General features: G+C 48.2%; 199 protein-coding genes and 1 riboswitch (2 of these 200 cut by a window edge). Of the genes, 54 read left to right on the top strand and 145 right to left on the bottom strand.

Features of this window, described 5'->3' with window-relative positions; all coding sequences use genetic code 11:
• Positions 1 to 31, top strand: the end of a protein-coding gene (locus GCE9029_RS14560; RefSeq protein WP_062664170.1) for a nucleobase:cation symporter-2 family protein. It extends 1,394 nt beyond the left edge of the window; the window shows 31 of its 1,425 coding nt (coding positions 1,395-1,425); its start codon lies beyond the left edge, outside the window; it ends in the stop codon at positions 29 to 31.
• 70 nt (positions 32 to 101) lie between these two features.
• Positions 102 to 1,469, top strand: a complete 1,368-nt coding sequence (locus GCE9029_RS14555; RefSeq protein ID WP_062664168.1) for an 8-oxoguanine deaminase — start codon at positions 102 to 104, stop codon at positions 1,467 to 1,469.
• Between the two features lie 28 nt (positions 1,470 to 1,497).
• Here GCE9029_RS14555 and GCE9029_RS14550 read toward each other — a convergent pair whose 3' ends face one another.
• Both GCE9029_RS14550 and GCE9029_RS14545 read right to left on the bottom strand, forming a co-directional pair.
• Positions 1,498 to 2,085 (bottom strand): luciferase domain-containing protein, encoded by a 588-nt coding sequence (locus GCE9029_RS14550; protein WP_062664166.1) that lies wholly within the window; start codon positions 2,083 to 2,085, stop codon positions 1,498 to 1,500.
• A gap of 21 nt (positions 2,086 to 2,106) precedes the next feature.
• Positions 2,107 to 2,829 carry an outer membrane protein gene (locus GCE9029_RS14545; RefSeq protein WP_062664164.1) on the bottom strand — a complete coding sequence of 241 codons (723 nt, stop codon included), beginning with the start codon at positions 2,827 to 2,829 and terminating at the stop codon, positions 2,107 to 2,109.
• Between the two features lie 113 nt (positions 2,830 to 2,942).
• Here GCE9029_RS14545 and GCE9029_RS14540 point away from each other — a divergent pair, with 113 nt between their 5' ends.
• Positions 2,943 to 3,827 carry a LysR family transcriptional regulator gene (locus tag GCE9029_RS14540; protein ID WP_062664162.1) on the top strand — a complete coding sequence of 295 codons (885 nt, stop codon included), beginning with the start codon at positions 2,943 to 2,945 and terminating at the stop codon, positions 3,825 to 3,827.
• A 75-nt stretch (positions 3,828 to 3,902) separates the two neighbouring features.
• On the opposite strand, the gene GCE9029_RS14535 is transcribed toward GCE9029_RS14540, so the two are convergent.
• The 3 genes from GCE9029_RS14535 to GCE9029_RS14525 form a co-directional block, all read right to left on the bottom strand.
• Positions 3,903 to 4,883 carry a hypothetical protein gene (locus GCE9029_RS14535; protein ID WP_062664160.1) on the bottom strand — a complete coding sequence of 327 codons (981 nt, stop codon included), beginning with the start codon at positions 4,881 to 4,883 and terminating at the stop codon, positions 3,903 to 3,905.
• A 228-nt stretch (positions 4,884 to 5,111) separates the two neighbouring features.
• On the bottom strand, positions 5,112 to 5,654 hold the full coding sequence (locus tag GCE9029_RS14530) for an NADPH-dependent FMN reductase (RefSeq protein WP_062664158.1): 543 nt from the start codon (positions 5,652 to 5,654) through the stop codon (positions 5,112 to 5,114).
• A gap of 52 nt (positions 5,655 to 5,706) precedes the next feature.
• Positions 5,707 to 6,576 carry a pirin family protein gene (locus GCE9029_RS14525; protein ID WP_062664156.1) on the bottom strand — a complete coding sequence of 290 codons (870 nt, stop codon included), beginning with the start codon at positions 6,574 to 6,576 and terminating at the stop codon, positions 5,707 to 5,709.
• Between the two features lie 106 nt (positions 6,577 to 6,682).
• Here GCE9029_RS14525 and GCE9029_RS14520 point away from each other — a divergent pair, with 106 nt between their 5' ends.
• The gene (locus GCE9029_RS14520) at positions 6,683 to 7,594 is read left to right on the top strand and encodes a LysR substrate-binding domain-containing protein (RefSeq protein WP_062664154.1); all 912 of its coding nucleotides are present in this window, start codon (positions 6,683 to 6,685) and stop codon (positions 7,592 to 7,594) included.
• A 2-nt stretch (positions 7,595 to 7,596) separates the two neighbouring features.
• On the opposite strand, the gene GCE9029_RS14515 is transcribed toward GCE9029_RS14520, so the two are convergent.
• The 5 genes from GCE9029_RS14515 to gcl all read right to left on the bottom strand — a co-directional run bounded on the left by GCE9029_RS14515 (position 7,597) and on the right by gcl (position 12,740).
• Positions 7,597 to 8,079 (bottom strand): GNAT family N-acetyltransferase, encoded by a 483-nt coding sequence (locus tag GCE9029_RS14515; protein ID WP_062664152.1) that lies wholly within the window; start codon positions 8,077 to 8,079, stop codon positions 7,597 to 7,599.
• A 388-nt stretch (positions 8,080 to 8,467) separates the two neighbouring features.
• Positions 8,468 to 9,082: a TetR/AcrR family transcriptional regulator gene (locus GCE9029_RS14510; RefSeq protein ID WP_062664150.1), complete on the bottom strand. Its 615-nt coding sequence runs from the start codon at positions 9,080 to 9,082 to the stop codon at positions 8,468 to 8,470.
• Positions 9,083 to 9,255: 173 nt separating this feature from the next.
• Complete coding sequence (locus GCE9029_RS14505) at positions 9,256 to 10,146, bottom strand: 2-hydroxy-3-oxopropionate reductase (protein WP_062664148.1); 891 nt, start codon at positions 10,144 to 10,146, stop codon at positions 9,256 to 9,258.
• A 4-nt stretch (positions 10,147 to 10,150) separates the two neighbouring features.
• A complete protein-coding gene (gene hyi, locus GCE9029_RS14500) occupies positions 10,151 to 10,939 on the bottom strand; it encodes a hydroxypyruvate isomerase (protein WP_062664146.1) in 789 nt (262 codons plus the stop codon).
• Between the two features lie 25 nt (positions 10,940 to 10,964).
• Complete coding sequence (gcl, locus tag GCE9029_RS14495; RefSeq protein ID WP_062664145.1) at positions 10,965 to 12,740, bottom strand: glyoxylate carboligase; 1,776 nt, start codon at positions 12,738 to 12,740, stop codon at positions 10,965 to 10,967.
• 293 nt (positions 12,741 to 13,033) lie between these two features.
• On the opposite strand from gcl, the gene aceB reads away from it, so the two are divergent.
• The 7 genes from aceB (at position 13,034) to guaD (ending at position 22,475) form a co-directional block, all read left to right on the top strand.
• Positions 13,034 to 14,659 carry a malate synthase A gene (aceB, locus tag GCE9029_RS14490; protein WP_062664143.1) on the top strand — a complete coding sequence of 542 codons (1,626 nt, stop codon included), beginning with the start codon at positions 13,034 to 13,036 and terminating at the stop codon, positions 14,657 to 14,659.
• Positions 14,660 to 14,687: 28 nt separating this feature from the next.
• On the top strand, positions 14,688 to 15,128 hold the full coding sequence (locus GCE9029_RS14485) for a GlcG/HbpS family heme-binding protein (protein WP_062664141.1): 441 nt from the start codon (positions 14,688 to 14,690) through the stop codon (positions 15,126 to 15,128).
• A 249-nt stretch (positions 15,129 to 15,377) separates the two neighbouring features.
• Positions 15,378 to 16,112, top strand: coding sequence for a GntR family transcriptional regulator (locus tag GCE9029_RS14480; protein WP_062664139.1), 735 nt, complete (start codon positions 15,378 to 15,380; stop codon positions 16,110 to 16,112).
• A 299-nt stretch (positions 16,113 to 16,411) separates the two neighbouring features.
• Positions 16,412 to 17,866, top strand: coding sequence for a xanthine dehydrogenase small subunit (gene xdhA, locus GCE9029_RS14475; protein WP_062664137.1), 1,455 nt, complete (start codon positions 16,412 to 16,414; stop codon positions 17,864 to 17,866).
• Positions 17,856 to 20,234: a xanthine dehydrogenase molybdopterin binding subunit gene (xdhB, locus tag GCE9029_RS14470; protein WP_062664135.1), complete on the top strand. Its 2,379-nt coding sequence runs from the start codon at positions 17,856 to 17,858 to the stop codon at positions 20,232 to 20,234. Before xdhA ends, xdhB begins: the two co-directional genes overlap by 11 nt.
• 23 nt (positions 20,235 to 20,257) lie before the next feature.
• Positions 20,258 to 21,154 (top strand): xanthine dehydrogenase accessory protein XdhC, encoded by an 897-nt coding sequence (xdhC, locus tag GCE9029_RS14465; protein WP_062664129.1) that lies wholly within the window; start codon positions 20,258 to 20,260, stop codon positions 21,152 to 21,154.
• A gap of 4 nt (positions 21,155 to 21,158) precedes the next feature.
• Positions 21,159 to 22,475 carry a guanine deaminase gene (gene guaD, locus GCE9029_RS14460; RefSeq protein ID WP_062664126.1) on the top strand — a complete coding sequence of 439 codons (1,317 nt, stop codon included), beginning with the start codon at positions 21,159 to 21,161 and terminating at the stop codon, positions 22,473 to 22,475.
• Positions 22,476 to 22,560: 85 nt separating this feature from the next.
• Here guaD and GCE9029_RS14455 read toward each other — a convergent pair whose 3' ends face one another.
• Positions 22,561 to 22,995, bottom strand: a complete 435-nt coding sequence (locus GCE9029_RS14455) for a VOC family protein (RefSeq protein WP_062664125.1) — start codon at positions 22,993 to 22,995, stop codon at positions 22,561 to 22,563.
• Positions 22,996 to 23,179: 184 nt separating this feature from the next.
• Between GCE9029_RS14455 and GCE9029_RS14450 the strand changes: the two genes are divergently transcribed.
• The 3 genes from GCE9029_RS14450 (at position 23,180) to GCE9029_RS14440 (ending at position 25,443) form a co-directional block, all read left to right on the top strand.
• Entirely contained in the window at positions 23,180 to 23,605 is a 426-nt protein-coding gene (locus tag GCE9029_RS14450; protein ID WP_062664123.1) for a cupredoxin domain-containing protein, read from the top strand.
• Positions 23,606 to 24,124: 519 nt separating this feature from the next.
• Positions 24,125 to 25,063 (top strand): hypothetical protein, encoded by a 939-nt coding sequence (locus GCE9029_RS14445; protein WP_062664120.1) that lies wholly within the window; start codon positions 24,125 to 24,127, stop codon positions 25,061 to 25,063.
• Positions 25,064 to 25,254: 191 nt separating this feature from the next.
• Positions 25,255 to 25,443, top strand: a complete 189-nt coding sequence (locus tag GCE9029_RS14440) for a hypothetical protein (protein WP_062664118.1) — start codon at positions 25,255 to 25,257, stop codon at positions 25,441 to 25,443.
• 61 nt (positions 25,444 to 25,504) lie between these two features.
• On the opposite strand, the gene GCE9029_RS14435 is transcribed toward GCE9029_RS14440, so the two are convergent.
• The 7 genes from GCE9029_RS14435 to mdeB form a co-directional block, all read right to left on the bottom strand.
• Positions 25,505 to 26,077 carry a glutaredoxin family protein gene (locus GCE9029_RS14435; RefSeq protein WP_062664114.1) on the bottom strand — a complete coding sequence of 191 codons (573 nt, stop codon included), beginning with the start codon at positions 26,075 to 26,077 and terminating at the stop codon, positions 25,505 to 25,507.
• A 179-nt stretch (positions 26,078 to 26,256) separates the two neighbouring features.
• Entirely contained in the window at positions 26,257 to 26,682 is a 426-nt protein-coding gene (locus GCE9029_RS14430) for a hypothetical protein (protein ID WP_062664111.1), read from the bottom strand.
• Between the two features lie 124 nt (positions 26,683 to 26,806).
• Complete coding sequence (locus GCE9029_RS14425; RefSeq protein ID WP_062664109.1) at positions 26,807 to 27,169, bottom strand: DoxX family protein; 363 nt, start codon at positions 27,167 to 27,169, stop codon at positions 26,807 to 26,809.
• Positions 27,170 to 27,265: 96 nt separating this feature from the next.
• Positions 27,266 to 27,781, bottom strand: coding sequence for a GNAT family N-acetyltransferase (locus tag GCE9029_RS14420; protein ID WP_062664108.1), 516 nt, complete (start codon positions 27,779 to 27,781; stop codon positions 27,266 to 27,268).
• Positions 27,778 to 28,296: a GNAT family N-acetyltransferase gene (locus tag GCE9029_RS14415; protein WP_062664106.1), complete on the bottom strand. Its 519-nt coding sequence runs from the start codon at positions 28,294 to 28,296 to the stop codon at positions 27,778 to 27,780. Before GCE9029_RS14415 ends, GCE9029_RS14420 begins: the two co-directional genes overlap by 4 nt.
• Positions 28,297 to 28,317: 21 nt before the next feature.
• Positions 28,318 to 28,692 carry a SpoIIAA family protein gene (locus tag GCE9029_RS14410; protein ID WP_062664104.1) on the bottom strand — a complete coding sequence of 125 codons (375 nt, stop codon included), beginning with the start codon at positions 28,690 to 28,692 and terminating at the stop codon, positions 28,318 to 28,320.
• 284 nt (positions 28,693 to 28,976) lie between these two features.
• Positions 28,977 to 31,652 (bottom strand): alpha-ketoglutarate dehydrogenase, encoded by a 2,676-nt coding sequence (mdeB, locus tag GCE9029_RS14405; protein ID WP_062664102.1) that lies wholly within the window; start codon positions 31,650 to 31,652, stop codon positions 28,977 to 28,979.
• A 164-nt stretch (positions 31,653 to 31,816) separates the two neighbouring features.
• Between mdeB and GCE9029_RS14400 the strand changes: the two genes are divergently transcribed.
• Entirely contained in the window at positions 31,817 to 32,293 is a 477-nt protein-coding gene (locus GCE9029_RS14400) for an Lrp/AsnC family transcriptional regulator (protein ID WP_062664100.1), read from the top strand.
• Positions 32,294 to 32,340: 47 nt separating this feature from the next.
• On the opposite strand, the gene GCE9029_RS14395 is transcribed toward GCE9029_RS14400, so the two are convergent.
• From GCE9029_RS14395 to GCE9029_RS14380, 4 genes are all read right to left on the bottom strand, one after another.
• Positions 32,341 to 32,790 carry a DUF302 domain-containing protein gene (locus GCE9029_RS14395; RefSeq protein WP_062664098.1) on the bottom strand — a complete coding sequence of 150 codons (450 nt, stop codon included), beginning with the start codon at positions 32,788 to 32,790 and terminating at the stop codon, positions 32,341 to 32,343.
• 258 nt (positions 32,791 to 33,048) lie between these two features.
• A complete protein-coding gene (locus GCE9029_RS14390; protein WP_062664096.1) occupies positions 33,049 to 36,354 on the bottom strand; it encodes a glycosyl hydrolase in 3,306 nt (1,101 codons plus the stop codon).
• 216 nt (positions 36,355 to 36,570) lie between these two features.
• Positions 36,571 to 37,383 carry an alpha/beta fold hydrolase gene (locus tag GCE9029_RS14385; RefSeq protein ID WP_062664094.1) on the bottom strand — a complete coding sequence of 271 codons (813 nt, stop codon included), beginning with the start codon at positions 37,381 to 37,383 and terminating at the stop codon, positions 36,571 to 36,573.
• Between the two features lie 147 nt (positions 37,384 to 37,530).
• Positions 37,531 to 38,856, bottom strand: a complete 1,326-nt coding sequence (locus GCE9029_RS14380; protein ID WP_062664093.1) for a DEAD/DEAH box helicase — start codon at positions 38,854 to 38,856, stop codon at positions 37,531 to 37,533.
• Between the two features lie 218 nt (positions 38,857 to 39,074).
• Between GCE9029_RS14380 and GCE9029_RS14375 the strand changes: the two genes are divergently transcribed.
• The 3 genes from GCE9029_RS14375 (at position 39,075) to nhaA (ending at position 41,503) form a co-directional block, all read left to right on the top strand.
• On the top strand, positions 39,075 to 39,596 hold the full coding sequence (locus GCE9029_RS14375) for an NUDIX hydrolase (RefSeq protein ID WP_062664091.1): 522 nt from the start codon (positions 39,075 to 39,077) through the stop codon (positions 39,594 to 39,596).
• 84 nt (positions 39,597 to 39,680) lie between these two features.
• Positions 39,681 to 40,157 (top strand): PaaI family thioesterase, encoded by a 477-nt coding sequence (locus tag GCE9029_RS14370; protein WP_062664089.1) that lies wholly within the window; start codon positions 39,681 to 39,683, stop codon positions 40,155 to 40,157.
• Positions 40,158 to 40,300: 143 nt separating this feature from the next.
• A complete protein-coding gene (nhaA, locus tag GCE9029_RS14365) occupies positions 40,301 to 41,503 on the top strand; it encodes a Na+/H+ antiporter NhaA (protein WP_062664087.1) in 1,203 nt (400 codons plus the stop codon).
• Positions 41,504 to 41,908: 405 nt separating this feature from the next.
• Here the strand turns inward: nhaA and GCE9029_RS14360 are convergent, their stop codons facing one another.
• The 6 genes from GCE9029_RS14360 to GCE9029_RS14335 all read right to left on the bottom strand — a co-directional run bounded on the left by GCE9029_RS14360 (position 41,909) and on the right by GCE9029_RS14335 (position 52,901).
• Complete coding sequence (locus GCE9029_RS14360) at positions 41,909 to 44,977, bottom strand: efflux RND transporter permease subunit (protein WP_062664085.1); 3,069 nt, start codon at positions 44,975 to 44,977, stop codon at positions 41,909 to 41,911.
• Positions 44,977 to 46,074: an efflux RND transporter periplasmic adaptor subunit gene (locus GCE9029_RS14355; protein WP_062664083.1), complete on the bottom strand. Its 1,098-nt coding sequence runs from the start codon at positions 46,072 to 46,074 to the stop codon at positions 44,977 to 44,979. Before GCE9029_RS14355 ends, GCE9029_RS14360 begins: the two co-directional genes overlap by 1 nt.
• Before the next feature lies 1 nt (position 46,075).
• The gene (locus tag GCE9029_RS14350) at positions 46,076 to 47,113 is read right to left on the bottom strand and encodes an efflux RND transporter periplasmic adaptor subunit (protein ID WP_062664081.1); all 1,038 of its coding nucleotides are present in this window, start codon (positions 47,111 to 47,113) and stop codon (positions 46,076 to 46,078) included.
• Between the two features lie 221 nt (positions 47,114 to 47,334).
• The gene (locus GCE9029_RS14345; RefSeq protein ID WP_062664079.1) at positions 47,335 to 50,649 is read right to left on the bottom strand and encodes an ATP-binding protein; all 3,315 of its coding nucleotides are present in this window, start codon (positions 50,647 to 50,649) and stop codon (positions 47,335 to 47,337) included.
• Between the two features lie 4 nt (positions 50,650 to 50,653).
• On the bottom strand, positions 50,654 to 51,862 hold the full coding sequence (locus tag GCE9029_RS14340) for an EAL and HDOD domain-containing protein (protein ID WP_062664077.1): 1,209 nt from the start codon (positions 51,860 to 51,862) through the stop codon (positions 50,654 to 50,656).
• 154 nt (positions 51,863 to 52,016) lie between these two features.
• Positions 52,017 to 52,901 (bottom strand): PhzF family phenazine biosynthesis protein, encoded by an 885-nt coding sequence (locus GCE9029_RS14335; RefSeq protein WP_062664075.1) that lies wholly within the window; start codon positions 52,899 to 52,901, stop codon positions 52,017 to 52,019.
• A gap of 309 nt (positions 52,902 to 53,210) precedes the next feature.
• Here GCE9029_RS14335 and GCE9029_RS14330 point away from each other — a divergent pair, with 309 nt between their 5' ends.
• Complete coding sequence (locus tag GCE9029_RS14330) at positions 53,211 to 53,384, top strand: ATPase (RefSeq protein WP_062664073.1); 174 nt, start codon at positions 53,211 to 53,213, stop codon at positions 53,382 to 53,384.
• A gap of 73 nt (positions 53,385 to 53,457) precedes the next feature.
• Here the strand turns inward: GCE9029_RS14330 and GCE9029_RS14325 are convergent, their stop codons facing one another.
• The 3 genes from GCE9029_RS14325 to GCE9029_RS14315 form a co-directional block, all read right to left on the bottom strand.
• Positions 53,458 to 56,211 (bottom strand): M16 family metallopeptidase, encoded by a 2,754-nt coding sequence (locus tag GCE9029_RS14325; RefSeq protein WP_062664071.1) that lies wholly within the window; start codon positions 56,209 to 56,211, stop codon positions 53,458 to 53,460.
• Positions 56,212 to 56,403: 192 nt separating this feature from the next.
• Positions 56,404 to 58,578 (bottom strand): catalase/peroxidase HPI, encoded by a 2,175-nt coding sequence (gene katG / locus GCE9029_RS14320; protein WP_062664069.1) that lies wholly within the window; start codon positions 58,576 to 58,578, stop codon positions 56,404 to 56,406.
• Positions 58,579 to 58,949: 371 nt separating this feature from the next.
• The gene (locus GCE9029_RS14315; RefSeq protein WP_062664067.1) at positions 58,950 to 61,292 is read right to left on the bottom strand and encodes a glycosyl hydrolase family 18 protein; all 2,343 of its coding nucleotides are present in this window, start codon (positions 61,290 to 61,292) and stop codon (positions 58,950 to 58,952) included.
• Between the two features lie 630 nt (positions 61,293 to 61,922).
• On the opposite strand from GCE9029_RS14315, the gene bamJ reads away from it, so the two are divergent.
• Entirely contained in the window at positions 61,923 to 62,393 is a 471-nt protein-coding gene (gene bamJ / locus GCE9029_RS14310; RefSeq protein ID WP_062664065.1) for a BamJ family beta-barrel-assembly machinery protein, read from the top strand.
• 52 nt (positions 62,394 to 62,445) lie between these two features.
• On the opposite strand, the gene GCE9029_RS14305 is transcribed toward bamJ, so the two are convergent.
• Positions 62,446 to 64,488 carry an EAL domain-containing protein gene (locus tag GCE9029_RS14305; RefSeq protein ID WP_062664064.1) on the bottom strand — a complete coding sequence of 681 codons (2,043 nt, stop codon included), beginning with the start codon at positions 64,486 to 64,488 and terminating at the stop codon, positions 62,446 to 62,448.
• Positions 64,489 to 64,711: 223 nt separating this feature from the next.
• On the bottom strand, positions 64,712 to 65,479 hold the full coding sequence (locus GCE9029_RS14300; RefSeq protein ID WP_062664061.1) for a phosphotransferase enzyme family protein: 768 nt from the start codon (positions 65,477 to 65,479) through the stop codon (positions 64,712 to 64,714).
• Positions 65,480 to 66,126: 647 nt separating this feature from the next.
• On the opposite strand from GCE9029_RS14300, the gene doeA reads away from it, so the two are divergent.
• The 5 genes from doeA (at position 66,127) to GCE9029_RS14275 (ending at position 72,031) form a co-directional block, all read left to right on the top strand.
• On the top strand, positions 66,127 to 67,314 hold the full coding sequence (gene doeA / locus GCE9029_RS14295; RefSeq protein ID WP_062664060.1) for an ectoine hydrolase DoeA: 1,188 nt from the start codon (positions 66,127 to 66,129) through the stop codon (positions 67,312 to 67,314).
• Positions 67,315 to 67,339: 25 nt separating this feature from the next.
• On the top strand, positions 67,340 to 68,347 hold the full coding sequence (gene doeB / locus GCE9029_RS14290) for a N(2)-acetyl-L-2,4-diaminobutanoate deacetylase DoeB (RefSeq protein ID WP_062664058.1): 1,008 nt from the start codon (positions 67,340 to 67,342) through the stop codon (positions 68,345 to 68,347).
• Positions 68,348 to 68,418: 71 nt separating this feature from the next.
• Positions 68,419 to 68,898, top strand: a complete 480-nt coding sequence (locus GCE9029_RS14285; RefSeq protein ID WP_062664056.1) for an Lrp/AsnC family transcriptional regulator — start codon at positions 68,419 to 68,421, stop codon at positions 68,896 to 68,898.
• Between the two features lie 176 nt (positions 68,899 to 69,074).
• Positions 69,075 to 70,589, top strand: a complete 1,515-nt coding sequence (locus GCE9029_RS14280) for an NAD-dependent succinate-semialdehyde dehydrogenase (RefSeq protein ID WP_062664054.1) — start codon at positions 69,075 to 69,077, stop codon at positions 70,587 to 70,589.
• Between the two features lie 29 nt (positions 70,590 to 70,618).
• Entirely contained in the window at positions 70,619 to 72,031 is a 1,413-nt protein-coding gene (locus GCE9029_RS14275; protein ID WP_062664052.1) for an aspartate aminotransferase family protein, read from the top strand.
• Positions 72,032 to 72,078: 47 nt separating this feature from the next.
• Here GCE9029_RS14275 and GCE9029_RS14270 read toward each other — a convergent pair whose 3' ends face one another.
• Genes GCE9029_RS14270 through GCE9029_RS14260 form a run of 3 tightly spaced genes read right to left on the bottom strand, consistent with a single transcriptional unit; the run spans position 72,079 to position 77,299 of the window.
• Entirely contained in the window at positions 72,079 to 75,162 is a 3,084-nt protein-coding gene (locus GCE9029_RS14270; protein ID WP_062664050.1) for an efflux RND transporter permease subunit, read from the bottom strand.
• Positions 75,159 to 76,223, bottom strand: a complete 1,065-nt coding sequence (locus GCE9029_RS14265) for an efflux RND transporter periplasmic adaptor subunit (protein ID WP_062664048.1) — start codon at positions 76,221 to 76,223, stop codon at positions 75,159 to 75,161. Before GCE9029_RS14265 ends, GCE9029_RS14270 begins: the two co-directional genes overlap by 4 nt.
• Positions 76,223 to 77,299, bottom strand: coding sequence for an efflux RND transporter periplasmic adaptor subunit (locus GCE9029_RS14260; RefSeq protein ID WP_062664046.1), 1,077 nt, complete (start codon positions 77,297 to 77,299; stop codon positions 76,223 to 76,225). Before GCE9029_RS14260 ends, GCE9029_RS14265 begins: the two co-directional genes overlap by 1 nt.
• Positions 77,300 to 77,456: 157 nt before the next feature.
• Here GCE9029_RS14260 and GCE9029_RS14255 point away from each other — a divergent pair, with 157 nt between their 5' ends.
• Positions 77,457 to 78,167 (top strand): TetR/AcrR family transcriptional regulator, encoded by a 711-nt coding sequence (locus tag GCE9029_RS14255; RefSeq protein WP_062664044.1) that lies wholly within the window; start codon positions 77,457 to 77,459, stop codon positions 78,165 to 78,167.
• A gap of 384 nt (positions 78,168 to 78,551) precedes the next feature.
• On the opposite strand, the gene GCE9029_RS14250 is transcribed toward GCE9029_RS14255, so the two are convergent.
• On the bottom strand, positions 78,552 to 80,639 hold the full coding sequence (locus GCE9029_RS14250; RefSeq protein ID WP_082804357.1) for an EAL domain-containing protein: 2,088 nt from the start codon (positions 80,637 to 80,639) through the stop codon (positions 78,552 to 78,554).
• Between the two features lie 412 nt (positions 80,640 to 81,051).
• Here GCE9029_RS14250 and GCE9029_RS14245 point away from each other — a divergent pair, with 412 nt between their 5' ends.
• Positions 81,052 to 81,660, top strand: coding sequence for a DUF6198 family protein (locus tag GCE9029_RS14245; protein WP_062664040.1), 609 nt, complete (start codon positions 81,052 to 81,054; stop codon positions 81,658 to 81,660).
• Between the two features lie 60 nt (positions 81,661 to 81,720).
• Here GCE9029_RS14245 and GCE9029_RS14240 read toward each other — a convergent pair whose 3' ends face one another.
• Positions 81,721 to 82,590, bottom strand: coding sequence for an AraC family transcriptional regulator (locus tag GCE9029_RS14240; RefSeq protein WP_157487835.1), 870 nt, complete (start codon positions 82,588 to 82,590; stop codon positions 81,721 to 81,723).
• A gap of 127 nt (positions 82,591 to 82,717) precedes the next feature.
• Between GCE9029_RS14240 and GCE9029_RS14235 the strand changes: the two genes are divergently transcribed.
• Positions 82,718 to 83,869: an aminotransferase-like domain-containing protein gene (locus GCE9029_RS14235; RefSeq protein ID WP_062664036.1), complete on the top strand. Its 1,152-nt coding sequence runs from the start codon at positions 82,718 to 82,720 to the stop codon at positions 83,867 to 83,869.
• Between the two features lie 89 nt (positions 83,870 to 83,958).
• Here GCE9029_RS14235 and ykgO read toward each other — a convergent pair whose 3' ends face one another.
• The 18 genes from ykgO to GCE9029_RS14145 all read right to left on the bottom strand — a co-directional run bounded on the left by ykgO (position 83,959) and on the right by GCE9029_RS14145 (position 101,675).
• Positions 83,959 to 84,102, bottom strand: a complete 144-nt coding sequence (gene ykgO, locus GCE9029_RS14230; protein ID WP_002542461.1) for a type B 50S ribosomal protein L36 — start codon at positions 84,100 to 84,102, stop codon at positions 83,959 to 83,961.
• Positions 84,103 to 84,105: 3 nt separating this feature from the next.
• Complete coding sequence (locus GCE9029_RS14225; protein ID WP_002542462.1) at positions 84,106 to 84,366, bottom strand: type B 50S ribosomal protein L31; 261 nt, start codon at positions 84,364 to 84,366, stop codon at positions 84,106 to 84,108.
• A gap of 191 nt (positions 84,367 to 84,557) precedes the next feature.
• Positions 84,558 to 84,974 (bottom strand): DUF4156 domain-containing protein, encoded by a 417-nt coding sequence (locus GCE9029_RS14220; RefSeq protein ID WP_062664034.1) that lies wholly within the window; start codon positions 84,972 to 84,974, stop codon positions 84,558 to 84,560.
• A gap of 108 nt (positions 84,975 to 85,082) precedes the next feature.
• Positions 85,083 to 86,837: an allophanate hydrolase gene (gene atzF, locus GCE9029_RS14215; protein ID WP_062664032.1), complete on the bottom strand. Its 1,755-nt coding sequence runs from the start codon at positions 86,835 to 86,837 to the stop codon at positions 85,083 to 85,085.
• Positions 86,837 to 90,469, bottom strand: a complete 3,633-nt coding sequence (gene uca / locus GCE9029_RS14210) for an urea carboxylase (protein ID WP_062665680.1) — start codon at positions 90,467 to 90,469, stop codon at positions 86,837 to 86,839. The genes atzF and uca overlap by 1 nt, the downstream gene beginning before the upstream one ends.
• A gap of 124 nt (positions 90,470 to 90,593) precedes the next feature.
• A complete protein-coding gene (locus GCE9029_RS14205) occupies positions 90,594 to 91,238 on the bottom strand; it encodes an urea amidolyase associated protein UAAP2 (RefSeq protein WP_062664031.1) in 645 nt (214 codons plus the stop codon).
• A 10-nt stretch (positions 91,239 to 91,248) separates the two neighbouring features.
• Complete coding sequence (locus tag GCE9029_RS14200) at positions 91,249 to 91,974, bottom strand: urea amidolyase associated protein UAAP1 (protein ID WP_062664029.1); 726 nt, start codon at positions 91,972 to 91,974, stop codon at positions 91,249 to 91,251.
• 38 nt (positions 91,975 to 92,012) lie between these two features.
• Positions 92,013 to 92,804, bottom strand: coding sequence for an ABC transporter ATP-binding protein (locus tag GCE9029_RS14195; protein WP_157487816.1), 792 nt, complete (start codon positions 92,802 to 92,804; stop codon positions 92,013 to 92,015).
• Between the two features lie 2 nt (positions 92,805 to 92,806).
• The gene (locus GCE9029_RS14190; protein WP_002542470.1) at positions 92,807 to 93,631 is read right to left on the bottom strand and encodes an ABC transporter permease; all 825 of its coding nucleotides are present in this window, start codon (positions 93,629 to 93,631) and stop codon (positions 92,807 to 92,809) included.
• A gap of 9 nt (positions 93,632 to 93,640) precedes the next feature.
• Positions 93,641 to 94,726: a putative urea ABC transporter substrate-binding protein gene (locus GCE9029_RS14185; protein WP_062664025.1), complete on the bottom strand. Its 1,086-nt coding sequence runs from the start codon at positions 94,724 to 94,726 to the stop codon at positions 93,641 to 93,643.
• Positions 94,727 to 94,782: 56 nt separating this feature from the next.
• Positions 94,783 to 94,908: riboswitch (guanidine-I (ykkC/yxkD leader) on the bottom strand.
• Positions 94,909 to 95,119: 211 nt separating this feature from the next.
• Positions 95,120 to 96,499, bottom strand: coding sequence for an MATE family efflux transporter (locus GCE9029_RS14180; RefSeq protein ID WP_062664022.1), 1,380 nt, complete (start codon positions 96,497 to 96,499; stop codon positions 95,120 to 95,122).
• 12 nt (positions 96,500 to 96,511) lie between these two features.
• On the bottom strand, positions 96,512 to 96,796 hold the full coding sequence (locus tag GCE9029_RS14175) for a hypothetical protein (RefSeq protein ID WP_062664020.1): 285 nt from the start codon (positions 96,794 to 96,796) through the stop codon (positions 96,512 to 96,514).
• 542 nt (positions 96,797 to 97,338) lie between these two features.
• Positions 97,339 to 97,617, bottom strand: coding sequence for a hypothetical protein (locus tag GCE9029_RS14170; protein ID WP_062664018.1), 279 nt, complete (start codon positions 97,615 to 97,617; stop codon positions 97,339 to 97,341).
• A 125-nt stretch (positions 97,618 to 97,742) separates the two neighbouring features.
• Positions 97,743 to 98,159 (bottom strand): GNAT family N-acetyltransferase, encoded by a 417-nt coding sequence (locus GCE9029_RS14165; protein WP_062664016.1) that lies wholly within the window; start codon positions 98,157 to 98,159, stop codon positions 97,743 to 97,745.
• 58 nt (positions 98,160 to 98,217) lie between these two features.
• Entirely contained in the window at positions 98,218 to 99,522 is a 1,305-nt protein-coding gene (locus GCE9029_RS14160) for a mechanosensitive ion channel family protein (protein ID WP_062664014.1), read from the bottom strand.
• Positions 99,523 to 99,598: 76 nt separating this feature from the next.
• Complete coding sequence (locus GCE9029_RS14155; protein ID WP_046307129.1) at positions 99,599 to 99,904, bottom strand: DUF6482 family protein; 306 nt, start codon at positions 99,902 to 99,904, stop codon at positions 99,599 to 99,601.
• A 96-nt stretch (positions 99,905 to 100,000) separates the two neighbouring features.
• Complete coding sequence (gene yiaY / locus GCE9029_RS14150) at positions 100,001 to 101,149, bottom strand: L-threonine dehydrogenase (protein ID WP_062664012.1); 1,149 nt, start codon at positions 101,147 to 101,149, stop codon at positions 100,001 to 100,003.
• 334 nt (positions 101,150 to 101,483) lie between these two features.
• On the bottom strand, positions 101,484 to 101,675 hold the full coding sequence (locus GCE9029_RS14145) for a hypothetical protein (protein WP_062664009.1): 192 nt from the start codon (positions 101,673 to 101,675) through the stop codon (positions 101,484 to 101,486).
• A 340-nt stretch (positions 101,676 to 102,015) separates the two neighbouring features.
• Between GCE9029_RS14145 and GCE9029_RS14140 the strand changes: the two genes are divergently transcribed.
• On the top strand, positions 102,016 to 103,146 hold the full coding sequence (locus GCE9029_RS14140) for a DUF5666 domain-containing protein (RefSeq protein WP_062664007.1): 1,131 nt from the start codon (positions 102,016 to 102,018) through the stop codon (positions 103,144 to 103,146).
• Between the two features lie 96 nt (positions 103,147 to 103,242).
• Here GCE9029_RS14140 and GCE9029_RS14135 read toward each other — a convergent pair whose 3' ends face one another.
• The 6 genes from GCE9029_RS14135 to GCE9029_RS14115 all read right to left on the bottom strand — a co-directional run bounded on the left by GCE9029_RS14135 (position 103,243) and on the right by GCE9029_RS14115 (position 106,014).
• Positions 103,243 to 103,536, bottom strand: a complete 294-nt coding sequence (locus GCE9029_RS14135; RefSeq protein ID WP_062664005.1) for a YciI family protein — start codon at positions 103,534 to 103,536, stop codon at positions 103,243 to 103,245.
• Positions 103,537 to 103,653: 117 nt separating this feature from the next.
• Positions 103,654 to 103,953 carry a hypothetical protein gene (locus tag GCE9029_RS14130; RefSeq protein WP_062664003.1) on the bottom strand — a complete coding sequence of 100 codons (300 nt, stop codon included), beginning with the start codon at positions 103,951 to 103,953 and terminating at the stop codon, positions 103,654 to 103,656.
• Positions 103,954 to 104,033: 80 nt separating this feature from the next.
• On the bottom strand, positions 104,034 to 104,309 hold the full coding sequence (locus GCE9029_RS14125) for a hypothetical protein (protein WP_062664001.1): 276 nt from the start codon (positions 104,307 to 104,309) through the stop codon (positions 104,034 to 104,036).
• A 16-nt stretch (positions 104,310 to 104,325) separates the two neighbouring features.
• Positions 104,326 to 104,616: a hypothetical protein gene (locus GCE9029_RS26345; RefSeq protein WP_157487815.1), complete on the bottom strand. Its 291-nt coding sequence runs from the start codon at positions 104,614 to 104,616 to the stop codon at positions 104,326 to 104,328.
• Between the two features lie 381 nt (positions 104,617 to 104,997).
• Positions 104,998 to 105,537: an AAA family ATPase gene (locus tag GCE9029_RS14120; protein WP_062663999.1), complete on the bottom strand. Its 540-nt coding sequence runs from the start codon at positions 105,535 to 105,537 to the stop codon at positions 104,998 to 105,000.
• Between the two features lie 18 nt (positions 105,538 to 105,555).
• Positions 105,556 to 106,014 carry a GNAT family N-acetyltransferase gene (locus GCE9029_RS14115; protein ID WP_062663997.1) on the bottom strand — a complete coding sequence of 153 codons (459 nt, stop codon included), beginning with the start codon at positions 106,012 to 106,014 and terminating at the stop codon, positions 105,556 to 105,558.
• A 156-nt stretch (positions 106,015 to 106,170) separates the two neighbouring features.
• On the opposite strand from GCE9029_RS14115, the gene GCE9029_RS14110 reads away from it, so the two are divergent.
• Positions 106,171 to 106,692, top strand: a complete 522-nt coding sequence (locus GCE9029_RS14110; RefSeq protein WP_062663995.1) for a GlcG/HbpS family heme-binding protein — start codon at positions 106,171 to 106,173, stop codon at positions 106,690 to 106,692.
• A gap of 63 nt (positions 106,693 to 106,755) precedes the next feature.
• Here GCE9029_RS14110 and GCE9029_RS14105 read toward each other — a convergent pair whose 3' ends face one another.
• The 4 genes from GCE9029_RS14105 to GCE9029_RS14090 all read right to left on the bottom strand — a co-directional run bounded on the left by GCE9029_RS14105 (position 106,756) and on the right by GCE9029_RS14090 (position 111,017).
• Positions 106,756 to 107,373 carry an HAD family hydrolase gene (locus tag GCE9029_RS14105; protein ID WP_062663993.1) on the bottom strand — a complete coding sequence of 206 codons (618 nt, stop codon included), beginning with the start codon at positions 107,371 to 107,373 and terminating at the stop codon, positions 106,756 to 106,758.
• A 155-nt stretch (positions 107,374 to 107,528) separates the two neighbouring features.
• Entirely contained in the window at positions 107,529 to 108,458 is a 930-nt protein-coding gene (gene rocF, locus GCE9029_RS14100; protein WP_062663991.1) for an arginase, read from the bottom strand.
• 224 nt (positions 108,459 to 108,682) lie between these two features.
• Positions 108,683 to 109,282, bottom strand: a complete 600-nt coding sequence (locus GCE9029_RS14095; protein ID WP_062663989.1) for a histidine phosphatase family protein — start codon at positions 109,280 to 109,282, stop codon at positions 108,683 to 108,685.
• Positions 109,283 to 109,313: 31 nt separating this feature from the next.
• Positions 109,314 to 111,017 (bottom strand): Na/Pi cotransporter family protein, encoded by a 1,704-nt coding sequence (locus GCE9029_RS14090; RefSeq protein ID WP_062663987.1) that lies wholly within the window; start codon positions 111,015 to 111,017, stop codon positions 109,314 to 109,316.
• Between the two features lie 210 nt (positions 111,018 to 111,227).
• On the opposite strand from GCE9029_RS14090, the gene GCE9029_RS14085 reads away from it, so the two are divergent.
• From GCE9029_RS14085 to ompV, 9 genes are all read left to right on the top strand, one after another.
• Positions 111,228 to 112,025 (top strand): DeoR/GlpR family DNA-binding transcription regulator, encoded by a 798-nt coding sequence (locus tag GCE9029_RS14085; RefSeq protein WP_062663984.1) that lies wholly within the window; start codon positions 111,228 to 111,230, stop codon positions 112,023 to 112,025.
• A complete protein-coding gene (locus GCE9029_RS14080; protein ID WP_062663981.1) occupies positions 112,022 to 113,038 on the top strand; it encodes an ABC transporter ATP-binding protein in 1,017 nt (338 codons plus the stop codon). Before GCE9029_RS14085 ends, GCE9029_RS14080 begins: the two co-directional genes overlap by 4 nt.
• Positions 113,039 to 113,115: 77 nt before the next feature.
• Complete coding sequence (locus GCE9029_RS14075; RefSeq protein WP_062663979.1) at positions 113,116 to 114,381, top strand: ABC transporter substrate-binding protein; 1,266 nt, start codon at positions 113,116 to 113,118, stop codon at positions 114,379 to 114,381.
• 55 nt (positions 114,382 to 114,436) lie between these two features.
• A complete protein-coding gene (locus GCE9029_RS14070; RefSeq protein ID WP_002538861.1) occupies positions 114,437 to 115,330 on the top strand; it encodes a carbohydrate ABC transporter permease in 894 nt (297 codons plus the stop codon).
• The gene (locus GCE9029_RS14065) at positions 115,327 to 116,136 is read left to right on the top strand and encodes a carbohydrate ABC transporter permease (protein ID WP_062663977.1); all 810 of its coding nucleotides are present in this window, start codon (positions 115,327 to 115,329) and stop codon (positions 116,134 to 116,136) included. Before GCE9029_RS14070 ends, GCE9029_RS14065 begins: the two co-directional genes overlap by 4 nt.
• 10 nt (positions 116,137 to 116,146) lie before the next feature.
• Positions 116,147 to 116,941 (top strand): phosphodiesterase, encoded by a 795-nt coding sequence (locus tag GCE9029_RS14060; protein WP_062663975.1) that lies wholly within the window; start codon positions 116,147 to 116,149, stop codon positions 116,939 to 116,941.
• 268 nt (positions 116,942 to 117,209) lie between these two features.
• Positions 117,210 to 117,935, top strand: coding sequence for a response regulator (locus tag GCE9029_RS14055; RefSeq protein ID WP_062663973.1), 726 nt, complete (start codon positions 117,210 to 117,212; stop codon positions 117,933 to 117,935).
• 16 nt (positions 117,936 to 117,951) lie between these two features.
• Entirely contained in the window at positions 117,952 to 119,247 is a 1,296-nt protein-coding gene (locus tag GCE9029_RS14050; protein ID WP_062663971.1) for an ATP-binding protein, read from the top strand.
• A gap of 92 nt (positions 119,248 to 119,339) precedes the next feature.
• Positions 119,340 to 120,116, top strand: coding sequence for an outer membrane protein OmpV (ompV, locus tag GCE9029_RS14045; protein ID WP_062663969.1), 777 nt, complete (start codon positions 119,340 to 119,342; stop codon positions 120,114 to 120,116).
• A gap of 65 nt (positions 120,117 to 120,181) precedes the next feature.
• On the opposite strand, the gene GCE9029_RS14040 is transcribed toward ompV, so the two are convergent.
• Entirely contained in the window at positions 120,182 to 120,532 is a 351-nt protein-coding gene (locus tag GCE9029_RS14040; RefSeq protein WP_062663967.1) for a GFA family protein, read from the bottom strand.
• 152 nt (positions 120,533 to 120,684) lie between these two features.
• Here GCE9029_RS14040 and GCE9029_RS14035 point away from each other — a divergent pair, with 152 nt between their 5' ends.
• Positions 120,685 to 120,951, top strand: coding sequence for a hypothetical protein (locus GCE9029_RS14035; RefSeq protein WP_062663965.1), 267 nt, complete (start codon positions 120,685 to 120,687; stop codon positions 120,949 to 120,951).
• Here GCE9029_RS14035 and GCE9029_RS14030 read toward each other — a convergent pair.
• Entirely contained in the window at positions 120,948 to 121,301 is a 354-nt protein-coding gene (locus GCE9029_RS14030) for a DUF5329 family protein (protein ID WP_197475366.1), read from the bottom strand. The two genes, GCE9029_RS14035 and GCE9029_RS14030, sit on opposite strands and share 4 nt — an antisense overlap.
• Positions 121,298 to 122,311 carry an MBL fold metallo-hydrolase gene (locus GCE9029_RS14025; RefSeq protein WP_062663961.1) on the bottom strand — a complete coding sequence of 338 codons (1,014 nt, stop codon included), beginning with the start codon at positions 122,309 to 122,311 and terminating at the stop codon, positions 121,298 to 121,300. The genes GCE9029_RS14030 and GCE9029_RS14025 overlap by 4 nt, the downstream gene beginning before the upstream one ends.
• 179 nt (positions 122,312 to 122,490) lie before the next feature.
• Between GCE9029_RS14025 and GCE9029_RS14020 the strand changes: the two genes are divergently transcribed.
• Both GCE9029_RS14020 and GCE9029_RS14015 read left to right on the top strand, forming a co-directional pair.
• Entirely contained in the window at positions 122,491 to 123,102 is a 612-nt protein-coding gene (locus GCE9029_RS14020) for a TetR/AcrR family transcriptional regulator (protein WP_062663959.1), read from the top strand.
• A 319-nt stretch (positions 123,103 to 123,421) separates the two neighbouring features.
• Positions 123,422 to 124,045 (top strand): heme-binding beta-barrel domain-containing protein, encoded by a 624-nt coding sequence (locus tag GCE9029_RS14015; RefSeq protein ID WP_062663956.1) that lies wholly within the window; start codon positions 123,422 to 123,424, stop codon positions 124,043 to 124,045.
• A gap of 15 nt (positions 124,046 to 124,060) precedes the next feature.
• Here the strand turns inward: GCE9029_RS14015 and GCE9029_RS14010 are convergent, their stop codons facing one another.
• The 10 genes from GCE9029_RS14010 to cuyA all read right to left on the bottom strand — a co-directional run bounded on the left by GCE9029_RS14010 (position 124,061) and on the right by cuyA (position 133,495).
• Positions 124,061 to 124,303 carry a hypothetical protein gene (locus tag GCE9029_RS14010; RefSeq protein ID WP_002538849.1) on the bottom strand — a complete coding sequence of 81 codons (243 nt, stop codon included), beginning with the start codon at positions 124,301 to 124,303 and terminating at the stop codon, positions 124,061 to 124,063.
• Between the two features lie 98 nt (positions 124,304 to 124,401).
• The gene (locus GCE9029_RS14005) at positions 124,402 to 124,824 is read right to left on the bottom strand and encodes a TraR/DksA family transcriptional regulator (RefSeq protein ID WP_062663954.1); all 423 of its coding nucleotides are present in this window, start codon (positions 124,822 to 124,824) and stop codon (positions 124,402 to 124,404) included.
• 28 nt (positions 124,825 to 124,852) lie between these two features.
• Positions 124,853 to 126,052 carry a zinc metallochaperone GTPase ZigA gene (gene zigA, locus GCE9029_RS14000; protein ID WP_062663952.1) on the bottom strand — a complete coding sequence of 400 codons (1,200 nt, stop codon included), beginning with the start codon at positions 126,050 to 126,052 and terminating at the stop codon, positions 124,853 to 124,855.
• Between the two features lie 175 nt (positions 126,053 to 126,227).
• Positions 126,228 to 126,932 (bottom strand): cysteate racemase, encoded by a 705-nt coding sequence (gene cuyB, locus GCE9029_RS13995; protein ID WP_062663951.1) that lies wholly within the window; start codon positions 126,930 to 126,932, stop codon positions 126,228 to 126,230.
• A 3-nt stretch (positions 126,933 to 126,935) separates the two neighbouring features.
• Positions 126,936 to 128,216 carry a TRAP transporter large permease gene (locus GCE9029_RS13990; protein ID WP_062663949.1) on the bottom strand — a complete coding sequence of 427 codons (1,281 nt, stop codon included), beginning with the start codon at positions 128,214 to 128,216 and terminating at the stop codon, positions 126,936 to 126,938.
• 39 nt (positions 128,217 to 128,255) lie between these two features.
• Positions 128,256 to 128,774: a TRAP transporter small permease gene (locus tag GCE9029_RS13985; protein ID WP_062663947.1), complete on the bottom strand. Its 519-nt coding sequence runs from the start codon at positions 128,772 to 128,774 to the stop codon at positions 128,256 to 128,258.
• A 93-nt stretch (positions 128,775 to 128,867) separates the two neighbouring features.
• On the bottom strand, positions 128,868 to 129,851 hold the full coding sequence (locus tag GCE9029_RS13980; RefSeq protein WP_062663945.1) for a TRAP transporter substrate-binding protein: 984 nt from the start codon (positions 129,849 to 129,851) through the stop codon (positions 128,868 to 128,870).
• Positions 129,852 to 129,896: 45 nt separating this feature from the next.
• Positions 129,897 to 131,105, bottom strand: coding sequence for a DegT/DnrJ/EryC1/StrS family aminotransferase (locus tag GCE9029_RS13975; protein WP_062663942.1), 1,209 nt, complete (start codon positions 131,103 to 131,105; stop codon positions 129,897 to 129,899).
• 37 nt (positions 131,106 to 131,142) lie between these two features.
• Entirely contained in the window at positions 131,143 to 132,456 is a 1,314-nt protein-coding gene (gene hisD / locus GCE9029_RS13970; RefSeq protein ID WP_062663940.1) for a histidinol dehydrogenase, read from the bottom strand.
• A 28-nt stretch (positions 132,457 to 132,484) separates the two neighbouring features.
• Positions 132,485 to 133,495 (bottom strand): D-cysteate sulfo-lyase, encoded by a 1,011-nt coding sequence (cuyA, locus tag GCE9029_RS13965; RefSeq protein WP_062663938.1) that lies wholly within the window; start codon positions 133,493 to 133,495, stop codon positions 132,485 to 132,487.
• Positions 133,496 to 133,645: 150 nt separating this feature from the next.
• Between cuyA and GCE9029_RS13960 the strand changes: the two genes are divergently transcribed.
• Positions 133,646 to 134,548, top strand: coding sequence for a LysR family transcriptional regulator (locus GCE9029_RS13960; RefSeq protein ID WP_062663935.1), 903 nt, complete (start codon positions 133,646 to 133,648; stop codon positions 134,546 to 134,548).
• 15 nt (positions 134,549 to 134,563) lie between these two features.
• On the opposite strand, the gene GCE9029_RS13955 is transcribed toward GCE9029_RS13960, so the two are convergent.
• Positions 134,564 to 135,007: an Lrp/AsnC family transcriptional regulator gene (locus GCE9029_RS13955; protein WP_062663933.1), complete on the bottom strand. Its 444-nt coding sequence runs from the start codon at positions 135,005 to 135,007 to the stop codon at positions 134,564 to 134,566.
• 193 nt (positions 135,008 to 135,200) lie between these two features.
• On the opposite strand from GCE9029_RS13955, the gene yjeH reads away from it, so the two are divergent.
• Together yjeH and GCE9029_RS13945 are read left to right on the top strand one after the other, a co-directional pair.
• The gene (gene yjeH, locus GCE9029_RS13950; protein ID WP_062665677.1) at positions 135,201 to 136,451 is read left to right on the top strand and encodes an L-methionine/branched-chain amino acid transporter; all 1,251 of its coding nucleotides are present in this window, start codon (positions 135,201 to 135,203) and stop codon (positions 136,449 to 136,451) included.
• A gap of 95 nt (positions 136,452 to 136,546) precedes the next feature.
• Positions 136,547 to 137,437 carry a homocysteine S-methyltransferase family protein gene (locus GCE9029_RS13945; protein WP_046303106.1) on the top strand — a complete coding sequence of 297 codons (891 nt, stop codon included), beginning with the start codon at positions 136,547 to 136,549 and terminating at the stop codon, positions 137,435 to 137,437.
• Here the strand turns inward: GCE9029_RS13945 and GCE9029_RS13940 are convergent.
• The 4 genes from GCE9029_RS13940 to dctP are packed head-to-tail and all read right to left on the bottom strand — an operon-like array spanning position 137,434 to position 141,094.
• Positions 137,434 to 138,216, bottom strand: coding sequence for an alpha/beta fold hydrolase (locus tag GCE9029_RS13940; protein ID WP_062663931.1), 783 nt, complete (start codon positions 138,214 to 138,216; stop codon positions 137,434 to 137,436). The two genes, GCE9029_RS13945 and GCE9029_RS13940, sit on opposite strands and share 4 nt — an antisense overlap.
• 5 nt (positions 138,217 to 138,221) lie before the next feature.
• Positions 138,222 to 139,523, bottom strand: coding sequence for a TRAP transporter large permease (locus GCE9029_RS13935; RefSeq protein WP_062663929.1), 1,302 nt, complete (start codon positions 139,521 to 139,523; stop codon positions 138,222 to 138,224).
• Between the two features lie 12 nt (positions 139,524 to 139,535).
• On the bottom strand, positions 139,536 to 140,072 hold the full coding sequence (locus GCE9029_RS13930; protein ID WP_062663927.1) for a TRAP transporter small permease: 537 nt from the start codon (positions 140,070 to 140,072) through the stop codon (positions 139,536 to 139,538).
• A 17-nt stretch (positions 140,073 to 140,089) separates the two neighbouring features.
• On the bottom strand, positions 140,090 to 141,094 hold the full coding sequence (gene dctP, locus GCE9029_RS13925; RefSeq protein ID WP_002538840.1) for a TRAP transporter substrate-binding protein DctP: 1,005 nt from the start codon (positions 141,092 to 141,094) through the stop codon (positions 140,090 to 140,092).
• A gap of 405 nt (positions 141,095 to 141,499) precedes the next feature.
• Between dctP and GCE9029_RS13920 the strand changes: the two genes are divergently transcribed.
• Positions 141,500 to 142,408, top strand: a complete 909-nt coding sequence (locus GCE9029_RS13920) for a LysR family transcriptional regulator (protein WP_062663925.1) — start codon at positions 141,500 to 141,502, stop codon at positions 142,406 to 142,408.
• A gap of 30 nt (positions 142,409 to 142,438) precedes the next feature.
• Here GCE9029_RS13920 and GCE9029_RS13915 read toward each other — a convergent pair whose 3' ends face one another.
• The 28 genes from GCE9029_RS13915 to GCE9029_RS13780 form a co-directional block, all read right to left on the bottom strand.
• Entirely contained in the window at positions 142,439 to 142,996 is a 558-nt protein-coding gene (locus tag GCE9029_RS13915) for a hypothetical protein (protein WP_062663917.1), read from the bottom strand.
• The gene (locus GCE9029_RS13910; protein WP_062663915.1) at positions 142,996 to 143,514 is read right to left on the bottom strand and encodes an RNA polymerase sigma factor; all 519 of its coding nucleotides are present in this window, start codon (positions 143,512 to 143,514) and stop codon (positions 142,996 to 142,998) included. The genes GCE9029_RS13915 and GCE9029_RS13910 overlap by 1 nt, the downstream gene beginning before the upstream one ends.
• 65 nt (positions 143,515 to 143,579) lie before the next feature.
• Entirely contained in the window at positions 143,580 to 144,473 is an 894-nt protein-coding gene (locus tag GCE9029_RS13905; RefSeq protein ID WP_062663913.1) for a DoxX family membrane protein, read from the bottom strand.
• A gap of 135 nt (positions 144,474 to 144,608) precedes the next feature.
• The gene (locus GCE9029_RS13900; RefSeq protein ID WP_062663910.1) at positions 144,609 to 146,759 is read right to left on the bottom strand and encodes an eCIS core domain-containing protein; all 2,151 of its coding nucleotides are present in this window, start codon (positions 146,757 to 146,759) and stop codon (positions 144,609 to 144,611) included.
• Positions 146,760 to 146,860: 101 nt separating this feature from the next.
• Positions 146,861 to 147,430, bottom strand: coding sequence for a hypothetical protein (locus GCE9029_RS13895; RefSeq protein ID WP_062663908.1), 570 nt, complete (start codon positions 147,428 to 147,430; stop codon positions 146,861 to 146,863).
• A gap of 56 nt (positions 147,431 to 147,486) precedes the next feature.
• Positions 147,487 to 147,897 carry a hypothetical protein gene (locus GCE9029_RS13890; RefSeq protein WP_062663906.1) on the bottom strand — a complete coding sequence of 137 codons (411 nt, stop codon included), beginning with the start codon at positions 147,895 to 147,897 and terminating at the stop codon, positions 147,487 to 147,489.
• Positions 147,898 to 147,912: 15 nt separating this feature from the next.
• Positions 147,913 to 151,248 (bottom strand): DUF6519 domain-containing protein, encoded by a 3,336-nt coding sequence (locus GCE9029_RS13885; protein ID WP_062663904.1) that lies wholly within the window; start codon positions 151,246 to 151,248, stop codon positions 147,913 to 147,915.
• 10 nt (positions 151,249 to 151,258) lie between these two features.
• Entirely contained in the window at positions 151,259 to 153,343 is a 2,085-nt protein-coding gene (locus tag GCE9029_RS13880; RefSeq protein ID WP_062663902.1) for a hypothetical protein, read from the bottom strand.
• Positions 153,340 to 156,021, bottom strand: a complete 2,682-nt coding sequence (locus GCE9029_RS13875; protein ID WP_062663900.1) for a baseplate J/gp47 family protein — start codon at positions 156,019 to 156,021, stop codon at positions 153,340 to 153,342. The genes GCE9029_RS13880 and GCE9029_RS13875 overlap by 4 nt, the downstream gene beginning before the upstream one ends.
• Before the next feature lies 1 nt (position 156,022).
• Positions 156,023 to 158,542: a baseplate J/gp47 family protein gene (locus GCE9029_RS13870; protein ID WP_062663898.1), complete on the bottom strand. Its 2,520-nt coding sequence runs from the start codon at positions 158,540 to 158,542 to the stop codon at positions 156,023 to 156,025.
• The gene (locus tag GCE9029_RS13865; RefSeq protein ID WP_062663896.1) at positions 158,539 to 158,904 is read right to left on the bottom strand and encodes a GPW/gp25 family protein; all 366 of its coding nucleotides are present in this window, start codon (positions 158,902 to 158,904) and stop codon (positions 158,539 to 158,541) included. Before GCE9029_RS13865 ends, GCE9029_RS13870 begins: the two co-directional genes overlap by 4 nt.
• A gap of 14 nt (positions 158,905 to 158,918) precedes the next feature.
• On the bottom strand, positions 158,919 to 159,242 hold the full coding sequence (locus GCE9029_RS13860) for a hypothetical protein (protein ID WP_062663893.1): 324 nt from the start codon (positions 159,240 to 159,242) through the stop codon (positions 158,919 to 158,921).
• A gap of 13 nt (positions 159,243 to 159,255) precedes the next feature.
• Positions 159,256 to 159,771: a phage baseplate assembly protein V gene (locus tag GCE9029_RS13855; RefSeq protein ID WP_046303122.1), complete on the bottom strand. Its 516-nt coding sequence runs from the start codon at positions 159,769 to 159,771 to the stop codon at positions 159,256 to 159,258.
• Positions 159,768 to 160,895: a hypothetical protein gene (locus tag GCE9029_RS13850; protein WP_062663891.1), complete on the bottom strand. Its 1,128-nt coding sequence runs from the start codon at positions 160,893 to 160,895 to the stop codon at positions 159,768 to 159,770. The genes GCE9029_RS13855 and GCE9029_RS13850 overlap by 4 nt, the downstream gene beginning before the upstream one ends.
• On the bottom strand, positions 160,895 to 161,239 hold the full coding sequence (locus tag GCE9029_RS13845; protein ID WP_062663882.1) for a hypothetical protein: 345 nt from the start codon (positions 161,237 to 161,239) through the stop codon (positions 160,895 to 160,897). Before GCE9029_RS13845 ends, GCE9029_RS13850 begins: the two co-directional genes overlap by 1 nt.
• A gap of 15 nt (positions 161,240 to 161,254) precedes the next feature.
• Complete coding sequence (locus GCE9029_RS13840) at positions 161,255 to 161,878, bottom strand: CIS tube protein (protein ID WP_062663879.1); 624 nt, start codon at positions 161,876 to 161,878, stop codon at positions 161,255 to 161,257.
• Complete coding sequence (locus tag GCE9029_RS13835) at positions 161,879 to 162,088, bottom strand: hypothetical protein (RefSeq protein ID WP_062663877.1); 210 nt, start codon at positions 162,086 to 162,088, stop codon at positions 161,879 to 161,881.
• 8 nt (positions 162,089 to 162,096) lie between these two features.
• A complete protein-coding gene (locus tag GCE9029_RS13830) occupies positions 162,097 to 163,740 on the bottom strand; it encodes an eCIS core domain-containing protein (RefSeq protein WP_062663874.1) in 1,644 nt (547 codons plus the stop codon).
• A complete protein-coding gene (locus GCE9029_RS13825; RefSeq protein WP_062663871.1) occupies positions 163,733 to 165,742 on the bottom strand; it encodes an ATP-binding protein in 2,010 nt (669 codons plus the stop codon). The genes GCE9029_RS13830 and GCE9029_RS13825 overlap by 8 nt, the downstream gene beginning before the upstream one ends.
• Positions 165,742 to 167,049, bottom strand: coding sequence for a Pvc16 family protein (locus GCE9029_RS13820; RefSeq protein WP_062663869.1), 1,308 nt, complete (start codon positions 167,047 to 167,049; stop codon positions 165,742 to 165,744). Before GCE9029_RS13820 ends, GCE9029_RS13825 begins: the two co-directional genes overlap by 1 nt.
• Positions 167,046 to 167,897 (bottom strand): hypothetical protein, encoded by an 852-nt coding sequence (locus GCE9029_RS13815; protein WP_062663867.1) that lies wholly within the window; start codon positions 167,895 to 167,897, stop codon positions 167,046 to 167,048. The genes GCE9029_RS13820 and GCE9029_RS13815 overlap by 4 nt, the downstream gene beginning before the upstream one ends.
• Before the next feature lie 13 nt (positions 167,898 to 167,910).
• Complete coding sequence (locus GCE9029_RS13810; protein ID WP_062663865.1) at positions 167,911 to 168,717, bottom strand: T4 family baseplate hub assembly chaperone; 807 nt, start codon at positions 168,715 to 168,717, stop codon at positions 167,911 to 167,913.
• 10 nt (positions 168,718 to 168,727) lie between these two features.
• Positions 168,728 to 169,255 carry a phage tail protein gene (locus tag GCE9029_RS13805; protein WP_002538811.1) on the bottom strand — a complete coding sequence of 176 codons (528 nt, stop codon included), beginning with the start codon at positions 169,253 to 169,255 and terminating at the stop codon, positions 168,728 to 168,730.
• A gap of 70 nt (positions 169,256 to 169,325) precedes the next feature.
• Complete coding sequence (locus GCE9029_RS13800; RefSeq protein WP_062663863.1) at positions 169,326 to 171,293, bottom strand: phage tail sheath family protein; 1,968 nt, start codon at positions 171,291 to 171,293, stop codon at positions 169,326 to 169,328.
• Positions 171,294 to 171,765: 472 nt separating this feature from the next.
• Positions 171,766 to 172,257, bottom strand: a complete 492-nt coding sequence (locus GCE9029_RS13795; protein ID WP_062663861.1) for a cyclin-dependent kinase inhibitor 3 family protein — start codon at positions 172,255 to 172,257, stop codon at positions 171,766 to 171,768.
• 84 nt (positions 172,258 to 172,341) lie between these two features.
• The gene (locus GCE9029_RS13790) at positions 172,342 to 172,929 is read right to left on the bottom strand and encodes a PqiC family protein (protein WP_062663859.1); all 588 of its coding nucleotides are present in this window, start codon (positions 172,927 to 172,929) and stop codon (positions 172,342 to 172,344) included.
• A complete protein-coding gene (gene pqiB / locus GCE9029_RS13785) occupies positions 172,929 to 174,599 on the bottom strand; it encodes an intermembrane transport protein PqiB (protein WP_062663857.1) in 1,671 nt (556 codons plus the stop codon). Before pqiB ends, GCE9029_RS13790 begins: the two co-directional genes overlap by 1 nt.
• 26 nt (positions 174,600 to 174,625) lie before the next feature.
• On the bottom strand, positions 174,626 to 175,930 hold the full coding sequence (locus GCE9029_RS13780; RefSeq protein ID WP_062663854.1) for a paraquat-inducible protein A: 1,305 nt from the start codon (positions 175,928 to 175,930) through the stop codon (positions 174,626 to 174,628).
• Positions 175,931 to 176,449: 519 nt separating this feature from the next.
• Between GCE9029_RS13780 and GCE9029_RS13775 the strand changes: the two genes are divergently transcribed.
• The 3 genes from GCE9029_RS13775 (at position 176,450) to GCE9029_RS13765 (ending at position 183,926) form a co-directional block, all read left to right on the top strand.
• A complete protein-coding gene (locus tag GCE9029_RS13775; RefSeq protein WP_062663852.1) occupies positions 176,450 to 177,976 on the top strand; it encodes a DEAD/DEAH box helicase in 1,527 nt (508 codons plus the stop codon).
• Positions 177,977 to 178,434: 458 nt separating this feature from the next.
• On the top strand, positions 178,435 to 179,103 hold the full coding sequence (locus GCE9029_RS13770; protein WP_062663848.1) for an oligogalacturonate-specific porin KdgM family protein: 669 nt from the start codon (positions 178,435 to 178,437) through the stop codon (positions 179,101 to 179,103).
• A 284-nt stretch (positions 179,104 to 179,387) separates the two neighbouring features.
• Complete coding sequence (locus GCE9029_RS13765) at positions 179,388 to 183,926, top strand: SslE/AcfD family lipoprotein zinc metalloprotease (protein WP_062663846.1); 4,539 nt, start codon at positions 179,388 to 179,390, stop codon at positions 183,924 to 183,926.
• 39 nt (positions 183,927 to 183,965) lie between these two features.
• On the opposite strand, the gene GCE9029_RS13760 is transcribed toward GCE9029_RS13765, so the two are convergent.
• The 25 genes from GCE9029_RS13760 to xsc all read right to left on the bottom strand — a co-directional run bounded on the left by GCE9029_RS13760 (position 183,966) and on the right by xsc (position 216,694).
• The gene (locus GCE9029_RS13760) at positions 183,966 to 185,237 is read right to left on the bottom strand and encodes a type VI secretion system ImpA family N-terminal domain-containing protein (protein WP_062663844.1); all 1,272 of its coding nucleotides are present in this window, start codon (positions 185,235 to 185,237) and stop codon (positions 183,966 to 183,968) included.
• A gap of 87 nt (positions 185,238 to 185,324) precedes the next feature.
• Positions 185,325 to 188,870: a type VI secretion system membrane subunit TssM gene (gene tssM / locus GCE9029_RS13755; RefSeq protein WP_062663842.1), complete on the bottom strand. Its 3,546-nt coding sequence runs from the start codon at positions 188,868 to 188,870 to the stop codon at positions 185,325 to 185,327.
• Positions 188,871 to 188,891: 21 nt separating this feature from the next.
• Entirely contained in the window at positions 188,892 to 190,292 is a 1,401-nt protein-coding gene (gene tssA, locus GCE9029_RS13750) for a type VI secretion system protein TssA (RefSeq protein WP_062663840.1), read from the bottom strand.
• A gap of 11 nt (positions 190,293 to 190,303) precedes the next feature.
• A complete protein-coding gene (gene vasI / locus GCE9029_RS13745; RefSeq protein WP_231870104.1) occupies positions 190,304 to 190,984 on the bottom strand; it encodes a type VI secretion system-associated protein VasI in 681 nt (226 codons plus the stop codon).
• A 1-nt stretch (position 190,985) separates the two neighbouring features.
• Positions 190,986 to 192,536, bottom strand: coding sequence for a sigma-54 interaction domain-containing protein (locus GCE9029_RS13740; protein WP_062663838.1), 1,551 nt, complete (start codon positions 192,534 to 192,536; stop codon positions 190,986 to 190,988).
• Positions 192,537 to 192,539: 3 nt separating this feature from the next.
• Positions 192,540 to 195,155, bottom strand: a complete 2,616-nt coding sequence (gene tssH, locus GCE9029_RS13735) for a type VI secretion system ATPase TssH (protein WP_062663836.1) — start codon at positions 195,153 to 195,155, stop codon at positions 192,540 to 192,542.
• Between the two features lie 11 nt (positions 195,156 to 195,166).
• Positions 195,167 to 195,958 carry a type IVB secretion system protein IcmH/DotU gene (icmH, locus tag GCE9029_RS13730; RefSeq protein WP_002538789.1) on the bottom strand — a complete coding sequence of 264 codons (792 nt, stop codon included), beginning with the start codon at positions 195,956 to 195,958 and terminating at the stop codon, positions 195,167 to 195,169.
• 3 nt (positions 195,959 to 195,961) lie between these two features.
• Positions 195,962 to 197,296: a type VI secretion system baseplate subunit TssK gene (gene tssK / locus GCE9029_RS13725; protein WP_002538788.1), complete on the bottom strand. Its 1,335-nt coding sequence runs from the start codon at positions 197,294 to 197,296 to the stop codon at positions 195,962 to 195,964.
• 2 nt (positions 197,297 to 197,298) lie between these two features.
• Complete coding sequence (gene tssJ / locus GCE9029_RS13720) at positions 197,299 to 197,772, bottom strand: type VI secretion system lipoprotein TssJ (RefSeq protein ID WP_062663834.1); 474 nt, start codon at positions 197,770 to 197,772, stop codon at positions 197,299 to 197,301.
• Between the two features lie 4 nt (positions 197,773 to 197,776).
• Positions 197,777 to 199,228 carry a type VI secretion system-associated FHA domain protein TagH gene (gene tagH, locus GCE9029_RS13715; RefSeq protein WP_062663832.1) on the bottom strand — a complete coding sequence of 484 codons (1,452 nt, stop codon included), beginning with the start codon at positions 199,226 to 199,228 and terminating at the stop codon, positions 197,777 to 197,779.
• Between the two features lie 8 nt (positions 199,229 to 199,236).
• A complete protein-coding gene (tssG, locus tag GCE9029_RS13710) occupies positions 199,237 to 200,280 on the bottom strand; it encodes a type VI secretion system baseplate subunit TssG (RefSeq protein WP_062663830.1) in 1,044 nt (347 codons plus the stop codon).
• Positions 200,244 to 202,010 (bottom strand): type VI secretion system baseplate subunit TssF, encoded by a 1,767-nt coding sequence (tssF, locus tag GCE9029_RS13705; RefSeq protein WP_062663827.1) that lies wholly within the window; start codon positions 202,008 to 202,010, stop codon positions 200,244 to 200,246. Before tssF ends, tssG begins: the two co-directional genes overlap by 37 nt.
• Entirely contained in the window at positions 202,011 to 202,448 is a 438-nt protein-coding gene (gene tssE / locus GCE9029_RS13700; RefSeq protein WP_046303148.1) for a type VI secretion system baseplate subunit TssE, read from the bottom strand. It lies immediately after the preceding gene.
• Between the two features lie 3 nt (positions 202,449 to 202,451).
• Positions 202,452 to 203,924 carry a type VI secretion system contractile sheath large subunit gene (gene tssC / locus GCE9029_RS13695; RefSeq protein ID WP_002538781.1) on the bottom strand — a complete coding sequence of 491 codons (1,473 nt, stop codon included), beginning with the start codon at positions 203,922 to 203,924 and terminating at the stop codon, positions 202,452 to 202,454.
• Positions 203,925 to 203,953: 29 nt separating this feature from the next.
• On the bottom strand, positions 203,954 to 204,466 hold the full coding sequence (gene tssB, locus GCE9029_RS13690) for a type VI secretion system contractile sheath small subunit (protein ID WP_002538780.1): 513 nt from the start codon (positions 204,464 to 204,466) through the stop codon (positions 203,954 to 203,956).
• A gap of 1,386 nt (positions 204,467 to 205,852) precedes the next feature.
• Positions 205,853 to 206,629: a phospholipase A gene (locus GCE9029_RS13685; protein WP_062663825.1), complete on the bottom strand. Its 777-nt coding sequence runs from the start codon at positions 206,627 to 206,629 to the stop codon at positions 205,853 to 205,855.
• A 484-nt stretch (positions 206,630 to 207,113) separates the two neighbouring features.
• Positions 207,114 to 207,461, bottom strand: coding sequence for a hypothetical protein (locus GCE9029_RS13680; RefSeq protein ID WP_062663823.1), 348 nt, complete (start codon positions 207,459 to 207,461; stop codon positions 207,114 to 207,116).
• 199 nt (positions 207,462 to 207,660) lie between these two features.
• Positions 207,661 to 208,458: an FRG domain-containing protein gene (locus GCE9029_RS13675; protein ID WP_062663821.1), complete on the bottom strand. Its 798-nt coding sequence runs from the start codon at positions 208,456 to 208,458 to the stop codon at positions 207,661 to 207,663.
• A complete protein-coding gene (gene pta, locus GCE9029_RS13670; RefSeq protein WP_062663819.1) occupies positions 208,455 to 209,486 on the bottom strand; it encodes a phosphate acetyltransferase in 1,032 nt (343 codons plus the stop codon). Before pta ends, GCE9029_RS13675 begins: the two co-directional genes overlap by 4 nt.
• 98 nt (positions 209,487 to 209,584) lie before the next feature.
• Complete coding sequence (locus GCE9029_RS13665) at positions 209,585 to 210,925, bottom strand: TRAP transporter large permease (RefSeq protein WP_046303199.1); 1,341 nt, start codon at positions 210,923 to 210,925, stop codon at positions 209,585 to 209,587.
• A 39-nt stretch (positions 210,926 to 210,964) separates the two neighbouring features.
• On the bottom strand, positions 210,965 to 211,516 hold the full coding sequence (locus GCE9029_RS13660; protein ID WP_062663817.1) for a TRAP transporter small permease: 552 nt from the start codon (positions 211,514 to 211,516) through the stop codon (positions 210,965 to 210,967).
• Between the two features lie 84 nt (positions 211,517 to 211,600).
• Positions 211,601 to 212,569, bottom strand: a complete 969-nt coding sequence (locus tag GCE9029_RS13655; RefSeq protein ID WP_438356873.1) for a TRAP transporter substrate-binding protein — start codon at positions 212,567 to 212,569, stop codon at positions 211,601 to 211,603.
• Between the two features lie 248 nt (positions 212,570 to 212,817).
• Positions 212,818 to 214,269: an FAD-dependent oxidoreductase gene (locus GCE9029_RS13650; RefSeq protein ID WP_062663813.1), complete on the bottom strand. Its 1,452-nt coding sequence runs from the start codon at positions 214,267 to 214,269 to the stop codon at positions 212,818 to 212,820.
• Positions 214,270 to 214,298: 29 nt separating this feature from the next.
• The gene (locus GCE9029_RS13645; protein ID WP_197475365.1) at positions 214,299 to 214,730 is read right to left on the bottom strand and encodes a nuclear transport factor 2 family protein; all 432 of its coding nucleotides are present in this window, start codon (positions 214,728 to 214,730) and stop codon (positions 214,299 to 214,301) included.
• Between the two features lie 152 nt (positions 214,731 to 214,882).
• Positions 214,883 to 216,694: a sulfoacetaldehyde acetyltransferase gene (gene xsc, locus GCE9029_RS13640; RefSeq protein WP_062663809.1), complete on the bottom strand. Its 1,812-nt coding sequence runs from the start codon at positions 216,692 to 216,694 to the stop codon at positions 214,883 to 214,885.
• Positions 216,695 to 216,902: 208 nt separating this feature from the next.
• On the opposite strand from xsc, the gene GCE9029_RS13635 reads away from it, so the two are divergent.
• From GCE9029_RS13635 to GCE9029_RS13625, 3 genes are all read left to right on the top strand, one after another.
• Positions 216,903 to 217,886 (top strand): AAA family ATPase, encoded by a 984-nt coding sequence (locus tag GCE9029_RS13635; protein ID WP_062663807.1) that lies wholly within the window; start codon positions 216,903 to 216,905, stop codon positions 217,884 to 217,886.
• On the top strand, positions 217,883 to 219,631 hold the full coding sequence (locus GCE9029_RS13630) for a cobaltochelatase CobT-related protein (protein ID WP_062663805.1): 1,749 nt from the start codon (positions 217,883 to 217,885) through the stop codon (positions 219,629 to 219,631). The genes GCE9029_RS13635 and GCE9029_RS13630 overlap by 4 nt, the downstream gene beginning before the upstream one ends.
• 124 nt (positions 219,632 to 219,755) lie before the next feature.
• Positions 219,756 to 220,559: an IclR family transcriptional regulator gene (locus GCE9029_RS13625; RefSeq protein ID WP_062663803.1), complete on the top strand. Its 804-nt coding sequence runs from the start codon at positions 219,756 to 219,758 to the stop codon at positions 220,557 to 220,559.
• Positions 220,560 to 220,608: 49 nt separating this feature from the next.
• Here GCE9029_RS13625 and GCE9029_RS13620 read toward each other — a convergent pair whose 3' ends face one another.
• From GCE9029_RS13620 to GCE9029_RS13600, 5 genes are read right to left on the bottom strand one after another with little or no spacing between them, the layout of a single operon-like run.
• Positions 220,609 to 221,340, bottom strand: coding sequence for a DUF599 domain-containing protein (locus tag GCE9029_RS13620; protein ID WP_062663801.1), 732 nt, complete (start codon positions 221,338 to 221,340; stop codon positions 220,609 to 220,611).
• Positions 221,341 to 221,362: 22 nt separating this feature from the next.
• Complete coding sequence (locus GCE9029_RS13615) at positions 221,363 to 222,943, bottom strand: gamma-glutamyltransferase family protein (RefSeq protein ID WP_062663799.1); 1,581 nt, start codon at positions 222,941 to 222,943, stop codon at positions 221,363 to 221,365.
• Between the two features lie 2 nt (positions 222,944 to 222,945).
• Positions 222,946 to 224,430 carry a tripartite tricarboxylate transporter permease gene (locus tag GCE9029_RS13610; protein WP_062663797.1) on the bottom strand — a complete coding sequence of 495 codons (1,485 nt, stop codon included), beginning with the start codon at positions 224,428 to 224,430 and terminating at the stop codon, positions 222,946 to 222,948.
• 15 nt (positions 224,431 to 224,445) lie between these two features.
• Entirely contained in the window at positions 224,446 to 224,901 is a 456-nt protein-coding gene (locus GCE9029_RS13605) for a tripartite tricarboxylate transporter TctB family protein (protein WP_231870103.1), read from the bottom strand.
• 45 nt (positions 224,902 to 224,946) lie between these two features.
• Positions 224,947 to 225,900, bottom strand: a complete 954-nt coding sequence (locus GCE9029_RS13600) for a tripartite tricarboxylate transporter substrate binding protein (RefSeq protein ID WP_062663793.1) — start codon at positions 225,898 to 225,900, stop codon at positions 224,947 to 224,949.
• Between the two features lie 139 nt (positions 225,901 to 226,039).
• Between GCE9029_RS13600 and GCE9029_RS13595 the strand changes: the two genes are divergently transcribed.
• On the top strand, positions 226,040 to 226,801 hold the full coding sequence (locus GCE9029_RS13595; RefSeq protein ID WP_062663791.1) for an IclR family transcriptional regulator: 762 nt from the start codon (positions 226,040 to 226,042) through the stop codon (positions 226,799 to 226,801).
• A gap of 155 nt (positions 226,802 to 226,956) precedes the next feature.
• On the opposite strand, the gene GCE9029_RS13590 is transcribed toward GCE9029_RS13595, so the two are convergent.
• From GCE9029_RS13590 to GCE9029_RS13580, 3 genes are all read right to left on the bottom strand, one after another.
• The gene (locus tag GCE9029_RS13590) at positions 226,957 to 228,246 is read right to left on the bottom strand and encodes a TRAP transporter large permease (protein WP_062663789.1); all 1,290 of its coding nucleotides are present in this window, start codon (positions 228,244 to 228,246) and stop codon (positions 226,957 to 226,959) included.
• 9 nt (positions 228,247 to 228,255) lie between these two features.
• On the bottom strand, positions 228,256 to 228,783 hold the full coding sequence (locus GCE9029_RS13585; RefSeq protein ID WP_062663787.1) for a TRAP transporter small permease: 528 nt from the start codon (positions 228,781 to 228,783) through the stop codon (positions 228,256 to 228,258).
• 90 nt (positions 228,784 to 228,873) lie between these two features.
• Positions 228,874 to 230,037 (bottom strand): TRAP transporter substrate-binding protein, encoded by a 1,164-nt coding sequence (locus tag GCE9029_RS13580; RefSeq protein WP_062665673.1) that lies wholly within the window; start codon positions 230,035 to 230,037, stop codon positions 228,874 to 228,876.
• Positions 230,038 to 230,467: 430 nt separating this feature from the next.
• On the opposite strand from GCE9029_RS13580, the gene GCE9029_RS13575 reads away from it, so the two are divergent.
• A protein-coding gene (locus tag GCE9029_RS13575) for a GMC family oxidoreductase (RefSeq protein ID WP_062663785.1) crosses the window boundary here: on the top strand, positions 230,468 to 230,686 show its start. 1,395 nt of this gene lie beyond the right edge of the window; 219 of the gene's 1,614 nt are visible here — the first part of the coding sequence; the start codon lies at positions 230,468 to 230,470; the stop codon falls past the right edge of the window.

Below are 230,686 nucleotides of genomic sequence, written 5' to 3'. Positions count from 1 at the left end.
GACAGATCAACCTTCTAAACCAACTCAATAAACACTCCGCGTCAGCCCCGATTTTCTCAGAAACTCGGGGCTGTTCATTTTCCAGCAAAGGATACAAATACATGGCGATTACCTGGATTAAAAATCCTCTCGCGATTTGGACTGGAACGAATGATGACGCGGCCGGCGGCATTGTTGTTCAAGGAAACACCATAGTAGAAATAGTAGCCAAAGGCACTGCTCCCACCCAACCTTTCGACCATACCCTAGATGCTTCAGAGCATGTCGTGTTACCCGGTCTGGTTAACGCCCATCACCATTTCTACCAGACGCTCACCCGTGCTTATCCCGATGCATTGGACAAAGAGCTATTCCATTGGCTTAAAGCGTTATATCCCGTGTGGGCTGGCCTTGATGAAGAAATGATGCAGCTTGGTACAGAACTCGCCAGCGCTGAACTTTTGCTCTCCGGTTGTACCACGGCTTCCGATCACCATTACTTAATCCCCGTTGGTTTGGAACACGCCATTGATATTCAGGTAGAAGCAACGAGAAAACTCGGTTTGCGCACTGTTCTGACCCGGGGCTCAATGAGTCTTGGTGAAGATCAGGGCGGTTTGCCCCCAAGACACACCATTCAAACTGAACAAAACATCATTGATGATAGCGTTCGTCTAATCCGCGAATATCATCAACCTGAATTTGGCGGCATGACCCAAATTGCCCTCGCCCCCTGCTCTCCTTTTTCAGTCACCACAGAGCTCATGAAAGAAACGGCTCACGTTGCCAAACAAAACAATGTGATGCTTCATACCCATCTTTGCGAGACCATCGACGAAGAGAACTTCTGTCTGGAACGTTTCGGTTATCGTCCCGTCGATTACCTGGAAGAAGTAGGATGGCTGCATGACAGAACCTGGCTGGCACACGGCATACATTTCAACGATGAAGAGATTCGCAGGCTTGGGCAATCTGGCATTGGAATTTGTCATTGCCCAAGTTCTAACATGATGCTCGCTTCGGGTATTTGCCGAAATCTGGAACTAGAAGAAGCTGGCGCTTCTGTTGGTCTTGGCGTTGATGGATCCGCGTCCAATGATGGTTCCAATTTGGTGAATGAACTACGAATGGCGACCTACATTCAACGCCTGAGATACGGTTCTGCCAAAGTCAGTCACTTTGATGCCTTCCGGTGGGCGACGCAGGGCTCGGCGAGAAATATCGGCCGAAAAGACATCGGCACGCTGGATAAAGGTATGTTGGCCGATATTGCCATGTTCAAGCTAGACGAAATTCAGTTCTCTGGCAGCCACGAGCCTCTCGCTGCATTGGTGCTTTGCGGCCACCATCGTGCAGATCGCGTCATGGTTAATGGTGATTGGCGTGTGGTTGATGGCGATTTGGTTGATGTCGACAAGCAAGAACTAATGGCAAAACACCGTGCGGCAGCACAAAGGCTGGCGGATAAAGCTCAGCAACTAAGGCGCTAAAAAGCGCCTTCATTTTTTCTTTGCCATATTAATTAGGGGAACACTTAACCGATTTCTTTCCGCTCAAGCTTTGCGCGTTGATCTCTTTACCGGTGACATAGTTGAACGATGAAACCACCAGCGCATAAACAACATCAACTTCGGCTTGAGTCGAAGGCGTATAGATCATGACGAAGCCTTCCCAACCCAAACGCTGAGACGACCAGGGATGAAAGGTTGCCCAGTTGTTTTTAACCGCTTCTTTGGCTAATTCTGGAGGTAGTGAAGCATGAAGACTGCCGTCTGGATGCAAATGCGCGAATTCTCTGCCACCAACGATGGCCTGAGGATTCGCAAGCGGAACACCGTCGCGAATCCAGAAGCCTTCAGCACCAGGAAGAGAAAGCATTGAGCTTTGCAATGATACATCTGGGATCTTTGCTACCTTTTTTCTGAGTGCAGCAATCAATTCCGCATCCGTTTCCACGTTCAACTGCACATGAGGAACGCTATCCGTCGTATCCGGAATTGCCGTTTCTCTTGGAGAAAGGTCGCCAGCGACTTTGGCATGTGCATCTAATGTTGCAGCAAGCAAAACTGTTGAAAGCCAACTCACACTCTTCACTCTGAACTTCATAACCTTTCTCTCCCAGTCGTATTAGAAACGATAACGCAACCCAAGAGACACTTCGTGGGCAGTGGCGCCGTCTATTTGGAAGCCATCGGTGAAGGAGTCCTGATAAGTTTGAGCATCACCCAGCGAGACGTACTGATACTCCCCGACGACTGCAAAACTTTCATTGAAGGAATAGCTTGCCCCCACGCCAACATTCCAGGTGAATTCCGTTTCCGTTTTATCTGGATATCCATCGTAAAAGCCATCTGACACACCATCAAATGGGTCAAAGGCGGAAACACCCTGACCACCTAGTTTGGCACTGTACTTGTTACGGGCAATACCCAAGCCACCTTTGATATAGGGCGAAAAGCCAGTGCCTGTATCGATATCATAAAAGCCTTCCACCGTTAGCGTCGTGCTCTCAAGTTTCCCGACCAGAGCATACTCCTCGCCATTCCTCGCTCCGGTGCCAAAACGTGTGCTGTTAAAATCGCTTTCGCGGTAACCCAATCGCCCTTCGATTCGGAATGACTCATTGACGAGATAGCCCAAGCCAATCGTACCTACCTCACCATCACCGGAATCAAAGTCATTCGGAAAATCCGCATCAACAGCGATGTTGTTGCCATAGGCTTCACTGTCAGTCGCTTGATAGCTTTTACCGGCCAGCACAGTGACATACACACCTTCTGCAAAAGTCGAAGTAGAGAATACAGTCGCGGCCAATACTGCCAGCGAGAGCTTGGTTTTCTTTGAAATCATCTTCATATCCCTTTGTTTTCCCGTACGCCATATCGCACACGAACAATGTACTAGAAGATGTTTAGTTGTATTATCGTGTATTAACGGACTTCATAATTCGCTCAGGAAGAACAATGATTGAATACCTCAAACATATGGCTATTTTTGTCCGTGTTGTCGACGGTGGATCATTCCGCGCTGCCGCCAAACAGTTAAATCTTGCACCTTCCCGAGTGAGTCAAACCGTTTCAGATCTTGAAGATTACCTTGGGAAGACTCTGCTCTACCGCACTACACGAAAACTCTCCCTGACTAATGAGGGACGCATGTTTTACCCTCGAGTGGTAGAAATGCTCAAACAGGCAGAGTTAGGTTTAAACGAGCTCAATGCTATCTCAGTTGAACCAATCGGAGAATTGCGGATCTCGCTTCCCGCATTTCTTGCTTCCTCTGACGTATCCACTGCACTTGCGGCATTTACCCGACAATACCCACGAGTTTCTCTCTCGATTTCTTACACAGATAAACCTGTCAGTCTGATCGACGATGGGTATGATTTGAACGTACGGATTGGTTGGCTAGACGACAGTTCCATGCTTTCGAGAAAGCTCGGTGAATACCAGCGCGTTCTGGTTGCTGGTGCCGACTACGCTGCTTCAAACCCTGCGCCAAAACACCCTGAGGATCTTGTTAACCTTGAATGGATAAGCTTCAAGCACCGCAAGGACAGAATGGAGTTTATGTCTGCCAATGAATCAGTGAATGTCGTGTTCACTCACTATCAATTGAGAGTCGACACGATAGAGGCACTCTGTCATCTCGCCCACCAAAATGCAGGGATTGCGATCTTGCCTCAGCACATCGCTGAACCAGGATTGAAGTCAGGCGCACTTGTTCAACTTCTTCCAGATTGGTCCTTACGGAAGCTTGGGCGATATGCGGTTTGGCCTGATAAAGCAAGAAGGGAAAACTTAACGCTATTGCTGGCACGGTTTTTGGCGGAGCAGCTCGCAGATTAATGACTATACAAATAACAAAACGCCCCTATTTACGGGGCGTTTTGTTATTTGTATAGTCATTGATGTCTCTATTGCTTAACGAGGCAATTTTCCTAAAGCTTCTGCGACCATATCCACATTGCCAATACCACCAGATGGCAGATAGCCACTCCCGGAGAATCCTGTGAATGCAGAAGGTGCTTCACCGATAAGCTCACTCATGGTCGTGCCCGGCTTTGCGACAACAAATACATTTGGACCCGCTGTTTCTGTGAACGTCTGATCCGTCACTAAGTTGCTTAGTGCTGAAACGCGTTTCTTGCGATCAACGCTCCACCAGTTCGCCACAAAATTTGCGCCGCCAGGGTGACATTCGGCCGTGGCTTCAACGACCTCGCCGAAAATGCTAAATGAATAGTCATGACTACCCGGCACACTCACACTGAGTTGTGCAACATCACAGGTACCCGGAGTGGTATCAACCTGCGCGTTAATAATGTTTTCGTTGAACATTGCGGCTTCCATGCCCATCCTTTTCATGGCGCCGTAATACGCTGGAGAGGAAGTTTGATAGCTCAGTGCATATATGTTGAAGTCAGCACCATTGGTACCATCATTGTTGAAGGTCGTCGCAGGTAAATTTGAGGTGTTAATTGGTGTCCCTACATGAGCAAAAGCGACATTCTCATCAGTGAATACTCTGCCCTTTGCATCTGTCACTTGAATGACTTCGCACTGTAATGATCGAATAATCAGCATGCCGAGGTTGTCTGAACCCTCAAACACAAACCCCATATCTGAAAGGCTGTTTACTTTGATGTCTGCCGGCACCAGCGAAGTCAGTGCATCTTTCTGCACAGCTATGCCACCAGCAATTTCCCGGCAGTTCGAGAAATCCACATCTGAATTACTCACTCGCTTGCCTTTGTGGTGCTGGTATTGGCCATTACCCTTTCCATGTTTTTGTGATTTTGCTGAATCAGCACCCTGTAAATAACCTTCTTTCGCCATAACCGTAGGTGTAACAGCCATTGAAGTGATTAGCGCCATTGCTAAAGTGACGTGATTGAATTTCATCCTTACTCCTTATCCGTAGCGTCGTACTGTTTAATGAACAGAAACCAATCTACATCAGCGTTATTAGCAACATAATCCAGCATTAAGTGAACTAATAGTTCTGAATTTAAGCACTAATCCATATCGATATATTCGACTAAGCCACCGTCTTAGGCTCTGCGTATTCACAAACAAAATAACCCGCATTGGGCTGCGGGTTTTATCGGAGTAAATAAGAGAGTTAACTTGCTAAGCTAGGGAACCAACACCCTCCAAGTGGCGCAATATTTCATCTAATTCTGCAGTAAGGCTTGTATCTCTTATGGCTTTGTTTTCCTGATCAAAGTTGTCATAGAAACTCGGTAAACTAAATGTTCCGATGACATTGCCACCAAAGTGTGGAGCCCCCTCTTTAGCCAGCTTCAGTACTGTTTTTGCGCCACCTGGACCAGGGGATGTAGCGACTAAGACAATCGACTTATCTTGATAAACATTTCTATCGATACGACTTAGCCAATCAAACAGGTTCTTAAATGCCACCGTAAAATTGCCATTGTGCTCAGCAAAGGACACTAAAATTGCGTCAGCATTTTCTATCCGCTTCTGGAAAGCGTAAGCACACCTTGGAATACCATAATCCTCTTCTAAGTCGCTATTGTAGATAGGCAAATCAAAATCATTGATTTCTACATAGTCGACATCAGCGTTCTTAATTCTTCCCGCCGCATATTGGACGAGTTGCTTGTTAATTGACTTACGGCTGTTAGTTGCAGCAAATGCGAGTATTTTCATCGTCTAATCTCGTTCAATATTGATACTTGGCCCAATCGATATCAGCCTGAGCTTAAAGCTGGCCCAACTCTCCGGATTGATAGCGGGCAACAACCTCATCGATTTCTTGTTGTGAGCTCATTGCAAACGGTCCTTGTTGGACAAAGCTCTCATTAATAGTTTCTCCCGAAAGCAAAGCAAAATGGCTCTGTGTTTTGTCATCACCCCGGACTTTTAATACGGAAACTTCTTTGGGGACGATTGAGACAGACTCGCCTTGCTTTATAGCATGCCATTCATCGGCGATTTGGTATTCGATGTTTCCTTCCACTGCATAAAGCCAAGCATTGAAGTCATCTGAAATCTGGTGTTCAAAACCCGAACGCTCATCAGCAAAACCATCAAGAATGGTAAACGGCCATACCGAAGATGCCTGTGTTTTAGCGCCGTTACTTTCTCCTAGTACTAGCCTGACACGATAGCCTTCTCCCACCAGCGTCGGCATATCCTCACGCTTTACATGAAGAGAGCTAGGCGATTCGTGTTTTAACTTTGCCGGCAGGTTGACGAAGATCTGCAAACCATGAATTTTCGCACCAGGTCTCGGTGCTTCGTCATGAATCGCGCCATGACCAGCATTTAACCAATAGAGATCACCCGCTTGAATATCGAAGTCGTTGCCTAGCGAATCACGGTTGTTGAATTTGCCTTCGGTGTCTTCAAACAGCACGGAAACCGCCGAGATACCGGCATGTGGATGGGCGCCGAATGTAGGTACTGTCATGGTGTAATGATCAACCATGATGATTGGGTCCATCGCCCCTTCGAATTGCGTATGGCGAAAACCAAGACCTGTGAATCCTTCACCAATATTCAATGGGCTGCCAGTCACATGCTTATCCGAGGCAGTACTCTGGTTTAATTGGGCTGCTGAATGTGTCATTGCTCTACTCCGTTCTATTTGTTGGCCTAAAAACAATGTAACCAGTTGTATTCTGGATAAAAACCGTTAGAATTCGAACTCTACGTTCCATAAATAGGACGATAAAATGAAAGTCGACTTGAATGACTACTTTTACTTTGTGCATGTCGTTGAGAAAAAGGGATACACAGCCGCCGCAAGAGCGTTAGATATGCCAAAGTCACGGTTGAGCCGACATGTTGTGCAGTTGGAAGAACGATTAGGCGTCAGGTTATTGCAGCGAACATCCCGCAATGTTGCGGTGACAGATGAAGGTAAGAGCTTCTACCAGCATGCACGAAAGTTGGTAGATACCTTAGAACTTGCAGAAGCCGCCATGGATAACCGCGGTGGGAAACTTACGGGGAAAGTGGTCATTAGTTGCTCAACAGGTGTTGCTCAATTTGCCTTACTAAGCATTGTGACCGAGTTTGCCAAGCTACATCCCAAAGTACATATCGAGCAACGTGTCACGAACGCAATGGAAGATCTTGTCGCCGAAGGAATTGATATTGCTATCCGCGGACATAGCGCAGAGCTGCCTGACTCCAGCCTCATCCAACGATTTATCACTAATGTGGAATGGCAGTTCTACTGCTCGCCCCGTTACCTTGATACGCTTCAACAGTTAAACACGCCCTACGACCTTGCTGATTGTCAGTTTTTAAAAGTTGGCAGAAGCGGCTCCAAAGACGCGATTCCACTGATGAACCGTGATGGTCTCCGTACCCACCAAACATCCAATATCGCTTTATGCTCAGAAGATATGTCCACCATAAGACAAGCCGCGATTGAAGGGTTAGGTGTAACTGCACTACCTGACTACGTATGCCGCACTGCATTGCAAACAGGAGAGTTAGTGCGGGTACTGCCCGATTGGCTTTCACAGTCGGCAAGTTTAAGTTTGTTGATGCCTTCAAGGCTGGGCGTACCACCACATACCAAAGCATTGGCGGATTTTATTCGGGAGAAACTCCCGTTGGTGGTTAGGGGCAGTTGACCTTAGAGCAGCCACTTATACATCACAAAGCTATCGACATAGCCAATGCGCGGATGTTTGTAGGCTTTGGGAATGGTCCCGATGATATCAAAACCCAGTTTCTGCCAGAGTTTGACTGCCACTTCGTTGGTAGAAACTACGCTGTTAAATTGCATTGCCTTAAAACCAAGTTCTACCGCAACTTGCTGAGAGTGTTCACACATCTGACGGGCAATGCCTTTACCTCTTGCCTGGTCGGAAACCATATAGCCGCAATTGCAAATATGACGGCTCGGCCCCATCGCATTGGGCTTGATGTAGTAAGTGCCGAGAACAACGTCATCCTCAACGAAAACAAATGTCTTCAGAGGCGCTTCACACCAAAGCTGATAAGACTGTTCGAAAGTCATATCAGCATCAAAGGCATAGGCTTCCTCTGCAAGAATGACACTGGAGAATGTCGGCCAGAAGGATTGGAAGTCTTGAGGGGTTATTTTGCGGATCATGGAATTCACTACTCAGACTATTCAATTGCGATGGGAAATATTTGTTATCAGTATTAATGGTCACCAGTCTCCCCCGCCGAAGTCTCCTCCGAAATCTCCTCCGGAGTCATTTCTGTCTGAACTGTAGCGAGACTTTGGGGAATCGTCGCGTGGGCGATTGGGGTCAGTTATATATATGAAGAGGGCGGTAGCGAAAGCAACAAAAAATACAACAACGGACCAAGGCATAAGAAACCCCGAAATCGCACAGAAGAGTATGCCTATTCCACTTAGAAATACTATTAATAAAGTCATGAACAACCTATCTTACTTTTCAACATCACAATACATTCACAGAGGTTTGGAAATGCGTTTGGGAGATACCTAACACCATATTTACCCCCAACTTTCAATCCGCATGCTTTACGCCACAACCTCTGAGCACCAAATTCACCAAAAATTCTGCCGCATCTTCGAAGTCTTGATCTTCTAATTCAAACTGACCGCTGACCTGACATATCTGCCAGTTAAAGTCAGCGTAGGTTTGGGTTGATGACCAGAGCATGAACATCAGATGCTTGGGAGGCACAGGCTCCATCCAACCCTGCTCAATCCAGTATTCGAACTTGTTCAGAATCATTCGAGATTGATCCATCAAGGATTCTGCGATGTCACTTGGGAGGTGTGGTGCGCCAGCCATTACTTCAGCAGCAAAAGTCTTAGAAGCGGCTGCGTATTCTTTAGATATGCGCAGTTTGGTACGAATATATTGGGTAAGCGCATCTCGCGGATCGTTGAGCTGCTCGATAGGGTAAGACGCCTCGAGCAATGGCTGGGTGACACTTTCCAGCACTGCACGATAAAGATTGTCTTTGGTATTGAAATAATAATAGAGGTTGGGCTTAGGAATTTCGGCGCGTTGGGCAATTTCGGCGGTCGTCGTTGCAGCATAACCTTTTTCTGCGAACAGCTGGCTAGCGACTTCGATGATCTTTTCCTGATTTTTCGTCCTGATGCGTGACATTACCCGTCCGTGGATTCTTTAAGCGCTTGAACATAACTGTAATGAATCCCTTTAAGATCATCCAGTCACGGCGCCAGAATCTAGGGGTTATCAAACAAAAAAAGCCCGCTGTGAACCGCGGGCAAAATACCAAGGACCGATAAAACGAAATTGGAATAGAATTTTAATTCGCGCTATTCGCCACGAATATTGTGGTTTGAGAGTGATTCAATGGCCTTCACCAAAGCGGAATGATCCCAATCTTCCCCGCCTTGTTCAGCACACAAACCAAATAGCTTCTGGGCTGACTCAGTATTAGGTAATGACACGCCTAAAGCTTTCGCCCCTGTCAGCGCAAGATTCAGATCTTTCTGATGCAGGCGGATTCTAAAGCCTGGGTCGAAGGTGCCTTTCACCATGCGTTCACCATGAACTTCCAACACTTTTGAATTGGCAAAGCCACCCATCAATGCCGTTCTGATTCTCTCTGGGTCAGCTCCCGCTTTCGAAGCAAACACCAAGGCTTCTGATACCGCTTCGATGTTGAGTGCAACGATGATTTGGTTAGCGACCTTACATACCTGCCCTGCGCCATTGTCCCCAACCAGATTGATATTTTTGCCCATGGCACCGAATAGCGGCAGCGCCTTTTCGAAGGTGGCCTCATCGCCACCCACCATGATGGTCAATGCCGCGTTAATCGCACCCACTTCACCGCCAGAGACAGGCGCATCTAAATAAGCTGCACCGCTTTCATTGACACGGCTTGCAAATTTCTTGGTTTCAATCGGCGAAATAGAACTCATGTCTATGACGATTTTCCCTTCATCCAATACCGCATCAATACCGTCTGTACCAAACAGTACATCTTCAACCTGCGGCGTATCAGGAACCATGATGATGATAAAGTCCGCATCTTTAGCTGCTTCTTGATTGCTTGAGAAGGTTGTTGCTCCTCCTTCCAACAAGGAAGAAGGCGCAGTGGTACGGCTTTCAGAAAGATGAAGTGAATACCCGGCCTTTTGTAAATTTTCAGCCATGGGTTTACCCATGATGCCTGTGCCGATAAATGCAATTGTCGTCATTCTATTACTCCTTATTCTGGTTGTAATTCTGAAGCCAGCTCAGGCCTTCCTCTGTGGTGGTAGCAGGCTTGTATTCGCAGCCAACCCAGCCTTCGTAGCCAATGCTATCGATGTAATCAAACAGGAAGTGGTAGTTGAGCTCACCCGTACCTGGTTCATGGCGACCTGGGTTATCGGCAATTTGGATATGTCCAATCCGGTTGACCGTGGAGGACAAAGTAGCCGCAATGTCCCCTTCCATGATTTGCATGTGATAGATGTCGTATTGCAGTGAAATGTTGTCACTGCCTACGGCATTGCAAATCCGAAGTGCCTGCTTCGTATTGGTAAGCGCAAAGCCCGGAATATCTCGGGTATTGATGGCTTCAACCACCAATCGAATACCGGCTTCCTCCAGCGCTTTGTTTGCGTATTTGAGGTTCTCAATCAGGGTTTCCTCCGCATGTTCGTGACTGACGCCCTCGGGGACGATGCCAGCGAGACAGTTCACTTGCTGACAATCCAGCACACGAGCATATTCAATGGCTTTTGCGACACCAGCACGAAACTCTTCAACTCTTGAAGGGTCAGCCGCGATGCCACGATCACCATTATCCCAATCACCCGCGGGTAGATTGAACAGCACTTGTTGAAGTTGATTTCTGTCCAGTTCAGCTTTCAGCTCATGAGCATCAAACGCATAAGGGAATAAGTACTCCACACCTTTAAATCCGAACTTTGTCGCGGCACTGAAACGTTCAATAAACGGCAACTCGGTAAATAACATGGATAAGTTGGCAGCAAGTTTTGGCATTTCAATATCCTTATTTTCGTTTTGTTTAACGTTCCGCAGCGAGTGCCGTTGGCGCATCAGCAATGGTCTCAGCTAAAGATTCAAATTCATTCACAGAGTCAATCTCTACACCCATGGAGATGTTGGTGACCTTCTCTAAAATGATTTCTACAACAACTGGCACACGATGCTTAGCCATCAAGGCCTTTGCCTCTTGAAACGCCGACGCAATTTGTTCTGGGTCGGTAACACGCAGCGCCTTACAACCCAACCCTTCCACCACGGTCACATGATCGACACCATAATCGGCAAGTTCAGGTGCATTCTGGTTTTCAAAAGCCAACTGCACGCAGTAATCGATATCGAATTGACGCTGCGCCTGACGGATAAGCCCCAGATAAGAGTTGTTCACCAACACATGGATGTAAGGGAGGTTGAACTGGGCACCAACAGCGAGTTCTTCAATCATGAACTGGAAGTCGTAGTCACCTGAAATAGCCACGATTTGGCGCTCAGGATCCGCAGCGCGAACACCTAACGCTGCGGGTACCGTCCAGCCTAAAGGTCCGGCTTGACCGCAATTAATCCAGTGGCGCGGTTTATATACATGCAGGAATTGCGCAGCAGCAATTTGAGACAAACCAATGGTACTGACGTAACAGGTTTCACGGTCAAACGCGCGGTTCATCTCTTCATAGACACGCATCGGTTTGACTGGCTGTTCCGTATAGTGCGTTTTGCGCAGCATGGTAGCTTTGCGCTGCTGACAATCGCTAACCCATGAAGAGTGATCGTTCAGTTTGCCTTGTGCTTTCCATTCTTTTGCTACTTCGATCAGCACAGTAAGCGCTTGGTAGGCATCAGACACTATGCCCAAATCCGGACAGAACACGCGTCCGATTTGGGTTGGCTCAATGTCGATGTGAACGAACTTACGACCTTCGGTGTAAACCTCTACTGAACCTGTGTGACGGTTGGCCCAACGGTTACCGATACCAAACACCACATCAGACGCCAACAAAGATGCATTACCATATCGGTGGGATGTTTGAAGCCCAACCATACCCGCCATCAACTCGTGGTCATCTGCAATAGTACCCCAGCCCATCAAAGTTGGAATAACCGGTACACCTACGATTTCGGCAAACTCCTGTAAAAGTTCAGAAGCATTCGCATTGATCACGCCGCCGCCAGAAACGATCAGTGGTCGCTCAGCTGCATTTAGCATCCCCATCGCTTTTTCTGCTTGATGGCGCGAAATCGAAGGCTTGTAAGGCTCAAGAGGTTCATAACTGTCGATATCAAATTCGATTTCAGCCAGTTGAACGTCTAAAGGTAAGTCAATCAGTACAGGGCCAGGGCGACCCGATCGCATCACCTGAAAAGCGTGTTGAATTGCGCGTGGCACCTGCGCGGGTTCTAAAACCGTTGAACACCACTTGGTCACAGGACGGGCAATAGATTCAATATCTACCGCCTGGAAGTCTTCTTTGTGCAATCTCGCGCGCGGCGCCTGCCCGGTAATGCAAAGAATGGGGATGGAATCAGCCTGTGCCGAATAAAGACCGGTAATCATATCGGTACCTGCGGGACCTGACGTTCCAATACAAACACCGATGTTCCTAGGGTTTGCCCGGGTGTAGCCCTCAGCCATATGAGACGCACCCTCTACATGGCGGGCTAGAATGTGGTCGATACCTCCCGCTTTCTTTAACGCGGAGTAAAAAGGGTTTATCGCCGCGCCGGGTACACCAAAGGCTTTCACCACACCTTCTTTCTTCAGCACTTCAATCGCTGCATCAATCGCTCTCATCTTTCCCATACAAAACTCCTTTTGTATACAATTTGAGTATTAATTGTATTCTTAGATCGATTATTTTTTAATCGCAAGGAATTTTTTACAGTTCTAAAACAATTGAACGAAGCACAAAGGCGGCAAAATCATGGCTGGCAGTGCATTAGAAAGAGGTCAGACAAGATACTGAGTAAATAGAATTTTGGCACCACCCTATTCACAATGCATTAACATTGTGCTTTTATTGTTCTCCATAAAAACACCAATAAAGAAACATTATTAGACTTTTATTGTATACATTAACCTTAAGGACCCTGCCGATGTATGAACTAGAAAGTACTTCAGAAAATCGTTCCAGCTCAGCAGCTTGCTCCAGCGTAAAGGTCACTGGGCCTTTGTTCAGTGAAGACGCTAAAAGCATTCTGAGTAAGGACGCATTGAACTTTATATCTGCACTTTGCCAACAGTTCACGGGACCATTGGCTTCGCTACTGATTGATCGAAAGCGTCAACAGGAGAAATTTGATAGCGGTGCCCTACCTGATTTCAGGAGCGATACTACAGCCATCCGAGACGATCGAGATTGGAAAGTGGCTGATATTCCGGAGATATTGCTCGACAGGCGCGTTGAGATAACAGGCCCCATTGACCGGAAAATGGTGATCAATGCGCTCAACTCTGGCGCGAATGTATTTATGTGTTGCTTTGAGGATGCCACTTCACCGACCTGGGAAAACATGGTCAATGGCCAAGTCAACATGCGTGATGCCAATGCGGGCAGCATCTCTTATAGCGACCCGAAAAATGGCAAGCATTATCAGTTAGCCGATAACCCGGCGACATTGATCCATCGTCCAAGAGGTTTGCACCTTCAGGAATCTCATATTCTTTTCGACGGTAAACCCATGCCAGCCAGCCTAATGGATTTCGGGTTGTACTTTTTCCACAATTACCAATCCCGCAAAGCGAATGGTCAAGGCGTTTACTTCTACTTGCCAAAGCTTGAGTCCATGGAAGAAGCTGCATGGTGGGAATCCGTGTTTGATTTCACCGAAGAGTACTTTTCTGTCGAAACAGGCACGATTCGCGCTACTGTGCTCATTGAAACCCTTCCAGCTGTATTCCAGATGGAAGAAATCCTCCACGCAATGCGTAAGCACATCGTGGGTATGAACTGTGGCCGGTGGGACTATATTTTCAGCTATATCAAAACGCTGAAGAACCACACCGATCGCATCTTGCCTGATCGTCATGCCATCGGCATGGATCAGCCTTTCTTAGAGGCGTACAGCAAACGTCTTATTCAGACCTGCCATCGCCGCGGGGCATTAGCGATTGGCGGTATGTCTGCCTTCATTCCATCCAAAGACCCTGACGAGATGGCTCGCGTAACACAGAAAGTGATTGAAGATAAACGCCGTGAAGCGACGAATGGTCATGATGGAACCTGGGTCGCACATCCCCACTTGGTATCACTAGCCCGCGAAATATTTGATGAATACCTGAATGGCGCGATAAACCAACGCCACTTTATTCCTGATGGAAGCTTTAACAGCGAACTCCTTCTTCGACCAAGCCAAGGACCAAAAGATGAGCACGGTGTAAGAAAGAATATCCAAATCGCCGTGCTTTATATGGAAGCCTGGCTGCGCGGTATTGGTTGCGTACCTATTTACGGGTTGATGGAAGATGCCGCTACAGCTGAAATTTCCCGCGCCAACATTTGGCAATGGCTCAAGCATCAGGTGTCTCTGGACGATAATCGTCCATTTACCACTGAGCTATTTAGAGCGTGGCTTGATCAGGAAGTGAAAGACATGAAAGCGTCAGCAGGCGATGACGAATTCAGGAAATTTGATGAAGCATCGGAGTTGTTTTTCTCCCTCTCAACCGATTCTCACTTTGCGGATTTCCTCACCATTCCTTGCTACGCCCAGCTCGAATGATTTGTATTGCCTCATAAGGAGAGCTCAAATGGAAAATCTGACGATGATAAAAGCACTGGAAATCACCACTAAGGTGTTCCATGCGGCGCAAGAACGGAAAACCCAACCGCTAACGGTGGCCATTTTGGACAAAGGTGGCGCACTCATTTCGCTGCAGAGGCAAGATGGTTCCAGTATGATGCGACCAGAAATAGCGATTGCCAAAGCCTGGGGGGCATTAGCTCTGGGTTGCTCCTCCAGGAAGATTGCGGATGATGCTCAAACCCGCCCTTGCTTTATCTCGTCAGTCGCCACGCTTGCTCAGGGAAACCTTGTTCCCGTTCCCGGTGGAGTTCTTATCCGAGATGCGGCATCTGAATTACTCGGTGCCGTCGGCGTTTCCGGCGATATCTCTGATACGGATGAAGCCGTCGCGATTGCCGGCATTGTCGCTTCCAATCTAAAAACTGATGCCTTTCTGGCAAGCTGACCCCACCTTCAAACGGCCGGGATTCTCCGGCCGTTAAATCTCTATCCTCAATTCTCTACCTTGGAACAGTACCCGCCCCGCAAACCGATAACAGTACCAATACAATAATTGCACCAATGTTGTACAATCGAGTTAGCTATCCTTATACAAAACAAAGTACATAAACTCTTTGATTTTTTTACGTTCATTTTCAGAACGTTATTTGACAGCCGCTCGTTAGAGACGACGAGTTGGGAAAGGAACGACTGTATGACAGGGCTTCTTAAAGCAACGAATAAAAAAACCAAACAGACAAACCCTAAAATGACGCAGGATGACATCGTATACGGTCATATCTTTGATGCGATCCTAGAACAACGCCTGCCACCTGGTACCAAACTCAGCGAAGAAGCATTGGGCGAAATCTTCGGCGTCAGCCGTACCATCATTCGCCGAGCCTTACTGCGACTCTCTGTAGAGCAGGTTGTCAGTACACGTCCAAACCGCGGCTCTATTGTGGCGTCACCAACCGTTGAGGAAGCGATGCAAATCCTCAAAGCGCGTGAAGTAATGGAGCTGGCCATTGTCGAACTGGCAGCAGAGAACGCGACACCGGAACAGATCGCCAAATGCCGCGCCATGGTTGCAGAGGAAAATGAAGCCATTGCGAAAAACGATACGGGACGCAGCATCCGCCTTTCCGGCGAATTTCATATCGAACTTGCTGCAATGGCAAATAATCTGCCTTTGATGAGCTTCCAACGTAGCTTAGTGTCCCAATGTTCACTGATCATTGCTCTCTATGAGTCATCGAAGAAGACGCACTGCTCTTGTGACGAGCACACTCAGCTATTAGATGTGATTGAGGCGGGAGATAAGCAAGCGGCTATTGCGCTAATGAAGACGCATCTTGACCATATCAATTCTAAACTGAACCTGCACGATGACTCTGGCACACAGGATCTTCATGCTGTGTTTTCGAATGTCTTGAAGAAAAAAGCCTAATACCTCACTCAATCAGCTTAAAAACGGCCTGAATGTTGAAACATTCAGGCCGTTTTTTCTTTCTGTCATCGTCATCTCAGTTATCAAAACCGAGAATCAGGAACGATCAAACTCACAGATTGTATACAATCCATGCTTGCTATTTTTGTAGTCGCTCCTTGGAAATATTCATTACTCTCTGTTTTTATTAAATATTTTATTGTTAATTTCAAAGTAATCACTTGTTAACAGAAAGTTGACCGAACGGTCAGAAATGACTAGCTTGTAATCAATGGATACGAAAACGTCATGGAGGCCGTGTGATCCGTTTCCTTTTAAATCAGACTTTGCAGGAAGAGAAAGACATTTCTCCTAACCTGACTGTGTTGAATTACCTGCGTGAACATTTACGCAAAACAGGAACCAAGGAAGGTTGTGGCTCAGGTGATTGTGGAGCTTGTACCGTTGTTTTGGGTGAAGTAGTTAATGGCAAGCTGGAATACCGAAGTGTTAACTCTTGTTTGACCTTTGTTTCCGCCCTTCATGGCAAACAACTCATCACAGTAGAAGACTTGCGCACAAAAGATTCGCTTCACCCCGTTCAACAGGCCATGGTTGATTTTCACGGTAGCCAGTGCGGCTACTGTACACCTGGCTTTATCATGTCGATGTTCGCACTCTCCAAAAATCATCCCAATGCAGACAAAGAAGACACTTATGAAGCCCTGGCAGGTAACTTGTGTCGTTGCACAGGCTATCGCCCTATTGTAGAAGCTGCATTGTCGCTGAGTCAGGAAACGCCGATTCGCGACCAGTTTGCTGAATACGAGCGTGAAACGATTGAAAAGCTGAATGCGATTGGTAAGCCTGAACTGGAATATCACGCAGACGGCAAAACGGCATTCACACCGACTAACAGCGATGAACTGGCAAAAACGCTGATGGCGCACCCCACCGCTAAACTGCTGGCAGGCGGTACTGACCTCGCACTGGAAGTGACTCAGTTTCATCGCGATATCGACAAACTGATCTATCTTGGCCGCGTTGACGATATTAAAACCGTTAACGAGACCGATACCCACATCGAAATCGGTGCCAATGTGCCTTTCACTGATGTGTATCGTGCATTAGAGCCACACTACCCAGATTTCGGCGCACTGTTACAACGCTTTGCATCCCTACAGATCCGTAACCAAGGCACGATCGGTGGCAATATTGCCAACGCTTCTCCCATTGGTGACGGACCACCTCTGCTGATTGCCTTGGGATCAACGGTGATTCTTCGCCGCGGTGAAACAGCACGGGAAATCCTGCTTGAAGACTTCTTCAAAGATTACAAAGTGACGGCGCTACAACCCTCTGAGTTTGTGCAAACCATTCGTGTGCCGAAACCGCAACCTAATCAGCCATTCAAAGCCTACAAAATTTCGAAGCGTTTTGATGATGATATCTCAGCAGTCTGCGGAGCATTCAGACTGACATTTGAAGGTGACACTGTCACTGAAGCTCGTATTGCTTTCGGTGGCATGGCGGCCATTCCAGCGCGTGCTACCCATTGTGAACAGGAACTTGTTGGAAAACCGCTAAGTGCCGCCACTATTAATGCCGCAATGTCGGCATTGGAGAATGACTTCTCGCCCATTTCCGACTTCAGAGCGACAAAGGAATATCGCGCTGAAACCGCAGCGAACCTGCTTTACCGTCTGTTCACAGAGCTCAGTTATACGGCTGATGGAAAGAAAATTGAAACGAGGGTGATTCATTATGTCTCGTAAAACAACTCCAGCGATGACCATGGAAGAAATGACCGCGCAAGCGAAAGCTGGATTAGCCACTGGCGTCGGAAAATCGGTAAAACATGAAAGTGCTGAAAAGCAGGTATCAGGCGAAGCGCTCTACATTGACGATCGCGGTGAATTCCCTAATCAGCTTCATGTGTACGCGCTGATGAGCCCACATGCTCACGCAAATATTACCAAGTTGGATGTATCACCTTGCTACAAAGTGCCCGGTGTTCGCACTGTGATCACCGCTGAAGATGTGCCGGGTGAACTCGATATTGGCCCTACCCTTCCCGGCGATCCTATGCTCGCTGACGGCAAGGTTGTTTATGTCGGTCAGCCTGTGATTGCTGTTGCCGCGGACAGCCTCGACAATGCCCGAAAAGGTGCAGAGGCCGCCATCGTTGAATACGAATTGTTGCCTGCCGCTCTTGATGTAGAAGAAGCCTTGGCGCAGGAGCTGTTTGTTACTGACAGTCATACCCAAAAACGAGGAGATTCAGCGGCAGCCATCGCCAATGCAGAACACGTATTGGAAGGCTCGCTTCATGTCGGCGGTCAGGAGCATTTCTATCTGGAAACCCAGGTTTCAAGTGTTGTCCCCACTGAAGATGGTGGCGTGATTGTTTACTGCTCCACTCAAAACCCGACCGAAGTGCAAAAGCTGGTTTCGTCCGTATTGGGTGTTTCGATGCACAAGGTATTGATCGATATGCGCCGTATGGGGGGTGGCTTTGGTGGTAAAGAAACACAAGCCGCCGCTCCAGCCTGTATCGCAGCCGTGATTGCAAACCAAACAGGCCAACCGGTGAAATTCCGTTTGCCTCGTCGCGAAGACATGATGATGACGGGTAAACGCCACCCCTTCTTTAATCAATACAAAGTGGGTTTTGACGACAATGGCGTGATTCAAGGGATTGAAATCGTGGTGTCAGGTAACGCCGGACACTCACCGGACTTATCTCGCTCAATTGTCGACCGCGCCATGTTTCACTCTGATAACGCATATTACCTCGGCAATGCCACGGTAACCGGGCATTGTGTGAAAACCAATACGGCGTCGAATACTGCGTACCGTGGGTTTGGTGGCCCACAGGGCATGATGACTATTGAACATGTGATGGACACCATTGCCTGCCACCTCAAGAAAGATCCTCTCGAGGTTCGTAAGGCAAATTACTATTCAGAAGGTCGTGATGAAACGCACTACTACCAGAAGGTCGAGGACAATTTCATTCACGAAATGACCGCCGATTTGGAAATGTCGTGCGAGTATGAAAAGCGCCGAAAAGCCATTGCGGAATTCAACGCCAACAGCCCTATCCTGAAGAAAGGCATTTCTATCACGCCTGTGAAATTCGGTATCTCTTTTACCGCCACATTCCTTAATCAAGCCGGCGCGTTAGTCACGGTTTATACCGATGGCAGCATCTCGCTGAACCATGGTGGCACAGAAATGGGTCAGGGCTTGAACACCAAAGTCGCGCAGATTGTTGCTGAAACCTTTAGTGTGGATATCGGCGCGATTCAGGTAACCGCAACCAACACAGAAAAAGTACCGAACACATCGCCGACTGCAGCATCATCCGGTACTGATCTGAATGGCAAAGCTGCGCAGAATGCCGCGCTCACCATCAAAGAGCGAATGGTTAACTTTGCGTCCTCGCACTTCGATGTTTCACCTAAAGATGTGGCATTCAGCAACGGCATCGTGTCCATTGGCGACAAGCAAACCATGACCTTTGCTGACTTCACCGAACTGTGTTGGTTTAACCAAATTTCTTTGGCGGCATCCGGTTTCTATCGCACACCAAAGATCTTCTATGATCACGAAAAAGCACGCGGTCGTCCTTTCTATTACTTCGCTTACGGCGTCTCATGTTCAGAAGTGATCGTCGATACCCTCACTGGCGAATACAAAGTCCTGCGCGCTGACATTCTGCACGATGTAGGCGCATCGCTTAACCCAGCCATTGATATTGGTCAGGTCGAAGGCGGCTTTATCCAAGGCATGGGTTGGCTGACCACCGAGGAACTGGTTTGGAATGACAAAGGCCAGTTGATGACCTCAGGCCCTGCCAGCTACAAGATCCCTGCTGTCGCTGATACGCCGGAAATATTCAACACTCGATTGGTAGAAAACCGAGCCAACCCAGAAGACACCGTCTTCCATTCGAAAGCGGTCGGCGAGCCACCATTTATGTTGGCCATATCGGTGTGGAGCGCTATTCGTGATGCTGTCGTGAGCGTGGCAGATGAAGGCGAAATCCCTCACCTGCCTGCACCAGCGACACCTGAGCAGGTTTACAACGCCATCAAACAAGCGCGAAAAGGCAAATCGCCTTTGCCATTCGAGATGTAAGCGTCGAAAAGTGGAGGTCAGTGATGTTTAAAGACAATTGGATCCAGGCGCTGGCAGGGCTCGAAGCCAAAGGCACGCCCTGTGTGATAGTCACGGTGCTTGAAGACAAAGGCTCGGTGCCGCGCGGCGCTGGCACAAAAATGCTGGTGACTGAGAATGAGGTTATCGCCACTATCGGTGGTGGTCACCTTGAACATGTCGCGATGAAAGCCGCACAAGAAATGCTGGCGCATGGTGAAAGTGACATGAAAATCGAACGCTTTAATCTAGGCGCTCGTCTTGGCCAATGTTGTGGAGGTATGGTCACACTGAGCTTTGAACCTATTGGCCAACAACGTCATGTTCTTGCGCTGTTCGGTGCAGGACACGTCGCCAAAGCCATGGTTCATATTCTGGCTACTTTACCGTTCAAGGTGATTTGGATTGATGAGCGTGAAGATCAATTTCCTGATGTCATTCCTGACAACGTGGAAATGCGCTTAACAGACGACCCTGTTGGCGAAGTGTTCACGCTTCCAACTAACAGTATGTATCTGGTGCTCACCCATAATCATCAGCTTGATTTCGATCTTTCGCGCGCCATCTTAAAGCGCGGAGACGCCAAATACTTTGGCCTGATCGGTTCCCTATCAAAACGCAAACGCTTCGACTACCGCTTAAAAGAACGTGGCTTCGATGATGAAACCATTAACACTATGATTTGCCCCATCGGCATCGACGCGGTGAAAGGAAAACACCCGGCGGAGATCGCCGTATCTGTAACAGGTGAGCTTATAGCTTGTTATCAGGGTGAACAGATTGCCAATAAACGCGAATCCTCTACCCATTCAGCATCACAGAAACAGGCTGAGAAACTCTCTATTCTTAAACGAGAGCCTGAAGAAAACGATAATAAAAATAACGAGAAAATAAGGGCATAAAGGAATGACAGAACCAAAAGCTCATCCGGCAAAAGCCTTTCGCGCTGCCATACTACATAGCCTTGCCAACCCAACGGACGTGGGTTTGGAAGACTCTTATCAGTACTTTGATGATGGCGTGCTGCTGGTTGCCGATGGTCACGTTGTGAAAGTCGGTCACGCTGACGATATCCTTCCATCGCTCGACCCCAGCGTTGAAGTGGTTGTACTCGAAAACAAACTGATCACACCGGGCTTTATTGATACTCATATCCACTACCCTCAAACCGGCATGATTGCCGCCTATGGTGAACAGCTCCTGGACTGGCTGAATAACTACACCTTCCCAGAAGAAAAGCGCTTTGCTGATGTAAATTACGCCCGTGAAGTCGCCGTACAGTTTCTTGATGAACTCGCACGAAATGGCACCACAACGGCGTTAGTTTTCGGCACAGTACATAAAGAATCCGTCGATGTCTTTTTCCAGGAATCGGAGAAGCGAAATCTTCGGATGATTGCCGGTAAGGTACTGATGGACAGAAATGCACCTGAAGATCTGACCGACACCCCTGAGTCTGGCTATGAAGATAGCAAAGCGCTGATCGAAAAGTGGCATAACAAGGGCCGTTTGCATTACGCCGTGACACCACGATTCGCGCCCACCAGCACGTCTGAGCAATTACGTTTAGCAGGCAAACTGCTTGAAGAGTATCCCGACGTTTATATGCACACACACCTCTCAGAAAACCAGAAAGAGATCGAGTGGGTGCAGGAGCTGTTCCCGGAAAGTAAAAACTACCTGGATGTCTACGACCAACACGGATTGCTTTCCAGCCGCTCGGTGTTTGCCCATGGTATTCACTTGTGTGATGGCGAATGCAAGAGGCTCTCAGAAAGCGATTCAGCGATAGCCTTTTGCCCTACCTCTAATCTATTTTTAGGATCCGGCTTGTTCCCGCTTTCCGAAATGGAAGCCAAGGGTATTAAGGTAGGAATGGGAACAGATGTCGGCGCTGGCACCAGCTTTTCACTGCTTCAAACCATGAGTGAAGCATACAAAGTGATGCAACTTCAGGGCAAAAAGCTGCACCCTTTGAAATCGCTGTATCAGGCCACACTAGGTGGTGCAAAAGCGCTCTCTTTGGATCATCTGATTGGTAATTTCGAATCAGGCAAAGAAGCTGATTTTGTTGTACTGGATTTACATGCGACCCAATTAATGAAGTTCAGGATGGAACACGCTCAATCATTAGAAGACAAACTCTTTGTGCTAATGACGTTGGGTGATGACAGAACTGTATGTGACACCTATTCCTATGGCCAATCCGTTTACAACCGCTGAACAAACAACCTGATAATAAAAGGCCTCTGTCAGCAGCGCTCTGCCAGCATGCAGCAAGAGGCCTTCTTTCTCTTCACCATCTACTTCATCTTGAACACAGAGCAGCACGAAGGGCCATTGGATGGTCATCGTTCATTTGTAGTAAATCCCAGAGATTGCCATACAAATCTTCAAACACAGCGACCGTGCCGTAATCTGCCTCTTTCGGTTCACGGACGAACTTGATTCCCAGCGACACCATTTGATGGTAATCACGCCAAAAGTCATCAGTATTCAGAAACAGGAATACCCTGCCACCAGCTTGGTTCCCGATGAAATCCAGTTGTTCAGGTTTCGACGCCTTTGCCAACAACAAGGTTACGCCGTTTGATCCTGGTGGTGACACTACAACCCAACGTTTATCCTGCTCTGGCTGATAAGTATCTTCAACCAATTCAAACTTCAGCTTGTTCACGTAAAAATCAATCGCTTCGTCATAGTCTTTCACGACCAAGGCTATGTGGATGATCGATTGCTTCATGCTTTCTTATTCCATCTAAACGGTACTTCTCCAAAGCACTATTAGAACACGCCTTGAAAAACACTTTCCTCAATTAGTCCAAATAAAACCTCCCAAAGGAGGATTTATCGAAGCAAAGGACTTAACTAGTATCAAACTCACTACTCATAAAAATCTTAAATTCAAAGGGTTAAGGATGAATGCAATGAAGATGGGTTTATCTCTGGTGCTTGCACTTTCAACAGTTCTGTCGTTTCAAGCGACAGCAAAAGGCAATCTCTCCCAACGCGCAACAGACTTACCTGAGCTCGTGCTCGGAACTGATGATGCAGGATTTGCCATTTCCCAAAAAGAGTTCCAGATGGAGACAGGCAAAGCCTATGCGCTGACGATAACCAGTACTGGCGCAAAAGAATGCGCGTTCGAAGCCCATAGCTTCTTTGATAATGTCTGGATGCGAAAAGTGGAAGCTGGCGGTATCGAAATTAAAGCGAATGGATTTTACGAGATCGAATTTGAAGATGAAGGCGAAATAGAGCTTTTCTTTGTCCCAATCAAGCCTGGCAAATACGCCTTTGAATGTGCTGGATTTGCCAGTAAAGGAATGGCGGGAACATTTATCGTTGAGTAATTCTCGATAACACTGCCTTAAAGCACTTGGTGACCAGCCCACGAAGTGCTTTTTTATTTTGATTGGCTCATTTTTTGAGCAATCAAACTTTAACTCAATGTTAAAGCTCAGATCTCATTTACACAGCGTTAAGATAACTATTTAGTACATCTTTAAGGCGAAGTATTCATTTAGTTGTCTATACAATCTTAAACAACGTGACAGTTGGCAAGGTGTTGTCGCTGGTTCGCAAACGATTGCCCAACGCAGCCACCCCCTGCATTGTTAACGGTTTGTGTCTATTTATTTTCTCCCCTGAACACTCATCACCTCATCCATCAGTAAAAGCCAATATAAACCCATATATTTTACATGTGATTTTATCTTGAGAATTAAAAACACTGTTCATATAATGCCGCCGAATTGATTGCCCGGACGATGATTCGCAAAACAAATGCATTGAGCTTGGATGCTCTATAAGGATTAACAAAGCGCCTTACTGGGATGTTTTGGTGTTTTCGTATATTTAGGATTAAAAAGATGCGAGCAGGAAGTATCAGCCTTGCACTGGCTTTGGGGTTAGCCATCACAGGTTGTGGCGAGGACAAGTCAAATTCAGGTAACACAGCAACAACAGTGAATATCTATCAGTCCATTGATAATTGTGAATTCACTTCAGCACAGGACGTGAATAACTGTCCTTTCAACAAAGGGATTTACGTTCTTAACTTCGACCCTTCCAATATTTCTGCTTCCGAACATCAAGCCGTTGTAACACGGGTCACCAATATGATGACTTGGGCGAGCCGTGATGTTCAAAATGCCTTTAACGCCAAAACACTGGTATTGGGCGTCATTCCCTCTCAGAACGACGTTGACCCTTCTTCACCAACACCAGCAGGAGAGTTTGTTGTTAACCTCGCCTTGAATGGTAAAAGTGTGGTCAATGGCGTTGAGTTACTGTTCACCCAAGATGGCGGTATCAACGAGACGAACGGCCCAACGACTTACCAGAAAATGATGCAGCTTTTTGATTACTACATTGACGATCAAACGCTGGCAGGTGATGAGCTGGATACAGCCTATGTCGCCTTTAATATCGCTATCCCTTTTGTTGCGGCGCAGGCAAATGCTCAATCTGTAGTGCTGCCGCACATCTCTTCTTATGACTATTGCCCATACTCCAATGGTCAAATCCCATCATGTACCAATGACCCTGACCCAATTCACGAAGCCTCTGGTGTAGACATGAACCCTGGGGCAGTAGCCGGCACGGTCTACGAGTATATGGTTGAGGGTTCAAAAACCTCACCGCTTGGAGAGCTTCAAATCAATGACGGCAGCAAGTTCATCAACAAGGGAGCTGTTGGCACTGATGATCCAACTCTGTTGCCGCATGAAGTTCTTAGAAGCTGGGAGAACCCTGCTTTCATTCCAATGGTTGAATACCTGAACAAACACTTCTTTGTGAATCGTTAAAACAGCTCACGCTGGATTTGGCACCCATTTTTACTGGTCGAGATTCATTCGTCCTTTTTTGCAAGTAGGGAAATAACATAAAAAAACTCGTATGCGCTATCGCATTATCAGCCACTCTGACTGGCTGTTCCACGCCTTTTGATGAAAGCGCGAAGTTCAATGCTTTCAACGCTCAAACCAATGTCACCACAATGGATAGCGTTGTTTCTTATCATGGTGAACCTGATGAGATCATTGAAGCCGCTGATACCACGGTTTACGTTTATGAGTACCGCGAAACGGTCGATATTGTTCCCTATTTCATGTCGACCATGGCTTTCCGATCGCGCGCTTTCACCTTCGATAACGAGAGCAAAACACTGTTGAAGGTCACTGACTAAAATGAAAAAGCATCCGCTGATTTACTCAAGCGGATGCTTTCAAATACTGTACCGATTCGATTTAAGCGTTAGATTTCGAAGCCAGCCATTGCTCTAGGTTATCTGCCCCACCGATGTATTTTCCGTCCATCCAGATTTGAGGAACAGTAACCGGCGTTTTCTCACCAATGATAGCTTTTACTTCCGGGATCATGCGATATAAAGCGGCGCTTTCAACCACCACATCGTGGTAGTTATATTCAATCCCGGCTTCCGCCAACATCTCTTTGGCTTTCACGCAATACGGACACGTTGCTTTGCCATAAACAATGTTGCCTTGCAGTGTGTCGCGTTTCGCCCACTCTTTGATAACAGATTGAACAAGTACACCTCGGTTAAGTGCTTCACCCTGGCTAATGAGCTTGCCTTCTACCATCAGGATTGGCGCATGCCATGCTCCCACTTTCAGAGGTTCCCACCAATGGGAAAGCCAATCTTTCACTTCCAGTTCGATAGGCACATCACCGAGCTCTTTTTCAAAAGTATCTTTCAGAATGTCTTTGGTAAGTGTGCATTCCCCGCATGGGATTTTCACACTGAAAGGTCCCCAACTGCCACCCCAGCGATAAAGCGTTACTTTGATTGGCTTAGTCACTTCTATCATTCCTTACTGATTAAAGTTCAACTCTTTAGATTAAGACCTGCCTTCCTTTAGGTTTATTTCCAGTCATTAAGTGCAAAATTGATGATTTTAAATATGAATCTATATGCATTTATTATTAAAAAAGGCTGACGCAAAGTCAGCCTTAGTTGTCTCGTGCAACGCCATTGCGGTTACATCACACACTCTTTTGCCGCTTTGGCTTTCTCAACACCTTTCTCAATCAAAGATTGGGTGTCTTCACTACCAATCGCTGACATGAACTTGTTGAGCAATTTATCTGCTGTACTTTCAGAAGTGGCATCAACCAAACACGCGTAGGAGTTCGCCACTTTTTCCTGAACGTCCGCTACGACATCCGCGTTCGTCAAATCAGCGGTGAGCGCTTCTTCCATCGACTCAGTAAACTCTTTGGCGTACGCGGTCGCGTTTTCCAGCGAATCCAGATTCAGTTCGCTCAAATCAACGGCGTCGACTTTATCTTGAATGCTATCTACTGCGCTGTTTGCCGCTTCCTGAGCTTTATCAATCGCCTCGTTGGCCTCTTCACAACCTGCCAGCGCGAAAACAATAGCCGCTGAAACAATCATCTTTTTCATATTAATCCGCCTACGTTGGGATAGTTTGCATTAGCATCTTAGTGCAAACAGTTTCACTAGATAAAGGGAATTTCGTAACGAGACATTGAAGAGTATTGCCAAACAAGCACTCGAATAGCACTGACTAGAATCCAATCACGATGGCTTTACTATAAATAACGACCCCGGAAAGCGTTAGAGTAACCATGGCTGGTATCCCATCTTTCCATGTATCAAACCAAAGGTGGCACGCAATCGCCCCTGCAGATGTACCAAACAAAGCCAGAGCACCCGCAACACCAACATAGTCTGGCCCCCAAAGGGCAATTGCACCAAACAGCTCAACAATACCCATCAATAACATGATGGTTCGGTTAAGCCCGTACTTCTCAAAGAAAGCCAGTTGGGTTTCAAAGATCATCTTCTGCCAACCCAGGATCTTTATCGAACTGGCAAACAGAAAAAACGCGGTGAGTAAGCCTGATATGACCGTAATACTTGTATTCATAAGTTTTAGCTATCTGATTTTTCACCAAGCATAACATCGCTGGATTGCGAATCCCCTTAACTCAAAAAGGATTCTGTTTTTCGTCTTATTTCCGGCTCAAGTTTCTTGTATTTCCATGACTCCCGGATAGGTAAAATGAATGAAATACATTTCTAAATCGATGTCCACTTCCAAGCCTAGCGAATAGTCCCCTTCCACCAGCGCTTCGACCGCTGACTGCCAGAAGCCAAGCACCGCAACATTTTCCTTTAGAATGCGGATTTGCCAATCCCCAAGTCGCTTATTCAACACCGCTGATAACGCCTTTTTACCTACTCCTTTGCCTGCAAACTTGTGTAAGACAAAGAACTGGTCAATGTCCCACACAGCAATGTTGGGTGGATAACGACGAACCAGCACAAAGCCAGCTAGTTCACCATCAGACAGAATGAAATACGGATGGTGATCATCACGAAGCCAATACGGATTAAGGGTTTCGGACTTGAAGGCGTATTTACCGTCACTATCAAGGCTTAGTCCTAGAGGTTTCGAAAACTCATACACATAGTAAGCAAACAGATTCTCCAGAACATGCCGCTCTCTGATATCAATAGGCTTAAGCGAAACTGTCATTCGCATTCCACCCAATAGCGAGCAATTGGCCAGTTGTTCACTTTCCCAACAATTGTATTCTCATACTTGCCACCATTGGCTTGAATGACTTTTTGAGACGCCAGATTATCTTCATCAGCCGTAATCAGGACTTTGGATATGCCGAGTGATTTTGCCCGTGGCAAGGCAAGCTTTAACATGGTGGTGCCATGGCCCTTCCGGCGATGTGACGGCGCGATATCATACCCAATGTGGCCACATTCCAACGCAAGGAAATCATTGTCTATGTGATGTCGAACGCGGATAGCACCAAGGATATTTTGCTCGCTATCCATTAGCCAAAAATGGCTACAAGGAACATAACCATTCTGGAGGTTGAGACCCTCGGATTCATCAAGCAGCCTCTGAACATAGCGCTTGAATTGCGTTTTACCTTCCTGGTAATACGCCGAATTCTCCACGTCATTGTGGGCGAAATCGTCGAAAAACGTATTAAACGCTTTTTCAAACTCAAGCGCGGGTACCACTAGTTCCATGTATCTCTCATCTGTTTGTTATTAGTCCAGCAACCATGCCATTGCTTCATCATATTCTGTGAAAGTTTTCACTTCTCCACTGATAAACCAGCTTCCTACTTTTGCAGCCCACTCTTGCCATTCATGCGTGCCATAAAGTGCGACTTTGGCAAAGCTCGAACCATGGCGAAGCCCAAGCTTAAAATCGTCCCATGCTGCGCGAAGTTCCCAACCTTTAAATTCTGTCGCATCAAAGAAAACATTCACCGTTGGGTGTTCGACTTGCTCTAGGGCTGCATTCAGCATCGGCACCAATTGCTGATAATCTTCATGCGTCAATTTTCCCATCGCTTTGATGGAGAGATACACATCGCTTTCGACCCTTTCCAGGCCGATTGAAATTCCATGTTGGCTCATCACTTCATCTCCAGTTCACTTTGAGTGAAACCAGTATAGTGATGAATTTTCAGACACCTCTTTCTAATAAAGTCAGGATTATGCGGTTTGTTAACGCGAGTCCAAAATCATTGCTTATCAATTCATCAAAAGACGTCTTACAGAATGGCATATTGCGGATAGGAATACTGCGGTTTTACTGACTAATCAGGTTATTGCAGGAGATGTGGTTCACACCTCAGCACTCACCGATTGAATTGTGGGCAAATGCTGAGATGGATTTGGTTGTGGGAGATGTCAGACTGTCATTCAAGCCAAGGCGCGGGCTTGTCTTTATCAAATTCAAACGCCCGTATCGCCACTTCTTGAGCGCTGACTTCCAGTACTCCTTGTTGAACCAAAACGTCAATGGTTGCAAGAATAATGTTGTAGCGATCAACTTCGAAAAATGCACGCAGATCTTTGCGTTGATCACTTCGGCCAAAACCATCAGTCCCCAGTGCCACACAATGTTGAGGAAGATACTGAATCACCATCTGAGGAACTGCACGAACATAGTCAGTTGCAAAGATTGTGGGTTGCACTGTACCCAGCATCTTTTGTAGGTGAGATTTTTCTTGAGGCGAACTCGGGTTCCTTCTTCTGTTTCTCTCTTTGGATTCCGCCTCTCTTGCCAGTTCAGAAAAGCTCGTGGCGCTAAACACAGCAGCCTTAATACCAAACTCCTCCTTCAAAAACTCGGAAGCATAAATCACTTCCATCATGATGGTTCCTGCGCCAACAAGATTAATCACCGCATCAATTTCAGAATAGGTTTCGAGTCGATGAAGACCTTTGATGATGTCAGTTTGATACTCCGTTTGTAAGGAAGGATGAGGATAGTTTTCGTTCATCAAGGTGATGTAATAGAACTCGTCGTGCTGTTGCTCCATCATTCGCTTGGCACCATGATCAATAATTACCGCCAGTTCGCAGGCAAATGCCGGATCAAAACTTTTGCAGTTAGGAATGGTGGAGGCTATCAGTTGGCTAGACCCATCCTGATGCTGCAACCCCTCTCCTGATAGGGTCGTCCGCCCTGCCGTTGCACCAAATAAAAAACCTCTGGCGCGCTGGTCGGCAGCAGCCCAAATCAAATCACCCACACGCTGAAAGCCAAACATTGAGTAATAGATATAGATCGGCAACATCGGCAAACCGTGAATCGAATATGACGTAGCGACGGCGGCCCAGGAAGAGATCGCACCAGCTTCTGTTATTCCCTCTTCAAGTAATTGACCATTTTTCGATTCGTTGTAGTAAAGCATAGAGCCAGCATCTTCAGGCTCGTACTGTTGGCCATCAGGAGAATAAATCCCGATTTGCCGAAACAAACCATTCATGCCAAAAGTTCTCGCCTCATCCGCGACAATAGGAACAACACGGGGCCCGAATTCCGGCACTTTCAACAATCCACTCATCATGCGGACGGCTGCCATTATCGTCGACATCTCTTTGCCGTCAGCTTCCATAGCAAATTTGGCATAGCTGGTTATATCAGGAACAGAGACTAAGGTTTTCTGCGGCGCAGTTCTGACTCGCTTTGGCATATAGCCACCTAGCGCTCTCCGTCGTGCATGAAGATATTGGATTTCTTCACTGTCGGAAGCTGGGGTGAAGATATTCAGGGACTCAATATCCTGATCAGGTATAGGCAGCTTAAAACGCTCACGGAACTGAAATAGCCCTTCGAGGTCGAGAGACTTAGCTTGGTGCGCTATCATCCTTGATTCCCCAGCGCTTCCCATACCAAATCCTTTTTTGGTTTTAGCAAGAATTACCGTGGGTTGGCCTTTGTGTTTTCTGGCTGCATGAAAAGCCGCGTATAGCTTTCTAAAATCATGGCCTCCTCGCTTGAGATTATTGATTTCAGCATCTGACCAATGCGCGACTAACGCCGCACTCCGCGGATCGGTGTTGAAGAAGCTTTCTCGATTGTAGTCTCCGTCTTTTGCGCCAAGATTTTGGTACTCACCATCCGTTGTGTTAGCGAAGCGTTGAAGCAAAATGTTTTCTTTGTCCCGAGCGAAGATATCATCCCATTCCGATCCCCAAAGCACCTTAATGACATTCCAGCCAGCACCGATAAATAGAGACTCTAACTCTTGAATAACTTGCCCATTCCCCCTTACCGGCCCATCAAGCCGCTGCAAATTGCAGTTAACGATAAAGGTTAAATTATCCAATCCTTCTCGCGCTGCTAATGTAAGTCCCGCTATGGATTCAGGTTCATCCATCTCACCATCACCGAAGACTCCCCATACATGTCGATCTTCTGTATTCAACAGGTTTCTTGCTCGCGCATAGCGCATATAGCGCGCTTGATAAACCGCATTAAGTGGGCCAATTCCCATCGAGCCAGTTGGAAATTGCCAGAAGTCTGGCATCAGCCACGGGTGCGGATAAGAGCTGAGGCCACCACCAGCAACTTCCTGACGATATTTACTCAACTGCGCTTTGGTTAACCTACCTTCTAGATAGGCACGGGCATAAATCCCCGGCGCGGAATGAGGCTGGTAGTAAACGAGATCGCCCCCAAAATCATCAGTACGTGAGCGAAAGAAATGATTAAATCCCAGTTCAAAAATCTCTGCGGCCGAAGCATAACTGGCTATATGCCCGCCCAACCCGCCATAGGCTTCATTCGCTTTAGCAACCATCGCCAGAGCATTCCAGCGCATGATTGCAGTGAGTCGATTTTCAATCTCTAAGTCACCGGGATAAACGCCTTGTCGCTCGACAGGTATAGTATTTCGATAGGCGGAGAACGGTTTTTCGCTCGTTCCCATCCCTTCCATTCTTGCTTGCTCTTCGAGCTTCTTGATAAGAAACGAGGCTCGCTCATTCCCTTGTGATGATTGGACGCTTAGCAATGAATCGATCCACTCCTGTGTTTCGATAGGATCGGCATCAGTTAAACCTTGCGTTTGATTTCCTTGCATACAATTCATCCTTCAAAGAAAACGAGAAGCAACCGCTTTGCCCTCTATCTGAAAATCGTAACAACAAGAATTTGAAATGTGCTTTCTAATTGAAGGTCTATATTCCAATCAACACTAATTTTTAGCGATTTTTATGAATTTATAATTCATTGACAGAGAGTTTTATGAAAGATATTTCCAGCGACATGCTCGATCGCATTGACTTAAAAATCCTGCGAATGCTGCAAGAGAACGGACGCTTTACTAACGCTGAAATCGCCCAACAGGTCAATGTTAGCGCTGCCACCTGCCATCGCCGCACGCAGCGACTGTTTGATGAAGGCTATATCAAAGATGTCAGAGCGATGGTGGACCCAAAACGTTTGGGCTTTGGAACATTGGTGATTGTTGGGATAGTACTGGACCGCTCTACGCCAGAGGCTATTGCTGAATTTGAACACGCAGTGGAAGGCATAGAAGCGATCCTAGACTGCGACTTGGTTGCCGGTGATTTCGATTATTTGCTAAGGATCCGCGTGAAGGATATGGAAGACTATCACCATCTACTTGCCAAGAATCTCATTGCACTACCTGGCGTCAGGCAGGCAAGGACTTTCTTCGTTGTGAGGGAAGTTAAAACCAATGCGAGGTTAAAGATATAGGTTAAACACAGGCGGGATGCAGGCACCCCGACTGCTTGAGCCTTGGGTTATTTCGTCGCGGTTTTGCTGATTGCACCAAGTACTTTAGACACTTTCTCCAGCACCTTTTCACAACCTTCCATGTTATGGCGCTCTTTCAAATACATTGGATCGTTGTAGGTTAGCCAAACATTGTTTTCCGCGTCTTGGCTTATCAGCATTTTTTGTGGCAAATCAATTGCCACGCTTTGCGCACATTGCATCAGAGGAGTGCCAACCTTTGGATTACCAAAGATGATCACTTCTGTAGGGCGTAGTTCCAAACCCACTTTCTCGGCGTTAGCAGCATGATTAATGCGTGCAAACTGGGTGAGTCCTTTTTCCTTCAAAAAACCTTCAATATTATCCGCCGTTTGAGCAACAGAATGCGCACTTTGTATTTTTATCAATCCGTTATCAGCATGTACTGAAAATGCCACCATCATTGAAGCCACCGCAGCCACTGCGTATTTTTTCATTGTCGTTTTCCTTTCTCTGTTTCTGTTCTAAGTTTTCCGTTCGTACACAGATATGAAAACTCGCTTAAAAATTACAACCGGCTTTCTGTTTTGTAGGCCCTGCCACAAATAAAAAAACTCAACGAGGTCTCCCCCGTTGAGCGCGTATCAATCGTATCGCTAATAACCAGTGGCAGTGGTCAACGACACATTGGTAAATACCCAAACATCCTGAAGGTGCTTGGATATGATAATTCTGCTAACTACTTAATCGCGTCTTTACTTCACCAAGGTGCCAAAACTGTTTGCTTGTACGTTCAGCGTTGTTCCATCACTGAATCGCACGGTCTTGGCTACATCATCATAGTTGTAGACAAGATATGTCATTGTATTACCGTTCTTAAAGGCAACAGCCGCTGGGTAATCTGCTGTCAATTCGCCCGTTCCGGTTTCTAGTTGTCCCAACGCCTGCCAGTTGTATATCCAATGGTAGGTATGGGCTTTTGATTCCCCCTCTTCCGGAATGTAGTTGGAGCCTACGGTTTCATAATCTGCGATAGATGCGTCAGCATCTGTCATCGCCCAAAGGTTCCACCAAATATCTCGCCAGTGGCCATCCAGCAAACCAGAAGGTTTACGGTTTGAAGATTCTGTCAAACCCAACTCGACATAATCTTTCATGTAGTCAGCATGTAATCCAATATGAAATACCAGCGGATTTAGAGGTAATCCTTGAATTCCTAAAATATGTGCGTATGCCGGACTAAACCAAGTGGAGAATGAAGCACCGCGCCCCCAAATAATGGAAGTGGTGATATAGTTGTAGTTATCCGGGAAGTTATCATAGCTGTCGCCTAGATCTGGGTAAGACGGCGAGGCATTTCGGTAACCATCAAGGTTGTTCCAATATTCCCAATACGTCGCGGCTGACGAAGCGTGTAGATAGATGCCTTTGTCTACCAGCTCTTGGTCACCTTTAATCAACCCATAAAGGATGATGGCACCGTAAGAGTTTGCGGCTTCCGACGTTGACTCATTGTTGTTACCCAATGCAAAGTTCGCTTGCCCGGACGCCCATGAGAAACCATTGGCTGGGTCGAAGTTGCGCAAATAAGGGAACATGTCATCGCCTTTACTCGCTGCGTAGTCGCGGATAAGAAGGTCAACCATCGGTCCGTATTTATCCTCGCCACACCATGATTTGTCTGTACGGCATATTTCAGCTGCCGCTCGGACAAAATAACCATAATGAAAATGGTGGTCGTTGAGCTCTGTATGAGCAAAAAAGGACTCTTCTACACCCAGCAAAGTTGTCCAATTTTCGTCGTAGACGAAATACTTTTTCGTATCAAGATCGCCGGTCGTATCTGCTTTAAACCAATCCTCCAACTCACCCTTCAACCAAGCGGTTAAGCTGGCGGCTTCTGATGTCATACCGATATCTCGGGCGATGGCAATAATTTCCGCAGCTTTACCATAACTCTTACCAGACCAGTAGGTATCTGTGTAAGGGTTCCATGCCGATTTACCACCACTCATATATTCATTGACTAAAGACCGTAAAGTGTTTAGGTCAAGATCAGAAACGTTCGGTAAATAGGGCAACACACCTACAAACGGCAGTGTGTAACTAAAGCCATTAGTTTGAGCGAACTTTGTAATACCACGAGTACTTCGCACGCTGTATTGAGTTGGCATTTCATTACTGTTTTTCCAATGCAGAGGCTGCATACCTGCAAGGGTCTCGATTGGACTGCCACTGGCATCAAGATAAGTGTGTGAAACTGTCACTTCATTGCTTGTGTGATTCACTGAGTAACTAATTTCTACGTCCTTGACCACTTGGCGAGCAAGACTTTCAAAATAAGATGATTCAGCACTGCTCGGTATGCCCGTTGAAGGTAACAAAGCCACTGTCAATTCTTTTGATGCGTTGCTAACTGTAATGAGATTACCGGAGGTGTTACTGAAAGTGGTATTACCCTCTCCAACAATCAAGAAGCTGTTTCTGCTTTCAGAAACATCAGTCCAAACACCCAGTGATTGTTCACTCTGGAAGAATACGCCTTTTTCAGAGCCATCTGGTGCGTGGGTTTTAATTAGAAAGTCGCCATCATAAGATTTGAAATACACATAAGGGGAACCATGGACAAAAGTGGCCTCCATGACTGGCGTTGAACCTGACCACCACTCAGCAGACATAGCACCGTCACTATGACTCTTCAGATAAGCCTGCATGTTCGAATGTTTACTGTTAGCGATTGCAATGCCATCATGTACCTCAGCAAGTGGATCTGCGATTTTGGATTCAAAGACCTTATCATCTACCCTAAGAGCATTTGGAATACCCATAATACGAACACCTCGCTCTGACAGGCGCGCCGCAATTGGGTCTGGTGTAATGTGTCCGGGATCTGATGAATCGCCAATTCTCATCTCTCCCAAGAAAGAGACGGAGCCCCACCATTTGTGTGTAGGAATTGGTTTTGACTTTAAGTCAGGGACAACTTGGGGAGAAAGATGTTTCAGTGAGCTCAAATCGTTACAAAACGCGACATTTGGATCAACTACGCCTGCATTCTTGACTTTGTTGTTAATACATATGTATCCGTTTGGATTAAAGGTGTTAGCGATGTTTCCTGCACCATACTGAGTGACAAGTACTTCTCTTGGTGCTCCCTCAAGATATACATCGGCAATTTCAATAGAGCCATCACCAGCAAACATCAAACCGATCCAAGTCAGGTCGTCAAACCCAGGGAATGGCACTTCCATTTCATGCCAATCGTTATCCAAAGCGACCGCAGTACCAAGCGAGTAAACCACTTTTGACTCAGTGTGATTTACACCCTGAATAGACACTTCAACCTGTGTTGCAAAGTTTGATTTATATTTAAATTTCAATAGATTAAAATTTGATGCATCAACTGAGTTAACGTCCTCATTTCCCCATGCAGCCACTGCAAATGGTCCCCAGTTGTAACCACTTGTCACCTTCACGCTTCGACTATAGACGCTATCTGGTGGATTTAGTTCGATCGTCGCGTGCGATTCCCAAGGACTAGCTTTGTGTTCAAATTCGAATGACGCATCAAACTCAGAATGGAATACATAACCAATAGCATTGCCTTGAGATTCGTTTCCACTCCCTTCAGAGCCACCAGAACCATTTCCTTCACCAGCGCCTGTTTCTGTGCCACCTGCCTCGGTGTTGTCAGTGCTATTACCGCTATTTCCTGGTTCCGTCACTGTCTGGGTTGATGCCATGCTGACATCCAACGTTTGGGCAACACTCCCTATCGTCGCTGTTAACTGAGAGGTTTCGAAGCCACTTTTTTGAACAGACACACTGTAAGTGCCGCTGGCGAGTGAGAACTCTGCAACACCAGAAGCATTCGTTTGAGCGCTTTTGCTATCGACACTCACTGTCGCATCGCTCAATGGAGCACGGGAGTTGTCTGTGACATTCACAGTCAGGGTATAAAGTTGCGTGCCGGAGTCGGTATCTCCTCCACCTCCGCCCCCACAGGCAGCAAGAACTAGAGTTGCTAACGTCACAAACAGCAAACGGCAGTACTTCTTCAAACCCAAACTCCTTATGGTGTATGCACTAATAATTCAAAGAAAGCGCTTTCTTTTGGTGCAGTATAAGGATTCACATTTCCTTAACAATGAGGGTTTGCCGTTGAATCAAACGATCGTTCGATCTGTCTCACTACCTAAACAGATCCGATGAGTTTTGATAGAAAAGCATCATAAAAAAAGCCGCAAACTGCGGCTTTATCATTGCTTTAATCAGGGTTAAAGCTGGCTTGAAAGAAATTTGCTCAATGCTTCGGTAACAAATACGTCTTGCTCAAGATTGCTAATGTGGCCAGCCTTTGGAATGACGGTGTATTCGCTGCCATCAATCGCATCATGCATCAACATAGATTCAAGCGGCGGACGCGGTTTGTCTTCGGCACCGACCATGATAAGTGTCGGCAAAGTCAGTTTTTCGATATCGTCAAAGGTATCTCTGCGGTCAAAGACCATACGGCCTACCCTAACAACGTTTCTCGCCTCTTCATCTTTCAGATTTGCTAGCTTTTCCCTGAAATCGGCGACCAATTTTGGATTGGCCGTTTCCGCATCATTGGCGAAAAACAAAGGCGTAATCGCATCAATCATTGGTGGCGGAATGAAGCCCATTTGCTCAATGGTATCGAACATACCGAAGTATTTAGCTTTCGCTACTTCAGGCTCATAACCAATGAATGTGTCCATCAATACCAATGCACTTACACGTGCTGGTACTTTTAGCGCTAACTCAGCGCCCCACATACCGCCAACAGATAGACCCACTATCGCAAACTGCTCAATATCCAACTTGTCCATCAATACCAAAATGTCATCAGCATAGTGAATCAGCGAAGTGGTACTTTCCGGCGCTGCATCCGACTGACCATGAGCCCAAAGATCAGGAACAATACAACGATAATTTTGGCTTAACGCATCAATCTGTGGGCGCCACATTTCGCTGTCCCACAAATAACTGTGGCCAAACAGTACAACTGGACCTTCACCAACATCCAAGTACGACATATTTTTGCCGTTTATCTGAATCGAATTCATTTAATTTCCCTGTATTTATACTGTTACTTAACTATCCAAACATCCCGTTAAAACAGAATCCGTGACATCTGGATATACGAAATTTAATAGACCGAGAATATAGAAAAAAAGCGCCAATGAAAGGCGCTTTTTTGAAGCAGAATCTGATTATTCTTCCGCAGGTTTTTTCTTCTTAACAGCAAATACTTGTTCACCAACAGCCACACCTTGATAGAAGCTCTTGTTGCGCTTCTTAGGTGACGCCGCTTTCTTCTCTGAAGGCTTATTGGTTTTCTTCTTGTGCTGTGGCTTCTTGCTAAAGGTTTTCTTTTTCTTCGGTGCCAGGCCTTTGAACTTGCCTTCCAGACCTTCGAAAGTCACGAAGCTCATGCGCTTGTCAAGGAAACCTTCAATGCTCTTGAAGCTGTTCCAGTCTTTAGGACCTACGAAAGAAATCGCAATGCCTTTGTTACCTGCTCGACCGGTACGGCCGATACGGTGAACATATTCTTCAGCATGTTTTGGCATGTCAAAGTTCACGACGTGAGATACGTTTGAAATATCCAAACCACGGGAAGCGACATCAGTGGTCACCATTACTTTATGAAGACCGCGCTCGAATTCATTCATGATACGATTACGCGCACTTTGGCTCAGATCACCGCTCAGAGCAACGGCTTTAATACCACGGTCAGCGAACACTTTAGCCAAACGATCTGTATCCGCTCGGGTCGCGGTGAAGATCATCATCTGCTGGTATTGCTCTTCTTCCATGACTCTGTCAAGCAAAGCTTGTTTGTGGTCAAGATGGTCACAAAGGAAAAGACGTTGTTCGATGTCTTTGTGCTCTTCATTCACAAAGCCAATTGCAACGCGCTTTGGCTCTTTGAGCATGTCAGCAGCAATCTCGTTAACTTGCTGGTGATCCAGAGTTGCAGAGAACATCAGCGTTTGGCGGCGGCGATGGTTGGCCGCGTTATTCATCGCTTCGAGTTGCGGAGCAAAACCCAGGTCTAACATACGGTCTGCTTCATCCAGAATGAGCAATTCCAGACCTTCAAGCGTCAAATGACGGTGCTCCAAGTGGTCTGCAAGGCGGCCCGGTGTAGCAACGATGAACGCAGGATCTTTGCGGAATTCTTTCGCCTGGTCATTAAAGTTTTCGCCGCCCAGGATCAACATGCACTTGTATTGGGTGCCAGCCAGAAGCTTACGCAGTTCGCCGTAAACCTGTTTTGCCAATTCACGGGTTGGTGCAAGAACGACAACACGTGGGCCAGAACGGCTAAATGCTTTGCTGCGCATAACGCGTTGCAGTGCAGGCAGGAGAAAAGCCAGGGTTTTACCTGATCCGGTTTTAGACGACGCCAGCAGATCTTTGCCTGCGCAAACGACAGGAATGGCAGAAGCCTGCACATCAGTCGGGGTGCTAAATCCCCATAGTTCCATCGTTTTAAGTAGGCGTTTATCTAAACCCAGGTCTTCAAATTGCAAGGTAATACTCCAGAATTATCATCTATACAGAGAGTTACTGAGCCCACTTGGCTTTCTCAACTCCCACAAAATTGGCGCGGATTCTACCATACTTCTGTAAATTGCCGCAGTTTTTATTGTGGTGGATCACATTTTTAAGCTGCCTAATCAACCAATCGTCTGCCTTTCACGGTATTGCAGTTAGCGTAGTCGACAGCACTTCAATGGAATTTTCACCTATGAACCAACCGAAACAACTCTTTGCCTGGAAAAGATTCTCTCTTGAAGAGAGCGAACACACGCTGCCAAATGGTCTTGTTACCAATCACATAACCCTTGAGCATCCAGGTGCCGTGCTAATCCTGCCTGTTGCCAATGACGGCAAACTGGTCATGATTCATCAGTATCGCCCTTCAATACGTCGCTGGATCTATGAATTTCCTGCTGGCACTCTCGAATCTTCGGAATCCCCACAATATTGCGCCCAACGAGAACTAGCCGAAGAAGCTCAGCTAAAAGCCGAAGAGTGGCATGCTATAGGCGAATCCTTGCCCGCCCCTGGCTTTTGCAATGAAACCCAGTACCTGTTCGTTGCCAAGCAGTTGTCTGATTGTGAGGCGCAGATGGATGAAGATGAAGTCATTGAGGTAGTGCATTTTTCAGTCGATGAAGTGAAACGACTCATCGCTGAAAATGAAATTCAGGACAGCAAAACCATCGTTGCGTTTTGCCGTGCACAATTACTGGGACTGATCACATAGAGCACTCATTAACAGTGGCTTAACATTGACATCCGACCAGTTGAAAATTAGGGTGATTGCATCTTTCCTCTTCAAGGACGAAGCATGAAACAGACTCTCGCCCACGCCAACCGCATGCTTAAGCTGTTTGGCTTCTTCAAAGTTCCTCTGATTTGGTACTGCCGGCCCAAAATCTTGGTATTGAACGAAGAGCAAGTTCAAATCCGTATTCCGCTCAAGCGAAAAACCAAGAATCATCTCAACAGCATGTATTTCGGCACACTTGCGGTGGGTGCTGACGTCGCCGGTGGCTTCATGGCGATGAGCAAAGCAGAATCTCGTGGAAAGAAAATTTCACTGGCTTTCAAAGCTGTGACGGGGGAATTTCTGAAACGCCCGGAAGCAGATGTGATTTTCACCTGCAATGATGGCCAATTAATCGACGACATGCTGGATCAAACCTTGGAGACCGGCGAGCGCGTCAACCAACCCGTTCGCATCACCGCAACATGTCCTTCATTGCATGGTGACGAACCCATGGCAATCTTTGATCTAACACTTTCTGTAAAAGCAGTTGGGTAATCAAATAAGCAATCTTTTGCATTAAAGGTCGATCTGTCTAGCTTCCATCACAATTTTCCTACGTTTCCCAAGGGCAGTTTTTGCCCTTTTCTCTTTTTACTCATTAGACTTAAGTAGTATTAAAAGATATCGGGAGAAGCGTTTTGAATAAAAAGCTAGTCGATTTTTTTCAGCTCGATACAGCGCCCGGTATCATCCTGATTGCCTCCGCATTTTTGGCGTTAATCATCGCAAACTCACCCCTCGCTCCTTTCTACCTCGCACTTCTTGATACACCGATACATTTCAAAGTGGGATCGTTGGATATCGAAAAGAATCTTCTGCTTTGGATTAATGATGGCCTGATGGCCATTTTTTTCCTTTTAATCGGTTTGGAAGTGAAACGGGAACTGATTCAAGGTGCACTCAGAACCCGGTCCCGAGCTATGTTTCCCGTGGCGGCAGCCATAGGAGGTATGATTGTACCTATTTTATTTTTTGCCGTTTTTAACTACGAAGATTCACAAGCCATGCAAGGTTGGGCAATTCCAGCCGCAACGGACATCGCATTTACGCTCGGTGTATTGGCATTATTCGGAAAGCAATCTCCTGTCAGTTTGAAGGTATTCCTCTTAGCACTGGCGGTAATCGATGACTTGGGGGCGGTGATTATTATTGCCCTTTTCTTTAGTAGCGATTTGTCTGTTATTGCCCTATCCATTGCCGTGCTTGCCAGCGCAACCCTCTTTTACATGAATGCAAAAGGCGTCGCCCGCTTAACAGGATATTTGCTGGTCGGTGCAGTGTTATGGGTAGCGGTGTTGAAATCAGGCGTTCACGCTACAGTTGCCGGTGTCATACTGGGTTTTGCTATTCCACTTCGTATTAAGCACCATCGCGTCCGCAGCCCTCTCCGTTATCTTGAACACGGTATACATCCTTGGAGTAGTTATTTGATACTACCAGCCTTCGCTTTTGCTAATTCGGGTGTTCCGCTGGATAACTTTAGCCTTGGTCTTTTGCTAGAACCCTTACCGCTGGGTATTACCCTTGGCTTATTGCTCGGCAAACCCATCGGTATCTCGTTGGCCTGCTTTATCTCGATTAGGATAGGTATTGCCAGCCTGCCCAAAGGGCTTCATTTTGCCCACATCATGGCGGCTTCGATTCTTTGCGGTATCGGCTTTACGATGTCCATATTCATCACTACTCTGGCGTTCCCGGGGACAGACAATCATGCGCTGGTTGATTTGTCACGTATTGCCATATTTATCGGCTCGTTTCTGGCCTCTGTATTGGGCTACATGGCGCTCAAGCAAACCTTCGAGCGGATTCCTCGTCACTCCACAGAAGCAGAGCAGACTTAGCCCTGACACATCATTGATATATCAATCAGTTAAACCCCGCCAGAAGATCATTTGGCGGGCTTTTTCTGTTCTACATAATCATGAGATGCACTTAGTAAAAGGTTGAAATTCTGCAACCCAGAATTATCCATTTCGTCATTGAAACAGATGAGGTATTGACTTTCCCAGAGGCCGCTTTTAGTAAGGTTTTGGAAGAGAAATCTACCGACTTATCAACTGTTTTTGTGGATAAAAATTCCGTTATCCACAAGCGAAATATAACCGTAACACATTGTTTTTATATAATTATTTATATGACAAGTAATTACAAACAAATGAAATAAATTTTTTCTGTGTGATTTTTAGCACTATTTTCAAATGAAAAATGCCTGCGTTACGCAGGCATTTTTTCGGTAAAATTCAGGGTTAAGCAGGATGATATTTTATCTTGTAGAAGATCCGGTACAGCACCGGCACCACAATCAAGGTCAACACCGTTGCAAACCCCAAACCGAACATGATGGTAACAGCCATCGGTTTGAAGAAAACATCAGGCAACAGAGGCAGCATGCCAAGTACCGTAGTGATTGCCGCCATACACACTGGACGAACACGGCTCACCGCGGCATCAACAATCGCATTGTAATGGTCTTTCCCGCTCTCCATTTCAATATTGATTTGGTCAATCAAGACGATACCGTTTTTGATCAACATGCCGGATAGACTCAAGAAACCCAGCAATGCCATAAAGCCGAATGGCGTATCCAGCAATAACAAACCTGTGGTAACACCAATGACCGCCAACGGCACTGTCAGCCAGACAATCAACGAATCTTTCACCGAGTTAAACAGCACCACAGTGACCAAGAACATGAACAGGTAACCCATTGGCATAGTGGTGAACAGACTTTCCTGCGCTTCGCCGGAAGATTCATATTCACCGCCCCACTCGATGTAATAACCTTTTGGCAGTTCAATGGCTTCAACCAGAGGCTGAATACGTTTTTGCAGTGTCGCCGCTGTCACCTCATCCTGAAGCGGATCTGGATCTGCCAATACCGTCAGAGTACGTTTACGGTTTTCACGCATGATGAGTGGATCTTCCCAAATCAGGTCATACCCCAAAATCACTTGCTGCAACGGAATGTAATCTTTCAGCACTGGGCTCCAAATCTTCATTCCTTCAATGGTCTTCACATCAACGCGCTCTTGCTCTGGCAAACGTGTCACGATCGGCATCAATGTCGTGCCATCACGATAAACGCCGACATTCAGACCCGAGAACGTCATCATCAGCAGTTCATCAACGTCTCTTTTGGTAATGCCGTAGCGACGCGCCTGACTTTCGTTGAATTGTGGCTCGAGAATCTTGGTCCGTTCACGCCAGTCATGACGCACATTTACTGCATCCGGATCTGCATTCAGGATGTCAGTAACCTGAGCCGCAATCGTACGAAGAATCGTTGGATCCGCACCTACAATACGGGCTTCAATTTTCGACCCGGATGATGGCCCCAACTCAATACGCTTCAGCTTGTATTGGATATTCGGGAAGTCCGCATCAATATGCTCCCGAATCGACGCCATGGTTGGCACCACTGATTCGTAATCTTTCACTCGAATAATCACTTCACCATAAGCCGAGTAACTTTTCTCCGGCGCATAGGTCAACATAAAACGTTGAACACCCTTACCAGAACTGGTGTTTACATATTCGACATTGGGTTGTTCAAGAATCCATGACTCCAACTCAATCAGTGTTTCTTCTGTCGCGCGGATATCGGTTCCTTCCGGCATCCAAACATCGACCATAAACATTGGCGTGGTAGAAGATGGGAAGAAAGACTGCTTCAACAGAGTGAAGCCATATAGCGCTGCCACCAGGGCTCCCACCAGAATGATCATGGTTAGGTAAGCGCGCTTCATGCAGATATCCAAGAACTTTTTGTAAACCACAAACAACATTCCGTTGTAGGGGTCTTCCACGGCTTTACCGTCTTCCACGTTCTCTTCTTTAAAGAACAAGCTGGCAAAAAATGGCGTCAAAGTAATTGCGGTAAACCAACTCAGCATCAATGAGATCAACAGCACAGTGAACAAGGTGCCACAGTACTCACCAGTAGAGTCATCTGACAAACCAATTGGCGCGAACGCTGTTACTGCAATCACTGTCGCGCCCAATAGCGGCCACTTTGTTTGTGTGACGATATCAGACGCCGCCTCTATCCTCGTTCGCCCTTTTTTCAAGCCTATGAGTATCCCTTCCACCACCACTATGGCGTTGTCGACCAACATACCTAGAGCGATAACCAAAGCACCAAGAGAGATACGCTGAAGGTCGATAGCGAAGTACTTCATGAAAATGAACGTACCGAGCACGGTAAGCAGCAGAATCAAACCAATCAGCAGACCTGAGCGCAAACCCATGAAGAAAAGAAGGACGATGATAACAATCGCCACAGCCTGGCCCAACGACACCACAAAGCCCTTAACTGATGTATCGACTTCCACTGGCTGCGCGTAAACCACCCCTATATCTATGCCGATGGGTTGGTTCTCTTTTAATTCGGCCAATCGTCGTTCCAGACGTTCGCCCACTTCCACAACGTTAACGCCGTCGGCAAACGACACGCCAAGGTGCAGTGCCTGTTGACCGTTGTACATTAAGACATTGGTGGGTACTTCCTGATAACCGCGCTTAATGTCCGCCACGTCTTTCAGGTAGATAAGTTCCTGGGAACCCGCTTCATTGAGGATAAGGTTACCGAGTTCTTCAACACTTTCGAACTCACCCGTGGGGTGAATGCGAAGGTATTCGTCCCCGTGACGCAAAGCGCCAGCACTGGAGACGATGTTCTGCGTCGCCAGCAAACTATCAAGGGTATCGGGTGAAATACCCAGATTTGAAAGCCTTCTCATCGACATCTCAATGAACACTTGCTCTTGCTGGGTACCTGTTACCTGAACCTTGCCGACGCCATCCACCAGTTCCAAATCCCGGCGAAGAAAATCGACATAGTCAGAGAGTTCCTTGTAGGAATATCCCTCCCCTGTAATGGCGAGCAATACGCCAAATACATCACCGAAATCATCAATGACCTGAGGGTCACCAACGCCAGGTGGCAGGCTGCTTCTAACGTCATTGACCTTACGGCGCAATTCATCCCATATCTGTGGTAAGTCGTCCGGACCGTAGTTATTCTTCATGGTCACGGTGATCTGCGATAAACCACGGCTAGAAATCGACGTTACTTCGTCGACATACACCAATTGTTGAACGGCTTTCTCGAGCGGGTAAGTCACTTCCTCTTCTACCTGCTGAGGCGTCGCTCCCGGGTAGCTGGTAATGACAAGAGCATCTTTCAGTGTAAAAGCGGGATCTTCCAGTCGTCCAAGACCAAAAAATGAAGTGGTGCCGCCAATAAGGAATATCAGCGTCAGCATCCAACTGATGATCTTGTTGTTGATAAAGTAGCTGGCTACGGTCTGTTTCATCAGTTGATTTCCTTATTCGCAACGATATTGACTGACTGTCCGGCACGAAGGCGGTTCACACCTTCAGAGACAACTTTGTCTCCCCGTTTTAAGCCATTGGTGACCAAGACGCCTGTCGGCGTTAGTTCACCCACTTTCACTTTGCGTTTTTCAACTGTGTTATCAGCACCAACGACCCACACAAACTTGTTGGAAGGATCGAGCGCATCACCATCTTCGTTGAAGACCGTTTCCATCGGGATTTCAACCTGGCTCGCCCTATCGTTGTATAGACCAAGCTCTTCAACCACCACTTCAACTGTCATGCCATCCAAAATGAACTTGTCTTCCGGCATTGGCATGGTCAGTGTCACCATGAAAGAGCCTGTTTCAGGATCCGGCTGTGCCGTAAATTCTTTCACTGAAGCACGGTACTCTTTGCCATCTTCTGTTCTGACATGGGGACGAATGGTCGCGTTGTTTTCCTCACGGGTTTTACCACCATGTTTGGAGAACAGCACATCCGGCACCTGAATGCGGATATCAACCTGGGTAGCATCATGAATATTCAAAATACTCTGCCCGATACCCACGTTTTCGAATTGCTGAACCGGAACACGGCTGATAACGCCGTCAACAGGAGCTTTGAGCTCGGTGTAAGAAAGCTTAAGTCTTGCCAATTCGAGTTCAGCTTTAGCAATCGCTCGCTGTGCGCCTATTTCGTCAAACTGGGATTTCGCCAGCAAGCCTTTGTCTACCAACGGCTTTGAGCGTCGATATTGGCTATCCACCACATCGAATCTCGCTTTGGCATTGTCGACCTGCAGTTTGTAGTCTGTCGGATCCAAGGTCGCCAGTACGGTATCTTTTTTAACGATATCCCCTGCTTTTACGTTGATCTTATTGATCTCGCCAGCGACAAGAAATGAAAGTTCAGCTCTGTCTGCTGCAGCGGCAATAGCTGGGAAATGCAGCTCACTTCCCAGAGAGTCGTCACCAATTTCCACCACATCAACATTCAGGAGTGCTTTTTCTTTGGACTGCGGCGCTTTGCCACACCCCGAGAGAGACAACGCCAACGCAGTCATTGCCACGGTAAGGCCGATTGGATTTTTCATATTACAGTCCTCGCTCCTTAACCCACGGGAACACCACCATGCCCTCTTCAAGACTGGATAGACCGTTCACCACAATGACATCACCATTATTTAACCCGGCTTCGAGTTTGTTATCTTCACCCAATTCAACCAGAACGCGCGAAACCTCTCCATTGTCCGCAACACGCCAGACATGGGTGCCTGCATCACTGGCTTCTACAGCCGTTTCTGGCAATTTGTTGTGGCTGGACGCTGGGATAGAAGTAAAGACTTGTGCCGCCATACCCGGCAAAACATTCACATTCTCAGGCCGAGGCAAAGAAACTGTTATGCGATAAGAGGCAGATGTCGCATCTGCTTCGGTATCGACTTCCTTGAAGTCAGCCTCAAACTCCTGATTTGGGTAAGCGTCAAAACGAATACGGGGCTTGGAATGAGTAGAATCATTTTCTTGGTCAAAGAAGCTAATCAGTCTTTCCGGCAGTTGGAAGCTCACATTAATCACATCCTTAGTTTGGATATGCATGACTGGCTCCATGGCATTGGCAAACTCGTTCCTCTCTTTCATTCGCAGAGAAATCGTACCGGTGTAAGGCGCTTTGAGGGTGGTGTAATTAAAGTTTGATTGCGCCAAATCTAATCCGGCCTGAGCTTCATTGAGACTGGATTTTGCTTTATCAAAATCCTGCGCGGAGATGACGTTGGTTTTCTTCAATTTGACTGCACGGTCATATTGCACCTTGGCGAGTTGGTAACTTGCCTTGGCCTTCTGCAACAGAAGGCTATATTCGTCTTTATCCAACTCAGCAAGAACATCGCCTGTAGCCACATCCTGTCCCGCTACGACAGGAATATCGACAATCTCCCCCGCAACACGGAACGCGAGTACGGCTTCATCATCGGCTTCTACAGTACCTGGGAACTCACGAACAACATCACTATCACCAATGGCGACAGTCATAAGTTTCGCGGGGCGAGCTTCAGGTTCGGGGATTGGGGGCTCTTCACTACAACCAGTTAAGTAAAGGGAGACCAACGCCATTGATAGCGTTTTCTTCATGGTCGCGCTCCTTGCTTTGTGTCGCCAAAGGAATCATTGGCAGCATTGATGATATGACTAGAAATTTATGTATTTAAAAAATAGTAGCAATTTCTAAACTATCTGGGATGTGTGTGAAGGTGAATGAGATGAAATTTTGTTTAAATTCTGAGGATTGAGATGACTGAAGGCAGCCATGAATGCAACTTGGTGCTTTCATAACTGCCTATACGTGATTTGACTTAGGTTCCTGACAAGCTCTCAACTTCTCGCTTTATCGCGGCCGTTTTCATATTAAGTTGCTCGTATTTCTCCTTGATAATATCGAGTCCTTCTTCATGTTCTTTTTCGATAGAAAGGCACAGCTCAGCCAAATCTTTCGCCCCGATCATCGAAGCAGCCCCTTTCATTCTGTGTGCAATTTTTCTGACTCCTGAAAGGTCTGAAGAGGTCATTGCATTCTGCAGTGCTTCCATATCCGCCTGTTGCGTGGTGAGATACTTAGTAAGTATGTGAAGAAGCATCTCTTCACTGTCTCCCACTTGATCTTTAAGCTGGTCTAAATCGAAGGTAGTGCAGTCTTCCAAACCCGCAGCTGGCACAGGAGCCTCAACGATGGCATCTAGCTCTTCTTCTTTAAGTGGGATTTGAGGCTCCCACCCTTTCGAGACAGGAAACGCTTTATCAGCCGAAACGTAGAGCAACATCAGATTAACCAGTTGCTCCTTAGTGAAGGGTTTTGCCAAGTGAGCATTCATGCCCGACTCAAGGCAACGCTCTGCGTCACCGGAAAGTGCATTGGCCGTAACCGCGATAATCGGCACTTTCTCATCGAAGTCCCGGATATTGCGTGTTGCCTCAAAGCCATCCATTTCTGGCATTTGGCAATCCATTAGAATCAGGTCGAACGGGTCAGCACGATGTTTCTCTAGCGCTTCTAGACCATTGTCAGCCAGTGTGGACTGACAACCAAGGCTGTTGAGAACCAACACCATCAGATCTTGATTGACCAAATGGTCTTCGGCAATAAGCACATTAAGGCCATCAAATCTTACAGCATCAGCTTTTACTTCCGGTACATCAGCATTAATCGGTGTATCAGCAGAAAGTGCGTGGATTAAGGCATCGGGATTAATCGGATTAATTAAGCACGGCATGCCAAATTCATCAACGACGCCACTGTGGCTGATGAGGATGGTGTGACCTGCTGGATTAATCGCCGGTCGCATTTCACTCATCATATTGTCGTCAATGAACAGAAGCGTTGACTCCGAGACCACCTCCTCCGGTGGTACCTCACCCGACCACTGCGAAACGTCAATCCCGACGTTCGACAGATAGGCATTCAACACGGAATAAAGCTGTCCATCCTGCGTGGCGACCAATGCGGACATCTTCTCTATTTCTGGTTTAAGCGTCAGTTTGGCCAACAAGGTATCTGTATGTCCATCGACTACTGTAAGCGGCACATCAACCGTGAACGTTGTGCCAACCTCCTCTTTGCTGACCACATTGATGGTGCCACCCATTAGCTCAGTCAACTTGAGACAAACCGGCAATCCTAGCCCAGTTCCCTGATAAGAGCGCGAATAGGAGTTGTCCACTTGTGTGAAGTTTTCAAAGATATTACCCAGTTTTTCTTCAGGTATACCTATGCCGGAATCTTTGACTTCCAGGCGAATATGTTCATGCCCATTAACAAAGACCAAGCTGACGTGAACCATCACCGAGCCATGCTTGGTGAACTTGAGCGCGTTCCCAACCAAATTAAGGATGATTTGTGTGTAGCGCACCGGATCAAGCATTAACCAGCGCGGCAGGTCTGGTTCAATCAAACAGTGCAGTCGCAAACTCTTCTCGACTGCTTTTGCATGGAAAACCACCAGTGAGTCATGAACTAAATCTGTTAGCTCACACTCTTGTTCAAGCAGACGCATCTTACCCGCCTCGATTTTCGTCAAATCGAGAACGTCATTGATGATGTTAAGTAAGGCATTGGACGAATGAACCAAGGTATCGACGAAGTAAGTCTGCTGCTGGCTAAGGTCTGTTTCTTTAAGAAGGTTCGACATCCCCACAATACCATTCATCGGTGTGCGTATCTCATGGCTCATCATGGCAAGGAAATTGGTTTTAGCCTCGTTAGCGCGCTCCGCGTCTTCTTTGGCGCGCACCATTTCTTCGGAGATAAGGTCATTGAGTTTCTTCTGGCGAACGAAGTTCACCATGGCGCTCAAGCTCGACAACACAGGTTCAAGCCAGGACACCAAATCCTCATCATAGTTGGTGGATTCATCAAATAGACAAACCACACCTACCAGTTGATTAGAAAGGAACAGCGGCATACTCAGAGAATTGATAATTAACTTGCCATTGTTAGCTGACAGCCCTGCAAGTTGCAGGCTTCTGTCGCCTTTTTGTGTATCGATGACACGGGTGACAACATTGCGTACAAAATCCTCCGACACATAGCCATTGGCGATCAAACGTGTTTGAGCGAGCACGCGATAGTTGTTTTGTGCTTCGTAATCGAGCTCTACGATAATCCCGTGATTACTTTCGCCGATCTTTAGCAGGATTTTTAACACTTCACGGAAGCTGTTGTGGAAGTCATCGCTGATAAGGAACTTATCCTGCAAGGTCTTCACTGCGGAGAACAATTCAGCACCTTTGGAGACTTTGATTTTATCCAGATGTTGTTCGGTGATGTCTCGAATGATAGCCACTTGGAGCGGCTTTTCGTTCACTTCGATTTTGTTTGAACGTACCTGAACAATCTGTCGATCGTTACTTCTGATTAACTCGTAATTCAGGCTCTTGGTGTTAAAACCATACAAAGCTTGTGAAAAGTACGCCCTTGAATCAGGTACTACTTTGGCGATAATTTTTGATAGTGTCACTTTCTCCAGCGGCACATCGTCAAGCTCAAACATCCGTCTTGCTGCTTCATTCAGCGTAGAGATTTCATGATCTTCACCAAGGACTAAAAGACCATCTTTGTAGCTGTGAATAATAGTATTGAGGTAGTTCTTACTGGACTCTATCTCTTTAATCGCACGGGCATATTTCCAGATCAGGAACATGATCATCAGGTCTAACAAGAAAACCTGCGCAATACCGGAGACAATTTCCGATGTCAGCGTGCTTTCAATCGGCCTTGGATCTTCGTAGATAATAAGGTCGCCCACTTTGGTCTCTTCATTCAGCTCATCATAGATAAGCGGAATACTGCGAAGGCGGAACTCATTACTGAACTCCCCACTCTTGGGCTTTGTGATATGTCGGAAATTGTCGTCTTTCGATACCACCTCAATGCGGTAAACAAAACGGGAGAGAGATTCACTCTCTAAATCTTTGGCCACCGAATCAAAGTCGTAATTCCACATCTGGGCGGGAAGCCGATAAGACAATCGCGCGATGATTGACTGGAGTTCGTAGTCCATTTCGCCATAAAGGCGATCGTGGGTTTTGTAGTAGTTAAAAATACCGAACACACTGAGGATCAGTGTGCCGCTAACAACCAGGATTACCGCGAGTTTCGTTCGCATCATCAGCATAGGGTCATACCTGCATGCTGGAAGTCATGTCCGCGGTACTGCTGCGAGCCTGTTCGTATTCTTTCAACACCGCTTTGTCATTGAGCTTGAGCTGGTTGCACCAATGCACCAAACCATTCCAATTGGCATGTTCAATGTCATGACAAAGTGACAGGAAGTGTCCGTAAACACCCTCTTTGGAAATCAAAGCACGCTTCACTTCGCTCGATAAGTCCAGCTCCCCGACAATATCTTCCATCGGCTTACTCAACATCACATCCAACATGGAAAACGCGCCCACAATAAAGGCCTCATCTCTGTCAAAGCCCCGAACGTTGGTGTCCAACATCGACAGGAATGTTGCACGCGTTAACGAAGCACTTTGCAACTGGTGCGCATGTTGGTGATTCAAGTTCGTCATGATCAGCAGTGAGACCAAGCGGCGCAGCGCTTGCACACCGAGATAAACCACAGCCTGACGAGGGTTGGAAATTTTATTGGTTTTTGTCTTCGCTAGAATGTTGGCACTGGCAACCACTTTGTAAAGCAGCGAAACATCTTTGGAAATGATTTTGGTCAGTGTGTCGATATCATCCGGGTTACGGTTGATGATGATGCACACATCCAGCAATGACATCACAGACGGAGCGATATCTTCAGAACGTTTAATTTGGGGTTTCTCAAAGAAGTATCCCTGAAAGAGCGCAAAGCCGCACCCTTGAGCGGCTGCCAATTCATCTTGCTTTTCCACTTTCCTAGCGAGAAAAACCTGCTGCGAAAACTGAGAAATCACGTCTTCCCACTCGGAAGGCTTAGAGCGCTCCATACTGATGCTGAATATATCCACTAGCTCAAGGTGGTTGCGCCATTCGTTGGTCATCGCTTTGCCGTCCATCAAAATACGATAGCCTTCCGTACGATAGGTACGCAGCTTGCTGACAATCTCTTGTGTCGGTAAACATTCGTCGGTTACTGCGATGATTAAGTGCTGAGGTGGCATGGATAGCGGGATTTCATCCATCAAAGACGATTCGCCGAAACTGACAATGTAACGGGTGTTTTCTGCTTTACCGCCGCACGCTAGAAAGTTGGCACTGAGAATACGGGAAGTGGCGGTGTCTTCATCAATGGAGGGGAATTTGTTTTCCAGCCCTTCGCGAAACAACAGTTCGCTCCCCCAGTGCTGGAGGTCTTTGTCGAAAATCGGCTGACATGAGAAAAATACTTCGGCCACGCGGAGAGAGTCCTATATTTAAGATCACTCTTTAAAAACTAGACCAATCGCCGTATTTTTCCTTCTTTTTCCGCTAAATAAGTCACATACCTAACAAGTTCAGAATGCAGCTAGGTGTATGAAAAAAGGAAGCCTTTCAGCTTCCTTTTCCTCGTTAAACCGCTTCTGCTTCCAAACGGTAAGGAATGCGTATTGGTTTGTCACTGGAACCACCAACGAATACTGCGCTTATTTCGTCATTATCTGACTCTACGCTGGCCCACAACAGTGAACGCTTGTTCAGTACCTCGCCCTGCTCGAATAGGTAGCGGTATTTTCCACCCTGATAAACGTGAAGGTACGAAGCCAAAGCACCTGCCGCGCTTCCCGTTGCAGACTCTTCATCAATCCCCAATGCTGGAGCAAAGTTCCTGCATCGTGCAGAAATATCAGATTCTGTCGGAGTCATGGCAAACGCATGAATCGCCCCGGTGTTGGTTTTACGGTTGAAGGCAGCAATCGCTTTTTGGTCAGGCTCAATGGCAAGCAGTTTTGCTTCGTCATCAACAGGTACAATGATATCCCACAGCCCTGTTGAAACCGCTTTAATTGGCATACCTGTCGCCAAGATATCTTCTGCTAACAGACCGAGCAATGGTGCTATGTCTTCCTCGCTGAAGGTTTGGCCAAATTCAGGGAGGACTTGCTCCATATTGATACGGCCTTCCGACGTTACGGACACACCAAGCACGCCAGCGCCTGTTTCCTGCTTGTATTCGCCCGGTTCGATTTTGCCTGTTTTCAAAAGCGTAGAAAACGTGCCCACCGTAGCATGACCACAGAAATCAACCTCTTCGGTCGGTGTGAAGAAGCGAACACGGTAGTCCGCTTTTTTGGAAGGTGAGATAAACGCGGTTTCAGAGTAGCCAAGCTCCGCCGCGATGGATTGCATCTGTTCGACGGTTAGCCCGTCACCGTTTATTACTACCCCTGCTGGGTTGCCGCCTTGGTTGTCTGCTACAAAAGCGTTGGTTACGTAGACTTCAAGAATATCTGACATAGTTACCTTTCCTTAGTTCTTATTATTGTCAGTTGGCTTTCCATCATAAGATGTCGAGTCAATTCAGCCTGAACACGCCAAAATGTTCAGCACCTACACCAAGATCCTCTATCCCGTTCTATCTGTTGAAGAAGTTAATGCAAAAGGGAATCAATTCACTCGGGTATCTTTGTTACAGTGTTACAAAATGCCATAAAACACAAGAAATTGATTGATATTAAGGGATGCGACGATAGACGTGCTGCGGCCTTGATAGCTTCGTCACTTTTTCATTAAAATACGACCAAATGCAATTTGGGTATTAACCGTATGATCGATTTAGAAAACCTGATGAAAGACGCGCCAGAGCGTGAAGCCGACATTCCATTGCCTTCAATGGAAGAACAAAAGCGTATCGTTGCTGAGCTGAAAGCGCTGGAAGAGAAAGGCGAACTGACACCAGAAATCCTTGAAAAATACTTCGGTGGCAAGAAATCACACTAATAGATTTAAACTATCTGTTAGCAAGAACAATAAAAAACGCGCCCTTCGGGGCGCGTTTTTTTGGTGCTATGGGCTATTTGGCTTTGATCGGTCTCAGGATGCTTTCAAAAAATGCTGCATCTTCAAACAGCACTGATGCCATCTCGGATAAGGTCTTGGTATCAATTCTCTCAATCACCTGCTCAGGGAAAATCAACCCTTCAAGGTCATAGCCCCAGAGATCGTATCGCGCGATACTTCCCACCAGAAATTGTGGATCGGTCTGGGATTCATACAAATCTTTTATCAACTGGCGCGCAGCATTATCACGTTCTGTTTTCGTCACAGGTTTAGTCAATGACGTTCTGATTTTCGGCCACAGCAATGTGAGTTCTTTTTCCTTGTCCGGGGAAACCAATGCAGTCATTGTCGTTGTAACAACATCCTCACCATCCCAGGTCCAGGATGAAAAATATGGGTCATACGATAGTGAATACTCTTCTCTAACAATTTGGTTATAACGCGTCTGCAATACGCGATTGAGTAAATCCTCTGCAAACACCGAATCCACTGTACGAGGTGTCGAACTGCGAATGTAGACTTGCTCTACATATGTTCGATTTTCGGGCGAGAGATGTTTAATCACCCTTCCCCCCCTTTGGTTGTAGCTTAACGGTCTCGCTTCTGTTTTCTCCCGGGTAGTTTTCATATTGCCTAAAAACGCAGTGACTACCCCCTGAACAGCCAGCAATGGCTCGTCTGACACGACATACACACTGAAATGTCCCATGTCACCAAACAGCTTGTCGAACAACGCTGTAACATCTTCAAATGTCACCGATTCATAGTCCTCAGTCGTCAACGCTGATTCATAGGACGGCGCAGGATAAATCAAGTCAATAGACGCACGTCCAAAGACTTCATAAGGGGAGGTCTGTGCGAGATTCATTCGTTCAATCAACCGCACTTTTTCCCGCTCAAACGCCACTCTATTTGGCGTGGCATTTTCGACGAGATAACGCATTGCATTGAGGCCATCGAGCAAGGCTTCAGTCGGCACATACATAGAAAAGTTATGGCTGTTTCCATAAACCTGCGGCTCGATATTGACGCCTAACGACTCAAGGTAGTGGGAAAAATCATTCGATGACACATCACCCACTGACCCATTGCGATATGTCTCGAACAGAAAATCAAGTGCCGCCCTTTCTTTCGTCGACATAGCGGCTACACCACCTTTGGCCTGAAGCACGACTTGGGTCTCGTAATAGCTGTCGTCCATTTTGTAATAGAGCGTAGGCAGGCCATTCGGCAACTTCCAACGAAACACGTTCTCAGCCATTTCAATCGCATCTTCTGACACAGACAAAAATGATTCAGGCTGAGGAATCTGTACCTCTGCATAAGAGACTCTGATTACGTCGCCTTGTTTGGCGACCGTATTCATATAGCGATCACGCTGTTTTTCAGCGTTGGCGATAGACTCTCCTTTGCCGTATACCAATGATAGTGACTGGTTTGAAGGTTTTAGCAGACGCGCCAACTCGTGGTTTAGATCGTCAAGTTCAATCTCTTCAAGGAATTTGTTGAAGTTGGCGTTTTGCTCTGAGCGACTCTGAGGCAAGCGATTGTAGTAAAGATCGTTGTAGACATTTTCCGCGACTTCGATAGGAAGTTGGTCTTCATGGAAGAAAATACTGGATTCGTATTGTTCAAGAAGGGATAGGAACTCATCAAAGGTCACACCATGATCTCTAAGTGATGCAATGTTCCGCGCAACAGAGTCCAGCACAAAAGGGCGGTCGATGTCGTTGAACTCTACGCTCAGTTCATACACAGTCCAACCCGGCAGGAATCCGAAGTTAAAATACAGACCATTATGAGCGAGATTTTCCCGTTCAAACTGTTCTTCCAGACGAAGCTGAACAGCATCCAAGATCATCCAGTGAAGCCACAACTCCCTTTGCTCGGCCAAGGTTTGCGGGTATTTGTCCTCACCATCCTTGAAGCTCACCACCAAGGCAGGCGATTCCCCCTGAGAAGCATAAAGCGTGAGTGGATATTGAGTGTCTCTATCTACAGGAATAATACTGTGTGGCTCTGGGTTTGGGCTTTCTGAACGGAGTGAGGCAAATTCCTCTTCTATTTCGACCTGCACATCCTCGGCATCAAAGCCCCCAATAACAACCAATTGAATGCGGTTCGCCTGATACCACTTGTCGTAAAACGCTCTCAGACGTTCTGGTGTCACCCTGTTTAATGTGAATTCTGTACCAATAGGATCTCTATCGATGTAAAGGGAGTCATCAATCAAATCCTCATAGAGCTTCAAAGGCCAGGATGTATCTTCTCGATTGTCCCGCCGCCACTCCGCAAAGATGACCCCCACTTCACCTGCCACTTCATTGCGATCGAGTGTCATACCGTCTGATATATCGCGGAACCAGTCCAATGCTTCTGGCAGGCGTTTATTGTCGGGCAAGGAAAGTTGATACACAGTGCGTCCGTAGTCAGTCACCGCATTGATGTCGGGACCAAATTCCACCCCAACCTGCGCGAACTCCGTAAAGACAGAATTGTTTGGGAAACGTTGGGTGCCGTTGAAAGCCATATGCTCTATGAAATGCGCATAGCCCCGCTCTTTATCTTCTTCGTTCAAACTGCCTACATTCACCACTAAGCGCAGTTCAATCTGCTCGCCATCAATGGGATACAGATGATAACGCATGCCGTTTGGTAGCGTTTCAGATACCCAATTGGGGTCGGTCGTTAGGGATGGCGATTTCGATAATGAAGCGCAGCCGGAAATGAATGCAAGTAAAAGAGCGACCGCATAGCGAGCGAGCATATGAGCACCAGACAAAGTGATTAAAAATGAATGCGATGCTTCCAATCAAGCACAAGATAGGTATATCAGTAAAGGCAAGTATCCCTAAACCCTATGAAGATTCTCAGTTTCTACCATTTACTGGAAATTTAGGCTGAACATACAGAGCAATAAAGGAAAAAGCCGCTGACTATGCAGCGGCTTTGTTTTTGATTATGCAGATAAATCAAAACGGTCAAGATTCATCACTTTCACCCAAGCTGAAACGAAATCACTGACGAATTTCTTTTCAGCATCCTGCGTGGCGTAAACTTCTGCCAACGCGCGGAGTTGAGAATTAGAACCAAACACCAGATCCACCCGGGTGCCCGTCCAGCGAAGTTCACCTGATTGGCGGTCACGGCCTTCAAAAACATCATCACCGTTTTGCGGCTTCCACTCGACACTCATGTCGAGCAAGTTTTTGAAGAAGTCGTTGCTCAGCGCTTCCGGACGTTCGGTGAACACGCCATGGCAATCTCCACCTGCATTGGTGTTCAGCACACGAAGGCCACCAACCAATACTGTCATCTCCGGCGCGGTCAGCGTCAGGAGTTGAGCGCGGTCAACCAACAACTCTTCTGCCGAAACGGCATACTTGGTTTTCTGGAAATTACGGAAGCCATCAGCCTGCGGCTCAAGCACGGCGAACGATTCTACATCTGTCTGCGCTTGGGATGCATCGGAGCGGCCAGCGGTGAAAGGCACTGATACAGTATGACCTGCATTCTGCGCGGCTTTTTCAACACCAACGCTGCCCGCCAACACAATCAGATCTGCCAAAGAGACACGTTTGCTGCCAGACTGCGAGCTATTAAAATCAAGCTGAATACCTTCGAGCTTGCCAACAACGTTTGCCAGTTTCTGGGGTTGGTTAACCTGCCAATCTTTCTGCGGTGCCAGAGCAACACGGGCACCATTTGCGCCACCACGTTTATCTGAGCCACGGAAGGTTGACGCTGACGCCCAGGCGGTTGTCACCAAATCAGATACTGACAGCCCTGCTTCGGCAATTTTCCCTTTCAACAGTGCCACATCCGCATCATCAATCAGGTCATAATCACGCGAAGGGATTGGGTCTTGCCAAATCAACTCTTCAGCAGGTACTTCTGAACCGAGATAACGGGCACGTGGACCCAAGTCACGATGCGTCAATTTGAACCATGCGCGGGCAAATGCATCTGCAAACTCGTCCGGATTGTTCATAAAGCGACGGGAAATCGCTTCATATGCCGGGTCATAACGCAGTGACAGATCCGTGGTCAACATGGTAGGCAGACGTTTTACACTGTCATCAAACGCGTCTGGGATAACACCATCAGCATTTTTCGCGATCCACTGGTGTGCGCCAGCTGGGCTTTTGTCTAACTCCCACTCGTAGCCGAACAGGTTTTCGAAGAAATAGTTACTCCACTGGGTTGGTGTCTGTGTCCAGGTCACTTCCAAACCGCTTGTAATAGCATCACCCGCTTTACCAGAGCCATAGCTACTTGCCCAACCAAAACCCTGCGCTTCAAGTGGTGCCATTTCCGGATCAGCTCCCACCAAGGCGGCATCTCCAGCGCCGTGGGTTTTGCCGAAAGTATGCCCCCCAGCAATCAGCGCGACAGTTTCTTCGTCATCCATCGCCATGCGGGCAAAGGTTTCACGAATGTCTTTTGCTGCAGCAAGAGGATCAGGATTGCCATTCGGGCCTTCTGGGTTAACGTAGATCAGGCCCATTTGCACAGCAGCCAATGGATTTTCCAGATCGCGCTCACCTGAATAGCGTTTATCGTCAAGCCACGTGTTTTCCGGACCCCAATAAATATCTTCTTCTGGCGCCCAAATATCTTCACGGCCACCTGCGAAACCGAAAGTTTTGAAACCCATAGACTCAAGCGCCACGTTACCGGTGAGGATCAGTAAGTCAGCCCATGAAATACTTTGTCCGTACTTTTGCTTGATTGGCCAAAGCAGGCGACGCGCTTTATCAAGGTTGCCATTGTCCGGCCAGCTATTCACTGGAGCGAACCGTTGGTTACCTGTACCTGCACCACCACGCCCATCAGCGGTGCGATAAGTACCCGCACTGTGCCAAGCCATACGGATGAATAAAGGACCATAGTGGCCAAAGTCAGCTGGCCACCACTCCTGTGAGTCCGTCATAAGAGCATGTAAATCTTGTTTTACCGCTTCGAGGTCAAGTTTGCTGAAGGCTTCGCGGTAATTGAAATCTGGATCGAGTGGATTTGATTCTGAGGTGTGTTGATGAAGAATATCGAGACGCAGTTGATTAGGCCACCAATCTCGGTTTGTTGTGCCGCCACCAGCAGCATTGTGAAAAGGGCATTGGCTTGCGTTAGACATGGTTGCTCTCCATTGTGATTCCTTGTTGTCAGTTTTTAGGGCGTGTTAACGTCCTTATATCAAGCCACTTCGAATGCTCTCTCTGAGCATATTCAGCGGGTTTAGTATGGTTCAAGCCCGCTTTGTGAGGTGGATTGATTATAGGTATAGGAGCAATCTGATTTAGATACCAATGGGTTATTTCTACGCCAGCGATAGATAAAAACTATCTCGGAATGAAAGTAAATTTATGTGCTATTTTTCATTCGGTTAGGAAGCTGCCTGAATGTGTTATCCCAAAAACACCAAAGATAGGCGTTAAAGCTAGGGAATAAAAAAAGCGGCCCCATCTTACTGGAGCCGCTTGATGCATTCAGTGTTATTCCATCGGATTATTGAAGTTCCCAAGGACCCCAAGCAGATCCAGGTACATCACCTTTCGTCCACCACTTCGCTTTGTAAGTGTTGCCTTCATAGATAGCAACATCGCCACCGTTGTAGACTTTGTCAGCACTCCAGCCTTTCGCTGAACCGTCATCGAACGCTTCCCAAACCGAAGACGTTCCTGGTTCTTCACCTTTCGTCCACCATTTTGCAGTGTACTCAACACCGTTGTGAACGACTTTATCGCCAGTGTTGTAAACCTTGTTTCGATCCCAGTTGCTGTCTACTGGCGTATTTCCTTCAACGTTCACAACCACAGTTGCTTCAACAGTTTCTACACCATCAGTCACAGTAACAACGACGTTAACCACGCTGTTTTCCGTTGAGTCAACTGTCGCCACAGATACCGTCGCACTGTTACCTGTTTGAACCAGCTCTCCTGAAGACGCTGTAAATGTCAGAGAATCACCTTCGGCATCAGTTGCTGAAAGGTCAATCACTGCGGTTTCACCTGCTTTCACAGAAACAGATGCTGGTGCAGTCAGTACTGGTGCAGTGTTAACCACATCACCTGAACCTTTCACATTCACCGTCACTGAACCACTGTCAGACTTACGTCCGTCAGAGACTTTCACGCTCACCGTTTCAGTCAGGTCTACCGCAGTGTTTGGCGCTTTATACGTCACCGTTGCGGTACCATCACCGTTATCCGTTACGTCGGCACCTTGAGCTGAAAACGACAACGCGTCGCCGTCTGCATCAGTCGCTGACACGGTAAAGCTAATCACCGCCCCGCTATCGACATTTTGAGCGCCTGGCAAGGCCAGAACTGGCGCTTCGTTTGGAATGATATTCGCGCTGAACACCTGATCAATTTGCTCAGCCAACGGCGAGCGGAGATTGGTACATTGCTTCAGCTTGGTGCCATAGTTAACGAACGAGCCTTCACACTGAATGTCACCATGCACCTGCCATACAATGATGCCGCCCAAATCGTTATTTACGATGTACTCCGCTTTCTTACGAATTGAATCTGGATCGTCATAGCTCAGGAAGTATTTCCCTTTCACTGCATACGGTACTTCCGCGTTTGCATCCCACTTGTGTGCCCAACCTGGCTGTTTGATCAGATAGTTGTAGTTTGGTTGGCCTTCAAACACTTTCCAGTTAGTCAGGTCTACTGCAGAAACACTTGGACCATCAACTGAGAAGTTAACATTACGTTTGTCTGTCGGCGCACCAAGGTAAGCTTCCGCTTCTGTTGTCTGAACACCACGGCCATAGAACGCGGCACCAAAGTTGATTTGTTTCGGGTTGATGCCCTTAACGTTCACCATCCAGTTTTTCAGTGTATCCAGGTTTAACCCTTCAAACTCTTCTTCTGGATATGGATAGAGTGGAGAGTTATGACCGGTTACATTAGACCAACCACCATTCAGGTCGTAAGTCATCATGTTGAAGTAGTCCATTGAACGTTGCAGGCGCGCCCAATCGTAACCTTCCAATGCCGCTGGCACAGCTTTAAATGCCGCTGTCAGAAGGCGGTCTGGACCGATGCGCTCGCGGATATCATCCATCAGCTGTTCGAAGTTTGCGTAGTCTGCATCCGTACCGGTAAAGTTCATACCACCTGAGCCCGGGTATTCCCAATCGATATCTATACCGTGGAAACCCAGGGCGATCAGCTTGTCGATGTCTTGTAGGAAGCGTTCTTTCTTGACTGGATCTGCTGCCATTTCTGGGAAGTGCTTGGACATACTCCAACCACCGATAGACGCCATTACCTGAACGCCTTTTTCATTCGCCAAGTCGATCAAACCCGGTGCGCCACCCGCTTTTTTCAAAGGGATTGGCATTTGGCCAGTGATACCGGTTGGTGCATGTTTCCAACCACGACCATCTTTTACAAAACCTTGAGCCTGAACTTTTGCCAGTGCTTCTGCTTGCCAAGGCTCGTTTCCTGGATACTCGTGAATGTACTCCAGTTCACCCCAAAGGATGTGGAAATCCCAGCTTGAGTATACATCTGGGTGAAGCAAAGGACCCGGCTCCTGAACCGAGCCTGGCTGGTAAATACTCTTATTGCGAAGGTCGCCACTGTGCAGTGAGCCGTCTTTCGCTACGCCAAAGAATGAAAAGTTGAGGATGTTGTAGATATCCATATCTACGTTCAGATGTGTTGCTTCACCTTTTACGCTAAAGCCCGCATCAGTGCCCTTCCACGCTTCCCATTGTGTTAGGTAACCAATAACGGCTTTATCGTGCGATGGTGCAGCGGTAGCAGTCGCGGTAACGCCAAGCGCTCCGGCCACACATGCAGCAATCGCGGTGAACTTAAGTCCTTTATTCATATTATTTTTCTCCACGTCTTGGGTGTTGGTGTTTTCCTTCAGATTTACTCTTTCACCACTTAATTTCTGACGCGAATGAAAATCGCAAAGTTTGGTATCGTGCTTCGGAATGAATTTAATTAATTACATTTTTTGCGGGAATTTTTTGCATGAAGACATCATGGTTCACAAGTTTTGGGCGGTAGGTTTCCGCACGGCAAACTGTATGCAAAGTCTTTATAATTCAATGAGATTGAACAAAGATCACAATAGAGTGTGACAAGCGAATTAAGTTTGAAGTAAAAAAATCTCCGCCAGTGCAAAACGTAGCGGAGACAAGCAACAAGGAGAATGCGCTAACTAATTCATCTCCTTTCGGAGATAGTGAGTGTAAGCCGTGCTGTGGAGCACAAATTCTATAAAGCAAACACCGTACCAATTATGAATTTACCGAAAATCCAGGGAAATCTATTATTTTCAGTTGGTTACAATCACGAAGATGACTACATTTGGGGCAAGCGTTGCACCAAAGCAATGCACCGTAGCCAAACAGGAAGAGGATGTAATTCCATGTATTCCAATTCGTTACTGAGTTCTGGATAATGAACGCTATCCACTGGCGCAGCCAGGTCACCAACTGAGAGAGTTACAATGGATTTCGCTTTACCCCTCGTCATCCTCGTGATGGTTGTTTTCATCATCCTTATCCGCCAAAAATCGAAAAAAGCGGCTGAAGAAAACAAGAAAATCGGTGCTGAGTTCCTCGCCAAAAACGCCAAGGAAGAAGGTGTTATCACCACTGATTCTGGATTGCAGTATCTGGTGTTGGAAGAAGGTGAAGGAGATACGCAACCTACTGCCACATCTCGTGTAAAAGTGCATTACCACGGAACCTTGCTAGACGGCTCAGTTTTTGACAGTTCAGTCCAACGTGGTGAACCCATCGAGTTCGGTTTAAATCAAGTCATCAAAGGCTGGACCGAAGGCGTTCAATTGATGAAGAAAGGTGGCAAAACACGCTTCTTCATTCCTGCTGAGCTTGCGTACGGCAACATGTCTACAGGTCCTATCAAGCCGGGTTCGACACTGATTTTCGAAGTTGAGCTTCTCGACTTCAACTAATCGATATCTCAAACACAAAAAGGCCGCGTTTGTCGCGGCCTTCTTTTATTTGTCACTCTGCTGGTTGTGATTCGTTGCCTTCAGTCGTCTCTGTTTGTTTCTTTGACCAAGCAATGGCTTCATCAAGCGGCAACGGTCGGGAAAAGTAAAATCCCTGGCAAATATCAATACCACAGCTTTCCACAAAGGTTTTCTCTGTTTCGGTTTCTACCCCTTCAGCAACCAGCGCACATCCAGTTACCTCACTGATTTTTGCCAACAGTTGGTAGAGGTTTTGCCCTCTTTCTTCTTTCACGTTCAACAACAGAGAGCGGTCCAGTTTCACCTTGTCGAAGTTGTATTTCAGCAAGTGCGGGAAAGACGCATAACCAGAGCCAAAATCATCAATGGCCACCTTCACACCAAGACGTTGCAGCGCATTGATATTGCGGCTGATTTGCTCATGGTCTTCAAGAAGTGCCTCTTCCGTGATTTCAATTTCCAGCGATGTCGCCGGTATTTTGTAGTAATGCAGCCGTTCCGCAATGCTGTCTACGATATCTCTGTCAGAAATCGTTTCAGCCGAAATGTTTATGCCCACCTTACAGCCTTGTAGCAGTGGCAACGCATTCATGTCCGCAAGCACAAGGTCGATCACCATTTCATCGAGCTGTTTAATCGCTCCTAGCATCTGAAAATCGCTGATGAATGAAGGAGGAATCATATTTCCGCTATCATCGCGGTAACGTATCAAAGACTCGAACGCTAGATGGGTGTTGTCTTTTAGATTTACCTGAGGCTGATAGAACATCACAAACTCACCACGATTCATCATCTTGCTGATGCGTTGGCTGACTTCATGTTTGCTGATATAGCTACCCATTGACTCATTTACATCCCCCAAAAAGGATTTAAGGGTACTGCGTTCAATCTCCATTTTTCGCAACATGCTTTTGCTATCCGTGCTGTTTTTACCTGCATAGTGCAGATAGAAAGGACGATAAATCAGCACACCCATCCCGATAACAACGATCTGCAATGCAGTACCCGCAAAACTGTTCTGAGTGGCAAGATAGCCGCTCAAGAATGGCGGTGTCATCCAGTCAACAATGGTGCTTACCGGATTGACCAGTCCCAATGCCATGACACTGTATACCAGAATAAAGCTTGCCATTGGCACCAACACAAATGGGACGATCAGCGTTGGGTTGAAGATGATAGGTAAACCAAATAGTAACAGCTCGTTGATGTTAAACATCACCAACGGCAGCGCGGAAAGTGCCAGCGCAATGTGTCTTTTCTCACGGGAAAACAGGAGCACACACAAAAGCAAACTCAGAGAATTGCCGGATCCCCCTATCGCCAAAAAAGCGTCGTAAAAACCCTGGCTCAGAATATTCAATGGTTCTTCACCAAACTGCCACGCTGAGATGTTCTGCTGTGTATCTTCGAATAGCCGTTGTTTAACGCGGAACAGAAAGTTGTGGCCATTAATACCTACAGCCCCCAGAAGGCCAAGCACGAACTGATACGCCAACCCACCTGCAAATGTCAGAGGGTCCAAACTGAGGTGATCTTTAAATACCGCTGAGCTCTGCATGATGCTCCCGGTGATTCGGGTAAAGACGATCGTCAACAACAAAAAGCCGAAGAAATGTGCTGCTTGTTTATAAAGCGCACTGACAAAGTCCAATCTGGAAGGGTCTAATGGATAAAGTCGGGCAGAAACACAGCAAATTGCGGCAACAATAGCCGTTAATAACGCCACCAATGGATTATTCGGTAAGCCATTACTTGCCACCAGTCCATTAGATAAAGAAATAGCAATAAACATAACCAGCGAATAAGGCACCACAACCATTGGGTTGACGTTATGCTTTGTCGACAAGTAATAAGTTGTAATAATACAAAGTGCTATTGGATAAATACCAATTAACAAATTTGAAAAATAGAAAAACTTTTGCGCAATGTCAGGAAGTGCAGCAAAGTTTAAAAAATGGCCAACAAAAATCGAAATCGCATTACAAATAGTCAAAGGAAGCAAAAGCAAGAAGACGATCGAGATGTCACGAACATAGGTATCGTAACAGGACCTTAAAGAAGGCATTTTCCACATGTTGATGAGTTGGTTCTCGGGGCAAGGCCAAAAAAGTTGGCGGATTATATATGCGGCGTCAAATGCTCTCAATTAAAAATAAATGGAAACTTAATATTAATTCAACGAATAGCATTCCTATTGTTGTTAAAAATTTTAGTTAATCATCACTACCTAAAAATATCGACAGTGATTCCATTTAAATGGGCAGCACTGCCGATTTTTTTATATATGATTAGTTAAATCATTTAAACAACATAGTTAAAATGTCTTTCTTGTTTTGCAAAATATATTGAATATCTTCCTCATATGCTAAATCGTGTCCATCTTCTAAGTTCTGCTGAAATGCTTCATTTCCTTCTTCAGCTTCTTTTCGCATAAACGAAACCAAAGCTTCCAACCTTTCGATCATGACATCGGGCAGGCCGCTTATCTCCTCTTTGGTCATGCCATACGCTTTACAGAAGATCACAGCACGAGCGATTTGTTCATCTAACGTCCCCATTTTATCGAATTCATGAGTTTTAAAGGGCGCCCAGCAATACACTGCATAGGCCAAATCCCACATCCTTGGTGCAGGATGAGCAGTATCAAAATCAATGATGCCAACAGCTTCTTCACCATCGAGAACTAGGTTGTATGGCGCATAATCACCATGGCAAATCACTTCAGTTGGTTTGCGTACTGGGAGCATCCAATTTTCATTCCCCTTCAAACTATCGACATAAGAAGCTGAAGCATCATGCATTTGTCTCAGTAGCTTTGCCGCGCTTTTTAATGTTTGTTTGGATGCAATATTGCCTTGAAGCGGATAGTTATAAACCTGACCCTCAACAAAGCTCACTGTTTCACGTTCATGGTCTAGGGCAATCGGTATGGGGCACTGATGAAAACCTTGCAGATGAAGGTGGTTCAAGAGGCCATGAATCGTCTGGGTCGTTTTATTAGCAGGTCGGATTACTTGATTGCGAACCCGATATATACCATCTCGACCACCGGGGAGTTTTTCCATATTAGGCTCCGTGTTGGCGTTCAACGACATATCAGAGGGTAAGCGTGGGAATAAACAGAACAACAACAAAGCTCACCATGATGGATCGCGTCATCACCAGATAAAATTAAGCGTAAAAACAAAGGCATAAATTTAAGGTGATTAGCAATTCAACATTGGCATTCGCTCCATTTGTTCAGAAAGATGCAAGAGCAAGGATAGTATCGAATTTTATCTGCTATATCTTTGAACCGTATCGAGTTCGATAAAAATTCGGTCTGATTTATGCTGGTTGATTGCAAAGATCAGAAATTTTCGCAACTACGTATCAATAATGAGAAATCGAGATTTTTAGCCGTCTCGAGCCATCATTGATGCTCGTCAGCCCAAACTATTGAGTATTTTATTATTGACTGTTTTTTGAACAGTGGTGTAAGTGTAAGTAATGAGATGCAAATTACTTGCGTTACATAGCAATAGAGAAAGGTGACAAAACTAGCAGCGCACCCGCACAGCAAAAATGAAAACGGGTAGCACAAAGCTGAGAGGCAAAACAGTTATCTGGTCTGAGCGATAAGTCGCCCCAACAAGACCCATAGCGATAACTGGCGATGACTCTGTATGTCAACGTTCGTCCTGTATGGGCGGTACCAAAAGGAGCATGGGGCATGAGTGACGTTGTGCTTAATTTTACGCTTGATGAGTTCAGCGTCCGGCTGGCGAAAGTTCGTGCGGCCATGGAAAACCGTGAATTGGATTTACTCATCATTCACGACCCTTCAAATATGGCATGGCTAACCGGTTATGACGGCTGGTCTTTTTACGTTCCGCAGTGTGTCGTCATTGGGTATACAGGTGATCCACTGTGGTTTGGTAGGAATCAAGATGCCAATGGCGCTCGCCGCACTGTTTACATGAACCATGATAACGTTGTCGGCTATCCCGACCACTATGTGATGAACCCTCCCCTTCATCCTATGGAATACCTCGCTAACTCTGTGTTGTACGAAAAGCTTTGGGACAGAGGCCGTATCGGGGTGGAAAAAGACAACTATTACTTCAGCGCCACGGCCTATGAATCGCTTCAGGAAAATCTTCCCAACGCCTCCTTTGCGGATGCAACCGGGCTGGTGAATTGGTGCCGCGCTGAAAAGTCGGACCAAGAACTTTACTACATGCGCGCTGCAGCAAGAATTGTGGAAAACATGCATCGCGTCGCTTACGAGCTAATTGAGCCAGGGCTACCAAAACACATTCTTGTCGCTGAAATAAATAAACATGCGGTGATGGGACATGATGGCCACTTTGGCGATTACTCTGCCATTGTGCCGCTTTTACCGTCTGGTGTAGACGCTTCAGCGCCACATTTGACCTGGGATGACAGGCCTTTTAAATCCGGTGAAGGCACCTTTATCGAAATGGCTGGTGTTCATCGCAGATACCACTGCCCGCTTTCGCGTACCATCTATCTCGGTGAGCCAGAAGACCATTTCAAGCGTGCCAATGATGCGCTCAATGAAGGCTTGGAAGCTGGCATGGCAGTCGCCAGACCCGGAAATACTTGCGGTGATATTGCAGCGGCACTCAATGCGACAATGGAAAAATACGGCTTTGACCGTGGAGGTTCACGCTGTGGTTACCCTATTGGACTCAGTTATCCACCTGATTGGGGCGAAAGAACCATGAGCCTGCGTCCAACCGACAGCACTGTATTGAAAGAAGGCATGACGTTCCATTTTATGCCGGGGTTGTGGATGGATGATTGGGGAATGGAGACAACAGAGAGCATCGTGATCACAAGGCGTGGCGCTGAGACACTATGCGAATTCCCTCGTCAGCTATTTGTTAAACATTGAGTGAACAGAAACGGATTATTTTGTCATGCCTAAATTACCGCCAAGTTCAGTTTCAGCCACTGTCGATTTTGATGCTGACGGGATTCAGCACGGATATCTAAAACTACCCTACTCACACAATGATTCAGCGTGGGGCGCGATCATGACGCCCATCACCGTCATTAAAAACGGAGATGGACAAACTGCGCTGCTGACCGGCGGTAATCATGGAGATGAATACGAGGGAATCACTTCGCTGTTAAAGCTCACCAGTAAGCTCAAACCGAAACAAATTCGGGGAAGAGTCATCATCATCCCAATGATGAATGCGCCAGCGGTTCAAGCATCGGCACGGGTTTCACCGATTGATAATGGTAATATGAACCGCGCCTTTCCTGGTCACCCCTATGGTGGAATGACTGAACGCATGGCGGATTATTTCACCCGTTATCTGATCCCGATGTGTGATACAGCATTAGATATTCATTCTGGCGGTAAAACGCTGGATATCATTCCTTTTGCTGCTGCTCACCGTTTAAAGAACAAAGCGCAGGAATTTCGTTGTATTGAAGGAGCGCGTTTGTTTGGCGCACCTTACACCTTCTTTATGGAAGAAATGGATGCGACCAAGCTTTACGATACCGCTGTTGAATCCAAAGGTAAGGTGTTCGTTACCACCGAACTTCGTGGCGGTGGCACCACCACACCCGACACCATTGCGATAGCAGATCGTGGCATCCACAACTTTCTGGTTTACAGCGGTATCTTGCAGAAAAATTATATTGATCCGCCAAGTGAGCCCATCTCGCTGGAAATTCCCGACACAGACGCTTATCTACAAAGTGAACACAACGGTATTCTGGAAATGTGTGTAAGCCTGGGTGATGAGATCAAAGAAGGCGACCTGATTGCACGTATTTATTCCACCGAGCGAACAGGACAAACACCTGCTTATTATCGCGCTACCACTCAAGGCATTCTGGCGGCCAGACGGCACGTCTCGAACATCAGTATCGGCGATACTTTTGCGGTTATCGCCAAAACTGTCGAATAAAACTCGCTTCCACCCCTGTCTATATGCCACGCTTATAAGCGTGGTTTTCTTTATTTTTCTGGGAGTAATGGATGAAGCTTGACCGATATGACATCAAAATTCTGCAAATATTATCCAGAGACGGAAGGATCACTAAATCCAATCTCGCAGAATCCATTAACTTGTCGGTCAGCCCTTGTTGGGAGCGAGTAAAGCGCCTTGAAGAAGCGGGCATCATTGAAGGCTATGGTGCCAAAATCAATGCTGACCTCTTTGCCAAAAAAACACCTGTGATGGTCGAGGTGACACTCGGCAAGCACCACGCAACCAGTTTCCAGCGTTTCGAACAAATCATGCAAGATTGCCCAGAAGTGGCAGATTGTTTCGCCACAGGCGGCGGAGTAGATTACATCATCCGTGTCATGGCAAAAGACATCGACCAGTACCAACGCCTGATTGATAGTTGGCTGATGTCAGATTTAGGCATAGAGCGCTACTACACCTACATCGTTACCAAAACTATCAAACAGACACCACAATCACTCGATACCGACGAAAGCCTCGCTGAATAACGGCGAATATATTCGCTATTTTTCAGCTAATTAAACGTGAAACAGAAAAAACACTAAGTTTTCGGCTGAAAATCCGAAAAATCACCAACCATAATCACCCTCATACAGAAAACCCATTCCCAGATGCTGGCTTAAAGTTCTACTGAGAACATCATTTTGCTTTGGGAGGTCAACGTATGGCCGCATTGAATTTGCCCCATGATGGGAAAGCGACGGATGCCGTGCTCAACCACTTGCGTGATGCACGCCTGTTTCGCCAACTCGCCTACATCAATGGTAAGTGGGTCGCAGGTAACAAAGACATCGCTGTAACCAATCCAGCCGATGATGACGTGATTGGTTACGTCACAGCACTTCGAAAATCGCAGATAGATAGCGCTATTAATGCCGCAGACAAAGCGTTCAAAAAATGGCGCGCGCTGTCCGCTGAACACCGTGCCACTAAGTTGATGGCTTGGCATGACTTGTTACTCGATAACCGAGAAGATCTCGCTCATTTGATGGTGCTTGAGCAAGGCAAAACCCTCGATGAGGCTCGCGGAGAAATCGACTACGGCGCTTCTTTTGTGAGTTGGTTTGCTGAGGAGGCCAAACGGGCATATGGCGAAACCATGCCTAGCCATATTCCTAACGCGCAACTAGCAACACTGCGTGAACCTATTGGTGTCGCCGTCCTCATCACACCCTGGAATTTCCCCAACGCGATGATCACGCGAAAGGCTGCGGCGGCACTCGCGATTGGTTGTACCGTGGTGGTGAAACCCGCAAACGAAACCCCTTTCTCTGCCCTCGCTTTGGCTGAATTAGCCGAGCGCGCAGGCATTCCCGCCGGCGTATTCAATGTCGTCACTGGCGATGCCCCAATGATCTCTGAAGTGCTGTGCGCGTCAGATAAGGTCAAAGCGCTCTCTTTTACCGGCTCAACAAGAGTCGGAAAATTGCTGCTTCAACAAAGCGCACACACAGTGAAAAAGTGTTCGATGGAATTGGGCGGTAATGCCCCTTTCATTGTGCTACCTGACATGGACATCAAGCAGGCTGCTAAGGCAGCGATTGATGCCAAGTTCCAAACCTCCGGGCAGGATTGTCTGGCGGCGAATCGCATCTATGTACCTCGCCAACATTACGATGCATTTATCGATGCTTTCGCCACCGAGATGCAAAAGCTCCGCGTGGGTAACGGCATGCAGAAGACCACGGACATTGGCCCTCTCATCAATGCTCAGGCAGCTGCAAAAGCGCAAACGCTAGTTGACGACGCACTCACGAAAGGTGCGACTTTGATTGCCACGAGTCATAAGAAAGTGCCTGGAGACAATTTCTTTCATCCAGTGCTACTCACCAACGTCACACCTGAGATGGCGGTATTCCGGGAGGAAAACTTCTGTCCTGTAGCGGGTGTGCTCGCCTATGACGATTTGGACGCCTTAATTGAGTCCGCGAATGACACTGAATACGGCCTGGCGGCTTATATCTATGGCCACGATATTCGCGACATCTGGAAGCTAATGCGAGGCCTTGAGTTCGGCATGGTCAGCGTCAATAGCGTCAAGATGACGGGACACCCTATTCCCTTCGGCGGGATGAAGCAATCCGGTCTTGGGCGCGAAGGTAGCCGTCACGGCTTCGATGAATACAGCGAAATCAAATACTACTGTCTGGGCGGTCTCGACACGGCCAGCGGATGCTAGGGGCTGTTGACCTCAAGAGGAACTTCACTATGAACAATAAAATTGATACCAAAGCGCTGCTTGAGATTGACCGTCAGAACGTCTTTCATGCATCGACGCACCTCAAACAATATGCGCACGGCGAAATGGCCGGCCGAATTATCACCAATGCAAAAGGCATTCGCATTCAGGATTCTGAAGGCGTTGAACTGATTGATGGTTTTGCTGGCCTGTATTGCGTCAACATTGGTTACGGACGCGAGGAAATGGCCGAGGCGATTTATGAGCAGGCTAAAAAGCTCGCTTACTATCACACCTATGTCGGTCACACTAACGAAGCGTTGATTACCCTTTCTGAGCGCATTCTGAAAATGGCAGGCCAAGGCATGAGTAAAGTGTATTACGGCATGTCTGGTAGCGATGCGAACGAAACTCAGCTCAAACTGGTTTGGTACTACAACAACGCACGTGGGCTGCCAGAGAAGAAGAAAATCATCTCCCGTGACCGTGGTTATCATGGTTCGAGTATCGCATCGGGTTCGATGACTGGTCTTCCCCTGTTCCATGCACATTTTGATCTGCCGCTCGAGCGTATCAAACACACCCTCGCGCCCTATTACTATCGCCGCGAAGACGATGGAATGACAGAGCGCGAATTCTCGAAGCATTGCGCTGACGAGCTTGAAAAGATGATCCTCTCAGAAGGCCCAGAAACAGTGGCAGCCATGATTGGTGAGCCTGTGTTAGGAACGGGTGGTATAGTTCCACCACCAGAAGGCTACTGGCAGGAAATCCGTAAAGTGCTGGATAAGTACGACATTCTGCTAATTTCGGACGAAGTGGTATGTGGCTTTGGTCGTCTGGGCGCAGATTTCGGTTCGATCATATACGATATGAAACCGGATTTAATCACCGTTGCTAAAGGCCTGACATCCGCTTATCAACCACTTTCTGGTGTGATGGTTGGTGAACGTGTGTGGAAAGTGCTGGAAGATGGCACTGACCAATGGGGCGCGATTGGCCATGGTTACACCTATTCCGGTCATCCACTCGGCGCAGCGTCGGCACTGTGTAATCTCGATATTATCGAGCGCGAGAATCTGACCGCCAATGCACGGGATACGGGTGCGTACTTCCAGCAGCAAATGCAGGCAACATTTGCTAACCATCCATTGGTGGGTGACAGCCGCGGAATTGGCTTGCTGCATGCGCTGGAATTTTCCAGCAACAAATACAAGCGCGAGCACTTTGACCCTAACCTCAAAGTTGGGCCACAAATCGCGGCGGCCTGCATGGAGCAAGGGCTGATTGCACGGGCAATGCCACATGGCGATATTCTGGGATTCGCGCCACCTTTGGTAGTTGATCGTGGAGACATTGACGAAATCGTTGCCCGCGCCAAGAAAGCCATTGATAAAGTCACCGACAACTTGGTGAATAATGGCAGTTGGAAAGCCGCATAAACGAAAAAAGCCCCTTTCGGGGCTTTTTCTTTACTACTTGCTAACCATTAAACAGCAGGAGCGAGCTCCGCCTCTTTCACTTTCTTCGGCGGCTTAATGCCGAACAGGATAGAGAACATCACGGGAACCACAATCAGCGTCAGAATGGTGGCGAAACCAAGACCTGCCATGATGGTGATCGCCATCGAGCCGAAGAAGGCATCAAACATCAATGGGATCAAACCCAGAATGGTTGTCAGCGCCGCCATGCTTACTGGACGAACACGGCTTACCGCACTGTCTACAATCGCCTGATAGGGCTCTTTGCCCGAATCCAGCTCGAGGTTAATTTGGTCAAGCAATACGATGCCGTTCTTCAGGATCATTCCGCTCAAGCTCAACAAGCCAAGGAACGCGGTAAAGCTAAATGGCATATTCCACAGCAGCAGGCCAAACGCTACACCGATGATCGACAGCGGCACCGTGAACCAGATGACCAATGGCTTTTTCAGTGAATTGAATAGCAGCATGGTGATGACAAACATCAGCAAGTAACCCATCGGCAACGAGCCAAATAGCGAGTCCTGCGCATCTTTGGAAGATTCGTACTCACCACCCCAGCTAATCTCATATCCTGCTGGCAATTCCAGAGCCATCACCTGCGGTTGGATACGGCTCAACAGTGCTGCCGGCGTGTCCTCACTCAGAATGTCATGGTCTGCCAATACCGTCAGTGTGCGTTTGCGGTCACGACGCTTGATCAGTGGCTCTTCCCACGTCAGCTCAACACCATCAATAATTTGATCGATGGGCACATAAGCTTGCAGAGATGGACTCCAAATCGTCGCGTTCTGAATCGATTCGAAATCGACACGCTCATTCTCTGGTAGACGGCCAACAATCGGCAGAATGTCTGTACCATCGCGAAGCTGACCAATCGCCGCACCACCAAATGTCATTTGAAGGGTATTCGACAAATCTTCTTTCGAGATACCTAAACGGCGTGCCTTGGACTCGTTAAACACGGGCACCAACTCTTTGGTGCGCTCACGCCAGTCATGGCGAATGTTTCTCGCGCCCGGATCGGTATGAAGAATGTCTTCCACCTGTACTGCGATTTCACGCAATACTTGCGGATCTGCACCCGTGATACGGGCTTCTATTTTGGAAGCCGGAGACGGTCCAAACTCAATCAACTTGAACTGGAATGTTGGTGTATCAAATTCCCGTGGAAGCTCTGTGTTGAGTTGGCGCAATACCACAAACATGTTTTCCCGGTCTGTCGCACGGATCTGGATTTGTGCATAGGCTTCATAGCTCTGTTCTGGCTGATAAGTCAGCGCAAAACGCTGCAAACCCTGGCCTACAGAAGACGACACAAAATCAATGTGGTCTTGTTGGCGAACGTAATCCTCAACCTTCTTGGTTTCTTCAATTGTCTTGCGGATATCTGTGCCTTCCGGCATCCAAAGATCGACGTAGAACATTGGCGTATTTGACGGCGGGAAGAACTGTTGTTTTACCATGCCGAACGCCATCACCGCGGCGACCAACAAGGCGATCATGCCTGCTACTGTCAGCCAGCGGAAGCGCATCGCCAGCTTCAGAGACCAGCCAAACAGGGTAAACAACCAACCTTTGTACGGGTCGACATCTTCACTTGCGGCATCTTCTTCTTTGAGTAACAGGTTCGCCAGGAAAGGGGTAATAGTCAGTGCCGTTACCCAGCTCAGGAACAGTGAATAACACAGTACCCAGAATAGCGATCCCATGAATTCACCAGTCGCGTCTTCCGAAAGACCAATCGGTGCAAAAGCAGTAATCGCAATCACAGTTGCGCCAAGCAGAGGCCATTGGGTCTGCTTAACAATATCTGCCGCCGCCTGCACGCGGGTGCGCCCTTTTTTCAGGCCAACCAATATGCCTTCGACCACCACGATGGCGTTATCCACCAGCATACCGAGAGCAATGATCAACGCGCCCAGTGAGATTCGGTGAAGTTCAATTTCGTTGTAATCCATCAGGATGAAGGTACCGAACACAGTCAACAGCAGCACAAGGCCGATGATGATCCCGCTTCGCATCCCCATGGCGAACAGCAGCACGATGATAACAATCGCCACCGCCTGCCCCAGACTCACTACAAAGTCCTGAACCGAGGCATCAACTTCTGCCGCTTGGTTATAGAAGTGGTTCAATTCGATACCAACGGGTTTGAGCGACTCCAAACGTTCAAGTTCTGCATCCAGTCTTTGCCCTACTTCCACCACGTTCACACCAGAGGCAAAAGAAATACCGATGTTAATTGCTGGCTTACCGTTGAAGCTGATGACATTGCCCGGCTTTTCTTGAATGCCACGCGAAACTGTCGCTACATCTTTCAGGCGAATCAAGTTGCCGGTGTCACGGCCGTGAATAATCAGGTTTTCCAGTGCTTCTACTGAGGTCAAAGTACCACTTGGTCGAATCACCAGACTCTCACCATTCACCATGACTTCACCGGAAGAGACGACATTGTTCTGGCGATTGAGCAGAGACGAAACCGTGGTCATATCCAGATCAAGCGCTGCCAGTCGGTCGAGGGAAATCTCAACAAACAACATTTCTTGCTGGTCACCAGCGATTGACACCTTGCCCACACCTTCGACCAGTTCGAGGTCTCGGGCCAGGTAATCAGCATAGCGCTTTAGCTCAACATAATCGTACCCATCACCGGTGAGCATCAGCATCACGCCGAACACATCACCAAAGTCATCGATGATAGAGAGTGAGTTCACGCCGCTCGGAAGAGAGGGTTGAAGATCGTTAATCTTACGGCGCATTTCATCCCAAATTTGCGGGAGTTCATCCGGGCCGTAATCCATCTTCATCGACACCATCAACTGCGACATACCACTTGACGAAGTGGACGTGATCTTATCGATATAAGGCAAACGACGGATCTCTTTTTCCAGCGGATAAGTCAGTTCTTCTTCGACTTCTTTTGGTGTCGCACCCGGATAAGTAGCCACTACCATGGCATCTTTAATCGTAAACGCAGGGTCTTCGAGTCGTCCCAAATCAAGGAAAGAGAACACACCACCGACCGCGAGGATGACGATAAAAAGCCAGCTGATGACTTTATTTTTTATTGAATATTCAGCGATGTTCATCCGTTACTATTCTCCGTCGCCTCAACCTTTCTTCCCTCACGCAGTTTGCGCAGGTTTGAGTTCACCAGAATGTCTCCCTCAGAAATGCCAGACGCGACAATGGCGCCGTCGCCCGTGACTTCTGTGACGGCCACTTCAATGCGATTAACCTGATCGTCTTTGAGCTTCCACACGAAAAAACGACCTTTTTCATCACCAGCCTGGAGCACTGTCATCGGTACTTTGTAGCCATCAACCGCTGAGATACCAGCCTGCACCATGTCAACAGAAACAGTTGCTGTGGTACCCGGTAAAATTTCAGGTGAAACCTGTGCCATGGAAAGCCACATTTCGTAGCTGCCCGTTTGTGCGTTCGGCTCGCTGGTGTGTTCGAGGTAACCCATTTGATAATCACCATCGATGCCGGAAAAGGTCACCTGCGGTGTGTAAGGAATGCGTTCACCCGTTGGGTTGATCATCGATAGCAGGTTGTCAGAAAGTTCAATCTGCACATAGACCTTGTCGTCCTGATACAGGTTTACCACTGGCTCACCTGCCTGAACACGCTCAAAACGCTCTTTAGGCACATCAGAAACCGTGCCTGTGAATGGCGCTTTGAGTTCGGTGTATTTCAACTGATTTTGCGCTAAAGCAAACTGGGCGCGTGCTAACTGCGCATTGGCTTGTAGCTCATCGAGTTCCGCTTCGGAAATCATTTCGTTTGAACGTAGACCGCGCCCGCGTTCAAGCTGTCGGGAAGCCAGGGTGTATCGCGCTTTCGCATCGTTGTATGTTTGGCGGACGGCGTTGTCGTCGAGACGTGCAATCACCTGACCCGCTTCTACATGGTCGCCGGCTTTCACATAAACTTCGCGAAGTTCGCCTGTGCTTCGAAACGCGATAGGCGTTTTTTCCGCAGGCACTACTTCCCCTTTAAAGGTGCGGAATTGGTTCTTCACGGGAGCATCAACCTGTACGGTCGATACATATAGAGGTGACGCCGTCACGTTCTGTTCTTCTGTCTGACAGCCAGTCAGCATTAACGCGCCAATCACTGCGGCAGTGAGTGTCTTTACTTTCATTAAATCCCTTCCTCACGTTCCCATGCTTTCACTTCCTGACCTTCATGAAGCGTTTCTACACCGGCGACAACCACCAGGTCTTTTTCATCCAGACCAGAGAGAATCTTGCCTTGTGGCGTCAGAGACACTGCCGCTTTTGCGACGCGATGGGTAGATGAGTCCATTACCCAAACCGTCCCTTCGCTGTCATTTCGGCTGACCCATGCACTTTCAGGCAACGAAAGCTGCAAACCTGCCTCTGAACGCGCGATGTGCACCTGCCCTGTCATACCGCTAAGCAAGTTACGGTGTTCTGGACGAACGACAGTCATGGTCGCTTGATAGGTGTTGGTATCGGTGTTTGGCTGAGTCGAGATCTCTTTAAATACGCCCGGAATTTTTGCGTTGGGTTCGCTATCCAAAGAGAGCCACATGGTTTGAGCTGGCAGATTGGCAATTCCCATTTTCTCCACAAAGCTAACTGGCATAGTGAAAGACACATCCAACTTTGCATTGTCGATAATGTTCAGGATTTGCTGTTTTGCTGCGACCACTTGGTTCGGTTTGACAAAGGTGTAGGAAACAACACCATCAAACGGAGCCACCAGTTGGGTGTACCCCAACTCTGTTCTGGCTTGCTCGTAACGGGCGCGTTCAGCTTTGTAGTTGGTTTCAGACTGCTCATAAACATCAGTGCTCACCAGCTTCTTTGCATAAAGACGCTGCGATCGCTCCCATTGGGTGCGCGCCAGTGAATAGCTGGCTTTCGCTGAATCCAGAGATAACGTCAGATCACTGTCATCCAGCGTCGCAAGCACATCGCCTTTGGCAACACGTTGCCCCATTCGCACATTCAGGTGCTGGACTTCACCACCCACCTGAAAAGAAAGCTGCGCACGGTTTGTCGCATCAATTTCAGCCAGGAAACTATCTGTGCTTGAAAGTACATAATCTTCCACTGCTAGAAGTTTTACTGGCTTCACTGGCATTGGTTCCGACGTTTCAGAGACGGCTTCATTACATCCTGACAACAATCCCACCATGACAAACAGGGCGAGGACATTTCCGAGGGTGCGTTTCATTCTTTGATATCGCACAACACTCACTCCATAGGTTTATATTACACACCTGTGCAGTATAAGACCGAATGAGAACAGATCAATATATTTTCCACGTGTATAATAAAAAAGTTGGAGTGCTGGCGCTGAATCTGATAAATATGCACTTGGTTAACTGAGGGTAAGACAGGCAGTTATGCAGGAAAGAAAGCAAGGCCGTCGTAGTGCGGAAGCAGCAGAACAGACGAAATGTGATATTCTCCATGCGGCAGCAGACATGTTTGCTGAGCAGGGTTTTGAGCGTGTATCGCTGAGGAATATCAGCGATAAAGCGGGTGTTTCTCATAGTCTGATCCGCCACCACTTCGGCAGCAAAGAGCAGATCTGGCAAGCGATTAGTGATGGCATGGACGACTTCATGCAGCGCTACATTGCCGCTATCCTTGAATACCTTCCTGAGTCATACACCAGCGCTCAACGCGTCTATCATTTCCTGTCTTACATGAGTGCATTTACGCTGGTTCACCCTCGCCCAATCCAATTTATTGCTGACGCTGTCCGACAGGATGATGATGCTTTATTGCGTTACTTCCTTCGTTCCAAAGATGAGTTTTCTGCGGCTTTCTCTTCGCTGTTTGACGAATACAACCGTGACAATCCCGAAAAGCCTGTCGATATGTGGGAAATGAAATGGCAGATGCTGCAAACCGTCCATGCCGCGACCAGTTTGCGACCAATGATGGCGGAAACCTGGCCAGAGTGTGAAGGTGACCATGACAAGCTATTGCTGAAACACTGGTCTCTCTACAACCGGATAATCGCGATACAGCTTGATATTAGTGCCGATGAGATGATCAAAGTCGATTCCCTCGACTCACTGCTTTTCGACGTACCTTGCCACGTTTAAACTTCAATCGCGTTGGTCATCCATAGGACAAGAACCTGTTCGAGGTTGAACCAGCAGCCAAACAAAAACCCGGCTTCAGCCGGGTTTTTGTTTGCAGTTCATCTTAGAGCACATAGAGTTTAGAACAATCAAAATCTAAACCGTACTTTGTACTTAGCCCCAGCTAACACTTTTGCTCTAGAACTTCCTGATAGCGGGTTCAAAAACCTACCATTTTTCCCCGTCAGCGTATTCGTAAGCTGCAGCAAGTGGTAAAACAGGCGGCTATTAATCCATCATGATAATTTCTGCAGGGCGATGGCTTATGCAAAATATTCATCTCAATGGATTTAACGCATTAAAATTTTGATCTCTGTATCCAGCCCCTCTAACCCGGGGCTTTTTTTACGCCCGGGCATATCGCTCCGAGTAATCAAAGAAGTCACTCGCACCCATTGATCGCGCGAAGTACCAGCCTTGTACTTTGACGTCATGCTTCTTGGCGACATAATTGTACTGCTCTTGGGTCTCCACTCCTTCAACAATGATCTTCATGCCCAGCTCATGGGCAATCGCTATCAGTCCGTTGAACACTTTTTTGCCCTTTTCGTCTGCTAGTGCGCGGACAAAACTCTGGTCAATTTTCAGCGCATCAATGTCAAAGCGGTTCAGGTAACTCAACGAGCTATAACCCGTGCCAAAGTCATCTATATGCACAGAAGCACCAACTTTATGTAAACGTCGGATAGAATCACCCACCGTTTTTTCGTTCCCTAACAAAGCGCCTTCGGTGATCTCAATGTGAATCAAGCCCGGTATGCTACTTATGGTGGTCACGATCCTATCCATACGATGCTTGTCACTCAGAGTATCGGCAGTGATGTTCACGCTGATAGGAATTTCCAATCCTTGAGCCATCCACTGCTGACACTGCTCAACACACTTATCGACCACCCACATGTCGATATCACTCATCATCTGGGCTTTTTCAAACACAGGCAGAAAATCTCCAGGCAGCTCGACATTGCCTTGCTGATCTTTCACCCGAATCAATGCCTCAACACCAACAACCCTGCGGGTATCACAGCTGATCTGAGGTTGGAACTCCAGAAAGAACTCGCGGTGGGAGAATGACTCCATATGGAGCTGGGTCACTTCAATTTCGCGCAGACGCAACAGAGACTCGCGTACAGGGTCGTATGACAGTACATAAGCCTCCTCTTCCTTACGGGTGTATGTGGTATCAAGCGATGGAAGATAAACGTTTTGCTTACTCGCTTGCTCATCCACCATTTTCAGGAACGGCAGATACACAAAGATGTTCATCACAACAATCGCTATCTGGAAGATCACTGCAGCGATATCTCCCCCTGTCGCGATATAAGCATTGATCACGACAGGGCTGGTTAGCGGGGCCAACGTATATGGAATAGTGACAAGCCCACTATTCAGCACCAGAACAGCAACCCAAACATTAATTAAAGGCGTGAGCAAAAATGGCAGAAACAAACGTAAGTTAAAGATGATCGGCAGACCAAAGAGAAGTAACTCATTAATGTTGAACAGACCAAGAGGAATACTTGTTAAAGCTATCAGCCGCATCTTAGTGCTTTTGGAAAACATCAACACCGCAAATGAAAGTCCAAGTGTTGAACCCGCACCACCCACAAACACAAACAGCGCCATGGTAGAAAGGTTCATCACATTCGGAGCTTCGCCTCCGGCCATGACGGTTGTCCGGTTAATTTCGAGCGCATGCACTAAAGGTTCAACCAATGGGGTTAACGCATAGTAGCCATGGATCCCCAAGAACCAGAGCACAGAATTCAGAGAAGCGAAGATAGCCCCGGATTCAATCGGTGAGTTTTCAAAATCCGTGTTGTGGAGCGTCTGCAGCATGATTCCCACATCGAACAGGTGATAAACCCAGGAAATTCCCATTGCCACCACTGCAACAAGTCCAGCGACAATCACGCCTGGCAACATCAGATTCATGGAATCTTTTACTGGCTTACCGGCAATTTCGCTGTTTAGAATCCTTGTCCAGCGAAAACGCTTAATCTTAGAGAGTAAAGGCACAGCATAAAGCGGCAAGGTCAACCCAACGAAGAGAAGCAAAGTGTCAACGGCTTTGTCTTCGCTGCCCATCACCTGTGCAGTCACAGCCACATATGCCATGTTCAAGATCACGACAGGCGGTCTGGGGAGACGCCAATAAATGGCGAACATTGAGCTTATTGAAGCAGCAAAAAAGTAGGGGTAAAGCCCCACCAACATGTCGATAAGTTGGGTGAGATTTTCCTGTAGGGTGGGAACGTAAAAACCAAAGAAGTCGAGAAGGCTGGAAGTGAATACCAAGGTATTAGAGAGGATCAAACACGGGACCAGCCAGAGCATCCCATCACGTACTGCCCTCAATGGGCTCCATAAACCTTCGACAGTTCTTGATACTAACTTGGTGAATAGATGTTGCATTGAGTTGTTATTCTTCATCGCGTATACACCAACACATAGAGTAATACGATGCTCGGTTTTTTCCGGGCAATCTGCTCATTGACTCTAAAGCTAGCTGAACGACATTGCTTGCAGTGCAACATTCTTAGGAGCCCGGTTGATAAAGCTATACGACAATATGAAAAAAGAAAAATAGACATCGATGAATAGTTTAAGAGACTACCCCAACCTCGCAAAAGTGATACAAAATTTAAGCCTTGTACAAGTTTTTGTGGTTTTTCCCTCAGGCAAAACTCATGCCTGTGAACCCAATGTGTAAATCCTACTCCACACCGCAATGCTCTCCAATGTCCCAATTAATCTCGACTTTCACACTTAATTTCCGCATCTTGTCTGCCTTTTTTAACCGCCTTTTACTTTTTGGTGGCGCCCCAAGGAAGGAATCTACATCATGGATAAGGAACATAGTCTGAGAGAAAATTTACTTGCCTTGCTGCTTGGCAGTGCGCTGGTTTCTCTTGGTGTTATTTTTTTCAACAAAGTCGGCTTATTAACTGGTGGTACAGCAGGGCTTGCCATTTTCCTGACTAAGGTCAGCACCTTTAGCTTCGGCCAAATCTTCTTCGCTCTGAACCTGCCGTTTTACATTTTGTCTGTCATGCGTATGGGCTGGCGATTCACCCTTAATACCTTCATTGCAGTCACTATTGTTTCGGTCGCCGTTGATCATCTACACCATGTGATTGAGATTACCCGCATTGATCCTGTTTATGCTGCCATTCTCGGCGGAGGGTTGATTGGTATCGGGATGTTAGTCATCTTCCGCCACAAGATGAGCCTGGGCGGTTTCAACATTCTCGCCCTGTATTTACAGGAACGTTTTGGTATCCGCGCTGGAAAAGTACAGATGGCTCTGGACTGCAGCATTGTCGTGATGTCTTTGTTTATCGTTGATTTCTGGCTGATTGCCCTGTCTGTTGTTGGCGCTATTTCCACCAATCTGATATTGGCAATGAACCATAAGCCAGGCCGCTATCAGCCTAAACCGCAAACAGCGTAAACAGTCGCTGATAGAAAGAAGAAAGCCGCCAAACTTGGCGGCTTTCTTTTTCCTGTGCGGTTAATAAAAACTGATAGGAAGATAGAAATCGAGTTCGAACCGTTCATCTTCGTTAAGAAAATGATTGTTATGATAATGAACATATGCAGGTGTCGAGTTCAGTTTGAACCCAGAAGCTGGAAGCCATTGCTCCAACACCTTACTGATTTGTGGCAGCAACTCTCCATAAACGCCCGTTAGCCTGAATACAGCGTGTAATCCTCCCGGAATCACCAGTTGATTCACCACCCCACGCACTTTGATGGGCTTATCTATGGCAATGCAGGCGACATAGCGGCATTTATCCAGTTCAACCCAAGCTGGATTGGAGTGGTGCAAACCAAACTGAATAGTGTCATCCCGCCCTTCTGCGTTCGCCCAAGCTTTCATCACCCGCCAAGCATTCTTGATGGAGCGGTTATAACCAACATGGCGAACATATGCTGCGAAGCGTTCTGGCACTTCGACGATTTTAGGTTCAGGGAGTTGTCGGGGAGATACTCTGTGATAACCCGCCGCCACTTCCGGGTCTCGTAAGTAAGGCTTTTCGTCCCCTTCCAACTCATGCCTTCTCCACTCTCCCGGTGCGACATGAAAAGTCGCTTTGAACGCGCGACTGAAAGAAGACACTGAGTTAAATCCGCACTTATTGGCAATCTCCAACACTGACGATCCTGCATCAAACATCAATTGATTTGCCGCATACTCCATGCGTGTTCTTCGTATGTACTGATGAATTGATTCACCCACCACACTCTTAAAAATACGATGAAAGTGTTGCTCTGAATACGCAGCCACATCAGCCAGTTCCTTTGCTGGTAAGTCACGGCTGATATCTTTGTGAATGTAGTAAAGCACATCATTGATGCGAGAAATATGCTGTTGGCTCATTAATGGAAATAGCATGAATGGACATGTTTAAGAGCATAAATGGACATACGAAAACAATCAACGAGGAGTAATATGAACCTTATCCCCTCAAAAGGGGCCAATAATAAAAATTTAATCAGGTGCAAACATGGAAATCGCTAAGTCTCTTCAACAGACCCCATCGTCATATATTCGTGAAATTCTTGCTGCGGCGTCAGACAAGAATGTTATTTCACTGGCAGGTGGCCTGCCTGATGAAAAGACATTTCCCATTGATCTGATGAAGCCAACACTCGAAACTCTTTCCGAGATGCCAGAAGTCTTTCAATACGGTGCTACCGCGGGTTACACGCCGCTATTGAACTTCCTGACTGATTACTTCCAACTGCCTGATACTCATATTGCAATGGCTTGCACTGGTTCTCAACAAGGGCTTGACCTGATTGCCCGTGCTTACGTGAACCCTGGCGATAAAGTCGTCATGGAAGCACCTAGCTATCTGGGGGCCATGCAGGTATTTGGTCTGGTGCAGGCAGATATCGTGACGGTTCCACAAACCGAATTTGGCCCGGATATCGAAGCCTTGCGCACTGTGTTCTATGAGCAGTCACCGAAGATGTTTTATGCGGTGCCCGACTTCCACAACCCAACGGGCGTGTGCTGGTCGCTGGAAACCCGTAAACAAGTGGCGGCGCTTTGTGAGCAATATAATGTGGCACTGATTGAAGATGCCCCTTACCGCGAATTGCGTTTTTCAGGCGAAGCGATTCCACTGGTTTCTGATTTCTGTCCGCAGCACTCTATCGTGCTCCGCTCTTTCTCGAAAATTGCGTCGCCTGGTCTACGTGTGGGGATCGTTAGCGGCAAACGCAGCTACCTTGAACCCCTTATCAAAATCAAACAAGGTGCAGATCTGCACTCAAGCGTGCCAATGCAGGCGCTTTTGCTGGGTCTACTGAAGCACGACAACTTTGACTACCACATTGATACTATTCGTACGCTTTACAAATCGCGCTACGAAACATTGTATTCAGAATTGCAAGATAAGTTGCCGGAAGGTTGTGAAATTAAGCCTGTCGATGGTGGTATGTTTGTTTGGGTCACCCTGCCAAGCTGTGACACCTTCAAATTGGCGAAAGAGCTTCTGAAAGATGGCGTTGCTGTGGTTCCAAGCCCAGTGTTCTATCCGCAACCTGAAGCTGCAAAAGCGGCGCTTCGCCTGAACTTCACTAACGCGACACCAACAGAATTAGCTGAAGCGGTAAGTCGCTTAGCAAGCGGGCTAGCCAAAGCAATTTGATCGTCATAACTTAGCTGCAAAAAATAGAAAAGCCTGAACCTTTTTAAGATTCAGGCTTTTTTGAGCCAACCAACGTAAATTTGATTGCACTACTTTTTCTTCTTCACTTTTCCCTGAACCGCTTTGAAGCGCGGATTGGATTTGCAAATCACATAGAGACGTCCGCGGCGTTTCACCACCTGACAATCTTTGCTTCGGTTCTTTGCACTTTTCAGTGAACTCAATACTTGCATCGTTTACTTCCCTGCTTTCAGATTCTTGCCACCAAAGCGTTGATTGAATCGCGCCACGCGACCATCTTGCTTCGCCATTTTTTGTTTACCGGTATAGAAAGGATGCGAATGCGATGAAACATCCAGCGTCACATAGGGATAGGTTTTGCCATCCAACTCCACCGTGCGTTTGGTTTGTACTGTCGAACCGACAAGAATGTATTCGTTTGCGCCTGTGTCGTGGAACGCCACAGTTCTGTATTCCGGATGGATACCTGGTTTCATGATAATGCCCTCCAACTCATGATTGCTATGTTATAACATAACATTTAAATTCACTAAGTCAAATACTAATCATTATCATTTGCAAAAAGAATGGTGCGAATGCATTCAGAGAGGTACGCGAAAGCGAGGATACAAAAAAGGCCGCGATGAGTATCCGCAGCCTTTTAAAACACCTCTGAATAAAAACCGAATTACGGCGTTTCAGACGCTTCGATTTCGCTGTTTACTTCGACTTCAACAGCTTCTAAATCAGACATCGTTTCCTCGATATCAGCGGCATTTTCACATGCGTAGGCATTACCGAACATGGTGACCGAAGAAGAGAAACCAAATGGCTGATACAAGTACAAGACGTTCGCGCCTTTGTCTGCCGCTTTAATACGCATTTGATTTAGGGTTCCCCAAACCATGTCTTTGTCAGCATGCAGCCAATAGTCGTAAAAATGGCCTTCAGAACCGATCACTGTGCCTTTGTGTTCACATCCCTGAATGGCATTTACATCGTCCCAGATGACTTTAACTTGTTCAGATTGTTGCGTTGGGAACGTTACACAACCTGAAAGCAGTGTCGCTGAAAACAGCGCCACACTCAGCATTACCTTTTTCATTCAGAATGAATCTCTCAAAGTTCAAGGGCGCGGAGTTTATCGCCCAACGAACCAAAAGCAAACAAAAAAAGCAGGCTTTAATTGCCCGCTTTTTCAACACCAAAACCGCTAGCTATTGTTAGTCAGATACAAACGCCAACTACCATAGGATGAAATATCTTTCGCTCCTTCAATTGCAGATGCCTGACAGATAAACCCAGTCACCCAGGTACCATCATCCAACTCCACTTTGCCCAGGCCCAACGGGCTGGGAATGCCAGCGAGAAAATCACCCACGCGGGATGTCGGCACTTCCCAAAGCTCCATTTCAATGCTAACGCCAGCTTCGTTCACGCGTACCATGCCGGGTCGTTTGGGCCCTTCCCCTGCCAGCGCATAGAAGCGGTAACTCGATGCACTCCGGCGTTTATCGATAAAGCTCGCGTGGCGATCTTTCAACTGATGATTCAGCGGCAAACCTTCCATGTGAGCGCCGCAAACGGCAATGACCATGGTTTCATCAATCGACTCGCCCACCGAAACGGCTTCGTTGGCAATATAAGCTTTGGCAAGATCCAGCAACTTTGATTCACTGCCTTGATCAGAAAACAGCGTAATACCAAACGGCATTTGCTCAGTTTCATTATCGGCGGGAATTGCAATCGCGGCATAATCCAGAAGATTCATGAAGTTGGTGTAATAACCAAAGTCCGTATTTTTCTGGATGGGGTCATCAAGCATTTCTTCGATGGTGTAAATCGTCCCAGACGTCGGAACGATAACTGCATCAACGGTTTTCAGCTTGGCATCACAGCGCTTTTTCAGTGCTTTCAATTGATAGTGAGCATTGAACGCATCCACCGCCGAAAACTTGGACGCGCTGCCAAGGATCGCCTGAATCGTCGGTTCACACTGGGTTTCATGCTCATCAAAAAAGCCTTCTATGGCGGCATAACGTTCTGCTACCCAAGGTCCCTGATAAAGCAAGGTCGCGGCATCCAGAAAATCCTGAATGTCCATCTCCACCAGCTCAGCACCATTTGCCGCTAACTTCTCTTTACTCAGCTCAAACCGACGCTGGAAGTCAGCATTACCAAAGAACTCCAGATTATCTGTCTTCGGTACACCAATCCTGACTGCATCAGAAAGATAAACGATGTCAGCATCAGACTCAGAAAAGTCACGGGCGTAAGCGTCACCCGCATCATACTGCCCGGCGATAGGCAGCAGGTATTCAATATCTTCAACGCTGTGTGCAAACAAAGTCACGCAATCAAGCGTTCTGCATGCTGGCACCACGCCACGGCAGCTGATCCGTCCAATACTCGCTTTCATCCCCACCAATCGGTTGAAAGCTGCCGGTATCCTGCCTGAGCCTGCCGTGTCCGTACCCAAAGAAAACATGACCTGACCCAGAGCAACGGAAACTGCGCTGCCGGAGCTTGAACCACCAGAAACGTATGCTGGGTCAATACTGTTCTTACAGGCTCCGAATGGACTGCGTGTGCCGTTTAACCCTGTCGCGAACTGGTCGAGGTTGGTTTTTCCCAGTGGCACCGCGCCCGCTTCGATTAAGGCCTGTACCACAAACGCGGATTGACCTGGTGTGTAGGCAAATTCTTTGCAGGCTGCTGTCGTTTGCAATCCCGCCAGATCGATGTTGTCTTTAATGGCAAACGGCACACCATAAAGCGGCTTGTTTTCTGGCTTGTGGTTTCTCAGCGCTTTGAGGTAACCATCCAATTGCGCTTCGCTGATCAGGCTAATCCAACAATTATGCTGATCGTTTTGCGCTTTTTTCCACTGGGAATAGAGATAATCTGCTGGCGTGATTTCACCTGACTGATAAGCCGCCAACAGTTGTTGAATTGACGTAAATTCCATTAGATTTGCTCCATGATTAACAGTGTTTGTCCGGCGCGAATTTGCTCACCTTCGCTTTTGGACAGTCGAACCACACGCCCTGATTGTGACGCTGTCACTTCAATTTCCATTTTCATGGATTCAACGATAAGCAGTAGCTGCCCCACTTCGATGGTATCGCCGGGCTTCGCCAGTAATTGCCACACATTCCCTGCTAGCTGAGCAGTCACAGGGAACTGGCCGGTTTCGAGCACTTCGAGGTTTGTCTCTGCGTTGTCCACGACTTCAGCAACAAAGTTCGCCTGTCCGGTCTCTTCCCAACGCTGACGCTCTGCGTCAAACGCAGCTTGCTGTTGAGTTTTAAACGCGCTAATAGACTCACTTTCTTTCGCCAGCATGGCCTCGTATTCAGCGAGACTGAAACGGGTTTCTTCAATGCGAACATCAAATTTTCCACGTGGAAAATCACGGCGGATTTGAGTGAGTTCTTCAGGCGAGACGGGGTAGAAGCGGATCTGGTCGAAAAAGCGTAACAGCCAAGGCTGGGTAAATGCCTCTGTCTGGTTGTATCGGTTCCACATCTGAAGTGTACGCCCCATTAACTGGTAACCGCCCGGCCCTTCCATGCCATATACACACATGTAAGCACCACCGATACCCACCGCGTTTTCAGGCGTCCAGGTACGCGCCGGGTTGTATTTCGTTGTCACCAGTCGGTGGCGAGGGTCCATCGGTGTCGCGACAGGTGCGCCAAGATAAACATCACCCAAGCCCATGACGAGATAACTCGCATCAAACACGATATCCTGCACCGCTTCTCTGCTTTCCAATCCGTTAATGCGACGAATAAACTCAATATTATCAGGGCTCCATGGTGCATTTTTGCGCACCACTTCATCGTACTTTTTCATTGCTAACTGGATGGATGGGTCATCCCAGGAAAGCGGTAAATGAACGACCCGGGAAGGCACTTCCAACGTGCTGATATCGCCGAGGGTCGCTTCTGCTTTTTCAAGCAGCGAAAGCATGGCTTCACTGCCGATTTGCAAATTATCGAAATGCACCTGAAGCGAACGAATACCGGGGGTCAGCTCTTTAATGGCGGGGATCGCCATTTTTTCGAGCGCCAGCATCAATGCGTGAACACGAAAGCGCAGTTTCACGTCGAGCATTTGTGGGCCATATTCCACGAGCAGAAAATCTTCTCCACTTGGGCGATTCACTACCTGTTCGCCATATTTATCCGCTGGGATTTCCTTCAATACCGGAGAAGTTCGGGTTGAAGCACTTGGCAATGCCAATTCCTTCGAGGACAACATGCCAATCGCGGCTAACTGATGACGTTCCGCGCGCTCGGCATGCTCTAAAGACACCGCCTGAAAACGGATTTTATCTCCCGCCTTCAATTGTCCGAGCTTCCAAAGATCGGCTTTTATCACTGTGGCAGGACAAACAAAGCCGCCCAAACTTGGGCCATCTGGCCCTAGAATCACAGGCATATCACCGGTAAAGTCGACTGTGCCGACGGCGTATGCATTGTCGTGAATGTTAGAAGGATGAAGCCCGGCTTCACTGCCGTCTGGTCTCGCCCATTCGGGTTTTGGTCCAATTAAGCGCACACCCGTGCGGCTTGAGTTGAAGTGAACTTCCCATTCGGCATCGAAAAACGATTGGATATCGTCATTCGTGAAGAAATCTGGCGCACCGTGCGGGCCATAGATCACGCGCAAGGTATACATCATGGAAAGGTCCGGTGCTGGCAATGTTTCACCAACGCGCTTTTTATACAAGCGAGTGTTATTGAGGTGCAGTACGTCTCCTGCCATCAATGCACGGCCTGCATGTCCGCCAAATTTGCCCAAAGTAAACGTCGAGCGGCTGCCAAGGTATTCAGGGCAATCAAATCCACCTTTGATTGATAGATACGCCCTCGCCCCTTTGTTTTGGATCGCCCCAAGCGCGACGGTATCGCCTCTCGATATTGCCAGCACAGTAAACATCGGTGCTTCAACGCCATTAATCGTGACGGGCAATTCAGCACCCGTCACCACCAGTTGGGTGTCAGCGTTGAACTTGAGGGTGGGTCCGTTGGCAATGATCTCCAAACCAGAAGCGGTTTGATCGTTGTCCAACAACTGGTTACCTAAACGAAAACTCAGGTTATCCATGGGGCCAGATGGCGGGATACCAACATGCCAATAGCCACTGCGGCCGGGGTAATCCTGAATGGTGGTTTGGGTGCCGCTGTTTAATACATCGACAGAATGAGGCTGATAATCAAATGACGCCAGACTCGATGTCAGCACTTCTCCCTGTTTCACCAGAGGCTCTCGGGAAAGTTGTGCAAGGTAATCAAGGTTGGTTTCTATGCCATAAAGAGCGGTGTTTTCCAGTAAGCTGGCGATGCTATCCAGAGCTTGTTCCCTAGAAGGTTCATGCACCATGACTTTGGCAATCATCGGGTCGAAAAATGGGCTGACTTCCACGCCCGCTTCCACCCAAGTATCAATGCGCACCGTACTGCCATTTTCGTCATGGCTCACCGCATTTCCCAGAACACCTTCTGGGAAATCTAACTGAGTGATTAAGCCCGTTGATGGCAGAAACTGTTTGTTTGGATCTTCGGCATATAGACGGAATTGAATAGCATGTCCTGTAGGTTTGGCTTCAAGAGCCTCTTGCCAATGATCAGCGTGTTCACCACAGCCAATTTCTACCATCAGACGAACAATGTCCACGCCAAAGGTCAGCTCAGTCACACCATGCTCAACCTGAAGTCGCGTATTAACCTCCAGGAAGTAAAACTGTTGGGTAGATTGGTCGAGGATAAATTCAACCGTACCCGCATTTCGGTATTTCACCGACGCGGCAAGACGAATAGCTGTCTGTTGTAACTCTTGGCGGGTCTCTTCATTCAGATTGGGAGCTGGTGTCTCTTCCATCACTTTCTGGTTACGGCGCTGTGCAGAACAATCCCGTTCTCCCAACGCAATCACGTTACCTTCACCGTCACCAATCACCTGAACTTCGATGTGGCGGGCTGAAGTAATGAACTTCTCCATGAATAAACCGCTATGGCTGAAGTTGGCTTCACCCAGACGTTTTACTGCCTCGAAGGCATCCTGAAGATGTTCGGCATTTTCACAAAGGCGCATGCCGATACCACCGCCACCAGCGGTGCTTTTGAGCATGACCGGGTAACCCATTTCTTTCGCTTTGCTAAGCGCTTCTTCCACGCTTTCTAGCAACCCCGTACCCGGCAACAAAGGAACATTGGCTTTCTCTGCCAGTTCACGAGCAGTGTGTTTCAAACCAAAAAGATTGATTTGCTCGCTGGTTGGGCCAAGAAAGGCGATATTTTCACGTTCACAAGCCGCCACAAATTCTGGGTTTTCACTTAAAAAGCCATAGCCGGGATGAATCGCTTCGGCACCCGTTTGTTTGGCGATGGTAAGAATTTTGTTGATATCGAGATAGGTTTCAGCGGCACTGCCCTCGCCTAAGCTGTATGCCTCTGAAGCGTTGAGAGTATGCAGGCTGCCTGCATCGTCTTCGTGGTAAACCGACACACTTGCGATGCCCATGGCATCAAGCGTTCGAATTATTCTGCAAGCGATGGCGCCACGATTGGCGATAAGAATTTTTTTGAACATAGCATTGTCTTCATCTATCCGGGTCGTCCCGGACAAAGACCTGAGGCGCATTTCCTGCGTGAAGGGTCGTCCCTTACCTCTCCTTGGTAACCTTGTTGTCGCGCGTATTACTTAGTGCTCAGCGTTAAGCTGCATCCCATACTGACACTTCAATTGGCGTTGGGTTATAGGCATTACACGGGTTATTGAGCTGTGGACAGTTAGAGATCAGCACGATCACGTCCATTTTGGCTTCCAGCTCCACATATTTACCCGGCGCGCTGATGCCATCCGCGAAGGTCAGTCCGCCTTCCGCTGTCACTGGCACATTCATAAAGAAATTCACGTTGTGGCTGATATCTCTTTTGGTCAGGCCATACTCTGGGTTTTCTGTGACTGCCAGTAACCAGGAATCGCGACAAGCGTGCATGCAGCGCTTTTCATGCGCGTAACGCACAGTGTTGCTCTCGGTTGAACAAGCGCCGCCCAAGGTGTCGTGGCGACCACAGGTATCCGCGACAATTTCCAGCATCGGGTTGTTCAGATTCGATAACAGCATCGAGCCCGCTGTCAGGTAGGCATTGCCTTGCTCGCGAAGTGTATCCATCGCCGAATAACGTTCTTCGGTGTTGTTAGCGTTATAAAACAGGGTGTCCGCGGCCTGATTACCTTCAAGATCGGTAATGCGCATACGCTCACCCTGCTTCATGACTTTGAAGTAGTAATCTCCAGCATCCACAACCTCTTTCAATTTGGCTTCCTGGGTGCAAAGTTGGCTCTCAACAATCATGACTGGCTCCTTATCCCATGAGTTGCGGTTGATATTGGCGGGTGTTGACGAATCCACGGCGGTTTTCATCGCAATGATTCAAACAAGCATCATCTTCTGCGAGGGGTTCAGCGCGCACCATTTCGACGTCCACGCCCGTTCTCGGATAAGTAGAAGAGGGATTCATCGGATGTGGGCAGGTGCTCAGCAGAACAACCGTATCCATTTCAAAGCGGAGCTCAATCACATCACCTGCACCGGTATTTTCGCTATCAAATGCCAGCACACCGTCATCGGTCGTGGAGACTTTGCTAAAGAGGTTCATCGGAGCCGCGACATCACGTAATCCCAATCCAAACTTCGCCATTTCAACCAACATGGCATCGTGACCGTTTTGCATCCACAGGTTACGGTGATGCTGATAATCGCGCGCGCCCCATTTTGTGGTGACGTGTTGGCTGTTGCTGAGGCCGCCAATGCTATCGATCCATCCTGTGTCGTCACGGACAATGGAGCAGAAAATACGCCCCATGTCGGAATACACACAGTTGCCTGCAGTGAGCTTAAACGTGTGCTGGCATTTCAGCGTGTCCGGCAGGTTGATGCGCTCTGACGTATTACGCGGGTTATACATCAGCAAACTTAGGTTTGCTCCGCTGTCTTTCGCGGTAAACCGTAAGCTGTAACCAGCAGGTACTTCCAGCGAGCCATGTTGCCCGCCTTGGTAACTGTGCTTAAACAAGCTATTCAGTGTCATTGCTTTCTCCTTTGCTGTCGAAGCTGGTTTCCGGTGGCTTATGCCACTTCCTTTTGTTCTTTCGCCTGCAGAGAGGCGATGATGTCCTCCTGACCTGAAGCATTCAGGGGAATATCAAACGTCACCTGCGACCCATAACGGTCTGGTTCTTGTGGGTCGAACCTTGGCTTATCGAATACCCAAAGACGTGAACCCAGCTTGAAGCCTTCATGAAGGTCATGGGTGATCATAAAGATGGTCAGGTTTTGCTCCTGCCAAATGTCATTGATCAGCACATGCATATCTTTCCGAATACCCGGGTCAAGCGCCCCGAAAGGTTCATCCAAAAGCAGAATGCGCGGCTTTTTCATTAACGCTTGCGCAATTGCCAAGCGCTGCTGCATGCCGCCTGACATTTCTGCCGGATACTTGTTGGCAGCCTGTGTCAGACCCAGCCTTTCTAACTGTGCCATGGCGCGATCTTTCAACTCGCCCTTGCTGCTTCCCCACACTTTTCCGAGCACTTTTGACATTTCGAATTCGTCAGCCACCATAACGTTTTGCAACGCCGTCATATGCGGAAATACTGAGTATTTCTGGAACACAATGCCGCGTTCAGGTCCCGGTTCCGAACTCAGAGGTTTTCCATCCAAAAGCAGCTCACCACGGGAAGGTGCCTGGGTGCCGAGCAACATGTTCAGAAAGGTGGATTTACCACAACCCGAAGTACCAAGGATGCTGATGAAATCCCCCTGCATCACTTTCAGGTTCAAACGTTCAAGCACCACGTGGTCGCCATATTCTTTCCAGACATTTTTGGCTTCGATAATGGGTGTATTTGAGTTGTCCATAATCATTTCCCTCCCTGAGTCGCGTGGAACCACGGGTAGCATTTAGCGGAGAGTTTTTGCAGCAGCCAATCCATCAGGAAGGCAAGAATGGTTATCCAGACGACGTAAGGCAGAATCACATCCATCGCCAGATAGCGGCGGATAAGGAAGATGCGATAGCCAAGGCCTTCGGTGGAAGCAATCGCCTCGGCGGCAATCAGGAAGAGCCACGCACTGCCAAGCGTCAACCTCACCGCTTCGATAAGGCGAGGCATTACCTGAGGCAACACGACCCGAACCAGCAGCGTCCATGAGTTTGCCCCCAGTGTTTGCGCCTTGATGATTTGCTCGCTCGGAAGGCTTTCTGTTCGAAGCTGCAAATCGCGGATCATCATTGGCGTAATACCAATGACAATAAGCACGACTTTAGAAAGCTCCCCTAAACCAAGCGCAATAAACAGAATCGGAAGAATCGCCATCGGAGGGATCAGAGACATTGCTCTGACCATAGGAGACAGCGGCGCCCGCACATAGGGGATCATGCCGTTCGCGACACCCACCACTAACGCTAACAACGCACTGATACCAACACCGAGGCATAAACGCTCTAAGCTCGCCCAAGTGTCGACCCAAAGGAGAAACTCTCCGGTTCGACGGCTGGGTTCAAACGCCATGCGTTCAATACCATCGGCAATGCTGGCAAATGAAGGGAGCAGTTTATCATTAGGGTTTTCTGCCAAGCGGGCATCTGATGCCACCAAATAGGCGGCGATCAGAAGCACAAACGGCAGGCAAGCTAGAACCGAGCGACCAAATGGCGATGGCTTTAGGTTAATAATTCGCGTCATAAGCCCACCTTACAGCTCGCCTTTCGCAGCCATTGCCATGAAGGTTGGGTTGAATCGAAGCAGAACGTTGCTGCTGTCACCAAACACACCCGCAGGGGTTTCGATGCCGATGAAGCCCGCATCCGGTGCACCCTCACCCAGCAAACCATGCTTGAATGAGAACTCAGCCACTTTGCCCATGGTGTCTTTTAATGTTTCAGATTCAGTGAAGGTCACTGCATCCGCAGGCTGGTAGAACATTTTGGTTGAATCCAGCTGAGCTTTGTAACCTGCCAAATCAGTACCAGAAGATGCTGCCATGAACTCCAGCGCTTTGGTGCCAACTTCGTCGTCCATCTGCATCTGGCTCATGATTTCATACCAAGCACCCGTCAGGGCTTTACCCAGTTCAGGGTTTTGCGCCAGGGTGTCGCTGTTTACCACCAGAAGGTCGATGATTTCACCGGGGATTTGAGAAGAGTCGAAGACTTTTGATGCCTTTGGCATAGAAACAATCTCTGCCAGCAGCGGATTCCACGTGGTTACGGAGGTCACGTCTTTCGTCGCAAACGCCGATACCAAGTCCGCATCAGCGGTGTTTACCACTGTTACGTCACGTTCAGTCATACCCACACTTTCAAGGGCTCGTGCCAACAGATAGTGAGAAACACTCAGTTCCACCAAGTTGACGCGTTGGCCTTTGATATCTGCCAGTTCAGCGGCATCTTTCAGCACGATGCCGTCGTTACCATTTGAGAAGTCACCGACGATAAGTGCCGTTGAATCAACACCGCTCGCCGCAGGAATGGTCAGAGCATCCATGTTGGTCATCACAGTCGCATCGAACGCACCTGCGGTGTACTGGTTGATCGACTCGATGTAGTCATTGACCTGAACAACTTCGATTTCGATGCCGTATTTGTCAGCCCATTTATTGATGATGCCTTCGCTGTTGCCGTAATCCCACGGCACCCAACCCACGTAGATTGACCAAGCCAAACGAAACGTTGGCTTATCTTCAGCGAGCGCTGGGCCTGAGATCAGAGTGAGACATAATGTGGCGGCAAGCGCCAGACGAGTGGAAATTTTGCGAAGAACGGAAGAATACAACTTCATAACTACCTCTACCTTGAGTTTTCACGAATCGACGGCACCAAAGAGATATCAAGCGAATCTCCCGGGCTTTTGTCCCTCCGTGTGACCTCGTATTCAGCAAAGTGCTGATTCAGGTGAGGTTGACAACTCTCGGACCAGTCATGCTTTTGCTTGCCAGCATCGGAACCCTAGTTGTCCATTTTCAAATTGTCAGAACGCTTTCGAACGATACATCTTTGGTGCGTTACTGATGATGTTATAAGCAATGGACTTGCCAAATTTTCAATCTATTGCTTTTATTGGTTTATTTTATTTTTACACGTTCAACACAAAGATAAATGTTCAAAAACCGTGCACTGTTTGCACTGTTCTGAAACAAAAAAGCCCAGCGAGAGCCGGACTTTTTGTTGCGTATTATTCGTGATCCACGAGGTTCTTGATCCACTTTTTTGACCTTAATCGATATGTACAGGCCACCCACTTAAATAAAGTTTCGAGGAAGAACATGGCGAACACCCATTGCGGTGGAAAACCCAGTAGCACTGCTCCAATTGCCGCTAAAGGGATCCCAAAGAACCACTGGGTCAACATATCCTGATATAGGCAGAACTTCACATCCCCACCAGCCCGTAAAACACCTACCACCAAGGTCGTTGGTAATGAACGCAGTATGTTGCCGAAGCATAGAATGACAAAGAAGATCTCTGTTAAATCACGGGTTTCCGGTGTGAGCGCTGTGAATAAATTCAGGATTGGCGTTTTGAGCCAGTACATCATTAGCGATACCAGCGCGGTGACCACAATAGCCACGGCTACTAATGCCATTGCCTGATAGTAAACAGCATCATAGTTTTTCGCCCCTAGCTGATTGCCTACCAACACGGCTGATGCGTTTGCGAGGCCCACCAACAAACTCAGGGAGACTGACTCAATCGGTGTCATCACAGAGTAAGCCACCAAACCTTCAGAACCTGTCGCTCCCATGATAGCTGTGTAAGCAAATAACCCACCAGCCCAAGCTAGAAAGTTAAACGTGGTTGGCAGTGACAAAGCGAGAAAGCGCCGGATTTTATCCAGCCTCAATGCACTGCGGACATCGTTAAAGCTGAAAGATAAAAGATGCTGTTTGTAACGCAGGAATAAAAACAGGGCTGCGGCCTCTATCAGACTTGCCAGCACTGTCCCGATTGCAGCACCTTTGACTCCCATTGATGGAAAGCCCATATAGCCAAAAATTAGCACCCAGTTGAGGAGGATATTCAGCCCAATACCTAATCCACTGAAAAAGGTGCTGACCATGGGCTGATGCATAGATCGTAAACCTGCAGCAGAGCTGCTGATATAGGCAAGCGACAGCATACTGAAGCCAGTGATCATCAGATAATCACTCCCCAACGCAATAACTGCAGCATCGGTACTGGCCAGACCCATTATGTTTTGTGGTAACAGGCCAAAGACTCCAATAACGATGAAGCCGGATACGAATGCGGCTACCCAAGCCAGTGCGACGCTCTCTCTTACACCATCTGCGTTTTTTGCCCCCCAGTATTGGGCGGTGAGCAATGCGCCACCGGCAGTAATACCGCCGATAAATATCGTCGCGACAAAAAGCGCTCTGCTCGCAACACCGACAGCCGCGATGTCCGTTTCGCCAAGTTGACCCATCATCAACATGTCGACCAGACCTTTACTCGCAAACAGAAGTGTCTGGAGCGTAATAGGAAGCGCAATGGTGAAGAGTTTAACGAAAAAGTCGCCGCGAGAGTGATGATATACCTGATGAATAACAGTCAATGGAGCATCCTGTTATTTCACGCGAAATAGACAATGCTCGGCACCACCCACGGTAAAACGAATCGACTCTGACAGCTTGAGTGATTCAAGACGTTCGAGCATCTCGCTTGAGTAGTTCTGATCGATCATCCATTCCATCGGCTCCCGAAAGTTGTCCTCGCTGATAACAAATGACTCACTACTCTTTTCAGCCTCCCTGACATTCACAATCCACATCCTTTCACGAAACTCCACCATGTTGTTTAAGGTTCCAGTCAAAGAGTCATGCATTTTGGTAAGGAAGCGAGAAATAGCCATATTGTCTCCCGATAAAACAGTGAAGACCCATACAAACTGAATCCGGCATCTTCAGGTTATTTGGGTGTAAGTTCATCCATTTATGAACACTGTCCTATAAAGACTCAATACTATAGGTATTTCATTTTGTAAGTTTTATTGTGAAATGTTGGACATAGAATGACCACTTGAAAACAAAGCGCAACTCATTGTTTGCAGTAATGAAAAGTTCATCGCTGTTCACAAAGCAGCCACTTCGTTCACACATCAATATTGGAATGTTCTGGGAGAGGAAAAAATGTTTCCCTGTCCAACCAACGGAGGATCGAAAGGACAGAGAAACCAACAACGACAGCAAGGAGTAAACGTAACGTCTGCAGCAGTACTGCAATCGCACGCCATACTCTTATTAGCAATCACCTTGCCAATTTTTTAGATAATTGATTTAAAAGCAATTAGTACTTGCGGTGGTTCGAATGCTTGAGGGGTGTGATCATCGTCGGTGCAGAAAATGCACCGACTTTGCACCTTGGTTTTGGAGGGATTTTCGTTGTTTCGCTGCGTTATTTCACGCGCATAATGCAGTGCTCGATATCACCGACTTTGACACTGATAGATTGAGACAACTTTAGGTATTCCAGTTCTTCGAGGACATCATCGGGATAGCCTTGGTCAACCATCCAATCCATAGGTTCACGGAAAGAATCTTCGGAAACAATCAAAGAGTCATTCAACAATTGATTCTCGCGAATGCTCACAATCCACACTCGCCCGCGATACTCAAAAAAATCATTGAGTGTTTCGGCGAGAGAGTCATTCACTTTACCCCAAAATGTACCCATCGTATTTGGCTATCCTTCAACTAAACGACTGAAGATTTGTATGTTTCAAACGCTGAGATTAAAGAATATACCGTACGGAATTAGATTCAAACGCTCATTCTCTAGGCGTGGGACATGGCACATAGTTAGGGAAAATCTGCGAAGTTTGTCGACATCTTGAAGTAAGGGATATCGCCTTTGTAAAAGCGTTCACCGGATGGTTTCATCCCAAATTTCCGATAGATACCCATTGCGGCTTCACGCGCATCACACCAAAACACTGAGACACCACGTGCCTTCATTTCTTTAAACGCCGCATTCAGTACCGAAGACCCGACACCTTGACCTTGATAGGCCGGTAACGAAGCAAATTTTCGCAGGCGCACCACATCACCATCAAAGAACAGCGAAGCCACACAAACCAGCTCTTTATTGATGTAAGCGCCCAGGTGAAGCGCTTCATCGTCCCCTTCCGCTTTACAAAACTCAGGAGGCTTTTCTGGCCACAGCACTCTGTGGCGAATATCGATGGTTTCCTGCCAACTGATTTGTCGAATTTCCATTTCTTCCCTCCCAAATCAAACACCTTACCATGGCAAAGCAGATCATATGAGTGGAAAGCTATCGTCCTATCTGGTCACCAATCGGCGCGGCACTATTCTGCTGACTGCCCAATCCGATATTGACTGCATCATGGCCACCAAATGACTGGAAGGGTCGTAAACCAAACATCGGCATGATGGCGTAGATATGGTCGAAGATGTCTGCCTGCACGCCTTCATAGAAGACCCAGTCCGTGTTGTTCACAAAAGCATAAACCTGAAGCGGCAAACCTTCCGCGGTGGGTTCCAATTGGCGCACCATGCACGTCATGTAATTGTGAATGTCCTTATGCGCGCGAAGGTAAACAGCAAGATACGCGCGAAATACTCCAACGTTAGTCATTTGACGCAAGTTCGCTGCGTGGTGGACATCTTCAAAGCTCTCGTTGAATTCTTTGATCTCTTTGACCCGCTCAAACAAGAACTCGCGCAAAATTCGTATTTCTTTCAACGATTCAATTTCTTCTTCAGTCAGAAAGCGAATGGAAGTTAAGTCGATATGTACTGAGCGTTTTATACGACGACCGCCTGAGTCGGACATCCCCTGCCAGTTGATAAATGCGCTCTGTACCAACGCGTAGGCTGGCAGCATGCTGATAGTGTTATCAAAGTTGCGGACTTTCACCGTGGTGAGTGAAATCTCTTCAACGGTGCCGCTGGCACCATATTCATCCATCTGAATCCAGTCATTCAGGCTGACCATACGGTTGGCGGAAAGCTGAATGCCCGCCACAAAACCCAAGATGGTGTCTTTGAACACCAACATGACCAAGCCTGTCGCTACACCTAATCCACTCAAGAAAATGATGGGTGACTCGTTCGCCAGAATAGAAATACAGATCACGATGCCGACAAAGAAAGTGAAGAGCTTGATGAGCTGAACGAAGCTCTTGATCGGCATCCGGCGGCTGATGCCTTTTATGTAGGCAATATCATGAAGCGCATCAAGAAGCGCAAACATCATCCAGATAAACATCACGATAACGGCAATGCCAAGGCAGCGGTCTGACATGGTCGCAAGCAATGGATGATGCGTCAGAATAGGTGGAACCAAGACATCAAGGATCATCACTGGCACAAGCGCAGCCAGCTTTTCCAATACTTCATGTTTGGTCAGGCTGTTAGCCCAAGATTGCTTGTTTTTACTGATGGCAAGGTTAACGTAACGAACGATAACGCGATGGACGAGAAGATAGCTGATGCCCGCAATGCCGACAGCGGCCAGAATGAAAATCAACGTTGGCTCTGCGCCATAGGGGTCGCTGTCGAACCCCATTTGGGTCAATTTGTCGGTAACGTACTTACGAACACCATGATCTAACATCTGCCGGACTCCCTCTGCTGATGTTTGAGCGTATCAGTCAGATCTCCCGTCCGGTGCGGCAGTTTTGATACAGGAGTCAGTAAAGTCCACAGTCCTTCAAAGGTACTTCCAGCGCATTCGTTTCGCCTTTGGCTGGTGCACCAACCATTTCGTCATACGCACTTTCCTGGCGGAGTACCGTTTCTTTCGCTTTTAAGTTCTTACAGCACTTTTGGATTTCGATCAGCGAATGCGTTCGGAGGAAATTACCGTCGTCATAACACACAAAGTGCTCTTCACCATCAATAATGACAGACGCCTGATACAAGCACAGATCTAGGGAATGGATGATCAACTTGTCGATTACGAAGTATTTTTCGAGCTTGGTGAGTGGTGTTTTCATGGCATCCTCCTGTGACCAACAAAAAGTTACGGGAGGCATTGCTTTATGGTTCAAAAAAGCCGCTTCGAAAAGCGGCTTTTAGTCATGCTGATGAGATTACATTGCGTTGCGGAAAATCTCGCAAATCTCTTCATGAGTGGCTTGTTTCGGGTTGGTGAAACCACATGCATCTTTCAGGGCATTGTCTGCTAATACTGGAATGTCATCTGCTTTCGCACCCAGTACTTCCAAACCTGCTGGAATACCCACATCTTTTGACAGTTCTTGAATGGCATTCAGTGCTGCTTCTGCACCATCTTCTGGTGACAGAGCATCTACGTTCACACCCATCGCCTTGGCAACATCGCGCAGACGGCTTGGACAAACCTGTGCATTGTAGCGCTGCACATGTGGCAGCAGAATTGCGTTACATACCCCGTGAGGAAGATCGTAAAAACCACCTAGCTGATGCGCCATTGCATGTACATAGCCAAGAGATGCGTTGTTAAACGCCATGCCCGCCATAAACTGCGCATAAGCCATTTGCTCGCGGGCAACCAGGTTCTGTCCATCGCTCACAGCGGTGCGCAGGTTCGCCTGAATAAGCTCAATCGCTTTAATCGCAACCGCATCAGTAATTGGAGATGCTGCAGTTGAAACATACGCTTCTACCGCATGAGTCAGCGCATCCATACCGGTCGCAGCTGTCAGTGATGCAGGTTTTGCCAGCATCAGCTCAGGGTCATTCACTGAAATCAGCGGCGTAGTGTTCTTATCAACAATCGCCATTTTAATGTGGCGCGCTTCATCGGTAATGATGCAGAAACGAGTCATTTCAGACGCAGTACCCGCAGTAGTGTTGATAGCAATCAGTGGCAACTGTGCTTTCGCAGATTGGTCGACACCTTCGTAATCACTAATGTTGCCGCCGTTGGTTGCCACCAGCGCAATACCTTTCGCACAGTCATGTGGAGAACCGCCACCAAGAGAAATCACAAAGTCACAGCCATTTTCTTTCAAAATAGCCAGACCTGCTTCAACGTTGCCAATTGTTGGGTTTGGTTGCGTACCATCAAACACGGCAGTTTTCACATCGCGCTCAGCCAGAAGAGCCGCAACTTTTTCTACAACGCCGATTTCATTCAGCACCTTGTCGGTCACGATAAGACCATTTTTGAAGCCGTGAGACTTAATGGCATCAGCAGCATCTCCAAGGCAACCTGCGCCCATCAGGTTAACGGTTGGGATAAAAAATGCGCTCGTCATTGCGATTCTCCTGGGGTTGTTATTCGAATATGTAGGGTGCACGAAGATAGGCTTGTCCTACCTCTTTCGTACCTGAATTTTGTAACACCCCGCCAGTGTGCAAGACTTTGATCTGGCTCAATTGCACGCCCAACTATTGATACACATGACCAATAACTTGAGATGGATCTTATGTTTTTCGTCGCAAATACCATGATTTTGTAGTGGTTTTTGCCAAATTATTTCGAGCGGTAACAAATTATGAATGGCAACGAGGCTGGATTTTTAGATAGGGAAAAAGCAAACGGCGACCTGAATAAGTCGCCGCTTTTAAAACGCAGGAAGGCGCTTTGGACTAGATAAATTCATCAACGCCTGTTGAACCACGACGGTCAGCGCTCACACGGCGATCATACCCATGGTATTTGCCTCGCTTTTTACGTCGGTCTCCACGATCGCGTCGATCCATGACATAGACGCCATTTACCAATTTAGTCTCTGCCACAATGGTTGCGTCTTCGATATTTTCATATGGCTGAATTTTCATGATTGGTAGCTCTGCAGTGTGTTAATACACAGCGAAAATACGCTATCTCATTATTTCTTTTATAAAGAGACCGCCAAAAATTCAACCTGCCTTCAGTCAGAGTATTTCTCCGTCTCAGCCGCGTATCGCATTCTCAAATTTTATACAGCAGTGCATTACAACCTATTCATGTTGAAACGTTTTCTTATAAACCACTGACTGAAAAAGTAACGACATGAACAAACAATCATCAATCGAGTTCTCGCTGACAGAACCCTGACAATTCCCCCAGAAATCCTCGGACATACGCAGTGATACATTCCGCGCCGTCAAATACCCACACTTATTCAAGGCTCACTTAATGAAACGTTACGCGCTTTTTCCTCTTCTATCTTTGGCTTTAACAGCGTGCGGCGGCAGCGGTGGAGAAAGCGGCGAGACGTCCACTACTCCAACACCAAGTGCTGTAGAAGGCAAAATCCAGAACGTGAATGGCTCAACTATTACCGTCAACAATCGTCCGTATCAGGTAGCGCAAATGGAATATGCTGGTCATAACCTCAGCGATGAAACGCTTGAGGCAAATATGATGGTGTCGTTGAAAACCTCATCACGTGCAACCAGTGCGAATGTTCAGCTCGATCCGACCTTCACTGGCAAAATAACTGATATCAATGGCAAGAGCTTCAAGGTAAATGGTGTAGAGCTTCAGTTTGATCGTCTGTCGAATAAAATTTTAGAAGGCGATTGGGTGATGGTTTCCACACTGCCAACCGCCAACGCGGGTTACAAAGTACTGAGCATTATTCAATTTGAGTACGATGCTGATGGCATGGTTGAAGCCGAGGGTCGTATTTCAAACCTCAACGTTAACAACAATACGTTTAAGGTTGGCAACTCATTGACTGTGCTGTTCGACTCACAGCTCTTACAAAACGGTAAGCTTCGAAATGGAGCGTGGGTAGAAGTGTTCGGCACATACAACGAATTCGAAGGTGAGCTAACTGCAGAAACGCTAAAACTAAAAAGCTTTAGCGGTGTACTTGGCCGAGGTGAAACTGAAGGTGTAATTACCTGGGTAGCGAATGATCAAAGCCGCTTCGAACTTAACTATCGAGGTATTTTCGATATCGACCCTTCTACCAAGTTTGATGATGGCTCAAAGGCAGATCTACGTCTTGGTGCAGAAGTTGAAGTGGAATACGTCAACCAAGCCAAACGCACCATCGCCAAAGAAATCGAATTTGAAGATGACTTTGATTTTGATGTCGACTGGGACAAGTTTGAATTCGAACGCAAAGGGATCATTGAAAATACCAACGACGTGGAGCAGTCATTCGAAGTTCGTGGGCAGAAGATATTTACTGATGCAAACACAGAGTTTGATGACGGCTTAGACTTCGATTTCCTGGAAGGCGAATATGTAGAAGTTGAAGGCGTGATTATCAATGGTGATTACGTCGCTCGCGAGATTGAACGCGAAGACGACTAAGCGATAAAGCGAGGGCTGGTTTACCAGCCCTTTTTGTTTCCATTGTGCAGGCTGCCTCAACCAAACAGGCAGTTGTGTTTCGTTATGGAGGCCTTGCTATATGCAATTTTTCAAAGCACTAAACTCTTCGGCAGCCATAGTCGGAACAAATTCAATGGCTTCGTAATCAGCGGCACCTTCAATATAAAACGGGTCTTCTTTGATGATTTTGTCTAGTTCATCTCTACTGCTTACATGAACCAAGATAACGCCACCAGTACGCGGCACTTTGCGGCCAGAAGCAATGAATTTACCTGATGCGTAATACTTTTCAAGGAATGAAACATGGGCATCAATATGCTTATCTACTTCGGACAATTCCACTTTGTATGTTAAGGATAATATGAACATTTGGCTCCCAATTTCACATGAGGTTGCATAAAGAACGGTATTTTTGATCAACTAAATCGTTCTAGCATTATTATGCGCAAGTACCTTCAGAAGAATCAATATAGCAAATATTTTGATTTACTGAGACAAGGCAAACACCACAAAAAACAGAAGAACCACAAGCACACTGCCTAAGGCCATTAAAACTAACAGCTCAGTTAGCAGCCTCCTGGCATTGTAGTCCACTTTAACAAGATCAAACCTCGATAGAACGATGCGAATAAAAAGTACAAACACACCCAAAGGAAAACCAAATATGCATATAAAAAACAACACATCCAAGTTTGATATCGAAAGACCAAACAGCATATTCGTTACCTTATTTTCGCTGATGTGCGACGTTGCGACAACGGCTGCCCAAAAACCACCGAAAGCCATGATTTTAGGCTAAATATGATAAGCGCCATTTTTCTAGGCGTTCCACTAATAACGACTTATGATTCGAAAAATCATAATTTTCAATACAGTTTTTCTCTATCAAACGCTTCCTTACAGTGCTTACCGAACCCATATACTTTATTAGTGAACACCTTTAATGACTCTCTATTAATATCTCCTTCAGGAGTATTATATATGCGACTCACCTCTGCACTGCAGGTTAGACCAGTATGTTGATAGCTAACCTCATACATTTCATTCTTATCAAACTTGATTTTCACTGGTACTCCACAGGTATACTCATACCATCCGTCTAAATCCTCGGTCAATTCACCCATGTAAGTACTTTTAAACATAAAGATATGTTCCTTACTAGCTGAAACAAAATTCTTTAAATGAGTTTTCATGTAAGTCGTCGCTAAGAGGAATATTGAGAGTTTTAGGTGAACTATTTAATAAAAATCCATTCCGTAATCTCATCCATTCAGATTCTCCTTCGCAGTTTAAGTTCTTATAGCCCGAAACATGCACGATACTCTCAAAGTCAGTTGAAAAACGCACTTTTGCTAAAGGACCTTCTGTTGGTTCTTCATAGCTTATCGTACTACAGCCTGAGAAAGTCATACCCGCCAGTACTAACGATAAAATTTTAAAATATCTCATATAACATCCTTATTGAAAAACCAAACGCACATGATGCCGAAAATTTAAGCAATTAAAAAACCACTACAAATGTTACAGTAAGAAAAACCAATAATTATACTTCTGAGAAAACCGGAGCTTTCTTTATTTTTAGGGTTATAGAGCCTCTTTACAGAAAACTCATAATAACTTAAGAAATCTTGTTTAGATATATTTAAAGTTTTAATCATTGTCAGAGAATATCCATATATATAACACCCAAAACAGAACCAGATTTGGAGCGGCGAAACCGCTGAAAAAATATCCATACACGCAGCGGCTGAACTGCTTTGTATTGTGTGACACTTTTGGCTGCGCTGTATGTATCAACGGTGGTAAACACTTGCGGGTTGTCAGTGTCAGTTAACGAATTTGAATATGCCCGAGAATAAACCCTATTCGTTCTTCTACAGTAAGTCGTGGCACTTCAATTAGCCTGTATCCCGATCTTTCGTAAACACCGACCATCACTTCATAGGTTCTTACCGCTTCTTCAAAATCTTGTTTTCGTTCTGCGTCGTTCTCGAAGATTTCTTGCCAAGGCGGGAAGACGAAAACTCGCTTTCTATAAGTCAATTCTTCGCACAACTCTTCCAATTTCTTTGGGGTGGGAAGTGCTTCAAGAAGGCTATATCCCAAGCAATCCAGAATACTGCGGTCAAAAAAGACCGTCTCTGGCTTATCGCGATAATCATTAAAGTTGGCTAGTTCCATTCGCACCATCTCATCTCGAAAGGCAATTTTGTCTAGCCAAGGGAATGCAGTGCCATTTTGTTTTACCTGCTCTTGAATGACTTTCCGTCCTGTTTCTGGCGCACAGCAGTAACCTTGCCTTCTTAGAGCTTCAATAACCGTCGTTTTGCCTGAACCTGGACCGCCGGTGAATACGATAAAATTGTTCAATGTTGCTAACTCAGTAAGTTATTTTTGGAGAGTCATGATTTGGTAGGAAGAATATTCGAATCCAACTTTTTCATATGCTTTACTCGCAACGATGTTGTCAGCATGTACATATAGCCTAAGCTCCAATCCTCCTTGTATCTTCATTTCATCGTTAACAGTATCGATAAGCTTACCCATCAGGCCCTTTCCTCTGGCTTCCGGTAGCAAATACATGCTCTGAATCCACCAATAAAAGCCAGCATTCCAATCACTCCATTCACGTATCGCAGAGACGCTGCCAATAACTTTTTCTTTTTTATCAAACATCACCCAATACATCGCCAACGACGTGTCATTGAGTGCAGCTTCTATGCCTTTTCTCAACGTTTCAGGTGTTGAGGATGAACCTTCGGCTTCTCTTGCTTCTTCTGCAGTGAACTTCACCAGTGTTGGGAGATCTTCTGTCGAGGCGCGTCTTACATTAAAGGTATCTGGCATGTTCGACATTCCATTTTCTCTTGACATTTTTTTCACCATATCCGGCACATGATGACTAGGAACCTGAACAGTAGTGAGGTTCTGGGTTTTAACTTTCAGTTATCCAGTGATCGTGGGAGTTCTCAACGTATCCCACCAAGTATAGGGATTTTGCCAATGAAAAAACGCTATCAAACTCTGTCCATGCTCTCCCTTCTTACCTGCATGGCATTTGTCTCGGGAAATTCATTTGCCAACGTCGTCAATGAGCCAACTATCTCTTTGGACATGGCGTTAAAAGCCGCTAAAGCCGCCAATGACAGCTGTTTGAAAGATGGTTTTAAACCGACAACCACGGTCGTTGATCAACGTGGTCAAATGAAAGTTCAACTAAACAGCGACGGTGCTTTCCCTCATGCTGTGGAAACCAGCTACCGAAAGGCACTCACAGCAGCATCCCGCCGCGAGGCAACATCCATCATCGAAGCGGAAAATGAACACGAGCCTCAGCTCGGTGCTGTCTTTAACGAAATAGGATTGATTACGCTAAGTGGTGGCATTCCAATCTATTACAAAGGGCAAGTCATCGGTGCAATTGGTGTCGCTGGTGCACCAGGGGAAAATGATGAGGGTATAGAATATGACGATATCTGTGCTGAACACGGTATTAAAAGTATTTCAAAGGAGCTGAAAGGTTAGACCCATTTCATGAGCCAGCGATGACGCTGGCTTTTTCAACACAAGTCCGCCGAATAGAATGCGTTAAAACAGCAACCCTAGCTGCTTCAACTCGGATTTTGCTTGTTCTGCATTCTCAAATTGAATCGCTGCGATGCCAACGTCTTGAGCGCCTTTAACGTTATGAGGCATATCATCAAGGAAAACTGTCTCTGCTGCATTCAAATCATAGCGGGTCAAAAGCGCCTGATAGATTTCAGGTTGAGGTTTGAGTAAGCCCACCTCTGCCGACACAATTTCCCCGTCAAACAATGGCCAGAAGTCTTGGGTTTCTTTGAGGAAAGCAACGATTTCGTGCACATTATCGGTCAAAGCGTATACGCCATAGCCAGCCTGTTTCACGCGTTGGATGAGCTCATACGAACCAAATAGGGGGATAAGAGATTGCTTCACATAGTAAAAGAGCTTATTTGTGATATCTGGTGAGAAACCCATTTCGGTTTGGTAGCGTTTTTGGGCCTCATCTTCAGTCATCAAGCCTTTGTTTAAGTCCATCCAGATGTCATTTTGAAAAATCTCTCTGGCAATAGATTCGTGTTCTATTTTGTTCCCGAAAGTCAGCCTAACAATTTCCAATGGTGACCAACGCACAATTACATTGCCTACATCAAACACGACATTTCGGATATTTTTACGCTCCATCTTTGCCCTCTCAATTTTCTTCGATAAGTCATCAACATAGCTTACTTTCACAAGGGAGTCAGATAAAAATACCTTTGTTACACAGAGCGATTATAGAGAGGAAAAAGAAGTAGGGAATGAACTGCCGTGGAAACACGGCAGCCTTCAGAGGAGAGTTATAGTACGCTTTGCCCAAACGCGCTGAGTACCAGTGACACGGCACGTTCGGCGGAGATGTTTCCTTTATCTAGAAATGGGTTCAATTCCACCAAATCCATGGAAGTCATCAATCCGGTTTCCGCGCACTTTTCTAACAACAAATGCGCTTCACGATATGTCACCCCGCCCGGAACCAAAGTTCCTGAACCCGGCATCACTTCGGGGTCGCATCCATCCACGTCAAAGCTGACATGGAAACCCACTGTTCCTTTGGTCACAATTTCCAGGATCTCGTCGCTTACGCGGCTCATACCAAGTTCATCGATATCTCGCATGCTGTAAACCTTGATGCCCGATTGCTTTATCAGCTCTTTTTCTTTCTCATCAATATCCCGTACACCCACCAGCACCACATTTTCAGGCTTTATTTTTGGGTTGACGCTGAGAATGCCTGTAAATTCCTTGTCGCCGTAGCCAAGCAGATGGGACAGCGGCATTCCGTGAATATTGCCCGATGGTGAAATACCCGGAATATTCATATCTGCATGAGCATCAAACCAAACAAGGCCTAGCTCGCCGCCCTTCTCCTGAAAATAGTCAGCGATGCCAGAAATCGAACCAATTGCAAGGGAATGGTCTCCACCGATGATCAGAGGGAGATTCCCTTTGTTCAGTGCCTCTTTTGTCACGACGGCGAGATCCTGACACACCTGCAGAATTTCGCTGCGGAAACGCATATTGCCTGTGGTCTCTTTGGGTCTAGACTCCTTAGAGGGAACGGCAACGTCCACTTCGTCCGTCACTGTATAACCCATCTTTGTCAGCTTCTCGCCAAGCCCTGCTATGCGAACCGCAGAAACGCCACCATCTGTTCCGCGCCGGGAAGCACCGAGATCTACAGGAACGCCGATGATTTGAATTGATTTTGTTTGTCCATTTTCCTTCATGGGGAAACCCTCGAAATGATCGTATTTGTATGAGGAGTTTACTCCTTCGATGTTTCTAAATGCTCACGCATAACATTTCTTTAACACAACGATGATTTGAGTATAAGGTCAGCGATCAAAGGAAGGCAGGAAAGAAGAGATGACTACAGAAAGTGGTACGCTTTCTCGCCAGAGAAACACAACGTACCACCCTGAGTTTTCAACAGTTTTCGTTATTATCAACATTAGATCGGCAAGTGAATGGTATCCCCTTTAGACACCAGTAGTTTGATTTCACCGGTTTCATGGTGAGGCAAAGTGCGGTGTTGACCCGGCTCAATGTCGTGAAAAGCCGATTTCATGATCTGTAAGATATCGCCGTGAGCAACCAACAGGATGGCTTTGTCTTCATGTTGGTTTTCTAAATCTTGAATCAAGCTGACAGAACGATCGCGCACACTCACGGTGCTTTCAACGTTATTAAAACTTTGGTTTGAGTCCTGCAAATCTTTAGCCCACACGTTTTCATACGCAGATGACGATTGCCCTTCCCATTCACCAAAAAATCGCTCTCGCAGTCGGATATCCTCAACCGCCGGTTGCACGGAGAGTTCCTCAGCAACAATGGCTGCCGTTTCCTTGGTACGTTTGAAATCGGAACAGACGATAATCTCTATCCCCTTGTCACGAAAAGCTTGCGCCGATGCTTTGGCCTGCGTTTGACCGAGCGGAGATAACCCATAATTGGCGCAACCGATAGCAGGATCGCTCACCACGATATCAGCCACATTCGCTTCACTCTGTCCATGGCGCATAATGAGGTAAGTATTCTTGAAAACGGTCATTCTTCCTTCCTTAGTGAAAACTCAAGCAACCTTACGTTGGAGATTCATTGCTATTAATCGATGGTTCCGCTCTGCTTGACGGTTCCGCTTGGGTATTTTTCAATCTGCTGGCTCTTAGCTCGCCTGCTTGATCCAAAATAGGGTATGCAATAGACGTAAAGTGAGAGTTGATACGGATTAAATCTCTCAATAAATCCAAATATAAAGAGCTACCAGCAACAACGGTAATTGTTTGATCTCTTAGGCCTTTTTGGTGAGCAAGAATTGCTTCGCGCTCAATGTTTTTTACCACGCTCTTCTGTTCAATTAACGCACGAGCATTGTTCACATCACCGGTGAGTAGCACGCTGAACGCGAGTTCCATATTACGGTAAATACAGTTCTTGAGTTCATCAATCGCTTTACGCTCATAATCAGGCAAGAGAATATTTTGTTGGATAATTTTGTTGATGACCTCTGTCATGCTGTATTCGAGAATATCGCCTGCATGCTCCAGATTGGTCGTATAAGACGAAATGCGATAGCAACGGCGGCGATACTTCTTAGGAATGTCCTGACGACTGAGCTCCGTTAAATAAAGATTTATCTTCTCGTAGTACTCATCGACCAAATCATCCGAACGCTTAATATGCTGTAACTGCGCAGAATTGCGGGTGTTCAACGCCTCAAACGCACCATCAAGCATGCCTCTCAGCAAATCCCCCATTCTCAGCACCTCACGCACAGTATTCGACAATGCCACTGAAGGTGTACGAAATGCTTTTCTATCCAGATAACGAGGTTTGTTGTCTGCCTTATCCAAAGTATTCGCTGGTACCCATTTTTCGAGTAAACGTGCACAAGGCGTCACCAAGGGCAAAAATGTCATCGCCAACAATACGTTGAAAAGAAGGTGGAAGTTAACAAGTACTACCGCGGGCTCATCAGACGCGAACAACGCCGTTGAATTCAGTACATCCAGCAGAGGCAGAGTAATCACTACACCGACGGCGCGGAAGCCAAAATTCCCGAGAGGCACCCTTCGAATCTCTGGTGTTGCGTTAACCGTATTCATCACCGCTGGTAATGCTGCGCCTAGGTTTGCCCCTAGAATCAGCGCCATTCCACCTTGCAGGGTAATCACACCAGAACCTGCCATTGCCACAATGAGCAAAACGGTTGCAAGACTCGAATGCACCAAAAACGCAATACACATACCGACGATGACAGCCAACAAAGGCTCATCGCTAAGCGCTCCCATCAAGGATTGAATTGCCACAGAATCGCGCATAGGAACTGACGTAGAAACGATGATTTTCAACGCTAGCAACATAATGCCAAGGCCAATCATAATTCGGCCAATATGCTTGGTTTTATCCTTCTTCCCTGAAGATATGACTATAAAACCAACAAATAACAGCACAGGTTGAAGCCAACTTAAATCGAATGTCAGAAGTTTAGCCACAAGAGTGGTTCCAACATCCGCACCAAGTAAAATCGCTAAACCACTTGCTGTTGCCAGCCCCTGGCTACCCAGCGAACTGGCCAATAGCGCCGTGGCTGTGCTGCTTTGTAGCAGGCATGTCACTCCAAGGCCGACACCAAAGCCGCGCCAACGGTTAAACGCCGACCGTCCTAAACTACGGCGGATACGTCCACCGAAGGTTTTCAATACATGCTCTTTGACCAGCGCAAGACCAAACAGCAGCAGTGCCACGCCTCCCAACAAATTAATTAGTACAGATGTTCCTGTCATTCTTATATCACCTAGCGCACGACGTGCGTGTTCTCACTTCTCTGTTTCACCTCTATACCCATACCGCTTGAGCATTCGCTTATTAATAAGGTAATCAACATTGCGCTTTTGATCAACAAATGAACATTTTTATGTTCGTATGCTCATTATATGTTGGCTTTTTGTTAAATATGATCTTAGATTGAAATGAAAGTGGAGATGTGAGCAGTTATGACGGTAGCAACCAAACTCAAATCGAAAACAGAGATTCGACGCGAAAAGATCATTGAACTGACACAAGCGCGCGGCAATGTATCTGTCGAATTACTCACGGAAATATTGGGAGTGTCATCTCAAACCGTGCGGCGCGACCTTAATCAGTTGTGCAGCGAAAATCTGCTTCGCCGTCGTCACGGCGGTGTGGAGTCTTTTGAAGAGCAGTTGAATGCACCTTATGACTTACGTGCAGCAACAAACCCAACTGAGAAACGCGCTATTGCTAAAGCAGTGGCTGATGTCATTCCTGACGGTGCCACGGTGTTTATTTCTATTGGTTCGACACCGGCGATTGTGGCCGAAGCATTGACTTCGAAATCTGGCCTAACGGTGATGACCAATAACCTCAATGCCGCCATGGTGCTGAGTAATGAGCCAAGTAACCGCATCATCATTCCGGGTGGAGAGGTACGCATGCCTGACCGGGATGTACTCGGTGACGGCGTGCTTGAGTTTTTCAACAGTTATCGCGCCGAGTACGGCATTTTTGGCGTAGCTGGCGTATCGGAAGACGGAGGCATGTTGGATTTCCATGCCTCTGAAGTCAGGGTTCGCGAAGCCATTCGCACCCATTGCAAAACGTCCATTTTAGTTATGGACAGTACTAAGTTGACGCGAACAGCCCCTGCTATTGGCGGGAGTATTTTCGACGTGGATTTGATCATCATGGACCAACATCCCGGCGATGACTTCTCAGCACTGAGTGACCGTGTCGGAGATCGTTTGAAGTTAGTGGGAGGCGACGCTTCATGAACACAGAACCCTTTGTTTCGTTCGACAACATCGCAAAAAGGTGGAACGGACAACTTGGTGTTGAAAACATTTCTATCGATATCCCAGAAGGCACATTTGTAGCCCTGCTGGGTCCCTCTGGTTGCGGCAAATCCACAACACTGCGCTTATTAGCCGGTTTGGAGATCCCTGATGAGGGGTCTATTCACATTGAAGGCACCGACGTGACTGAAATGGCACCTTCAGCGCGAAACCTCTCCATGGTATTTCAGTCTTATGCACTCTTCCCGCACCTCTCTGTCGCAGAAAACGTCATGTTCGGCATGAAGGTACGAAAGGTGCCCAAAGATGAGCGCCTAAAGAAACTTGAGAACGCACTGCGGATCACCGGCCTTCTGGGATACGAAGAGCGTAAGCCGGGCGAACTTTCCGGTGGACAGCGTCAACGTGTAGCTCTTGCGCGTGCGATTGTTGCAGGTCAACCCCTTTGTCTAATGGATGAACCGCTCTCCAACCTAGATGCCAAGCTGCGTCACTCTGTGCGAAAAGACATCAAAAAGCTCCAGAAAGATCTGGGAATGACCGTGGTGTACGTCACCCACGACCAAACGGAAGCCATGAGTATGGCTGACCTGATCATTTTGATGAAAGACGGTCACATCATGCAGGCAGGCACGCCGCAGGAGCTCTACAACATTCCTCAAAATACCTTTGCGGCTGAATTTATTGGTGCCCCACCGATGGCACTGATCGACGGTGACGTTATTCCTGGCACTGAGCACGCGCACAAAGTGGGCTTGCGTACCGAAGACGTGGAGTTGGTAGAGGCAGGCCAAGGCCGAATCAGTTGTACCGTTTCTGAAAGCGAATATTTGGGTGATGAAACCCATGTGTTGCTTGACCATCCCAAAGCCAAGGGCTTGGTGGTCAAGCTTCACGGCTATTCATCACTTCAAGAAGGAAGCAGCGTAGACATAACCTTTGAGGACAGTGCCCTGCACTTCTTTGACGGTGATGGAAAAAGAATCAATTAACAAGGAGTGGAACGGCTTTTCTTAACGCCAAACAGAAAGCTGATTCCCAAATTAAATACGTAACCAATGGTGAAACTATGAAGTTCTCAAAGTTAATGAGTTGTGCCTTTGCCGGTGCGTTTACTCTCGCTTCGCAATCAGCAATGGCGGCAACAGAACTAAACATGTACTACCCAATCGCAGTGGGTGGCGCGCTAACAAAAGTGGTTGACGGCATTGTTGATGACTTTGAAGCGCAAAACCCAGATATCAAGGTTAACGCTATCTACTCTGGTAACTACGATGACACCCGTGTGCGCGCACTGTCCGCACTGAACTCTGGCGAGCCTGCACAGTTGGCCGTTATGTTTTCTATCGACGTGTACGACTTGATTGAGCAAGATTTGATCTCACCGTTTGACGACTTGATGCAAGGTGATGCCGACAAAGCTTGGTTGGCTGGTTTCTATCCTGCACTGATGGAAAACGGTCAGGCGGAAGGCAAAACTTGGGGTATTCCGTTCCAACGTTCCACCATTGTTGCCTACTACAACAAAGACATGTTCCGTGCTGCGGGTCTTGACCCGGAAAAGCCGCCGACAACCTGGGATGAGTTGGTTGAGGTGAGTAAAAAACTCACTAACGACGACACTTACGGCATCATGATCCCTTCCACTGGTTACCCATACTGGATGTTCCAAGCTCTGGCGATTCAGAATGGCAAGAAACTGATGTCTGACGATGGCCTCACCACCTACTTCGATGATCCGGCCGTGATCGAAACACTCAATTTCTGGAAATCACTCTCACAAGAGCATGGTGTAATGCCAACTGGCACCGTTGAATGGGGCACACTTCGTCAAGCTTTCCTTGAAGGCAATACGGCAATGATGTGGCATTCAACCGGTAACCTGACGGCAGTCAAAAAGGCCGCTAAGTTCGACTTTGGTGTTGCTATGCTGCCAGGCAATGTCCGTTTAGGCTCACCAACCGGTGGCGGCAACTTCTACATCTTTAAAGACACCTCTGACGAAGAAAAAGCCGCAGCCATGAAGCTCATCAAGTTCATGACTTCACCAGAGCAAGCCGCAAGATGGTCAATCGCGACCGGTTACATGGGTGTGTCGAAAGGCGCATACGAAACCGAAGCGCTGCAAGAATACACAGCAGCGTTCCCACCTGCATTGGTTGCGCGTAACCAACTTGAGCATGCTGTTGCTGAGTTCTCCACTTACGAAACCGCGCGTGTCCGTGAAGGTTTGAATAACGCGATTCAGTTTGCCCTGACCGACCAGAAAACACCGGAAGCTGCGCTTGAAGAAGCTCAGAAATCCGCGAAACGTCTCCTGCGCGATTATCAATAAGCACGTCTCCCCCATCTGACTCAGATGGGGGACTCTCTGGAAGTTGAGCAGTACTATGAATCATTACGCTGAAATGGAGCGCCGCAGACAGCACATGTATGGCTGGCTTCTGCTGACACCCGCTGCCATTTTACTTACGCTTTTCGCGTTCTACCCTTCGGTAGCTACCCTGTGGGAAAGTCTATTTTCCAAAGGAACGCGTCGTCGCCCTTCAGAATTTACCGGGCTGGAAAACTACTCGGATCTTTTTAACGATCCGACCTTTTGGATCGTCGTCGAAAACAACCTTTTCTATGCCGCGATTACCATTCCGGCGTCGATCGCTATCGCACTCATTATGGCGCTTTGGGCTAACTCAAAAATATCGGCCAAGGGTTTTGTCCGCACCGCGTATTTCACGCCCACCGTGCTGCCCATGATTGCCGCTGCAAACCTTTGGCTGTTTTTCTACACGCCGGATTTAGGCGTACTCGACCAAATCGGTGCGTTATTTGGCTTTGAATCAGTCAATTGGTTAGGCAGACCTGAAACCGCGCTTTGGGCAGTGATCATTGTCACCATCTGGAAAGAAGCGGGCTTCTTCATGATCTTCTATCTCGCAGCGCTTCAAACCATTCCTGCAGACTACAAAGAAGCCGCAGATATAGAAGGCACCAGTCGCTGGACTTACACACGCCGCATTGTGTTGCCACTACTGATGCCCACCACCCTGTTTATTGTGGTCAACGCCATGATTAACTCGGTGAAGCTGATTGACCACCTGTTCATTCTGACCAAAGGTGGGCCGTCCGACGCGTCCAAACTGATCCTCTACTACATCTGGGAAATGGCATTCGCCTTCTTTGATGCGCCGCATGCTGCAGCAATGACAGTGCTGGTGCTGATAGTACTAGGGATTGCAGCAGCGATTCAGTTCACTTATCTGGATAAAAGGACGCACTATCAATGAAATTTATCGAAAAGTATCTCGATACCTTTGGTGCGCTCCTACTGGCCGTCATTTGGATATCACCCTTAGTGTTTGCCTTCTGGGCTGCATTCCACACCACATCAGATGCGGTAAATTTCAACCTACTCTCGGGTTGGACACTCGATAACTTCCGCGTCGCTTGGGAAGGTGCGCCTTGGATTCAGTACTTCATCAACACCTTCTGTTTGGTGACCGTGGTTTTGATTGGGCAATTCATCATCACCACGCTGGCGGGCTTTGCATTTGCACAGGTGTCATTTCCGGGTAAAGACTTCGTCTTCATTCTGGTCTTGCTGCAACTGTTCATTCTTCCTGAAGTATTGATCGTCGAAAACTACGCAGTCACGTCCAAGCTGGGCCTGTTCGACACTATCCTGGGTGTTGGTATGCCTTATATGGCCAGTGCATTCGGTATTTTCCTGATGCGCCAGTCCTTTAAATCGGTGCCTTATGAGTTGCATGAAGCAGCCAGTGTCGAGGGTTGTTCGCTGTTCGGTATTTTGATGAAAGTCTATGTGCCGCTCGCAAAGCCGACTTATCTCGCTTACGCACTGGTTTCTGTCTCGACCCACTGGAACAACTTCCTGTGGCCCTTGATTGTGACTAACTCTGACGATACCCGACCACTCACCGTGGGTTTGTCAATATTCGGTGCGCCGGAAAACGGTGTAGATATTTCCGTGATTTCTGCTGCGACAATGATGTCGGTTGCACCACTACTGATCGCGTTCTTGATCTTCCAACGTCAGTTTGTGCAAGCGTTCTTGCGTGCAGGTATCAAGTAAGGAGGGCGTTATGACACGAATATTACAGCTGACAGACACACACGTCGTCTGCCCTCCCAACAAAGTCTCCGGCGTGCTCGACACGCTGACCTTGTTTGAAGATGCCATCACTAAGATTGAGCAGGATTTAGAGAAGCTTGGACACGTCGATGCCATCATCGTGACTGGCGATATCACCGACCACGGCGACGTCGAGAGCTACGACGCTTTCAATTCTGTAATAAGGCGTTTGGGTATTCCCTATTTCGTGATACCCGGCAATCACGATCTTCGCTCCTCTATGCATCACTGCTTTGAGAATCTGACACCCGCGACCAGTGATGAAATCAACTGGGTGAAACACTTCCCAGACCTCGACATCATCGGTCTGGATACCGTGATTCCAGGTCAAGGTGGTGGTCGTTTATCTCCCACTGCTTTGGCTTTTCTCGAGCATGCATTGACGCGTCACCCGGATAAACCCGCCTTGATTGCCATGCACCACCCTCCTTTTGCATCCGGTATTCAGTTTATGGATGCTATTGGTCTGGAAGGCGCAGATGAAATGGCAGAGATTCTGGAGAAATCCCCCCGTGATGTGCGGGTTATCTGCGGCCATCTTCATAACAGCATTGTCGCTACAATAGGTGGAGCCACGGTTTTGTCCTCCCCCGCAACAGCGAGTTCCTTTTTGACGGATCACCGAAGTGATGCGCCTGTTGGTTTTACACAAGATCCCGGCGGCTATATGTTGCATGAGTGGAATAAGGGGTTCCGAAGCACCTACCTTCCACTGGCTTCTTCGGGCCAACTTTATCCTTTTTGAACCACTCTCGTACAAAGCCCTCAACTCTCACGCTAAAGCGGTGACAAACCAGTTTTAGCGTGCTATCCCGTTGATAGAACTTATACCAATCGTAGTAAATATCTGCTCATCCTAGCTTGTTAAAATGTTCGATAACTGCGTTGAAAAATTTGATTGTAGAATAACTACTTATCGAAATTTTCCGCCTTGTTCTCGAGCATTTTTCCTGCGCTATTTCTGATCAGCTACCTACTGTGATTGGTATTACATTCAGGTATGAGGATTTTCAATGTCACCCAAACCTCTTCTGTTTATTGTTGAAGATGACACCAAGCTTCGACAGCTTCTTTCTTCCTACTTCCGTGAGCAGGATTTTGACGTAAGGGAGTTTGATCACGGTGAAAGTGCCATTGGTGCAATCCTTTCTGAACAGCCCAACATCGTTATGCTCGACCTGATGCTGCCGGATATCGATGGCCTGACAATTTGCCGACAGATTCGCCCACAGTTCTCCGGTAAGGTGTTAATGCTCACGGCAAGTGATGACGACTTTGACCATGTCGCCGCATTGGAAATTGGGGCTGATGACTTTGTCACCAAACCAATTAAACCCCGTGTACTACTTGCCAGATTACGTGCATTGCTACGCAGGGAGGGTTCAGGTAATGAAATGCCGGAAACGTCGAAGCCTGAACCTGCCAGCGTATTAACGTTTGGGAATTTGTCTCTCAACAACGCAAGAAAATGGTGTGAATGGTCTGGTGAGCACATTGCCCTATCAGACAGTGAGTTCGACCTCTTATGGCTGCTCGCCGCTTCTGCCGACGAAGTTTTGTCGAGAGAAACACTGACTCTTGCTGTTCGTGGCATTGAATATGATGGTCTGGATCGTACTGTAGATAACAAGGTCGTCAGTCTTAGAAAAAAACTGGGAGATAACCCCTCATCACCCCATCGGATACTGACAGTGAGAGGGAAAGGCTATCTCTTTGTGCCGGACGCATGGAAGGAATAACAAGACCAGGTTAACTATGTGGCGTATCTATATCGAATCCTTTATCGGACTGTTTGTTCTTTTTATTGTCAGCCTTTTCGCGTTTGACTTGTTCGTTTATCAGCTCAATACAGATTACGACTATGTCCTTGAGGACATGCAAGCAGCAGCAGTACAAGATTTGATGGCGACTTTGTCAGAGCATCAAGATGATGAAGCGCTCAGGCAATTGGTTGCTGACTACGCGCAATCCACGGCGAACAATCTAAACCTCGTGCCAATGAATGATGCACCCGAAGAAGTAAAGCGTTACTTTTCAGGAAGCAATATGCCGCATTCCTATTCCTTTCACGATGAAGACCGGGGACTTTGGCTAACACTGCCGGATTCAACGAACTACTACCATTTTGAGCCAAATACTGATGACGTAGTCAGACAGAATATCGAGTTTAGCGATTCACTCTTTTTTGTGTTTATTGGTGGCGGATTCCTGATTTATTCGAGTTGGCTAATCTGGTTTCTAAGCAGACGGGTTCGGGTTTTACAACGAGTGACCGCAGACTTTGCCAAAGGCGACCTAAACGTCCGAGCACCAACCAACAGCGGCAGTAAAGTCGGCAAGTTGAATGAAAGCTTCAATGATATGGCAGACAAGATTTCTCAGTTGATCACCAGCAATCGCTCCTTGACCCAAGCCGTTGCCCATGACCTTCGCACGCCTATTTTCCGCATTCAATGGCAAGCAGAGATCATCAAAGATGAAGTCACGTCTCGCGACCTCAAGGATAAAGTCGCCAGCATTGTTGAAGACACAGAAGAAATGGAGCAACTTGTGAACGAATTGCTCTACTTCGCCAAAATTGGGCGTCAGGATCAGTCACTAACGAAAGAAGCCCTTCCTGCTGAGCCCTTTATCCAGCATTTGGTTGAGCGACTGCCCAATCGTCAAAACCGTGAAATAGAAGTGATTATTGAGCCTGATATCTCACTTCTGGCTGATAAACCCTTGTTGAAACGCGCTATAGAAAACATATTAACGAATGCAGTGCGGTATGCGGAATCAACCGTCAAACTCATTTGCCAACAAAACGGAAACACTACCCAGATCATTGTTGAAGACGATGGCCCCGGGATCCCTGAAGAATATCGCGAATCCGTCTTTGAGCCGTTTTTCAGTGTCGACCCATCAAGGAACAAAACCAATATGGGCCATGGATTGGGTCTTGCCATCGTTAAACTAATTGTTGAAAAACACGACGGGCATGCCGTGTTCGAAGAAAGTGCAAAAGGAGGAGCCAAACTCATTTTGACCATTCCAAACCAAAGACCCTGACAATCGCTGACAAACCCATGACAAATTGATTCTATTGTCAGTTAGCCGAGTTTTGTACGGTGTTCATTAAGCGCACAAACAAGGACAGAATCATGAATAAATCTGCATTACTCTTTTCCATTCTCGCCGCTGCACCTGCGGTACAGGCAGCGAATCAAACTTATATTCTCAACGGTAATATCTATACCAAACAAAGCACCTGGATTGCTGAGGCGGGCGTAGCTGCCACCAGCGACCTCTACAAAGAGCAAGATCACTCTGTCGTTCCACTCCTTAACTTTGGCTACCACGGTGAAGACTTCAACATCGACTTCAGTGGTGCAAACTACCGTTTTTATGGAACCGACGGCGATCTGGTCAATCTTGGTGTGCATCTCACCAGTGCGGGGATCGGTTACGATGACGATACCTCGGATTTTCTGAAAGGTATGGATGACAGGGACATCAGTGTCGACCTTGGATTAAATGCTGATTTCCAAGTTGGTACCGGCGTGGTTTCCACCTACTTCCAGCATGATATATCTGGCGCTTACAAAGGTTATCTGGCGGGCGTGAGGTACTTCGACATCTTTCCCATTGGCGATGCGGATTTGGTTTCCTTCGCAGGGGTGATGTTCCAGAGTAAAGACTTTGTGGACTACTACTTCGGTGTGCAACCAAAAGAAGCCCGTGCCAACCGAACTCAATACACTGGCAAAAGCTCAGTCGCTTATGAAGTCGGTTATAAGCTGATTTATCCTATCAGCGAGAACTGGAACCTGACTCAATCTGCACAATACACAGGTTTAGGCAGTGAAGTTGCTGACTCCCCTATCGTTGACAGTGAACACCAATGGCTGGTTGGCGCGACGGTCGCCTATCACTTCTGATCAAAAAAGCCTGACGGCAAAATGTCGTCAGGCTTTTCTTCCTAGTTTCTATAGATCGACTAAATCTAGAGCGAAGCGCCGTCAAAAACATCAAATGGCAGCTTGGTCGTATCGACACCTTCAAGACAACCAAGATTAACCCGGTAGTGTCCCGGTTTTCTGAGTGTTTGGTGGAAAGGGTAAATCCCGCAGCGGCTACAAAAGTGATGTTTCGCTGTTCCGCTACCGAATGAATAGGTCGCCAGTGCACCTTCCGCCGCATTGATATTCATGGCTTCCGGTGACACAGTAAACGCGCTCATCAATGCTCCTTTCTTCTGGCACACCGAACAGTTACAACGCAACCCTGATTTAATTTCTTGCTCTTCAAATTCAAACGTCACCGACCCACAGTGACAACTTCCCGTGTATTTCATGCCTTCTCCCAGCTGTACTTGTGATTATTTTTTAAGCTTTATCAGACTAACACGTCATACTGGTTGTTTTTCAATCAAGGATTGTTAAGTGGTCTGAAAAACTGGGCGAAACGAAATGCTATTCTGTGGGCATTACGTTTAGGAGGGGAAAGATGAACAGAAGAGTGGTTATTAACGGGAAAGAAATCTCCAACCCGGTTGCCATCTTGGCGCTTCAAGCTGGCGCATTAATCGTTGCCGCATTGGTCATTGCTTTTGTTTTCTTTTTGATTCTTCCGTTAGTTGGCCTTTTTATCGGCTCTATTTTTATTGCCGTCATTACCTTTTTGGTGGTTATTGCTGTCGCAGTGATTATCGGGATATTCAGCAGTGTGATTTCTGCTTATCTTTCTGAGCTTTTCGGTGGCAATAGACGTTAATTTAACTTTTCTTTTTCCGCTAACCGCTCGGTTAGCCATTGTTGGCTGGTTTGGGTGTCTTCGCCACATTTAACCTGATACGCGCGGCCAGTAAACCAGCTTTTAGATGCCACTTCGTTAATAAACATCTCGGTCGAAGCGACCCTATCTTCAGCATATTCCCACTTATTCTGAAGGTGTTCGGCCGCCTGCAGATTGTCGTATTCAGTGCCATTTCTTACAAAAGTGCAATCGGAGCTTTTCATCTGCTCGATGAGATATTCCACATCGTTTTTTACCGACGCAGAAGCTGGGATACTGACTAAGGCAGCGGCAGCCAAAGCCGCCGCGATCCCTATTGTCTTCTTCATTTCTGATTCCACCATTCAACCACTGGCAGCGTATCACCGATCGCCAAACGCTGACCAATCTCTGGGCTGACCATGGTCACTCCGCGCTCACTACTGATTTCCAGTGCTTTCGCCATCGGTTCTTGCCAGTCGTGCATCGCCAGATCAAAGGTACTGTTGTGAATAGGCAACATTACCTTACCCTGCAAATCGATGTGAGCCTGAACGCTTTGCTCTGGGAACATGTGAATGTTCGACCACAGCGTGTTGTAAGCACCGGTTTCAATCATGGTGAGATCGAACGGGCCAAATTTCTCACCGATTTCTTTGAAGCCATCGAAATAGCCAGAGTCACCACTGAAATACACATTCTTTTCGCGTGAACGGATTACCCAGCTTCCCCACAGCGTTGAGTTGCCGTCAGTGAGGCTTCGCCCCGAAAAGTGCTGCGTCGGTGTCAGGGTGAAATCAATGCCATTAACGACTTTGGATTCCCACCAGTTCAACTCAACAACCTTCTCTTCCGGTACGCCCCATTCTCTCAACGTCTGCCCAACTTTAAGCGGCACCAGAAACAGACCTGTTTTGTCGGTCAGCTTTTTCACAGAGGCCTTATCCAAGTGATCGTAGTGATCGTGGCTAATTACAATCACATCGATTTCTGGCAGATCTTCTATTGAAATCGGCGCTGGATGGAAGCGCTTAGGGCCCATAAATTGCACCGGCGAAGCACGATCGCTGAACACAGGATCTGCCATCATGAGGCTGCCATCAAGCTTCATGAGTACGCTCGAGTGACCAAGGCGATACATCACGTCTTCACGCTCCTCAATCAACTGCTCTGCAGTAATGGTATGGACAGGCAGATCAAAAGTCGGCGTTGGGTTCTTACGCTCAACTTTGATGTAAGCCTTAATGATTTCAAACAGGTTGCCTTGTTGTTTGAACCCAGGATCGCTGTTGACGAATTTGTCCGGGTAACGAGTTTCCTGTGTTTCGGTATTTGAACAAGACAGCATTGTTGAACTCATAGCAATCACTCCTAGTGTCGTCAGTAAGGTGCGTTTTAAAAAGGTTCTTTCCATAGCGACCACATGTTGATTGATAAAACTTAATGTAAACTACTCGGTGTAGTTTACAAAAGAATGATGAAAAGTAAACCGCTTAGTGTAAAATAGTCAGCGTTATTTTTGAGTTGGCACCTAACCCAATGACAGTGAAGAAAAAAACCAGAAGCGAAGTTAAACGTGAAGCCATTCTGGAGGCCGCACGTCAGGCTTTTCAGGAGTTTGGCGTGCAAAATACCAGCATGGATAAGCTTGCTGCGCTCGCCAATGTCTCCAAGCGAACCGTCTACAATCATTTCCCGTCTAAAGAAGCACTGGTCATGGAACTCCTCTCAGTGCTTTGGAAAAGCTCCATCACGCCAGAGTGCCTTGAAGAACTGTCGAAACTGCCACTGTCTGAACAGCTTTCTACTCTGCTCTATCAAGAGATCGCAGTCATTGCCCGACCTGAATACCTCGACATGGCAAAAGTGGCTTTTGGTCACTTCCTGTTCCAGCCAGAAGCCCTGCAGGAGCAAATGAAGAGTATGTCGAAAGAAGATACCGCCTTACATGCTTGGCTGGTTGAGCAAGACAAAATCGGCACATTGAGAATGGAAAATGTGGAGCTTGCACGAACTCAGTTACACAACCTCATCAAAGGATCTGCATTCTGGCCGCAGTTAATTGGTGCATGCCAACCATTGAGTGAAACAGAAGGTAAGGCTTTGGCGGAAAATACAGCTGCAATATTCCTTAGCCACTACCAGAAATAGACTCGCTATCAGTTTAAAAAAAGGCGCTGCTAGGCAGCGCTTTTCATTGACTACTTAAAATATACAAATAGCGACTATCAAAGATAAATATATATATTTTCAATCACTATGCATGATAATATCATTAGGGAAATTATTGATAATATAGTTATTCCCACAATATTAATATATCATTACACTAAAAAAATATTTCTCATATAATTTACCTTTTCATACATTCAAGTTCTCAGTTTCCGACTAAAAATGATCCAGCTCAAAATTAGTTTGCGATACATACCTATATTCCTTTTCCAAAGCCAACTTAGAAAAGGAAGTAATAATGAAAAAATTGAGCACGCTTGTTCTTGCCTCTGCTGTAGCAATGCCAGCATTTGCCGACCATAATGTTATCGACGGTATGGACTTTGGTCCTCTAGCCTCTCTTGTCGGTACTTGGAAAAGTGTCGAAACAGGTGGTGTTGATGTGGCACCCGCTCAGGAGGGCACCGAGCAAGGTAAAGGCGCTCCTGCTGTTACGCCATTCTATGAAACCATCACTTTTGAAGTGGCAGCCGACGCCGTTAACGCGAGCGATCAAAGTCTAGTTGCTCTTTACTATAAGCAGGAAGTTTTCCGTAAATCAGATGACTCTAAGTTCCACGACCAACGTGGCTACTTTATTTACGATCAGAAAAACCAAATCGTTTATAACTCTTTTTGTGTTCCGCGTACGACTTGCGTAACTGCAGAAGGTGTAGCGGGTAAAACAATGACATTGAAAGCATCAGTACGTGGTATTGCCGAATCAAATTACATGACAGAAAATGCAACCACGACTGGTTTCACCATGACAATAAATATCGAAGATGACAAGATTACGTATTCTCAAAATACCGCTCTGAATATTTATGGTAGTGATTTCTCGCATACTGATAGCAGCACCTTATATAAGGTAGCTGAATAAATAATAAAGCCAGCACTAATGTGCTGGCTTTTGCATTTGGCGGGTTTGATTCATGGTTCTCGAACCTGCCGTTCCATAGGTGTTGATATCATATCGATTGGGTGAATAACCTCTTTGCTTACGGTACTGGGTGTCTAAGCTTCTTAGGTTGATACCGTAAGATTGGTTGATTCGTTCCACGACCTCATTGATCTGAGACTGCGGTGCATTCTGGGATCTGAGGAAATAATAAAGGTTGATGGCACGTTGCTCATCCATAACTCACCTCCTCTTTCAGTGATGAGGTGAGTATAGATTTCAAGCTGACATTTGATAATCCACCATATCTGCAACAGATTATTTCCTCTATGTAATAATCAGTCCTTAAATTGCGTTTCTTTCATTTCAAGAATCGCTTTGACATCTGCACAATATTCCGCCGTCGGTCGAATAAGTAAGCGAGGAATGCCAATCGGCTCTCCAGTCTGTAAACAATATCCATAAGTTTCCAAGCGAATACGTTCCAGCGACAATTTGATTTTAGGAAGCAGCTTTTGTTCTCTATCAACAATTCGCAATGCCAATGCAGACTGCTCCTCACAAGTGGCACGGTCACTGGGGTCGCTGAAATCCATCGGGCTGACCATTTGTTCTTTCGCCGATTTGATCCTTTCAAGTGTGCTGTCATGTAGGTCGATCAATCTTTGTTTGAAGAACGCCAACTGATCGTCGTCCATATACTTAGATTCCGGTTGTTTCAGAATCTCTTCTTCCGTGAGTATTTTTGTTTTTGTATTCATAGCGTTTTATCCCCTGTCCAAGAAGGCTTCAACCTGTCGCTTCCCATTGTGGGAATGGGTCATTCAAGCTCTTCCAATAATCTTTACCTCTCAGCATTTCTTCTTCAGATAACAGGCAGTCATCCAGTGCCTGTATCATCGCATCCTGATTGAGTCCCTGTCCGATAAACACCAACTCTTGACGCATATCACCAAATGGCTCCACCCAGTTTTTGCGGATTGCCGAAAGGTATTCTTCTTCGGTCGGCCAATGAGTCTCAGGAACAGCTTTCCAAAACAAACCGGCAAAACCATAGTGGGCAATGCCTCCAGCCTGACTCCATTGCCCAGCAAATTCAGGACGGGAAGCCAACCAGAAATATCCTTTCGAGCGGATCAGTTTTCCAAAATCCCGTGTGTTGTGCAGAAACTCAAAAAACTTCTCTGGGTTAAAAGGACGGCGCGCAACATAGCTAAAACTGCCAATACCGTATTCCTCAGTTTCAGGTACATGCTCACCGCGCATTTCCTGAAGCCAACCAGGTGCTTGCTGTGCATGTTCAAAGTCGAACAATCCGGTATTCAACACATCATCAACATTCACTTGTCCATGCGAAATAGGAATGATTCGGGCGCGGGTATTAAGGGTTTTGAGGATGGCCGTTAGCCTTTCAATGTCGGTAGGCTCAGCGAGGTCCGTTTTGCTTATCAAGATGACATCAGAGAATTCCACCTGATCAATCAGCAAATCAGCCACGCTGCGCTCGTCTTCTTCTCCGAGCGACTCGCCAGTTTCAATCAGGTATTTTGCTTCGTCATAATCTTTCAGGAAGTTCACTGCATCGACGACAGTGACCATGGTATCTAAGGTCGCAACATCGGAAAGAGACACGCCGTCTTCATCGGCAAAGGTAAAGGTTTCTGCGACGGGTAAGGGTTCTGAAATCCCTGTCGATTCAATCACCAGATAATCAAACTTTCCATCCTGGCAAAGCTTGTTCACTTCCAGCAGTAGGTCTTCGCGGAGGGTGCAGCAGATGCACCCGTTGCTCATTTCCACCAACTTCTCTTCCTGATGACTTAGTGAAACTTCATTCTTCACCATGGAAGCATCAATGTTGATTTCACTCATGTCATTCACAATTACCGCAACCTTCTTCCCTTCACGGTTATTGAGAATATGGCTAAGCACCGTTGTTTTTCCGGCACCTAGAAAGCCCGAGAGCACAGTCACAGGGAGTTTAGCCATCAGAATTTACCTCTTTCCAAATCTGCAATGTTTCAGTGATGCGTCATTTCTGAAATGTTATAACATAACATTTAATCATGTTTTGCAACATTTGCGAATTTAGAGTTTGAATAAAAAACGCAGCGAAGTGCTGCGTGAAGAAATGGTGGTTGGAATAGCTTCTAAACTTCTGCTCTTAGCCTTTCACCCGAAGAACGATTTCGTCGGCCAATATCTGGGCGGCATCAAAAATCGGTAAATGGGATTTCAGGGAGTCTGCGATAACGGAGAGCTCGGTGCAGGCGATCAGCAAACACCCTGCGCCTTGGTCTTCGAGGTTTTCAGCAGCTTCGTTGAATTGGGCAATCATGTTTTCAGTCTGATTTTTTGCTTTCACCGCTTTAATCAGTGTCATCACATTCTGTTGGAAATCATCATCAGGAAAGATAGGCTTAATCCCCTGCTTGTCCATGGCTGTAGCATACAGATTCGTCAACTGAACAGCTGTAGACGCCAACAGCCCCACTCTCTCGATCTCAGGATAACTCTGATGAATTTTGGCTGCGGCGAGCTCCAGCAGATTCAATACGGGAACTGACACCGCACTTTCCACATCCGGATAAAACTTGTGGGCCGTGTTACAGGGGATCACCAGAAAGTCGGCTCCTCCCCTTTCCAACCCTTGCGCCATTTTTGCCATATACGGGCCAGGACTTTCCCCTGTTCCTTCTATAAGTGCTTTAATGCGTGAAGGAACTTTCGGGTCGTTATCCACCAGCATTCTAATATGGTCAGCATCATCATTGGCGGGCGTTGCTGCTATCACACGCTGCATCAAATCCACTGTGGCTTCAGGTCCCATACCACCGAGAATACCTACCGTTAACTCGTTTTGATTCATCCGTTAATACCCCATTAAACGCGGTAACCAAAGCACAGTTTCAGGGAAGTAACTCATCAGAAAGACCACCAGTATTTCGATGAATACAAACGGCAACGCTTTAACGGATATTTCCTCTATCGTCACCTTCGCGATACTTGAGCTGATAAACATGTTCTCGCCAAGTGGTGGTGTCGAGAATCCAATCTCGCAGCAACAAACCAACACCACACCGAAATGAATCGGGTCAACACCGAGCTGCACCATGACGGGCAACAGCACTGGCGTGACGATCATGATGGTCGCCAACGTTTCCATAAACATGCCAATCAGAATGAGAAACAGGATCACGATTAGCCAAATTAAGGCGAGGCTATCAGTCATTGACAGCAGTGCATTGGCAATCATGGTTGGCGTGTCGTTTTCCACCAAAATGCGGCCAAAGGCGGTAGCGGCAAACATGATGATCAGTACGCGACCTGTCAGCCAGGTGGTTGAACTCAGTGATTCTTTCAGACCATCCAGCGTCAGCTCTTTGTGGATGAACTTACCCACAAATAAGGTATAAAACACGGAAACTACTGCTGCTTCGGTTGGCGTAAACAGGCCGGAATAAATCCCACCTAGAATCACCAGTGGCGCCATAATTGACCAGATGCCGTCAATGCAGGCTTTCCGTAACTCTCCTGGTTCATGATCGTCGCCACCTACGTAGCCGTTTTTCTTACTGATGACGTAGTTGGCGATCATCAAACCGCCTGCGAGCATCATGCCGGGGATCACCCCTGCAATGAACAGTGCGCCTATCGACTCGCTAGCTGTCACACCATAAATCACCATGGGAATACTGGGAGGGATCACCACGCCTAATCCACCAGACGACGCCGTCAACGCAGCTGCGTAGCCTTTGTTGTAGCCTTTATCTGCAAGCGCAGGGATCATCAACATACCCACAGCCGCCGTCGTTGCAGGACCCGAGCCAGAGATCGCGCCAAAAAACATACTGGCGAGAATGGCTGAAAACCCTAAACCACCCGCCATTGGCCCAGCCAACAGCTCCGCGATGTGAACCAATCGGCGTGAAATGCCGGAAGCCTGCATTAGCGCGCCAGAGAGAATGAATGCCGGCAGCGCCATAATTGGAAAGGAGTCCACTGCGTTCCATGCAGTCTGCACCAGAGAAACATAATCATCGCCGGAGAGCAGATAGACCAGCATGGCTGAGCCGCCGAGTGCGATAACAATCGGCGCACCAATCAGCAGAAGACCAAAGAACGAGCTGAACAATACGAGGGATGCCGCCATGGCACGCTCCTTTTCGTTTGAAGCAACACTCCGTGTCGCTTATATCTTGTTTTCTTCCATCTCAATGTCATCAACATCTTTGAACTTCACGCCTTTTACCAACTTGAGGTAATTCACCTGCACAATTCGGATAGAGGTAAGTGTGAATGAGATAGGAAAGATGAGGTACAGAAAGGCCATCGACCAATCCAGTGCAGGAGAAAGGAAAGGGAATTCCATCAAGCTTTCTATCACTTCGATGCTTTTTACTGTCATCAACGTGTTGAACGCTATCCAGAGCACATCGGCAATGAGTTCAATGCCATTTCTTACCTTTTCCGGCAGCAATTTGAGATGGAAAGTCACCCGGTTGTGCGCGGAAAGCCTGGCTGCGTAAGACGCGCCAAGAAACACAAACCAAACGAACGCAAAGCGTGATAACTCTTCGCTCCAAGGAATGCCGTAGTTGAATACCACGCGCAGGATTACCTGAATAAACAGCAAGGTGACAAACAGACAAAGCAACGCCTGGCAGGCATAGCTTTCGAACTTATCGAGCTTTAACAGGAAACTTCGCATACTGAGATCCTTCTGTTGAGCGGTACACGCCAAAGGCGCGTGAGAAGGGTTGACGACTCGGCGCGCTGTGCACCGAGACGTCAACACTCAGCATTACTGCATTTTACTCAGTACGTTATCGAAGCTTGCTTTGCCACCGATATCTTCATAGAACTCTGGCCAGACTTTCTCTTTCGCCAGTTTGATCCATTGGTCTTCATCTTCCAGCGTGAAGACTTCTACGCCGTTAGCAATCATGTTCTGCTTGGCGTTTTCCGCTTCTGTCATCTGGAACACGAGTGCGTATTGCTGCGCTTCCAACCCTGCTCGGCGCAGAATTTCCTGTTGCTCCTCATTCAGTTTGCCCATGGTGCGGTTACCAATCAGTAGTGGCTGCAAGGAGTATTGGTGATGAACCTCAGTCAAGTAAGGCTGAACTTCGTAAAACTTCATGGTGTTGTTCACGATATAAGGGTTGTCCTGACCATCCACCACTTTCTGTTGTAGTGCGGTGAAGGTCTCCGTCCAAGCCATCGCGATAGGGTTTGCACCAAAGGTTTCCCAAGATTTGAGCATGATGGAGTTTTGCGGCACACGGATTTTCAGCCCTTTCACGTCCTCCATGTTTTTCACAGGGCGCTTGGAATTGGTCAGGTGGCGGAAGTTGGAATAAGTCCATCCCAGAATGTTCATCCCCGCTTCATCTTTCGCCAAAGAGTTCCAGTAATCCCCCAGCTCTCCGGTGGTGATTTTCACCGCATCGGAAGAGTTGGTGATGAGGTAAGGCATAGTTAACGCACCCAGTTTTTTCGAAAATGGTGTGACGTTACCGATTCCGACCAGCGCCATATCCAGCGAACCAAGACGTGCGTTTTGCACCATCTCGGTTTCACTGCCCAGTGCACCGCCCGGATAGAGTTTGACTTTAATATCGCCATTTGAGTAGTACTCAACCAGCTCTTTAAAACGTGTCGCGTAAGCCCCCTGGTCAGACTCAATCGGGTCACCCATCCCGACTTTCATGGTTTTTGCACTCGCCAGCACTGGCAGTGCTAAACAGGAAATCGCCAGATATTTTGCCAATTGGTTGAACTTCATATCCTTCTACCTCTTTGTTGGATTACATCCGTGAATAGTTGGCGCCTACGCGCTTTTATGGGGATAGCCGAGCTCTTCCAGCACCTCTGAAATAACTGCAGCGATTAAAGTGCTATCAGACTCTTCAAACGTGAGTGGAATGCGCATGTCCAAAAGCGCGCCCAACACCCGTTCGGTTTGGGAAAGTTGACCGGGCGAATCGAGATAAGCCCAATGGTCATACTTGCTGCTGTATCCGGAAGGTGATGTATCGCCGAGCCATTTCATGGTCACGCCGCGTTTCTCACATTCCTGAATCAGCGTTGGGAAATCGGCATTTGTCAGCTGCGGGAATGCAAACTGAATGGAACTGCCGACGAAGTGTTCCGCCTCAGGACGAACAGGTAAGCGAATACCGGGAAGCACAGCCAGCGCGGACTCGAAAGCGCCATAAAGTGCATTCCATCGTTCGCACTGTTTGTCCAGAGACGAAAGTTGTGGGCGAAGAATGGCAGCGCGGAGATTATCCATTCTTCCGCTGTAATTGGGTGTAGCAGTCGCAATCGTTTTGAAGGTTTCAATGGGCGGTAAGGTGGGATGACGATCGAAGAGCATGTAAGAGCCGGAATAGATAATCGCTTTTGCCATCACCTCGTCATCATTGGTGACCAGAAAGCCACCCTCACCGGAATTAATGTGTTTGTAGGTTTGAGTGCTGAAGCAGGAAACCAATCCAAATGTTCCGCTCTTCTTGCCATTCCAACTTGCCCCCATGGTGTGGGCGCAGTCTTCGATAACCACAATGCCTTTTTCATCACACAATGCCATTAAGGCATCCATGTCGACCAAATGCCCCCGCATGTGTGATAGCAAGAGAAAACGAGCACCCGATATGGCAGCTTTATCAGCGAGGTCTGCCATATCAATCGTTAAGTCATCAGTCGTTTCCACCAACACTGGTTTACCGCCAGCGTTATTAATTGCCCCGGGCACAGGAGCCAAAGTGAAGGCATTGCAAAGCACCGCATCACCGGATTTCACTCCCGCACACAACAGCGCAACATAGAGGGCATAACCACCGGATGCGCAGCTCAGGCAATACTTCATGTCGAGGTATTGGGCAAACTGCATATCCAGTAAATCTGCTTCACTCCGCTCTCCATCCAGCGTGTTGTAGCGATGTAGACGGCCTGTCTGCATCACTTCCACTGCGCTTGAAATCGCAGATTCAGGAATAGGTAACTGCTGGGTAAAGGGCTTGGTAAACCGCTTCATTGTACTTTCCTTCACAATCCGTGTGAGTGCCTGACAATCAGTCGTAACGCTTCTGGTCGTAGACTTCGAAATCCCAGTCCGTATCAGGGAAATACTTGGTCAGCCGCCAGTCACAGGCGCGGGCGTGTCCTTCCATCCCTTCTGTTCTGGAAATGCGCGAACCTGCCGTGCTGAATGTCAGGCTGGCATCGCGATCCAATTCCTGTGTCGTCAGGATTTTGAGGAACTTCTGCACATTCAGGCCACCGCTGTATCTCGCCGCTTTCTTGGTTGGCAGGATATGGTTGGTGCCAGAGCACTTGTCGCCGTGCGTGACTGTGCTGCCTTCGCCAAGAAACAGCGAACCATAGTTGCGAAGCCGCCCTTTCCACCAGGCAAGATCTTCCGCCTGAACCTGAACGTGTTCACATGCCCATTCATCGCTCACTTGCGCTGCTTCTTCTCGATCGTCACAGGCAATTACCACGCCGTAATCACGCCAAGCGGCTTCGCAGACATCAGCATTCGGCATATCTGCAATCACACTGGGCATGAGTTCAATGACCTTTTCGCCCAGCGTTTTACTGGTGGTAAACAACCAAACTGGAGAATTAGGCCCATGTTCAGCTTGTGAAACCAAATCCACCGCAATCGTCATTGCGTCTGCCGATTCATCTGCAATCACCGCCGATTCAGTTGGGCCAGCAAAGACATCAATCCCGACTTCACCGAACAACAAGCGCTTCGCCTCAGCGACGTAAGCATTTCCCGGACCAACGAGGATATCTGCCTGTTTTCCGGTGAATAAGCCAAATGCCATGGTCGCGATAGCATGAACACCGCCCATTTCGAGGATGATGTCTGCACCAGCAAGATCCATGGCATACACCACAGCAGGATTGATGCTGTCCCCGCGCGGCGGAGAGCAAGCGATAACGGTTGGAACACCTGCCGCTTTCGCGGTAGCAATACTCATCAGTGCGGAGGCGGCGTGGGCGTAACGTCCACCGGGGACGTAACAACCAGCACAATCGACTGGAATAACGCGCTGGCTCAGTTTCACGCCTGACTCGGTTTCGATTTCGAATTCCGTCAAACTGGCACGTTGCGCTTCAGCAAAACGACGCACCTGACGATGGGCGAAATCAATATCATCTTTCACCTGCTGCGAAACTGACGCGATCAGCGCTGCTTTCTTTTCGTCAGACAGGATGAAATCTCCCTGCCAGTTATCGAATTGCTTGGCATATTCCTCTACGGCTGCAGTGCCATCTCTGCGGATATGGGCAAGGATTTCCTTCACCACTTGCTGAATACGTTCATCTTCCGTTTGCACTTCTGATTCTCGCTTCGCGCGCTTGAGGTATTCCATGTCGTTATCTCCCTTCAATCCCTAGGGTTTAGCAATAGCTTTCAAAGTCAAAGGCATCGCGATAGCCTGGCAATGCCTGAGCGCCGCCTGTGTGCAGGAACACAATATTGTCGCAGTCTTTGAATTCGCCTTTGCGGATAAGGTCGATAAGTCCCGCCGCGCCTTTGCCGGAATAAACAGGGTCCAGCAAAATACCTTCGTAACGGGCAAACATTTCTATCGCTTCCATAGTGCTTTCGGCGGGAATGCCGTAACCATCTCCGACGTAATCACAGTTAGCACGCACGTCTTCACGTTTAACCGCGCCAGAGATACCTAATAAATCGCAGGTCTTTTCAGCCAACTTGAAAACATTCCCTTCTTGCTGTGGTTGAGGAACACGAACGCCAACACCAAGCAAAGGGATCTGGCTGTTAGTAGCAACAAGACCAGTGACTAAGCCCGCCTGTGTACCAGCAGAGCCCGTCGCGTGAACAAGGTGGTCGATTCTCAGGCCCATGTCATTGGCTTGGTTAACCAGCTCCAACGCGCAGTTGGCGTAACCCAATGCGCCTATCGCATTCGAGCCACCGCCAGGGATGATGTAAGGTTTTTTGCCTTCGGCACGCAGTGTCGCAGCAACATCTTCCATCGCAGCATTCATGTCTGTGCCGCCTGGATATTTACTGAGTGACGCGCCAAACAGTTGGTCAAGCATCACGTTGCCGTTGAGCACGTAATCCGGGTCTTCAGACGCGGTGCGATCTTCCAGCAAGATGTGGCACTCCAAACCACATTTCGCTGCAATTGCTGCTGTCTGACGACCATGGTTAGTTTGGGTCGCGCCTTGGGTGATGATGGTGTCAGCGCCTTGTTCAAGTGCATCTGCCATCAGGAATTCAAGTTTGCGGGTTTTATTACCACCGCCAGCCAGACCAGTACAATCGTCGCGTTTAATCCAGATTGTTGGCCCGCCCAAAGCTTCAGAAAGGCGCTTCATTGGCTCAAGCGGTGTAGGTAGATGCGCAAAGCGCAAACGAGGAAAGCGTGAAAGGTGCATGTCGTTGTCCCTAATAAATCGGAAAAAATAAAAAATGTGTTGCCATTTCAGACTGTGAGACGTTTTTGACTTGCGCCAATACCTATATTGAAGTGTGACCGGTTACTTTTCGGCATAACCGATTTAGCAGGAAGCTAAGAGGCTGTATCAATGGAATTAAAGTGGATAAAAGACTTTATTGCGCTCAACGATTATGGGAGCTTCTCGAAAGCGGCAGAGGCTCGTTTTGTGACACAACCCGCATTCAGCAGACGTATCCGATCATTAGAAAATTGGCTTGGTGTTGCCTTGGTAAATCGTGACAGTTTGCCCACCACATTGACGGATGAAGGCAGGAGCTTTGTTGAGGAGGCGCAGCGTTTGTGCCATGAAATGGAAGACATTCGTACCCGATTGCAAACCCAAAAAAGCGGCCGCTCATTAGTCTTTCTGGCGCAGCACTCCACGGCAGTTTCTTTCTTCCCAGCATGGATCCATACACTTAGCCCTTTGATTGGCGATACGTTGGTAAAGCTGGTACCGGGCAATATCCATGCGTTGAATGAATCGTTTCTCGCGGGCTCTGGCGATTTTATGCTGACTTTTGGTTCACAGGCCTTAGATAGCCCGCAAATCAAACGTAACAGCCAGTGCATTCAAGTGGGAACAGATACCTTGGTGCCTGTTTCTGCACCCAACGATCAGGGTTACCCCATACACAGCTTTGAAGAAGGGAAGCCCTGCCGTTTGTTGGCCTTTCCTGCAGAAACCTATCTTGGAAACCTGATTAAGCAATCTGCCATTGCCAATATTCCGAGCCAATACCGTTTCGATATCGTTTGTGAAAATGAAATGGCAGAGGGTTTGAAAGCGATGGCGAAGCAGGGTTTTGGCGCCACCTGGCTGCCATCTAGCCTGATTAAAGAGGAGCTTGCTAACCAACAGTTGGTGATATTAAACGCACCCTTTCCAACCTTGGATCTTCGGATTTTGCTTTACCGAAACCGCCACGGCTCTAAACCCGAGGCGGAGAAGTTCTGGCATTATTTGATGGAGCTTTATGGGCAGGAGTAAGCGGAAATTAATGACTCATTTGGTCGTGTTGAAAAACTCGGTCAGCACGATATGGGTCACCACCTGTTTGATGTCTGGAATCGCCTGAATCACTTCACGGATTTGATTGATACGGTTCATGCTAGGTACTTCCACATACAGCATCATGTCAGTTTCGCCGCTGATCGCATGACACCATTTCACCCCTTCAATCCGGCGAATGGTTTCCGCATAAGCCTCACAGTGATATTGGCTGGATGAAGTGTCGTATTTCAATGCAAGGTAAGCGCAGACCATTTCGACGCTTTTGTTCTCCACCACATCGGCGTGGTAGCCAAGAATAACTTTGTCTTGCTCAAGCTTTTTGATTCGTGCTGTCACTGCGGAACGCGACAAATTGACGTCCCGCGCGATTTCGCTGACGGAACGACGTGCATCTACGCGCAGAATATCCAATATTTGTTGGTCGAACTTATCCATGTTCTTCTTTCAATTCTCTTTTCGTAAATCACTTCTCTCGCAGAATATTGCGCGAAAACTGTCACTTTGTCAGCCTCAGCAATAAAAACCGTCAATCTGACGCTGAACAAAGACACTTTGCGCGATGCTTTTTCAATCAATCAGCTTTAATCTGGCAACAGTCATCAACACAAAGATACTGGCTGGATGCCCCATGAACCAACTCAAAAAAGAAATCACATTGCTGTCCGGTATCGGCCAACTTTCCACCACCCTTTTGGGTACCGGACTATTCATGATCCCTGCTATTGCAGCAGGCATCGCAGGTGAGTTTTCCCTCTGGGCTTGGCTTTTCCTGTTCGTCGCTATTTGCCCGATTGCCCTGACATTCGCCCAATTAGGTAAGCGCTACCCGAATGCAGGCGGTACCGCTTATTTCGTCCGCAAAGCTTTCGATAAAAGGTTAGAGCGCAGCGTAGCCTGGCTGTTTGTCAGTGTGATTCCCGTTGGTGTTCCAGCGGCCGTTGCGCTTGCCGCGGGCTTTTTACAACAGCTTTTGCCTGAGCCGATTAACGGCTCTCTAACAGCTCAACTTCTTACCGTCGCGCTCTTGGTGGGTGTCAATTTGATGGGCGCTAAATCTTCAGGGCAGCTGCAAACGCTTATCGCCATCAGCATCTTTCTCTTGGTTGGCGCTTTTCTGTGGAAAGGCGGCGTTGGTGTCACCGATTTGACCATGCCCACCATCAGTGAAGAATCCTTTTGGCCCATTGGTGCTGCGCTTGGTGTGATGTTCTGGTGCTTTGTTGGTATTGAAGCATTCGCCCATATGGGAGAAGAGTTTAAAAACCCGGAAAGAGATTTCCCCATCGCCATTATCGCGGGCTGTTTCGTAGCTGGTGCAACCTACTGGGCAATGTCTGTGGTCATACTGAAATTCGGCGCTTACGGCACCCCACAGTTTGATAGCGCTTCAATCCCATGGTTGAGTGAAAACTTGTTTGGTCCGAACTTTAAAATGCTGATCAGTGTGATTGGTTTCTCTGCCTGCTTCGCCAGTGTCAACCTCTATACGCAAAGCCTTTCACGTATGGTTTGGGCGCAAGCGCGAGAGAACAAGCCAGAAGGAAAAATGGCTCAGGTTTCGAGCCGTGGCGTCCCACAGAATGCAACATTAAGTGTCGGTGGCGTGCTGGCGGCTTCCTGCATCATCGGATATTGGTCAGGTTTGGATTTGGAGTTTTTCCTTAAGCTCGCCAACAGTGTGTTCGTATTGGTTTATCTGATGGCGATGCTCGCAGCATTGAAACTTCTGGAAGGTGCCGCAAGATGGCTGGCAGGTATCGCGCTGGCACTTTGTGTGATTGTTTTCGTCTGCCTTGGCTGGTCGATGCTATATGCGCTGGGCGTATTTGGTCTTTTGATGTTTCAGGGGAAAAAAGACACCACCAAAGCAGCTATCTAACCCGTCTAGACAAGGCAAATATTTTGTGAGACCTTTCGCAAAAGTTTTGAAATGCCCAAATCTGTTTGGGGTACAACAAGAAAGAGCGATCACGGATGTTTGTTTTATTAGATGGCGGCATGGGGCGAGAGCTTCAACGTATCGGCGCCCCATTTTCCCAGCCTTTATGGAGCGCTCAAGCGCTGATTGAAGCGCCAGATTGTGTTTATCAGGCGCACCAGAATTTTATTGATGCGGGATGCGATGTCATTACGGTCAACAGCTATGCCTGCGTCCCATTCCACCTTGGCGAGCAGCGTTATCAAGAACAAGGCTTCGAACTGGCTGAGTCTGCCGCGCAAATTGCCCGTCGTGCTGCTGATGATAGCGAGAAGAATGTCAAAGTTGCGGGCTGTATTCCTCCGGTTTTGGGTTCTTATCGCCCTGACCTTTTCTCTGCAGAAAAAGCACGCACCATCATTCAAACACTGGTTGATGCACAAGCGGGCTACTCAGATGTTTGGATAGCTGAAACCATTAGCTTGATTGAAGAATTCGAAACGATTTTCGACGTACTCAAAACTACCAATCAACCTGCCTACTTTGCTTTCAGCTTAATGGACACTGAAATCGATCAACCTCGATTACGTTCTGGTGAATCTGTGGCGGATGCAATTCGCGTTGTGTGTGAAAGAGGCGTCGATGGCGTGCTGTTTAACTGTTCACAACCCGAAGTGATGCTCGATGCTATTGCTGTAGCAAAAAACATTATCGAAGAGTCCGGAAAAGACATTTCTCTCGGTGCTTACGCCAATGGTTTCACCGCTATTCACTCAGATCACGAAGCGAACGACTCTCTGACGAAAGTTCGTGACTTATCGGCCGATGAATACGCAGCGTTTGTGCGTGCCTGGCTGGATGCAGGGTCGAATATTGTGGGTGGATGCTGTGCAATTTTTCCGGAGCACATCGCCTATTTGGATGCACTCCGGAAGAGTCACGACTAGGTCGTCACTGCCAACTGACGTTGTTTCACTTTTTCGCTTTGCAGAAATTCAATCACCAGTAGATTGAAAATCCGCGCTTTCTCAAGGTGAGTGTTGTGCGCCGCCAGCGGCACCACGGCGAGGTTAGTATCTTTTATGCCTCGCCACAGTGTTTCGGTTTGCTCCCACATGTAGGAGCGATCGCTGTCTGGCCATAACACCAGCGTTTTCGCTTCAATCTGATCGAGGCGTCCCAGAGACTTCCACCCCGCCATCGCACGCAGTCCATTGATATAGGTTTGTGTGGACACACGTTCAGCAAGTGCCATTCCCCCAACAAAATCGGGATCCTCTTCCCCTTCGGAAAACCAGGTTCGGACGGTATCCCGAGCTACTTGCTCTGTGCCCTCTTTTTCGGCGCGTGCCATGCTGTCTTCAAGCGATTCAAAGCGCCCCGGCAAGCGGCCATTCGGACCGGTTGCGTAGAGCACTAAACCCATCACCCTGTCTTTCGCTTTTATTGCCACTTCCTGGGCAATCATTCCTCCCATTGAATGTCCCATCAGATGAAAACAGTCAATACCGAGTTCATCCAGTTTTCCCAACACGAAATCCGCAAAGCCTTCAACGCTGTCCAGACCCGTTTCTTTCGCCTTTCCCCCATAGCCCGGCAAATCGAACGCGACAACGTCGAAGCGCGTTGAAAACAACTCAATCTGTTTTTCCCAATAGGTCAAACTGCTGAGAAACCCATGAACCAGTACCAACGTGGGTCCGGTTCCTACACGTATACAATTCATCGTTATTATTCCATTAACTCAGGGAGCCAAAGCGCTGTGTCAGGCAGTCCGACCAACAACAGCAGCAAAATCACAAGCGCGAAAATAAATGGAACACAGCCGACGATCACATCCCCAATAGTCACGTCATCTCTCGCAAGACTCTGTATAACAAAGAGGTTGAGCCCGACAGGCGGTGTCAGTACTGCTATCTCCATAGTGATGGTGTAAACCACCCCAAACCAAATCAGGTCAAAGCCTGCCGCATGCACCAATGGGAACAGGGTTGGCAGAGTGATAAAAGTCATGGAGACAGGTTCTAAGAACATGCCGAGAATGATGTAGAAGACCACAATCATTGCCAGCACGGCGTAAGGTGATAAATCCATTTCAACGAACAGCTGGGTAAACTGTTGTGGGATTTGGTGGTAGGTCATCACGAAGCCAAATAACACCCCTGATGACAGCAGCAAGCCCAAGTAACCCATGGTCTGCATCGTAGACTTGAGGGATTCGAGCAGGCCATCCCAACGAAGGCCACCAAAGCAAAATGCCATGATGAGGGTGATAACCGAAGAAACTGCCGCCGCTTCTGTTGGTGTCGCGATACCGGCATAGATTGAGATGGTGATGACCAAGCCGATGATCATCACAGGCGTCAGTGCTGACAGCGCCACCAGCCAAGGGATCGGCTGAATGCTTTCTTGTCCCGGAATATCTTGAGGTGCAACCTTCCCCCACACCGCGACAATGATGAAAAACATGGTCACCAATACCAATCCGGGTACCACACCCGCAATAAACAGCGAGCCAATAGACTGATCTGTCACGATGCCATAGAAGAGCAAGATCAAGCTCGGCGGCAACAGAACACTTAGCGTACCCCCTGCTGCCAACACACCGCTCGACAGGCGTTTCCCATAACCCAGCTTCAGCATTTGCGGCAGGGCAACACCGCCGATAGTAAGCGAGCCGACCATGCTCGAACCACATACAGCACCGAAGCCTGCACACGCACCAATACTGCCGTACGCCGCTGCACCGCGTAGCGGCAGCTTACTGTGCATAAACCAGTAAAGATTGGGACCAATCGAAGAACGTCCTATCAATTCACCAAGGAATACGAATAGCGGAACCGCCAGAAGAATGTAGTCAAACCACACGCCCCACAGTTTCAGTTCTACCGTCACCAAAGAGGATTTCAGGCTTAGGATATCGAGCAAAAATGGGATTGATGCAGCGGCAAGCGCAAAGGGGATTGGCAAGCCGATGATGATGAATCCCATCAACAAGCCCAGCATACCTAGCCCAACTACGTACCATTCCATAACACTTCCTTGTTATTGTTTGTTTTGGCTGAGTTCAGCGTTATCCGTCGCCGCTCTTCCTTGCGGCTTACGAGGTGGTCTGCCAGCCAGCAGCAAATACGTTGCTGTCAGGCAGAAAACCAGCAGGGATAACACGACGGGAATCCAGAAATAGAATCGCGGCCAGAGAAGAATTTCGGATGCCGCACCGGAATCAATCGACTTGAACATGGCTTTCGCTGATGCAGTAAAGAAGAATGCGCCAATCAGCAACATCACCAATATGTTCAGCTTGTCGACCCAAAATTGCAGGGTTGCGGGTAGCTTGTCGCGCACAATCCCCACCTTGGGATAGGCATCATTCAACAGCGCATACGAAATACCGAGAAACGCGACAGGCACCAGTAACAATGCCGTCGCTTCTGTCACCATGCCGTCTGGCGAGTCGAGGATATAGCGAACTCCAACACCGTAGCTGATCCAGACAGCCTGGATCAGCACGATAACGGCACCGCAGTAGAGCAACGCTAGAGATAGCCAGTTCAAAGCCTTTAACAGGTTTGATTTCATACTGCGCACCTCTTCAATTATTCGCTGTGCGCTGCAAACAAGCTCCGGACTTTGTCAGCCAGTGGCACGCCACAGGCACCATTTACTTCCGGTGTCCATTTCTCCTGAATACCTGCAAGTAGCTCACCGGTACGTTCTTCAGACATGGAAACCGCAGAACCGCCGTTCGCCATCACCGCATTGCCGACACGCTCATCAACCCAAGTTTCATAGCGTGGTTTCAACCAAGCCTCGGCTTCCTTCGCCGCTTCCTTCAGCGCTTTCTGATTGTCTGCGCTCAGGCCATCAAACTTGTCTTTGTTCATCATGTAGATGATGTTGCCGTAGAACATGTTGGCGTTAACCATGTAGGGCATGACCGACCACAGTTTCCATGAACTGTATGTCGCGACGCCCATGTTGATGCCATCAACCACGCCACGCTCTGCGGACTGGAACACCTCTTTGGGGGCAACGAACACTGGCTTGCCGCCCCAGGTTTCGATCATCAGGCTCACCAGAGGACCAATCGATCGAACCAGCTTACCGTTCAGCTTACCGATGTCTGAAACAGGCTCTTCAAACCACCATTCTTGGTCGTAGGAATAGTTAGAGTTGATCAAAGGGATAAGGTCAGCTTTCGCCGCTTCCGCTTCAATCAATGCCGCGTAATCAGCATCAAGCTCGATTTGTTTTTCAAGGTTAATAGCAACGGGATACAGCGAAGTGACGCGATAACATGGCAAACGTTTATCAGCCGGAATCCAGCTGATATCCGATACGCCACCTTGAACCGCATCTACACCTTCACTCCAACCATGCAAAGTGCCGGATGGGAAAACCTGAACTTTCAAGTCACCATTACTTTTCTCTGCCGCAAGTTCTGCAAATTTCTGGAAGCCTTGATAGCGAATGTCGGACTCGTTGACATAAGTGGACAGGCGAATGGTTTCTGCCGCTTGAGCGGTGAAAGGTAAGGCACCGACAATGGCGACACTTAATGCGCTTTTCAGAAAAGAACTGACGTTGTTGCGGTACTTCATGAGACTTCTCCCTAGTCTGATTTTCCATGCTTTGCAGCGCTGGACATTCGCTGCGATTCATCCATATTGGTTTTCGGCCGCCGAGGTAGCGTGCGGCTAAAAACACTCAATTAAGCATGGTCAGGAGAGCCGATTTTGCATCATGCCAATTCGGTTGCCCTACATACCGAAAAGTTATGTCCCCAAATAACCCCCATAAATTCATAGCATTAAACACCGAGACTTCACTCAGCCTAGAAAAGAAAAACTTTTCACACTTATCCATAGATTTAGTGGTGAATAGGCCATTTTCTTATCTTTAAGCCTACGGAAAGTATGCTTTCTGATAATTTTAATAATTCGAAGGAATGAAGTTCACGAACGACATTGGCACCAAGCCACGCTGTAACTGGCTCGGAGGGAGTATTGGATTTTAAGTTATTGGAAGATTTTGTTTGTCTGGCACATTCAAGCAGCTTTACGTCTGCTGCCAGAGAACGCTTTGTCACCCAACCCGCGTTCAGTCGACGCATCAAAGCCCTGGAGCAATGGGTAGGCACAGATCTCGTGAACCGTGACTCTCCGCAACTGGAACTCACCGAACAAGGCAAAGCCTTTGTGATTGAAGCGGAAGAGATCCTCAATCGACTGCATCTCGCCAGAGAGTCTGCCCGGGCATTGAAGAAAACCCGAACCAATGAAATTTCTGTTGCTGCACAGAACTCGATCGTTCAGACGGTCTTTATGTCATGGATGCATGAAATCGAAAAAGAAGTCGGCCCTGTTTATGTGAAACTTTCGTCTGATCGTCTTGCTGATTGCATAGAAATGTTCAGAAATGGGTCTGTTGATTACCTGCTTTGTTATACCCACAACGAGCTTGGAAACGCTATTGATGACAACCGTTTTCAAAGCACAGTGATCGGCCAAGAAACCTTAGTCCCGGTCTCCCTGGCAACCAACAAGCAAGCCATGTTTCATCTTCCCGGTGAAGCCAATAACCCGATTCCCCTCGTGGCATACACCCATCAGTCTTTGTTTGGTAAATCAATCGACCAATTGCTCGACAAAGAAGCGTGTTACCTGAACAGACGCTATGAAAACCCCTTCGCCCATACCCTAAAATCCATGGTACTCGGCGGCTATGGCTTAGCTTGGCTACCCTATTCATTTGTGAAGGATGAATTGGTGCGCGGAGAGCTTGCACTGGCAGGCGATGAGAAATGGAATATCCCCTTTGAAGTCAGGCTATTTTATAGAGAGCCCGATGATTCATTGTCTAACGCGATACATACCATTTCTGAAGGAATGACGGAGATGGCCAGCATTAAATAGGCGGGGAAACCGCCGCCTTTTTACCACTCTTTATTTTGCCAATCCCAAGAGTAGCCCGTTTTCTTTCCAGAGCTTCACTTCCACACCATCAACCACAATGGAGTCCAACTCTTTCTCTGAGGCCAGCATGTCGGGGAGTTTTGCTTGATATAGCGTATACACATCACCGTTTTCTTTGTTTTCGACTTTCAGTTGCGCCGCGATCTTCCCATCAATGCTGCAATATCTACCACCAATAATTCGCCATACATTTGCCGGCAACTGTTCTGAGGCTATCAGCGAAAAATCGAGTCTGTTCAGGTAGTGTTGAATATCATCAAAGACATCACTTTTCACTTCCATCTGCATCTGGCTGTTATGGTTATAGGCAATTTCAGCTGCGATCCGCTGATAATCCTGACTCCACCCAGTAAAGATGATCAACGAAGTGCAAAGCAGCAGTGCCGCAGCTAAAGAAGACAATAAACGAGCTGGTGACTTGTAGGGTTCACCCAATGACCGGAGCTGAGACAGTTGTGCCTCGGAAAGCTCTTTCTGTTCGAACTCTTTTCGCAACGCATCTTTAAACGTTTCCTTGTTTTTGTTCATCACAACACCTGCTCATTTAAGTGACCAAACTGCGCGACTAGCCGCTTTCTCATCCGTCTAATTCGCGATAACAAGGTTCCAATTGGTGTATCGGTCGATGACGCAATTTCTTGCAAGGTCTTGCCTTCCACCGCCCACAGAAACAGTAATTCCCTTTCCTGTGGTGACAGTTCTTCGAGCACCAACTTTACGTTCTCTTTTTCAATTTGCAGCTCTTCCAACGAACGCATGGTCAGCGAGTCGTTTTGAATTACGCTATCTAACTCATTAGCCTCAACCACTAACTCCAGATGCCTTCTCCGATATTGATCGATGAAGGCATTGCGGATCGTGGTCATCAAATAAGCCTTTTTGCGCTTGCGGAGATTATTCAATCGCAATGCTTTTTCACAACTGGATTGCACTAAGTCAAACGCCAGGCTCTCATCTTGGCAAAGTGAATACGCGTACCGATAAAGCTGATTGAGAAGCTCCTCATCAAACGTCTCACTTTCCCTTTTCCTGAAAAAATTCCACATAGATAAACGACCCACCTACTTCAACATACGTTGACTACAGGTGGGCTCACTCCTCAATCATTCTTTCAAGAAACTGGCTTATATACGCCAAATACATGTTTCGAACGGTTGATTAGGTCAATCAAAGTGAAGCGTTCACCACCCCCTAACTTCATCAACACTAGACCTGCCGCAGCCAATGCAAATTCCCGCTTAACACCATTTAAGTTCGCGATGACACCTTTATCGACATTGAGTTTGGTGAACATAAACCAAAGCATGATAGCTACGACAACACCGCCAGCGATTTTGACAAATTGAGGACGACCAAACACAAGTACGATGCCCACCAATGCAAGCAACAACTGACTGGTCGCAAAGGTCGGAATCTTTGCATAAGCGCCAAAGAAGCCACCGACGATAAAGGTTAAGCCAAGAGAGAACCGAAGCAGTAGCCCCAACGAATTCCAATCTGGCTGCTCAACGGTATAGCCACGTTTATTATCTAAACTGCGCGCGCCTGCGCCCAGGTTAAACAGCACGAACATCAAGCCGGACAGAGTAATGTCACGGATTTGGACAAATATGGCGGGTGAAGTGTAAGTTTTCACCCCCACTGAAGCCCCCGGTACCGTATCCACAGGCAACGAGAACACGAAAGTCCAAAGCAACAGGCCATAGAAAAGCGCCAGTGGCCTCACCATTAGCCCCACAACCAAAGCAATACCGGAAAAGAACTCGAACGCGGAGAGCGAAGTGAGAAAAAACCACGGGGTAAGAATACCGTTGCTGAACAGATAGTCCTGAAACAGCTCATTGATGTAGCCAGTGGTTCCCATGTAATTGGCAACCATTGCCGCTTGGTGAGTGCTTGAGAGTAATAGACTGAGCTTGGATAACCCACCGATGATAAATACGGTGCCTAGCCCAAGGCGTAGTATCAATGCCGCCTTGTTGAAGAAGGTATTTTCTGAATTCATTTTGATTCTCTAGTTGAAGGTAAAAAGTCCTGTTTTCACTTCAATAACGAATCACTGACTGAAATTATTGCCTCTTGGGAGAAATTTTTTTCGTCGCGGGAAGAATGGATACTGAAACACACGCCAAATCGGTTGTTACTGACCTCTTACCAGCCCCCAACCGCTCATGTTACGAGTTGCGATAATCTGGTACTCACCGATAGGTTCATTCGCAATATTGGCGACCATAATTGCCATGATGGGTCGCATTGATTCGCCTTGTTCACTCAGCGGCGATTGCTCGGAGAGTTTTTCAAATCCTGGGCTGATTTCGCTTTGCGTGCGACGAATCGTAAACACAACGCGACGATGACCAGTGCGATCGGCGCTTGAAAGCACATCGATATAGACATCAACAGTGGTATCGATTTGCTGCTGCGGAACAGGTTGGGCAGCTGGCGCCGCTGGCTCCATTCCACTTGGGTCTCCTGGTCTTCCCAATGCTTCTTGTTCCTCAGGTGAGTACGTTCCCATGTGCACGAAAAAGCCCACCATACCTGACACAATAGCGGGCAGCGCACCACCAGCAACCAACATAGATTCCTGAATTGCGGTACCTCTGATGACATTAGCCATACCCCCTTCTACCAAACGGAGTCCGGCACCACTTTGAATCATATGATCCATGATAGTGACTGGCACCAATCTGCTTGTTGCGCCTGCCGGCATTAGTCGGCTCAAAGCGGTCGCTGACAGTTCTGAAGCTTCCAGTAATGCCCCTTGTAAAATGCCGCAACTGGTAGGATTCCCGCTTAACCAACGAACAATCGCAGGCGCACTGTTTTGCACTATGCCTGTCGCACGTTCAATATCGACGGCCGCTTCACCCGCCTCAATCACAACATAGGCATTCACTCTTCGGCCCAGACTTTCAACAGCTTCTTGCCCTAGAGCTCTCGGTGCTTCATGGAACAGTACTCTTAATGGTCCACCATGAACACGAACAAGCTGACCCGCCGCATTCCTTGCATACATGACGGCATGATTAAGGCCACCTTCAGTCACCAATAGCATCGCGCCACGTTGCAAAGCTTGCATCATCTCTGCCGTTGCAGCAGAGCGCGTGGCAAATACAGCGCCTCCTTCACGGACAAACCCTTCAGCGACTTCCCTTGCCATAGCCTCAGTCGCAATTTCTCCGCCTTCCCGAACCACTAACCGACTCCCTTGTCGGGTCACGGCTGTCCGTACCAAAGCAGCCGGTGCCCGGATTAATGCTCTTGCAGCCACACCTGCTGATCCCAATGTCGCCATATCAAGCATTAAAAATCCCACCCCAAGCACACGTTGAAAGTAGGATTCTGCTTCGCGAATTTGCTGAATGGACCCGTAAATCGGCACCAGGGTCCAAAGGCTTTGGGAAGCATCTTCCTCCCCTGCTGCATGACGCCGACGATTTTCTTCTGGACTGTCTGATACAGCCCAAGTCACCAACCCTGCCGCCAAGCCAATTCCCGCAAGAATTAACCAGGGAGCAACCTGATGGACGTCTTCATCAACAGCCTGACGAATATCATATCGACGGCCTGCTAACGCGGCTTTCGTTGCGCTTTCCGCCTCTCGTTCTGAATGCCAGTTTGGCTGACTCAATCGAGGTTGATGATGAGCTGATTGACTTCCCAACCTTCCTTGCACTGCGTGAGCCAGCTCATGCCCGAGAACATGCCTTCCTGCATGGCTATCCAGACTGATCCGACTGTCCATGACAATATGGTCGTTCAACGTAAATGCGACGGTGTTTAGTGCCTGCAATGCGCTTTCCTCCCTCACACCCTGATGCAACCTAACGGGAGATAAGTCGTACCCATACGCACTTTCAAAATGCACACGGGTTGCCTCAGGAATTGGGCTACCTGAAGATAAGGGCGCAGCATTAAAGCCAGCGGGAAATGACGGTTCCATTGCAGCTTCAGTTTTGGTCTCTTGGGCGGCTTCAAGAAGCGCATGACCAAAGCCTCTCACGCTGGATGCAACGGATGTTGGAACCTTAGCAGTGTGCTTAGGTGTTTTAGCATTGCTGAATTGCCTAACCACCCGAGCCATATTCATTGGTTTTGTTGCATTACCACCTGGCAATACTCTTAACGAACTTCCCGTACATTCAGAAACGGCAAGCGCCTTCTCGGCTGTTGTCTTTTTGTTTGACGACAACAGCTCACTTCCACGACGTGAAAGAATGTTTGCGCTTTTCGCATCTTTTTTGGGCGTACTATTCGGCGTCACTTTTTTCTGAGGGGCGAAAAGCATTTTCATTCTCTAGAGGACTACTTTCGTCGTCTGTACTTGATGATGAATCAACACACAAAATCACAAAAAGGATCTACAGCGAGAGGTCTAACACAATTCGACTATTTCGTTAGAGAGCAACACTTTGCGATAACCTGTAACCCCTCGTTTGCACTATTGATCGCCCCACATCTACTAAACCGAAACTCACTCATTATTGGTTTGCTATCTGGGCATGAAAATACCACGCGATCAAAATAATAAGTTGGCTGCCTAAACATCCCCGTTCCACATTTCCCCCTGATATCTTCACAGCGACCTACCTTCAACTCTCCCGAGATCTCATTAAGTATTTTTTCTCCCGATATACCTATGTTTTTCTTGGATATTTTCACTAGCTCATTGATGTCCAACTTACCTTCAGAGACTAACTTATTAATACTAAGTATTTCTGCACCAATGAGTTTTATTTTCTCGTCAGCCTCCATTTTTATTTTATTAAACCTGGTTTTTATATTTTCGGCATCCTTATTCATCGACTCGACTTGTTCCTCCCTTAATTTTACTATCGACTGCCAATCTTTATCTTTTTCAATTGCCTCTAACCTTCCATCTAACTTACCTATAAAAAGTGCACCTGTTATAATCGAAATAACCAGTGTGATGACAACTCCAAATTCAATATTCGACATAATCTAACTCCAGATAAAACATACTGAATTTCAAACTCATTTTTAACTAAAAAGCTTTACTTCTTCGTCGGCCTTCTTTTCGGCGTAGTCGGTGAAACCTTTCTCTTTGTCGTTGCTTTTATCACCGCCTCGGTATTTACCTTGGGGGTTCTTGGTGTGCGAGGCTTGGGTTTTGGGTTAGGCTTTTCTTCGGTTTTGGGTTGTTCTGGCTCCGCGACCATTTTTTCGAACCGCTCTATCTCAATGAGTTGTTTTTTCTCTTGTGTTATCGCTTCGTCCATTTTCTTATTGAACGCTGCACGCTGCTCTTCCAATTCTTTGATTCGACTTTCAACCTTTGCCTTTTTGGCCGCAGCGGCAGTGCGGGTTTTCACTACCGGATTCTTCACGTTATTCGGTTGACCCGCCTTTTCCATTTCGCTGATGAGCGAAAGGTGTTTTTTCAATACTGTACTTGCCTTTGCCATGATTTCGCTCCTTAGTTATGCCTGAGTGTTGAAGCCAGATTCAGGCGCAGGGAATTCAGGGTGATTGATGATTGAGCCGCGGACGACGTTGCCAATAAAAGGCCCTTCCATGCCGTTGAAGTTGAACGATGGAAGGAAGAAAGTGCCGGATTTGACGTGGTTACCCATCACAGAGGCTTGACTGCCATTGAGAATCACCGTCGCACCATTGGCAATGTTGTCGTCGTTGTTACCGACGTGTTCGATGAAGTTGTTGTTGAAAAGAACACGTTCAAAACGCATTCGGATATTGTCGCTGAGGCTGCGGGTAAGGATTTCCACCAGGGTATCAGCACCGCGGCCAAGGAATTTGTTGTTAGCAACCTGACAGGCATAGCCAAGAAGCACAAAGCGCCGGTCGCCTATTGGGAAAGAAATTTCCATCAGCCCCTGCATCAAAAGGGCACGATCTTCCAGAATACGCTCCCTTGTCAGCAAGTCTGAGTAAGACACCAGATTGCTTTCTATGCGGGCTTCCAGAACAAACAAAGCGCCAATGCCGACGGTTCTTTGTTGATTCACCATCTCGTCTCGCCCAACGCCAGTATTCAGGACTTCGTTGGATTCAATATGACACTCGCCGAGGTGAAATACGCTCATGATGGAAGAGGCAAAAATATTTGCGCCTGAAACACCCACGTAGTTGAGGCGGTTTCCAATAATTCCGACTCGGGCAATGCAAAGGAGCGCGAGAATACCGCCATGGGTACAATTCGCGATTTGGTTATTGGTGATATCAACACGCACACAACGTTCACAGGCAATAGCAGCGGCATCATCGCGAATTTGATTACTGTTGATTTGAACGTCTTCACACTCACTGGCAAACACTGCCAATGTAACGGTCACCATGGTGTTGTTTTCAATACTGACCAAGGTACATTGCGTTGCCGATACCGCGAGTTCCGTACCTCTGTCGCCTGAAATGTCATTGTTGTCGACACGCAGCCCAACGACCTGCTCAGCGATGACGCCACCGCTACACCCGCTAATCCAGTTTTGCGCGGCGGTGATACCACCAGTAAAGAGTTCATCGTCCTCACTGCCGACCATGATTGCGACTTGGGTTTCAACCTGTTCTTCGGTTTGGATGCGGTTGCGCTCAATCAAGGTGCCGACACCACGAACCATGATGCCAGTGCTCTCTTCCGCCAACAGGAGGATCTGATTTTCAGACACCGTGGCGTATGCACAGTTTGACTCCACAGCAATAGCGTCCAACTCACCCGCTATTCTGCTCAGCGTGATTCGGTTTCCTTTTACCTCGCTGTACGAAGCGGTTGAGAAAGCGGGGCCAGCAGGCTGGTTATTGATGACAACACCACGGGCAAAACCGTCTATATCATTGTCAATGATCCGTGCCCTACCGGAAATTCTGGCTACCGCGACACCGATCAACCCAGGAAGTTGCTCCGCGCTAAAACGGACTAGGTTGTTGTTGATGGTGAGATCTTCGCCACCTTCACCAATCCAGACACCGATCGGTGAACCTTCGAACTGACAGTGGCTAACTCTCACCCGCTGGCAATCAAACAAACCGACGGCGGGGTTATCAATCGATTGAACACTCCCATCGAGCGTTTGTACCCGGCAATCTTCAACTAGACTGTCCTGAGCTGCTCTTATCGATATGATGCCTTCTGGTTTCTCCGTCGCGCCGCGATTCATGATGGAGACGGTTGAGAGATGAATACCAGCGAGCACACTGCCATCGTCCGAACGGACAGCAATAGCAGTTTCACCGGAAAGGTTTCTGATTTGCGCACCATGGCTTTCCCCATGCAGCGTCACGTTTGGATAGCGGATTCGAAGCGCTCGACGAATGGTATGAACACCCACTTTCAGGCACACACAACCACCAAATTCTGGTGAGAGACTGTCTAACGCGGCCTGAATATCTTCGCCCGGACGAACCACCACGGTGCAGCAGCCAGCGGTGCCAATCGGGTCACGGCAGTCCTGAAAAATCGGCTCAACAAACTCTCCCCCCAATACATCCAGAACAGCCAGTCGGCAGTAGTGGTGATGGAAGGTCTGAGGAGGCGCTTCTGTCAGCGTTTCTACTGAGCTGTCTGCATAGCGGGTAATGAAGCTCCAGTTGTCGCTGACGTGATATTCTCCGGCGCCACCTTCCAGCGAGATAGCCACTTCCACGCCATCTTCAAGCGCGATGAATGTGCCTTCTGGTGCTGGAATTAAACCATCGCTTCCTGGCGCATCGAGATTAACGATTTCATTTCCGTCAGTGTCCAAAACCACGCCAGATTGATCCCAGCGGCGCAGTATTGGATGAATCGTCTGGTTAGCCGCTGTCGATGCGGGAATCAGCATCACTTCGCCAACACCTAAGGGGCTTGTGAGTACAACGGTATTGGTCGCATCATTCACAGAAAGGATTTGCACCATGGTGCCAGGGTTACCTTCCAGCACTCGCACATCATCCGTTATTTCGGCCCAATCTCCCGCGTTGAATCTGAGGTAATCGTCTTTCGCTACCTGCTCTAACGTCAGAGTATTGTTTGCAGGTTGTGCAAGGATTCGTCCGGCAAACGCACCATTGACCCGAGACCATTTCAGCAATGGCACTTCATCTTCATTGGTGTCATGCACGGCAACCATGTAGGTGCGGTTTTCCAAACCTCGATAGCCGCCTTCTGGTGGCAGTAAGCAAGGATCATCGACCGCTGATGCTGGGTTAGCACGGGTAGAAAGGCGAGCAGAAGAGGGTTCAGTAAACGCTTCCCACCCTTCAATATCTTCGTCATCAGTATTGCAGGTGACACCGTCCTCCACGGCGAAGAGTTTTACCTGCCAAACGGTTTGCACCCGCGCGCTGGTATCTACACCAATGGCAGGATCGATGAGTTCTGGATCTTCAAGAAACGTGACCGGACGTTTCCAAACATCCAAAAAGGCCAAATAGCGACCATCTTCCAGTTCAAGCGGTTCCATAATGGGAAGATAAGGCTGCGCATCGAAAGGGACAGGTTCTGAGCTCCGCAACTCTTCTAATGGCAGATAGAAGTCGTGTTCCCCGTGACCGAAATTTTCCGCCATTAAGCCATCGACATAATAGCGGCCGGGGTGGATCAGCAATTCTCCACCAGAGATTTCAATCCGGAAACTGTCTGGCAGATGAGCCGGATATCCGCTGAATCCGGCTAAATCGATGGTTTCTGCACGAAAGCGTCGATCCACAATCGCCGCGCCTTCATTGAGTGGCGTATCCGACACCACCCTTCCCTGCATTGACACCAGTTCGGAGTAGTTATGGCGTGGGTCAAACGTTTTTCCTGAAATATCTATAGCCATGAGTTCCTCCTCAGGTCACATAGATCAAGCCCGCATCAAGGCCGATGGGTAGAAATTCATTGAGACGAAACAGCAAAGCATCGTGCCGCTGCGGGTGATAGAGGTGGTGATAAACGCCCATTTCACTGTCACTGTCTGCGCCGCGTCGAATTTCCTCAGGAGCGGAAAGCAACAATTGACCATAGGCAGGGTCGTTGTATCGGGTTGACGTAAACGCGGGCACAACGCGAGCGCGAACACCGCGAATAATATGGGAGCGCGCCGAGTCAGTAAGCGCAGGGTTTCTTGCTTCTGCTGCTTCAACTGCTTTTGATGCCGCAAACTGGGGCTGACAACGATGCTGACGCGGTACTCTCGAATCTGGTGGAATAAAGGAAAATCTCGCGCAACCCGTCTGTCGTTGAAGAGCCCAGACTGGCGCTGTCCAGTCGTCGCCCTCCTCTAACGCCGCATCCAGAATAGTGTTGGAAATCAAGGGGAATGAGCGGGCTCCAATTTTGCCAATCACCGTGGTTTCACAGAGTGTCAGCACACCGCCATGGCTGGCACCATCAAGCGATGAAAATGCTGTTCGCGAACGAGATGTCGCATCAAGCATGCTGTCTTTTATCGTGACAGACGCGCCTTCTACAGTGCGAATTCCACCGAGAATGGAGCGTTCAATTTCAACAGTCACATTGGGGATTTCAACCATCAGCGAAGGCTGCTCTGGCGAAATCGGCTCTCCGTTAATGTCCAGCGAAAGCCCCGGCACAAGCGTGACGTTGCGCAACACCAAACGGCGAAGTGCGTTGTCTCCAGTATCGGGGATCAGCAAACGACCACCCGTCACTACCAATCCATCAAGGACGATCTCTGCTTCTTCACCGCCAACCAGCGTCATGTCATCGCCTTCAAGATCAACAAAGGCGCGATGCCCCTCAGCAGCACGCAACGACAATGTTTGGTCGGCATTGACCGAAACATTCAGGGCTTCGGTGAACACATGGGAAACACCAATTTCCGCCACGCCACCGTTTTGAATCAGATCCAAAGTAGGCTGAATGGCATCGCCCTCACCAATCTGTTGGGATGGCGTATTGAAGACAATAAAGCCTTCGCTTCGAGGGTAAGCCCCTCCACCAATATCGGCGGCTGCACCATAGTGATAGGTCACCTCGACGGTATCAGGCACGGGTATTGAGGTCGGAAGTGATAGCCTGCCTAACTCAGGATCAACGGAAATGCGGTCGACTGGCGAATGCGCCCAGTCAGCGCCGTCATCACTCAAATTGCAGATTTGTAGTTGATCAGCCGTATGCAAAATTCCGTCAATCACTACTGCAAAGGTATGAGGATAGAAAGTCGCCAAACGCGAACCTGCAATGCTTCTTCGTTTCAGCGCCACAGGCAGGTTTTCTTCTTCGGCGAGATGATTGATATTTGGCTCTGGGATAGGCTGATTGAACAATTGAGTATTGCACCCCAGCGGATTGAACAGGTAGTGTCGTGCGTCCACCTGATAGGCAGGCACAATGGATTGACGGTGATGAGCAAGACGCCACATGAATACACCGACATTCCGGAAATGATGCTGCCCTTCTCCCTGACTGATTCGACCCACTGCGGTGCTATAGCTGGCAGAATCAAATGCTGAGCCGATGGATTCGCACTTGGCGCTGTTTCTCACATCCAAGGTGTAGTGATTGTTTGGACGAAGTGCTGCTAAATGCTCAGGTCTCGACAGCAAGCGGAAGAATTCCACCACTCTGGCGGGATAACGTGTGGTATCTGTCGCCAGTTGCTCTAAGGCTAAGGCAACACCGCGACGACGGGTGATCCGAATTTGATTGGCAGCAGACGCGCGTTGGCTGACGCCCGGGATCTCTGGACCATACCGATAACCCACCAGCTCGCCCAAATACGGTGCCGCCCATTCGTCACAGGTTTCTATAAACTGGTTGTCGTAAAGCCTGTCGATATCATGCTTCACGATGGCCGCCTGCTCAGCCAATATTTCCATCAGCGTTTTGAGCGGGAAGCCCTGCTCTTCATCACGCCGACGGTAAACCTCAGGCAATAGGTTGTATAAGGATTCCGGTGACAAGCTGCTCATAAGCTGGCCTCCATAAAATCAAGCGCTTCAGGGTGCAGACTTAATATGGTGGCACCTACGACTTCCCCCGAGACTATTTCGGCAACGGGAGCGGCAATGCCGTCATGACGTGTCGGCGTGTTTCCTGTGTAGAGTCTGTCAACCACCACCGCATCTATGCCGTCTACTTCGTGGAGCAAAGCAATCACTTCACTCGCAAAAACGGGCTGGCCGAAATCGCGGGCCTCAAAGGAAAGCGCATCCCGAAGCTGGCTTTGCGCACGGGAAATCACATCATCAGCAAGATAGTCTTCGTTGACTTTGATTTTGATGCCTAGGCGGAAAAACGTTTGCCGGAAACTGCGCAAAACAAAACGGGCAAATGGATCACCAGCCGCCACCAACGCTTCCGTCAAAGCATCGTGTAAATCACCACCTTCAGGTACTTGAGCGCCTTCTTCTGCTGCCACTGTGACCACAACTTGAGGCCCACTGCTCAGGTGCAGCCATTGCGACGTCGCCTTGGCGATGCCGCCATAGGCGCGTGAAAAATCGGCGTAGTCTGTCAGGGAAACCACACGTCCCAAGGTTCGGCAGGAAAGCGGTGCACTGACGCGGATTTCATCGAAGCTTTCAGGGTCAGCCCCACCTTCCGCATCAAGTAAATTGTTTACGCCCTGCAAACCCAAAGGTTGGGACATGAGTAGATTAAGTTGCCCTGCTTTCACCCGCCCTTCCAAACCCAACGTTTTACGGTAGCTGGCTCGGATATTTTGTTGCCCTTTGCCCGGCATTGCGCCCAATACACCATCACCAAACGCCAGATGGCTGTAGCCGTTTTCATCAATGCGTAACGTGTAAACCCGGTCTGTTGGTGAAGCATCGAGGAAGTGCGGCACCTGCTTCCACAGGATCTTGTTAACGCGGATTTCCATCGTTGGCTTCACGCCTGTCGCCGTTGCTGCTGGCACAAAGGTTTGGGGCGTTTGTTTGGTAGTGAAGGCAAGATGCGGCGTCGCACTGCCATCATCCAGTACTTCTGCCACCGACTCACCTTGTGTTGCATCAGCGATGTTGGCGTGGATGCGCAAGCTTTGTGGCAAATAGGCAACGCCAATGGGCGAAAAAAACGTTAGTGTAGAAGTACTGTTTTCATGCGTGATAGATTGGACGATCTGTGTTGTCACTACAGGTTCTTCCCCGAACCCATCCGCTTGACCCTTCAGAATAACTTTGCGCCCTTCTTCTGCAGTAAACAGACTGTTCAGATCCAACGAAATACTGTTTTCATCCAATGGATCAGTGATAGGCGGATCAGCAATATCAATCCATTCGCTGGCACCAAAACACGTGGTTCCACGGATGGATAGATCATCAAAGTGTTCATCGTCGTTTAGGGTTAAACGCGAACTTTTACCCGTGACAGAAAAGAATGACGCAGAGGTTTCCGCAGTGTCTGTCACGTTATACCGCGACCATTTCCTACCGTCTTTCAGAACAACCGTGCTGCCTTTGCTGATTTCAGACACCGCACGTTCCAGATAAACGCGATTGGCGTTTTCATCCATCACCTCCAGTTTGCCATCCGCCCACTGGGCATCTTCCAAACCAGCGTAGGGGCCGGAAACAACGTCTTCTACAATCACATCACTGCCACTTTTCTTGAAAACAGGCGATGTCCCCGTCAACGAATAGTGGAGCGTATCGAGTGGCGGTGCAGCGTGGCCGAAAATCGCCGCTTTGGTGCGGAACACCTGAACCTGTCTGACGGTTTTGGATTGTGCAGCCAACGCGGAAAAGAAGGCTTTTTCACTGGTTTTTTCTTCCATCAGCAGGGTGCGAAGTTCTTTCCCCTTGATGGCTTTATCGACATATCCTCCCGCTTCGGCAGCAAATACTGTGGTAATAGACCCCGTCGCGCCGGAATGGGTCTTAACCAATGGCCCCTCGCCGACTGGCGATATGTCCAGCCAGGTAAGATCTTTCGCTTCCCGGTCTGTCGCAATGTCTGCCAACACAGGCGTCACTGCGTTGATTGTCGCAAAGACCTGCTGCTCATCGTCGGAGACAAAAAACAAGGCATCGCCCGGTTTCAAATTGAGATTGGTACCCGGCAATGGAATACGGGTCGTGGATGCGGTTAATGGATGAGGTGCAGTGAGTTTTGGGCGCATCGCATTCCAAGCTGCCCGCGCTGTCAGGTCTTCCAGCGTTTCGTAGATAACAGGCTTCTCGTCCTGCCCCGGCGTACTCTGCACTTTGGTGCCTGCAGGCACTGTGATTTCTTCCGGTATTCCTTCACCCGCAGCGATGGTGAAAGCCAGGTCTGCCGTCGCTGCTGCGCCAGGATGAGGCGCATAGTCAATCAGCATCGCCAATTCATGCAGCGAGCCGGTTTCCATCGCGGTATTAACGTAGGCTTCGTTCAGCCACATTTCGTTGTAGAAGGTCAGCACATCACAACTGGCGGCCCAGGCATCAATAAGCGCCAAAGAAAAATCACCAGAATCGCGCGAAGTCAGTACACCCAGAGCGCCATATTTGGCAGAAGAGAGTCTCGCGGTCATGCTGGCATAAAAATCTTGGTATTCGCCGCTTCGATAACCGATTCGGGATAAACCTTGGGTATTTTGTGCCGCTTTCGGTGTCAGCACTTCAATGCCGCTGCAAGCGCCACAATGGGGTTCATGGTTTGCCATATCAACGCCCTCCATCCATATCGAGAAGGAACACGCCATTGCCCGGATGGCTGATATCATTGTCGATCCGCGCGATTTCCGTGCGGCCGAATTCGAGCTTTCTGTCTATCAATCCACTGGTTCTTGGGTCCCCAAAACGACGGAATCGTGTCACTTTGGCCGCAATCACTCCTTCCACATTTTGAGCGGCAGCCAACCAAGGTGAGAGATGGAGCGTTTCTCCAGCACGGAACCGATTGGGGTGTAGCAAACCCAAAGCGCCATCAGGCAAACGGTTTGGCGAGAACAGTTTCAACAAGCGCTGGCGAACATGGGATTTCGACGTATTCGGCGCAACACAAACATGAAGCGTCACTTCAAGGGGAACATAAACCGGAGACGACACTTCTACATCATGGGCAGCGAGACGGAATTTTTCGTAGTGGTCACGAAGCGTGGTTCGTAATGTGTCAGATACTTCTACCCTGTCGTCCGGATCGGGCAAGGCAAAGGTCGTCATCCAACTGCCCGTATGGATGTAGGCGCAACTGACGTCCTGAATACCCGCCACCCGTCGACCCAGCGTTTGATAATCTTCCCGCGTCACTGCCCGCTCTTGTGTTTTGAACAAGAAAGGCGCGCGTTTTCTGATTTCCGCGTTGGTTTCTGGGTTTCGCCCTCCTTCACCGGGCGTGATATTGCGTACTTCGGTGACTTCTGGAATAGGCAAAGCGAGATGGTAGAGCTTGTCAGCACCGATGTGACCTGCTGACCCAACGCCTACCCGATAGGTGGCTGTAAACCGGGTTTCGGGCAACGGACGACGACCGTAGACGTTGTCACCAAAGCGCAGTGAAACCACGCCATCCCGCTCGATTTCCGTGGTAAATACCAAGGACGAATCGTCTGACGCGAGCATATCCCTGACGACGTGATAAGGACGCACTTCAACGCCATCATCTGCATCAAGAGAGACATTGGCGAATGTTTCGCTCGGTGAAGGTGTTTTCAAAAGCTCCGTCGCAGGCGCGCCCAGCGCATAGTCAGGGGAAAACGTCAGTGGGCGATTGGCGAGCGTCGGCTGGTATTTTGGGGTGATGGTTTCAGCTTGCTCCTGCTCGCAATTGGCTTCTGCGCAGCTTGCTCCTTTCGCACTACCAGCTTGCATACCCTGCCCCGGCGCCCAACTCAGCGTTGGCAGTGGCACTTCTGGTAAACGCTCGCCAAAAATCGTTTGACCATGGTCCACCAGCACTATATTGCCCCGGGCAACGGTGACGGGTTCAAGGTATCGGCGTCCTTCCTCAATGGAAGTTTCTGATGAAATGCACATAGGGAAACGCAAGGCATCCGCGCCATGCCAGACAATCTCTGTGATTGGCAATTCCGTTACCGGATCGAGGAGCGGCTCACCATCTGCATCGAATGCCTGCACTTGTGTGAGGAGAACCACCTGACGTTGCGACAGTTGTCGGTCAGCTGGACTGCCACTTCGCGCCCCCATGACTTCCTCAAATGCCAGATACATGCCCGCTTCCAAGTCAGGGAAATGGCCATCTAAAGTGGCACTGACAGCGCCTTTTGGCAGGTAACAACGGGCGTCACTCCAAGTGTAAAAAGTGATTTCGTTATGGAGGTGAAAAAGCGCAGGTACATCATGGCAGGTTTCATACACTGCGCCACTTTGCGCGAGCAAAGCGTCGTCTCTCGCGAAAGCTCTGGGTTGCTCACTCAGTTGGGTACACACCGCGCTGCCTTGGGGAATGACCAAGGTGGCGGGGGCAATAGGATGTACATCTGCCGACACGGCAAAGTGGCAAAAACAGCGGGCATTACAGCCATCATCCACGCTGTAATCCACCAGTCGTGTCATGCGTTTGAGCGAAATTCGCGAGCGCGCTTTATTGAGATAGGCTTCCGTTGTGGCAGCATCTTGTTGGTAAGCCAGTTGGTCAGCGGTATAGGCCAGCACTTCCACCAGCGCAGTAGAAAGGTCTGCGGGATGTCCGGTCGCCGCGGCTGGTGCCGTCATGGAAAGCCTGTCGAGCATCATACGGCGGAAGGAATAGAAATCTCTCGCCGTGTAATCAATCTCAGTTTCAACGGCTTCGGGTTCAGGGCAATCGCAACTGCTTTGACAGTCGAATGGCGAAGGGCATTCTACTTTGAAAGAGAAACCAACTGATGCCAGCGCGGGATCTATCTCTGGTGGTGGAAGCGGATTTAATGCGCTGGTGACGATGTTGATGGTGTAAGGCGAGAAATCACCGGGCTCGGCGACTTCAATCACCAATACATTGGTTTGTCCGTCCAGTCCCATTGTGACATTGACTATTTCAATGGCATTCGGCCCTTCAATGCGAATGTTATCGACGGTGTAAACAAACGCACCGGGATCATTGACCAAATACAGATGAAGAAACCGTTGGCGATCAGTTTCCAGCGCCGCTTCACGGTCGATCACTTCAACGAAATCTATGCCATTCAAATCGGACTGGCGCACCGCCTCACGTCGGCGTTGGTCGCAGCAAAAATAGATCATGCTGACACCTCCCGCTCAAACATGGCTTGTTGTGACTCTCCGGTAGGAAGAACGATGTAGGCGACATTGATGAAAAGCGCGCCATTGTCGAAATAGACGTCTACCTCAGAAAGATCGATATCGTCCTGCATCCAGGTTTGCAGCGAGGTCGCCACCAGACTCCGAGTGTTCTCAATCACCGCTTCGCTGACGCCCGCGAAAAGAAGGCGGTTCAGCCCGCACCCGAATGTTGGCATCATCACCCGCTCGCCCGGCTCGGTGAAAAGTACCTGCTCGATACGATCGCGAATGACATCCAGCCGCGTCGTGGTCGCTGTCCGGCCTTGGGTATCAATGCGATAAGGAAAGTTGGGATATGCCATAAGGATTCACTCCCTTAGGTCGCCAGTACACGCGCTTGAACCACGGATGGGAGCAAAGGCGTGCCAGTGGGTGCGCAAACAGATTGTCCCGTTTGTAACGCGAAAGGCTGCCCCAATGACAAAACGCGTACTGAACCTGAAAGCCACTGCCCCGTCACACAAGGACCATTGCCAGCGTTCGGCGGTGGCATGGCACAACCGGCGACGGCATAAGGTGAGGTTTGCAACACGGTAGGTTGTCCCGACACCATCACCCTCGGATTAGGCACAGTGGGTGTCGCCTGCCCACCATGGGCGCAGGTGACTGTGGCACCAACATGAAGAATCGCTCCTGGCATTGCTACATTCCTCTTAGGTGATGGTTAACGCGCCATTGTTGATATCCACGGTTGGTCCCACCATCGATATCTGCGCCCCTTTGCCGTTGTTGATGAAAATGCCCGCGTCAGTCACTGACAGCGTTGCCCCTGTTGCTGTTTGCAGCGTGATACCACCCATGCCCATTGGCCCGCCGATATCGCAAATCACGATGCCGTTCTTCGCCATAGTTTGCAGCGTGATGGCAGAAATGGGCGGCACTGCGGTTCTCGCCAGCGTCGGTACATCCGAAGGCGAACCTGCAAAACATCCCGTCCAAATGGGGTAATCCACATCCCCTTGTTCAAACTCTATCCACACGCCTGCACCAATAGGTGGGACCGAGAAAATTCCTGAGTTCAAGCCCAACACAGGCAGACAAGGCATACACCAGCTTCCGGGAACCATGCCTGACACGCTGGGAACCGTGGCGAGGATCCGCCCTTGCTGCATTGGGTCAACATTGTTGACCACGGTGCCGCGGAATTTACCGTAAAGAGGTGTTGTCATGCGGACACCCTGTTAACGGTCGACAGCAAACCGTCCCTACTCAATTGAAAGTCCTGCTTCAATTCGCCTTCCTTAAAGGTGGTGGTAACAGATTCCACATAGTGAATGCCATTGAATGCTGGGCTCGAACCTCGCACATACACCAAGCGCCTAGCCATCAACAAAGAACCGTAAGCCAGCACGTCCAACGAGCCTGTCATTTTCAACACGCGAACCGCGGATTGGGCCGCTTTCGCCATGCCGATCATGGCCGCCTGAACCGGTGAGTATTTAGCGGTTTCATAGATGTTTTTGGTTTTTAAAGTGATGGGGCGAATCAAGCCCAATGGCGGATTGAGTGGATTGAAGTCTGGCACTGGAATCGTCAGTGGCATTTTGGTCTGTGGATTCTGAATGGTGATCAGCGGAATGTAGGCTTCCTGCGCATCATATGAGCCAGACAGCGAAGTCACATTTCGGTTGGCATCCAAGTCGTCATTGAGCGGTTTCTGTACTTTCCCGATACGAACATCCGGCCCCCAATACGCGACAGACACACCAACGGTATCCGTGGTTTCTGTGTAGAACACGTACCCCACGCGATCGGCCAGCGATTGGATATAGGCGAGATCGGTTCCCTGCTGAGTGGGTATGCGGTCTGTCGGTACTGGCACATCAATCAACACAGACGGGATAACTTTTGGGACAAGCCCGAGGAACGCATACTTCGCCAGCACCAAGTTGATTCGGGCAAAGTCCGGCATAGCGGGAAAGCGCATAAAGCTGAAATCGAGATAGCTGAGCACATGCGTCAAATCACTTCCTGTCACCGTCATCCGAGACACACCCGGAGCGCTGGCAGGGCTGACATTGTGTTGGGTGATCACACCGTCCATCAACACACTCTGCTTGCCGTGCATTTCTACCGTAATCACGGTGCGCACCAGAGGGATCGGATTGTTGCTGGCAAGCATGAAAATGGTGTGCAGCGGCGAATTATTGTCGATCTCAAACACCAACTGAAAACCAGAAGGCCCCTCAGTTTTGGATTGCACTTCACAGGAAACAAAGGCGTTGATAACGGCTTTTGAAACCGGAACCGGTGCAACAGGGCCAATGTAGAGGCTCATGACTACTTCAGACATCAGCCCTCCCCATCGCCCGAAGAAAGGGTAATTTTCCGGCCCGGTGTTGCTACTAAATCACCGGGATAGGCTTCCAGGTTGGAATCAGCAATGTGCCACCAACGCGATGGCTCCGAGTAATACGCTGCCCCCAGCAAATCCAACCTGTCTCCTTCCCTGCCCAAAAGCATGGGTGCGGTACCTTCCGCCGCGGGTTGGGGAACGAAACGGCGACGGACAAAGACCTTCTCTGTGCCATTGCTGTCTGTCATCACTTTTAAAGGCGCGCCCGCATAACGACTGCTTGGCGTAAAGTCTGCGGTTTCGTCGGTATTGCTGAGAAGGTACTGGGTAAGATCAGTCATGCTATTTGCCCCTAATCATCCATCAACCGCTGGTTTGATGACTTTCGCTGCTTGCTTCTCGATGCCATCAAGGTAATGAAGGAAGAGCGACGAAGCAGGATGGTCAAAGCCCAAATCATCGACCGACAACACTTGCAGTGACAGGCTGGCTTTGGCGCGAATCGGATTTAACTGCGCGCTGAAAAACTCTTCTGCCACAGAAAGGCTACCGACTTTCACAGGCATTCTCCGACGCAATCCCCAACTGAACACTGGCAAAGGCTGAGTCATCGGAATAATGGTGAGCTTGCCTTGTCGCGCCAGCGTGTCATTGTCTAGAAGCTGACGTTTGGTGGGCGAAATCAGGCTACGAAGCGCAGCGATGTAATGCCCTATTCCGTATTTCACGGCGTCCTCATCACCGCGTGACATGGCATCTGTCGCATCGAGAATGGCATCAAACGTAATGGTTTCTTTTGGCGGACCATTCAGACGAAGTTGTTCACTGCGGGTTTCAGAGGTCGATGGTGATTTCACCTCAAACTGGGTATTGAGTGAGTCCGGATTAATTAGCAAAGGAATGGCACTCATTGGCTCCGCGCTTTGTGGATCCAAAAGAACAATTCCCGCTTTGAGGTAGTTAGGTTGGGAAGACAGCATTTAGCGCGCCCTCCTAGCTGCAACAGTCCGGGATAATTGCCTTGCCGCTGAAGCCGCAGCTTGCTGCTGTGCCAGCCTTTGATGTTCTGATGAAACGGATGTCATACCCGGCCAGTTTTCCCGAACGGCATCAGACATCACGCGATAAATTTCGCGATAGGAGGCGTTTTCAGCGATGTCGATTTGATCGAACCTAATCGTGACTTTCATTCATCCTCCTATGGCACCGCGAGATTGCCAGGAATGGTCCACCAAAGCGGTGGCGCTAATGATGGGATCATTCGAACACCGCGATAAATAAGATAACCAATGCCAACGGCAGCAGCCCCTGCAACCACAGGTTTAACGGCTGGGCGCAAATCCGGCATTTCGGGAAGCTCTGGCATACGCCAAGGCTCTGAAGGCGGCTCCACAGGTCTTGGTGTTGGGCGCGGAGCAGGCCTTGGTGAAGGCACAGGATGTGGGTTTGGCTGTGGGACAACTCTGGGAACAGTACGCGGCAGCAAAACCGGAACCGGTAACCGAACTCGGATTCGCACTCTTCTCGGGGCTCTTCTTCTGCGTGTGTTCCGGCATCGGTAGTAATAAACACCATTGGAAGCAGAACCACCCACAGCAGGCCAAACATCAATATTCTGCAAAGGGTTCGCCACAAATGGCATGGTCGGAAAGGCGTAAGACCACATGGTGGTTGCGGGGCCAATGATGCGCTGGTAATTGGCTATATCGCGGTTTAACTGGGCTTCGGCATCAACCTGACGACCGTTTAACCAAGAAGCAGGCTTGATTTCCCCAACTTCATCAACAAAAGGACCTTGAGACCATTGCTTAACCATATCAGGTCGCGTTGAACCGGGAATTTGAAAGCCGGGGTGACCATTTCCCAAACAAGGTGTTGTGGGAGATATCGCTTGGTGAAGTACGCCACAGAACCCACCAATCTGGCGGTGTGCAGCGACGCCAATCTGACCCATTGTCATCGTTGGCACGTTACAACCTGCTACGATTGCCCGCTGGATTACTGGAAGTCTTCCCTGTCGCGATACGCCATCCAACAACTTAGCTTGAGGAATGGGTGCCGAAGGCTGCGGTCGGTTATCGCCAAAAGATTCCACCGCAGATTCTGGGATGAGATAGAGCTTGCTCTCTGGAGTCTCCAGCGACTGCAAATCAGTAAACAGGCTTTCAACCTCAGACTGTTCCATCATCTCGCCGAGAAATTCAAGGTCGTGAGAAGGTGATTCCGAGCCCACGACTTCCGCAGACTCTGCCGCACCCATCCTTTGTGGGAAACGTCCGATCGAGCCTTGCGGTGACGACACACTGAAGCGCTTACCCGCAGCAAATGCATCACCACCCCGATCAGCTTCTTGCTCGTAAGTGTCACCCGCACCTTGAAGCTTCGAAAACGCCAGTCCTCTACGCTGCTGCACCACATGCGTCAGCTCATGCCCAATCAAACGTAAGCCTTCCGGTGTATCAGGCCGATAGAATCCGCTACCGAAATAGACATCATTGCCTGCGGTAAATGCCTTTGCCTCGAGTTGTCGGGCATAATTTTGCGCCGTACCACCGGTGTAGAAATTCACATCCGGCAGCGCAGTACCGAAGGTCTGTTCAGCACGCTCTCTTAACGATTGGGGAATAGCACCATCAGGTTGAGTCGCACTCGTGCTGATAGCAGGCTTTTTCAATACAGGACTGTTCGCTGCTGCTTTCGCAGCGCAAGCAGAACAAGTGCCTCCTGTCGGTGCTGCATTTCCACAACCGCATTTTTTCTGAATCACAAAACCGTTACGCGGGGTATTGGTCGCTTTCTCGGCATTGGATTTTTGCGGTTGTAGCGAGGAGAACTCAGCCATAATCTAAGTCCCCCGCTTTAATAGGACGCTCCAGCTTTTGAAGCTCTGCCGCGGCCGCTTCCATCAGCCACCGCATAGACACCGATTCATTGTGTTGCGCCGCGAGAAACGCACCATTCAGTGCAACGTTGTGAATGCTGCCGCCTGTGAGGTTAAGTCGAGCAAGCCGAGCAGGGTTAACGTCGGAAGCCAATGGTGTTTGGGTCGGGAATACAGAGCGCCAGATCCGCTCTCTTTCCGCTGGCGCAGGGAATGGGAAATCCACCACAAAGCGCAGACGACGCATAAAGGCTTTGTCGATTTGGGATTTTAGATTGGTGGCTAGAATCGCCAATCCGTTGAACATTTCAATCCGTTGCAACAAGTCATCGATGCCAATATTGGCGAATCTATCATTGCTGTTTTTCACCTCGCTTCGCTTGCCAAACAGTGCATCAGCTTCATCAAAGAAGAGGATGGCTCCACAGCGCTCAGCCGCCTGAAATAAGGCGCGCATTTGCTTCTCGCTTTCGCCGATATATTTGCTGATCACACTGGCAAGGTCGATGCGGTAAAGATCGAGGTTCAGGGTATTCGCAATCACCTCTGCTGCCATGGTTTTCCCTGTCCCGCTTTCGCCGCTGAACATGGCGCTAATGCCCATGCCCCGGCTCATGCGTTCACGAAACCCCCAGGACTGATAAACACGGCTGCGAAGAGCAACCTGAGAAGCAAGCTGCTCCAACATCTTGGTTTGGGATTCCGGTAACACCAGGTTGTTCCAACTGGCTTTGCATTCGATACGTTGGGCGAGCTTTGACAGCTCGGTTGACGCACCGCGCTGGCAGATTTGCCAGAGTGCTTTTTCAAATTCTGAGTCGCTATCTGAGCCACTTTGCGCAGCGGCCACTGAAGCGGAACGGAAAATGTCTGGCTCGCTCATCGAAAACTGTTCGGCCAATCTTGCAGGAAGCTGCTTTTTGTCAACCGGGAGCAACTCAGCCCATATCGATTCCTGCTCTTGCACCGAGGGGCGTTTCACTTCAAGCGGAAAGCTTCTGCTTGAAAGGGCTGCAGAAGCGTGACCTGTCTCAATCAACACCAATCCACGCAATCTCTCGACAAACTGCGCTGCCAGCTTTTGTTTTGGCGCATCGTCCGCTTCTTCGACCAATAGCAGCATGGGTAAAAGGCTCGCTTCCCGCAGCCACAGCCTTGCCAATGCATCTAAATCGTTAGCTCGTGTAGGTAGATTAGCGGCATTAATGCGTTGCAAACCGATATTTAATTCGGTCGAAATAGAGACCGCCATTGTACGCTTAGCAAAGGCATCATCACCAAAAAGCTCAAACACGGTCGAGGTATTATTCATTTCGAAGCGCTGGCTTTGAGAAAGGTAATTTAATGCGGCATCCAACTGTTGGCGCTGGGATGGCATAAGAGAAGCAGCAGATTCTGAATTGGCAGGCTCAAGTAATACGGAAAGGCGTTCATCGATATAGCTAAGACCTCGGGCAAAATTCACCACCCGCTCATCGGCACTCAATACTCCGTCACCAGAACCTAACGGCTGCCATTCCACCAGCAACCAGTAACGAAGTGGGGAATGCGGTGAAAAGCTGCTCCAGTCACATTCAGGAATCCGTGATACACAAAGTATCGCAGTCGGAAAAGGATTTGAGTGATTGCCGGAAAGTACCGCGCAACGCTCTGCTACCAAGGGTTCAAGCGCTGCGGCAACCACCAACGCCAATACGCTCTGGTCGCTTTCGTTAAGTCCAAACTGATCATTCAAGACATTGATTGAACTCGGGTTGCCCGCTTTGGTTTCAGAACGAAATCGAGCATTTATGGATGAAACCGATTCCGACGATGTGGTGCTGTCTTCATCTGACAGCAATTTGAGCGCCCAATCTACCAAGGCGGCTAAATGAGCGTTGTTCAACGCCTGCCAGCGCTCAAGAGATTGCAGCTCTTTGGCTTGTTGTTGCTCAGAAATAGAAAATTGGATGGACTCAGACATTATGGCACCACCACTACCTGAGTCGGGTCGAAAATCGGTGCCCGAGGGGTGAAGTCAGGAGCAACAGGTGGTCTGTCGCGAAGGATAAACCAGCTATCGACACCATCAACACGCAATCTGGCTGGGTAACTGCCTGCAGCCAGTGGCCCGAAGATAAAAACAAGGGTGTTTGTCGCCAATGCGACAGATTCCGCCGTCGCCCCTTCTGAACCGAGCCACATCATGGCTTGTTGTCCGGGATGAACATGCGGGGTAACGCTTAACGTGACAACCACAGTTTGACCATTTCGCACCACACTGGTGGGCGGCAAGGTCATCACTGGGGCGATTTGGGCGGAAAGTTGATTAGATTGTAATGGTTGACCACCAACGTCAGCAGTAAAGAAAAGTGAATAGATACCTGCTGCCCAATTGGCTGCAGCATTCGGCAGTGTCACTGACTGCGCGCGTGCTGTTCCGCCCGCCTCTGCATTGATTGTATGTTCCACCTCCTGTGAGATATGCGAGAGCGTAAATCGAGGATTCGCGCCATCCAGCGCAAAACCTTCGGTGTCCAGGGTATCTCCCAACCTTGCACTGGGCTGCAAGGCGGGAGGGATAATGCGCGCCAGTTGGGGAACTGACGGAACCAGACTTGGCTGGACATCGGGCCCAGTATTTCCGGGGCCAATGGTCAATACCGGAAGCGCTTCCCGCGTGCCTTGTTCAACTTGCATCAACACGGTTGATACGCGGTAAGTGGCGGAGGGACGATACTGACTTTGCAATGCGCTCCATAACGCGGATTTTTCCGACACGGGCATTGGGTGGGGCGCGATACGAATCGCCTCAGCCTGATCAGCCAAACCTGTGTCTGCCAGCGCTTGGAGAAGCGGTGGAAGGCCCGCAGCAATCGCGGGTGAAGGGTTTAACGCAGTTTGAATTTCTGCGCGGGTAAACCCCGGATGCTCGTGAAGAATTTGCATGGCATAGCCAAGCAATACATCGTTGTGCAAATCAGCGGTGCTATACGCACTCACGATGTAATACAAATCCAGCGGCAGCGGTGTGTTGTTGATTCTATCGCCGTCGCTGTTTCGGGTTGGCAAACATTGGTTTGCCCAGGCAGCGTTGACTTCGGTGTGATAAAGAAAAACATTCAGCGCAGTTGCATTGTCTTCTTCTTGCGCCAACATTTGGTCGGGTGGAAGCGCGTGAACAGGCACATTGGTGTTGACCATGGTTGCCACGTCGTGATCAACCAAGCCATCATTCAGCAAATCCCGGAGAAGTTGAGTGATACCAGCAATGGCCAGCGCGCTGCTCATCGTTTGCCCTCCTGACGTTCACGAAGGTAATCACTCAGGCTGACTGGCGGCTTCCAGCTTGGCGTTTTTTTCTCTGCCGCTTTTGGCGCTGGCACAATGGAAACATGACCAATGGTCACAGACACTTCTAGATGGTCTTGTGGGCTCCCTTCACTTTCTGCTGAAAGAGCTGATTCAACGGGCGAAGCCGATATCTTGTTGTCGGTTCGGGTAGAATCCGATTCATTACCTAAGATCGACGCGGCCACCTGCTTGGTGAAGTCACGGCGTTTAGCGGACCGTTGCTGAGTTTCAGGCACCACAGAGTGAGACGCTTGCTCTAAATCCCTCAGCTCCGCGAGGGTCGTGTTGTTGGACTCAGGGTGACTAAAATCACTTGAGGGAGCCTCAACGTTAGTGGAATTCGTCGGCTGGTTATCTGTGATTCCCCGGCGCTCGACGTTTGAAGAGTCTTGCTCATCGGAAGTTAACTGCACATCCGTTTTGGAACTCTGTATTGAGTGACTCATCACCTTATCTGGTGAAGTGGGACTATCTGGCGACGTTGGAAGCTGTAAGGAGTCAACTTCCCTGTAAAAGCCAGTTTCAATATTTTTATCAATACGTTGCGACAATGAATTGTTTGATGTGGCTGCCGGAGAGGTTTCACTGTGCTGGTTTTGAGTTCGCTCGACCTTCGAATTTGTCAGCTCGGGCGTTAGCCATTCAGTGACACTGTCACTTGCAGAGTCTGCCCCTGTGTTCGATATGGTCTCTCCCGCGTGGGAGTAATAGGAATGCACTACAGGTTTAAGCGATTGCTCACCGGAGACATTGCGGCGAAGAAATTGGCTGAGACCTCGACTCATCGCACTCCCCTCCTCACTCGATAATCATCGCAATGTGGCGACGGCGACGGGCTGGGCTCATGGTGAGAATATCCTGGCTGGACCAACCGTATGCGGACGCGAGCAAATGCACATCCCAAAGCTGTTTCTCAACACTGGCAGAGAGCTGTGCCCAGAACTGGCTGGCAATATCAAATTGATGCAAGGTTTGCGCACCGCACTCCGGACAAGCCGAATTTAGTGACACAATGGAAAGAGGCTCACAGGCCAGCATTTGCTGTTCAATCTGTTTGAACAGCGCCTCCCAAGCACCTTCTGGATTATCCCTCTCAGCCAGCGCAGCGCGAATTTGTTGGAAACCTTCGGGGTCGATCACTCGCTGTGCGAATTGAAACATCATGGCTTCGCTGTTATCCAGCATGCTTAAATCCGCAATACGAGGAAGACGAAACTGACAAGGGATCCCTTCAAGATCCGTGTCGTGATAAGCCGGGAGGTACGCATCCGTATCCAGAGAAGCCTGTACCGCATTCCACGCATTGGAGAGCTCTGGTGAGGCGGTATTCAGGATTTGCGAAACAGTAAATGAGAGTTTGGTTTTCTCTCCACAGGCACTGCACGCCGCTTCTACTTCAATGGCATCGCCAAACTGGCGCTGGTACGCAAGCATCAATAAATGATCACGGCCAGCAACCGTCCAATCAGGCAATGAAGGCTTCAGCGAATCAGGCACAAACGCCCCCGCCAGAAGCGCCGCTCGCTCCTGCGCTCGACTTGCAGAAGCAGCTTCCCAGACTTCCACCTGACGATTATCATTCAATGCCTGCAATACCATGCCCATCAGCGTCTACTCACTGTTCCGGATGAACGAAACTTGGCTCTTGCGCTGGCGTCACCGTCATACGCTCCCAGCCTTCGTTTTCGATTTTGATGGATTGAATCATGAACGCTGAACTGGAAGCATCGAGTCCAGGCAGCGCTTTGTACTCCGATACCCAGCAACGATAAATGCTGTAACTCAGCACCTTCTGGCCAGCTTCATTCATCACTTCCAGAATCAGGTTTTTGTGGAGATCTGCCAGCGATACTTCACCGCCGGGCTCAGTGCCGATTCGCCAAACCTTATTCGCCCACTGTTCGAATTGCAGATTTTCCGTCACACCACGTTCTAGAGTGATGGCTTCAAATTTCACCTGCCCTGGCGACTTGCGCGTGTGTGATGGATCGCCACCTGCGCGGTATTCATTGACTTCCACCGTGCGGCTGAGACCAGAAACTTTCTGCACCGCCGCCAACACTTCACCACCGGCTTCCTTGATGATGAATTTGTACCCGGGATACGGCACAACCCGTTGACCGTTCACGTTGAGCTGAGACATAACGCCCCCTCGCTACATGTCCATAGAATTCATTGAAGTCGCCGATGACCAACGCCATCGGCGGGAGAGTTTAGCTTCCACTGTTGTTCATCAGTTGCAGACTGACGACGACAAATTCCGCAGGCTTGAGGGGCGCAAAGCCCACCAGTACATTGACGATACCGGCGTCGATATCGGCTTGTGTGGTCGTTTCGGCATCACACTTCACCAGATAAGCCTGTTCCGGCGCACTGCCCTGAAACGCCCCCTGACGGAATAGCCCCTGCATAAAGCTGGTAACGGCAATGCGAATTTCCGACCACAAAGGTTCGTCATTCGGCATAAACAGCGACCATTGCAGACCGCGGAAAAGGGATTCTTCGATGAAAAGCGCAGTACGGCGAACAGGAACATACGTCCACTCTGAGGCCAGCTCGTTGGCACCTCGCAGAGTTCGAGCACCCCAGACGATATTGCCGCTAATGCCGCCATTTCGCAGACAATTCAAACCGATGGGATTGAGCTGTCCGATCTCATTGTTGGTGAGGTTATGATTGAAGCTAATCACATTGCGAAGGCTGGCAGTAATGCCCGCTGCTGCCGTCCAAATCCCAGCTTCTGAATCACGGCGGGCATATACACCGGCGACAGTACCACTTGGGGCTATGGTCCGTAAGCGATTGTCGTTATTGGGGTCAGGCACCTGAACACGAGGATAGTAAGCGGCTGTGTTACGGTGACGCAGACCTGCTCCTGCCACCTCATCCAGCCACTCAATGGCTTCTTCAGCGCTGTTCACATTCTCTGGCGGATCAATCAGCATGAATGCACGTTGCTCTTCACAGTAAGCAATCGCTGGGCTAATCACGCTCGACATGTCCGCGACATTACCGCTGTTCAGATCTGACGCTTCCGGTATCAGCAGCAGATTGAAAATATCAACATCTTCCAACGCGTATATACCGGTTCTGGCATTGCGGTTACCACGGAATTGCGCTGCTTGCTGCGCGTTGGAAAGCAGAGAAAGGTCTTCTGCTGCGCCCGCAGTCGCCGCGCTTTGGAATCCCGCAGGTGCCGCTGTGTTCATCGCGTACTGCTGGACATTTGCCCTTGCACCTGCGCCTACCAAACCCATCACGGTACCGAAGTCACCGGCCGATTCGGCAATCGAGATAACCTGCCCGGCCCGATATTGAGTGCTGTTTCTGCCGCTGAAAATCGCCAATCTGTCGCCCCGAACCACCACCAGGCATTGCGCCCAAAGTGGGTCGGCAGGTCGCGTATCACGAATGGCGTTTTGCAGCATCAGCGCCGCGCCTGCTGCTGTGGTCGGTGGTGTGGTGGCATCAACATCTACGTTGTGGACACCGTTCCCGAGATCAATTTGCAGCGTATTGTTGGCAGCCACTCCGGCATATTGAAGTGGGTCCTGCACATCTGAATAGAAACCGCTTGGCGCGGGCATGTCTGTCCCGACAAAATTAGGGATTTGAACCAGCACAGAGTCATCATTCACCACGTTTTGCACGAAGCGTGTGTGGGTCGAGACCATCGAGACATTGCGATAAGTTTCATTGCGAACGGGCACTTCAAGGCCATCGACATGTCTGATCTCGGTAACGGATAGATTGAAAAGTGAAGTCGGATCAGACGTCAGGTAGTCGATATCGATGCGGATGTGATTGTTCCAGCCACCGGGGTCAGTCACCGATTGTCCCTGGAACTGGCGTCCGGCGTTAAACACCAATGTCGTACCACCATTCCAGCTTTGAACGGATGCACTGCCGTTTGTCCCACCTCCGATACGTACCGCGATAGATTCGCCGCCGCCATTTGTAAAAAATTGCGACACTGAATAGCTAACTTCGCTGTCGGTGTGAACGCCCCCTAAATGGGTGTCAAAATCTCCGACATGGAACATACGAACCGGTGTGTTCAAAGGTCCTCGGGAAAAGCGACCGACAAACGCAGCGATAGATGTCGCAGCACCACTTATTGAGCGGCTGCCGCTGGGAATTTCCTGGATGTAAACGCCGGGATATGTCAGTGCAACGGGCATGAGTGACCTCCTCAACCATGACAGAAATCGATTTAACTGGCGTTGGGAGCGGCACAGTGGTCTGACAGATCTCCCGACTAAAAATGACTAAATCATCGTGCGGGAGATATGCCACTACAGACACAGTATCAGTGCTGCAATACACAAAGGATGATGGCTAACTATCAAAGTTTGGCGTGTCGCAAAAGCAAGAGTCGGACAGTCTTAGCAGGCAAGCGCTGAAAAAAGCACGGGTGTTTTAACGTCTAATTTTCAGTGCATTAGAAACAATGTAATCGTTCTTACAACTTGACAGTAATTTTCATTGAAAAATATGTATTTCTTTCTTGAATGGTATGACTTTCCATACATAGACAGAAATTATCTGGATGGGTTGAGAGGTTATAGTGGTGAGTTAACAGACGGAATCAGTCATCAAGATTGATAGCAGAGAAAAGTAAAGGGCGGCTTTATGTGAACCGCCCTTGAGGTATCACTTACTCACAAAAGCGTGGATATAATCGATTTGAGGCTGTTTGGTGAACGCGCCCGGACGAAGCGCCTGAACGTCACGAATAATATCTTCCAGCTCCCAACCGCGCTCTAGCAATAAGTGCGCAGCCAGCAAACCGGTGCGGCCTGAACCACCCATGCAGTGCATGACAACCTTGTCACCGTTTGCGATCGCTTCATGTAATTCAGATTGGCTCGCTTCCCACTTCGCCATGAAGGTAGCGTCTGGGGCTTCATCGTCCTCAATAACGATGTGGAACCACTTCATACCGAGTTCCTGAACCAGTTCACCCAGTTGTTCAACGCCTTTGGATGCCATTTCTTCTTCGTTAATCGCAGTCACAACTGCCGTCGCGCCCTGCGCTTTGAGCTGCTGAAGGCTCTTCAACAGCGAAATCTCTTTGGTTCCCGGGCAAGGGGTCAAAATTAATGCGCCAGACTCTACCGGCAATTCCCAAGTTGGATGTGTCATCCGAATCTCCCTAATTTTATTTTTCGGTGCAGGATCTTGGGGATGAATTATGACAGTGAGATGACAGTCATCCTATGACTTTGATTAGCGAAACGACACTTTATTGAGATCAAAGCCAATGTTCCTAACCATGGAGTCCAGCGCTTTTGACAGTGCATTCACCAAGGACTGATACCCTTCATCTTCCAGAGGTTCTTGCGCATAGAAAGCTCGGGACTCAATCACATCTCCATCGGCTCCCAATAAGACCCAATCACCTGCCACGGTGGCATTGCCCAAATAGTCTCCATCAAAGCGATTGATGTTTACCTGAAGTCTGGGCATTTCCACACTATTCAATGATGCATTCGGGTACATAGGCCAATAATCTGTCTGATACGTTCGCAGTTGGTTGACCAAACGCTCAGTCACTTGCTGCGACAGGCTTTCTCCCCAAAGGTTGTTCTGGGCAATAACAATCTCAGTGTCGGAGGTTTGGTACGCAATCCCCTCGCCCGCCAAATACCCAGCCACTTTCACAGTTTGGATCAACAATATTGGCTGACTTTTCCTCAATGCAGCATCTGAGGATTTTGCTTTTGGAAGCAGATAGGTTTTGGTCGCTAAATCCGGCGTGCTACTGCACCCTGCCAACAAAGCGGCGAAAAGCAATCCAAGCAAAGGCTTCTTCATTAGCGGTCTCCTTTCACTGGAATAGGATCAGAAAGTTGGCTTTCACCGAATATCAGAGAATCTGGCTTCTGGTTAAGCTTTTTCATTAGCGGGCTAAATCCGTCCATCGCGTCATTAAAACCTGTCAGCGCTTCCTGAAGTTTTTGATAAGACTCTGAATCCGGGTTGAAGCCACGTAGGGTTCGCTGAAGTTCTTCCAACGTTTCTCTCAATTCTTGAGGAAGGTTTTGGGCGCCGTCCTGAGCAAGCAAGCCATCTAGACGTTGAATCAATCCATCCAGCTCTTTACCAGCCGAGTTCAGTGTCGCCATCGTTTCCTGCGAAGCGTCCAACGTTTCCTCAAGAGAGGTCAACACACCTTCAACGGGAAGCTTATTAATCTTGTTAAGAATGCTGCCAATCTGACGTTGAAATTGAGCGAAACCACCAGATACGGAAGGGAAAAAGTCATACCCGCGATAGCTTGTTAAAAACTCACTGTTGGCCTCATCAGGGAAAAAGTCGGTGTCGATATAAAGCGCACCTGTTAACAAGTTCCCGGTTTTCAATGTTGCGCGAAGCCCATGCTTAAACTCGGCGGCAAACGCTTCTTTCAACTCAGACGGCGTGATTTCCACGTCCGGTTCAAGAATGCGCTCGATCTCGATGTGAATAAGCACAGGAATTTGCTTGGAAGCAAAGCCCCGCTTTTTATCCGTAAGATGAAGCGGCACCTTTTTCACAGTGCCGATTCGGACACCTCGATACTCCACAGGTGCGCCTGGGTTCAATCCGCGGACGGATTCGCTGAACAGCAACGCGTATTCCAGATAGTTGTCGAACATCTGATTCTGAACCTGTTTTAGATCGTCATAGAGCTTAAACAGCGTCATTTGTTCAGTAATGGGATACCCTTTCGCTTGCCCATCCGGCACACCAAAGCTCACCCCACCACTCACAAGAGATTCAAGCGAAGCAATTTGCACCGCAAAACCTTGGGCATTGAGGCGAATATCTAGCCCGGACGTTAGCCAGAAACGAGTTTCACTCTGAATTAATGCATCGTAAGGCTGGAAAATGAAAAGCTGGTATGTCGCCTTTTCTTTCTCTAAATCAAAACCGACCCGTTCAACGCGACCAACGGTGTAACCTTCGAAAAGCACAGGATCCCCCACCGAGAGCTTCCCGGCTTTTGGTGAAGTCAGCACAAGTCGAAGCCCTTTTGCATCTGGCGGTGCAATGGGAGGCACTTCAAGCACAGTAAATGTATCCTGAGATTCTTTTGACACACCCGGCCGCAGCGAAATATATGCCCCTGAAAGCAAAGTACTGAGTCCCGAAACCCCTTCCTTACCGATACGTGGTTTCACAACCCAAAAGGTCGCATCTTGCCGAAGCATACGATCTGCGGTCTTATCCATCCTTGCTTTAACGACAATGGCGGAATAATCACTATTGAGCTGAACATCTGTCACTACGCCGACTTTGACATCACGGGCACGAATTTCTGTTTTACCCGCTTCTAAGCCATCTGCCGTTTGAACGTGCAAAGTGATTAAGGTGCCTTGATTACTCTCGTATTGGTAAAACATCCAAATACCCACAGCCAGAGACACTATCGGCAGAATCCAAACCGCAGAAAAGGAGCGTCCTTTTTTCACTTTTGCGGTGACTTGTTCTTCATCACTCATACGTTGTTATCTCTTGTTTTTCGTTGTTATACAGCGTCATGTAAGACTGGTGATGTGCTTGCTGCGTCACGATGTTTAAGCGGTCCCCAGAATACACGGGGGTCAAAAATCAATGCGGCACACATGGTGAAAAACACCACCAGCGCAAAATAGAATGCTGCGGGGCCAGGGCTAATGCTCATCAGCCCTTTGAGATTGACCAAGGCGGAAAGAATGGCGACCACAAAGACATCAATCATTGACCATCGACCAATGAGTTCGGTAAAGCGGTAGTATTTGAGCTTTTTAAGTGCGTCACTGTCTTCTGCCACACCGCTATTTGCAGCTCTCAGCAGCCATACCATGATCAGCATTTTGGTCATGGGCACGAATACGCTGGCAATAAAGATGATGGCAGCGATGGGGTAAGACCCCAGGTTCCAAAGCAGGACAACGCCATCCATGATGGTAGAGCGTTCAATGCTCCCAAGGCTGGCGGTGTACATCATCGGATAAAGATTCGCTGGCACGTAGAAAATGACTGCGCTAACCAGAAAAGAGCACGCCCAGCCTACATTCATGGCTGGATTATAGGGATGAAGTCGACTGTCGCAGCGCTGACAATGTTTGTGATGAGGTGCGTTGATTTGTTGGCAGACACGACAACCAATGTGGTTCCCCGAGAGGTGTGTATCACCCGGTTTAACGTCTCCACTGGTATAGGTTGGAAACAGGTTTTCCCACAGCCATTCTTTATCAATCGCCCGGGAGAAAAACACGACCAGCGCACTGTAAGCACAGTAAGCCCAGAAAGCGGTACCCAGCTCAACGTCTGCCAATGAGGCAATCTTCACCAGGCTGACAATCACGCCAACCAGGAAGATATCAACCAGCAGCCAAATCTCTGCGCGAAATACCAAGCGGCTAAGTTGTTTTAACAATGAAGGCGGTGTGTTCACCTCCCTGCCCTTAGAAGATTTGCTCGCAACATGAAAAAGGAACATCACAAGACTGATGTATATAGCAGGCAAAACAATAATAGTGATGAGCAGCATGGCGGCGAGCGCGTTGTTGTCGAAAGTATGAAAAACCTCCAGCGCATCCAACAATGAAATCTTGTTGCTGATCCCACTGGCACTGAATGACATAAAAGGAAAAACACAACTCAGCAGCAGCATGACAAGGCAGGAAGTACCGTATGCCTGTACTTTGGAAGCACTGTTTTCGACCTGTCTCACCAGTGTATGCCCGCATCGAGGGCAACTCGCTTTGCTGCTGCCTTCCATATGAGGAATGGCAGAAACTAATCCACATTCATTGCATGCGATAAGTAAATGGGAAGGTTTCTGCATAGGATAGGCCCGGATGGATATTCAACTGAGTATATCTAGCGCACTGATCGTCAACGTCTTATCCTTGATGCAGTACTACGAATTCCGACTAACCAAGCCCGTAAATCGTCACATACAAATACCCAAGCAACCTGAAGATGCAGGATTCAGCGAGATTGACTGGCGTTGTGATCGCGGCGTTCCTTTGCCGGTGTAGTCATCTCCATCAAAAAGGAACAACAAAGAGCACGGCGTCAGTCAACTCGCCCGAAGGGAGGCCCTCAATGCGCCCACTTCTTCGTTAAATTCCACGGAAATAGAACCACTATTCCTCGCGAAATTTGCCTCGAATTGAACGCATTGATGACCTCTGAATGCGTGCATCTTCAGGTTGTTTGGGTATACCCCAGTCTGGCCATTTTCAGATATTCATTGCCCTATCCAAGGTAAAAGCGCAGAATAGCGCCCCTTTGTCCCGGTCTTCGGCACACTTGCCGACCGAGCCCGTTTTTGGGCACTCACTTACCGAGAAGTTAATTTATGGGTTTTACCGATCTAGGTCTTTCTGCGCCAATCCTTCGTGCTATTCAGGAAAAAGGTTACGACACACCATCTCCTATTCAGGCTCAGGCAATCCCTGCTGTTCTGGAAGGAAAGGACGTCATGGCCGCTGCGCAGACAGGTACAGGTAAAACCGCGGGCTTCGTTCTGCCGATCCTTGAGCGTTTGAGCGAAGGTTCGCGTACGCGTCCGAATCACATTCGTGCACTGATCCTGACCCCAACCCGCGAGTTGGCGGCACAGATACACGAAAATGCAGTGGTTTATAGCCGCCACCTTCGCCTGCGCTCCAGCGTAGTTTTCGGCGGCGTGAAGATTAATCCTCAAATGATGAACCTTCGCAAAGGTACGGATATTCTGGTGGCGACTCCTGGTCGTCTGTTGGACCTTTATCAGCAAAACGCGGTGAAATTCTCGCAGCTTGAAGTGCTTGTATTGGATGAAGCAGACCGCATGCTGGATATGGGCTTCTTCCGCGACATCAAAAAGATCCTCGATCTGCTGCCGAAGAACAGACAGAACCTGCTTTTCTCTGCAACTTTCTCTGATGAAATCCGCGACCTGGCGAAAGGCTTGGTTAACAACCCTGTGGAGATTTCTGTAACGCCTGCGAACTCAACAGCTCGCACTGTTGAGCAATGGATCTACCCAGCGGACAAGAAAAAGAAACCAGCCATGCTGGCAAAGCTGATTAAAGATGGCGACTGGAAACAGGTACTGGTATTCACCCGCACCAAGCACGGCGCCAATAAGCTTTCCCACTTCCTGAACGATGAAGGCATCACTGCTGCGCCTATTCACGGAAACAAGAGCCAAAGCGCCCGTACTAAAGCGCTGGCTGACTTTAAATCCGGTGACGTTCGCGTGTTGGTTGCTACTGACATTGCAGCCCGTGGTATCGACATTCCACAGCTGCCACAAGTCGTAAACTTTGAAATTCCACACGTAGCGGAAGATTATGTTCACCGCATCGGTCGTACTGGTCGCGCTGGTGAACCCGGCAAAGCAGTTTCACTGGTGTGTGCGGACGAAGCGGATGATCTGTTTGGCATCGAGCGTTTGATTCAACAGCTGTTACGCCGCGAAGAATTGGAAGGTTTCAAACCAACCAGCGCACTGCCAGATAAGGCGCTGGATACTCGCCCTATCAAACCAAAGAAACCGAAAAAACCTAAAAAAACAAAAGCGCAAAACGGAGAGGCAAAAGCAGCACCTAAATCAGGTGCGACAAAAGCCAACAACGGTCAGCCAAACAACGACAAAGCGCCACAGAAGAAAAAGCCGTATAAAGGTAAGCCTCGTAATGGCGGACAGCAGGGCCAAAAGCCAGCGGGTAACAATACTGGCAATCGCACGAACAACGGTGAAGGTAAACCGCGCCGCGCTGGCAATGGCAATGCAAGCCAACCAAACTCAAATAAGGCTAAGCCGAATAATCGCAAATCCAACAATTCACGTCGCAAGCCAAGCAGCGACGGTGTGAAAGTCAGTTGGAACAACTACTAATTCCATCTAAAAAAGCCAGACAGAAGTCTGGCTTTTTTGTGCCTAATGAACAAGGCAAAGTGAAATTCCGCGCTCTATACCCCAACATATTTATGCCACCCCCTCCATTGATTGAAATCAAAATATTGACCGACTATAAGGTGAAGCCAATCACACATTTATAGTAACTATGGTTACCGAAAATCCGTTCAGGAAGCGTTAAGTTTCATCAATTAATTTGGTCACGAAACAAAATATTCACTCGCAATATTCTGATTCACCTTTTGATGCTTTAGCTGTCTTGTTATTTCCTATGGAAAGAAAAACGCAGGGAGTTACAGCCCTAAACATTTATTCAGGGCTGTTAAAAATAAGCGTGATGGTTGTTTGATTGTTCCAGTAACCATTTCTTCGCAATAACGCGTGAGGCATCGTTCAACACTTTTGGGGAATAGTTATTCCCTTCCAGGAGATAATTTATGAAACGTGTAGTGATTGCTTCTGCCGCACTTCTTATGGCTCAAGGCGCGATGGCCTCATCTTATGTCACAGGTAATATCCAATTCCACAGTGATGGTGAATTCCATGGTTCTAGCGCTACCTCAACACTTGAGACTGGCCATACTTTTGACAACTCTCTAGGTGGGCTGACTGTTTATACCGAGTTTGACGGCATTCAGATCGGCGAAATTTATAATGCTGATTCGGCTTACATCACAGTGGGTGGTGAACAAGCTTTCAACATTAACGAGAATCTTTGGGTCGCTGCGGGTTACCAGCATCTGCTACATGAAGGTGACACCCTTCAATACCGCCCTTTGGTAAAAATTGGCTACAACTTCGATAACGGTGTACAAATCAGTAACCGCACCCGTGCCCACATCCACGAAGAAAGCGGTAATGACACCGACTGGCGTTTTGACACCCGCGTTGCCTACGCAGTGAACAGCGATGTCGCACTGAGCTACAACAACGTTTACATGTATGCTGGTGACAAAGATGCCAAAGGTCTTAAGAAAGACAATTCAATGGACCACGAGCTTCGTGCAACCTGGACCCGTGACGGCGTGCAACCATACTTTGAGTACCGTAACCAAGGCGACAACAGCAACGATGCTTTCGTATTTGGTGCTTCACTGAGTTTCTAAAATCAAACCAAAGGTTTTATAAGGGGCCAAAAGCCCCTTTTTCTTTTCTCTTTTATTATTTTCATCTTTATACCAACACCCAACAAAAGCTCTTACTTCGCAACCAATGAATATTAAATAGCTATAAAAGTAAGCAGTCAGTCATTCTTGCTGTGCATTCCTTCAGATTTAGTCAATTAGTTCTCGTCTCGTTCTTATTTTTGCAGTAAAACGTGCCGCTTTTTTAATTACATAAGACCTAAAAAAGCTTAACGACCGCCGCTCTGCGGCTAAAGAGAACAAGAATGCATAAAAAGAAACTCCTCTCTGTGTTGATCGTTGCTGCGCTTGCGGGTTGTAACAACGACACCCAATTTATTCAGCCTGATATAGAAACGGAAAACCCATCTCCCGCACTGCCTGGTGAGGGGCCTGATGGTTTGCCGGAAATTGGCGTTCCAGACCCAATGATTGCCGGTGAGTTTTCACTAGACGGAAACCGCGTATTTGGTGATTCAGTGACCTGTAACGGCGCGCCCGCAGATCAGTTTGAGTTCCTACAAAATGACGTGATCACCTGTGATTATGAAGGCACAGTGCTGGCAACGTTCGACAATGTATTTCACGATATCCCAACACGTTCATCCACTGCCGCGCCCTCACGTCATAGACTAAGCCTTGCTGATGCCATTGAATTTGAAAGCCAACCGGAAAAAGCGCGCAATGCCATTGCTCTTCTGAATACCGTTGCCCCCTCGCACAGTAACCAAATCGATATTTCACTGACCACCACTCAAGATAAGCTGGCGTTCTCTGCCATCTATGAGAATGATCTGACTTTGGCTGCTGAAGAGTTTGACCAACTTATCGCTGAGAAGCCTGCTGAAGAAAACCTTGTCGATAAACTGCCATCAACCCATATTCCAGACGTGGACCCCGAAGTATCGCCTGGCACATCGACCGACCTGAACGCTGATTTTGTTTCTGCCAATGCGGAAGAGGCTTATCAGTACAAGCCTGCTGAAGTCATCCTTTCTAAAGCTGTCATTAGGGATTCAGCTGGTTTACCTGTTCAGGGGCTTTCTTATTTCAGCCGATCTTCACGCGGAAAAACCAATGAACTTGGCGAATTTGAATTCGTTTGGGGAGATGCTATCTCCTTTGGTATCGACACCTTTGAGCTGGGGGGATTCCGTGGCAACAAAACCGAGTTTTTACTGACCGATCTTGGTGTTGAACAACGCGGGCGAAATGCCGAATCACTGGTTCAGCGCTACGCACAAAAGCAGTCTGAGACATTAGTGTTGACCGATAGCGTCACTGGTATTTTTGCTCAATATCCCAACGTTATTAACGAGGCGATATCACTTTCATTGAGTGACATTGATACTGAGCTTTCCATCGGTGACGGGACATCAAAAGTTGTTCCTGCAGAGTTCGAAAAACAGTTTGAAACTGGTATTGCCGCTCAAATCGATCAGGCGATCTGTGGAGCCTCCTGTAACACTCCCACATACCGCTTTAAATCAATGCAACCAGTGCGTGTTGCCACTGACGATTTAGCCAACATCGAAGCAGACATCAACAAACTTTGGGGTATAGAAGCGGGTTGGGACAAGGTAGAAAAATTCCACGTGTTCGCTGATGCCACATGGTTCTATGGCAGTGTAGGAACAGCTCGAGGTCAAGCTGCCGTTAACATCAGTAATACGGCCTTCCCAGTGATGATGGCGCGTAACGACAATAACTACTGGATCTCCTTTGGTGACAAGAAAGCGTATGACGAGCGCGGCCTTGCTTACATCACCGAAAAGCCGTCTAAGGTGACACCTGACTTGGCGGGTAAAAATACCGCTACCTATGGCCTACCTTTCGTCAGTATTGGCGAACTGGGTAAAGGTAAAATCATGGTGATGGGTAATGCCCGATACAACTCGATTTTGGTTTGCCCAACCAACTATTCTTGGAATGGCGGCACAGAATGCACCAACGAGAAAGATGGCGACGACATGAAGCATTTCTTCAATAACGTCATTCGCTACCTCACCAATCGTCAGGCTGGCGAGCGCATTCAGGTAGGTACCAATATTCCTCATGTATATTTCACGCGGGGCGGCATCACTCTTGGCCACCAAGTTGAGTATCAAATTGCTGAAGAATTTAACGCGGAAACGGTTCAACTCACTAGCTTTGAAAACCTAAACCCTGCCGACATGCCGCTGCTGATACTGAACGGCTTTGATTACAACGGTAGAACGGGAGATGTTTACCTTCCGCCACATACCGCCAATACGGCCAGTCCGAAACTGTCGCAAGAAGACGTAAACGCGTTGATTGAGTATGCAAACAAAGGCGGCGGCATTCTGGTAATGGAAACCGTCAGAGCGACCAATGATGCAGGTGAATTGGGTCGACTTCTGGATGCAGCCGGTATTGCGTTTGGCATGGGTGAATCTGTTGTACCAAACGGCAATGGTCCAAATGATGGTTATGCCGATCGTGTTCGCTCAAATCGCGAGTATGGTCTTTACATCATCGAGCGTTATGCCGCTGTTGCAGGTGGAGAAGGTGATCAACCAAAGCTTCCCTATGATTTCGACGAAGAGGGCAATGTCATTTGGGACCATATTCTGGAAAACAAGCCGGATGATAAGCCAGAACTGGAAACCGCTTACTACATGGATAAAGATGCCGAAGGTAAGGATGTCGTCATTAAAGCCTTTATCCGTGAGGAAGACCATTTTGTTCGCGATGACAACGGAAAAATTGATGTATCCAACGGTGAGCCAGTTGTCGATACAAAGTCACTCCGCAAGGCTATCGATGATTTACTGGATAAGTTTGCCGTTAATGGTGTTCGCACCTATCAGGAATGTGTACTGCCAAGCTACCACTATGAAATCAACTGCCTTGAGTATCGCCCGGGTAATGGCATCCCACTGACCGGAGGCATGGCACGCCCTATCTACACCAAGCTGGATTTGGGCGCAGAAGAAGCGAAAGCCATGATTAAAGCAGCTGATCTGGGCACCAACATTGAACGCCTGTATCAGCATGAACGCTACTTCCGAACTGGCGGCAAACAGGGTGAACGCCTGAGCAGCGTCGATCTGAACCGTATCTACAGCAATATGTCAGTGTGGCTTTGGAATGATCTCGACTATCGCTATCAATCAGGTATCGATGACGAGTTAGGCTTCGAACGTTTCACCCAGTTCTTGAACTGTTACACCGAAAACCAAGGTGCAACAGGCACGCAATGTCCGGAAGATCTTGGTAAGCAGTTAATCGACATGGGAATGGTTTACGGTTCTGATGCTAACCAATACAGCGGCATGATGAATCCAAGTTACCCGCTGAACTACATGGAAAAGCCCCTGACACGCCTGATGCTGGGTCGCTCATTCTGGGACTATGCCGTAAAAGTGGATATCCGCCAGTTCCCCGGGGAGCCTGATGGTTGGACAGCCGGAAGAGCTTTAACGCTAGATATGAGCAATAAGGTTGTCGCCTACTATGCGGGTAACCGTCAAGCAACAGGCCATTGGGCAGTCGCTCATGAGCCATTCACCGTCAGCGTGTCTGGCAACACAACTCCCGTGACGGTCACAGTCGGCCTCCACGATGACCTGACAGGTCGCGAAAAACACGAGTTGGCACTGAAGCGCCCACCGCGCATGCAAAAGAGCTTTACCGTTAATTCGGTCGGTACCTTTACTGTTCCTTATGGCGGCTTGATCTATGTCTCTGGCGGTAATAGCGAAAGCGTTGATATCAAGTTCGACGGCACCGTTGCCGCGCCTTTGTATGACGCAGCTAAAGGTGGTTGGGTCAATGAACAAAATTCCCCAGCACCAATTGGTGATGTGGTATCAAACAGCTTTGTCTACACTGCACCGAAAGCGAATCTGAATGCAGCCAATATTGAAGGCGGCATTTCACAATTCGTGGCAGACTTAGACACATTTGCCCAAGATCTGAATGACTTCTATGCCCGTGATGAAGGCTTGACTGGAACCAATAACAAAGCCGTCACCCATACTGAACGCAGTAACAACCGACATGCCTTTGTTAATGACGTTTCCATCAGCATAGGTGCCGCCCACTCCGGCTATCCGGTCATGAATAGCAGCTTTAACGCGAGCAGCCAAAACATTCCAACAGATCCATTGGACAACTGGCTGATTTGGCATGAAGTCGGACACAATGCCGCAGAAAAACCGCTAACGGTTGAAGGTGCTACTGAAGTGGCCAACAACGTGCTCGGCCTATACATGCAGCAGAAATACCTTGGGTACATGCCACGTGTGGCTTCCGATATCCGTATCGCACCGGATTTCGTGAAAGCTGAATATGGACATGCCTGGGGAGATGGCGGTGCGGGTGAACGCCTGCTGATGTATGCACAGTTAAAAGAATGGGCAGACACCGAGTTCACTTTGTCGAACTGGTATCAGGAAGGTGAAATTCCAGCCTTCTATTCCGATCGCGAAGATATGAACGGTTTCAATTTCTACAAATTAATGCACCGCTTAAGCCGTAATCCATCGGAAGAAAACCGAATAGACAACGACAAAAACGCCTGTTTTAACTCAGGGCTGGGTAAGAGCGACAACCTGATGCTTTGTGCCTCATACGCAGCACAAACCGATCTGACCGAATTCTTCCAGGCTTGGAATCCGGGTGTCGTTGCGAACATCCTGCCGGGTATTGCCGAACCTCAGTACTCTGGCGGTATTACTGATGCAGGTATTGCTGCGGTTAAAGCACTCAACCTACCAAAACCGACGCGTGACCCGCTGGTAATCAATTCCGTCACTCAGGTGACATCGCCAGCTCAATAACACAATACGTGAAAAATAGAGGGAGCCAGATGGCTCCCTCTATTTTTCCACTTCTGCTTGTCCACTTTCCGGCAAAGTCTTTCTCACCAACATCTTTTTCATCACCAGTGCTTTCATTTGCTTATCAACAATATCCAATTCCTCTTTTGCCTGCTCAATCTCACCATCACTGATCAGTTTTTCAGCAAAAGAAATGCGGGCAACTAGCGGAGACAAACTAATCGCGTAGTTTTCCAATCCTCTGGCGAGGGCTTGAACCTGGTCTGCTCGACCACTTTTGGCATACAAGCTGATGTTCGCAGCTCGGGTTCGGGCGGTTTCGAACCTCTCATTCATTGCATCAAATTCTGCAACCAGTCCAGACTGCCAGTGTTGAAGAGACTTGGCGACCTGTTCCGCTTCCGGCGTATCGGGGAAAAGGTATTGAAGACTGTCGGCGTACTCCATACCCGCTGCATAATTATCGCCAATATTCGATGCTGTGAGTATCGAGACTTTATCTGCATAACTTGGAAGCAACTGTGCCTGATATTCTTTCAAAGCCTGAGAGCCATATTCCGCACGGATTGACTGTGCTTCTTCCAAGGAAATCACCTTGGGTTCAGCACCGGCAATAGTCAGGGTTGAAAGAGGCGTTTCAGCGCTCCCCTGCACTTCCAACAATCCATATAGCAGTGCCGCACCAACGGCCAGACCACCAATAAAAATGAGTGCACTGGCGTTTTGCTTTTTCACTTCTACCTCAACGGGAGGAGGCGCGATTGCAACACCTTTACTTTGGCGCTCTAGGCGATCGATATGCTCGAAGATGGTAAAGCCAAGCACGTCCAAATCGTCGACTTTACCTCCGCCATTCTTGGAAAGGTTTCTGTCTATCGCTTCAAGTGCGCGTTCACAACGGTAGAGATCGCGAAGCTGACCGATACTTGGATGAATCGCGCGAACCTCCTCTCCGATGCGTCCGAGCATCCAGCGATAGAGCTCCGCACGTTTAGCATGAGGCATGCTCTCATCGTCAGGTGCACGCAACACCGCCACCTGAAGTTCTAAACCGTTGGCAAAGCCAGAGAGGCCCTGCGTTTTCATCGAGGCGACGGTGAAATAGATGGCAACGAGAAGATCTGCCCCTTCTTCTGTCGCCACTTTTTCACAAAGCTCACGAACATTGGTCCAGTCCGTCGAGCCAGCAAGCGGGTTAAAGCGTCGGTTTATCTCGCTGCGTATTTTCTGGTAGTCAGAAGAGTCCCGCAGTTTTGCGCTATTTTCTGCCAGTTTTACGCCATCGATGTCCGTCAACATCCACTGCGACACTGTGTTTGTCCTTGTTTTTATATTCAAGCCACCTAATGTCGATTGATATAGGTTCAGTTGACCTTTGGTGGCTTGATTTTATTGTCGTTAATATAGGGTCCGCGACAGGTTGAATCCTCTGAATATCGACGCAGTAAACGGATTGCTGTCTGCTTCAGAGTGCAGACGGTACATCACGTTTCCACCGTCAATGTTAAAGCGATAATCAACGCTGGTTGAGCTTGACCCCACAACCTCGGCCTGTTCCAGCAAGCGGAAAAACGCCCAAGGTCCTCGAATACTGATCCCTCTTGGCGAAGCGTTTGCTGCCACAGGAACCAGAGTGATTTTGCTGACCGCAGCTTCACGAAGTGTATTTGGCCAGACCAACCCTACGTTTTTGCGTGGTCCGTGACTGTATTCAACATACTGACCATCAATGTTGATGACAGAACGTCTTTTATTCGCGCTCAGCTCAATCGGCTCAAGCGTGAACTCTACATCCAGCACGCCCTTGCGATTAAAGAACGCACCTTGAATCGCTCGTGCACGGTCAATTTGATTCAACACATCCTGGCGGATAAGGGTTTTGTCCCCTTGTTCTGAAGTAAACTCGCCTGTGTCCTCAAGGAACATTCGCAGGTTGCTTTCGTAGAAGTTATTCAGGATGCCATTGGGTGCAAAGAAAGCTTCGAAGTCTTCCAGCGCCACATCTTTAGAAGAACGCACGTTAAACGGGTAACGCGAGGCGAGTTTGCTTTGGAACGGATTGAAAACATCTGCCGCCCAACGAACTTCCAAATAGCGAATCGCTTCCTGGCGAATCACATACCAACTCTCATCTGCCAGTTTTTTCAGCATGATGTCGTAAGGCTGTGGCATGCCAGATGCGATGCGTTGAAGCACATAAATAGGGTCAGAGTTATTCAGTGAGAGGCGCGCTTTAGTCGCGTCCAAAGCGGCTTTACCGACATCCGGAGCATCGTTGATTGACTTCATGTACGCTGTCAGTTGGGTGACCGCATCCATCACTTCATCAAGGTAAATCGGTTTGCCCGGTTCGGTTTCCGAAAGCCCATTCAGTGAAGAGAATTGGTTATCAACCATCGCTGCGACACGATAGCGTGGAGACTTAATCAACTCTTCTTTTGCCGCGTCGCCTTCAGGCAAGGCCGGGAACAAGTCTGTGTTATCCGTGACTTCTTCAAGCAAGCGATGCAGAGGTTGGTTGTTACCTGTAACACTTTCCAGCACAAGTACCGCGTTGTAGATATCCGGGAAGGACTTCACATCGATATCGTTGGTCGCACGACGCCAGGTATCAGAGTAATCCGCCACATACAGGCTGCGGATCTTATCTCTCAATACGCGCTTATCTTCATCAGAGAAATCTATCGATTCAACCTGCCCCAGCACCCAACTATCTACCAGCGCCAGTTCAGAGACAGAATCTGATTCAGGAATGAAGTAGGTTTCGAAACCTTTCTTGGTCAGGATACGCGGGATATCAAGGTTGTTCGCTTCCGAAACACGCTCGGTAAAGACCACATCAAACACTGGACCGATAGAGGTCGCCAAATTGATTGGAGAGCCTAAAATCGCCGTCGATGCTTGCTTGAGATTACGGTAAACACGTTGTTCGATTGGCATACGGCTCAGTTCGCGCTGAGCGTTGTAAATAAGTCCATCGTATGGCGCCAGTACTCGCTCTGCATCTTCCTGTCCATCAACACGATCACCCACCAGATCAGTATGCTCCATCGCATAATCCAAGTGCTGCATCAGGCGTTCTTGTGTTTCACGGTCGCCTTCGTACTGTTCTTGCCACTTGCTGGCAAAATAATTCTGCACCATGTTCTGATAACGGCCATCATCGTCCGTCATCATGCGGAAAACACGCAACGAACCCAGTTTGTTCTCGTCATCGTCTGCACCAACAACATCGGCAGCTGCGACTTTCATCAAAGCTGGCAAGTAACGATTTTCAAGCAGGCTGAGATACGTGCTTTCGACTTGTGGCCCAATGACATGGCCTTGGTACAAACCTAAATCTGAAATGAATTTCGGTTTTTCACGGAAAAAACCAAACTCCAGTGTGGCCTGACGAATCGTATCCAACGGCGCGAGGATATCGACGCCATTATCGATAATCGCCTCAGACGCATAGTTGTTCTCGTATTCGTTAACCTTGGCTAATACTGCATCCGCCTGTTTAACGTTTTTCAGGTAGTACTTGTGCCAGGAGCCGATCAGTAGAAGTGACGCGATACCACAGGCAACGGCCGACAACATAATCACGCGGCGCTTGGTTTTCGCGACACGGAAGTTATCCGACGCCAAGCCTGCTTCCGGGTAAATCACGTTATTGAATAGATTCTGAGTAAAGTAAGTGGTGGAGTTTGCAGCGTTTTGTGCCGTATTCACCGCATGAGAAATACCGTAGCGGCGAGAGGCAGAATCGATAAACGCATTGGTTGGCACCCCTTGCTGATACACGGAGGTGAAATACACGCCACGCACCAATGCCGAAGTAGAGAACTGGTCACTACCAAATGCATCTTGCAGGAACTGCTTTAACACATCATGCAGACCTGCCATCTGGCGGCTAAAGCTGTACATAGCAGTGCGATCTTCACCATCGAAACACTGCATCAGGGCTGTCGGCAGCATTTTGTTAACGCGTTCGACAAATTGCCCAAAGTCTTTATCAAATTCATTCAGCCAGCTATCGAGGTCGTCAACGGAATCCAACGTGAAAGTGAAGCCCATGACTTCTTCACGCTCCGCTTTGGAGTAGTTACGAAAAAAAGGTTCAAAGCCGTGAAGCAGGTCGAGCTTAGTCAGCGATACATAAACAGGCAGACGGGTAGAAAGGGTTTCCATCAGCTCACGCAGGCGAGCACGGATCAGATTTGCATGTGCTCTGCGCTCAGTCGTCGTTGCAGTAGCAAGTTTAGCCACATCCAGCGCAATCACTACACCATTTAACGGGCGGCGGCTTCGCGTTTTTTCAAGCCATCTAACGAAGTGGATCCAGAGGCGGCGCTCCATCTCCCCTTCACCATCGCTACTGGTTGCACGTTGCGTTAGCAGCTCACCATCGGGGTCGATAAGTACTGAGTCATCACCAATCCACCAGTCGAAGGAAAACGGATTTTCACTTTTCTTGCCCGATGCACGCATGACAGATGAGAAAACAAAGTTCTGGCCTGAACGGTTAATGAGGCTTGTTTTACCTGCATTCTCTGGCCCCAAGACCAAATACCAAGGTAAGGCATACAGGTAGTTTCGCTTGTTCAGGCTCTTTTGTAGTGCAGTCATCACCTGATTGAGTTCGGCTTCCTGGCGCTCTTCATAGCGTTGGATAGGGTCTTCCTGAAGCTGACGTTCACGCGCCTGATCTGCATGGTAGCCTTTGAGTTTTCGCCATTGCAGAAAGCCCCAAGCCGCCAACCAGAAAAGGGAGAAAATCACACTGGTGATAAGGCGCGCTGTGATAGGCTCCAGCGGGTGGCTCTCGTCAATTTTAAGCCACGGACCCGCCCACCATATCGCGACATTGATCAAGACGAAAATAGCCACCAGCAATATAGGTAACGCCGATTTCATGGCGGGTAGCATTTTCAGAAGAAGCGATTTTAACTTGCTGAACATTTCTTTCGATCCCTGCTTAAATTATGACTTCGCAATGTTTTCTAAACGTTGAATCAATGCGGGTTCCCAATCGGTGAGCGAGGTATGGTTGGCCTGCTCTAAAAGTTGGTGGTAGTGCTGATCTGCCATGGCAGAAAGGTTGTGACGCTTCATGACATCTGCTGAGAGCATGCGCCAATAAAACTGGTCTCTGGGTTCTTTGGATGTTGATAGGCCATCATTGAGCATGGCTAACGCCACCGACAGGCCGCCTTCATCTGCGAGGGTGAATGCTTCTTTGCGCTTTCCATCCCAATCAGAGGTGGTTGCTGAGCCCGTACTTGTGGTGTCACCTTCATCAAGCCAACGACGTGTTTCTTCGCCGACATAAGGCATGCCGCCTTTGAAGCTAAGCTCGGCCACTGCAGGAACACGCTTAACAAAACTACGGACTTCCGAAGCGATGGTATCTGCCCACTCTGTGTTGCCGAGTTTGAGCGCGATGCGATAACTGAGAAAATGACCGTCAATCCAGTAAGGAGCAACAGTGAGGCTTTGCTCTACCTTGCGCCAAAGCGCGTGGTCTGCACCCCGGCTAAGTTGATCTTCATACTCTGAAATGCGGTCTGCCGAGACTGGCATAAGCTGTGTTTCACCATTCGCCTCGGCATCGGGCGCAGAGGTAATAGAGAACCACACCGCAAAGCGACGAAGGCGAAGTGCTAAAGCAATGCCGCCATCCAACTCAGAAACAAACTCAGCCACTTTCAGCAGCGTTTGTTTAACAGCGCGGTCAGAGCTTCCGTCTATTTCCAGTTTCGGAGAAGGTGCGCTGGCTGACGATGACGCCGCTTCAGAGGGTGAAGATGAAGGTGCCTGTTGAACTTGCGGCTCTGGATTTGCCAGTTTTCGTTTCAGCAAGGAAGCGATATCTAACACACCTTCTGTCGGCAGATCTTTTTCTTCTGCCGCCGCTTCAAGTTCTTTTAGCGCTTTCTCCACGTCTTCTTTCTGATCGACATCGAACATGGAGAAGTCGAGCTTCTCTGCCGCTTTCTCAGTACGCTGAACAATCTGGGAGAAGAACTTACGACGCGGCAATACACCGCGAGGGCCGGGAGCGGGATAACAAGTCTCCCAGTAAGCAGCGATGAAATCCGCCAGGATAAACACCGATAGAGTGAAACGCTCCGGTGAAGACTGATACTGCAAACACTGCAGAAGATGAGTCAGCAGTTTGAGGTCTTTGGTTTGCGTCTCAATCAGCTTCATGGCGCTTTGTTCAGCTTCACCCCACTGCACTTCTGCGTGAGAAAGTGAGCCGACTTTCATCATTTGTGTTTCAACAAAGTCCAACAGCGCATCGTCAAGCAGACGTTCACCGACCGGATTTTCTCCGGCAATCGGCTTAGCGACTCTCTCTCGGTAGGTTTGCATATCCATGATTTGCTCCCCTACCAACGACATGTCTGGCGCATGGGTTTGATGCTCTCGCGCAAGTCGGCGGTATCAAACGTCAGGTTACCGATCGCTTCCAAATCAGAGCGAAGCACCGCGCGTTGGCCGGACATTAATGCCTTCATCACATCAATAGCTGGAATACCACGACCCGCACGCATGATGTTGCCAGTGTCATCGCTTAACCAGCGTTGAGTGACACTGTAACCTGAAGAAGCCATCACTTCCGCTTTACCCTCAGATGTTGCGGTTGGCAGTATCAACTCAACCCGGCTGATATTGTCGATACAGCTGAACATCAGAATAGGCATTTCATTCTTTTTCTGGTTTCGGTCAGGCAATGCAGTCGCTGTCATCCAGATGCCAGATTTCGGTTCAGCCCGATTGGCATAGCGAAGCGCAAAACCGGTTTCATCTTCATTTCGCTCAGACTCACTCTGTTTTGCGCGTTCCCATGCTTCCGGTTTTTGCACAATAACAGTAGCTTCTGGCTGACCAGAAACAGGCGTTTTGAACACCTCATCAAAACACGCCAGTCGGTCGAGTCTCGCGGGAATGTTCACACACTCTGAGGCGCTTTGAATCAGCGCCTTATTGTCAGTCTCGTTTGCCAGCGTGTTTGCGCTTGAAAGCGCCAGTCCCGCCATTAAACACAAAGAGATTGGTCGGTACGTCATATCAGTCAATCTCCATTTTTAGGCATTTGTGCGCGAGAGTACGTTTGGGTAAACCAAGGCTTTCTGCTGCTTTTGAACGGTCACCGCCGTAACTGGATAGACGATAGCGAATCACATTGCTTTCGAAGCTCTGAACAGCCGCCTTTAGGTTATTGATGTCATCAATATCCACTCCAATGTAACTTTCAGAATTCACATCGTCAGAATTCGCGGCTACCGGGCTCGATTGTTGTAACACTCGATCGCTAAAGCTTGATGGCGTGATCTCTTCCCCGTTCGCCGTCAATGCACAGGCGTATTCAATAAGGTTTCTCAATTCACGTACGTTCCCAGGGAAGCTATGCCGGTTCAGTAAATCCAACGCGGCATAGCGAATACCAGCAATGTGTACACCTGCCTGCTTGTTGTACTCAGCAATGAAGTGTTTACACAGCTCTGGGACGTCTTCTTTGCGGATATTCAGTTCCGGCATGAAGACAGGGAACTGATTTAGACGGTAGTAAAGATCTCGACGGAAACTGCCCTCTTCGGCTTTTTCTTCCATAGCCACATGCGTCGCCGCCACCAAGCGGAAATCTGCATTCACTTCGCTGGAAGCGCCCACTGGACGGTAGGTGCGTGTTTCGAGAACACGCAGCAGCTTGGCTTGCAGCGCCAGCGGCATGTCACCGATTTCATCAAGGAACAATGTGCCGCCCTGCGCATCAGCAATCAGTCCTTGTTTGGCACGATCAGCGCCGGAGAATGCGCCTTTCGCATGACCAAACAGCTCACTTTCCAGAAGATTTTCTGGAATCGCTGCGCAATTGATGGCAATAAACGGCTTTCCTTTGCGGTCTGAAAGTTCGTGTACCGCGCGGGCAACTAGTTCTTTACCCGTTCCTGTGTCGCCACAAATCAGGACATTCAACGAAGATTGTGCCACGGTAACGACTTTCTCTCGCATTTCCTGCATCAGTCGGCTTTCGCCAATCAATACGTTTTTCAGCTCATAGGCTTGTTCGCGCTTCTGCTCATCGTTGCGAATACGCTTGATGGATGAACTCAACACTGAAATCTGGCGATGTTCTTCACCCAAATCCTGAATAATCTGGCTTTGATTAATAAAGATCTCGCAAATGCTTTGCCACTGAGGATCAGCCAGCAAACTGCTCAGTTGATGGGAAGAACCTGTGATAGTCAAAATCGCTTTGGTTCTTCTCGCGCCCGGCGGAAGCGGCATCACCAAGACACTTTCACCGCGCTTGCGATGATTCATGAGCTCAACGAAAACTGCATTTTCCTGCCAGTAATTTAACTTGGTTGGATCCAGCAGCATGGCTGATGAGGATTGGAAAACATGCGCAAACGGATGACTGAAATCGTCCACTTCCCAGTCAAAATGTTGGCCATTGTCCTTGGCGCACAGCTTTCTGCCCTGCTGGCAAGGGAGCATGACCCACACGTTGCTGATCTGCAGGTTTGATTTCAACGCATCAACAAAGGTGTCCGTGAGCGTTTGCTGATCACGGATACCAGAAAGTGTTGCTGCCAGTGAAAGCCAATCTGCCATTGCTTATTCCACCTCGCTGACAAACTCGCCGTCTTCTGCGGTGAGATAAACGCGCTGCACAGGCTCTCTAGCGGCAAGCTTATTGAGCAAAGCCAACGATACTGGCGGCAGCAATTGACCTTCGATGATCGCTTCAAGCATGCGGGCGCCATTTTCCGAGCGCGTAGCACGGCGTTGAATTTCGCCCACCAGCGCGTCATCAATTTCGGTTTCCGCGTCATAACGCTGGGCAAACACTTTCACTAAGCGGCTTAGCTTGCCTTTGATAATGGCATTGAGCGTATCGCCGCTAAGTGGCAGATAAGGCACAATTTCCATACGCGCCAGCAGTGCTGGTTTGAAGAAAGCGGCCAGCTCTGGGTAAAGCATTTCTTCCAGTAGTTGCGGTTGCTCTGCGTAATCGACGATGGTCTGATAGCCCAGATTCGAAGTGAGGAAAAACACCACATTCTGGCAATCAATCACACGGCCTTCGCCGTCTGCCAGCTCACCTTTATCAAACGCTTGATAGAAGAGGTTCAACACTTCCGGGTGCGCCTTTTCTACTTCATCAAGCAGCACGATGGAGTAAGGCATTTTTCGGATAGCTTCCGTCAGGATGCCGCCTTCTCCATAGCCTACATACCCCGGAGGCGAGCCAATCAGACGTGAAACAGTATGCTTCTCCTGATATTCAGACATATTAATGGTGGTCAGGAATTGCTTGCCGCCATAGAGAAGTTCGGCAAGTTGCACCACAGTTTCGGTTTTACCGACACCACTTGGCCCGGCCAGCAAGAAAGCCCCTTTCGGACGACCTGGACGGCGCAGGTCAGCACGTGCAGTCAGTAAGTGACGGTGAATCACTTCCAGCGCAACATCCTGTCCTTTGATTTCATTACCCAGCAGTTCTGGAAGGTGGGTAATGCGACTCAATTCATCAGTGTTCATCTGATCGACAGGAACGCCCGTCCAATCACCAATCACTTCGGCAATCTGCTGCGCATCCACATGTGGGTGAACCAAACGCTCAGTGTGTGGAATGGCGTCCAGCTCGGCATATAGTCCGCGCAGTTCATTGCGAATGGCTTCGCGATCCTCGTCACTCAGTGCCTCTTCATCTTCTGATGGCACCGCAAGAATTTGCTGTCGCTTTTCAATCACATCAGCAACCAGATCTTTCTGAACACGCCATGCTTCACGCAAAGCTCCCTGCTCTTCGAGATCTTTTGCTTCGTCAGCTTCGAGTGATGCAAGCAGCGCTTCGTCTACGTCATAGCCAAGCTCTGCCTGACGGTTCAACATATCGATTTGGCGTTGACGCTGAATGGTGCGGGTTTCCAGTTCTGCCAGACGACGCGGTGGTGAACTCAGGTTAATCGCGATTCGTGCACAGGCGGTGTCGAGCACGTCGATAGCTTTGTCCGGCAATTGACGACCAGAGACGTAACGCTCTGAAAGCTCCGCCGCTGCCACCAGTGCGTCATCACTGATCAGCACTTGGTGAGATTTTTCGTAAACGCCATGCAGACCGCGCATGATATCGACAGCTTGCTCGACGTTTGGCTCGTCCAGCTTCACCAGCTGGAAACGACGGCTTAGTGCCGGGTCTTTTTCAAAGTACTTTTTGTATTCTTTCCAGGTTGTTGCCGCAACGGTGCGTAGCTCACCACGTGCCAGTGCTGGCTTTAAAAGGTTCGCAGCATCACCGCCACCTTCCTGTGCACCTGCACCAATCATGGTGTGGGCTTCGTCAATGAAAAGAATGATAGGAACCGGAGAGGTTTTTACCTCATCAATGATGGCTTTCAGACGTTTTTCGAACTCACCTTTTACAGAAGCACCTGCCTGCAGCAAACCCAAGTCCAGGGACATCAGATCAATGCCTTTCAGCGAGTCCGGCACATTGCCATCAACGATGCGCTGCGCGAGACCTTCTACAACGGCACTTTTACCGACACCGGCATCACCAACGACAATCGGGTTGTTTTTACGGCGACGACATAGAATGTCGATCATCAGATTAATTTCGTCATCACGGCAAAGCACAGGGTCAAGTTCACCTTGCTTGGCCATTGCCGAGAAGTTGGTACAGAATCTCGCCAGTGCGGTTTCAGCTTCAGCAGGTACGGCTTGTTTTCCTTTTGTCGAATCCGCTTTGACCGCTGTTTCAGCGGAGTCTTCTGTCAGTCGCGCGAAATGCTTCTTCATCGTTTCGCGATTGACGCTTTCAAGCTGACGGATAAGATTCAGCGGCAAGTAACGATCCGGGCGGATTAGTGCCGCTAGGAAAATAACACCCGAGCGGATTTCTGAATGACCAAGATCAGTCGAGCCCAGAAGCCATGCATCCTGAAGAAGCTCAACCAGCAGCGGAGAAAACGACGGCGTATTTTCCGGCACATTTTCGCGGCTCAGTGCATCACCTGTCAGTTGACGAACGTGTGTATGGTCCACTTCCGCGCTTTTCAGTAACACGCGTACGTCGCACAACGGGTTATCCAACAAAGTGAAAAGCAGATGCTCTACTGTCACTTCCGGATTTTGTCGCTCAATACTCAGCGCGCCCGCTTGCTCCAGCGCCAGTTTGGTCTGCTGGTTAAGTTTGCCAATTAACGTATGTAGTTCAATTCGGATCACGGGTTCACCTGTTACTGAAGAAGTTGATTAAGCTGTTCAAGCACGCTGGATGTTTTATTGCTGAGTGCAATGGAGTACCCCGTAAACACCACCGCAAGCAAAGTGATAAAGCCTGCGAAGATCGTCCACACCGGTACCTGCTTACTCAGGCGGTATTTGGTAGAAACCACGTTATTCGCAGCACTTGTCAGCGAGACTTGTTCGTTGTCATCCAGTTGACGCAGCAGTTGGTGAAGTTTTGTGATCACCTTTTCATATTCTTCGCGTCCTTTTTCCATCACCTTGTAACGGCCTTCAAACCCAAGCGTCAGGCAAAGAAAGATGAATTCCAGCAGCGACTTGTAGCGCTCTGGCTCACTCTCCAGACGGGACAGAATCGTAAAGACTTTTTCGCCGCCCCAGGTTTCGTTATGAAAGCGGGTCAACAGCGAATGTTCGGCCCACACACTGTCTGCGCCCCAAGGCGTGCTCATGATGGCTTCATCGACAAAGGAGCAAAGCACATAGCGGTAAGCCAAGATCACTGCGTGGTCATATCCTTTTTCGGTCAGTTCCACTTCAATGGCTTTCACTTCTTCTACAGCCTGCTTGTAGATGGTTTCCACGTTGTGGCATTCGGAGAGTTTTCTCACTCGAAGGGCCATCCCCAGCAGTGGTGTCGCTGCATCAATCAGTGGATTGATGTTGTCGCCTCGTAGCTTGAACCAGTAATCCTGATCCGCGTCGATATTGGTCGCTTCATCAAACAGGAGGTGGTCGTAATGGCGCTCTTTATCCGGCGCATCGATATACATTTCTGCCATGGCTTAGCTCCTTATTGCCCAGAATTGCAGGTCGAGATCCGGGAAGTTACCGGCGACGTGGAAGGCGAAACCGCTGGCATTGGCCAACATCGCCCAGGCAGCGCTGGTTTTATCCAGCTGGTAATAGGTGTATCCCGCGTGGTAAGGCAACTGGCGTGGTGCAACCGGCAACGGAGAAACCGGAATGCCTGGCAATTGCAGTGAGATGAGTTCGCGGATTTTTTCCACGGAAGCCACTTTGGTTTGCTGTACAAACAGCTTGCGAAGCTCTTCCATTGGCATGCGAGCGCGCACTGCCAGAATGAAGTCGGCATCGCGGACCAGCGAAGGATCCTGAAGCGGTGCCACCATAAGGCCGTACTTGCGTTGATGAAGTTGAATAGAGACCGCACGCGGCTCCAGCACAATGCTGAGAGACTGACGAAGTCTGGTCATCACCGGCTTGAATGAAGAAACCGGCATGTCGTGCTGATAACTACCAAACTCGGGTGCCATGCGGCTTTCATCTGTGAAGGTTGCCAACTCACCACACATGGAAGACAAAGCTTCATACAGTCTTTCAGGGTGAAGGCTACGCAGTCGCGACAGATGTTGGAGTTGCGGCTGCATGCGATTCAACGATTGAAGCAACATAAAGTCGGAAACATCTGCCACACCACCTTGGCTTGGCGCGCCGATACGTTGGGAAATGTTCTTTGCACGTTCACGCATCAGTCCCGCCATTTCGCCAATAAAACGATGAAGCACGGACACTGCACCAACGTTCAAGTGACATGGTACAAAGCTGTCATCGAGCAACACGCTGCCGTCAGGACGCTTTTCCAGAATGCGGGCAATCGCGATGGAGGCGTATGCACTGCGGTCTTCTTTTTCCAGCATCAAACGCAGGCAAACCGGACTCACATCAATCGGTGCCATGTCGCCTTGGAAGGTGTGAATATCACGCACTTCCTGACTGACAGAAGTGTATCGACCTGAACCTGCGCCTTCCGGCCAGGTCACTTCGGTGATCGAATCACTGCGAAGCGGAATTGCAAGATAGACAATCTGATTCGCCAGCGAACTATCGACCACTTCCAGCGCTTCTGGTTGCATGTCTTCCTGAGGAATGCGGAAGACAGTCCCGTCAGGCATCACGCCTGATGCACTATCGAGCGCTATACGACCAAAGCTCAGATACTCCGCGTTCAGCGTCATTTCAGTCAGGCCATAGAGATAACGGCTGACAGAGCCTACGCGCTCATCCAGCTGATATTCCAAATTACGCTGCTGCTGTTGAAAATGCTGCGGCTTAACAAAAAGCCCTTCGTTCCAGACAACCCGGTTTCTCGCTGACATCTTTACTCCACTTTATCCAGAACGACTTCGGTGCCATCGAAGTACATAAGCAGGTGGTAAACCCGACCAACCGGCAGGACCTTAACGACTTTCTTCCAATCACTGACATCTGGGTCAGAGAAGCGCGCCATCACGGAGATGTAGCGCGTACTTTCATCAATCTGGAAATGGTCGATAAATTTGAATTGCCCCGGAATCAAAGAGAAATCCCGGTGGTCGACGTAATTACTTTTCAGCGCGGCTTCAGCATCGCCTGCCAGTTGGTCAAAGCCGGACGCCAGAAACATGGAGTCGTCTTCCAGTTCAAAGACCTGCACTTCAATCGGTGTCGCATCGCCACTGATGTTGGGATTGACCTTTTGCGTCGCCACCAAACTGAACGTCACCGTTGTCGGTTGATCTTTTGGCAGTGCGTCATCACTGCTCGAACAACCGAAAAGCGTGAATAGCAGAAAGCAACCTAGCAGACGTTTCATCGCCTTATACCTCCAGTTGTTTCTCACGAATCTTTCGGTCGTAAGCCTGATCAAAAATTTCCCAGAACAGCTTTTCAAAACCGCGCTGGCGGTCGGAAGTCAGCTCTTTGTAATAGTTTTTGTACATGTTCCATGCCCAGGCATCTGCGGATTCTGGTGACACTTCGCCAGGACGGCGATAAGCGCTGAATCGACGCATCAGCACTTCCGGCGAGAACGCGCGGAGAATCTGACCCAGTGCTTCCACGGTTGCGCTTTGCACAGCCTCGTTGTGGTGTTGGATGTTAGTCAGGCTTTCGCTAATCGCAGAAGGGGCAGACAGGTGAACCATACTGCGGTCGCGATCGAACATGGTTTCAACCGTTTCTTCATAAGGCAGACCAAGACGAAGCGGGTTGTCTTCAATCGGTTGAAGGTTCTTGTTCATCATGCCAAAGCGGCTTTCTTCGACCTGCTGATGCAGCGCCAAAAGGCCACGGATGGCAGATTGCAGTGAAGCACCCATCTCTTCCGACAGTGCCTGCATTTCAGCCATGTTGCTGCTGTTACCCGCTTGAACGCCAAGACCACGGAAGATAGGACCTGTTACCAAATGATTGCCATCTTCTGCAGAGGCCTCACTCCCATATTCTCCCGATGCATAACCACTGAATCCGTTTTCGCCGTATGCATTTTCTGGCTTGTCAGCATTTGCGTAGTCTCGCCCTACTTCTTGTTCCAGGCGTTCAAGGGTTTTGTCATCCATCAGGGCATCCTCATAGGGTAAAGTCCGTTTCAGCGTAATCGCTGAACTCATTTCGTATTCGCTGTCTGCATGCACGGTTTTCTCTGCGCCGTGCCATTCGGTGTCTTTTGCCAGCAGGTAGCTTTCTTTCAACTGCTCGGCAGACATTTCCTGGTGTTCACTCAGTGGATCATCACCAGAAGAAATTTGGGGAGTGGCAGCTTCAAGGGCGGCCAAAGGGTCATCAATCACTGCATCATCGGGATTTTCAACGTCGCTATCGTCACGCTCAGCGCCAATCTGCGTCGCGTCTTTTTCTGTCAGAAAGACATTCTCTAATCCATGCTGATTCGCCGAACCGTCTGAGCCCGCGGCACTTAAATGAATGCGGATTTGATAAGGACCAATCAGCACCATGTCGTTGTCTTTCAAACGCGCTGATTTGCCTGCGCCGACGGGAATCGTGGCGCCATTCATGTAGCTGGCGCCGCGAACATCAAGCAGACAAAGCTCGCCATCGATTTCAACGATCTCTGCGTGATGCGGGAACACGCGGCCTTCTCTGTCGATCAAGTTCCACTCGTCGGCACCGCTGGAACCAATTGAGCCACCTTCATTGGTAAACACATGCGTGGCGGACAAACCTGCCTCTAAGTGCTGGGTGTTGGTTACCGTGAGTGTTGCCTGCTGCAACTGCGATTCCTGTTCTATCTTGGGATAGTGTTGAGACATATTTCCCTCTACTGCCTGGCCTGGATGCGCACCATGCGCGGTCGGTCTAATTCGCCCGTGAAGGACGACCAACCTAGCGATGCCGGGTTTTGCGCTGAAAGACGCATCGGCGGTGCCTGGTCAGGCTTCAAACCAAGTTCCAAATCAAAAGCCATTTGCTCTCGCAGCACGAACTCCACCAAGGTCAGCAGAGGCATGTATTCCTTGCCAGAGGGGAGAAAATCGCGAAAGCGCGCTTGCGTGAGTCCATTAATACAGATGACGAATTTTCCGCTTCGGTCAGCGACTTTGTCGCCAATCACGGTGTCCATGCCCAACGCCACATTGGCCATCCCCAGACTCATTTTTTGCTCTTGGGGAATATCGACATGACGCAATTCCCATTGGCGGATGGTGACATCTTCCAAATCAAAGCAATGCGCGATGATGCCGGAGACCACTTGAGGTGAGCGACTACGTCCTGCCAACATGCCGGCGTAAGACAGCATCTTGCACCAGTTAATCGGGGTCTCTCCGCGAAGGTCACTGTCAGCCAATCCAACCAGAGCGAAAAGCTGTGCAGAAAAGGCATCTGAAGCATCTTCACGGAAACGGATGTAGTAGCGATACTTGCGCCAGATTTGGTAAACCAGCGTGATAATTCGGTGGTTGAAGAAATCCAGAAACGGTTTTCTAAGGCCCGTTTCCTCGCTCTCAGTCAGTATTTCTTCGAGGAAGAAGCCAGGGAGTGGCGATTGTGCACCACTCATTCCAAGGAATGTGGTTTCAAGGCGATAGCGGTCACCGTTCACTTCTTCCAGCGCGGTAACATCGCTGGCAGCAAAACCTAGACCAGGATGGTTACCAAACAGCAGCTTGCTGGAGGTCGACTTTTCACTTTCCGGATCCAAATCGTTGAGGTGGTGCATAAGCTCCACCAACTGATAGAAGTTGTAGGCTCTGACGTTTTTAGGCAGGCCCGATCCCTTGTTATCGCCCCCGTCCTTTTCATGAAAGTCAGGGGCAACAGTTTCCTCTATATCAGAGGTTGCTGTCCGTTCTGAATGCCCCATGTATACCTTTCCTGATTATCAGCATTGATGATCACCAACTCGTGGAAGGAGTTGATGCTGGCGTAAAGTGAGAAGAATCGGCTGAGTACGGTGCCGAAAATGTAAAGCTCGCCCTCAGAGCCAAACGCACTTTGGGTTAAGGTGATTTCTGAACGCAATCCGCGAACCGGAAGTCCACGAATGAGTTTTTCGATCGGCTTGGATTGGATATCGACAATGCCATCCAAACGCTGGCGTGATACACGCTCTGCCTGACGGTCAACCAGGGCGCGGAAGTCATATGCTCGCAAAACTGAAGAGAGTGCATCCTTGGAAAGTAACGACAGATAGTTAAGCGACAAATTGGAAATCAGCGTCCAAAGTAAGGTGCCATCAAGCATTGGCCGCATAGGCGCAGTCGGTTCGGTCAGGTTGCTGAACTTTGCATACGCGGGAGAGGAATCCGTCGGGATACTGATATCGCCTTTTCCTAGCTCCAAAGGCAATTGACGGTTTGTGCAGGTCAAACTTAGAGAGATCGCCTCGCTGAAATCCACACACTCGGTCTCATCGCTTCGGACGAAAGAAATGTGGTGATCAAAGCCATCGGTATGAACACTGTCTTTCACACGAACGCGGTAGTAGAGCGCTTTTCTGTCGCGCGCACGTTCGATTTCATGCTGAAAGCTTTCAAATGGCGTATAGGTGCGAACCTGACCGCGAATGCGTCCTACATTGTTTTCCTGCCAGCCCTGAACCAAATCCACACTGAATATTTCGTAGTGAGATGCATAACGGCTGGAAGGGGTAATCTTGTATTCAGTGCTTTTCCCGTTGAGATCAATCGGATCTGCATCGTGAGAAAAGAGGTTGATGATTGGCGTGCAGTAGAGCTCGAAGCTTTCATCTTTCACGCGAACATCTGGCGGAAGCGTTTTTGAGAAGCTGAATCTCAGTGTGATTTTGCCTTGCGCTTCCACGGGGACAAACTTGCCAAGATTGGGGACATCGAAAAACAGATAGGCTTCAGGAAACGAGAGATATTCCTGCAAAATGCGGTAACCTTCATAGACGTTTTTCGGGTACGGCAAGATGGCATCATCACTGTCAAAGCCTACGGCTCTGAAGCTGTTTTTGGGTAAAATGACAACTTTGTCGCCAGTCACCACTTCCACTTTATCGAGGTAATGACTCAACCAGAGATAAAGCATTTCAGCACTGTAGGTTTCCCCGCCAAGGAAGAAACGCAGTGAGTTCAACCCCAACTGCCCTGCCATTTGGTCACCGAGAATCGTCAGCTCCACATCAACCAGCGATGCATCTCGGGTATGGACGGTAGAAACTTTGTCGCGACGCAATGGATAAATATCGACATTACGGCAGGTTCTGAAATGACAAACAGTGCCAAACACAGGATTGGCATCAAGTTGTGTGCCTTTCTCGATTTGTTGGGCGTAAGTCAGCGCTTTTTCGTCTGGGGAGAATTGTGCAATGCTGATGCTGGGGACCGGACGAAGATAGTTCGGCCACAGCATATTGATAATCGAGTGAGTCAGTTCAGGAAATTCGTCTTCGACTTTTTCGCGCAATCTTCCCGTCAGAAACGCAAAACCCTCAAGCAAACGCTCGACATCCGGGTCGGTATTTCTGCTGTTCAGAAAGCGGGCAAGCTGAGGGTAGACTTCTGTAAATTCAACGCCTTGCTCACGCAAGAACGCCAGCTCATCCCTGAAAAATCGATTCCGTGACACTTAAACTACTCTGTACTTTCGATTGCTATCCAACAGAAGTTCCATCTGCACATTCCTGTGCAAGGCTCCTGCATTGATTGATGCGGTAACTTGAAACCTGAGATTTAACGGAGATCCGTTATCCGGTAGTACATGAATTTCCATGCTCTTTATCCGCGGTTCATAAGTTTCAATGCATCGTCGAATGGCTCGGCGTATCTGCAAAGCCAGGTCATGTGAACTCAGGGACGCATCGTTGAAATCCACCAATCCAAGCTCCGGTGCACTCAGGGACTCTCCCATTCGCGCATTCAGAAGATTGGTGACATTTCTCTTCAACGACTGCAGAACCTCATCGGTATCTGGTCCCTGAGTGACAGACCGCTTTGGTGCGTCAGCTTCTAACCGTTGGAAGAAGCTGACGCCGTACGCGGAGTCCTCTGCGTCAGGTACAGCCATGGATTACTGATCCAGGCGGCCTACCAAAGACAGCTCGAAGTTCGCGCCCATGTACTTGAAGTGAGGACGAACAGCCAGAGAAACCTGGTACCAACCCGGATCGCCTTCCACGTCCATCACTTCCACTTTCGCTGCGCGAAGCGGACGACGGCTGCGGACTTCTGCCGGTGGGTTTTCCTGATCTGCCACATATTGACGAACCCAAGTGTTCAGCTCGCGCTCAAGATCCTGGCGCTCTTTCCAAGAACCGATCTGTTCGCGTTGCAGCACTTTGATGTAGTGCGCCAAACGGTTGATGATCATCATGTATGGCAGCTGGGTACCCAGCTTGTAGTTGGTCTCTGCTTCTTTGCCTTCTTTGGTGTTTGGGAACACTTTTGGCTTCTGGATAGAGTTTGCAGAGAAGAAAGCGGCGTTATCGCTGCCTTTACGCATCGTCAGAGAGATAAAGCCTTCTTCGGCCAGCTCAAATTCTTTGCGGTCAGTGATAAGCACTTCGGTAGGGATTTTTGCTTGAAGCGCACCCAGTGATTCAAACAGGTGAACAGGCAGATCTTCCACTGCACCGCCACTTTGTGGACCAATGATGTTCGGACACCAGCGGTATTTCGCGAAGCTATCGGTCAGACGTGAAGCCAGTGCGAACGCAGTGTTACCCCAAAGGTAGCTTTCATGTGAATCGGATACGTTTTCGCGGTAGTTGAAAGACGTGATTGGGTTTTCAACTGGATCGTAAGGAACACGCAACAGGAAGCGTGGCGCAGTCAGACCCAGGTAGCGTGCATCTTCAGACTCGCGCAGTGAACGCCATTTGGTGTAACGCGGGCTTTCGAAGGTAGCAGACAGATCTTTCAGGTTTGGCAACTCTTCGAAAGAGTCGATACCGAAGAACTCAGGTGCCACTGAAGACAGGAATGGCGCATGAGCCATTGCACCTACTGAACCTACATATTGCAGCAGCTTCATGTCTGGTGTGCTTGGCGTGAACGCATAGTTACCAACAATAGCACCTACTGGTTCACCACCAAACTGGCCATAACCTGCTGAGTAAACATGCTTGTACAGACCAGATTGCGTAGTCTCAGGAGCAAATTCAAAGTCATCCAGCAGTTCTTGTTTCGTAGCATGGAGCACTTCAATTTTGATGTTTTCGCGGAAATCAGTGCGGTCAACCAGCAACTTCAGGCCACGCCATGAAGATTCCATTTGCTGAACAGGCTCGCTGTGGAGAATTTCATCCATCTGGGCACTGATTTTCTTGTCCAGTTCAACCAGCATCTGGTCTACCAGAGCTTTATTGACTGGTTCTTCCTGCTGGTCTGAACCAATCAGGTTTTCAATGAATGCAGCTACACCCTTTTTGGCAACATCATAGCCTTCTTCGCTAGGTGCCATGCGGGTTTGAGCCATGATGTCGTCGAGCAGACTGCCAGATTCATAGGCAGAACTCTCAAGCGTTTTCTCTTGTACGGACATTAACAAAATCCTTTTCTCTTCTGCGTTGATTACTGTTCGTCAGCCGGTTGCTCTTCAGCACCCACCAGCTCCAGTTCAGCGAGTAATTTCTCGCGGGAATCTTCAGATGCCAGCAGCTCTTGAAGACGGGCGCGGAAAGCAGGGATATTGCCTAGCGGGCCTTTGAGAGCAACCAGTGCTTCGCGAAGCTCAACAAGCTTCTTCAGCTCAGGTACCTGGTTTGCTACTGAATCTGGGGAGAAATCCGCCAAAGACTTGAACGACAATTCGACAGGAAGATCTTGACCTTCCTCTTCTGTCATCACGTTTGGCACTGAAGTAGTCACCGAAAGGTTGCTCTCTCGCATGACCGAGGTGAAGTTGTTTTTATCGACAGAAACGGCTTCGCGTTCTTCGATTGAGGTGTCTTCTGGGTGACCTTTGAAGTCGCCCAAAACGACCATTTTCAGCGGGAGTTCAATCTCCGCCTGAGCATCGCCGGTTGCTGGAACGTATTTAATGTTAATACGTTCTTTTGGAGCAACACTTCCCTCTTTCGCCATTTTACGCTCTCCTTTCGCTATAGAGACTTTACGGATTAAACATGTTTAAGCATCGATTTCACGCCGCATGAAGGTGTTATTCCAATCAAAGAAAAACACTTTAAAGCAGCCAATCTCCTCTGCGACAAACGACGCAGAAGAAATTAAGGAAAACAAACTCGAGCCGGGTTTCTTTCGTTAAGAAACGGCTAAGTTAGAGATCGCTAATTAATCTGTGTTTACAGCAAAAAGAACTTTGGAGGGAAAAAGAAGAGAACAAGTAAAAGGTCAATGAAATGCAAAAAGAAATTCGCCATAAATGCTTGCGACAAAATGCATAACACTCAACTATGATTCACTTGTTAAGCTTGTACCACCTTAGAACCTTGCCAACCAACGTTATGTATTTATTAGTATTTTTAGATGCTCACTGAAGAATCTCATGAAGAAGCTTTCAGTGGCTCTTATCAGCTTGTCGCTAAAACGCCTATGCCAATAACCTTGAACGAGGAGACTATATAAGCGTTAAAATTTTATAATTATGATTATTCAATAGTACGAGCATAGACAAGATATAATTTACTAAATTACAGGCATGAAATAATAAAACCAGACCTCAGTCGCGATTTATTATTTATTGGACAAGTGACTCAATAAAGAGCATTAAAAAAGCATTAGGAGAGAAGTTAGTACAAATCACCTACTTTTTAAATTAAGGCGAAACGAATGAAAAATTAATTACATATTTAATTGTAGAGAACAGTAACTATAAACCAAATCAACATTAATCCGCGCCGTTAGATGGCTTGAACATTTCCTCAACGTCAATTGTTCCATAACACATCACTATAGTGTTAAAACCCAGGGTACCTCTACTCTGGTCACGGATATGCCAGTTTCAGCATTCTCCCCAATCACTTCTACCATGACGTGGAAATTTAGGTTTGCTATAAGCAGCTAAAGCCAGCCCTGAGTGCGGCAAAAGTAGTCATACTTCATCACATCAGGAGAGCAAGATATCGTCGTAAAAGAACCATAACCAGCATATGCCGTATCAAAATTGGTTAGCACAACTGCGTTCCCCACTTCATTGCTCCCTTGGTGAAAGATGTGAATCTGACATGATACAAAGCAAGTTGCAGACCAATATTGTAACTCTGAGTATTCAAAGAGTTAGACATCTGCTCTTACCAGTTCAAGCAACTTATTGCCTGACTTTCAGGTAAGTAGTTGCCAAACTGGTCATTTTTTGCCCTGAGTTAGCTGTCTAATTCTGCTAACGTTACAGAATCACAACCAGAACTTAAGTATGGCAAAAGGACTAGATATAAAGCTGTACATATTTCATGACGTAAAATTAATTTACGCCCAATATTTCATACTTGATTCATAAGGTCTCTAAATAGATTAGAAACTGAAGGCAACACCCACACCGTAAGCCGTTTCATCAAAGCGGTAGTTTGACACAGTGATCCCATATCCGGTTTCTGCCTTTACATAACCTCTCAAGCCTTGATAGATAGGTAAGTTCCAACTGACGCCGTAGTAAAGGTGATCAAATTCATCAGCAAACAAGTTACTGACTGTCAGTTTAATTTCTTGTGATTCTGTGGGCTGCCAACCTATTGTTAACCGTCCATAACCCAGAAAATCGGAAATATCAGGATTGTAGGTTACGTTTCCTACCCTGACCCAAGGCTTAAAACTTATATATCCCCCCGCCCAATCTCTTCTGGCATCAACATAAATGCGGTTCCAGCTTACCTCATTGTCACCACCGGCTCCGTTAGATTCATGTTCAGCCCCCATGTCAATTTGCCAGTCCTCCAAATTCAGCCGATAGAAAAGCTCAGGGTTATAAGTACTGTCTCTAAAGTAGGCAGATGTATCGTAGGCTTCCCAGTTAGACCTCTGGGTGTAGGCCAGGTAAAGACCATCTTTTCCAACTTCAATCAATTGATACTTTGCGCTGAACTGAAATTGTATAAACGTGTCCTTAGCTTCTGTGCCATTCGGGTTCAGGGGTTCAAACCGTTGTTGGTTAACACGACGTTCTTTATAGAAAGGGAGGAAGTAATTGTTTTTGTGGGCAGATAGTCCTTCGATAGCTGCTACAGCACTTGAAGGGAAAAACAACAGGCTGCTGATGGAAACAAAACCCAGTGCCAAAGATATAGCTCTCATCAATACTCCTTAGGGCCTGTTGACCTTTGGTGATGATTTTTGCAGCAGTTTGTGGGGACTTTATGCAAGGCAGAGGCTTCGACGTGTAGCTAGCCTACATGAGAAGCCGATAACGCGGCAGAAATTCCCCACAAACGCTGCCCGAAGGGTTCTGCTCTAAGCGTTTTATGCTTTGTTGAGGTGTATTTGCTTAGAATGACTAGGCGGCACACACCTCGTCGCGCCTAAAACGCTTATAGCTAGAACAAAATTTAACCACCAAAGGTCAACAGGCCCTAGGGTCTATCGCACTTCATGCGCTCAATTGACTAATTCCGGAGTATAGACAGAGTTAAACCTTGTCAGGTCACCCTTTTTGAGGAGGTGAATCAGTAATGATTCATTCGCCACAATCGAGGAAAAGCTTACCTTAATGGTGAATCTGAAGAGCCCAGTGCAAAGGCTCGAAGAAGTTGGAGCCTCTATTGATGCCTTTTTGAAACGCTCAGAGGTGAAAGCCTTGTTTCTGGAAACGCACATTCCATTTACCGTTGTTTTCTTTCTCGCAGTTTTCTTCCGTATCAAATTGCACGTGCTTGCTCATATCTTTCACTTTGATATCGATAGAATCCAACGCATCTTTGATAAGTCGATGAAAGCTTTCTTGGTTGGCTAACGCCAAATTTGCCTGGGTGTCAAAGACACAAACGATGTTTAGCGAGTTCGGGAATCTGTCGTAATTTACAAAATGAGTCAGCCACTCGAAGCCATCATTTTCTGACTGGGCAATGTCACACACTTGGGTTAGTGCCTTTCTGAGTAAATTGTCGATTTTCTTGTCTGTCTTTCTCACATTCCTCACCTTTCGAGCTTCATGGCGCATTTGCTGTTTTACAGCATGTTAGGTGGGACTGAGGGCAAACACCAGTTCGGTGTCGACCGTTTAGATTGAAAGTTCCGACAGTCAATGAGAATTGCTTCCCTCTAACTGCTGATCTTCGCCAGTGATTAGAGGGAACTCCTTCGTGGGATGAGAATAGAGACCATAGCGATCAATCAAAGTCAAAATCAGACACGTATTTTTGCTTAAATTGTTGCAAACTCTCACCGGCTTCGCCCTGCATCTCAGCGCCATTGGAACGACTATCCAGAGGCATCCAACCGTATGGGTTATTGTCGTACATTAAATTCACGTGACGACACAACCCAAACAAATTGTTGTATATAGAATGTTCATTGATACCGAACTCATTAAGCTCTTGAATAATTTTGACTTTGAGATCTGGCATGATCGGGAGTTCAGTCAACGCGGCATGCATTCCTTCTTCCTCCTCCAACGCCGTGAATTGAGGGCGGCCCTGAATAAGGTTTGAGGCGTGCACAGTTAGCCGTTTGTTTTTATCTACGGCTTTCCCGTAGACAGGCATGATGTGTGTTTGTGTAATCGCAAAAGGATCATCGTCCATACCCAGTTGTGGAATACTCTCCGTGTTCAGTACATAAACAAGAGGCTGAGATCCTGAACTATGACAGGCGTACCATAGCGCCTCGTAAGGATTAATCGTCCAGTCCAACAAACGGGTTTCCAAGCCGGCGTTGTGCGCTTTCATCAGTAAGTGGCATGTAGAAGGATTATCAATGTCGATGTAGTCCCGGCCATACTCCGCGATATGCGCTAACATCTTGGCTTCCGTTTCTGCGGTTTTAGTGCGACCGCGAGCCGCCTGAGGGAGCAATTTGCAGCGGATATTGGGCTGCCCTCGAAACAGCATGATTTTGTTGGTTGCGGCGATTTTTTCAATCGCTGCCGTAAAGGCAGATAGTGAGTCTATATAGTTAATATGATTCATAATTCCCTCGCATTGGAGTAGCCAACTGAGCTGTTTATCTCTTTTTGCACGACCGTCACCGCGATAACGTTAACAATGTCATCCACGCTGCAGCCCCTCGATAAGTCATTCGCTGGTTTTGCCAAGCCTTGCAACAAAGGACCAATCGCAACCGCTCCTCCAACACGCTCTGCCAGCTTGTAGCAAATGTTGCCCGCCTCCAGATTAGGGAAAATGAGGACATTCGATTTCCCTTTTACGTTGGAATTAGGCAGTTTCTTCTTCGCGATATCCGCGACAATTGCCGCATCCAATTGGATATCTTCATCGATAGCAATGTCCGGCAACTGCTGCTTTACCCGTTGAGATGCCCTGACGACCTTGCTGACCGATTCGTGCTCTGCGCTGCCGCTGGTTGAAAAAGACAACATGGCGACTTTCGGCTCTTCCATCAGTAAGGTTTCTGCATTCTTCGCTGCTGCAATAGCAATGCTCGCCAGTTCTTCGTCGGAGGGATCAATCACCAGCCCACAATCTGAAAAAATCAGCCCTCCTTTGAGGGTGTGGAAGGGTTGGCACAGCATCATTAGAAAGAAGCTGGACACAATGGTGCTGGTACCATCCAATCCAATGATTTGTATTGCGCTGCGAACGACATCTTTCGTTGTGTGCACAGCCCCAGCGACTGAGCCGTCAGCGAGTCCTTTGGCCACCATAAGGTTGGCAAAATTGAGTGGCTTAAGCGTTTCTTGCAATGCCTGCTTAGGCGTGATGCCTTTCTTTTCCCGAAGCGCGAAATACAACTCCGACAAAGAGGCTGTGAGTGGACTGGATTGAGGTTCAATCACCTCAAAATCATCAAGTTGAACTTTGGCTTCGTCTGCAGCCAGTTGTAGTTTCTCTCTTTCGCCAACCAGAACGACCTTTGCAATTCCACCTTGTTGAGCCTGAGCGGCGGCGATGAGAATCCGTTTATCATCGCCTTCACACAGCACAATTTTTGAGTCCAACTTCTTCGCTTTCTCAATAATATTGTTTAACGCTTTCATCACTTACTGCTCTCTTAACGTCACTTTTCAAAACCCAATATCCCCATGGGATTTCACCCAAATATCTCTAAAAAAAGCTGCCGTAAGCTGAACCTTCTTTATGGGCCCACCAGCGAAGGAAGCCATAGAGTGAGTTGTGGGAAGAAGGCAATAACAAACACACCAAGCACCGAGGCAAAAACGAAGGGATGAATTCTTGAAGTAATTTGCTCGACGCTCGATCCGCCGATACCGGACGCGACAAAAATGTTCTCTCCCAATGGCGGCGTCGCAAAGCCAATGGATAAGGTACAAATCACCACGATCCCAACATGTGTAGGGTCTGCACCCAGCATGTACATGATGGGCAGCAGCACAGGCACAATGATCATGATCGCAGCCAGGGTTTCCATAAACATGCCGATAAAGAGCAGCAGCATGATGGTTAAAGCCCAAACCAAATACATGTTGTCCGTCACACTCAATAACGCATCAGCCACATGAACCGGAATTCGCTGCTCGATGAGAAGACGTCCGAAAACCGTGGCAGCGAAGAGAATCAAAAGAACACGGCCGGTTATCCATGTTGTGGTGGTCAAAGACTTAAGCACATTCTTAAATTTCAGTTCTTTATGTAAAAAGAACCCCACAAACAGTGAGTAGAAAATCGCCACCACTGCCGACTCGGTTGGCGTAAAAATGCCACTATAGATCCCACCCAGTATCAGAAATGGCGCAAGAATCGACCAAACACCCCGACGCAACGAGTGGTTGATGTCAGGAAGAGACCAGGACTCCATCAAGCCTTTGTAGCCACGTCGTTTAGAGATGTAGTAGTTGGTCAGTATCAAGGTTGTCGCCATGATCAGCCCAGGAACAACACCTGCAATAAACAATTTAGGGATGGAGACGGTATCAAACTCGCCATGCAGGGATATCGCTTCTGGCGGTGCCATCAACCCCATCGCAGAGATACCGAAGATAACAATAGGTATAGAGGGAGGAATGATTATCCCTAAACCTCCGCTTGCGGCGGTCACCGCTGACGCGTAGCTGGCTTCGTATTCACGTTTCACCATGGCAGGGATCATCAGCATCCCTACCGCAGCCGTCGTCGCTGGCCCAGAGCCGGATATCGCACCGAAGAAAAGACAGGCAAAAACCGTTGCAGCTCCCAGTCCACCTGTTACCGGGCCTGCCATGTTTTCTGCAATATCGACCAATCGGCGTGATATACCAGAGGCTTCCATCAAGGCTCCGGCCAAAACAAAAGATGGCAGAGCCATTAGTGGAAAGTTCCCTACAGACGTGAATGCGATTTGCACCAGTGCAATAGGGTTTTTATCCAAAATCAGGTAGGCCGCCATCGATGCGCCAGCTAATGAAACGGTGATGGGTGCCCCAAGCACCAGCAGAACTAAAAAACCACCAAATAGGATGAGTGTTAAATAGGCTTCCATAAAGTTGAATCCCTTCTCGCTATCTTGTCACCGCCGTGCCTATGGCAGCTTGGGAATATCCATCTTTTTTTCGCTGAGTTTGCGGATCTCTTCTGCCTCAGGATCATCATGTTCAATGCCTTTTAAGCGATCGATAACGTTCCATAGAATACGTATCGACATCAGCAAAAACGCGATGGGCAGAATCATGTAGATATATTTCATTGGGATCCCGGTCGTTTGAGACTTCCAAAACAAGTTCATCTTGTTGAAAACAAAGTCGTAACTCAGGTAAACAAAGTAAAGATTGAAGGCAATCCAAAGCAGATCAGCGATCGTTTCACAGACAGTTTTCACAACGGGTGGAAAATAGTTGAAGTGAAATGAAACACGGTTGTGTGCGGACATTTTTGCTGCGACAACAGCACCTAAATAGGTAAACCAAACAAACAAATAGGTCGCGACTTCATCCCCCCAGGGAATGGAGTATTGGAAAAACTGCCTAACCAGGATCTGTGTAAACAACAGCGTGACAAATACAGCCAGAAACAAGCAGCAAATGTATTCTTCAATTCTGTTTAAGTGACGACGCACTGTTAACATTGTCGACATGGTCTTACTCTCAACATTCGGGCTTTAAAGCTCGGTTCAATGTGAAGCCCACCGGACACTTTTTGTGTCCGGTGGGGATATTGTCTATCGACCAAGTTGTTTCAATGCGTTATCCAGTTTCTCTTTGCCACCGATACTGCTGTAGAACTTCGGCCAAACGACCGTAGTTACGCTCTCAATCCATGCTTTTTCGTTATCAGCCGGTTCGGAAATCTCCATGCCTTTTGCCGCCAACTCTTTCTTGATGCGATCTTCCGTATTTTGGAGAAAGTCAAAGCTGTGCACGGTAGCTTCTTGACCAGCCTCTAAGATGGCTTTTTGCATTTCAGGAGACTGCTCCTGGAAAATTGACTCGCTGATGATGAGCGGTTCCATCGAGAAGATGTAACGGATATTGGTTACGTACTTCTGTACTTCATTGAATTTCATGGCAGAAATAGTGATGTAAGGGTTGTCCTGACCATCAACCACACCTTGCTGAAGACCAGTAAATGTTTCTGACCATGCCATTGGCGTGGGATTAATGCCTAAAGCCTGATAGGAAGCAATCATGATTTCATTGCGGGGAACGCGGATCACCAGGCCTTTGAGATCTTCAGGCGTTTTGACAGGGCGTTTAGAGTTAGTGAGAACGCGGAACCCAGAATAAGCCCAACCAATAATTCTGACGCCTGCATCACGAATAGTGTTTTCCACAAGCTCTTTACCGATATCGCCTTGCGTCAGCAGTCTCGCCTCTTCGGCTGACTGAATCACGTAAGGCATCGTCAACAGGCCCACCGTTGGGGAAAAAGGTGTGACGTTGTTGATGGCCAGTACCGAGAAATCGAGTAAGCCAATAGCTGCATTGTTAACTGTGTCTTGCTCGGTACCGAGCTGGCCATTGGGAAAGAGGTCAACCTTGGCTTTACCATCCGTTTTGTCACTGAGTTTTTCAGCAAACGTTTTACCCAGTTCCCACTGCGTACCACCAGCAGCATCTCCAAGCGCCATTTTGAAAGTTTGAGCAAATAACTGTGGGGCAGTCAGCGCCATGCTGAAAGCGGTGACCATGGCGAGGACGTTACGACGAAGTAATTTCATGATGTTAACCTCTTTATATTAATGTGTTAGTTATTGCTTTCCTCGGGTGCCAGCCACCCAAAACAGGTGGCAAAACGTTACGCTGGATGTCAGTGTTATTGTCTCAAACCACCTGAAACCTTATTCGTCAGGTGGTTTGTATCTGCTTGGCTCCATCAAGCAGTTGCGCTGCAGCGAGCGCTTATCACTTTTTGATTCGAATACATGCGCCTATATCGCTAGAACACTTCGTCTTTTAAGTGATACCAACGGTATAGGAATCGCTGCCCCAGCCGTCGAAACGGCGCAAAGTGTTCAGATTCAATAAACTCCTTCACATTTGGATAAGGCAACCTTGACTGGAAAATAGGAAGATTGAGGTCTTTGGTATCCCCTGCAATCCACTGTGCTAATCGCTTGCCAGCTTGCGCGGAATACATCACGCCATTACCGCCATAACCCAATGCGTAATAGAGAGTCTCAGATTCGTTGGGTTGGAAAATTCTTGGCATCATGTCATGGCTCACATCCACCCAACCCCACCATGAGTAGTCGATACTGATGCCCTGCAAAGCAGGGAATTTTCGAACCATGTCCGCATATAGCTTGTCCTCATACTTCTGTTTTGGCGCGTCAAAACCGGTAATGGCGCTACGCGAGCCAATTTGTAGCCGGTTATCAGGAAGTAGCCGGTAGTAATGTCGAAGCACACGGGTGTCTGTGAGAATCTGAGTTGTTCTGAAATTGCATGCCTCAATTTCTGAGGGTGTTAAAGGCCGGGTTACCATGGAATTAGACAATATGGGCAACAGACGGTTTTTCAGCTGAGGATGCAGCGATTGAGAGGTATAACCCCCCGTTGCGATGCCTACGCTTTGCGCTTTTACCGTGCCATGCGGTGTTTGAAGGTAGTGGATACCCTTTCGTGTTTCCCACCCGGTCACTGGGCTTGCAGGGTGCACTTTCACGCCTAAAGCGCGTGCCTTCTTCAAATAACCAAAGGCCAGCTTGCCTGCGTGTATGCCAATACCCTCAGGTTCGTGCAGTGCCCCTGCTGCTTCGACATCGTTGACGTATTGTTCTTTGACGGTCTGGGCATCAAAGATTTGAGCATCATAATTAAACGTTTTACGAAGCAGTTGCGCCTCTTTGACTAGCCCTGGCATCACCTTCGCACGGTGAGCAATATAGAGATGTCCACCCGGTTGAGGATCACAATCGATGTTTTTAATCAGCGATTTGAAGGTTTCCATGCCATCTACACATTCTTGATGCATGCGAAGCGCCGTATCTAACCCCCATCGTTCTATCCACTGAGAGCGCTTTAGCCGGCCAGAAGCACATTGGGCCTGACCACCATTTCTGGTACTGCACCCCCAACTGGTTCGGTTAGCCTCTAGAACAGTCGCTTTAATGCCATAGTTTTCTGCCAGAAAAATAGCGGCGGTCAGTCCGGTAAACCCCGACCCCACAATTACCACGTCAGCATCAGTATCTCCGGGCAGCGGGCCATCATCTTCCGGTGGCGCACCCGCTGTACCAATCCAATATGAAGGAGAATAATCCCTACCTTTTCCTGGCGTCGCATCCACAAGAGGATCGTAGGCTGGGTCATAAGCATCAACTGCTGGCGTCGGGGAACGGGAGACCTCATTTTCGACACCAGATATCTCTTGAGTGGCTGATTCCATTGCTTGCTCCGATATCAATTGCTGGACAATCAAACCACTAAGGCAGGTCTGTCTTTGCGGAAGGCATTTTTCACTGCAATCTTGCCGTCACGGAGCGTAAACACATCCACCATGCGCGCTTCTATCCGACTGCCATCTGGTTTTGTTGCACAGAAAGTAGACTCAGTGATGGCTTTGCCCCCAGATAAAATCGTGTGCTCTGCATCTTTCCAACACACATCAGGAAAGTTTTTCCAAACTTGCTCAAATGCATCGCGGACGGCATCAAACCCTGAAATAGTGGTGCCTTGCAGTTCACTGCCGGCTGCCGTAAGAAAAACGCAGTCATCCGTCATAAATGTCATCAGTGCTTCAACATCATGGTCATTCCACGCTTTCGAAAACGCGTCCAAAAAATCGGTGGTGATGGAATCCGGTTTTGCCTGAGTCGTAGGGTTGTTCACGTTAAAACTCCTTTTCATCCGCGGTCAGCGCTTTAAGCTGAACCTTGTTATTTTTGAAATCTGTCTCGGGTTAATTTTTAAGAGAGGTCTGGCCGAGAGCACTCAGCCAAACACTCACTCTTTATTTAAAGAATTTTCCTTCTCGGTGCTGTCGACTTCGCGACACGCGGTTAAACGTAATCCTGATACTTTTCGAGGAAGCGAACAGGTGTAGAAAGCGCATCACGACGGAATGGGTCTCCCAGTTCCTGGGTACACATGATTTCAATCACCGTGGTTTTCCCTTCATTCATTTGTTTGTCGATGGCTGCTTTGAGTGCTGGGCCAACATCTTCCAAACGATCTACAGTGACACCTTCCGCACCCATAGCGCGTGCAATTTCTGCGAAGCTTTGGTTATCCAGTTCGCCCGCCACAAATCGACGGTTATAAAAATCAACCTGATTCTTCTTCTCTGCGCCCCATTGACGGTTATGGAATACCACTGCTGTGACTGGGATGTTGTGTCGTACACAGGTCATGGTTTCAACCAGGCTCATTCCCCACGCACCATCACCGGCGTAAGAAATAGCAGGTCTGTCTGGTGCCGCCATTTTGGCGCCTATGATGGTTGGGAAAGCGTAACCACAGTTACCGAAACTCATTGCAGCAAAGAAGCTGCGGGGCTTTTCGAATCTTAGGTAGCTGTTGGCAATGGAGTTGATGTTGCCAATGTCGGTAGAGACCATGACATCCTCAGGCATGGCTTTTTCAAGCTCGCGCAGGACTTGACGCGGATGGAGGTATTCGCCACCGGAAAATGGCGTTTCATTCGCGTTGTGCTCAATCATGTCGAGGCTGAAAGCGTCTTTTTCATGCGTCCACTCATCCAGCTCTTTTTCCCAGGCGTCTTTTTCCTGCTTCATGATGCCGAGGCGCTCTTCTTTGTTGCTGTCACATGCCAGCTCTCGGCTGCTTAAGCGCTCAGTCAGTGCCACCGCAGCCGCTTTCGCATCACCACAGATACCGACTGAAATTTTCTTCACTAATCCCAGCATTTTGTTGTCAGCGTCAATCTGGATGATTTTGGCGTTCTGCGGCCAATAATCGAGACCGTGTTGTGGCAAGGTGCCAAATGGTCCCAAGCGGGAACCCAAAGCAATGACAACGTCTGCTTGCGCGATCAATTTCATCGCCGCTTTTGAGCCTTGGTAGCCCAGAGGACCACACCATTGCGGGTGTGAAGCAGGGAAAGAGTCATTGTGCAGATAGCTGTTTACCACTGGCGCACCTAAACGCTCAGCCAGCGCTTTACACTCATCTACAGCATCAGCCATCACCACGCCGCCACCGGAAATGATCACAGGGAACTTGGCTTCTGCGAGAATATCAGCGGCCTCATTCAAGCTTTTCTCACCGCCAGGACCACGGTCTAAACGGGCAGGTTTTGGAATTTCACAAGTGATTTCGCCATAGAAATAGTCGCGCGGAATATTCAGCTGCGTTGGGCCCATCTCACTCATGGCTCGGTCAAAACAGCGCCCTGTGTACTCGGCCATTCTCGCGGGATGGGTCACATGCCCTTGGTATTTCGTAAACTCCTGAAACATTGGAAGTTGGTTACACTCTTGGAATCCGCCCAAGCCCATGGTCATGGTTCCTGTTTCCGGTGTAATCATCACCACTGGGCTATGTGCCCAGTAGGCTGCCGCTATCGCTGTTACACAGTTACTGATCCCTGGGCCATTCTGGCCAATCACCACCCCATGATTCCCTGATACACGTGAGTAACCATCCGCCATGTGCGCTGCACCTTGCTCATGAACAACCGGGATCATTTGAATACCCGCAGGCGCGAAGATATCCATCGCATCCATGAATGCAGAACCCATGATGCCAAACATCGTTGTGACGTTGTTTGCGACCAGTGTTTCCACGAATGCTTCTGATGGCGTCATCTTGGTTGGACCTTCAACAACAGTGCGCATCGACGATTCACTCATAACGTTCTCCTTGATAAATTTCACAATATGGAATTAAATGTTTCGTTATACGGAATTTGAAATTTAGTTAATGCCATGTTTCGAGATTGGTCAATAAAAAATTTGAATAACGGAATTATTGGTATCGAAATTCTCACCAGCGAGAAATCACCTCGTTGGTAAAAACAACTCAGTAGAAGCTCGCTCAAGGTTTAATCACGGAGGGAAAATGAAGAGGACAACGATGCAAGGACCCGATATCCAGGTGTCAGCCAAAGAAGTATTCGGTATCGATACACGCCTACTTGTACCCGCTTTTTCCAGCACCAGCGAGTTAGTGCCTAAAATCGACCCTGACTATGTCTTCAATCCAGAAGTGACCAGTGCGATTCTCGCGGGCTTTGCTCACAACCGGAGAACACTGATTCAAGGGCTACATGGCACGGGAAAATCCACCCACATTGAGCAAGTTGCAGCCCGGCTTAACTGGCCTTGCATGAGGATTAACCTTGATGGGCATATCAGTCGGCTGGATTTGGTAGGAAAAGATACCTTGTTGATCCGGGACGAAAAGCAGGTCACCGAATTCCAAGACGGTATTCTGCCCTGGTCTGCGGCCCGACCGATTGCGCTGATCCTAGACGAATATGACGCTGGCAGACCTGATGTCATGTTTGTTATTCAGCGCTTACTTGAGAAAGACGGAAAGCTTGTCCTGACTGACAAAAACCGGGTGATAGAGCCTCACCCTTCATTCCGCCTGTTTGCCACAGCCAACACAGTCGGTTTAGGCAATTTGAAGGGCCTGTATCATGGCACTCAGGTATTAAACCAAGCCCAGATCGACCGATGGAATCTAGTTGTCACTCTGAACTACCTCAAGCCAGAAACTGAAGCCAAGGTTGTTCTTGCACGTGTCCCCTCAAAAAACACAGAACGCGGGCGAAAGCTGGTGTCACAAATGGTTGAGATTGCCAACCTCACACGTAAAGCATTTTCAACCGGTGACATATCAACCTTAATGTCGCCCCGAACCGTGATCACATGGGCGGAGAATTGCGAAATATTCAGTGACCCTAAAACTGCCTTCCGCCTCACCTTCCTCAATAAATGTGATGAAGCCGAATGGCCAATCATCAACGAACTTTATCAACGTTGTTTTAATGAAGAAGTCATAGAAGAAAGCTCCGCTTTAATGGGTGCTGAAAGATGAGTCGCGCTCTCCACCCCGAGCCCGCACTTTTTACCCGAGCCCAGCAGCGCAGACGGGAACTGACTCTGGCAACCATCCGATCGGAAACGGGCAACCCGGAGCTCAAACTTCGTGGTGAGCATTTTTACAATGGAGCGGTGTATGTGCCGATCTCGGCCGCTCACTTACAGGCTCATGATCTTTCCCATGATGCGCAAGCACTGCGCGGACGGGCTGATGCAATATCAGCTCGTCTGTTGTTCAGCAATGCTGATGTTCACCGCTCAAGCATTCCTGCAGACCCTGTCGCGGGCATGCTGTTTGACCTCCTGGAACAATTTCGCACAGAAGCTCTCCTCAGCAGAAACCACCAGCCAGGCACACAACAAAATATTCGCCATCGGTTTGACGCTTGGAGCAGGCTCGCGTTGCACACGAATCTGATGGAATCAAAGCTCGGGATCTTAATTTTCACTGTGATACAGATTGTCCGTTCACGCCTGTTTTCAACACCCATCGACCCGGAAATTGAAGATTTAATCGAAGCCACCCGCGCGGGAATCACACCAATTTTGGGGTCTGAACTGGCAGGGCTTCGTCGTCATAGAAATCATCAAACCCTTTACGGTCAACACGCGTTGTCACTGGCGGAGAAAGTGTCCTCCTTGGTGAAGATGCACGTGGAAAATGAGGATGACAATGAGAGAAGTCAGCAGATCCTCAGTGCTTTTCCCCTGTTACTCAGCACGGATATAGAAGCCGACAATACCTACTCTTCAGTCACAGGGGGAAACAGCAAATCATTTGAAATGCACCGCCTTCAATATCGGGTTTTTAATCGTGAATTCGATGTCGAGGTAGACGCATCCAGCTTAGTGAGAAAAGCGCAACTTGCAGAATTTCGCTCACATCTTGATAAACGCTTTCTTCATCTGGGACTGAACCTTCGGGAAATATCCAGACGCCTACTGCTTTGTTTAAACCAAAAAACGCGGGACGGTTGGCAATTTGAGGAGGAGGAAGGATACATTGATGGAAGCCGCCTTCCACAGGTTGTTTCATCGCCTATGGAAAGGCGCGTATTTATTAGAGAACACTTCGTTGAACGTCCTGATAGCGCTGTCACCGTACTGATTGACTGCTCCGGCTCCATGAGGCAGCACATGGAAAACATTATCCATCTTGTTGATGGGCTTGTCAGGGCACTGGGTATTGGTGGCGTGCCTACTGAGGTTCTCGGATATACAACCCAGACTTGGAACGGCGGGCGGCCATACAAAAAGTGGCTAATGACAGGCAAGCAAGCCACGCCCGGCAGGATGAATGAAGTGTGCCATTTGATTTTCAAAGATGCTGGAACACATTGGCGTCAAGCCTCTAAAAACCTGGCAGCATTGATGAAGGGAGATATTTTCCGTGAAGGTATTGATGGCGAAGCGATTGAATGGGCTTGTGCAAGATCGCGTCAGATAGACACCTCGAGACATCTATTGCTGGTGATATCTGATGGCAGTCCGATGGATACCGCCACTAATCTGACCAATGACGACTTCTATTTGGATAACCACCTCAAGCAAGTCATAGCAAGCCGAGAAAAACAGGGGGATATCATCACTGCTCTGGGTGTGGGTGTGGACCTCAGCCGTTTTTACCCACTCAATTTAACCTTAGATATCGACTTCCAACCTGATAGTGCGACGTTCAACGATATCATCACACTGATTGCAGAATCAGTACGAAGATCTTATGGCAAAAGGAGGTCATGAAAACCGCGATTTAGTCATCAACGCCGAAATGGGTTAAATGGCAGAGGATTTCATTTTTCAAGATGATTTGTTGTCATTTTCCAGAATTTTGATATATATGGCGGGTATGGAGTAAGGGAGAACCATGAAAACGAAGAACAAATCTGATCTGGCTGTTGTGGACGGCGACACGCCAACATTGCGTCTATTTTCATTGCTGGAACTTATCGCTAAAAAAGACGAATTTTTCTCGCTACAAGATCTCACCGAAGAAACCAACATCCCAAAGCCTTCACTGCATAGAATGCTTCAACAGCTGGAAAGTGCAGGTATCATCCAGCGCGACGGTGACGAAAGACACTATGGTAAAGGCGCAAGACTGCGTCACATGGCAGAGAATGTCTTGCTTAACTCCACCACGCACAGTGCACGACACAACCTGCTGAGCCAATTAAGGGATGAAGTCGGTGAAAGCTGTAATCTGACGTCACTGTCCGGCGGTGAGGTCATTTACGTTGACCGCGTAGAAACAGAAGCTCCATTGCGTTTCCATTTACACCCTGGTTCCCGAGTCCCCGTTCACTGCTCAGCAACCGGTAAACTGTTTCTGGCAAATATGACCCCTTCCCAGCGCCGCAGGCTGCTTGGTAACTCTGAGATGACCGCCTTTACCGAGAAAACGATCACTGATCTGGCTTCTTTGGAGGAAGAGCTGGAAAACGTTCGTGCCTGCGGTTACGCCATCGACAACGAAGAGTTCCTACCCGGATTGTTGTGTGTCGCGGTTCTTGTGCCATCCAAGCGAGGAAAATCCAATCTCGCAGTCGCCATTCAGGCACCTATCATGCGACTCAAAGCTGACCAAGCCTTACATTTCCTCCCTGCACTGCAAAGGGCATCTCTCGCGTTTTCGAAGATAGAAGATGAAAGCTGGGGTGAAGATTCTTGATACTACCGATATATAACAAAACTACCTATATTCGACCTACTTGCCGCTCCTAACGACTCCCTGTTGAGGAGTCTGAGGTTGGCCATTCAATGTCTTCCATTGACGTGATATCGAAAGCTCTTGAAAAGAACTCTCTTCTCAAAATAATGAGAATAACAATCATGAAAACAGCATAGAAAACATAAGGGTGGATAATCCAAGCCAGTGAGGATATTCCAAAGTAATAAGCTCGCACACCATATTGAAAGTGGTAAGAGGCCAGCACGCTCATTTCGGAGAGTTTGTTGACAACGAGGCTCGTCGCTTTTGAATCCTTTTCACTAGGCTCTGGCGCTGATCCCAGCATAAGCAAAGAGTTCGCGTGTAAACCCATAGACCACGCAAATTCAAAAAACGCAATCACCATGATAATCAACAAACTCGTTATTTTTAAAACCACTGCCTCCTCTGTCGTACCGTTCAAGTAAGAAAAAGAGTTTAACTTTTCAGTGATTGAGTGGCTTGCACCTAACAGCGCAACTAAGCCGCTAATAACAAAAACGGTCGTTGTGGCGAAGAAAGACACATTGTGAATCAATCCTCGCACCAGGCTGACATCCGTAATTCTCTCATGGCGCCAGAGCATCTGGGTTGCCCACGCTTTTCTCCACAACATCATTTGGCTAGAAATATTCTTCCCAAATATCGCCTTACTTATCGGCTCATAAAGAAATAGAGACAAAAAGAGAACAACAAGTGCAACCAAATCTCCGTCGTTCAGCTTTAGTAAGAATTCACTCATCCTCTGCCACCCATCACGCCTTTCATTCTTTGATCGCATCTGACCAGGCTGACATCACCTCTGTGATACCAGCATTATCGAGTTGGCCACCTACAACCTGACTCGAAATGATGCTTGGGCAAGCGAAGTTGAACGGATATATGGTCCTCGGGGCTAATTTGATCTGTTGTATCGTTCCCCTTAAATCTTCAATGAGGCTCTCATCCATGGTGTCATCCACAATCGTGAGGTCACTGAGGCTGGTATCTATCCTTGGCATACACATCGCTTTCTCGATATCCATCTTGTAGTCCAAGATAAACGAGGAAAGTTGCGCCACTGCAGGCATGATTTTACGTCCACCCGATGCGCCTAACGCAAAGTAGTGACCATCGTTGCGTTTGAGAATGGTGGGACACATATTCGCTAAGCATCTTTTATCAGCAGCAAGCGAGTTTGGCTTATTAGGTTCTGGATCAAACCACATGATCCCATTGTTCATAAGAATGCCACTGTCTCCCAACATCAACTTGGATCCGAAAATGGAAAGAAGCGTCTGCGTTACCGATACGCAATTTCCCTCAGAATCCACAACGTTAAAATGTGTGGTGCAACTAGGTGCTACTTCCTTACGTTCATCTCCCATAAAGCGGTAGCGCTCTTCGTTGGCTAACCGAATAGCAGTGTCGTAAACCTTGTAGGCTTTTGAGTCAGGAGAATTACCCTCTGGCTGCCAATTCTCCATGAGTGAAAAAGTGTGTTTTAAGGTTGGACCGGCAGTCATTGACGGCGTACCAAATATGGTATGGTCGCGATAACTGTATTTATCCGCAGTCTGCAGAGTAGCTGTGTAACTTTCAAAGTCTTCCAAACTATGCCTGCCCCCCGCTGCAGCGAGTTCATTGACAATCGTTCTTGCTAACTCCCCGCGGTAAAAACTTTGATGGCCTTCTTCCGCTAAGGTTTCCAGCGTTTTAGCCAGACGTGACTGATCGCAGACGTTTGATGAATGAGACGTCCACGCTGAAGATTTAGGGAAAAGACCGGAATCCAAAAACGTCTCCGCGGACGCTTTAAACGGCACCAGATCTTTGGCGACGGATGAAATAACTAACTGTGCATACCAGTCAACGACCAGACCTTTCTTAGCAAGGTCTATGGAAGGCTCAATGAGTGCTTTCCAAGGAAGAGATGAAAAATGCTCAGCAGCCAACCCCATTCCAGCCACTTGGCCAGGAATAGCAACCGCGAGCGCCCCCGTCACATTTCTGTCTTCATGGACGCGAGTCCAAGGAAACAAATCTGTGCCTGAACCTTCAACCAGCGGATAATCTTCGACGTTAAGATTCTTAGGGGACTTCATACCGAAGTTGATCACCTTAACTTCATCAGTTTTGGCTAAACGAATCACCATAAAGCCGCCACCACCGATACCGCTCATCCAGGGTTCCGCGACGCCTAAGGCGAACGATGTTGCTATTGCCGCATCCACTGCGTTTCCGCCTTTTCTTAGAACCTCGGCACCAATTGCTGACGCAATACGGCTTTGTGACGTCACCACACCCCGGTGCGTACGAACAACTTTCTTCTTGATATTCCACGTGGATGATTGAGACAAACTCACTGTTAAACTCCATTTTTATTCGTGTTACGACGGAAAATCACCACCGCAGATATGACTGATAAAGTTAAAAACAACACAGAAAGTGGTGTAGAAACGAAAATGAGCCAATTGCCTTCAGACAGGGTGAGCGCCTGACGCACAGCTTGTTCACCTACAGGCTCAAGAACAAAGCCAATCATCATTGGGGCAAGAGGAAAGTCGAGCTTTCGCATGACGTAACCCAGCAAGCCGAACCCCAACATAATCCAGAGATCGACCGTGCTGTTGTTGAACCCATAAACACCAACAACACAAAACACGGCGATGATGGGCAGCAAGACACGTTGAGGGATTCTCGTAATCTGAAAAAACAGCTTTATCGCGACCTTACCAACAAGGGGTAGAAACAGTGATGCGATAAAAAGCACGACGAACAGTGAATAAATCAACGAAATATCTTCACTAAAAAGCGCAGGCCCAGGCGCCAAGCCATGTATCAGGAAGGCTCCCATCAGAACAGCGGTTGTCACATCTCCTGGCACACCTAATGCGAGCAGAGGAATCAAAGCACCACCGCAGGTAGCATTGTTCGCTGACTCTGCGGCAGCGACTCCCTCTAACTCTCCTTGGCCAAATTTCTCAGGTGTCGCCGATTTCCTTTTTGCCTCGGAATAGGACAGAAACGCCGCGGGCGTTGCTCCCAACCCGGGTATCGCCCCCAACACAACACCAATGAATGAGCCTCTACAGATGGTCTTCAAGCTCCCCCTGATTTGTAACCATGAAATAGATGAACTGGCTTTGCTGTTGGCTTGTTTCGCTGTCTGTTTCTCAACCAAATTTTCTGCCTGGATCAGAAGCTCAGAAACGGCGAATAAACCGATCAACATCGCCATCAGCGAAATACCATTCATCAAATTGACGTTATCAAAAGTGAATCTTGGGGTGGCTACCATCGGGTCTAGTCCGACGGTTCCAAAAAGAAACCCGAGTGAAGCGGTAATTAGACCTTTGGAAAGTGAATTACCCGACACCCCCGCGACAACAAGAAGCGCAAAAAGTACTAGGGTTGCGAACTCCGGCGGTCCAAAATTGGTTGCCAGCTTAGCAAGAGAAACAGCGCCCAAAACCAATATGATAGTGGCAATAACATCAGCAATAACGGACGCCCATAGCGCCATTCCCATCGCCTCGCTTCCTCGTCCTTTTTGAGCCAAAGGATAGCCATCCAGAACAGTCGCCGCTGCTGCAGGAGAGCCTGGTGTATTTAATAAAATGGCGGGGATACTCCCCCCGAAAAGGCAACCTTTATAAGCCCCTAACAAAACACAAAAAGCGGTTAGAGGGCTAAATCCATAGGTCAGTGGAATAATCAACGCAATACCCATGGTGCCAGTTAGCCCTGGGATTGCCCCCATAAAGATGCCAAATGCAACACCAACAAAAATAGCGACAAGATTAAGTACAGAAAAAACTGAAACAACAGATTGAAGGATCTCGCCTTCCATACCACCCTCCTTGGTTTAAACGGACATTCCCAGTCCAATGACAAACAGTGCATAGAGCGCGAGAGTGACCAGAGCCGGTATGATAATTAGCATCGCTGGTCGTCGTACTCCATTGACAAGAAAGAGCAGAAACATCATTGCTGATACAGAAAGGATGAAGCCGTATGTTTCAAACACACTGATGAACAGGACTATCACAAGGACGGTAAGAAGAGGTCGAAACCAAGTCCCAACACTCTGCTTTGGAGCTGCAGTTTCGTGCTCACCAGCGGCTTTATCAAAGCTGCTTATAAACAGAAAAACTGCGCCAATACCAACCAACGCACAACCAAAGTATGGGAAGAACCTCGGTGACAACGCGATAGATTGAGTATCTTCAACCTGTCCTGGTATTAATGTGGCACCTATAAACACAGCAATAATGGCAAGCACCACTGCTGACAATCTGTCCTTTGATTTTTGATTCATCATTCCTTCCTGAATTCCTGCTCTACTCTACCCGCTCTCAATACTGGGCTATTTCCCTAGCCCAGAGAGCTGAATGATTTCGCCTTGCTTGTGGAACGTCTCTGTCACGTTCTCCTCGAATTTCTTCGCGTCGAGATAGTTCACCTGCATAGCCAGTTTTTCGATAATCTCCTTGAAATCCCCACTTTCTGTCGCAACTTGTATTGCGCTGGCAAGCTTCTCTACCACTTCATCGGGAATCCCTTTTGGACCCGCAATACCCAAAATAGAAGGCGCGGAGATGTCGTAACCTGCATCAATCAAGGTTGGCACATTGGGGAACTCAGCCATTCGCTTGTCTGTAATGATTGAAAGAAGCTTAAATTCACCAGAGCGGACTTGAGGCAACCACTCCGTCGCTCCAGCCATCAAATCAACATGCCCACCCAAGAGTGCCGTAACACTTGCAGCACCGCCTTTAAATGGGATCGCCTTCCACTTCAACGACTCTTGTTGCGAGAGACGCTCCATAGCAAGGTGTTGTGGAGTACCGGCACCAGCAATTGCGTAACTCACTTCGCCCGGATGTTGCTTCACATATTCAACAAGCTCTTGAATAGATGAGTACGGCGCATCCTTGGGGGCCACTATTCCAAGGTTCCATTGGGCAATTTGAGAGATGAAAGAAAAGTCGTTTAAAGGATCATAAGGCAGGTTTTGCATATGGGGAGATAGTACTGCCGCGCCTGTCGTCAGTGTGAAAATTGAATATCCGTCCGGGCGTTGCGCTTTCGACAACGCAGCCGCGACAGATCCGCCACCTCCTGGCTTATTGATGACGGTAACTTTCTTACCAAGACTTTTCTCAAGTTCGGTGGATAACACACGCGACACTGTATCCGTTGTTCCACCGGCTCCATAACCAACAGTTAATTTGATTGTTTTCTTCGGCCATTCAGCAGCTTGAGTAAAGCTAGCGACAATAGAAAGCACAGCAAAAAGCGTAGCGAATAGATACTTCATGATATTTACCTCCATATAAATATTGCATTGCAATACCTTGTTGTGTATTGTGTTACTCTGTTAACAACCCTATAACGATCAGGTTACGATCGCAAACCAGATCTTGCGTTCTAATGTCTTATTTCTGAGGATTAAGAGGATGGAGAATCGCTTATTTGTTGGCTCAGTTAAGAAAGCCTTTGAAATTATTGAAGCTTTTGATGTGACCACGCAAAGCTTGAGTTTGACCGAACTTGTTCAGGTCACAGGGATGGGGAAAAGTGCAGTTCAACGGTATGTTTATACCCTTGAGGAGCTGGGATACCTGACGAAAAGTCCAACCTCAAAGCGATATGAGCTCTCCTTAAAAATGCTTCTTCCAGCAAGTAGTTACCTTAGTCAGAACAATCTGGTGAGCGCCATCAACCCACACATTGTCAATCTGCGTCAGAATCTGGATGCGCGCGTTGGTGTCAGTGTCTACCATCAAGAAAAAGTGGTTTATCTCATTCCGCTGCAAAGTATCACCGAAGCCTACCCCAACGACTATCCAGGCTTTACGGTGCCTATTTACTGTACAAGTTCAGGGAGAATATTCCTTTCCACTTTTGGTGATAATAAGGTCGACTCAATTTTGGATAAGGAAATCAAAAGGCCATTCACGCCGCTGACAATGACAAATGAAGAGGACATTAAGAATGAAGTGCAGAAGTTTAAGCAAAATGGATATTGCATAACCAATCAAGAGATAAGTCACGGAAAGATAAACATTTCTGTACCCATTCTGAATTACGACAAAGAAATAATAGCCTGTATTGTCGCCATATTTAAAACGAGCGAATGGGATGAAAATCGCTTAATCAAAGAGGTTTTCCCTAAGATCCAGGAGGTAGCTTCATTCATCAGGGTTCCCTCAAGGTAGCGTATTGGGAATGAATGCCCCCATTAACAGTAAAAAGTAAAAACGGCGCTAGATACCCAAACGACCTCTGAATGCGAGCATCTTCAGGTCGTTTGGGTAAATAACAGCGCCGTTTTTATTTGTCAGCACAGCAATAGATTTTAAGGTCGAGCTCCCTAACCCACAGCTGAAAACTGCACAAGATAGGTCGAAAGCGGCGGCCAGAAAGCGATGATCATCCATGCCACCATCAGTGCAAACAGGTAAGGCATTACGTATTTCACAATGGTGAAATACGGTATTCCCGTGATCCCGCTGGCAACATACAAGTTCAACCCGTAAGGCGGCGTGATAAATCCAATGGCATCACCAACCAAGAAGATCACGGCGAAATGAATCGGATCCACCCCCACACTGTAAGCAATTGGCGCCAGAATAGGCGCAAGAATGATGGTGTTTGGCAGGCTTTCTAACACCGTTCCGGCCAACAAAACCAACATCATGCAGGCAATCAAAACAAACGTCGGGTCACCAATGGCAGACATCCATCCACGCACCACTTCACCTGCGCCCAAGAGGGACAGTAACTGTTGCATCACAACGGATATCGCGATCAGTGGTGCCAGCATGCCCGTGATTTGCCCTGAACGCAGTAAGATGTTCGGCAACTCGCGCAGCTTGATTTGTCGCGTGATCAGCACGCCCGCTATCAAACAAAAACCCACCGTAACACCGGCTGCTTCAGTCGGAGAAAAGGCTCCGGAATAGATGCCGTATATCACGATACCGATGGCAATTAAGCCGAGGTAAGCTTTTAAACCAGTCTGAAAGATACGCTTGGGCTCAAACTTGATTAGGTTACCCCATCCATTCTTCTTACAGACGATGTAGCACGCCAACTGCATTGCAATAACCATGAGTAAGCCCGGCAGCATTCCACCAACGAACAAGTCGCTGATCGAAAGATCGAGCAGAAAGCCATAAACAATGAAGATGATGCTTGGCGGAATAATGATACCTACAGTTCCGCCCGCCGCAGCGGTAGCTGCAGCAAAACGTTCATCATAGTTATTCTTCGCCATTTCTGGCTGCATGATGGAACCGATGGTCGCTGTCGTCCCGGCATTGGAACCGGAAATAGCCGCGAACATTCCACACGCACCAATGGTGGCCATTCCCAAGCCCCCTCTCACCCATCCTAAAATGGAATAGGCAAAATCAGACATACGCTTGGCAATACCGGCAGCATTGATTAAGTCTCCTGTCATGATGAAGAGTGGCAATGCCAGTAAGCCAAAGAAGTTCAAACCTTCAAATAAGGTCACGCCAATGTTGGCAAGGGTGAAATCGATAACGAGGCTGCATCCTACAACCCAAAAACCAATCACGAGAAAAATCGGAACGCCGATGATAAATAGCAGTGTGACACCGAGAGAAATCAGCGCAATGAGAGTGCCGTCTTCCATATCCTGCTCCTAATCCAGTAGTGATGCTTGGAGCACGAAAGGCTCTTTACGCTGATATTGCTTGATGTCTTTAGCTAGGTTCTGTAACACACGAATGACGATCAGCCCCCAAGCAAGTGGCGTTGCTAAGTAAAACCACCACTCCATGACATCATCCGTTCCACCCACAATGGCGAAATTGTCATAAGCAATGTAGGTTTGACTCGTTGCGTGATAGATCACGATGATGGCGAAGGCAATCCAGAGCACCGCATCTAGAACCAAGCAGTAAAATTGATGTTTGTAGGAGAGTCGCGAACGAATTTCGGTTAACGCAAGATGCGTACGTTTTTTGATGTTGTATGAAGCACCAAACCAAGTCACCCACAAGAAAAGCAGTACAGGCACTGTCGTGCTCCAGGGCACTTGTTGGTTGAACAAAAACCGCCGAACAACCTCCACAAAAATAATCCCGGCCATACTTGAGTAAGTGATCAAGATGATGACCTTTTCCGTATTTTCATCTAACCATTTGAGCAAGGTTTGTAGCGGTTTCATGCTGACCTCACAGAGTTTGAAGTAAAGACACGCACAGGCCTGTTTGCGGATGTGTTTTCACATCAGCAAGCAGACACTGTGCGACCCTATTTAGCTCATCCACCAGCGTTGTGGCGGCACATTAACGGCGGAAGTGTCGCGCGGAATTTCTCGCGCAATATCGTAGATTTCTTGGTAGGTATCGTGTCCACCCGACCACTTATTCAAACGGTCACGCCACTGTTCCCAAGGTTCTGGGTTAAACTCTGGCGAACACATTTCTTCTGCTTTACGAAGTTCAGCATCAGACAAAGTAGCGACTCGCGTATTGTTCTCAGCAAAGATAGTGCCCGGCCGTGGCGGGTTAGTGGCACCGATGACGTCAGTCAGTGCGGCCTCATTCATGCCTTGAGTGAAAATCTGAGCGACGTACGCAGATTCCATCACATCATCCTGAAGATCGGATCCCAACTTATCAAACACCGGTAGACTCATGGCTGTGTGCTCAGTCCCTGAGAAGAATTTCAGGTCAACACACTGCGAGACCACTGGTGCCATACCCGCATAAGCCACCGCCCCCATCCAAGTTTCTGCCCCATCGATAAGCCCTTGTTTCAGACCATCCAAGGTTTCTTCCCAAGCAATCGGTACTGGGTTGAGGTTCATCAACTGCATAGCGATACGCCCTAGTTGCGTACCCGTCACACGGTTTTTCGTACCTGCTAACTGGTCGATCGACGTGACGAGAGGCTTGTCTTTCCATTTCAAGCCAAGCTGGATACCTCGCAGCTCGCAATGGGTAAACAGGAATTGCATTTTATGACGCTGGCGCAACGGCTCTCTAAACAGGGGCTCGCTTTTCTTGCTGTAGAAAAAATGAAACTGAGATGCGCGGGAAGGGAACATGTAGGCGTAATCCAACACATTGAGGTACGGCGCACCGCCCGCTGAGTTTTGGGTTGATGCAGAATACATATCGATGATGCCCTGCTGTGTTTTCTTCACACAATTGGTTTGCCCGCATATTTGATTGCTGCCAATGAACTCAACGCGAATTGCGCCGTTTGTCCGCTCCTCCAGATCTCTTGCAAAGAAAAGCTGCGCCGACTTTTGAATATCGAGGTTCTTCTCGTTAAACCCGGACGCACCAAATTTAAGTTGAAATTTAGGGGGCGCAGAATAGCGTTCCTTTTGGGTACTTTCGGCTGCTCGTGCCAGTGAAGATACCGTGGCACCTGCTCCCAAAGTACCTGCTGCGATAAGGGTCGAGGTCATCCCAAAATGGGCTGACACCTTCATAAAATCTCGCCGCGTGAGTTTTTCCCGATTTTTGCTCATGCTCGCACTCCTTTGTGTTGGCTGTCGCTCAAACGTTTACGCTGGCATGCCCACATTTGCGTTCTCAAACAGAGCCTTCTGCGTTCAATCATCACGCTCTGAAATTCAAGCAATCCAACGTTCAGTGGAAAGTTATTGCTCCGTGTTTTTGGTAACGCTTCAACCACTCCATGTTAAAGAATGGTTAAAAAATGAACCGGAACATTCCATTTATGGCATAGAAAAATCAAAATTCAAGCCTTGACTATAAAAATCGAGATAACTAGTCTCATATTTTAATGTTTGAGAATTTTCGATTTCGCGCTGGGTCGGGAGCATCTCGCCTTGAATACATGACAGTGACTCGTGAACAGGGAGAAAGGAAAAGATGGGATTATCTTCAAATCATTACGATTTTATTGTTGTTGGAGCTGGATCTGCCGGGTGTGTTCTCGCCAATCGTCTGTCTAAAAACCCATCGATCCGGGTCCTTTTGATAGAAGCCGGGGGGAAAGATAATAATCCCTGGTTGCATATACCTGTGGGGTATTTCAAAACTATGCACAACCCAAAAACGGATTGGTGCTATCTCACAGAACCTGATCCA

It is taken from the genome of Grimontia celer, from assembly GCF_900055185.1.
GTDB classification, from domain to species: Bacteria; Pseudomonadota; Gammaproteobacteria; order Enterobacterales; family Vibrionaceae; genus Enterovibrio; species Enterovibrio celer.
The sequence above is the reverse complement of the archived record's forward strand: the minus strand, read 5'-3'. Positions and strand labels throughout refer to the sequence as shown.

What these genes read in the sequence shown, in the direction of transcription:
- GCE9029_RS14555 (WP_062664168.1), top strand. Translation starts at nt 102, where the DNA reads ATGGCGATTACCTGGATTAAAAATCCTCTCGCGATTTGGACTGGAACG.
- GCE9029_RS14550 (WP_062664166.1), bottom strand. Translation starts at nt 2,085, where the DNA reads ATGAAGTTCAGAGTGAAGAGTGTGAGTTGGCTTTCAACAGTTTTGCTT.
- GCE9029_RS14545 (WP_062664164.1), bottom strand. Translation starts at nt 2,829, where the DNA reads ATGATTTCAAAGAAAACCAAGCTCTCGCTGGCAGTATTGGCCGCGACT.
- GCE9029_RS14540 (WP_062664162.1), top strand. Translation starts at nt 2,943, where the DNA reads ATGATTGAATACCTCAAACATATGGCTATTTTTGTCCGTGTTGTCGAC.
- GCE9029_RS14535 (WP_062664160.1), bottom strand. Translation starts at nt 4,883, where the DNA reads ATGAAATTCAATCACGTCACTTTAGCAATGGCGCTAATCACTTCAATG.
- GCE9029_RS14530 (WP_062664158.1), bottom strand. Translation starts at nt 5,654, where the DNA reads ATGAAAATACTCGCATTTGCTGCAACTAACAGCCGTAAGTCAATTAAC.
- GCE9029_RS14525 (WP_062664156.1), bottom strand. Translation starts at nt 6,576, where the DNA reads ATGACACATTCAGCAGCCCAATTAAACCAGAGTACTGCCTCGGATAAG.
- GCE9029_RS14520 (WP_062664154.1), top strand. Translation starts at nt 6,683, where the DNA reads ATGAAAGTCGACTTGAATGACTACTTTTACTTTGTGCATGTCGTTGAG.
- GCE9029_RS14515 (WP_062664152.1), bottom strand. Translation starts at nt 8,079, where the DNA reads ATGATCCGCAAAATAACCCCTCAAGACTTCCAATCCTTCTGGCCGACA.
- GCE9029_RS14510 (WP_062664150.1), bottom strand. Translation starts at nt 9,082, where the DNA reads ATGTCACGCATCAGGACGAAAAATCAGGAAAAGATCATCGAAGTCGCT.
- GCE9029_RS14505 (WP_062664148.1), bottom strand. Translation starts at nt 10,146, where the DNA reads ATGACGACAATTGCATTTATCGGCACAGGCATCATGGGTAAACCCATG.
- hyi (WP_062664146.1), bottom strand. Translation starts at nt 10,939, where the DNA reads ATGCCAAAACTTGCTGCCAACTTATCCATGTTATTTACCGAGTTGCCG.
- gcl (WP_062664145.1), bottom strand. Translation starts at nt 12,740, where the DNA reads ATGGGAAAGATGAGAGCGATTGATGCAGCGATTGAAGTGCTGAAGAAA.
- aceB (WP_062664143.1), top strand. Translation starts at nt 13,034, where the DNA reads ATGTATGAACTAGAAAGTACTTCAGAAAATCGTTCCAGCTCAGCAGCT.
- GCE9029_RS14485 (WP_062664141.1), top strand. Translation starts at nt 14,688, where the DNA reads ATGGAAAATCTGACGATGATAAAAGCACTGGAAATCACCACTAAGGTG.
- GCE9029_RS14480 (WP_062664139.1), top strand. Translation starts at nt 15,378, where the DNA reads ATGACAGGGCTTCTTAAAGCAACGAATAAAAAAACCAAACAGACAAAC.
- xdhB (WP_062664135.1), top strand. Translation starts at nt 17,856, where the DNA reads ATGTCTCGTAAAACAACTCCAGCGATGACCATGGAAGAAATGACCGCG.
- xdhC (WP_062664129.1), top strand. Translation starts at nt 20,258, where the DNA reads ATGTTTAAAGACAATTGGATCCAGGCGCTGGCAGGGCTCGAAGCCAAA.
- guaD (WP_062664126.1), top strand. Translation starts at nt 21,159, where the DNA reads ATGACAGAACCAAAAGCTCATCCGGCAAAAGCCTTTCGCGCTGCCATA.
- GCE9029_RS14455 (WP_062664125.1), bottom strand. Translation starts at nt 22,995, where the DNA reads ATGAAGCAATCGATCATCCACATAGCCTTGGTCGTGAAAGACTATGAC.
- GCE9029_RS14450 (WP_062664123.1), top strand. Translation starts at nt 23,180, where the DNA reads ATGAAGATGGGTTTATCTCTGGTGCTTGCACTTTCAACAGTTCTGTCG.
- GCE9029_RS14445 (WP_062664120.1), top strand. Translation starts at nt 24,125, where the DNA reads ATGCGAGCAGGAAGTATCAGCCTTGCACTGGCTTTGGGGTTAGCCATC.
- GCE9029_RS14440 (WP_062664118.1), top strand. Translation starts at nt 25,255, where the DNA reads ATGGATAGCGTTGTTTCTTATCATGGTGAACCTGATGAGATCATTGAA.
- GCE9029_RS14430 (WP_062664111.1), bottom strand. Translation starts at nt 26,682, where the DNA reads ATGAAAAAGATGATTGTTTCAGCGGCTATTGTTTTCGCGCTGGCAGGT.
- GCE9029_RS14425 (WP_062664109.1), bottom strand. Translation starts at nt 27,169, where the DNA reads ATGAATACAAGTATTACGGTCATATCAGGCTTACTCACCGCGTTTTTT.
- GCE9029_RS14420 (WP_062664108.1), bottom strand. Translation starts at nt 27,781, where the DNA reads ATGACAGTTTCGCTTAAGCCTATTGATATCAGAGAGCGGCATGTTCTG.
- GCE9029_RS14415 (WP_062664106.1), bottom strand. Translation starts at nt 28,296, where the DNA reads ATGGAACTAGTGGTACCCGCGCTTGAGTTTGAAAAAGCGTTTAATACG.
- GCE9029_RS14410 (WP_062664104.1), bottom strand. Translation starts at nt 28,692, where the DNA reads ATGAGCCAACATGGAATTTCAATCGGCCTGGAAAGGGTCGAAAGCGAT.
- mdeB (WP_062664102.1), bottom strand. Translation starts at nt 31,652, where the DNA reads ATGCAAGGAAATCAAACGCAAGGTTTAACTGATGCCGATCCTATCGAA.
- GCE9029_RS14400 (WP_062664100.1), top strand. Translation starts at nt 31,817, where the DNA reads ATGAAAGATATTTCCAGCGACATGCTCGATCGCATTGACTTAAAAATC.
- GCE9029_RS14395 (WP_062664098.1), bottom strand. Translation starts at nt 32,790, where the DNA reads ATGAAAAAATACGCAGTGGCTGCGGTGGCTTCAATGATGGTGGCATTT.
- GCE9029_RS14385 (WP_062664094.1), bottom strand. Translation starts at nt 37,383, where the DNA reads ATGAATTCGATTCAGATAAACGGCAAAAATATGTCGTACTTGGATGTT.
- GCE9029_RS14375 (WP_062664091.1), top strand. Translation starts at nt 39,075, where the DNA reads ATGAACCAACCGAAACAACTCTTTGCCTGGAAAAGATTCTCTCTTGAA.
- GCE9029_RS14370 (WP_062664089.1), top strand. Translation starts at nt 39,681, where the DNA reads ATGAAACAGACTCTCGCCCACGCCAACCGCATGCTTAAGCTGTTTGGC.
- GCE9029_RS14360 (WP_062664085.1), bottom strand. Translation starts at nt 44,977, where the DNA reads ATGAAACAGACCGTAGCCAGCTACTTTATCAACAACAAGATCATCAGT.
- GCE9029_RS14355 (WP_062664083.1), bottom strand. Translation starts at nt 46,074, where the DNA reads ATGAAAAATCCAATCGGCCTTACCGTGGCAATGACTGCGTTGGCGTTG.
- GCE9029_RS14350 (WP_062664081.1), bottom strand. Translation starts at nt 47,113, where the DNA reads ATGAAGAAAACGCTATCAATGGCGTTGGTCTCCCTTTACTTAACTGGT.
- GCE9029_RS14345 (WP_062664079.1), bottom strand. Translation starts at nt 50,649, where the DNA reads ATGCTGATGATGCGAACGAAACTCGCGGTAATCCTGGTTGTTAGCGGC.
- GCE9029_RS14335 (WP_062664075.1), bottom strand. Translation starts at nt 52,901, where the DNA reads ATGTCAGATATTCTTGAAGTCTACGTAACCAACGCTTTTGTAGCAGAC.
- GCE9029_RS14330 (WP_062664073.1), top strand. Translation starts at nt 53,211, where the DNA reads ATGATCGATTTAGAAAACCTGATGAAAGACGCGCCAGAGCGTGAAGCC.
- GCE9029_RS14325 (WP_062664071.1), bottom strand. Translation starts at nt 56,211, where the DNA reads ATGCTCGCTCGCTATGCGGTCGCTCTTTTACTTGCATTCATTTCCGGC.
- katG (WP_062664069.1), bottom strand. Translation starts at nt 58,578, where the DNA reads ATGTCTAACGCAAGCCAATGCCCTTTTCACAATGCTGCTGGTGGCGGC.
- GCE9029_RS14315 (WP_062664067.1), bottom strand. Translation starts at nt 61,292, where the DNA reads ATGAATAAAGGACTTAAGTTCACCGCGATTGCTGCATGTGTGGCCGGA.
- bamJ (WP_062664065.1), top strand. Translation starts at nt 61,923, where the DNA reads ATGGATTTCGCTTTACCCCTCGTCATCCTCGTGATGGTTGTTTTCATC.
- GCE9029_RS14305 (WP_062664064.1), bottom strand. Translation starts at nt 64,488, where the DNA reads ATGTGGAAAATGCCTTCTTTAAGGTCCTGTTACGATACCTATGTTCGT.
- GCE9029_RS14300 (WP_062664061.1), bottom strand. Translation starts at nt 65,479, where the DNA reads ATGGAAAAACTCCCCGGTGGTCGAGATGGTATATATCGGGTTCGCAAT.
- doeA (WP_062664060.1), top strand. Translation starts at nt 66,127, where the DNA reads ATGAGTGACGTTGTGCTTAATTTTACGCTTGATGAGTTCAGCGTCCGG.
- doeB (WP_062664058.1), top strand. Translation starts at nt 67,340, where the DNA reads ATGCCTAAATTACCGCCAAGTTCAGTTTCAGCCACTGTCGATTTTGAT.
- GCE9029_RS14285 (WP_062664056.1), top strand. Translation starts at nt 68,419, where the DNA reads ATGAAGCTTGACCGATATGACATCAAAATTCTGCAAATATTATCCAGA.
- GCE9029_RS14280 (WP_062664054.1), top strand. Translation starts at nt 69,075, where the DNA reads ATGGCCGCATTGAATTTGCCCCATGATGGGAAAGCGACGGATGCCGTG.
- GCE9029_RS14275 (WP_062664052.1), top strand. Translation starts at nt 70,619, where the DNA reads ATGAACAATAAAATTGATACCAAAGCGCTGCTTGAGATTGACCGTCAG.
- GCE9029_RS14270 (WP_062664050.1), bottom strand. Translation starts at nt 75,162, where the DNA reads ATGAACATCGCTGAATATTCAATAAAAAATAAAGTCATCAGCTGGCTT.
- GCE9029_RS14265 (WP_062664048.1), bottom strand. Translation starts at nt 76,223, where the DNA reads ATGAAAGTAAAGACACTCACTGCCGCAGTGATTGGCGCGTTAATGCTG.
- GCE9029_RS14255 (WP_062664044.1), top strand. Translation starts at nt 77,457, where the DNA reads ATGCAGGAAAGAAAGCAAGGCCGTCGTAGTGCGGAAGCAGCAGAACAG.
- GCE9029_RS14250 (WP_082804357.1), bottom strand. Translation starts at nt 80,639, where the DNA reads ATGAAGAATAACAACTCAATGCAACATCTATTCACCAAGTTAGTATCA.
- GCE9029_RS14245 (WP_062664040.1), top strand. Translation starts at nt 81,052, where the DNA reads ATGGATAAGGAACATAGTCTGAGAGAAAATTTACTTGCCTTGCTGCTT.
- GCE9029_RS14240 (WP_157487835.1), bottom strand. Translation starts at nt 82,590, where the DNA reads ATGAGCCAACAGCATATTTCTCGCATCAATGATGTGCTTTACTACATT.
- GCE9029_RS14235 (WP_062664036.1), top strand. Translation starts at nt 82,718, where the DNA reads ATGGAAATCGCTAAGTCTCTTCAACAGACCCCATCGTCATATATTCGT.
- ykgO (WP_002542461.1), bottom strand. Translation starts at nt 84,102, where the DNA reads ATGCAAGTATTGAGTTCACTGAAAAGTGCAAAGAACCGAAGCAAAGAT.
- GCE9029_RS14225 (WP_002542462.1), bottom strand. Translation starts at nt 84,366, where the DNA reads ATGAAACCAGGTATCCATCCGGAATACAGAACTGTGGCGTTCCACGAC.
- GCE9029_RS14220 (WP_062664034.1), bottom strand. Translation starts at nt 84,974, where the DNA reads ATGAAAAAGGTAATGCTGAGTGTGGCGCTGTTTTCAGCGACACTGCTT.
- atzF (WP_062664032.1), bottom strand. Translation starts at nt 86,837, where the DNA reads ATGGAATTTACGTCAATTCAACAACTGTTGGCGGCTTATCAGTCAGGT.
- uca (WP_062665680.1), bottom strand. Translation starts at nt 90,469, where the DNA reads ATGTTCAAAAAAATTCTTATCGCCAATCGTGGCGCCATCGCTTGCAGA.
- GCE9029_RS14205 (WP_062664031.1), bottom strand. Translation starts at nt 91,238, where the DNA reads ATGATTGTTGAGAGCCAACTTTGCACCCAGGAAGCCAAATTGAAAGAG.
- GCE9029_RS14200 (WP_062664029.1), bottom strand. Translation starts at nt 91,974, where the DNA reads ATGACACTGAATAGCTTGTTTAAGCACAGTTACCAAGGCGGGCAACAT.
- GCE9029_RS14195 (WP_157487816.1), bottom strand. Translation starts at nt 92,804, where the DNA reads ATGGACAACTCAAATACACCCATTATCGAAGCCAAAAATGTCTGGAAA.
- GCE9029_RS14190 (WP_002542470.1), bottom strand. Translation starts at nt 93,631, where the DNA reads ATGACGCGAATTATTAACCTAAAGCCATCGCCATTTGGTCGCTCGGTT.
- GCE9029_RS14185 (WP_062664025.1), bottom strand. Translation starts at nt 94,726, where the DNA reads ATGAAGTTGTATTCTTCCGTTCTTCGCAAAATTTCCACTCGTCTGGCG.
- GCE9029_RS14175 (WP_062664020.1), bottom strand. Translation starts at nt 96,796, where the DNA reads ATGGCTATTTCTCGCTTCCTTACCAAAATGCATGACTCTTTGACTGGA.
- GCE9029_RS14170 (WP_062664018.1), bottom strand. Translation starts at nt 97,617, where the DNA reads ATGGGTACATTTTGGGGTAAAGTGAATGACTCTCTCGCCGAAACACTC.
- GCE9029_RS14165 (WP_062664016.1), bottom strand. Translation starts at nt 98,159, where the DNA reads ATGGAAATTCGACAAATCAGTTGGCAGGAAACCATCGATATTCGCCAC.
- GCE9029_RS14160 (WP_062664014.1), bottom strand. Translation starts at nt 99,522, where the DNA reads ATGTTAGATCATGGTGTTCGTAAGTACGTTACCGACAAATTGACCCAA.
- GCE9029_RS14155 (WP_046307129.1), bottom strand. Translation starts at nt 99,904, where the DNA reads ATGAAAACACCACTCACCAAGCTCGAAAAATACTTCGTAATCGACAAG.
- yiaY (WP_062664012.1), bottom strand. Translation starts at nt 101,149, where the DNA reads ATGACGAGCGCATTTTTTATCCCAACCGTTAACCTGATGGGCGCAGGT.
- GCE9029_RS14145 (WP_062664009.1), bottom strand. Translation starts at nt 101,675, where the DNA reads ATGAAAATTCAGCCATATGAAAATATCGAAGACGCAACCATTGTGGCA.
- GCE9029_RS14140 (WP_062664007.1), top strand. Translation starts at nt 102,016, where the DNA reads ATGAAACGTTACGCGCTTTTTCCTCTTCTATCTTTGGCTTTAACAGCG.
- GCE9029_RS14135 (WP_062664005.1), bottom strand. Translation starts at nt 103,536, where the DNA reads ATGTTCATATTATCCTTAACATACAAAGTGGAATTGTCCGAAGTAGAT.
- GCE9029_RS14130 (WP_062664003.1), bottom strand. Translation starts at nt 103,953, where the DNA reads ATGGCTTTCGGTGGTTTTTGGGCAGCCGTTGTCGCAACGTCGCACATC.
- GCE9029_RS14125 (WP_062664001.1), bottom strand. Translation starts at nt 104,309, where the DNA reads ATGTTTAAAAGTACTTACATGGGTGAATTGACCGAGGATTTAGACGGA.
- GCE9029_RS26345 (WP_157487815.1), bottom strand. Translation starts at nt 104,616, where the DNA reads ATGAGATATTTTAAAATTTTATCGTTAGTACTGGCGGGTATGACTTTC.
- GCE9029_RS14115 (WP_062663997.1), bottom strand. Translation starts at nt 106,014, where the DNA reads ATGCCAGATACCTTTAATGTAAGACGCGCCTCGACAGAAGATCTCCCA.
- GCE9029_RS14110 (WP_062663995.1), top strand. Translation starts at nt 106,171, where the DNA reads ATGAAAAAACGCTATCAAACTCTGTCCATGCTCTCCCTTCTTACCTGC.
- GCE9029_RS14105 (WP_062663993.1), bottom strand. Translation starts at nt 107,373, where the DNA reads ATGGAGCGTAAAAATATCCGAAATGTCGTGTTTGATGTAGGCAATGTA.
- rocF (WP_062663991.1), bottom strand. Translation starts at nt 108,458, where the DNA reads ATGAAGGAAAATGGACAAACAAAATCAATTCAAATCATCGGCGTTCCT.
- GCE9029_RS14095 (WP_062663989.1), bottom strand. Translation starts at nt 109,282, where the DNA reads ATGACCGTTTTCAAGAATACTTACCTCATTATGCGCCATGGACAGAGT.
- GCE9029_RS14090 (WP_062663987.1), bottom strand. Translation starts at nt 111,017, where the DNA reads ATGACAGGAACATCTGTACTAATTAATTTGTTGGGAGGCGTGGCACTG.
- GCE9029_RS14085 (WP_062663984.1), top strand. Translation starts at nt 111,228, where the DNA reads ATGACGGTAGCAACCAAACTCAAATCGAAAACAGAGATTCGACGCGAA.
- GCE9029_RS14080 (WP_062663981.1), top strand. Translation starts at nt 112,022, where the DNA reads ATGAACACAGAACCCTTTGTTTCGTTCGACAACATCGCAAAAAGGTGG.
- GCE9029_RS14075 (WP_062663979.1), top strand. Translation starts at nt 113,116, where the DNA reads ATGAAGTTCTCAAAGTTAATGAGTTGTGCCTTTGCCGGTGCGTTTACT.
- GCE9029_RS14070 (WP_002538861.1), top strand. Translation starts at nt 114,437, where the DNA reads ATGAATCATTACGCTGAAATGGAGCGCCGCAGACAGCACATGTATGGC.
- GCE9029_RS14065 (WP_062663977.1), top strand. Translation starts at nt 115,327, where the DNA reads ATGAAATTTATCGAAAAGTATCTCGATACCTTTGGTGCGCTCCTACTG.
- GCE9029_RS14060 (WP_062663975.1), top strand. Translation starts at nt 116,147, where the DNA reads ATGACACGAATATTACAGCTGACAGACACACACGTCGTCTGCCCTCCC.
- GCE9029_RS14055 (WP_062663973.1), top strand. Translation starts at nt 117,210, where the DNA reads ATGTCACCCAAACCTCTTCTGTTTATTGTTGAAGATGACACCAAGCTT.
- GCE9029_RS14050 (WP_062663971.1), top strand. Translation starts at nt 117,952, where the DNA reads ATGTGGCGTATCTATATCGAATCCTTTATCGGACTGTTTGTTCTTTTT.
- ompV (WP_062663969.1), top strand. Translation starts at nt 119,340, where the DNA reads ATGAATAAATCTGCATTACTCTTTTCCATTCTCGCCGCTGCACCTGCG.
- GCE9029_RS14040 (WP_062663967.1), bottom strand. Translation starts at nt 120,532, where the DNA reads ATGAAATACACGGGAAGTTGTCACTGTGGGTCGGTGACGTTTGAATTT.
- GCE9029_RS14035 (WP_062663965.1), top strand. Translation starts at nt 120,685, where the DNA reads ATGAACAGAAGAGTGGTTATTAACGGGAAAGAAATCTCCAACCCGGTT.
- GCE9029_RS14030 (WP_197475366.1), bottom strand. Translation starts at nt 121,301, where the DNA reads ATGAAGAAGACAATAGGGATCGCGGCGGCTTTGGCTGCCGCTGCCTTA.
- GCE9029_RS14025 (WP_062663961.1), bottom strand. Translation starts at nt 122,311, where the DNA reads ATGAGTTCAACAATGCTGTCTTGTTCAAATACCGAAACACAGGAAACT.
- GCE9029_RS14020 (WP_062663959.1), top strand. Translation starts at nt 122,491, where the DNA reads ATGACAGTGAAGAAAAAAACCAGAAGCGAAGTTAAACGTGAAGCCATT.
- GCE9029_RS14015 (WP_062663956.1), top strand. Translation starts at nt 123,422, where the DNA reads ATGAAAAAATTGAGCACGCTTGTTCTTGCCTCTGCTGTAGCAATGCCA.
- GCE9029_RS14010 (WP_002538849.1), bottom strand. Translation starts at nt 124,303, where the DNA reads ATGGATGAGCAACGTGCCATCAACCTTTATTATTTCCTCAGATCCCAG.
- GCE9029_RS14005 (WP_062663954.1), bottom strand. Translation starts at nt 124,824, where the DNA reads ATGAATACAAAAACAAAAATACTCACGGAAGAAGAGATTCTGAAACAA.
- zigA (WP_062663952.1), bottom strand. Translation starts at nt 126,052, where the DNA reads ATGGCTAAACTCCCTGTGACTGTGCTCTCGGGCTTTCTAGGTGCCGGA.
- cuyB (WP_062663951.1), bottom strand. Translation starts at nt 126,932, where the DNA reads ATGAATCAAAACGAGTTAACGGTAGGTATTCTCGGTGGTATGGGACCT.
- GCE9029_RS13990 (WP_062663949.1), bottom strand. Translation starts at nt 128,216, where the DNA reads ATGGCGGCATCCCTCGTATTGTTCAGCTCGTTCTTTGGTCTTCTGCTG.
- GCE9029_RS13985 (WP_062663947.1), bottom strand. Translation starts at nt 128,774, where the DNA reads ATGCGAAGTTTCCTGTTAAAGCTCGATAAGTTCGAAAGCTATGCCTGC.
- GCE9029_RS13980 (WP_062663945.1), bottom strand. Translation starts at nt 129,851, where the DNA reads ATGAAGTTCAACCAATTGGCAAAATATCTGGCGATTTCCTGTTTAGCA.
- GCE9029_RS13975 (WP_062663942.1), bottom strand. Translation starts at nt 131,105, where the DNA reads ATGAAGCGGTTTACCAAGCCCTTTACCCAGCAGTTACCTATTCCTGAA.
- hisD (WP_062663940.1), bottom strand. Translation starts at nt 132,456, where the DNA reads ATGGAATACCTCAAGCGCGCGAAGCGAGAATCAGAAGTGCAAACGGAA.
- cuyA (WP_062663938.1), bottom strand. Translation starts at nt 133,495, where the DNA reads ATGCACCTTTCACGCTTTCCTCGTTTGCGCTTTGCGCATCTACCTACA.
- GCE9029_RS13960 (WP_062663935.1), top strand. Translation starts at nt 133,646, where the DNA reads ATGGAATTAAAGTGGATAAAAGACTTTATTGCGCTCAACGATTATGGG.
- GCE9029_RS13955 (WP_062663933.1), bottom strand. Translation starts at nt 135,007, where the DNA reads ATGGATAAGTTCGACCAACAAATATTGGATATTCTGCGCGTAGATGCA.
- yjeH (WP_062665677.1), top strand. Translation starts at nt 135,201, where the DNA reads ATGAACCAACTCAAAAAAGAAATCACATTGCTGTCCGGTATCGGCCAA.
- GCE9029_RS13945 (WP_046303106.1), top strand. Translation starts at nt 136,547, where the DNA reads ATGTTTGTTTTATTAGATGGCGGCATGGGGCGAGAGCTTCAACGTATC.
- GCE9029_RS13940 (WP_062663931.1), bottom strand. Translation starts at nt 138,216, where the DNA reads ATGAATTGTATACGTGTAGGAACCGGACCCACGTTGGTACTGGTTCAT.
- GCE9029_RS13935 (WP_062663929.1), bottom strand. Translation starts at nt 139,523, where the DNA reads ATGGAATGGTACGTAGTTGGGCTAGGTATGCTGGGCTTGTTGATGGGA.
- GCE9029_RS13930 (WP_062663927.1), bottom strand. Translation starts at nt 140,072, where the DNA reads ATGAAATCAAACCTGTTAAAGGCTTTGAACTGGCTATCTCTAGCGTTG.
- dctP (WP_002538840.1), bottom strand. Translation starts at nt 141,094, where the DNA reads ATGAAGTACCGCAACAACGTCAGTTCTTTTCTGAAAAGCGCATTAAGT.
- GCE9029_RS13915 (WP_062663917.1), bottom strand. Translation starts at nt 142,996, where the DNA reads ATGAACAAAAACAAGGAAACGTTTAAAGATGCGTTGCGAAAAGAGTTC.
- GCE9029_RS13910 (WP_062663915.1), bottom strand. Translation starts at nt 143,514, where the DNA reads ATGTGGAATTTTTTCAGGAAAAGGGAAAGTGAGACGTTTGATGAGGAG.
- GCE9029_RS13905 (WP_062663913.1), bottom strand. Translation starts at nt 144,473, where the DNA reads ATGAATTCAGAAAATACCTTCTTCAACAAGGCGGCATTGATACTACGC.
- GCE9029_RS13900 (WP_062663910.1), bottom strand. Translation starts at nt 146,759, where the DNA reads ATGCTTTTCGCCCCTCAGAAAAAAGTGACGCCGAATAGTACGCCCAAA.
- GCE9029_RS13895 (WP_062663908.1), bottom strand. Translation starts at nt 147,430, where the DNA reads ATGTCGAATATTGAATTTGGAGTTGTCATCACACTGGTTATTTCGATT.
- GCE9029_RS13890 (WP_062663906.1), bottom strand. Translation starts at nt 147,897, where the DNA reads ATGGCAAAGGCAAGTACAGTATTGAAAAAACACCTTTCGCTCATCAGC.
- GCE9029_RS13885 (WP_062663904.1), bottom strand. Translation starts at nt 151,248, where the DNA reads ATGGCTATAGATATTTCAGGAAAAACGTTTGACCCACGCCATAACTAC.
- GCE9029_RS13880 (WP_062663902.1), bottom strand. Translation starts at nt 153,343, where the DNA reads ATGAGCAGCTTGTCACCGGAATCCTTATACAACCTATTGCCTGAGGTT.
- GCE9029_RS13875 (WP_062663900.1), bottom strand. Translation starts at nt 156,021, where the DNA reads ATGGCAAACCATGAACCCCATTGTGGCGCTTGCAGCGGCATTGAAGTG.
- GCE9029_RS13870 (WP_062663898.1), bottom strand. Translation starts at nt 158,542, where the DNA reads ATGATCTATTTTTGCTGCGACCAACGCCGACGTGAGGCGGTGCGCCAG.
- GCE9029_RS13865 (WP_062663896.1), bottom strand. Translation starts at nt 158,904, where the DNA reads ATGGCATATCCCAACTTTCCTTATCGCATTGATACCCAAGGCCGGACA.
- GCE9029_RS13860 (WP_062663893.1), bottom strand. Translation starts at nt 159,242, where the DNA reads ATGCCAGGAGCGATTCTTCATGTTGGTGCCACAGTCACCTGCGCCCAT.
- GCE9029_RS13855 (WP_046303122.1), bottom strand. Translation starts at nt 159,771, where the DNA reads ATGACAACACCTCTTTACGGTAAATTCCGCGGCACCGTGGTCAACAAT.
- GCE9029_RS13850 (WP_062663891.1), bottom strand. Translation starts at nt 160,895, where the DNA reads ATGTCTGAAGTAGTCATGAGCCTCTACATTGGCCCTGTTGCACCGGTT.
- GCE9029_RS13845 (WP_062663882.1), bottom strand. Translation starts at nt 161,239, where the DNA reads ATGACTGATCTTACCCAGTACCTTCTCAGCAATACCGACGAAACCGCA.
- GCE9029_RS13840 (WP_062663879.1), bottom strand. Translation starts at nt 161,878, where the DNA reads ATGCTGTCTTCCCAACCTAACTACCTCAAAGCGGGAATTGTTCTTTTG.
- GCE9029_RS13835 (WP_062663877.1), bottom strand. Translation starts at nt 162,088, where the DNA reads ATGAAAGTCACGATTAGGTTCGATCAAATCGACATCGCTGAAAACGCC.
- GCE9029_RS13830 (WP_062663874.1), bottom strand. Translation starts at nt 163,740, where the DNA reads ATGGCTGAGTTCTCCTCGCTACAACCGCAAAAATCCAATGCCGAGAAA.
- GCE9029_RS13825 (WP_062663871.1), bottom strand. Translation starts at nt 165,742, where the DNA reads ATGTCTGAGTCCATCCAATTTTCTATTTCTGAGCAACAACAAGCCAAA.
- GCE9029_RS13820 (WP_062663869.1), bottom strand. Translation starts at nt 167,049, where the DNA reads ATGAGCAGCGCGCTGGCCATTGCTGGTATCACTCAACTTCTCCGGGAT.
- GCE9029_RS13815 (WP_062663867.1), bottom strand. Translation starts at nt 167,897, where the DNA reads ATGAGTCGAGGTCTCAGCCAATTTCTTCGCCGCAATGTCTCCGGTGAG.
- GCE9029_RS13810 (WP_062663865.1), bottom strand. Translation starts at nt 168,717, where the DNA reads ATGGGCATGGTATTGCAGGCATTGAATGATAATCGTCAGGTGGAAGTC.
- GCE9029_RS13805 (WP_002538811.1), bottom strand. Translation starts at nt 169,255, where the DNA reads ATGTCTCAGCTCAACGTGAACGGTCAACGGGTTGTGCCGTATCCCGGG.
- GCE9029_RS13800 (WP_062663863.1), bottom strand. Translation starts at nt 171,293, where the DNA reads ATGCCCGTTGCACTGACATATCCCGGCGTTTACATCCAGGAAATTCCC.
- GCE9029_RS13795 (WP_062663861.1), bottom strand. Translation starts at nt 172,257, where the DNA reads ATGACACATCCAACTTGGGAATTGCCGGTAGAGTCTGGCGCATTAATT.
- GCE9029_RS13790 (WP_062663859.1), bottom strand. Translation starts at nt 172,929, where the DNA reads ATGAAGAAGCCTTTGCTTGGATTGCTTTTCGCCGCTTTGTTGGCAGGG.
- pqiB (WP_062663857.1), bottom strand. Translation starts at nt 174,599, where the DNA reads ATGAGTGATGAAGAACAAGTCACCGCAAAAGTGAAAAAAGGACGCTCC.
- GCE9029_RS13780 (WP_062663854.1), bottom strand. Translation starts at nt 175,930, where the DNA reads ATGCAGAAACCTTCCCATTTACTTATCGCATGCAATGAATGTGGATTA.
- GCE9029_RS13775 (WP_062663852.1), top strand. Translation starts at nt 176,450, where the DNA reads ATGGGTTTTACCGATCTAGGTCTTTCTGCGCCAATCCTTCGTGCTATT.
- GCE9029_RS13770 (WP_062663848.1), top strand. Translation starts at nt 178,435, where the DNA reads ATGAAACGTGTAGTGATTGCTTCTGCCGCACTTCTTATGGCTCAAGGC.
- GCE9029_RS13765 (WP_062663846.1), top strand. Translation starts at nt 179,388, where the DNA reads ATGCATAAAAAGAAACTCCTCTCTGTGTTGATCGTTGCTGCGCTTGCG.
- tssM (WP_062663842.1), bottom strand. Translation starts at nt 188,870, where the DNA reads ATGTTCAGCAAGTTAAAATCGCTTCTTCTGAAAATGCTACCCGCCATG.
- tssA (WP_062663840.1), bottom strand. Translation starts at nt 190,292, where the DNA reads ATGGATATGCAAACCTACCGAGAGAGAGTCGCTAAGCCGATTGCCGGA.
- vasI (WP_231870104.1), bottom strand. Translation starts at nt 190,984, where the DNA reads ATGACGTACCGACCAATCTCTTTGTGTTTAATGGCGGGACTGGCGCTT.
- GCE9029_RS13740 (WP_062663838.1), bottom strand. Translation starts at nt 192,536, where the DNA reads ATGGCAGATTGGCTTTCACTGGCAGCAACACTTTCTGGTATCCGTGAT.
- icmH (WP_002538789.1), bottom strand. Translation starts at nt 195,958, where the DNA reads ATGGCAGAAATGTATATCGATGCGCCGGATAAAGAGCGCCATTACGAC.
- tssK (WP_002538788.1), bottom strand. Translation starts at nt 197,296, where the DNA reads ATGTCAGCGAGAAACCGGGTTGTCTGGAACGAAGGGCTTTTTGTTAAG.
- tssJ (WP_062663834.1), bottom strand. Translation starts at nt 197,772, where the DNA reads ATGAAACGTCTGCTAGGTTGCTTTCTGCTATTCACGCTTTTCGGTTGT.
- tagH (WP_062663832.1), bottom strand. Translation starts at nt 199,228, where the DNA reads ATGTCTCAACACTATCCCAAGATAGAACAGGAATCGCAGTTGCAGCAG.
- tssG (WP_062663830.1), bottom strand. Translation starts at nt 200,280, where the DNA reads ATGGGGCATTCAGAACGGACAGCAACCTCTGATATAGAGGAAACTGTT.
- tssE (WP_046303148.1), bottom strand. Translation starts at nt 202,448, where the DNA reads ATGGCTGTACCTGACGCAGAGGACTCCGCGTACGGCGTCAGCTTCTTC.
- tssC (WP_002538781.1), bottom strand. Translation starts at nt 203,924, where the DNA reads ATGTCCGTACAAGAGAAAACGCTTGAGAGTTCTGCCTATGAATCTGGC.
- tssB (WP_002538780.1), bottom strand. Translation starts at nt 204,466, where the DNA reads ATGGCGAAAGAGGGAAGTGTTGCTCCAAAAGAACGTATTAACATTAAA.
- GCE9029_RS13685 (WP_062663825.1), bottom strand. Translation starts at nt 206,629, where the DNA reads ATGAGAGCTATATCTTTGGCACTGGGTTTTGTTTCCATCAGCAGCCTG.
- GCE9029_RS13675 (WP_062663821.1), bottom strand. Translation starts at nt 208,458, where the DNA reads ATGAATCATATTAACTATATAGACTCACTATCTGCCTTTACGGCAGCG.
- pta (WP_062663819.1), bottom strand. Translation starts at nt 209,486, where the DNA reads ATGAAAGCGTTAAACAATATTATTGAGAAAGCGAAGAAGTTGGACTCA.
- GCE9029_RS13665 (WP_046303199.1), bottom strand. Translation starts at nt 210,925, where the DNA reads ATGGAAGCCTATTTAACACTCATCCTATTTGGTGGTTTTTTAGTTCTG.
- GCE9029_RS13660 (WP_062663817.1), bottom strand. Translation starts at nt 211,516, where the DNA reads ATGTCGACAATGTTAACAGTGCGTCGTCACTTAAACAGAATTGAAGAA.
- GCE9029_RS13655 (WP_438356873.1), bottom strand. Translation starts at nt 212,569, where the DNA reads ATGGTCACCGCTTTCAGCATGGCGCTGACTGCCCCACAGTTATTTGCT.
- GCE9029_RS13650 (WP_062663813.1), bottom strand. Translation starts at nt 214,269, where the DNA reads ATGGAATCAGCCACTCAAGAGATATCTGGTGTCGAAAATGAGGTCTCC.
- GCE9029_RS13645 (WP_197475365.1), bottom strand. Translation starts at nt 214,730, where the DNA reads ATGAAAAGGAGTTTTAACGTGAACAACCCTACGACTCAGGCAAAACCG.
- xsc (WP_062663809.1), bottom strand. Translation starts at nt 216,694, where the DNA reads ATGAGTGAATCGTCGATGCGCACTGTTGTTGAAGGTCCAACCAAGATG.
- GCE9029_RS13635 (WP_062663807.1), top strand. Translation starts at nt 216,903, where the DNA reads ATGAAGAGGACAACGATGCAAGGACCCGATATCCAGGTGTCAGCCAAA.
- GCE9029_RS13630 (WP_062663805.1), top strand. Translation starts at nt 217,883, where the DNA reads ATGAGTCGCGCTCTCCACCCCGAGCCCGCACTTTTTACCCGAGCCCAG.
- GCE9029_RS13625 (WP_062663803.1), top strand. Translation starts at nt 219,756, where the DNA reads ATGAAAACGAAGAACAAATCTGATCTGGCTGTTGTGGACGGCGACACG.
- GCE9029_RS13620 (WP_062663801.1), bottom strand. Translation starts at nt 221,340, where the DNA reads ATGAGTGAATTCTTACTAAAGCTGAACGACGGAGATTTGGTTGCACTT.
- GCE9029_RS13610 (WP_062663797.1), bottom strand. Translation starts at nt 224,430, where the DNA reads ATGGAAGGCGAGATCCTTCAATCTGTTGTTTCAGTTTTTTCTGTACTT.
- GCE9029_RS13605 (WP_231870103.1), bottom strand. Translation starts at nt 224,901, where the DNA reads ATGATGAATCAAAAATCAAAGGACAGATTGTCAGCAGTGGTGCTTGCC.
- GCE9029_RS13600 (WP_062663793.1), bottom strand. Translation starts at nt 225,900, where the DNA reads ATGAAGTATCTATTCGCTACGCTTTTTGCTGTGCTTTCTATTGTCGCT.
- GCE9029_RS13595 (WP_062663791.1), top strand. Translation starts at nt 226,040, where the DNA reads ATGGAGAATCGCTTATTTGTTGGCTCAGTTAAGAAAGCCTTTGAAATT.
- GCE9029_RS13590 (WP_062663789.1), bottom strand. Translation starts at nt 228,246, where the DNA reads ATGGAAGACGGCACTCTCATTGCGCTGATTTCTCTCGGTGTCACACTG.
- GCE9029_RS13585 (WP_062663787.1), bottom strand. Translation starts at nt 228,783, where the DNA reads ATGAAACCGCTACAAACCTTGCTCAAATGGTTAGATGAAAATACGGAA.
- GCE9029_RS13580 (WP_062665673.1), bottom strand. Translation starts at nt 230,037, where the DNA reads ATGACCTCGACCCTTATCGCAGCAGGTACTTTGGGAGCAGGTGCCACG.